The 224,098-nt window shown below is 72.3% G+C and carries 217 protein-coding genes, 3 tRNA genes, 2 pseudogenes and 1 riboswitch (2 of these 223 running past the window's edge); of the genes and pseudogenes, 138 read left to right on the top strand and 84 right to left on the bottom strand.

Going from position 1 to position 224,098, the window contains the following annotated elements:
* Nucleotides 1–1,005, bottom strand: partial view of an FAD-dependent monooxygenase gene (locus JOF41_RS24970; RefSeq protein WP_209622378.1) — the 5' portion only. It extends 510 nt beyond the left edge of the window; the window shows 1,005 of its 1,515 coding nt (coding positions 1–1,005); its start codon is at nucleotides 1,003–1,005; its stop codon lies off the left edge, out of view.
* Between the two features lie 34 nt (nucleotides 1,006–1,039).
* On the bottom strand, nucleotides 1,040–1,918 hold the full coding sequence (locus JOF41_RS24965) for an SDR family oxidoreductase (RefSeq protein WP_209622375.1): 879 nt from the start codon (nucleotides 1,916–1,918) through the stop codon (nucleotides 1,040–1,042).
* 114 nt (nucleotides 1,919–2,032) lie between these two features.
* On the opposite strand from JOF41_RS24965, the gene JOF41_RS24960 reads away from it, so the two are divergent.
* From JOF41_RS24960 to JOF41_RS24940, 5 genes are all read left to right on the top strand, one after another.
* A complete protein-coding gene (locus JOF41_RS24960) occupies nucleotides 2,033–2,605 on the top strand; it encodes a TetR/AcrR family transcriptional regulator (RefSeq protein ID WP_189227569.1) in 573 nt (190 codons plus the stop codon).
* A 92-nt stretch (nucleotides 2,606–2,697) separates the two neighbouring features.
* Nucleotides 2,698–3,120 (top strand): VOC family protein, encoded by a 423-nt coding sequence (locus JOF41_RS24955; protein WP_209622372.1) that lies wholly within the window; start codon nucleotides 2,698–2,700, stop codon nucleotides 3,118–3,120.
* 145 nt (nucleotides 3,121–3,265) lie between these two features.
* On the top strand, nucleotides 3,266–4,330 hold the full coding sequence (locus tag JOF41_RS24950) for a Kelch repeat-containing protein (RefSeq protein ID WP_209622370.1): 1,065 nt from the start codon (nucleotides 3,266–3,268) through the stop codon (nucleotides 4,328–4,330).
* A 249-nt stretch (nucleotides 4,331–4,579) separates the two neighbouring features.
* Nucleotides 4,580–5,206 carry a hypothetical protein gene (locus JOF41_RS24945; protein ID WP_189227572.1) on the top strand — a complete coding sequence of 209 codons (627 nt, stop codon included), beginning with the start codon at nucleotides 4,580–4,582 and terminating at the stop codon, nucleotides 5,204–5,206.
* A gap of 31 nt (nucleotides 5,207–5,237) precedes the next feature.
* Complete coding sequence (locus JOF41_RS24940) at nucleotides 5,238–6,641, top strand: M20/M25/M40 family metallo-hydrolase (protein WP_244989687.1); 1,404 nt, start codon at nucleotides 5,238–5,240, stop codon at nucleotides 6,639–6,641.
* Nucleotides 6,642–6,660: 19 nt separating this feature from the next.
* Here JOF41_RS24940 and JOF41_RS24935 read toward each other — a convergent pair whose 3' ends face one another.
* The 5 genes from JOF41_RS24935 to JOF41_RS24915 form a co-directional block, all read right to left on the bottom strand.
* The gene (locus JOF41_RS24935) at nucleotides 6,661–8,826 is read right to left on the bottom strand and encodes a xanthine dehydrogenase family protein molybdopterin-binding subunit (protein WP_209622367.1); all 2,166 of its coding nucleotides are present in this window, start codon (nucleotides 8,824–8,826) and stop codon (nucleotides 6,661–6,663) included.
* Nucleotides 8,823–9,818 carry an FAD binding domain-containing protein gene (locus tag JOF41_RS24930; protein WP_209622364.1) on the bottom strand — a complete coding sequence of 332 codons (996 nt, stop codon included), beginning with the start codon at nucleotides 9,816–9,818 and terminating at the stop codon, nucleotides 8,823–8,825. Before JOF41_RS24930 ends, JOF41_RS24935 begins: the two co-directional genes overlap by 4 nt.
* The gene (locus JOF41_RS24925; RefSeq protein ID WP_209622362.1) at nucleotides 9,815–10,354 is read right to left on the bottom strand and encodes a (2Fe-2S)-binding protein; all 540 of its coding nucleotides are present in this window, start codon (nucleotides 10,352–10,354) and stop codon (nucleotides 9,815–9,817) included. Before JOF41_RS24925 ends, JOF41_RS24930 begins: the two co-directional genes overlap by 4 nt.
* Before the next feature lie 161 nt (nucleotides 10,355–10,515).
* Nucleotides 10,516–11,439, bottom strand: coding sequence for an AraC family transcriptional regulator (locus tag JOF41_RS24920; protein ID WP_244989685.1), 924 nt, complete (start codon nucleotides 11,437–11,439; stop codon nucleotides 10,516–10,518).
* 72 nt (nucleotides 11,440–11,511) lie between these two features.
* Nucleotides 11,512–12,852, bottom strand: a complete 1,341-nt coding sequence (locus JOF41_RS24915; RefSeq protein ID WP_307867518.1) for a hypothetical protein — start codon at nucleotides 12,850–12,852, stop codon at nucleotides 11,512–11,514.
* Between the two features lie 235 nt (nucleotides 12,853–13,087).
* Here JOF41_RS24915 and JOF41_RS24910 point away from each other — a divergent pair, with 235 nt between their 5' ends.
* Nucleotides 13,088–13,672, top strand: coding sequence for a choice-of-anchor C family protein (locus JOF41_RS24910; RefSeq protein WP_209622359.1), 585 nt, complete (start codon nucleotides 13,088–13,090; stop codon nucleotides 13,670–13,672).
* Nucleotides 13,673–13,771: 99 nt separating this feature from the next.
* Here JOF41_RS24910 and JOF41_RS24905 read toward each other — a convergent pair whose 3' ends face one another.
* The 4 genes from JOF41_RS24905 to JOF41_RS24890 all read right to left on the bottom strand — a co-directional run bounded on the left by JOF41_RS24905 (nucleotide 13,772) and on the right by JOF41_RS24890 (nucleotide 16,783).
* On the bottom strand, nucleotides 13,772–14,359 hold the full coding sequence (locus tag JOF41_RS24905) for a TetR/AcrR family transcriptional regulator (RefSeq protein ID WP_209622357.1): 588 nt from the start codon (nucleotides 14,357–14,359) through the stop codon (nucleotides 13,772–13,774).
* 13 nt (nucleotides 14,360–14,372) lie between these two features.
* The gene (locus tag JOF41_RS24900) at nucleotides 14,373–15,314 is read right to left on the bottom strand and encodes an oxidoreductase (protein ID WP_209622355.1); all 942 of its coding nucleotides are present in this window, start codon (nucleotides 15,312–15,314) and stop codon (nucleotides 14,373–14,375) included.
* Between the two features lie 159 nt (nucleotides 15,315–15,473).
* Complete coding sequence (locus JOF41_RS24895; protein ID WP_209622353.1) at nucleotides 15,474–16,295, bottom strand: hypothetical protein; 822 nt, start codon at nucleotides 16,293–16,295, stop codon at nucleotides 15,474–15,476.
* A complete protein-coding gene (locus tag JOF41_RS24890) occupies nucleotides 16,292–16,783 on the bottom strand; it encodes a SigE family RNA polymerase sigma factor (RefSeq protein ID WP_189227581.1) in 492 nt (163 codons plus the stop codon). The genes JOF41_RS24895 and JOF41_RS24890 overlap by 4 nt, the downstream gene beginning before the upstream one ends.
* A 307-nt stretch (nucleotides 16,784–17,090) precedes the next feature.
* Between JOF41_RS24890 and JOF41_RS24885 the strand changes: the two genes are divergently transcribed.
* From JOF41_RS24885 to JOF41_RS24865, 4 genes and pseudogenes are all read left to right on the top strand, one after another.
* A complete protein-coding gene (locus tag JOF41_RS24885; protein WP_209622351.1) occupies nucleotides 17,091–17,864 on the top strand; it encodes an SDR family NAD(P)-dependent oxidoreductase in 774 nt (257 codons plus the stop codon).
* 30 nt (nucleotides 17,865–17,894) lie between these two features.
* Nucleotides 17,895–18,650 (top strand): SDR family NAD(P)-dependent oxidoreductase, encoded by a 756-nt coding sequence (locus tag JOF41_RS24880; RefSeq protein ID WP_209622349.1) that lies wholly within the window; start codon nucleotides 17,895–17,897, stop codon nucleotides 18,648–18,650.
* A 664-nt stretch (nucleotides 18,651–19,314) separates the two neighbouring features.
* Nucleotides 19,315–20,163, top strand: a pseudogene (locus tag JOF41_RS37355) (helix-turn-helix domain-containing protein).
* Nucleotides 20,164–20,183: 20 nt separating this feature from the next.
* Entirely contained in the window at nucleotides 20,184–20,387 is a 204-nt protein-coding gene (locus JOF41_RS24865; RefSeq protein ID WP_189222624.1) for a DUF397 domain-containing protein, read from the top strand.
* A 549-nt stretch (nucleotides 20,388–20,936) separates the two neighbouring features.
* Here JOF41_RS24865 and JOF41_RS24860 read toward each other — a convergent pair.
* The 4 genes from JOF41_RS24860 to JOF41_RS24850 form a co-directional block, all read right to left on the bottom strand.
* A complete protein-coding gene (locus JOF41_RS24860; RefSeq protein ID WP_209622340.1) occupies nucleotides 20,937–21,176 on the bottom strand; it encodes an immunity protein CdiI family protein in 240 nt (79 codons plus the stop codon).
* Complete coding sequence (locus tag JOF41_RS37930; RefSeq protein ID WP_276515714.1) at nucleotides 21,173–21,298, bottom strand: hypothetical protein; 126 nt, start codon at nucleotides 21,296–21,298, stop codon at nucleotides 21,173–21,175. Before JOF41_RS37930 ends, JOF41_RS24860 begins: the two co-directional genes overlap by 4 nt.
* Before the next feature lie 107 nt (nucleotides 21,299–21,405).
* Nucleotides 21,406–21,600: a DUF397 domain-containing protein gene (locus tag JOF41_RS24855; protein WP_209622337.1), complete on the bottom strand. Its 195-nt coding sequence runs from the start codon at nucleotides 21,598–21,600 to the stop codon at nucleotides 21,406–21,408.
* Nucleotides 21,597–22,472, bottom strand: coding sequence for a helix-turn-helix domain-containing protein (locus JOF41_RS24850; RefSeq protein ID WP_209622334.1), 876 nt, complete (start codon nucleotides 22,470–22,472; stop codon nucleotides 21,597–21,599). Before JOF41_RS24850 ends, JOF41_RS24855 begins: the two co-directional genes overlap by 4 nt.
* A gap of 277 nt (nucleotides 22,473–22,749) precedes the next feature.
* Here JOF41_RS24850 and JOF41_RS24845 point away from each other — a divergent pair, with 277 nt between their 5' ends.
* From JOF41_RS24845 to JOF41_RS24830, 4 genes are all read left to right on the top strand, one after another.
* Complete coding sequence (locus JOF41_RS24845) at nucleotides 22,750–23,376, top strand: hypothetical protein (protein WP_209622331.1); 627 nt, start codon at nucleotides 22,750–22,752, stop codon at nucleotides 23,374–23,376.
* The gene (locus JOF41_RS24840) at nucleotides 23,373–23,750 is read left to right on the top strand and encodes a hypothetical protein (protein WP_209622328.1); all 378 of its coding nucleotides are present in this window, start codon (nucleotides 23,373–23,375) and stop codon (nucleotides 23,748–23,750) included. The genes JOF41_RS24845 and JOF41_RS24840 overlap by 4 nt, the downstream gene beginning before the upstream one ends.
* Nucleotides 23,751–23,757: 7 nt before the next feature.
* Nucleotides 23,758–24,276 (top strand): hypothetical protein, encoded by a 519-nt coding sequence (locus tag JOF41_RS24835; RefSeq protein ID WP_209622325.1) that lies wholly within the window; start codon nucleotides 23,758–23,760, stop codon nucleotides 24,274–24,276.
* Nucleotides 24,277–24,479: 203 nt separating this feature from the next.
* Nucleotides 24,480–25,649 (top strand): hypothetical protein, encoded by a 1,170-nt coding sequence (locus JOF41_RS24830; protein ID WP_209622323.1) that lies wholly within the window; start codon nucleotides 24,480–24,482, stop codon nucleotides 25,647–25,649.
* A gap of 243 nt (nucleotides 25,650–25,892) precedes the next feature.
* On the opposite strand, the gene JOF41_RS24825 is transcribed toward JOF41_RS24830, so the two are convergent.
* A complete protein-coding gene (locus JOF41_RS24825; RefSeq protein WP_209622320.1) occupies nucleotides 25,893–27,146 on the bottom strand; it encodes a ScoMcrA-related endonuclease in 1,254 nt (417 codons plus the stop codon).
* A gap of 28 nt (nucleotides 27,147–27,174) precedes the next feature.
* On the opposite strand from JOF41_RS24825, the gene JOF41_RS24820 reads away from it, so the two are divergent.
* The 3 genes from JOF41_RS24820 (at nucleotide 27,175) to JOF41_RS24810 (ending at nucleotide 29,420) form a co-directional block, all read left to right on the top strand.
* Nucleotides 27,175–27,360, top strand: coding sequence for a hypothetical protein (locus JOF41_RS24820; RefSeq protein WP_209622317.1), 186 nt, complete (start codon nucleotides 27,175–27,177; stop codon nucleotides 27,358–27,360).
* On the top strand, nucleotides 27,360–27,842 hold the full coding sequence (locus tag JOF41_RS24815; RefSeq protein ID WP_209622314.1) for a DUF6346 domain-containing protein: 483 nt from the start codon (nucleotides 27,360–27,362) through the stop codon (nucleotides 27,840–27,842). The genes JOF41_RS24820 and JOF41_RS24815 overlap by 1 nt, the downstream gene beginning before the upstream one ends.
* Nucleotides 27,843–28,358: 516 nt before the next feature.
* Nucleotides 28,359–29,420 carry an aldo/keto reductase gene (locus JOF41_RS24810; RefSeq protein ID WP_209622311.1) on the top strand — a complete coding sequence of 354 codons (1,062 nt, stop codon included), beginning with the start codon at nucleotides 28,359–28,361 and terminating at the stop codon, nucleotides 29,418–29,420.
* A gap of 107 nt (nucleotides 29,421–29,527) precedes the next feature.
* Here the strand turns inward: JOF41_RS24810 and JOF41_RS24805 are convergent, their stop codons facing one another.
* Nucleotides 29,528–30,664, bottom strand: coding sequence for a PucR family transcriptional regulator (locus JOF41_RS24805; RefSeq protein ID WP_209622309.1), 1,137 nt, complete (start codon nucleotides 30,662–30,664; stop codon nucleotides 29,528–29,530).
* 83 nt (nucleotides 30,665–30,747) lie between these two features.
* Here JOF41_RS24805 and JOF41_RS24800 point away from each other — a divergent pair, with 83 nt between their 5' ends.
* A complete protein-coding gene (locus tag JOF41_RS24800) occupies nucleotides 30,748–31,803 on the top strand; it encodes a ferredoxin reductase (RefSeq protein WP_209622306.1) in 1,056 nt (351 codons plus the stop codon).
* An 11-nt stretch (nucleotides 31,804–31,814) separates the two neighbouring features.
* Entirely contained in the window at nucleotides 31,815–32,954 is a 1,140-nt protein-coding gene (locus JOF41_RS24795; protein ID WP_209622303.1) for a fatty acid desaturase family protein, read from the top strand.
* 583 nt (nucleotides 32,955–33,537) lie between these two features.
* Here JOF41_RS24795 and JOF41_RS24790 read toward each other — a convergent pair.
* Nucleotides 33,538–33,612 (bottom strand) — tRNA-Arg (locus JOF41_RS24790).
* A gap of 65 nt (nucleotides 33,613–33,677) precedes the next feature.
* Here JOF41_RS24790 and JOF41_RS24785 point away from each other — a divergent pair.
* Together JOF41_RS24785 and JOF41_RS24780 are read left to right on the top strand one after the other, a co-directional pair.
* A complete protein-coding gene (locus tag JOF41_RS24785; RefSeq protein WP_209622300.1) occupies nucleotides 33,678–34,466 on the top strand; it encodes an alpha/beta fold hydrolase in 789 nt (262 codons plus the stop codon).
* 16 nt (nucleotides 34,467–34,482) lie between these two features.
* Nucleotides 34,483–35,388: a cation diffusion facilitator family transporter gene (locus JOF41_RS24780; protein ID WP_209622297.1), complete on the top strand. Its 906-nt coding sequence runs from the start codon at nucleotides 34,483–34,485 to the stop codon at nucleotides 35,386–35,388.
* Nucleotides 35,389–35,395: 7 nt separating this feature from the next.
* Here the strand turns inward: JOF41_RS24780 and JOF41_RS24775 are convergent, their stop codons facing one another.
* The 3 genes from JOF41_RS24775 to JOF41_RS24765 all read right to left on the bottom strand — a co-directional run bounded on the left by JOF41_RS24775 (nucleotide 35,396) and on the right by JOF41_RS24765 (nucleotide 41,668).
* Complete coding sequence (locus tag JOF41_RS24775) at nucleotides 35,396–39,670, bottom strand: GH92 family glycosyl hydrolase (RefSeq protein ID WP_209622295.1); 4,275 nt, start codon at nucleotides 39,668–39,670, stop codon at nucleotides 35,396–35,398.
* Between the two features lie 526 nt (nucleotides 39,671–40,196).
* Nucleotides 40,197–40,859 carry a DUF305 domain-containing protein gene (locus tag JOF41_RS24770; protein WP_229795317.1) on the bottom strand — a complete coding sequence of 221 codons (663 nt, stop codon included), beginning with the start codon at nucleotides 40,857–40,859 and terminating at the stop codon, nucleotides 40,197–40,199.
* A 2-nt stretch (nucleotides 40,860–40,861) separates the two neighbouring features.
* Entirely contained in the window at nucleotides 40,862–41,668 is an 807-nt protein-coding gene (locus JOF41_RS24765) for a thioredoxin-like domain-containing protein (protein ID WP_189222642.1), read from the bottom strand.
* A 174-nt stretch (nucleotides 41,669–41,842) separates the two neighbouring features.
* Between JOF41_RS24765 and argS the strand changes: the two genes are divergently transcribed.
* The 6 genes from argS to rho all read left to right on the top strand — a co-directional run bounded on the left by argS (nucleotide 41,843) and on the right by rho (nucleotide 50,547).
* Nucleotides 41,843–43,486 (top strand): arginine--tRNA ligase, encoded by a 1,644-nt coding sequence (gene argS / locus JOF41_RS24760; RefSeq protein WP_189222643.1) that lies wholly within the window; start codon nucleotides 41,843–41,845, stop codon nucleotides 43,484–43,486.
* The gene (lysA, locus tag JOF41_RS24755) at nucleotides 43,486–44,910 is read left to right on the top strand and encodes a diaminopimelate decarboxylase (RefSeq protein ID WP_209622292.1); all 1,425 of its coding nucleotides are present in this window, start codon (nucleotides 43,486–43,488) and stop codon (nucleotides 44,908–44,910) included. The genes argS and lysA overlap by 1 nt, the downstream gene beginning before the upstream one ends.
* Before the next feature lies 1 nt (nucleotide 44,911).
* Nucleotides 44,912–46,228, top strand: coding sequence for a homoserine dehydrogenase (locus JOF41_RS24750; RefSeq protein WP_189222645.1), 1,317 nt, complete (start codon nucleotides 44,912–44,914; stop codon nucleotides 46,226–46,228).
* A complete protein-coding gene (gene thrC, locus JOF41_RS24745) occupies nucleotides 46,225–47,301 on the top strand; it encodes a threonine synthase (protein WP_189222646.1) in 1,077 nt (358 codons plus the stop codon). The genes JOF41_RS24750 and thrC overlap by 4 nt, the downstream gene beginning before the upstream one ends.
* The gene (thrB, locus tag JOF41_RS24740; RefSeq protein WP_229795319.1) at nucleotides 47,298–48,170 is read left to right on the top strand and encodes a homoserine kinase; all 873 of its coding nucleotides are present in this window, start codon (nucleotides 47,298–47,300) and stop codon (nucleotides 48,168–48,170) included. Before thrC ends, thrB begins: the two co-directional genes overlap by 4 nt.
* A 334-nt stretch (nucleotides 48,171–48,504) precedes the next feature.
* Nucleotides 48,505–50,547, top strand: coding sequence for a transcription termination factor Rho (gene rho / locus JOF41_RS24735; RefSeq protein WP_189222648.1), 2,043 nt, complete (start codon nucleotides 48,505–48,507; stop codon nucleotides 50,545–50,547).
* Nucleotides 50,548–50,612: 65 nt separating this feature from the next.
* Here rho and JOF41_RS24730 read toward each other — a convergent pair whose 3' ends face one another.
* A complete protein-coding gene (locus tag JOF41_RS24730; protein WP_209622289.1) occupies nucleotides 50,613–51,026 on the bottom strand; it encodes a hypothetical protein in 414 nt (137 codons plus the stop codon).
* A gap of 252 nt (nucleotides 51,027–51,278) precedes the next feature.
* On the opposite strand from JOF41_RS24730, the gene rpmE reads away from it, so the two are divergent.
* The 5 genes from rpmE (at nucleotide 51,279) to prmC (ending at nucleotide 56,386) form a co-directional block, all read left to right on the top strand.
* Nucleotides 51,279–51,491 (top strand): 50S ribosomal protein L31, encoded by a 213-nt coding sequence (gene rpmE / locus JOF41_RS24725; protein ID WP_189222650.1) that lies wholly within the window; start codon nucleotides 51,279–51,281, stop codon nucleotides 51,489–51,491.
* 82 nt (nucleotides 51,492–51,573) lie between these two features.
* Entirely contained in the window at nucleotides 51,574–52,635 is a 1,062-nt protein-coding gene (gene prfA / locus JOF41_RS24720; RefSeq protein WP_189222651.1) for a peptide chain release factor 1, read from the top strand.
* A 148-nt stretch (nucleotides 52,636–52,783) separates the two neighbouring features.
* Nucleotides 52,784–53,989 carry an acyl-CoA thioester hydrolase/BAAT C-terminal domain-containing protein gene (locus JOF41_RS24715; RefSeq protein ID WP_209622286.1) on the top strand — a complete coding sequence of 402 codons (1,206 nt, stop codon included), beginning with the start codon at nucleotides 52,784–52,786 and terminating at the stop codon, nucleotides 53,987–53,989.
* 10 nt (nucleotides 53,990–53,999) lie between these two features.
* Entirely contained in the window at nucleotides 54,000–55,385 is a 1,386-nt protein-coding gene (lpdA, locus tag JOF41_RS24710; RefSeq protein ID WP_189222653.1) for a dihydrolipoyl dehydrogenase, read from the top strand.
* A gap of 137 nt (nucleotides 55,386–55,522) precedes the next feature.
* The gene (gene prmC, locus JOF41_RS24705; RefSeq protein WP_209622283.1) at nucleotides 55,523–56,386 is read left to right on the top strand and encodes a peptide chain release factor N(5)-glutamine methyltransferase; all 864 of its coding nucleotides are present in this window, start codon (nucleotides 55,523–55,525) and stop codon (nucleotides 56,384–56,386) included.
* 67 nt (nucleotides 56,387–56,453) lie between these two features.
* On the opposite strand, the gene JOF41_RS24700 is transcribed toward prmC, so the two are convergent.
* Nucleotides 56,454–56,807: a hypothetical protein gene (locus JOF41_RS24700; RefSeq protein WP_189222655.1), complete on the bottom strand. Its 354-nt coding sequence runs from the start codon at nucleotides 56,805–56,807 to the stop codon at nucleotides 56,454–56,456.
* 11 nt (nucleotides 56,808–56,818) lie between these two features.
* The gene (locus JOF41_RS24695; RefSeq protein ID WP_209622280.1) at nucleotides 56,819–58,480 is read right to left on the bottom strand and encodes an AbeC-like domain-containing protein; all 1,662 of its coding nucleotides are present in this window, start codon (nucleotides 58,478–58,480) and stop codon (nucleotides 56,819–56,821) included.
* A gap of 156 nt (nucleotides 58,481–58,636) precedes the next feature.
* On the opposite strand from JOF41_RS24695, the gene JOF41_RS24690 reads away from it, so the two are divergent.
* The 11 genes from JOF41_RS24690 (at nucleotide 58,637) to atpD (ending at nucleotide 67,903) form a co-directional block, all read left to right on the top strand.
* Entirely contained in the window at nucleotides 58,637–59,287 is a 651-nt protein-coding gene (locus tag JOF41_RS24690; protein ID WP_209622278.1) for an L-threonylcarbamoyladenylate synthase, read from the top strand.
* A 73-nt stretch (nucleotides 59,288–59,360) separates the two neighbouring features.
* The gene (locus JOF41_RS24685; RefSeq protein WP_189222658.1) at nucleotides 59,361–60,509 is read left to right on the top strand and encodes a glycosyltransferase family 4 protein; all 1,149 of its coding nucleotides are present in this window, start codon (nucleotides 59,361–59,363) and stop codon (nucleotides 60,507–60,509) included.
* An 86-nt stretch (nucleotides 60,510–60,595) separates the two neighbouring features.
* Nucleotides 60,596–61,033, top strand: a complete 438-nt coding sequence (locus tag JOF41_RS24680) for a Cg1360 family ATP-synthase-associated protein (RefSeq protein ID WP_229795321.1) — start codon at nucleotides 60,596–60,598, stop codon at nucleotides 61,031–61,033.
* Between the two features lie 47 nt (nucleotides 61,034–61,080).
* On the top strand, nucleotides 61,081–61,290 hold the full coding sequence (locus JOF41_RS24675; protein ID WP_189222659.1) for a hypothetical protein: 210 nt from the start codon (nucleotides 61,081–61,083) through the stop codon (nucleotides 61,288–61,290).
* Between the two features lie 45 nt (nucleotides 61,291–61,335).
* Complete coding sequence (gene atpB, locus JOF41_RS24670) at nucleotides 61,336–62,121, top strand: F0F1 ATP synthase subunit A (RefSeq protein WP_229795479.1); 786 nt, start codon at nucleotides 61,336–61,338, stop codon at nucleotides 62,119–62,121.
* Nucleotides 62,122–62,192: 71 nt separating this feature from the next.
* Nucleotides 62,193–62,414, top strand: coding sequence for an ATP synthase F0 subunit C (locus tag JOF41_RS24665; protein WP_189222660.1), 222 nt, complete (start codon nucleotides 62,193–62,195; stop codon nucleotides 62,412–62,414).
* A gap of 34 nt (nucleotides 62,415–62,448) precedes the next feature.
* Nucleotides 62,449–62,994 carry a F0F1 ATP synthase subunit B gene (locus JOF41_RS24660; protein WP_189223297.1) on the top strand — a complete coding sequence of 182 codons (546 nt, stop codon included), beginning with the start codon at nucleotides 62,449–62,451 and terminating at the stop codon, nucleotides 62,992–62,994.
* Between the two features lie 9 nt (nucleotides 62,995–63,003).
* The gene (locus JOF41_RS24655; protein WP_189222661.1) at nucleotides 63,004–63,831 is read left to right on the top strand and encodes a F0F1 ATP synthase subunit delta; all 828 of its coding nucleotides are present in this window, start codon (nucleotides 63,004–63,006) and stop codon (nucleotides 63,829–63,831) included.
* A gap of 46 nt (nucleotides 63,832–63,877) precedes the next feature.
* Complete coding sequence (gene atpA, locus JOF41_RS24650) at nucleotides 63,878–65,524, top strand: F0F1 ATP synthase subunit alpha (RefSeq protein ID WP_189222662.1); 1,647 nt, start codon at nucleotides 63,878–63,880, stop codon at nucleotides 65,522–65,524.
* 8 nt (nucleotides 65,525–65,532) lie between these two features.
* Complete coding sequence (locus tag JOF41_RS24645; RefSeq protein WP_189222663.1) at nucleotides 65,533–66,468, top strand: F0F1 ATP synthase subunit gamma; 936 nt, start codon at nucleotides 65,533–65,535, stop codon at nucleotides 66,466–66,468.
* A gap of 1 nt (nucleotide 66,469) precedes the next feature.
* Nucleotides 66,470–67,903 carry a F0F1 ATP synthase subunit beta gene (gene atpD / locus JOF41_RS24640; protein WP_189222664.1) on the top strand — a complete coding sequence of 478 codons (1,434 nt, stop codon included), beginning with the start codon at nucleotides 66,470–66,472 and terminating at the stop codon, nucleotides 67,901–67,903.
* A gap of 88 nt (nucleotides 67,904–67,991) precedes the next feature.
* Here atpD and JOF41_RS24635 read toward each other — a convergent pair whose 3' ends face one another.
* Complete coding sequence (locus JOF41_RS24635; protein WP_189222665.1) at nucleotides 67,992–68,732, bottom strand: IclR family transcriptional regulator; 741 nt, start codon at nucleotides 68,730–68,732, stop codon at nucleotides 67,992–67,994.
* Nucleotides 68,733–68,823: 91 nt separating this feature from the next.
* On the opposite strand from JOF41_RS24635, the gene JOF41_RS24630 reads away from it, so the two are divergent.
* From JOF41_RS24630 to JOF41_RS24620, 3 genes are all read left to right on the top strand, one after another.
* Complete coding sequence (locus tag JOF41_RS24630) at nucleotides 68,824–70,026, top strand: MFS transporter (protein WP_209622275.1); 1,203 nt, start codon at nucleotides 68,824–68,826, stop codon at nucleotides 70,024–70,026.
* A gap of 76 nt (nucleotides 70,027–70,102) precedes the next feature.
* Complete coding sequence (locus JOF41_RS24625; RefSeq protein WP_189222667.1) at nucleotides 70,103–70,468, top strand: F0F1 ATP synthase subunit epsilon; 366 nt, start codon at nucleotides 70,103–70,105, stop codon at nucleotides 70,466–70,468.
* A 28-nt stretch (nucleotides 70,469–70,496) separates the two neighbouring features.
* Entirely contained in the window at nucleotides 70,497–70,928 is a 432-nt protein-coding gene (locus JOF41_RS24620; protein ID WP_189222668.1) for a DUF2550 domain-containing protein, read from the top strand.
* A 133-nt stretch (nucleotides 70,929–71,061) separates the two neighbouring features.
* On the opposite strand, the gene JOF41_RS24615 is transcribed toward JOF41_RS24620, so the two are convergent.
* Nucleotides 71,062–72,183, bottom strand: coding sequence for an erythromycin esterase family protein (locus JOF41_RS24615; RefSeq protein ID WP_209622272.1), 1,122 nt, complete (start codon nucleotides 72,181–72,183; stop codon nucleotides 71,062–71,064).
* Between the two features lie 84 nt (nucleotides 72,184–72,267).
* Nucleotides 72,268–72,840: a cob(I)yrinic acid a,c-diamide adenosyltransferase gene (locus JOF41_RS24610; protein ID WP_189222670.1), complete on the bottom strand. Its 573-nt coding sequence runs from the start codon at nucleotides 72,838–72,840 to the stop codon at nucleotides 72,268–72,270.
* 81 nt (nucleotides 72,841–72,921) lie between these two features.
* On the opposite strand from JOF41_RS24610, the gene murA reads away from it, so the two are divergent.
* On the top strand, nucleotides 72,922–74,181 hold the full coding sequence (gene murA / locus JOF41_RS24605; RefSeq protein WP_209622269.1) for a UDP-N-acetylglucosamine 1-carboxyvinyltransferase: 1,260 nt from the start codon (nucleotides 72,922–72,924) through the stop codon (nucleotides 74,179–74,181).
* On the opposite strand, the gene JOF41_RS24600 is transcribed toward murA, so the two are convergent.
* Nucleotides 74,171–74,452, bottom strand: a complete 282-nt coding sequence (locus tag JOF41_RS24600; protein ID WP_229795324.1) for an SPOR domain-containing protein — start codon at nucleotides 74,450–74,452, stop codon at nucleotides 74,171–74,173. The genes murA and JOF41_RS24600 overlap by 11 nt on opposite strands.
* A gap of 116 nt (nucleotides 74,453–74,568) precedes the next feature.
* Between JOF41_RS24600 and JOF41_RS24595 the strand changes: the two genes are divergently transcribed.
* Complete coding sequence (locus tag JOF41_RS24595; RefSeq protein ID WP_209622266.1) at nucleotides 74,569–76,560, top strand: ethylmalonyl-CoA mutase; 1,992 nt, start codon at nucleotides 74,569–74,571, stop codon at nucleotides 76,558–76,560.
* Nucleotides 76,561–76,621: 61 nt separating this feature from the next.
* Here the strand turns inward: JOF41_RS24595 and JOF41_RS24590 are convergent, their stop codons facing one another.
* Both JOF41_RS24590 and JOF41_RS24585 read right to left on the bottom strand, forming a co-directional pair.
* Nucleotides 76,622–77,149: an isochorismatase family protein gene (locus JOF41_RS24590; protein ID WP_209622263.1), complete on the bottom strand. Its 528-nt coding sequence runs from the start codon at nucleotides 77,147–77,149 to the stop codon at nucleotides 76,622–76,624.
* 73 nt (nucleotides 77,150–77,222) lie between these two features.
* A complete protein-coding gene (locus tag JOF41_RS24585; RefSeq protein WP_209622260.1) occupies nucleotides 77,223–78,443 on the bottom strand; it encodes an MFS transporter in 1,221 nt (406 codons plus the stop codon).
* 45 nt (nucleotides 78,444–78,488) lie between these two features.
* On the opposite strand from JOF41_RS24585, the gene JOF41_RS24580 reads away from it, so the two are divergent.
* Nucleotides 78,489–79,439, top strand: coding sequence for a GlxA family transcriptional regulator (locus tag JOF41_RS24580; protein ID WP_209622256.1), 951 nt, complete (start codon nucleotides 78,489–78,491; stop codon nucleotides 79,437–79,439).
* Here JOF41_RS24580 and JOF41_RS24575 read toward each other — a convergent pair.
* Nucleotides 79,426–80,166: a hypothetical protein gene (locus tag JOF41_RS24575; RefSeq protein ID WP_209622253.1), complete on the bottom strand. Its 741-nt coding sequence runs from the start codon at nucleotides 80,164–80,166 to the stop codon at nucleotides 79,426–79,428. The two genes, JOF41_RS24580 and JOF41_RS24575, sit on opposite strands and share 14 nt — an antisense overlap.
* A gap of 50 nt (nucleotides 80,167–80,216) precedes the next feature.
* Between JOF41_RS24575 and JOF41_RS24570 the strand changes: the two genes are divergently transcribed.
* The gene (locus tag JOF41_RS24570; RefSeq protein ID WP_189222677.1) at nucleotides 80,217–80,984 is read left to right on the top strand and encodes an enoyl-CoA hydratase-related protein; all 768 of its coding nucleotides are present in this window, start codon (nucleotides 80,217–80,219) and stop codon (nucleotides 80,982–80,984) included.
* 90 nt (nucleotides 80,985–81,074) lie between these two features.
* On the opposite strand, the gene JOF41_RS24565 is transcribed toward JOF41_RS24570, so the two are convergent.
* The 3 genes from JOF41_RS24565 to JOF41_RS24555 are packed head-to-tail and all read right to left on the bottom strand — an operon-like array spanning nucleotide 81,075 to nucleotide 83,520.
* A complete protein-coding gene (locus tag JOF41_RS24565) occupies nucleotides 81,075–81,617 on the bottom strand; it encodes a GNAT family N-acetyltransferase (RefSeq protein WP_209622250.1) in 543 nt (180 codons plus the stop codon).
* Entirely contained in the window at nucleotides 81,614–82,150 is a 537-nt protein-coding gene (locus JOF41_RS24560) for an NUDIX domain-containing protein (protein WP_189222679.1), read from the bottom strand. The genes JOF41_RS24565 and JOF41_RS24560 overlap by 4 nt, the downstream gene beginning before the upstream one ends.
* Nucleotides 82,151–82,152: 2 nt before the next feature.
* On the bottom strand, nucleotides 82,153–83,520 hold the full coding sequence (locus JOF41_RS24555) for an amino acid permease (protein WP_307867516.1): 1,368 nt from the start codon (nucleotides 83,518–83,520) through the stop codon (nucleotides 82,153–82,155).
* A gap of 56 nt (nucleotides 83,521–83,576) precedes the next feature.
* Between JOF41_RS24555 and nucS the strand changes: the two genes are divergently transcribed.
* Together nucS and JOF41_RS24545 are read left to right on the top strand one after the other, a co-directional pair.
* The gene (gene nucS, locus JOF41_RS24550) at nucleotides 83,577–84,236 is read left to right on the top strand and encodes an endonuclease NucS (RefSeq protein WP_189222680.1); all 660 of its coding nucleotides are present in this window, start codon (nucleotides 83,577–83,579) and stop codon (nucleotides 84,234–84,236) included.
* Between the two features lie 649 nt (nucleotides 84,237–84,885).
* On the top strand, nucleotides 84,886–86,151 hold the full coding sequence (locus tag JOF41_RS24545) for a helix-turn-helix domain-containing protein (protein ID WP_209622247.1): 1,266 nt from the start codon (nucleotides 84,886–84,888) through the stop codon (nucleotides 86,149–86,151).
* Here JOF41_RS24545 and cutA read toward each other — a convergent pair.
* Nucleotides 86,135–86,461, bottom strand: a complete 327-nt coding sequence (cutA, locus tag JOF41_RS24540) for a divalent-cation tolerance protein CutA (RefSeq protein WP_209622244.1) — start codon at nucleotides 86,459–86,461, stop codon at nucleotides 86,135–86,137. The two genes, JOF41_RS24545 and cutA, sit on opposite strands and share 17 nt — an antisense overlap.
* Nucleotides 86,462–86,656: 195 nt before the next feature.
* Between cutA and JOF41_RS24535 the strand changes: the two are divergent.
* Nucleotides 86,657–86,746, top strand: a pseudogene (locus JOF41_RS24535) (endonuclease NucS); the annotation flags it as partial.
* Nucleotides 86,747–86,771: 25 nt separating this feature from the next.
* On the opposite strand, the gene JOF41_RS24530 reads toward JOF41_RS24535, so the two are convergent.
* Nucleotides 86,772–86,978: a DUF397 domain-containing protein gene (locus tag JOF41_RS24530; RefSeq protein ID WP_209622241.1), complete on the bottom strand. Its 207-nt coding sequence runs from the start codon at nucleotides 86,976–86,978 to the stop codon at nucleotides 86,772–86,774.
* 180 nt (nucleotides 86,979–87,158) lie between these two features.
* Here JOF41_RS24530 and ribD point away from each other — a divergent pair, with 180 nt between their 5' ends.
* From ribD to dhaM, 8 genes are all read left to right on the top strand, one after another.
* Complete coding sequence (ribD, locus tag JOF41_RS24525) at nucleotides 87,159–87,899, top strand: bifunctional diaminohydroxyphosphoribosylaminopyrimidine deaminase/5-amino-6-(5-phosphoribosylamino)uracil reductase RibD (protein ID WP_307867514.1); 741 nt, start codon at nucleotides 87,159–87,161, stop codon at nucleotides 87,897–87,899.
* A 288-nt stretch (nucleotides 87,900–88,187) separates the two neighbouring features.
* Nucleotides 88,188–89,873: a sodium:solute symporter family protein gene (locus tag JOF41_RS24520; RefSeq protein WP_189222684.1), complete on the top strand. Its 1,686-nt coding sequence runs from the start codon at nucleotides 88,188–88,190 to the stop codon at nucleotides 89,871–89,873.
* Between the two features lie 11 nt (nucleotides 89,874–89,884).
* On the top strand, nucleotides 89,885–90,139 hold the full coding sequence (locus tag JOF41_RS24515) for a hypothetical protein (protein ID WP_189222685.1): 255 nt from the start codon (nucleotides 89,885–89,887) through the stop codon (nucleotides 90,137–90,139).
* A 227-nt stretch (nucleotides 90,140–90,366) separates the two neighbouring features.
* Nucleotides 90,367–91,371: a DUF3558 family protein gene (locus JOF41_RS24510; protein ID WP_189222686.1), complete on the top strand. Its 1,005-nt coding sequence runs from the start codon at nucleotides 90,367–90,369 to the stop codon at nucleotides 91,369–91,371.
* Between the two features lie 71 nt (nucleotides 91,372–91,442).
* Nucleotides 91,443–92,948, top strand: a complete 1,506-nt coding sequence (locus JOF41_RS24505) for an aldehyde dehydrogenase family protein (protein ID WP_209622236.1) — start codon at nucleotides 91,443–91,445, stop codon at nucleotides 92,946–92,948.
* A gap of 157 nt (nucleotides 92,949–93,105) precedes the next feature.
* A complete protein-coding gene (gene dhaK, locus JOF41_RS24500; protein WP_189222688.1) occupies nucleotides 93,106–94,107 on the top strand; it encodes a dihydroxyacetone kinase subunit DhaK in 1,002 nt (333 codons plus the stop codon).
* Nucleotides 94,107–94,730 carry a dihydroxyacetone kinase subunit DhaL gene (gene dhaL / locus JOF41_RS24495; RefSeq protein WP_209622234.1) on the top strand — a complete coding sequence of 208 codons (624 nt, stop codon included), beginning with the start codon at nucleotides 94,107–94,109 and terminating at the stop codon, nucleotides 94,728–94,730. Before dhaK ends, dhaL begins: the two co-directional genes overlap by 1 nt.
* Complete coding sequence (gene dhaM / locus JOF41_RS24490; protein WP_209622232.1) at nucleotides 94,727–95,407, top strand: dihydroxyacetone kinase phosphoryl donor subunit DhaM; 681 nt, start codon at nucleotides 94,727–94,729, stop codon at nucleotides 95,405–95,407. The genes dhaL and dhaM overlap by 4 nt, the downstream gene beginning before the upstream one ends.
* 12 nt (nucleotides 95,408–95,419) lie before the next feature.
* On the opposite strand, the gene JOF41_RS24485 is transcribed toward dhaM, so the two are convergent.
* Nucleotides 95,420–96,055, bottom strand: coding sequence for a TetR/AcrR family transcriptional regulator (locus JOF41_RS24485; RefSeq protein WP_189222691.1), 636 nt, complete (start codon nucleotides 96,053–96,055; stop codon nucleotides 95,420–95,422).
* Nucleotides 96,056–96,189: 134 nt separating this feature from the next.
* Between JOF41_RS24485 and JOF41_RS24480 the strand changes: the two genes are divergently transcribed.
* From JOF41_RS24480 to JOF41_RS24470, 3 genes are all read left to right on the top strand, one after another.
* On the top strand, nucleotides 96,190–97,062 hold the full coding sequence (locus JOF41_RS24480; protein WP_189222692.1) for an NmrA family NAD(P)-binding protein: 873 nt from the start codon (nucleotides 96,190–96,192) through the stop codon (nucleotides 97,060–97,062).
* 201 nt (nucleotides 97,063–97,263) lie between these two features.
* Nucleotides 97,264–99,039 carry a 3-hydroxyacyl-CoA dehydrogenase family protein gene (locus JOF41_RS24475; protein ID WP_209622230.1) on the top strand — a complete coding sequence of 592 codons (1,776 nt, stop codon included), beginning with the start codon at nucleotides 97,264–97,266 and terminating at the stop codon, nucleotides 99,037–99,039.
* A gap of 37 nt (nucleotides 99,040–99,076) precedes the next feature.
* Nucleotides 99,077–99,652, top strand: a complete 576-nt coding sequence (locus JOF41_RS24470) for a DUF3558 family protein (protein ID WP_209622228.1) — start codon at nucleotides 99,077–99,079, stop codon at nucleotides 99,650–99,652.
* Nucleotides 99,653–99,662: 10 nt separating this feature from the next.
* On the opposite strand, the gene JOF41_RS24465 is transcribed toward JOF41_RS24470, so the two are convergent.
* Entirely contained in the window at nucleotides 99,663–99,872 is a 210-nt protein-coding gene (locus JOF41_RS24465) for an FmdB family zinc ribbon protein (RefSeq protein ID WP_189222695.1), read from the bottom strand.
* 101 nt (nucleotides 99,873–99,973) lie between these two features.
* Between JOF41_RS24465 and JOF41_RS24460 the strand changes: the two genes are divergently transcribed.
* Both JOF41_RS24460 and JOF41_RS24455 read left to right on the top strand, forming a co-directional pair.
* Nucleotides 99,974–100,267: an Rv1322 family protein gene (locus JOF41_RS24460; protein WP_189222696.1), complete on the top strand. Its 294-nt coding sequence runs from the start codon at nucleotides 99,974–99,976 to the stop codon at nucleotides 100,265–100,267.
* A gap of 7 nt (nucleotides 100,268–100,274) precedes the next feature.
* On the top strand, nucleotides 100,275–101,033 hold the full coding sequence (locus tag JOF41_RS24455; RefSeq protein ID WP_189222697.1) for an alpha/beta hydrolase: 759 nt from the start codon (nucleotides 100,275–100,277) through the stop codon (nucleotides 101,031–101,033).
* Between the two features lie 112 nt (nucleotides 101,034–101,145).
* On the opposite strand, the gene JOF41_RS24450 is transcribed toward JOF41_RS24455, so the two are convergent.
* The 3 genes from JOF41_RS24450 to JOF41_RS24440 are packed head-to-tail and all read right to left on the bottom strand — an operon-like array spanning nucleotide 101,146 to nucleotide 103,543.
* Nucleotides 101,146–101,553 (bottom strand): Imm1 family immunity protein, encoded by a 408-nt coding sequence (locus JOF41_RS24450; RefSeq protein WP_209622226.1) that lies wholly within the window; start codon nucleotides 101,551–101,553, stop codon nucleotides 101,146–101,148.
* Nucleotides 101,544–102,305: a DddA-like double-stranded DNA deaminase toxin gene (locus JOF41_RS37925; RefSeq protein ID WP_209622224.1), complete on the bottom strand. Its 762-nt coding sequence runs from the start codon at nucleotides 102,303–102,305 to the stop codon at nucleotides 101,544–101,546. Before JOF41_RS37925 ends, JOF41_RS24450 begins: the two co-directional genes overlap by 10 nt.
* A 5-nt stretch (nucleotides 102,306–102,310) precedes the next feature.
* Complete coding sequence (locus JOF41_RS24440; protein ID WP_209622222.1) at nucleotides 102,311–103,543, bottom strand: helix-turn-helix domain-containing protein; 1,233 nt, start codon at nucleotides 103,541–103,543, stop codon at nucleotides 102,311–102,313.
* Between the two features lie 207 nt (nucleotides 103,544–103,750).
* On the opposite strand from JOF41_RS24440, the gene JOF41_RS24435 reads away from it, so the two are divergent.
* Nucleotides 103,751–104,407, top strand: coding sequence for a hypothetical protein (locus JOF41_RS24435; protein WP_189222701.1), 657 nt, complete (start codon nucleotides 103,751–103,753; stop codon nucleotides 104,405–104,407).
* Between the two features lie 37 nt (nucleotides 104,408–104,444).
* Here the strand turns inward: JOF41_RS24435 and JOF41_RS24430 are convergent, their stop codons facing one another.
* Nucleotides 104,445–105,221 (bottom strand): hypothetical protein, encoded by a 777-nt coding sequence (locus JOF41_RS24430; protein WP_244989671.1) that lies wholly within the window; start codon nucleotides 105,219–105,221, stop codon nucleotides 104,445–104,447.
* A 98-nt stretch (nucleotides 105,222–105,319) separates the two neighbouring features.
* Here JOF41_RS24430 and JOF41_RS24425 point away from each other — a divergent pair, with 98 nt between their 5' ends.
* Complete coding sequence (locus tag JOF41_RS24425) at nucleotides 105,320–106,021, top strand: alpha/beta fold hydrolase (protein WP_209622219.1); 702 nt, start codon at nucleotides 105,320–105,322, stop codon at nucleotides 106,019–106,021.
* Here the strand turns inward: JOF41_RS24425 and JOF41_RS24420 are convergent.
* The 3 genes from JOF41_RS24420 to mce all read right to left on the bottom strand — a co-directional run bounded on the left by JOF41_RS24420 (nucleotide 106,003) and on the right by mce (nucleotide 109,398).
* Nucleotides 106,003–107,481 (bottom strand): coiled-coil domain-containing protein, encoded by a 1,479-nt coding sequence (locus JOF41_RS24420; RefSeq protein ID WP_209622216.1) that lies wholly within the window; start codon nucleotides 107,479–107,481, stop codon nucleotides 106,003–106,005. The genes JOF41_RS24425 and JOF41_RS24420 overlap by 19 nt on opposite strands.
* 67 nt (nucleotides 107,482–107,548) lie before the next feature.
* Entirely contained in the window at nucleotides 107,549–108,862 is a 1,314-nt protein-coding gene (gene ccrA, locus JOF41_RS24415; RefSeq protein WP_209622213.1) for a crotonyl-CoA carboxylase/reductase, read from the bottom strand.
* Nucleotides 108,863–108,957: 95 nt separating this feature from the next.
* Nucleotides 108,958–109,398 (bottom strand): methylmalonyl-CoA epimerase, encoded by a 441-nt coding sequence (gene mce / locus JOF41_RS24410; RefSeq protein ID WP_209622210.1) that lies wholly within the window; start codon nucleotides 109,396–109,398, stop codon nucleotides 108,958–108,960.
* 123 nt (nucleotides 109,399–109,521) lie between these two features.
* Here mce and JOF41_RS24405 point away from each other — a divergent pair, with 123 nt between their 5' ends.
* Genes JOF41_RS24405 through JOF41_RS24395 form a run of 3 tightly spaced genes read left to right on the top strand, consistent with a single transcriptional unit; the run spans nucleotide 109,522 to nucleotide 112,310 of the window.
* Nucleotides 109,522–110,709 carry an acetyl-CoA C-acetyltransferase gene (locus tag JOF41_RS24405; protein WP_189222705.1) on the top strand — a complete coding sequence of 396 codons (1,188 nt, stop codon included), beginning with the start codon at nucleotides 109,522–109,524 and terminating at the stop codon, nucleotides 110,707–110,709.
* Between the two features lies 1 nt (nucleotide 110,710).
* The gene (gene meaB / locus JOF41_RS24400; RefSeq protein WP_209622207.1) at nucleotides 110,711–111,679 is read left to right on the top strand and encodes a methylmalonyl Co-A mutase-associated GTPase MeaB; all 969 of its coding nucleotides are present in this window, start codon (nucleotides 110,711–110,713) and stop codon (nucleotides 111,677–111,679) included.
* A gap of 49 nt (nucleotides 111,680–111,728) precedes the next feature.
* The gene (locus JOF41_RS24395) at nucleotides 111,729–112,310 is read left to right on the top strand and encodes a hypothetical protein (RefSeq protein ID WP_189222707.1); all 582 of its coding nucleotides are present in this window, start codon (nucleotides 111,729–111,731) and stop codon (nucleotides 112,308–112,310) included.
* On the opposite strand, the gene JOF41_RS24390 is transcribed toward JOF41_RS24395, so the two are convergent.
* Complete coding sequence (locus JOF41_RS24390) at nucleotides 112,277–113,086, bottom strand: arylamine N-acetyltransferase family protein (protein WP_306344666.1); 810 nt, start codon at nucleotides 113,084–113,086, stop codon at nucleotides 112,277–112,279. The two genes, JOF41_RS24395 and JOF41_RS24390, sit on opposite strands and share 34 nt — an antisense overlap.
* A 152-nt stretch (nucleotides 113,087–113,238) precedes the next feature.
* Here JOF41_RS24390 and JOF41_RS24385 point away from each other — a divergent pair, with 152 nt between their 5' ends.
* The 3 genes from JOF41_RS24385 to JOF41_RS24375 all read left to right on the top strand — a co-directional run bounded on the left by JOF41_RS24385 (nucleotide 113,239) and on the right by JOF41_RS24375 (nucleotide 115,977).
* A complete protein-coding gene (locus tag JOF41_RS24385; protein ID WP_189222709.1) occupies nucleotides 113,239–113,637 on the top strand; it encodes a pyridoxamine 5'-phosphate oxidase family protein in 399 nt (132 codons plus the stop codon).
* A gap of 116 nt (nucleotides 113,638–113,753) precedes the next feature.
* Complete coding sequence (locus JOF41_RS24380; protein WP_189222710.1) at nucleotides 113,754–115,319, top strand: sensor histidine kinase; 1,566 nt, start codon at nucleotides 113,754–113,756, stop codon at nucleotides 115,317–115,319.
* A 10-nt stretch (nucleotides 115,320–115,329) separates the two neighbouring features.
* On the top strand, nucleotides 115,330–115,977 hold the full coding sequence (locus JOF41_RS24375) for a response regulator (RefSeq protein ID WP_189222711.1): 648 nt from the start codon (nucleotides 115,330–115,332) through the stop codon (nucleotides 115,975–115,977).
* On the opposite strand, the gene JOF41_RS24370 is transcribed toward JOF41_RS24375, so the two are convergent.
* Nucleotides 115,972–117,495: an alpha/beta hydrolase gene (locus JOF41_RS24370; protein ID WP_209622205.1), complete on the bottom strand. Its 1,524-nt coding sequence runs from the start codon at nucleotides 117,493–117,495 to the stop codon at nucleotides 115,972–115,974. The two genes, JOF41_RS24375 and JOF41_RS24370, sit on opposite strands and share 6 nt — an antisense overlap.
* Before the next feature lie 108 nt (nucleotides 117,496–117,603).
* Here JOF41_RS24370 and JOF41_RS24365 point away from each other — a divergent pair, with 108 nt between their 5' ends.
* Complete coding sequence (locus tag JOF41_RS24365) at nucleotides 117,604–118,602, top strand: hypothetical protein (protein WP_229795333.1); 999 nt, start codon at nucleotides 117,604–117,606, stop codon at nucleotides 118,600–118,602.
* 65 nt (nucleotides 118,603–118,667) lie between these two features.
* Here JOF41_RS24365 and JOF41_RS24360 read toward each other — a convergent pair whose 3' ends face one another.
* The 5 genes from JOF41_RS24360 to JOF41_RS24340 are packed head-to-tail and all read right to left on the bottom strand — an operon-like array spanning nucleotide 118,668 to nucleotide 123,415.
* Nucleotides 118,668–119,648 (bottom strand): ABC transporter substrate-binding protein, encoded by a 981-nt coding sequence (locus JOF41_RS24360; protein WP_189222713.1) that lies wholly within the window; start codon nucleotides 119,646–119,648, stop codon nucleotides 118,668–118,670.
* A 14-nt stretch (nucleotides 119,649–119,662) separates the two neighbouring features.
* Entirely contained in the window at nucleotides 119,663–120,652 is a 990-nt protein-coding gene (locus JOF41_RS24355; RefSeq protein ID WP_189222714.1) for an ABC transporter permease, read from the bottom strand.
* Nucleotides 120,649–121,410: an ATP-binding cassette domain-containing protein gene (locus tag JOF41_RS24350; RefSeq protein ID WP_209622202.1), complete on the bottom strand. Its 762-nt coding sequence runs from the start codon at nucleotides 121,408–121,410 to the stop codon at nucleotides 120,649–120,651. The genes JOF41_RS24355 and JOF41_RS24350 overlap by 4 nt, the downstream gene beginning before the upstream one ends.
* Nucleotides 121,411–121,424: 14 nt before the next feature.
* Complete coding sequence (locus JOF41_RS24345; RefSeq protein ID WP_209622199.1) at nucleotides 121,425–122,435, bottom strand: class I mannose-6-phosphate isomerase; 1,011 nt, start codon at nucleotides 122,433–122,435, stop codon at nucleotides 121,425–121,427.
* Nucleotides 122,432–123,415 carry a LacI family DNA-binding transcriptional regulator gene (locus JOF41_RS24340; RefSeq protein WP_189223302.1) on the bottom strand — a complete coding sequence of 328 codons (984 nt, stop codon included), beginning with the start codon at nucleotides 123,413–123,415 and terminating at the stop codon, nucleotides 122,432–122,434. The genes JOF41_RS24345 and JOF41_RS24340 overlap by 4 nt, the downstream gene beginning before the upstream one ends.
* A 424-nt stretch (nucleotides 123,416–123,839) precedes the next feature.
* Between JOF41_RS24340 and JOF41_RS24335 the strand changes: the two genes are divergently transcribed.
* The 3 genes from JOF41_RS24335 to JOF41_RS24325 are packed head-to-tail and all read left to right on the top strand — an operon-like array spanning nucleotide 123,840 to nucleotide 126,170.
* On the top strand, nucleotides 123,840–124,754 hold the full coding sequence (locus JOF41_RS24335; RefSeq protein WP_209622197.1) for an ABC transporter ATP-binding protein: 915 nt from the start codon (nucleotides 123,840–123,842) through the stop codon (nucleotides 124,752–124,754).
* A complete protein-coding gene (locus tag JOF41_RS24330; protein ID WP_307867513.1) occupies nucleotides 124,751–125,794 on the top strand; it encodes an ABC transporter permease in 1,044 nt (347 codons plus the stop codon). Before JOF41_RS24335 ends, JOF41_RS24330 begins: the two co-directional genes overlap by 4 nt.
* A gap of 43 nt (nucleotides 125,795–125,837) precedes the next feature.
* A complete protein-coding gene (locus JOF41_RS24325) occupies nucleotides 125,838–126,170 on the top strand; it encodes a DUF3817 domain-containing protein (RefSeq protein WP_189222717.1) in 333 nt (110 codons plus the stop codon).
* On the opposite strand, the gene JOF41_RS38400 is transcribed toward JOF41_RS24325, so the two are convergent.
* The gene (locus JOF41_RS38400) at nucleotides 126,152–127,180 is read right to left on the bottom strand and encodes a phosphotransferase (protein WP_209622194.1); all 1,029 of its coding nucleotides are present in this window, start codon (nucleotides 127,178–127,180) and stop codon (nucleotides 126,152–126,154) included. The two genes, JOF41_RS24325 and JOF41_RS38400, sit on opposite strands and share 19 nt — an antisense overlap.
* Nucleotides 127,181–127,452: 272 nt before the next feature.
* Nucleotides 127,453–127,956, bottom strand: coding sequence for a MarR family winged helix-turn-helix transcriptional regulator (locus tag JOF41_RS24315; protein ID WP_189222718.1), 504 nt, complete (start codon nucleotides 127,954–127,956; stop codon nucleotides 127,453–127,455).
* A 48-nt stretch (nucleotides 127,957–128,004) separates the two neighbouring features.
* Between JOF41_RS24315 and JOF41_RS24310 the strand changes: the two genes are divergently transcribed.
* Together JOF41_RS24310 and JOF41_RS24305 are read left to right on the top strand one after the other, a co-directional pair.
* The gene (locus JOF41_RS24310) at nucleotides 128,005–128,304 is read left to right on the top strand and encodes an MTH1187 family thiamine-binding protein (protein ID WP_189222719.1); all 300 of its coding nucleotides are present in this window, start codon (nucleotides 128,005–128,007) and stop codon (nucleotides 128,302–128,304) included.
* A 67-nt stretch (nucleotides 128,305–128,371) separates the two neighbouring features.
* Nucleotides 128,372–129,328: a tetratricopeptide repeat protein gene (locus tag JOF41_RS24305; RefSeq protein ID WP_209622192.1), complete on the top strand. Its 957-nt coding sequence runs from the start codon at nucleotides 128,372–128,374 to the stop codon at nucleotides 129,326–129,328.
* Nucleotides 129,329–129,365: 37 nt separating this feature from the next.
* Here JOF41_RS24305 and JOF41_RS24300 read toward each other — a convergent pair whose 3' ends face one another.
* The 8 genes from JOF41_RS24300 to JOF41_RS24265 form a co-directional block, all read right to left on the bottom strand.
* Nucleotides 129,366–130,808: a neutral zinc metallopeptidase gene (locus JOF41_RS24300; protein ID WP_189222721.1), complete on the bottom strand. Its 1,443-nt coding sequence runs from the start codon at nucleotides 130,806–130,808 to the stop codon at nucleotides 129,366–129,368.
* Between the two features lie 317 nt (nucleotides 130,809–131,125).
* Nucleotides 131,126–132,505, bottom strand: a complete 1,380-nt coding sequence (locus tag JOF41_RS24295) for a neutral zinc metallopeptidase (protein ID WP_209622188.1) — start codon at nucleotides 132,503–132,505, stop codon at nucleotides 131,126–131,128.
* Nucleotides 132,506–132,558: 53 nt separating this feature from the next.
* Nucleotides 132,559–133,548, bottom strand: a complete 990-nt coding sequence (locus JOF41_RS24290; protein ID WP_209622185.1) for a ParA family protein — start codon at nucleotides 133,546–133,548, stop codon at nucleotides 132,559–132,561.
* A gap of 11 nt (nucleotides 133,549–133,559) precedes the next feature.
* The gene (locus JOF41_RS24285) at nucleotides 133,560–134,747 is read right to left on the bottom strand and encodes an RNA-binding domain-containing protein (protein WP_189222724.1); all 1,188 of its coding nucleotides are present in this window, start codon (nucleotides 134,745–134,747) and stop codon (nucleotides 133,560–133,562) included.
* A gap of 107 nt (nucleotides 134,748–134,854) precedes the next feature.
* The gene (glgB, locus tag JOF41_RS24280) at nucleotides 134,855–137,071 is read right to left on the bottom strand and encodes a 1,4-alpha-glucan branching protein GlgB (RefSeq protein WP_189222725.1); all 2,217 of its coding nucleotides are present in this window, start codon (nucleotides 137,069–137,071) and stop codon (nucleotides 134,855–134,857) included.
* Between the two features lie 7 nt (nucleotides 137,072–137,078).
* Complete coding sequence (locus tag JOF41_RS24275; protein WP_189222726.1) at nucleotides 137,079–138,410, bottom strand: maltokinase N-terminal cap-like domain-containing protein; 1,332 nt, start codon at nucleotides 138,408–138,410, stop codon at nucleotides 137,079–137,081.
* A 5-nt stretch (nucleotides 138,411–138,415) separates the two neighbouring features.
* Nucleotides 138,416–140,224, bottom strand: a complete 1,809-nt coding sequence (treS, locus tag JOF41_RS24270) for a maltose alpha-D-glucosyltransferase (RefSeq protein ID WP_189222727.1) — start codon at nucleotides 140,222–140,224, stop codon at nucleotides 138,416–138,418.
* A 92-nt stretch (nucleotides 140,225–140,316) separates the two neighbouring features.
* Entirely contained in the window at nucleotides 140,317–142,296 is a 1,980-nt protein-coding gene (locus tag JOF41_RS24265; RefSeq protein ID WP_209622182.1) for an alpha-1,4-glucan--maltose-1-phosphate maltosyltransferase, read from the bottom strand.
* 345 nt (nucleotides 142,297–142,641) lie between these two features.
* Here JOF41_RS24265 and glgP point away from each other — a divergent pair, with 345 nt between their 5' ends.
* Nucleotides 142,642–145,188 carry an alpha-glucan family phosphorylase gene (gene glgP / locus JOF41_RS24260; protein ID WP_189222729.1) on the top strand — a complete coding sequence of 849 codons (2,547 nt, stop codon included), beginning with the start codon at nucleotides 142,642–142,644 and terminating at the stop codon, nucleotides 145,186–145,188.
* A 168-nt stretch (nucleotides 145,189–145,356) separates the two neighbouring features.
* Here glgP and JOF41_RS24255 read toward each other — a convergent pair whose 3' ends face one another.
* The 4 genes from JOF41_RS24255 to glgX form a co-directional block, all read right to left on the bottom strand.
* Entirely contained in the window at nucleotides 145,357–146,466 is a 1,110-nt protein-coding gene (locus JOF41_RS24255) for a tetratricopeptide repeat protein (protein ID WP_209622178.1), read from the bottom strand.
* A 21-nt stretch (nucleotides 146,467–146,487) separates the two neighbouring features.
* Complete coding sequence (locus JOF41_RS24250; protein WP_209622175.1) at nucleotides 146,488–146,877, bottom strand: rhodanese-like domain-containing protein; 390 nt, start codon at nucleotides 146,875–146,877, stop codon at nucleotides 146,488–146,490.
* Complete coding sequence (locus JOF41_RS24245; RefSeq protein ID WP_189222732.1) at nucleotides 146,874–147,452, bottom strand: cysteine dioxygenase; 579 nt, start codon at nucleotides 147,450–147,452, stop codon at nucleotides 146,874–146,876. Before JOF41_RS24245 ends, JOF41_RS24250 begins: the two co-directional genes overlap by 4 nt.
* A gap of 269 nt (nucleotides 147,453–147,721) precedes the next feature.
* Nucleotides 147,722–149,830 (bottom strand): glycogen debranching protein GlgX, encoded by a 2,109-nt coding sequence (gene glgX, locus JOF41_RS24240; protein ID WP_189222733.1) that lies wholly within the window; start codon nucleotides 149,828–149,830, stop codon nucleotides 147,722–147,724.
* A gap of 182 nt (nucleotides 149,831–150,012) precedes the next feature.
* Between glgX and JOF41_RS24235 the strand changes: the two genes are divergently transcribed.
* Genes JOF41_RS24235 through JOF41_RS24220 form a run of 4 tightly spaced genes read left to right on the top strand, consistent with a single transcriptional unit; the run spans nucleotide 150,013 to nucleotide 153,719 of the window.
* Nucleotides 150,013–150,798, top strand: coding sequence for an ABC transporter ATP-binding protein (locus JOF41_RS24235; RefSeq protein WP_229795481.1), 786 nt, complete (start codon nucleotides 150,013–150,015; stop codon nucleotides 150,796–150,798).
* 41 nt (nucleotides 150,799–150,839) lie between these two features.
* Nucleotides 150,840–151,619, top strand: coding sequence for an enoyl-CoA hydratase/isomerase family protein (locus tag JOF41_RS24230; RefSeq protein WP_189222735.1), 780 nt, complete (start codon nucleotides 150,840–150,842; stop codon nucleotides 151,617–151,619).
* Entirely contained in the window at nucleotides 151,609–152,565 is a 957-nt protein-coding gene (locus tag JOF41_RS24225; RefSeq protein ID WP_209622172.1) for a class I SAM-dependent methyltransferase, read from the top strand. Before JOF41_RS24230 ends, JOF41_RS24225 begins: the two co-directional genes overlap by 11 nt.
* Nucleotides 152,565–153,719, top strand: a complete 1,155-nt coding sequence (locus tag JOF41_RS24220) for a THUMP-like domain-containing protein (protein ID WP_209622169.1) — start codon at nucleotides 152,565–152,567, stop codon at nucleotides 153,717–153,719. The genes JOF41_RS24225 and JOF41_RS24220 overlap by 1 nt, the downstream gene beginning before the upstream one ends.
* A gap of 322 nt (nucleotides 153,720–154,041) precedes the next feature.
* Here the strand turns inward: JOF41_RS24220 and JOF41_RS24215 are convergent, their stop codons facing one another.
* Complete coding sequence (locus tag JOF41_RS24215; RefSeq protein WP_209622166.1) at nucleotides 154,042–154,977, bottom strand: nucleoside hydrolase; 936 nt, start codon at nucleotides 154,975–154,977, stop codon at nucleotides 154,042–154,044.
* Between the two features lie 18 nt (nucleotides 154,978–154,995).
* Here JOF41_RS24215 and JOF41_RS24210 point away from each other — a divergent pair, with 18 nt between their 5' ends.
* From JOF41_RS24210 to JOF41_RS24200, 3 genes are read left to right on the top strand one after another with little or no spacing between them, the layout of a single operon-like run.
* Nucleotides 154,996–155,424, top strand: a complete 429-nt coding sequence (locus JOF41_RS24210) for a GNAT family N-acetyltransferase (protein WP_209622163.1) — start codon at nucleotides 154,996–154,998, stop codon at nucleotides 155,422–155,424.
* Nucleotides 155,421–156,173, top strand: a complete 753-nt coding sequence (locus JOF41_RS24205; RefSeq protein WP_189222740.1) for an acyltransferase — start codon at nucleotides 155,421–155,423, stop codon at nucleotides 156,171–156,173. Before JOF41_RS24210 ends, JOF41_RS24205 begins: the two co-directional genes overlap by 4 nt.
* Entirely contained in the window at nucleotides 156,170–156,598 is a 429-nt protein-coding gene (locus tag JOF41_RS24200; RefSeq protein WP_189222741.1) for a protein-tyrosine phosphatase family protein, read from the top strand. Before JOF41_RS24205 ends, JOF41_RS24200 begins: the two co-directional genes overlap by 4 nt.
* 76 nt (nucleotides 156,599–156,674) lie before the next feature.
* Here JOF41_RS24200 and JOF41_RS24195 read toward each other — a convergent pair whose 3' ends face one another.
* From JOF41_RS24195 to JOF41_RS24185, 3 genes are read right to left on the bottom strand one after another with little or no spacing between them, the layout of a single operon-like run.
* On the bottom strand, nucleotides 156,675–157,925 hold the full coding sequence (locus tag JOF41_RS24195) for a glycosyltransferase family 4 protein (RefSeq protein ID WP_209622160.1): 1,251 nt from the start codon (nucleotides 157,923–157,925) through the stop codon (nucleotides 156,675–156,677).
* Nucleotides 157,926–157,956: 31 nt separating this feature from the next.
* A complete protein-coding gene (locus JOF41_RS24190; protein WP_209622157.1) occupies nucleotides 157,957–159,444 on the bottom strand; it encodes a 1,4-alpha-glucan branching protein domain-containing protein in 1,488 nt (495 codons plus the stop codon).
* Nucleotides 159,441–160,190 (bottom strand): class I SAM-dependent methyltransferase, encoded by a 750-nt coding sequence (locus JOF41_RS24185; RefSeq protein ID WP_209622155.1) that lies wholly within the window; start codon nucleotides 160,188–160,190, stop codon nucleotides 159,441–159,443. The genes JOF41_RS24190 and JOF41_RS24185 overlap by 4 nt, the downstream gene beginning before the upstream one ends.
* Nucleotides 160,191–160,514: 324 nt before the next feature.
* Here JOF41_RS24185 and JOF41_RS24180 point away from each other — a divergent pair, with 324 nt between their 5' ends.
* Both JOF41_RS24180 and JOF41_RS24175 read left to right on the top strand, forming a co-directional pair.
* On the top strand, nucleotides 160,515–161,249 hold the full coding sequence (locus JOF41_RS24180; RefSeq protein ID WP_209622153.1) for a hypothetical protein: 735 nt from the start codon (nucleotides 160,515–160,517) through the stop codon (nucleotides 161,247–161,249).
* A gap of 31 nt (nucleotides 161,250–161,280) precedes the next feature.
* A complete protein-coding gene (locus JOF41_RS24175; RefSeq protein ID WP_189222746.1) occupies nucleotides 161,281–161,715 on the top strand; it encodes a hypothetical protein in 435 nt (144 codons plus the stop codon).
* A 10-nt stretch (nucleotides 161,716–161,725) separates the two neighbouring features.
* Here the strand turns inward: JOF41_RS24175 and JOF41_RS24170 are convergent, their stop codons facing one another.
* Together JOF41_RS24170 and JOF41_RS24165 are read right to left on the bottom strand one after the other, a co-directional pair.
* A complete protein-coding gene (locus JOF41_RS24170; protein WP_189222747.1) occupies nucleotides 161,726–161,869 on the bottom strand; it encodes a hypothetical protein in 144 nt (47 codons plus the stop codon).
* 49 nt (nucleotides 161,870–161,918) lie between these two features.
* Nucleotides 161,919–162,761, bottom strand: coding sequence for a DegV family protein (locus JOF41_RS24165; protein ID WP_189222748.1), 843 nt, complete (start codon nucleotides 162,759–162,761; stop codon nucleotides 161,919–161,921).
* 274 nt (nucleotides 162,762–163,035) lie between these two features.
* Between JOF41_RS24165 and JOF41_RS24160 the strand changes: the two genes are divergently transcribed.
* The 7 genes from JOF41_RS24160 to mnmA all read left to right on the top strand — a co-directional run bounded on the left by JOF41_RS24160 (nucleotide 163,036) and on the right by mnmA (nucleotide 170,288).
* Nucleotides 163,036–163,818 carry an electron transfer flavoprotein subunit beta/FixA family protein gene (locus JOF41_RS24160; protein WP_209622150.1) on the top strand — a complete coding sequence of 261 codons (783 nt, stop codon included), beginning with the start codon at nucleotides 163,036–163,038 and terminating at the stop codon, nucleotides 163,816–163,818.
* Between the two features lie 17 nt (nucleotides 163,819–163,835).
* Nucleotides 163,836–164,795, top strand: coding sequence for an electron transfer flavoprotein subunit alpha/FixB family protein (locus JOF41_RS24155; RefSeq protein ID WP_209622147.1), 960 nt, complete (start codon nucleotides 163,836–163,838; stop codon nucleotides 164,793–164,795).
* 148 nt (nucleotides 164,796–164,943) lie between these two features.
* A complete protein-coding gene (locus tag JOF41_RS24150) occupies nucleotides 164,944–165,714 on the top strand; it encodes a GNAT family N-acetyltransferase (protein ID WP_189222750.1) in 771 nt (256 codons plus the stop codon).
* Nucleotides 165,711–166,586: a lysophospholipid acyltransferase family protein gene (locus JOF41_RS24145; RefSeq protein WP_209622144.1), complete on the top strand. Its 876-nt coding sequence runs from the start codon at nucleotides 165,711–165,713 to the stop codon at nucleotides 166,584–166,586. Before JOF41_RS24150 ends, JOF41_RS24145 begins: the two co-directional genes overlap by 4 nt.
* A gap of 149 nt (nucleotides 166,587–166,735) precedes the next feature.
* Nucleotides 166,736–168,034 (top strand): MFS transporter, encoded by a 1,299-nt coding sequence (locus JOF41_RS24140; RefSeq protein WP_229795341.1) that lies wholly within the window; start codon nucleotides 166,736–166,738, stop codon nucleotides 168,032–168,034.
* Entirely contained in the window at nucleotides 168,034–169,197 is a 1,164-nt protein-coding gene (locus tag JOF41_RS24135) for a cysteine desulfurase family protein (protein WP_189222753.1), read from the top strand. The genes JOF41_RS24140 and JOF41_RS24135 overlap by 1 nt, the downstream gene beginning before the upstream one ends.
* Nucleotides 169,198–169,202: 5 nt before the next feature.
* The gene (gene mnmA, locus JOF41_RS24130) at nucleotides 169,203–170,288 is read left to right on the top strand and encodes a tRNA 2-thiouridine(34) synthase MnmA (RefSeq protein ID WP_209624409.1); all 1,086 of its coding nucleotides are present in this window, start codon (nucleotides 169,203–169,205) and stop codon (nucleotides 170,286–170,288) included.
* Nucleotides 170,289–170,586: 298 nt separating this feature from the next.
* Here mnmA and JOF41_RS24125 read toward each other — a convergent pair whose 3' ends face one another.
* Nucleotides 170,587–171,459 carry a threonine/serine dehydratase gene (locus tag JOF41_RS24125; RefSeq protein WP_189222754.1) on the bottom strand — a complete coding sequence of 291 codons (873 nt, stop codon included), beginning with the start codon at nucleotides 171,457–171,459 and terminating at the stop codon, nucleotides 170,587–170,589.
* Nucleotides 171,460–171,549: 90 nt separating this feature from the next.
* Here JOF41_RS24125 and JOF41_RS24120 point away from each other — a divergent pair, with 90 nt between their 5' ends.
* From JOF41_RS24120 to JOF41_RS24090, 7 genes are all read left to right on the top strand, one after another.
* Nucleotides 171,550–172,749: a hypothetical protein gene (locus JOF41_RS24120; protein ID WP_209622141.1), complete on the top strand. Its 1,200-nt coding sequence runs from the start codon at nucleotides 171,550–171,552 to the stop codon at nucleotides 172,747–172,749.
* 63 nt (nucleotides 172,750–172,812) lie between these two features.
* On the top strand, nucleotides 172,813–173,190 hold the full coding sequence (locus JOF41_RS24115) for a hypothetical protein (protein ID WP_189222756.1): 378 nt from the start codon (nucleotides 172,813–172,815) through the stop codon (nucleotides 173,188–173,190).
* A gap of 142 nt (nucleotides 173,191–173,332) precedes the next feature.
* Entirely contained in the window at nucleotides 173,333–173,557 is a 225-nt protein-coding gene (locus JOF41_RS24110; protein WP_189222757.1) for a hypothetical protein, read from the top strand.
* Nucleotides 173,558–173,800: 243 nt separating this feature from the next.
* Nucleotides 173,801–174,811, top strand: coding sequence for a uroporphyrinogen decarboxylase/cobalamine-independent methonine synthase family protein (locus tag JOF41_RS24105; RefSeq protein WP_209622138.1), 1,011 nt, complete (start codon nucleotides 173,801–173,803; stop codon nucleotides 174,809–174,811).
* Between the two features lie 124 nt (nucleotides 174,812–174,935).
* Nucleotides 174,936–175,613 (top strand): hypothetical protein, encoded by a 678-nt coding sequence (locus JOF41_RS24100; protein ID WP_209622136.1) that lies wholly within the window; start codon nucleotides 174,936–174,938, stop codon nucleotides 175,611–175,613.
* 31 nt (nucleotides 175,614–175,644) lie between these two features.
* Nucleotides 175,645–177,777, top strand: a complete 2,133-nt coding sequence (gene ligA, locus JOF41_RS24095; protein WP_189222759.1) for an NAD-dependent DNA ligase LigA — start codon at nucleotides 175,645–175,647, stop codon at nucleotides 177,775–177,777.
* Between the two features lie 77 nt (nucleotides 177,778–177,854).
* A complete protein-coding gene (locus JOF41_RS24090) occupies nucleotides 177,855–178,355 on the top strand; it encodes a GNAT family N-acetyltransferase (RefSeq protein WP_209622132.1) in 501 nt (166 codons plus the stop codon).
* On the opposite strand, the gene JOF41_RS24085 is transcribed toward JOF41_RS24090, so the two are convergent.
* Nucleotides 178,327–178,746 (bottom strand): SWIM zinc finger family protein, encoded by a 420-nt coding sequence (locus JOF41_RS24085; RefSeq protein WP_189222761.1) that lies wholly within the window; start codon nucleotides 178,744–178,746, stop codon nucleotides 178,327–178,329. The two genes, JOF41_RS24090 and JOF41_RS24085, sit on opposite strands and share 29 nt — an antisense overlap.
* A gap of 35 nt (nucleotides 178,747–178,781) precedes the next feature.
* Between JOF41_RS24085 and JOF41_RS24080 the strand changes: the two genes are divergently transcribed.
* Complete coding sequence (locus JOF41_RS24080) at nucleotides 178,782–179,507, top strand: 3-keto-5-aminohexanoate cleavage protein (RefSeq protein ID WP_189222762.1); 726 nt, start codon at nucleotides 178,782–178,784, stop codon at nucleotides 179,505–179,507.
* Between the two features lie 86 nt (nucleotides 179,508–179,593).
* On the opposite strand, the gene JOF41_RS24075 is transcribed toward JOF41_RS24080, so the two are convergent.
* Complete coding sequence (locus JOF41_RS24075; RefSeq protein WP_189223307.1) at nucleotides 179,594–180,247, bottom strand: ACT domain-containing protein; 654 nt, start codon at nucleotides 180,245–180,247, stop codon at nucleotides 179,594–179,596.
* Between the two features lie 207 nt (nucleotides 180,248–180,454).
* On the opposite strand from JOF41_RS24075, the gene gatC reads away from it, so the two are divergent.
* The 4 genes from gatC to gatB are packed head-to-tail and all read left to right on the top strand — an operon-like array spanning nucleotide 180,455 to nucleotide 183,958.
* On the top strand, nucleotides 180,455–180,754 hold the full coding sequence (gene gatC, locus JOF41_RS24070; protein ID WP_189222763.1) for an Asp-tRNA(Asn)/Glu-tRNA(Gln) amidotransferase subunit GatC: 300 nt from the start codon (nucleotides 180,455–180,457) through the stop codon (nucleotides 180,752–180,754).
* Nucleotides 180,751–182,271 (top strand): Asp-tRNA(Asn)/Glu-tRNA(Gln) amidotransferase subunit GatA, encoded by a 1,521-nt coding sequence (gene gatA, locus JOF41_RS24065; RefSeq protein ID WP_189222764.1) that lies wholly within the window; start codon nucleotides 180,751–180,753, stop codon nucleotides 182,269–182,271. The genes gatC and gatA overlap by 4 nt, the downstream gene beginning before the upstream one ends.
* Entirely contained in the window at nucleotides 182,268–182,459 is a 192-nt protein-coding gene (locus JOF41_RS24060; protein ID WP_189222765.1) for a hypothetical protein, read from the top strand. Before gatA ends, JOF41_RS24060 begins: the two co-directional genes overlap by 4 nt.
* A complete protein-coding gene (gene gatB, locus JOF41_RS24055; protein ID WP_209622131.1) occupies nucleotides 182,456–183,958 on the top strand; it encodes an Asp-tRNA(Asn)/Glu-tRNA(Gln) amidotransferase subunit GatB in 1,503 nt (500 codons plus the stop codon). Before JOF41_RS24060 ends, gatB begins: the two co-directional genes overlap by 4 nt.
* Before the next feature lie 64 nt (nucleotides 183,959–184,022).
* On the opposite strand, the gene JOF41_RS24050 is transcribed toward gatB, so the two are convergent.
* The gene (locus tag JOF41_RS24050) at nucleotides 184,023–184,244 is read right to left on the bottom strand and encodes a hypothetical protein (RefSeq protein ID WP_189222767.1); all 222 of its coding nucleotides are present in this window, start codon (nucleotides 184,242–184,244) and stop codon (nucleotides 184,023–184,025) included.
* Nucleotides 184,245–184,340: 96 nt separating this feature from the next.
* Here JOF41_RS24050 and JOF41_RS24045 point away from each other — a divergent pair, with 96 nt between their 5' ends.
* From JOF41_RS24045 to JOF41_RS24020, 6 genes are all read left to right on the top strand, one after another.
* Nucleotides 184,341–185,207, top strand: coding sequence for a helix-turn-helix domain-containing protein (locus tag JOF41_RS24045; protein WP_209622128.1), 867 nt, complete (start codon nucleotides 184,341–184,343; stop codon nucleotides 185,205–185,207).
* Complete coding sequence (locus JOF41_RS24040; protein ID WP_209622125.1) at nucleotides 185,204–185,398, top strand: DUF397 domain-containing protein; 195 nt, start codon at nucleotides 185,204–185,206, stop codon at nucleotides 185,396–185,398. Before JOF41_RS24045 ends, JOF41_RS24040 begins: the two co-directional genes overlap by 4 nt.
* Before the next feature lie 360 nt (nucleotides 185,399–185,758).
* Nucleotides 185,759–186,034 (top strand): hypothetical protein, encoded by a 276-nt coding sequence (locus tag JOF41_RS24035; protein WP_209622123.1) that lies wholly within the window; start codon nucleotides 185,759–185,761, stop codon nucleotides 186,032–186,034.
* Between the two features lie 62 nt (nucleotides 186,035–186,096).
* Complete coding sequence (locus JOF41_RS24030) at nucleotides 186,097–188,718, top strand: CHAT domain-containing protein (RefSeq protein WP_189222771.1); 2,622 nt, start codon at nucleotides 186,097–186,099, stop codon at nucleotides 188,716–188,718.
* A gap of 122 nt (nucleotides 188,719–188,840) precedes the next feature.
* Nucleotides 188,841–189,248: a YciI family protein gene (locus JOF41_RS24025; RefSeq protein WP_209622120.1), complete on the top strand. Its 408-nt coding sequence runs from the start codon at nucleotides 188,841–188,843 to the stop codon at nucleotides 189,246–189,248.
* Nucleotides 189,249–189,256: 8 nt separating this feature from the next.
* On the top strand, nucleotides 189,257–190,399 hold the full coding sequence (locus JOF41_RS24020; protein ID WP_189223308.1) for an RNA polymerase sigma factor: 1,143 nt from the start codon (nucleotides 189,257–189,259) through the stop codon (nucleotides 190,397–190,399).
* Nucleotides 190,400–190,914: 515 nt separating this feature from the next.
* Here JOF41_RS24020 and JOF41_RS24015 read toward each other — a convergent pair.
* From JOF41_RS24015 to JOF41_RS24005, 3 genes are read right to left on the bottom strand one after another with little or no spacing between them, the layout of a single operon-like run.
* Nucleotides 190,915–191,586, bottom strand: a complete 672-nt coding sequence (locus JOF41_RS24015) for a hypothetical protein (protein WP_209622117.1) — start codon at nucleotides 191,584–191,586, stop codon at nucleotides 190,915–190,917.
* A gap of 14 nt (nucleotides 191,587–191,600) precedes the next feature.
* Entirely contained in the window at nucleotides 191,601–192,776 is a 1,176-nt protein-coding gene (locus JOF41_RS24010) for a PQQ-dependent sugar dehydrogenase (protein WP_189222773.1), read from the bottom strand.
* 11 nt (nucleotides 192,777–192,787) lie between these two features.
* The gene (locus tag JOF41_RS24005) at nucleotides 192,788–193,636 is read right to left on the bottom strand and encodes an alpha/beta fold hydrolase (RefSeq protein ID WP_189222774.1); all 849 of its coding nucleotides are present in this window, start codon (nucleotides 193,634–193,636) and stop codon (nucleotides 192,788–192,790) included.
* A gap of 28 nt (nucleotides 193,637–193,664) precedes the next feature.
* Here JOF41_RS24005 and JOF41_RS24000 point away from each other — a divergent pair, with 28 nt between their 5' ends.
* Both JOF41_RS24000 and JOF41_RS38395 read left to right on the top strand, forming a co-directional pair.
* On the top strand, nucleotides 193,665–194,579 hold the full coding sequence (locus JOF41_RS24000) for a 2-hydroxyacid dehydrogenase (protein WP_209622114.1): 915 nt from the start codon (nucleotides 193,665–193,667) through the stop codon (nucleotides 194,577–194,579).
* Nucleotides 194,580–194,666: 87 nt separating this feature from the next.
* Nucleotides 194,667–195,374, top strand: a complete 708-nt coding sequence (locus tag JOF41_RS38395) for a DoxX family protein (protein ID WP_189222776.1) — start codon at nucleotides 194,667–194,669, stop codon at nucleotides 195,372–195,374.
* 55 nt (nucleotides 195,375–195,429) lie between these two features.
* Here JOF41_RS38395 and ilvD read toward each other — a convergent pair whose 3' ends face one another.
* From ilvD to JOF41_RS23980, 3 genes are all read right to left on the bottom strand, one after another.
* The gene (gene ilvD, locus JOF41_RS23990) at nucleotides 195,430–197,274 is read right to left on the bottom strand and encodes a dihydroxy-acid dehydratase (protein ID WP_189222777.1); all 1,845 of its coding nucleotides are present in this window, start codon (nucleotides 197,272–197,274) and stop codon (nucleotides 195,430–195,432) included.
* A 69-nt stretch (nucleotides 197,275–197,343) separates the two neighbouring features.
* Nucleotides 197,344–197,769, bottom strand: a complete 426-nt coding sequence (locus JOF41_RS23985) for a vitamin K epoxide reductase family protein (protein ID WP_209622111.1) — start codon at nucleotides 197,767–197,769, stop codon at nucleotides 197,344–197,346.
* Nucleotides 197,766–198,194: a PH domain-containing protein gene (locus JOF41_RS23980; RefSeq protein ID WP_189222779.1), complete on the bottom strand. Its 429-nt coding sequence runs from the start codon at nucleotides 198,192–198,194 to the stop codon at nucleotides 197,766–197,768. Before JOF41_RS23980 ends, JOF41_RS23985 begins: the two co-directional genes overlap by 4 nt.
* Nucleotides 198,195–198,485: 291 nt before the next feature.
* On the opposite strand from JOF41_RS23980, the gene JOF41_RS23975 reads away from it, so the two are divergent.
* From JOF41_RS23975 to JOF41_RS23910, 14 genes are all read left to right on the top strand, one after another.
* The gene (locus JOF41_RS23975; protein WP_209622108.1) at nucleotides 198,486–200,327 is read left to right on the top strand and encodes an acetolactate synthase large subunit; all 1,842 of its coding nucleotides are present in this window, start codon (nucleotides 198,486–198,488) and stop codon (nucleotides 200,325–200,327) included.
* Between the two features lie 9 nt (nucleotides 200,328–200,336).
* Entirely contained in the window at nucleotides 200,337–200,843 is a 507-nt protein-coding gene (gene ilvN, locus JOF41_RS23970; RefSeq protein ID WP_189222781.1) for an acetolactate synthase small subunit, read from the top strand.
* A gap of 31 nt (nucleotides 200,844–200,874) precedes the next feature.
* Complete coding sequence (gene ilvC, locus JOF41_RS23965; protein WP_209622105.1) at nucleotides 200,875–201,888, top strand: ketol-acid reductoisomerase; 1,014 nt, start codon at nucleotides 200,875–200,877, stop codon at nucleotides 201,886–201,888.
* Nucleotides 201,889–201,954: 66 nt separating this feature from the next.
* Nucleotides 201,955–202,224: a DUF397 domain-containing protein gene (locus tag JOF41_RS23960; RefSeq protein ID WP_189222783.1), complete on the top strand. Its 270-nt coding sequence runs from the start codon at nucleotides 201,955–201,957 to the stop codon at nucleotides 202,222–202,224.
* A 109-nt stretch (nucleotides 202,225–202,333) separates the two neighbouring features.
* The gene (locus JOF41_RS23955; protein ID WP_189223275.1) at nucleotides 202,334–202,870 is read left to right on the top strand and encodes a winged helix-turn-helix domain-containing protein; all 537 of its coding nucleotides are present in this window, start codon (nucleotides 202,334–202,336) and stop codon (nucleotides 202,868–202,870) included.
* Nucleotides 202,867–203,388: a transposase gene (locus JOF41_RS23950; RefSeq protein ID WP_209615493.1), complete on the top strand. Its 522-nt coding sequence runs from the start codon at nucleotides 202,867–202,869 to the stop codon at nucleotides 203,386–203,388. The genes JOF41_RS23955 and JOF41_RS23950 overlap by 4 nt, the downstream gene beginning before the upstream one ends.
* Before the next feature lie 349 nt (nucleotides 203,389–203,737).
* A complete protein-coding gene (gene serA, locus JOF41_RS23945; RefSeq protein ID WP_189222784.1) occupies nucleotides 203,738–205,336 on the top strand; it encodes a phosphoglycerate dehydrogenase in 1,599 nt (532 codons plus the stop codon).
* 325 nt (nucleotides 205,337–205,661) lie between these two features.
* Nucleotides 205,662–208,925, top strand: a complete 3,264-nt coding sequence (locus tag JOF41_RS23940) for a S8 family peptidase (protein ID WP_209624407.1) — start codon at nucleotides 205,662–205,664, stop codon at nucleotides 208,923–208,925.
* Between the two features lie 227 nt (nucleotides 208,926–209,152).
* On the top strand, nucleotides 209,153–210,193 hold the full coding sequence (locus JOF41_RS23935; RefSeq protein WP_189222785.1) for a 3-isopropylmalate dehydrogenase: 1,041 nt from the start codon (nucleotides 209,153–209,155) through the stop codon (nucleotides 210,191–210,193).
* Between the two features lie 315 nt (nucleotides 210,194–210,508).
* Nucleotides 210,509–210,625, top strand: a riboswitch (cobalamin riboswitch).
* 82 nt (nucleotides 210,626–210,707) lie between these two features.
* Complete coding sequence (locus JOF41_RS23930) at nucleotides 210,708–211,742, top strand: FecCD family ABC transporter permease (protein WP_209622102.1); 1,035 nt, start codon at nucleotides 210,708–210,710, stop codon at nucleotides 211,740–211,742.
* Nucleotides 211,742–212,491, top strand: coding sequence for an ABC transporter ATP-binding protein (locus JOF41_RS23925; RefSeq protein WP_189222786.1), 750 nt, complete (start codon nucleotides 211,742–211,744; stop codon nucleotides 212,489–212,491). Before JOF41_RS23930 ends, JOF41_RS23925 begins: the two co-directional genes overlap by 1 nt.
* Nucleotides 212,488–213,462 carry an ABC transporter substrate-binding protein gene (locus JOF41_RS23920; protein WP_189222787.1) on the top strand — a complete coding sequence of 325 codons (975 nt, stop codon included), beginning with the start codon at nucleotides 212,488–212,490 and terminating at the stop codon, nucleotides 213,460–213,462. Before JOF41_RS23925 ends, JOF41_RS23920 begins: the two co-directional genes overlap by 4 nt.
* A gap of 216 nt (nucleotides 213,463–213,678) precedes the next feature.
* The gene (gene cimA / locus JOF41_RS23915) at nucleotides 213,679–215,280 is read left to right on the top strand and encodes a citramalate synthase (protein ID WP_189222788.1); all 1,602 of its coding nucleotides are present in this window, start codon (nucleotides 213,679–213,681) and stop codon (nucleotides 215,278–215,280) included.
* A 30-nt stretch (nucleotides 215,281–215,310) separates the two neighbouring features.
* Nucleotides 215,311–216,081 (top strand): fumarylacetoacetate hydrolase family protein, encoded by a 771-nt coding sequence (locus JOF41_RS23910; RefSeq protein WP_189222789.1) that lies wholly within the window; start codon nucleotides 215,311–215,313, stop codon nucleotides 216,079–216,081.
* Nucleotides 216,082–216,143: 62 nt separating this feature from the next.
* On the opposite strand, the gene JOF41_RS23905 is transcribed toward JOF41_RS23910, so the two are convergent.
* Nucleotides 216,144–217,394 carry an FAD-dependent oxidoreductase gene (locus JOF41_RS23905; protein ID WP_189222790.1) on the bottom strand — a complete coding sequence of 417 codons (1,251 nt, stop codon included), beginning with the start codon at nucleotides 217,392–217,394 and terminating at the stop codon, nucleotides 216,144–216,146.
* Between the two features lie 88 nt (nucleotides 217,395–217,482).
* Between JOF41_RS23905 and gltX the strand changes: the two genes are divergently transcribed.
* From gltX to JOF41_RS23885, 4 genes are all read left to right on the top strand, one after another.
* Complete coding sequence (gene gltX, locus JOF41_RS23900) at nucleotides 217,483–218,973, top strand: glutamate--tRNA ligase (RefSeq protein WP_189222791.1); 1,491 nt, start codon at nucleotides 217,483–217,485, stop codon at nucleotides 218,971–218,973.
* Between the two features lie 105 nt (nucleotides 218,974–219,078).
* Nucleotides 219,079–219,816, top strand: a complete 738-nt coding sequence (locus JOF41_RS23895; RefSeq protein ID WP_229795347.1) for an HAD family hydrolase — start codon at nucleotides 219,079–219,081, stop codon at nucleotides 219,814–219,816.
* Between the two features lie 102 nt (nucleotides 219,817–219,918).
* Nucleotides 219,919–219,990, top strand: a tRNA-Gln gene (locus JOF41_RS23890).
* 83 nt (nucleotides 219,991–220,073) lie between these two features.
* Nucleotides 220,074–220,146, top strand: a tRNA-Glu gene (locus JOF41_RS23885).
* A 678-nt stretch (nucleotides 220,147–220,824) separates the two neighbouring features.
* On the opposite strand, the gene JOF41_RS23880 is transcribed toward JOF41_RS23885, so the two are convergent.
* Nucleotides 220,825–221,526, bottom strand: coding sequence for an IclR family transcriptional regulator (locus JOF41_RS23880; RefSeq protein WP_189222792.1), 702 nt, complete (start codon nucleotides 221,524–221,526; stop codon nucleotides 220,825–220,827).
* Between the two features lie 70 nt (nucleotides 221,527–221,596).
* Between JOF41_RS23880 and leuC the strand changes: the two genes are divergently transcribed.
* The 3 genes from leuC to JOF41_RS23865 form a co-directional block, all read left to right on the top strand.
* A complete protein-coding gene (leuC, locus tag JOF41_RS23875) occupies nucleotides 221,597–223,006 on the top strand; it encodes a 3-isopropylmalate dehydratase large subunit (RefSeq protein ID WP_189222793.1) in 1,410 nt (469 codons plus the stop codon).
* A gap of 17 nt (nucleotides 223,007–223,023) precedes the next feature.
* A complete protein-coding gene (gene leuD / locus JOF41_RS23870) occupies nucleotides 223,024–223,626 on the top strand; it encodes a 3-isopropylmalate dehydratase small subunit (protein WP_189222794.1) in 603 nt (200 codons plus the stop codon).
* A 206-nt stretch (nucleotides 223,627–223,832) separates the two neighbouring features.
* A protein-coding gene (locus tag JOF41_RS23865; protein ID WP_209622099.1) for an HU family DNA-binding protein crosses the window boundary here: on the top strand, nucleotides 223,833–224,098 show its 5' end (the start). 565 nt of this gene lie beyond the right edge of the window; only the first 266 of its 831 coding nucleotides appear in the window; the start codon lies at nucleotides 223,833–223,835; its stop codon lies beyond the right edge, outside the window.

Raw genomic sequence — 224,098 nt, 5'->3', positions numbered from 1 at the left:
GGGGGCCCACCCCCGGACCTCGGCGGCCAGCTTCCAGCCGAGGTTGGCGGCGTCCTGCAGGCCCGCGTTCAGGCCCGGCCCGCCGATCGAGGAGTGCACGTGCGCGGCGTCGCCCGCGATCAGCACCCGGCCCACCCGGTAGCGGTCGGCCAGCCGGGTGTTGAAACCGGGCAGCCGCCGCAGCACGTGCGGGCCCGCGCCGCCCGGCCGGGCCATCGGCACGTCCCGGCCCAGCACGCGGGCCACGGCCGCCCGGACCTCCTCGAAGGTCACGGGCTCGCCGTCGGCCACCTCGGGCCGGTCCCACTCCAGGGCGGTGACCCGGTGCACCCCCGGATCGATCGACACGGACGCGAACACGCCGTGCTCGGTGCGCCGGTAGGTCAGCCCTCCCGGTGACACCGGCTCGTCGGTCAGCGCCCGCCGCTCGGACTCCGGCAGCACCGCGTCCGCCGCGCGGACGACCATCCGCCGCGCGCTCACCCCCGGAAAGCCGATGCCCGCGAGCTTGCGCACCCGGCTGTGCCCGCCGTCGCAGCCCACCAGGTAGCGGGCCCGCAGCGACCCGCCGGACAGCTGCGCGGTCACCCCGTCGTCGTCCTGCTCGAACCCGAGCAGCTCCTGGCCCCGGCGCAGCTCGGCCCCCAGCCCGAGGGCCCACTCCTCCAAGCGGGCCTCCAGCTCCCACTGCTGGATCGTGAAGGCGTGCAGCGGGTTGTCCGCCCAGCCGTCCAGCAGCAGGGGGATCGCGCCGTAGGGGTAGGCGGACACCGGCCGGGGCGGCGCGGCGTCCCCGCTCAGCCCCCGGTACAGGCCGCGGTGGTCCATCAGCCGCACGACCTGGCCGACCAGCCCGCCCGCCTGCGGCACCGGCACGCGCCGGGGCGACCGCTCGACCACGACCGGCCGGACCCCGGCCAGGCACAGCTCACCGGCCAGCATCAGGCCGACCGGACCCGCGCCGACGATCACCACGTCGGCCGTCTCCACCGCCGAGGCGGTCATGCGCACCACTCCAGGTAGTCGAAGGTGTCGGGCGTCACGCGAAGTAGTGACCCGCGTCCAGGTCCTCGACCAGCCCCGGCCCCTCCGGCCGCCAGCCGAGCAGTTCGCCGGTCAGCGCGCTGGAGGCGGGCTGGTCGACCCCGAGCAGCCCGCCGAGGAAGCCGAACCCCTCGGCCGGGACGGCGGCCACGGGCACGTCCAGGTGGCGGCCGATGACCTCGGCGATCTCCCGGATCGGCACGCCCTCGTCGCCGACGGCGTGCAGCACCGACCCGGCCGGGGCCTGCTCCAGCGCCAGGCGGAACAGGCGCGCGGCGTCGCGCAGGTGCACGGCGGGCCAGCGCTGGGAGCCGTCGCCGACGTAGCCGGAGACGCCCCGGTCGCGGGCGATGCCGATCAGGGCGCTGATGAACCCCCGGTCACCCTCGCCGTGCACGGACCGGGGCAGCCGCACCACCGAGGAGCGGACACCGCGCTCGGCCAGGCCGACCGCAGCCTGGGCGTTGGCGTCGCGCAGCACCGCGAACCCCTCGCCCTGGGCGCGGTCGCGCTCGGTGGCCACCCCGCCGGGCACGACCGGCGTCCCGGACGCGACGACCAGCGGCTGGTCGGAGCCCTCCAGGGCCGCGCCGAGCGCCTCGATGACCCGCCCCTCCTCCCGCGCCGACTCCTCGAAGCGGCTGAAGTCGTGGCCGAACGCGAGGTGGACCACGCCGTCGACGCCCGCCGCCGCTTCCCGCAGCAGGTCCAGGTCGGCCAGGTCGCCGCGCAGCACCTCGACGCCCCGCTCGGCGGCGGCCGCGGCCGAGCGGTTGGACCTGATGAGCCCGACGACGTGGTGACCCGCGCCGATCAGCTCGGGCACGAGCGCCGAGCCGATCCAGCCCGCCGCGCCGGTGACGAGAACACGCATGGGAAGCCTCCTGGGAACCGCCCCCGTCCGGTCCGGTGCCGGACAAGTGATGGGACTTGGTCCCGTCACCGTAGCAGAGTGATGGGACCAAGTCCCATCGCCTATCCTGAGGGCATGGCCCGATGGGAACCCGACGCGCGGGACCGGCTGTTGCGCGCCGCGCTCGACCTGTTCGCCGAACAGGGCTACGACGACACCACCGTCATCCAGATCGCCCAGCGGGCGGGGCTGACCAAGAGCACGTTCTTCCGGCACTTCCGCGACAAGCGGGAAGTGCTCTTCGGCGGTCAGGACACCCTCAACGGACTCCTCGCCGAGGGCATCGCCAACGCCCCCGACGGCGCGACCCCGCTCGACGCCGTGGCAGCCGCCCTCGCCGCCGCCGCGGCGATCTTCATCCCGGCCCGGCGCGACTACGCGCCCGCCCTCCTCGCGGCCATCGCGGCCAACAGCGAGCTGCGCGAGCGCGAGGCGCTCAAGTACACCGGCTTCGCCGAAGCCATGACCGAGGCGCTGCGCCGCCGCGGCGTCCCCGACCGGCCCGCGAGCGTCGCCGCCTGGCTGGGCGTCCTCGCGTTCGGCGACGCCTACTCGCGCTGGGCAGACCCCGCCAACCCCCACGAGTTCGGCGAACTGGCCCGGCAGGCGCTCCAGGAGTTGCGGACGACCGTCGCCGAACTCCGCTGAACCCCGCCCGACCGGCGCGGAGAAGAGGACACACCCTGGCCGCTTCCCCTGCGACTGTTGCCCCACAACAGGCACCGAGTCGAGGAGCGACCTTGTCCGTCACCACCACCACCCACCTGAACTTCCGCGGCCAGGCCCGTGCGGCGCTGGAGTTCTACCAGTCCGTGTTCGGCGGCCACATCGCCGTCGTCACGTACAAGGACGCGGGCAACGTCCAGGAGGAGTCCGAGGCCGACCAGGTGATGTGGGGTCAGGTGCTCGCCGAGAACGGCTTCCACGTCATGGCCTACGACGTGCCCTCGCGGATGGGCTACGACCAGGGCGAGAACTCGTTCTTCGTCTCCGTGCGCGGCAAGACCGTCGAAGAGGTCACCGGGCACTGGGAGAAGCTGTCCGACGGGGCGACCGTCGTCGTCCCGATGGGCCCGGCGGGCTGGGCCCCCGCCTACGGCATGCTGCGCGACCGCTTCGGCGTCGTCTGGGTCCTCGACGTCGAGGTCGAGTACAACGGCTGACGCCCCGCCGCGGTGCCCTTCAACCAGGGGATGCCGTCCCCTGGTTGAAGGACCCCTGGTTGTCCGCTCCCGCTCCGGTCACGGTCGAAAGCGACGCGCAGTCCCGACACCTCGAACTCGGGTGCCGTGAGCGAATGGAGATCCGATGCGACGACCAACCGCGCTGGCCCTCGGACTGGCACTGCTGCTGGTCCCCGCGAGCCCGGCCCTGGCCCACCCCGGCCACGGCACGCCGACGAACCCGCCCGCCGCGCCGACCACCCCCACCTACGGCAACGGCTGGAAGCCGCTGGCCCCCATCGCGGGCGGCCCCCGCCAGGAGCACAGCGTCGCCGCCCTGAACGGCAAGGTCTACGTCCTCGGCGGCATCGAACCCGGCACCGGGGGCGGCGTCGTCACCACCCACCGGGTGGAGGTCTACGACACCCGGCGTGACCGCTGGTCGGAAGCCGCCCCCCTGCCGGTCCCCATGAACCACCCCAACGTCGCGGCCGTCGGCGGCCGGATCTACGTCCTGGGCGCGCTGTCGGGAGGGAACTCCTGGCAGGCGATGCGCGACAGCTACGTCTACGACCCCCGCACCGACCGGTGGACCCGGCTCGCCCCGATGCCCGCCGGAACCGAGCGCGGCAGCGCCGCGATGGGCGTGCGCGGGACGAAGATCTACCTCGCGGGCGGAATGCGCACGCTGACGCCCGGCCCCGGCGGCCTCCAGGACACGGTGGACACCGTGTCGTCCTACGACGTGGTGACCGGCCGGTGGGAGACGCTGCCCAACCTGCCCCAGGCCCGCGACCACGTCGGCGGGGCCGTCGTGGGCAACACCTTCTACGTGCTCGGCGGCCGGGACCGGGGCCAGGTGAACGTCCGCGACACCGTCTACGCCTTCGACTTCGGCACCGGCCGGTGGACCGAGCGCGCCCCCATGCCGACCGCCAGGGGCGGCATCGCGGCGGCGGCCGTCGGCACGAAGATCTACACCTTCGGCGGCGAGGGCAACCCCGCCGAGGGCTCGCACAGCGTCTTCGCCGAGAACGAGGTGTACGACACGGCGCGCGACAGCTGGCAGCGGCTCGCCCCCATGGCGGTGCCGCGCCACGGCACGGCGGCCGTCGCGGTGGGCGGCACCATCCACATCCCCGGTGGCGGCACGGTGGGCGGCGCGGGCCCGGTCGACGTGAACGACGCCTACCGCCCTGGGCGGCGCTGAGCCCGTTGACGCACGGACAGCCCTGCGGGGTGGGCGGCGGTCTTCCGCTCCCACCCCGCAGGGCTTTGTCGCGCTCGTCCGACCCGATCGCGCTCCGCCGTTCGAGGCTGTTTTTGTCAACCTGAACATTGGCTTCGCGGAGCCACTTGTGGTGGCGAACACTTAATGTCACCATGACAATAAATGTCGTGCCGGGGTTGACCTCGACTCCGCCAAGGCGACTCGACGCCGGAGGAGCGCGGACGGACGATGAGCGGAAACCGAGTCGGTGTCGCGTCGGACAGCGCGGCCAAGGACGTCCTGCTGGCGGAGTACGAAGCCCTCAAAGCCGAGCAGAAGTCGCGGATCGCGTCGCGGGACCGGATGGTGTACGTCGCGCTCGCCGCGCTCACGGCCACGGTGACACCGGTGGTCCAGCAGGCGGGCGGGCCGCACCTGCTCCTGCTGCTGCCGGTGGTGTGCGTCGTGCTGGGCTGGACCCACCTGGCCAACGACCAGAAGATCACCGCCATCGGCGGGTACCTGCGCCGGCACCTGGCCCCCGCGCTCACAGCCGTCGACGAAGGTGCGGCCAGGGTGCTGACCTGGGAGTCCGTCCACCGGCACGAGCCGCTGCGACGGCTGGACAAGGTCATGCAACTGGTGGTGGACCTGCTGGTCTTCGTGGTCCCGTCGCTGCTGTCGACCACCCTCTACTGGACCTCCGCCGCCGTGCGCGCCGACCTGCTCGCCGTGTCGGTCGCCGAAGTGCTGATCACCCTGGCGTTCGCGGCGCGGGTCGTGGCCGCCGCCCGGTCGGCCCTGACCGACGGGCGGCCCGGTCGGGACTCCCGCCCCCCGCCCCGGAAAGAGGTTGAGGCCGCTGTGGCGGGGTAGCCGTCGTGGACTCGGCAAACAGGGGAACGCCATGACCGCAGCACCACGGGACGAGGAGCGCGCGGTAGCGGACGTGCGCGACTACCTGACCGAACACCGCGACCGGATGATCGAGGAGCTGATCGGCTGGGTGCGCCTGCGCTCGGTCGCCGGCCTGCCCGAGCACGACCCCGACCTGATCCGGTCGGCCAACTGGCTCGCGGGCGTGCTGCGGGAAACCGGTTTTCCCACCGTGGAGGTGTGGGAGACCGAGGGCGGGCCCGCCGTCTACGCCGAGTGGTGCGCGGCGCCCGACGCGCCCACGGTCCTGGTCTACAGCCACCACGACGTGCGCGCGGCCAAGGACCAGCAGTGGGAGGAGACCCCGCCGTTCGAGCCCGCGCTGCGCGACGGCCGCCTCTACGGGCGGGGCACCTCCGACGCCAAGGGGCAGGTGCTGGCCCACGTGTGGGGCGTGCGGGCGCACCTGGCCGCCACCGGCCGCGACGCCCCCGCCGTGAACCTGAAGTTCCTGGTCGAGGGCGAGGAGGAGATCGGCTCGCTGCACCTGGCCGGGCTCGTCGACGACAACCGCGACCGGCTCGGCGCGGACCTGGTGGTCTTCTCCGACACCCTGCTGTGGCGGGCCGACCACCCGGCGATCTGCACCAGCGTGCGCGGCCTGGTCCTGGCGCACCTGGAGGTCCTGGGCCCGCTGCGCGACGTGCACAGCGGCGCGGTGTCCGGGCCCGCGCCCAACCCCGTCGAGGAGCTGAGCAGGCTGCTGGCCCGGCTGCACGACGACAAGGGCCGGGTCACCCTGCCGGGGTTCTACGACGACGTCGCCGAGGCCCCCGAGCGCCTGCGCGCGGAGCTGGCCGCGCTGCCGTTCACCGAGGACGACTGGCTGACCAGGTCGGACACCCGCACCGTCGGCGGCGAGGCCGGGTACACGGTGCTGGAGCGGCTGTGGACCCGCCCGGCGCTGGAAGTGCTCACCGTGGTCGCGGGCGACCCGGTCGGCGCGTCGCGGGCCGCCGTGCCCGCCGTGGCCAGCGCCGACCTGAGCATCCGCACCGTCCCCGACCAGAAGGTCGCCGTCGTGGCCGAGCAGGTGCGGCGCTGGGTCGCGGACAACATCAGCGACCGCGTCGACTACGAGCTGACGGTCTCCGAGGACAGCGGCCAGGAGCCCTACCGCACCCCGGAGGACCTCCCGGCGGTGGACGCGCTCGCGGCGGCCATGGCCGAGGGGTTCGGCGCGCCGCCGGGGCGGATGGGCAACGCGGGCGGGGGACCGGCCGAGTTGCTGGCCCGCACCCTGGACGCGCCGGTGGTGTTCTTCGGCACCGGCCTGCCCGAGGACCGCTGGCACGACAGCGACGAGCGGGTGTCGGTCGACGTGCTGCTGGCCGGGGCCGCCACCCTGGCCCGCTTCTGGTCGCGGCTGGCCTGACCCGATCCGATCGGGCAGGTCACGCACCCCTGGCCACGGCGTGGTCGGCCCCCTCGGTGGCTCCCTCGGTGGCTCCCTCGGTGGCTTTCCCGGCGGCGACCGGCTCCAGCACGCGGTCCAGGCGGATCGGCAGGGTCCGCTGACGGGTGCCCGTAGCGTGCCACACGGCGTTGGCGATCGCCGCCGCGGTGCCCGCCGTGCCGATCTCGCCCAGGCCGTTGAACCCCGACGGGTCCAACGGCTCGTAGTCCGGCACGAAGTCGGCCTCCACGTCGGGCACGTCGGCGTGCGCGGCGATGTGGTAGCCGGCGAAGTCGCCGTTGGCCAGCCTGCCGGTGCGGGGGTCGCGCACGCTCTCCTCGTGCAGGGCCATGGACAGCCCCATGACCATCCCGCCGACCACCTGGCCGCGCGCCAGCAGCGGGTTGATCACCCGCCCCACCGCGAACACGCCCAGCAGGCGGCGCACCCGCACCTCGCCGGTGGCCGGGTCGACGGCGACCTCCGCGAAGACCGCGCTGAAGGTCTGCCGCTCCCGGCCAGGCTGGAAGTCGATCAGCGCGCTGGTGTCCACCGTCGCGGTCACCGGCCGGGCCGGGTCGCCCAGGCGCCCGCGCAGCTCCTTGGCGGCCTCGGTGATGGCGAAGGACCAGGAGGTGGTGCCACGGGAGCCGCCCGCGCCCCACGCCATGCCCAGGTCGCTGTCGCCGATGCGCAGCCGGACCCGCCCCGCGTCGACCCCGAGCGCGTCGGCGGCGACCGCGGTCAGCGCGGTGCGGGCGCCCGTGCCGATGTCGCTCGCCCCGACCGACACCGTGAACGTCCCGTCCACCTCGGCGGTGATCGAGGCCGTCGAAGGGAACACCCCGGCGCTGAACGACGCGGTGGCCATGCCGGTGCCGATCAGCAGCGGACCCTCGCGCCGGGAGCGGGGACGCCGGTCGCGCGCCGCCCAGCCGAACCGGCGCGCGCCCTCCTGGACGCAGGAGACCAGGCGGCGGGTGCTGAACGGCAGCCCCGACACCGGCGCGACCGAGGGCTGGTTGCGCAGCCGCAGCCGCACCGGGTCCACGTCCAACCGCTCCGCCACCTCGTCGATCGCCGACTCCAGGGCGAACGAGCCGGGCGTCGCGCCCGGCCCGCGCATCGAGGCGGGCGGCAGGACGTCGAGGGGCACGGCGGTGAGCCGGGTGCGGATCGCGGGCGCGGCGTACAGGACCTTGGCCTGCTCGGTGCACGCCTCGATGTACTCGGCCAGCGGCGAGAGGGCGTAGGCGGCCCGGTGGCCGACCGCCCGCAGGCGGCCGTCGGCGTCGGCGCCGATGGTCACCAGCTGCTCCGTCCGGGGCCGCGACGAGGTCGTCTCGAACACCTGCGCCCTGGTCATGGCGATCCGCACCGGACGCCCGAACCGCTTGCTCGCCATCGACGCGAGGATCATCTGGGGACCGCAGACGCCCTTGCCGCCGAAGCCGCCGCCGACGTGCTCGGAGCGGACGTGCACCCGCTCCCGGTCGATCGACCACAGCGCGGCCAGCACCTCCGACACGCTGAACGCACCCTGGTTGGCGTCCAGGGCGTGCAGGTGGTCCCCCTCCCACCACGCGGTCGAGGCGTGCGGCTCCATGGCGCAGTGGCTCTCCTCGGGGGTGCGGTAGCGCTCCTCGACCACGACCGCGCAGGCCGCCAGCTCCGCCTCCAGGTCGCCGGTGTCGGCCTCCGGGCCGAACGCGGTCGACGCCGGACGGGCGGCCGGGTGGTCCATGCCGAAATCCAGGTCGTGCGGCTCGGCGTCGCAGGTCACCCGCAGCGCCGCCGCCGCGGCCCTGGCCTGCTCGGGCGTCTCCGCCACCACCAGCGCGACCGGCCAACCCGCGTACGGGACCACCTCGTCCTGCAACAGCAGCAGACTGCCGTCGGGGCCGAAGTAGTTGCCCGCCTTCGGGTTCAGCCGCGGCGCGTTGCGGTGGTCGAGCACGCCCAGCACCCCCGGCATGCCCAGCGCGGTCGAGGCGTCGACATCGCGAATCCGGCCGCGCGAGGTCGTGGCGGTCACCAGTTGGCCGTGGACCAGCCCCGGCATCGGCACGTCAGCGGTGTAGCGGGCGGCGCCGGTGACCTTGAGCCCGCCCTCGATCCGGGGACGTGACGCGCCGACCGCGCCGGCAGTGCGGTCCGGGCTCATCCGACCTCCTCCGCCGCGGCCAGCTCACCGAGCACGGCCGCGATCAGGTTCTTCGCCAACAGCACCTTGTAACCGTTGTCGGGCAACGGCTCCGCACCGCTGAGCGCCTCCTCGGCGCAGGCCCGCAACCGGTCGGGGGTGGGCCGCGCGCCGCGCAGCACGGCCTCGGCGGAACCGGCCCGCCACGGGCGCGACGCCACACCGCCCAGGGCGATGCGCACGTCGCGCACCACGCCGTCGCGGACGTCGAGCGCGGCGGCGACGGAGACGGTCGCGAAGGCGTACGACGCGCGCTCGCGGACCTTGCGGTAGCGCGAGCGCAGGCTCCCCGGAACGCCGGGGAGGGCGACGGCGGTGATCAGCGCGCCGGGCGGCAGCGCGGTCTCCAGGTCCGGGCGGTCGCCCACCGGGAGGTAGAACCGCGACAGCGGGATCTCGCCGCCGCCGTCGAGCGACTGGTAGCGCACGACCGCGTCGAACGCGGCGAGCGCCACCGCCATGTCCGAGGGGTGGGTGGCCACGCAGTGCGCGGAGTGGCCGAGCACGGCGTGGTTGTGGTGCACCCCCGCGATCGCGGTGCACCCGCTGCCGGGCAGCCGCTTGTTGCACGGCCGGGACAGGTCGGCGAAGTAGCCGCACCGGGCCCGCTGCAACAGGTTGCCGCCCACCGTGGCCATGTTCCGCAGCTGACCGGACGCGCCCGCCAGCACGGCCTGCGACAGCGCCGGGAACCGGCGGCGCACCTCGGGGTGCGCGGCCGCGTCGCTGTTGGTCGTGGTCGCGCCGACGACCAGGCCCCCGCCCGGCTCGACGTGGACACCGTCGAGCGGCAGCCGCCGCACGTCCACCAGCCGGGTCGGCCGCTCGACCCCGCACTTCATCAGGTCGACCAGGTTCGTGCCCCCGCCCAGGTACCGGGCGCCCCTGTCGCCCGCGACCGCGAGGAGCGCCTCGTGGACCCGCGCCGCGCGCTGGTAGGCGAACTCCCTCACGCCGCACCCCCTTGGCGGGCGGCGGCTTCGAGCACCGCGCGCACGATCGACGGGTACGCCCCGCAACGGCACAGGTTGCCGCTCATCCGCTCGCGCACCTCGGCCTCGTCCAGCTCGGGCGCCCGCTCCGGGTCGTCGTCGGCGGTGACCGCGCTGGGCCAGCCCGCCTCGTGCTCGGCGAGCGCCCCGACCGCCGAGCAGAGCTGCCCCGGAGTGCAGAAGCCGCACTGGAAACCGTCCAGGCGCACGAACGCCTCCTGCAGCGGCCGCAGCTCACCCCCGGCGGCCAGCCCCTCGACCGTCGTGACGGCGGCGCCGTCGGCGGCGACCGCGAGGGTCAGGCAGGAGACCACCCGCCTGCCGTCGCACAGCACCGTGCAGGCCCCGCACTGCCCGTGGTCGCACCCCTTCTTCGGCCCGGTGAGCCCCAGGTCCTCCCGCAGCGCGTCGAGCAGCGTCCGGCGGTTGTCCACCGACAACCGGTGGGACACGTCGTTGACTCGCAGCGATATCCCGCTGCGCGTGTGGTCGGTCATCGCAGTCCTCCGCGCGCCCGCTGCCGTGCACGGGCCGCCGGTCGAGATTGAATCCTCCAGGGCAACCAGAAGCCCTTGTCCCGCACGCTATCCAGCGGAAGGCGACGCGGGAGCGCCCGTCGCGCAAGGGGGAGGATCGAGCAAGAGAACGCGAGTTCTGGTCAATCGCCGCGACCGGCGACCGGCGTGCCGGTCCGGGCGCCGCCGCCGAGCCGCGCCGCGTCCTGGCGCGGCGGACCACCGAAGAGCCTGCGGTACTCGCGGCTGAACTGGGCGGGGCTCTCGTAGCCGACCAGGCGGCTGACCCCGGCGATGTCGCCGGGGTTCGCGGCGAGCAGCAACCTGGCCTGCTGCAGGCGGATCTGCTTCTGGAACTGGATGGGGCTCATCGAGGTGACCGCCTGGAAGTTGCGGTGGAACGCCGAGGCGCTCATGCCCGCCCGCCGCGCCACCTCCTCGACCCGGAAGGGCAGGGCGTAGTTGTCGCGAATCCACCGCACCGCCCTGGCGACGTGGCTCAGGCCGCTGTCGGGCAAGCCGAACTGGCGCAGGACGCCGCTCTGCTCGCCGGTGAGCAGCCGCCAGACGATCTCCCGCTCGACCAGGGGCGCGAGCACGGGGATGTCGTGCGGCCGGTCGAGCAGCCGCAGCAGGCGGAGCACGGCGTCGAGCAGTTCGGCGGAGGCGGTGCTGACCACCAGACCGGCCGACCCGCCGGGGCCGGGCTCCGGCAGCTGCGCGGGGTCCACCTGCAACAGCACCTCGGCGACCACGGCCGGGCGCAGCTCCAAGCCGAAGCCCAGCGCGGGCTCCTCCGGGCTGGCGCGGGCGAAGTACGCGGTCACCGGCAGGTCGACCGAGGCGACGAGGTACTCCCCGGCGCGGTACTCGTACAGCCGGTCGCCCAGCGCGAACCGCTTGACCCCCTGGGCGACGAGGGCCAGCACCTTGCCGTAGGTGGTCGGCGTCGGCGGCGTTGGCCGATCGGCGCGGAAGACGCGCAGGCCGTCGATGTCGGTGCTCAGGTCGGGCCGGGCGTGCCTGGCCAGCAGCACACGCAGTTCGTCGAGCGGCATGGCCGCCATTCAAGCACCGCGCGATCCCGATGCCCGCCGAGCCGAGCGCACCCCCCGTGACGGGAGCACCTCCTCCGCACGTCAGCCCGACACCTCGCGCGACGGCATGACGTAGCCCAGCTTCAGCAGGGCCTTGCGGAACTTCGGCTCCTGATCCGGCCGGACGGCGATGTGCCGGTCACCGATCACGCGGCACACCGCGCGATCACGGCCCAGCAGCGCGGCGGTCGCCGCGTCGGCGCACTCGATCACCCGGACCAGACCCAGATCGACCAGCTGCCCGCTGCGCCGCCGCACGTCCTCGGCCACCGTGCGCAGGGCGGCGGGCAGCTCGTGGTCGGTCCGCTCACCGAGGAACGCGACGAACTCGTCGAGGTCGCGTCCGCTGTCGAGCGCGGAGAGCAGGCTGCCCGCCGACACCGCCCACACCCGGTCGGCGGTCCGCTCCGCGTAAGCGGACAGCACCAGCCGGTCCGCCGCGCCGACCTCGCCGACGGCGACCACGTCGAGGTTGGGCAGCACCTTCAGCGGCCGGGTCCCGATGGCGGCGGGCCGGTAGGCGTCGGTCAGGCCGAGGGCATGAGCGCCCAACGCGGTGAGCCTGATCGCCACGAGTCCGTCGTAGCGGCTCAGCGCCTCAAGGTCGTCGCCGCCCCAGTTGTCGATGTAGTCGTCACGCGCGCCTGCGGCGTCGACGTAGTCCAGGTCGATCAACCCCAGCGTGCCCGCGTACTCGAACAGCACCGCCAAGGTGTAGCGGCCCTCCAGCAGCTCCCAGTCGTGGTGGCCGTCGTAGCCGAGACTGCCGTACTCCGGGTCCACCAGGTAGAGCCTCCACAACGCCCTGTCGTTACGCGCGATGGTGGGGCTCATGTTCCCGCGCCGCATGGTGGTGAACAGCGTGTCCACGTCGACCCACTTGTCCTGCGGGCAGGTGGCCAGCGCCTTGGCCACCGACTGACGACGCGGCTTGGCCGCGGTCAGGACATTGGGGACGCGCTGGCCCTTGATCTGCTCCACCCGGCTGAACTCGTCGATCACCGCGTGGGTGAGCCAGCGCTGCCACAGCCCCCGGATCACCTCCGCCGGTGGTTTCCCCAACGCCGCGCGCCCCTTCGGCGTCAACCGCAGGCGGGTGCCGTCGAGCGCCGCGAGCCCACCGGCCTGCAGCAGCAGCGGCCAGGCGAACGCGGCAATCGGCTCGTCGTCGTAGAAGTCGCCCTGCGCCAGGTGCGCGGTGATGGTCCGGATCGTCGCGGCCGACGGGCGCTTGGTCTTGTCGCTGCACCTGACCTCCCCGGCCGCGCACAGTTCGAGCACGGTGCGCAGGTTGGCCAGAGCCTCCTGCTCGGTGAACCGCACCCGCTCCTCGGGGTCCACGTCGTCCTCCTCGCCCTCGACGGCGAGATCCCGCCGCCGCACCCGCTCCGCAAGCGCGGACAGCGTATTCGGTATCGGCTCACGAGCGGCCGGCGGAGTGAATGGACCCCCGGAATATCACCCTTTTGGCCTCTCACACCGGTATCGGGAACTCCCGCGTCCAGGCAGTCACCTAATGGTGTGTCCCTCGCTTGACGGCTTACGCGCCTTATTCGGCGGAGTAACGTCACCGCCGCACTTGATCTACTGCCGCCCGACGCAAAGCAGAGGGAAGTTCATGAGCCGCAAACGCGCATTCATCGTCGCCATCACCGCCGGACTCCTCCTCGTGGGCACGACCACCGGGGCCGCCGCCTCGGCCCGAGTGGCCGCCCTTTTCGGGAACGGCGGCTTCGAAACCCCCAGGGCGCCCCAGAACAGCTTCGCCAACCTGGGAACCGGGAGCGCCATCGGCCCCTGGCGGGTGACGGGCGGGAACGTCGACCTGATCGGCGCGGGCTACTGGCAGGCCGCCGAGGGCGACCAGTCCGTCGACCTCAACGGCGTGCAACCGGGCGCGGTGTCGCAGACCTTCGACACCATTCCCGGTGTCAGGTACGACGTCGGCTACTCGATCGCGGGCAACACGGCGGCGGGCCCGGTGGTCAAGACCGGCCGGGCGCTGGTCGACGGCCAGAACTTCCAGGACTTCACCTTCGACATCACCGGCAGGACGCCTGCGGCGATGGGCTACGTCACCCGCGCCTTCAGCTTCGTGGCGACCAACCCCACGACCACGCTGACATTCGCCAGCACCACACCCAGCAGCGCCAACGGACCGGTCCTCGACAACGTGACGGTGAAACCCTGCGGGTGCTGCTGACCATTTCCGAAATAGCCCCAGTGAAACGGGCCGGGGTGTGCGCGGTGAAAACCACGCACGCCCCGGCCCGCCTACTGCCGCCGTCATCGTGAAATGCGGCTAACCCCTCAGTCGAGAGGTGATGATCCGCGTGGCGACCCGGACGCGTCGGCGGTAATCGTCCAGCGAACCGGATTCGTGCTTGGCGCCCGCAGAGGCGTCGAAGAGGTTCTGCGCGAGTTCGGCGGCGGACAGCCCCGCGCCCTCCCACGCGGCGGCGTGCCCGGTGCTGGTCAGCAGAGCGGCCATGCCCGCGACGAACTCCTCCTCCATCCGACTCATCCGGTCCAGCGCGAAGGACCGCGCCGAACTCAGCAGCTCGCTGTAGACCTCGCGGTTGACCGTGCCGACCGTGACGCCGTGAAAAGCTTCGAGGGCTCGCGCCAGGCGCTCCCCGGCCTCGACGTCCTCCCGGTCCAGCGCCTCCCACGTGGTACTGCGCAGATCCGCCAGCATCTGCTCCACGACGGCCCGGAACAGCGCCTCCTTCGTCTCGAAGTGCAGGTAGAGGCCCTGCCGGGAGATCACCGCCGCCTTGGCGACGTCCTCCATCGAGGTCTTGCGGAACCCGAAGCGCAGAAAGGCCCCGGTGGCGGCGCGGACTATGCCCTCGCGCCGCGCCGAGCCGCCCGCCGCGGTGTCGTCCACTGCTGCCGCTCCCTCAACCGGTCGACGCCGCGAGGGGATACCGCACCCCGGTCAGGCGTGTGCTCTCCGCCCACAACCGGGCCGCCGCCACGATGTCCCGCGCCCGACGCGGGATGCGGGCGGGGGCCGGATGCCCCTTCGTCCCGAACAGCCGCGCCGGCCCCCAGTAGCTGCCGCCGGGCGCGTCCGGGTCCGTCGCCGCGCGCATCGTGGTCAGCGCGCCCACCTCCGGGGGCATCCCGATGAAGGGGCTCACCCTCCGCAGGACGGCGGGCGAGTGGCGGGTGAGATCGGTGAAGGTCCAGCCGGGGTGCGACGCGGTCGACACCACGTGCGAACCCACCGCCCGCAGCTTCCGGTCCAGTTCGAGCGCGAACATCATGTTGGCCAGTTTGCTCTGCGCGTAGGCGGCGCCCGTCGAGTACCGGCGCTTGTCCCAGTGCATGTCCTCGAAATCGATGTGGCCGGTGACCTGGGCCAGGCTGGTCACCGTCGTCACCCGCGCGGCGGGGGTGCGCAGCAGCAGCGGGAGCAGGCGGCCGGTCAGCGCGAAGTGCCCGAGGTGGTTGGTGCCGAACTGCACTTCGAAGCCCTGCGCCGTGCGCGACAGCGGCGGCCACATCACGCCACCGTTGTTCACCAGGACGTCGAGGCGGTCCTGCCGGTTGGCGAAGTCGTCGGCGAAGGCGCGGACCGAGTCCAGATCGGCGAGGTCGAGCCGCGCGGCGCGGACCGAACCGACGGGCAGGCGCTCCATGATCCGCGCGACCGCCGATTCCGCCTTCGCCTCGTCCCGGCAGGCCAGCACCACGTCCGCGCCCTTGGCGGCGAACATCGCCGCGGCCTGGAACCCCAGGCCCGTGTTGGCGCCGGTGACGATCACCGACCGGCCCTGCTGGCTCGGAATGTCGTCAGCGGTCCACCGGGACGCCCGACCACCTCGTTGGCTTGACATGCTTTACAACTATAGTCCGAGTTGTAAAGCGGCGCGCAAGGTGCGTCAGGCGTCAGCACCATGCCCTCGACAACGGCCTCACCCCGCGTCCGGATCGCCCCCCTTGCCGGAAAATGACTGATGGCAGGTCACCGAGGTGGCCTGCCATCACGAACCTCGTCACCACTTGTCCGAGGTGACGATCTCCTTCACCTGGTCGAGGGTCAGCGGCGGCTGCGGTGAGTAGATCTCGCCGCCCGGCGAGCCGATCACGGCGCCCGCAGGGTCCTCCTGGTTGCTGACCTGCATGAGGAGCATCGTCCCGTCGGGCCGCTTGAGGCATGCCAGGTACGACACCGCGCCGGGAGCTCGTCGCGCGGTCCCGGTCGCCAGTCGGGAGCCGTCGGGCAGCGTGCTGACGTCGCAGTGCTCCACGCGGGAGAAGTCGCACCACTCGCGGGGCTCGGAATCGCTGGGGTGGACCATCAGGCCGAAGCCCCCGGTGAAGCCCGCGGAGGTCAGAGTCCCGCCGATGACCGCGCCGGTGGAGACCTCCGGGTCCGCCAGTTGCGGTGTCCCGACCGATCCCGCTCCTGGTCGCGGGGGATTCGTCGGGGACGGGGGTTGCGGGGTGTTCGACGTGGACGGGGGTGGCAAGCTGGCTTTCGTGGTCGCCTCGAACGTCGCGGTGTCGCCGAGCACCACCCTGAACCGGGTGATCAGGTCATCCGGCGAGGTCGGGACCGGGCCGCGCGCCGTGGTCGTGGCTGGCGCGGTCGACGACGAGGTGGTCGACGGGTCGGCGGCGTGCGTGCCGGAGCCGCCCGGCACCAGCCACACCACACCCGCGACCAGAACCGCCACCGCGACGACGGTGGCCGCGACAGGTGCCAGCCGCACGGCCCGGCGCGGCCGCGCCACCGGGGCCATACCCGTAGCGGCGGCGTCGGCGCGCCGCTCCAACTCGGCGAAGGCATCGTGGAGGGTGCGCAGGTCGCTCATGAGGTCTCCTGGAAGTCGGGGGCGGTGGCGGTGAGGTCGATGCGCAGAGCGTTGAGCGCCCGGTGGATCTGGCTGCGTACGGTCGGTTCCCGACACCCCAGCTGTGAGGCGATCTCCCTGTCGGACAAGCCCGCGTAGTAGCGCAGGACCACGGCCGCGCGCTGCTTCCTCGGCAGGCGGGCGAGGCGGCGGATCATCGCGTCCCGCTCGGCCCGCTCGTCCGCGCCGTCGGGGGTCACCGTCGGCTCGACCCCGGCGCGCGGGGACGCGCGGGTCAGCCTTCTGCGCCAGGACAGGTACTCGTTGACGACCATCCGCCGCACGTAGGCGTTCGGCTCGGCCATCGCCGAGATCCGCTCCCAGCGCTCGAACGCCCGGCCCAGCACGTCGCTCACCAGGTCCTCGGCCAGCCACGTCCGGCAGGTCAGGACCGTGGCGAACCGCATCAGCGCGGGACGCTGCCTCGCCACGTACTCAGCAAACTCCATCGGCCACTCCCGATCGTCGGCTCGACCTCGATTCCGCACCCCTAATGCGGGAGTGACCCCTTTCGTTGCATCCGATCCCCACGGCCGCTGAGAGCCTCGACCCCGCACCGGCAGGACCAACGCCCCACCCGTGCCGCCGACTCCGCGGCGAAACCCTGCGGCTGAAGCCCGCCCGCGACGTTCCCGGGTGCGCCGCACCCAGGCACAGCACGCCCTACCACGTCCGCCCGCCACCGCCCAAGCTCGGTAGCACGAGACGGGCCGAACCACGAGCGCCCGTCACGGCACCGGACCGGGAGGAGCCGCCGTGAACGCAGAACCCACCCCACCCCACGACCAGGGGGCCGAACTGGCGGGCCGGGTCGCCGTGGTCACCGGAGCCGCGCGCGGCATCGGCAAGGCCACCGTCGCCTGGCTGCACGCCCGTGGTGCGCACGTCCTCGCCTGCGACCTGCGACCCGAGGTGCGGGAGCTGGCCACCGAGTTCGACGGCGTGGCGACCCTCGTCGGCGACGTGTCGCTGGAGGAGACGGCCGTGCGGTCGGCGACCACTGCGGTGGAGCGCTTCGGCGGCCTGGACATCCTGGTCGGCAACGCCGGGCGGTCGGTCAACAAACCGATCACCGAGACCACCGCCGCCGACTGGGACGAGCTGATGTCGATCAACGCCCGCGGCGTCTTCCTGCACGCGCGCGAGGCGTTCCGGGTGATGCGGGAACGCGGCGGCGGCTCGATCGTCACCGTCGGCTCGTTCGCCTCCACCGTCGGCCTCGTCAGCGGCTCCGCCTACAGCGCGTCCAAAGGGGCGCTGGCGCAGCTGACGAAGGTCCTCGCCCTGGAGGGCGGCCCGCACGGCATCCGCGCCAACGTCGTGGCACCCGGCGTGGTCGAGACCGACATGCTCGACAACTTCCGCGACGACAGCCGCGAGTACCTGCGCTCCTTCGGCCCCGCCCACCCGCTGGGCCGGGTCGCGCACCCCGAGGAGATCGCCGAGGTCATCGGCTTCCTCGCGTCCGACAGGTCCTCGTTCATCACCGGCGCGATCGTCGCCGCCGACGGCGGCTACACCGCCGCCTGACCACCCCCGCACGAGAGAACAGGGAGAACCATGGCAGGACGACTGACGGGCAAGGTCGCGCTGATCACCGGCGCCACCGGCGGCATCGGACAGGCGACCGCCGAACTCTTCGCACGGGAAGGCGCCCGCCTCGTCGTGACCGACCTGGCCGAGGACGCGCTGCGCGCCCTGGCCGCGCGGCTGGCCGAGACCGGCGCCGAGGTGGTGCCCGCACGCCTGGACGTGTCCTCGGCGCGGGAGTGGGCGAACACCGTCGACCTGACGCGCCAGCGCTTCGGCAGGCTCGACGTCCTGGTCAACATCGCCGGAATCCTCGACTGGCCGGGCATCGAGGACACCGAGGAGGACACCTGGAACCGGGTCGTCGCGGTCAACCAGACCGGCACCTGGCTCGGCATGAAGACCGCCATGCCGCTGCTGCGCGAGAGCGGTAACGCATCGGTGATCAACACCTCGTCGGTCCTCGGCATCATCGGCAGCGGCGCGGGCGCGGCCTACCAGGCGACCAAGGGCGCCGTGCGGCTGCTGAGCAAGACCGCGGCCGTCGAGTACGCCACCAAGGGCGTGCGGGTGAACTCGGTGCACCCCGGCGTCATCGCGACCCCGATGATCGGGGACCTCCTCGACGAGATGGGCGACCAGCAGCCCGACATCGTGCGCACCCCCATGCGCCGCGCCGGACGACCCGAGGAGGTCGCCCCGGTGATGCTGTTCCTCGCCAGCGACGAGTCCTCGTTCGTCACCGGGGCGGAGTTCGTCGTCGACGGCGGCCTCACCGCCCACTGACCACAGGAGCGCTTCCCATCACCAGATGGGTGCGCGCAGGTGCTGCGGCGGCAGCCACCGCCAACCGGGACCGCGCAGCGCTGGCAGCGCGGCTGGAGAAGGTGGGGGAGAGGCCGGGACCGGCCGGGTACTGGTGCGTCACGCCGTCGTCCAGGCACGCGCGCCAGAGCCACCCCACGTGCCCGGTCATGACGCCCGGCGGTGTCGGGCGCGTGGGGTGGGGCACCGCCCCCCGTCGAGGGTGGGGGCGGTACCCCGGACCGCCGTGCCGCGGCTGTGCGAGAGCGCGGCACGGCGGTGGCTTGTGGCGGGCCTGTGGGCCGGCGGGGTGGCCCGGACCCGCGCCGGCTGCGCGCGGCGCTCGGTCAGGGCCATGAAGTAGGTGACCAGCGCGAGTGCCGCGCAGGCGGCGGTCAGGTACAGGCCGAGCAGAGCGCTGAAGGCCGTCCAGGTGTCCACGTGTGACCTCCTGCTGGGCTGGAGATGTGGCCCTACCTCGCACCTGGTGACCGTGACGTGATGCGAGGTAGGGGCTCCCCGCAGCGGTCGGTGGAGCAACACGACCGTAAATCGGACCGGTCAACTTGACCATTCCACTTTGGGGTGAGATGCGGACTCGCCCGGCTCGGGCACACTGTCCGCGATCACGTGCGAAGGGGAGACGATGAGCGGCGACCGCAGTCCCGCCGAGTACCGGGCGGCGCTGGCCGAGCAGATCCGCAAGCTGATGCGGCAGAAGGGCGTCACGCGCGTCGACATCCGACGCGCGTTGAGCTGCTCGGAGTCCAAGGCGGGCAAGCTGGTGCGCGGCGACACCTCGATTTCTCCGGTGGAGCTGACCGCGATCCTCGACCTGCTCGGTGTCAGTGGTGAGGCACGCGCCGACCTCCAGCACCTCAACGAGGAGGGCAGGCGGAAGCGACCGCCCACGGACTGGGGCAAGGCGATACCCGACCGGCTGCGGAAGTTCTTCAACACCGAGGAGACGGCGCGGCGGATCGAGTCATACCGGCCGGATCTGCTGCACGGTCTAGTCCAGACGGAGCGCTACGCGCGAGCGGTGATCCAGACCAACCGCACGCTGCTGTCCGACGATGTTGAACGCCTGGTTCGTGCTCGGCTGGTACGGTAAGAACGCCTATATGGTCCGAATCCGCCGGAGATCACGCTGGTGGTCCAGGAGTCCGTGCTGCGTGCTCCGGTGGGCAATGAGGAGATCCGCGCCGAGCAGATCCGACACCTCCGGGAGCTGTGCGACCGCCCGAACATCACCTTCCGCGTCGTTCCGGATGGGCGCGGGCTGACGGGTGCGCTGTACTTCCCGTTCACCATCCTCACGCCCTCGGGCGACCGACCGACGACGGTCTACCTGGAGACCTTGACGGACGGCCTGCTGGTCGATGAAGCCGGCCGAGTCGAGCACTACGCGCGCGTGTTCAGCGAGCTGATCGATGCCTCCGCAACCCCTGCCGACACCCTGGCCCTTCTGGATAGCCTCTTGTCGCGACCATGAATCCAGCAGAGGAGGGGCTGATGATCCCGCAGCGGAAGGAGGAGGCGTTGCGCTGGCGCAAGAGCACCCGCAGCGGAAACTCCGGCGGGGAGTGCGTCGAATTGGCGCACACGCGGGACATGCTGCGTGACTCGAAGAACCCGAGCGGGCCTGTGCTGCGGTTCGAGCGGGCTCGGCTGGCGGCGTTCCTGGACGGAGTGCGCACCGGTCGGTTCGACGGCTGATCGGCCAGGCTGACGTTCATCGGGAAACGACTCGGTATGGGGTGGCCGATCCGTGTAGGTGGCGCCGGCGAGCATCCGCCTGGCATCGCCCTGCTCACCGATCGCGAACCCGACGACCAGCGTCCGGCCATCCGGTGTGCACGCCACCGCGTGCGGGCGGAGGGACGGGGCCTCCCGGTCCCGGATCGATCGCGCACAGGCTCCGCTGGTAAGCGAGGTGGGCCGGGTCGACGTGGTGCTCGGGGTGGCGGCGCAACCGGCCCGCCTCGCTGCTGTCGTGAACCCAGCGGACCACGTCGTGCTCGTGCGCGTAGAGCGCGAACGTGTCGAAGGCGGAGTTCGTCGTCGACGGCGGCCTCACCGCCCACTGACGGGCCGGCGGGCAGTGTCGCGGGGCCCTTCGCGGCTTGACCGAGACATCGGGACGAACGGCTGGCGATCGGTCTGGGCTCAACCGCCGAAAACGCGATCCCCACGTGCCGTGTGGAATTCCGTGCGCACCCGCAGCGCGGCGGCCAGTCGTTCGGCCAGCCGCTCACCCCGCTGGTGTCACGCGGTGGTGGCGGCTTCGTCGGGGAAGCCCGACGAAGCCGGATCGTCGGGGTCGTACACGGCCTGGAACTCGTCGTCCCAGGCGTCGATGGCGGCCACGAGGTCGGTGGGCACGCCGAAGTCGCTCGCCAGCCGTTCCGCGGAGTAGTTGGCCGGGATAGGGGCATCGCCCTTGCGCACCCACAGCGGGTAGGTGCCCCACTCGGGCGCCAACCGAACCGAGATCACTGCGCTCATCGTTCCCATCCCCGGTTGAGATCGGCGTACTTGGCGACGCCGTAGGAGGCCAGCGTGCCGACCGGCTCCGCGTAGACCTTCAGCGCCTCAAGGCCCGCACCGACGACTCGCCGCCTGGCCACGGTCCCCGGCACCCCGCTGCGGACGCCACTGCGGAGTGACGGGCGCTTGGCTGTGAGGGTGTCCCGGCCACCGCCTCTGGCAGGGGCACCCTCACGTGCGAGGTGCGTCAACGTGCCGAGGTGATCTTGCCCGCCTTCACAGCGGAGATCAGGGCGAGAACCGGTGCCTGGCCCTGGAACAGCAGCGCGGGGCCTGTGGTGTTCTTGCTGTCGCGGACGCCGGAGGACGTGGCGTCGTAGCCGAGTTCGACGCACGCGCCGTTCCCCTCGCTGCGGGAGGGCTTGCGCCAGTTAGTGATCATTTCTCAGACTCCAACCTGTGGACGATGGCGCCGATGAGCCGCCGGGATTCGTCTGCATCGAGTGCCAGGTGATGCAGATGTCCCATGATGGTCCCGCATTGCTCAATGGCCGCCGGCGTGTCGTAGTAGTACGCGGAGAGCGGGGTCTCGGTGTAGCCGACCCTCCAGTCGTCCGTGAACCGCAGCATGCTGAGCGGGCGGCGACCGGTCGGGCTGAGGTCGAGCGACTGTGGGACAACTCGAATCTTGATGTTGCGTCGGCGTTCCATGCTGAGCAGGTGGCGCAGTTGCGCGGCCATGACCTCGGCACCGCCGATGCGTCGGTGAAGTACAGCTTCTTCGACGTACATCGTCAACGCCAGAGGTGTCGGCTTGCGGCTGGTCAGCAGGGACTGGCGCTCCATACGCAGGTCCAGAGTGCTGCGGGGGTCGAGACCTGGGGTCAGGGTAGCGGCATACTCGATGAGGACCTGGGCGTACTCGGGCGTCTGCAACAGCCCGTTGATCACGTTCGATTCGTAGGCGTCGAGGCTTGCGGCGTAGTGCTCCAACGCGAAGTACAGCGGCACATCGCTGATCATGGGGCCGATGACGTGCTTGCCGCCCGGCTTGCTCGACCTGGCGATCTCCAGCACCTCGGACAAGATCGGAATCCGGTCCTCCACGCCGAAGAAGCGCAGTAGCTGCTCCAGTTTGTCCTGGTCCGGGCGACGTTGGTTGCGCTGATCGCTCTCGAACTGCGCGTAGTGCGGCTGGCTCAGACCGACGGCGGCACCCGCTTCCTTCTGCGACACGTTCGCCAGTTGTCGGCAGTGGATGAGCTGGTAGCGGATCAGCTCTCGTGCCACTTCACGGCTGAGGAACGCTTCCACGTCGCTGTCCTCTCGAGCTCCAACACTGTCAGTAGCGGAAGATCATCCTCACTCTCACTCGATCTAGCCACTTGTTGCTTATGCTATAGACGCTTATGTTATGGACATCAGCGTGCTGGTGCTGTGTCCCCACCGGTGATCGGCACGCCGTAGACCAGGGCTTTGGTGCTTCGCGCTGGCGAGTGCCGTCAGCTCCGGGTCGTCCTCGCAGCGGTCCGGTCGGTGACCCCGGCTTCGGTCGAGGCCTGCTGCTCCAGTCACACCACGTGGAGACGTCATGTCCTCCAGCAGCAGGTCCGGTCGTGTGGCGACGGCCGTTGACATCGTGATCGAGCCCGTCCGGGAGTCCCGAAACTGCGGCAGGCGTGCACGGCCGCGCGACTACCTCACGGGGCCGCACCGGGTAAGCGTCTTCGGCCGGGACGTTCCGCAGTTCGATCCTGATCAGGCCGCCACGTGCCGCTCCGGGTGCGGTGTGCGGCGTAACCCGATCCCCGTCGAGCGGGCGGAACTCGCCGCCGCGAACCCGTGTTCGACCTCCGACAGGTACTGGGCGACCTACGACTTCGGTCGGCACGGCCGCTCACGGCCCGGCACCCGTTTGACCACCACAGCCGGTCCGGACTGCGGCCACGACGGCGCGACGGCCGGCACGGTCATGCCCTACGACGGTCGCTGGCACAGCACTTCGTTCCCGGTCTGCCTGCACAACAGGGTCACACTGTGCTTCACGACCCGTCCTGCCCGCGACCGCTCCGACCGTGACGTCCCAGGCGTGTACGAGCTGGTCGGTGCCGAGCTGGAGCACGGCCATGACCTCTCGGGCACCCAGGGCGACGGCAACGGCGGATCGGAGACGGTCGTGCTGCGCGCGCGGCCCCCGCGTTCGCGGGTGTCGTCGTGATCGCCGTGGCGGACGTGGAGCACGCCGGCATCCCGTGGCCCGCCGCCCAGGATGGCGACGTCCACGGCAGCGAGCCGACGCGCGCGATGCCGCCGATCCGTCAGGCGCACGGGCTGGCCTGGTACTCCGGTCAGCTCGCGGCGGGCTACTTCCGGCGGGTCGTCCACACGTTCGACGGCAGCTCGCGTGCCGTCAGCGTGCCGTGGGGCGAAGCGGAGTCGGTTCCGTCCGTGTCGCCGGTAGCGGTCGTGTTCGCGGCCTGCGGTGCCGCCGCGACCCCGCTCTCCGGCGGTGTGCCGCCGGTGAGGTGGCGGTACTGCACCAGTCCGCAGTGTCGGCAGCGAGCCAGCGTGGGCGGACATGGCGAACGATAGGCGCCGCATGCGACGGAGGAAACGGGGCAGTGGTCGGGCGGCGGCGACGCTGTGCATCAGGTGCGGCGCGCTCGGCTGGGAGGACAAGCGGCACGCGATGGGGGAAGCACACCGCATCCGGCAGCGGTCCCAACTGCTGGCGGCCGGCGGTCCGGCAGCGCGGGGACACGGTGTCCACCGCTGTGACGCGGAGCTGTGGCACTTGACCGTGCCCACGGCACGGCCGGCCGTCGAACCGGTCGAGTTGTGGTTGCCCCAGCCGCCGAGGCGACCACCGCACCTCGACGCGCCGGACCGGCAGTCCTATCTGGAGGAGGTCATGGCGGTCGTGCTGCACGCGATCCGCGAGCAGGGGGCGGGGCTGGCGATGCCCGCGCTGACGACGATCTGCGACCACTACGGGACCGGGCGGAGCTGGACGTGGCGGCTGCGTCGCGCCCTGGCCGAGCTGGGCTGGCTGCACCGGTCCGGGCACCTGTACCTCACCAGCGTCCCCGAACCACCGCGACCGCCCGCCCAGGACTGAGCGCCCAGGACGATCAGTACCGGCCGGGGGCACGGCCGAGCAGTTCGGCGTGCTCCCGACCGGTCAACCGGTCACTCGGCGATGTCATCGAAGTCCAACTCCAACAGCTTCGGCGTGTCGCCGATCGCGGCAGCCCCGGCTCGGCCTGCTTGGATCTTCGTGTGGCGGCGGGGGTTCTTGCGGTGTGCACGCAGCGGTACGGCATGCTCCAGAACATGCTTGAGGAAACCGAATCCGAGCCAGAGGTCGAGACCACCCCGGCACTCGAGGAAATGCGGCAGAACCTCGACTACGCGCGCAGCTTGGTGCGTGGAGGACGCTACCTGCAGCGGTTACAGGTGGGGGCGTTCGACGTCGAGGACCTCTACCGCGCGGCATGGGTCCAGGCCGTGTCGGCGTTGGACCACTGGGTTCACCGCGAGCTGTACGACCGGGCGACGGCGTTGGCGTTGCGACCCGCAGCGCAGCGGCCTGCCAAGTACCTGCGGATCGAAGTGCCGATGGGGCTGCTCGAATCAGTGCTGCACGGTTCGGCCTCCATGGAGGAGGTCTTCCGGTCGCACCTGCGCTCGCAGTTCGGGCACCTGTCCTTCCAGCACCCGAGCAAGATCAAGGACGCCCTGTCGTTCGTCAGCGACGTCTCCCTGTGGCCTGCGGTGGGCAAGCAGCTCGGGACGGACCACAAGGCGGTGCAGGATCGGCTGGTGTCGATCGTCAAGCGGCGCAACCGGATCGCGCACGAAACAGATCGCGATCACCGCGCCGGTGGCGTCCGGGTGCCGATCACCGATGCCGAGGTCACCGAGGTGATCGACTGGTTGGAAAGCCTGGGCGGGGCGATCCTCGCGGTCATCGGACCTCCGCCGCCCAGCGATCCCGCTATCGCGAACCCCAACGCCAGTGAGGCGAAGCCGCGGTGGACGCGGGAGGACGTGGATGCCGCCACTGCGGCGCTCGCCGACACCCCGGCCGGTACCGCGATCAAGGCACTGCTGGCGCACGCCGACAACAACCAAGCGTTGTTCAAGGGTGGGACGGGTGCCGAGCCGTCCGCGGGCTTCTACTACTGGCTGGAGGGCAAGCGCCGCTCGTTGTGGTCGTTGTACTTGACTGCTGAACGCCCGGTGATCACGGTGAACCTCAACCCCGTCTGGTCCAGGAGTTCGCAGCTCGCGCACCGCATGGTCGCCCTGCTGCGCACCCAGCCGACCCTCGATGCCGCGCTGCTGCACGCCGACGACGTCGTGGTCCAGAAGTACCCCGTCATCGAACTCGCCAGGATCGGGGAGTCCCAGGACACGCTCGACACCGTGCTCCGAACCATCGACCTCGCGATCCAGCACTCGACAGGTGCTGAGACCTCCAGCACCTGAGGACCGGTCCGACCACGACCACGACCACGATGGCGATTGCCCAAGGTGTCAGATCACCGATGACCAGGACACCGGCCAGCGGGACGCCGTAGTACGAGCAGGGTTCCTGACCACTTTCGCGCTGGTCAGGGACTCTGCTCGTGCTGATCTGGTCGGCGCTCGACCAGCGCCACCATGAGCGACTCGTCGAGGAGCCGGGGGAGCGCTTCCGTTCTGCGGTAGCGCGCACGCACAGTCACACCTCTAGGAGTGGTCGACCGGCTTCGGCTCGATCGCGCACAGGCTCCGCTGGTAAGCGAGGTGGGCCGGGTCGACGTGGTGCTCGGGGTGGCGGCGCAACCGGCCCGCCTCGCTGCCGTCGTGAACCCAGCGGACCACGTCGTGCTCGTCCACGTAGAGCGCGAACGTGTCGAACTGGACGTGGCAGTTCCGGCACAGGCACAACACGTTCTCGGGCACGTCCTCGCCGCCGTGCACGGCGGCGAGGCCCACGATGTGGGCGGCCTCGCTGTGGAAGCCGAAGCCGGTGCGCAGACGCGTGCCGCAGAACTGGCACTGGTTGTCGTGCAACGCCTTCACGTGCCTCGCCACGTCGCGCACGCGCGCCGTGGCGGTGCCGGAGCGCGGACGTTTGCCGGGTGTCGACGTGCCTACGGCGTCCACCCGTGCGTAGTCGGCGAGGCCGACGAATGCCAGCAGCGCCTCGTGATCGTCAATGCTGTGGAGGAAGCGCGCGCGGATCGCGTTGATCGCCCTGGTCCGGAAGGCGACGTCAGCCCGCAGGCGCTCGTGCGACCACGCCGTGAAGCCCGCGCGCGGCTCCGCGTCCCCGGACTGGACGACCTCCCACGCGCCTGTCCGGCTCAGCTCGTGGAACGCGCGTTCCGGGTCGGGGGCGTTGTCGCCGCCGAACTCGGCAAGCACATCGCCGACCTCGGAGCGGAAGCGCCCCAAGGTGTGCAGACGATCGCTGTTCTCGACCCGGCTGATCGCCCACAGCAGGGCGAGTGGCTCGTGGAGCGTGGCGGAGTCGAGCGCGAGCAGGCCGGACAGGAGGTCTTCCGCAGGTGGGGCGGGCTCGCCTGTCTCGCGCAGATCCCGCACGGTGAAGCCGAGGCCCTCCAGGACCCGGACCACCGAGGCGATGCCGCCGGTGAAGTCCCTGGGCCGAAGCGTTGCCCGGCCGGGGAGGAAGCCGTGGGCGACGCCGACGATCGCCTTGGACGGGTAGTGCCGCCCCTCATGGACCAGCAGGAGCGCCCGCGCCTCGCCGTAGCCGTAGCCGTAGCGCTTCAGGAACTCCTCGGCACCCAGTTCGTCGTGCTCCGCGATCGCGCGCAGCACTTCCTGTCGGCCGATCTCGGACAGGGCTGTCTTCAGCACACGTGCCTCATGCACAGTGCACGATGCACGTGTTCGACGTTCGCCGCAGTTCCTTGGCACGGGGCCGGTGTCGCGGCCGCCATCGCCGAAGGCGTACCGACCGCGATCGTGCACGCAACAAGGCTGACTTCTGCTGGGCGCGATGGCCAGAGACATCTGGGCGGACATCGGGACAGCGGTCATCGACGGCGTGGCGGACTTGCCGAAGGACACCGGCCCGGGGATGCTCGGCGGGGTTCGCGAAGAGGGCGCGAAGATCCCGGACAACCTCGGCAGGCGGAGCTGGCAGGAGTTGCGGGAAGAAGAGAGGAAGAAAGCGCAGGACTGATGAAGATCCTCCACCGCCTCGTCGCGTTCCTGCTGCTCCCGGTCCTGGGCTACCTGCTCGGGGCGACGATCTTCTTCACGTTCTGGGACCGCATCGACGTCGGCGACCCGGCCAAGGCCGGTTACGTCGCCGTCGCCGAGTCGTGCGAGCGCCGCGGGCCCGTCTCCTACAAGGGCTTCGGCCACTGGTACACGTGCACGGCGAAGGTGACCCAGCTGGCCGACGGTGTCACCCGCACGATGAAGGCGGGTTTCCTGACGCCCGAGCACATCGGCCGCGAAGTGGCCGTGGAAACCACCCGCCGGTACCGGGAAATCACCGCCAGCGAGCGTCCGTACACGTGGTTGGCCGGGGTGCTGCTGTTCCCCTACTTCATCCTGTGGCTGTTCGTCTTCGTCCACGTGGCAGGCCCGGTCCTGCCGGTGCGGCGACGCGGGAGGAAGATGCCAATTCGCTACCAGAAGCCCGGTACCGAGTCCTGAGACTCTCTCGACAGCCCGTTCGCTGCTTGAGCAGGACGGCCGCTGACCCGTCAGCGGTGTCGGACGTCGAAGCGACCTGCCCTGCTCGCGTTCAGAAGGCCGGGGAGGTCGGCGGAGAGGTACTGCCCTGGAACCTTGTCGTCCCGGACCAGGGCGCTGTTGCCGTCTTAAGCCATGTTGGGCGGGTCGCATAGCGCCCTCTGGCTTGTCGGCGACGGTAGCGGAGGCGAACAGTGCCAGATAGTCCTCGAACAGGTGTTGAGGTGGTGGTCGTCCGCATCAACGGTTCGTGTTCCCGTGGCGGTGATGCTTCAAATCATCCAAACCGTTCTTCCTGATGCCGTCGAACGTCATCTGCCGTGCTCATGCCCCTGTGGCTCACCAATCCCCTCCGGAGAACGAGATCGGCGAACGCCTTGCTCATGGTGGGTGTGACGCACCCTCCCTGCGAGGCTCGGATCGCCCTAACTTCGTTGACAGTGCCGGCCGGTAAGTCACGAAACGGGAGGCAATGGCATGAAGTACAAGAGGTTGGGGAACACCGGGCTGATAGTCTCGCAGCTCTGCATGGGCACGATGACTTTCGGCGGGGCCAGCGGTGTGTACGAGCACATCGGCAACGTCGACCAAGCGGGCGCCAACGAACTCGTCAAGGCCGCTGTGGACGGCGGGATCAACTTCTTCGACACCGCCGACGTCTACTCCGCCGGGGAAAGCGAAGAAACTCTCGGGCGGGCGTTCCGCGAGCTGGGGATTCCGAGGAACGAGTACGTCCTCGCGACGAAGGTGTACAGCCGGATGGGGCCGGGCCGCAATGACGTCGGTGCCTCGCGGGGGCACATCATGGATGCCGTCGAAGCGAGCCTGCGCCGATTGCGGACGGATCACATCGATCTCTACCAGGTCCACGCGACCGACCTGGTGACGCCGTTGGAGGAGACGCTCCGCGCTCTGGACGATCTCGTCAGGCAGGGCAAGGTCCGCTACGTGGGTGTGTCCAACTGGCAGGCTTGGCGGATCGCGAAAGCGCTGGGGATCGGCGAACGCCTCGGCCTCGCGCCGCTGAACACCGTGCAGGCTTACTACTCCGTCGCCGGGCGGGACGTTGAGCGCGAAATCGTCCCGCTGCTGGAGGAGGAGGGTTTGGGCCTGCTGGTGTGGAGTCCTCTGGCGGGCGGTCTGCTGTCGGGGAAGTTCAGCCGGGACAACCAGTCGCCGGACGGGGCCCGGCGTTCGGGGTTCGACTTCCCCGTGGTCGACAGGGACCGGGTGTGGAACGTGCTGGACGTGTTGAGGCCGATCGCCGAGGCGCACGGCTGCAGTCCGGCGCGGATCGCGCTCGCCTGGCTCCTCACTCGTCCCGCGGTGACCTCGGTGCTCGTGGGGGCCAAGCGGCTCTCCCAGCTCCAGGACAACCTCGCCGCGGTCGACGTCGTGTTGAACGAGGATGAGATCCGGCGGTTGGACGAGGTCAGTGAGCTGCCGCCCGAGTACCCCGGCTGGATGCTCGACACCCAGGGGGCGGACCGCTGGGGAGTGACGGACCTCTGGGAGAACCGGGTTTCGCCGGTGTCCTGATCGACCCGGAGGTGGACAGGCGGAGGAGGAGGCGTCCGTCAGGGATGCCTCCTCCGCTGGTGCCCAACACGATGCGAACCTGCTTCCGCCTTCGTGGGCCGGCTGCGTCAGGAGTGTCTGGCCAGTGCGAGCGTGAGTTCGAGGACCCGCTCGGGCGAGGTGAGATCTCCGAACAGGTCCCGCAACTGGCCCATCCGGTATCGCACGGTCTGCGGGTGCACGAACAGCGACGCCGCCACCTCGTCGCGCCGTCCGTGGTGCAGCAGCCACGCCCGCAGCGTCTCCTCCAGTCGCCGCGCGGTCGCCGGTCGCTGATCGCGCAGCGGTGCCAGCACTCGTGCGCGGAGGTCGGCGTAGGCCTCGGGATCGGCGCTGAGCACCAGGTCGACCAAGCACCGCTCGGTGTCGAGGGTGCCCTCGGACAGCGCACGGGCCCGCGTGGCCCGTGCGAACGACGACGCCGCCCGTGTCCACGGCCGGGCCGGGCCGACCACGGCGGAGCGGTCCGCCATGAGCCGCAGCACGTGCTCGCGGTCCGCGTCGGGCACCAGGAGCACGGCCGTGGAATCCGGCAGGTCCTCCAGCAGCAGCGTGCGGGGGTCGAGCAGCCGATGCGCCGAGCGGGCATGTGCGGACGGCAGCAACACCGCCGTCAGGGAACCCGGAGGCGTCCAGCCCGCCCGTTCGGCGCTCGCGAGCAACACGTCCTCGCTCTCGCCCGCGATCAGGTCACGGCAGAGCTGCTCCAGGTAGCGCTCCCGCACCCGGCCCCGGACGACCAGTTCGTCGGCGTGTCCGGCGGCGCTGGCGGCGGACAGCTCGTCGATGTAGACGAAGAGCAGCTCGGCGAACTTGGCGATCCGGTCGGCGGGCAGACCGGAGGACACGGCTGCGGCGGCGAGACTGCGCCACGCCACCCGCGCGCCGACCCGGTAGGCGCTGAGCAGGGCGTCCATCGAGCGGCCGTCGCGCACTTCGCCGCGGCCCAGCTCGTAGGCGGCCTCGGTGGCGACGTCCTGGGTGTCCGCGCCGTCCGCCACGTCCAGGAAGTGGCTCAGCGCGGTGCGCACGGCGCGGCGGATCGTGACACCCATCCGGCCCGACAGCGCGCCCTCGTAACTGGGCACCTCGTCGATCACCGCCTGGACCACCTCGTCGGCCGTGACCGGCAGCAACGCCCGCAGCGCCGCGATCGCGGCGTGGTCGAGGCCGAGCTCGGCAGCACCCTCGACGGCACGACTCATTTGTTCTCCCAGTACAAAACCAAGAACACAGTTCACGTCCTGCGGTCAGGACTTTACGCTCGAAGCCACATCATGCTGGATGCATGACAAGCGTCGCCCTCCGCGCCAGGGCGTTGAGGCTGCTGGAGATGGTCACGACGCCGCTGCTCCCCTCGGACTACCTGGACCTGGTCGCCCCGCTGCGCTCGGGCGCCGACCTGCGCGGTCGCATCGAGGCGGTCCACCCCGAAACCCGCGACGCGGCCACCATCGTGATCAGGCCCGGTCGCGGCTGGAAGGGCCACGTCGCCGGGCAGTACATCCGGGTCGGCGTGGACGTCGACGGCGTGCGGCTGTGGCGGGCCTACTCCGTCACCTCGCCCACGAGCCGGGCCGACGGCCGCATCACGATCACCGTGAAGGCGATGCCGGACGGCAAGGTCAGCAACCACCTGGTCCGCCGGGCCAAGCCGGGCACGGTCATCCACCTCGACCAGGCCAGCGGCGACTTCGTGCTGCCCGCCGTCAAGCCCGCGAAGGTGCTCTACCTGACAGCGGGCAGCGGCATCACGCCCGTGATGGGCATGTTGCGCGACACCGCGCTCGCCGACGTGGTCGTGCTGCACTCCGCGCCGACCGAGGCGGACGTCATCTTCCGCGACGACCTGCGCGACCTGGCCGCCGACAAGGCGCTCCGGCTGATCGAGCGGCACACCGACACCGCGGGCACCCTCGACATCACCCGCCTCGACGAGCACGTGCCTGACTGGGCCGAGCGCGAGACCTGGGCGTGCGGTCCGACGGGCCTGCTCGACGCCGCCGAGGAGCACTGGACGCGGCACGGCATCGCCGACCGCCTGCACACCGAGCGGTTCCGCCCCGCCGCGCTGGTCACCGGCGAGGGCGGCGCGGTCACGTTCACCACCACCGACAAAACCGTCGAGGCAGACGGGGCCACGCCGCTGCTCGACGTCGGGGAGCAGGCGGGCGTGCTGATGCCGTCCGGCTGCCGCATGGGCATCTGCTTCGGCTGCGTCACGCCGCTGCGCGCGGGCGCCGTCCGCGACCTGCGCACCGGCGAGGTCACCACGGCCGAGCCCGGAGTACTCATCCAGACCTGCGTGTCCGCCGCGGCGGGCGCCTGCGAGATCGAACGCTAGGAGCGACCAGCATGACCGCCATCGATCCCACCGCCCACCTGTCCGACGAGCAGATCGAGCAGCTCGGCCGCGAGCTGGACGCGCTGCGCGACGAGGTGATCGCCAGCCGGGGCGAGCGCGACGCCGCCTACATCCGCAAGGTCATCTCGGTGCAGCGCAAGCTGGAGATGGGCAGCCGGGGCGTGCTGCTGTTCTCCCTGTTCCCGCCCGCCTGGCTGATCGGCACCGCGGGTCTGTCCGTGGCCAAGATCCTGGAGAACATGGAGATCGGCCACAACATCCTGCACGGGCAGTGGGACTGGATGCGCGACCCGAAGATCCACTCCACGACCTGGGAGTGGGACCACGTCTCGCCCGCCGCGCAGTGGAAGCACTCCCACAACGAGCTGCACCACACCTACACCAACGTGATCGGCAAGGACAACGACCTCGGCTACGGCATCATGCGCGTCGACGAGGACCAGAAGTGGCACCCGTTCCACCTGGGCCAGCCGCTGTGGAACTTCATCAACGCCTGCTTCTTCGAGTACGGCATCGCCGCGTACGACCTGGAGCTCGGCAAGAACCTGCACAAGAGCCGCCGCAAGAACCCCGAGTTCCGGGCGCGGGCCCGCGAGGTCGGCAAGAAGATCCGCAAGCAGGTCCTGAAGGACTACATCATCCACCCGCTGCTGTCCGGCCCCTCGTTCCTCACCACGCTCGGCGCGACGTTCACCGCGAACCTGGTCCGCAACCTGTGGAGCCACTCGGTGATCATGTGCGGCCACTTCCCCGAGGGCGTGCAGACCTTCGAGCGCCGCTCGATCGACGGCGAGACGCGCGGCCAGTGGTACCTGCGGCAGATGCTCGGCTCGGCCAACATCAGCGGCAGCAAGGCGATGCACATCATGACCGGCAACCTGTCGCACCAGATCGAGCACCACCTGTTCCCGGACCTGCCGAGCAACCGCTACGGCGAGATCGCGCCGAAGGTGCGGGAGCTGTTCGACCGCTACGGCCTGGAGTACGTCTCGGGATCGCTGCCCAAGCAGGTCTTCTCGGCGTGGCGCAAGGTCTTCCGGCTCTCGCTGCCGAACAAGACGGTCAAGCCGAACAAGACGAACAAGCCGGTCAAGCCGTTCGGCCGCGCGAAGGAGCGCGTCGCGGCCTGACCGCATCGGGGCGGCCAGGACCGGGCGGTGGGCGCAGCGTGGCGGAACCGCCCACCGCCCGCGCGCCTGCGTAAACCTGCGTGAAGCAGCCGCGTCGGAGGAGTCCGTCGAGCCGATCAACCAGTCGTGCGCCGGGATGCCCGAGTGCGCAGCCAGGCGCCGTCCCGGCCGCGCCTGCGCGGTCGCGGACCCCGATCGGCTGTAGCCAACCCCGAGTTGACCCCGCACCCGAGGGCGGCGGCTACACGGCTCACCCAGGAGGTCATGAACCCCGCCGCGCCGAATGGGCGGGGCGCTCGCTGGAGGTGCTGTTCCGGATCTACGCCCACGTGCTCAGCGGCTCGAACGACGCCATCCGCGCGCTGGTAGAGGCGAGGCTGAGGGGGCTCAGGACAACGCGGAGTGACGTGATCGACGTCACCTGCGACAGGGGCCGATCGGGCTCTGTTGATCAAGTTCGACGGGGTCTCGTCGGTACACCATCGGTACAGACGCCCGTAGACGGCCGGTTTTGACCGGACACAGCCGGACAGGCAAAAGGCCCGCCGATCTGCGTTCATGCAGGTCAGCGGGCCTTTTGTGCTGGTGCCCCCGGCAGGATTCGAACCTGCGCTCCCGCCTCCGGAGGGCGGTGCTCTATCCCCTGAGCTACGGGGGCCGTAGCTACGGGGAGAAGCTTAGCGCACTGCGCGAAGCGCCTTTCACCCCCTACCCTCCAAAGTCATGCACACCCTCCGCGAGCGCTACGTGCAAGGCGATGACCTGCGGCTTCGTGTCGTGGAGCAGGGGCGCCCGGACGCGCCGACGGTGGTGCTGGTGCACGGCTACCCGGACACTTCGGCGCTTTGGGACGAGGTGGCGGCCCGCCTGGAGGGCAACTTCCATGTTGTGCGTTACGACACACGCGGTTCGGGCGGCTCCGAAGCGCCTGCCGCCAGGAGCGGCTACCGCCTTGACCACCTCACGAGCGACCTCAGGCGGGTGGTCGAGGCGACGGCCCAGCCGCCGGTGCACCTCGTGGGCCACGACTGGGGCTCCTGCCAGGGCTGGCACGCGGTGGAGCGCCACCCGGAGCTGTTCGCGAGCTTCACGAGCATCTCCGGCCCGTCCTTGGGGCACATCGCGGACTGGCTGCACCGCAACAGGCGTCACCCGCTCAGGGTGCTCAACGAGGTCCGCCACTCCTGGTACATCGCGGGCTTCCTGCTCCCCGTGCTCCCGGAGCTGCTGTGGCGGCTCACCCAGCGCCGGCGGACCCGCGAGCTGATCAACGGCCTGGAGTTGTACCGGGCGAACGTGGGCAGGGCTCCCGCGCCCATCAGGACCGCCACCAGGGTTCACCAGATCGAGCTAACTGGAGACCCGTTCGTGAAGATCGGGTACCTGGAAGCCGCGGAGCCGTGGGCGCCGAACCTGACGCGGAGCAGGCTGGACGCGAAGCACTGGGCGCCGGTGACCCACCCCGACGAGGTCGCGGACCGAATCTCGCGGGTTGCTCTCATGCGCATATGACTATATGTTCCCGCTCATGGGGCACGGACACGGGCACGGCGCCTCCGGCGGCGCCAAGCACGTCGGCAGGCTGTGGATCGCGTTCGCGGTCGGCGCGGCCTTCATGGTCGTGGAGTTCGCCGTCGGCATCGCGACCTCCTCGCTCGCCCTGGTCTCCGACGCCGCGCACATGCTCACCGACGTCGTCGGCGTGGGGATGGCGCTGGCGGCGATCATGGCCGCGCGCCGCGCGTCCACCGGGCGGGGGCGCACGTTCGGGCTGTACCGGGCGGAGGTGCTGGCCGCGCTGGCCAACGCCGTGCTGCTGTTCGGGGTGGCCGCTTACGTGGTCTACGAGGCCGTGGGGCGCTTCGGCGACCCGCCCGCGGTGCCGGGCCTGCCGGTGGTGCTGGCCGCCGGAGCGGGCCTGGTGGCCAACGTCGTCGCCTTCCTCGTGCTCAAGGACGGCGCGAAGGAGAGCATCAACGTCCGGGGCGCGTACCTGGAGGTGCTGGCCGACCTGGTGGGTTCGGTCGGCGTGCTGGTCAGCGGGGCAGTCACGCTGGTCTTCGACTGGCGCTACGCCGACCCGCTGATGGGTGTCGCGATCGGCCTGTGGGTGCTGCCGCGCACCTGGAAGCTCGCGGCGGGCGCGCTGCGCATCCTGTTCCAGCACGCGCCGGAGCGGCTGGACGTGGCGGAGATGCAGTCCGACCTCGCCACGCTGCCGGGCGTGGAGGAGGCGCACGACCTGCACGTGTGGACGCTCACCTCGGGCATGGAGGTCGCCTCCGCCCACTTGACGACCTGCCAGGACGCCGACCCCGCCGAGGTGCTGGAGTCGGCGCGGGAGCTGCTGGCGCGGCGCTACCACATCGAGCACGCCACGCTGCAGGTCGAACCAGGGGATTCCGCGCGCAAGTGCCGCGAAATCCCCTGGTGACCTCACCTCACAGCTTGGCGCACTGCCCCAGCTTGGGACCGCGCACCTCGTTGGCCCACCCGTTGTCCACGGGCGCGGGTTCGCCGCTCACGCAGGACAGCGGGCCCGCCACGGTGTTGGCCGCCAGCGCCGTGCCACCCCGGTTGCCGATCAGGGTGACCGGGCCGCCCACCGACGTGGCCTCCAGGGAGACCTCGCCGCGCGTGCCGGTGATGCTCACCGGGCCGCCGACCTCGGTGTCGACCAGCACGACCGCCGCCGCGCCCGCCGCGGAGACCGGGCCGCGCAGCTGCCCGCCGAACACGTAGAGCGACGCGCCCTGGGTGACGGCCACGGGGCCGGTCACCGTGCCGCCGTCCACGCAGGTCACGCCCTCGCGGACGGTCAGCGAGCCGGTGTGCTGGTCGGTGATGGTGTTCGCGCAGGTGACGAACGGCTTGGCCAGCAGCTCGACCTCGGCGAGGGTCGCCGAAGACGGGAACTCCAGGCGGTAGTGCTGGTAGTGGCCGGGCTTGGCGATCTTGAACGGCCTGGTCTGCTGCCGCCAGGTGAACGACTCGCCGGAGCGCTCGTCCACGGTGACCCAGGTCTTGCCGTCGTAGGAGCCCTTGAGCACCCACCCGGTCGGGTCGCCCGCCGCCTTGCCCGAGGTCAGCGTGTAGAACTCGGCCTTCTCCTTCTTGTCCTCCAGGTCGACCTGGAGCCAGGACAGCGAGCCCTCGGTGGTGGAGGTGTTGTCCAGCACCCGCGCCGGGTCGGCGGAGGCGGTCACCGTCGCCAGGCCGGTCACGTCGCGCAGCGGCTTGGCGGGCTCGCCCGCCGGGGTCAGCGACGGCGGGGCGGCGTCCGCCCCGGTGGCCCACTTCGACGGCCTGGGGCCCATGTCGAAGTCCAGGGTGCCGCCGTTGGCGATCTCCGAGTGCGGCAGGTACGCCTTGTCCCACTTCTTGCCGTTGACCTTCAGCGACTGGACGTAGATGTTGCGGTCGCTGTTCTTCGGCGCGTTCACCACGAGCTTGCGGCCGTTGTCCATTTTCACGGTCGCCTTGGTGAACAGCGGGGAGCCGATGGCGTAGGTGTCGTTGCCCATCTGCAGCGGGTAGAAGCCCAGCGCGCTGAACAGGTACCACGCCGACTGCTCGCCGTTGTCCTCGTCACCGGGGTAGCCCTGGCCGATGTCGCTGCCGGTGTAGAGGCGGCCCAGCATCTCCCGGACCTTCTCCTGGGTCTTCCACGGCTGGCCCGCGTAGTCGTACATGTAGGTGATGTGGTGGGACACCTGGTTGCTGTGCCCCAGCTGCCCCATGCGGACGTCGCGCGCCTCGGTCATCTCGTGGATGACGCCGTTGTAGGAGCCGGTGAACTTGCCCGTCTCGGGGGTGGCGAAGAAGTCGTCGAGCTTCTTGGCCAGCCCGTCGCGCCCGCCGTAGAGGTTGGCCAGGCCCTGGCCGTCGTGCGGCACCGAGAACGCCATGTTCCAGCCGTCGGTCTCGGTGTAGTCGTAGCCCCACACGCGCGGGTCGTACTCGTCGGCGGGCACGCGCCACGTCCCGTCGGGGTTGCGGCCCTGGAAGAACTTGGCGCCGGGGTCGAACATGTGGACGTAGTTCTGCGCCCGGTTGGTGAAGTACTCGTAGGACTCCAGGTACTTGGCCTCGCCGGTCCGCTCGTGCAGCTTCTTGGCCATGTTGGCGATGCCGTAGTCGTTGACGTAGCCCTCGATCGCCCACGACATGCCCTCGTGGGAGGCCGTCGAGGTGTAGCCGGTGAAGATCGAGGTCTCCAGGCCCTTGCGGCCCACGCCCGCGCTCGGCGGCGCCACGGTGGCGTTCTTCACCGCCGCGTCGTAGGCGGACTTGGCGTCGAAGTCCTCGACGCCCTTGACGAAGGCGTCCGCGAACGCCACGTCGGAGCTGGTGCCGGTCATCAGGTCGGCGTAGCCGGGGGAGGACCAGCGGGAGATCCAGCCGCCGTCGCGGTACTGCTGCACGAACCCGTCGGCCAGCTCACCGGCCTTGTGCGGGGTGAGCAGGCTGTAGGCGGGCCAGGCGGTCCGGTAGGTGTCCCAGAACCCGTTGTTGACGTAGATCTTGCCGTCGACGACCTTCGCGCCGGTCCGCGTCGGCGTGCTCGGGGCGGCTGGCTGCACCGGGCTGGCGTACTGGTACTTGGGGTCGGCCGCGGTGCCGGTGTTCTCGAAGCCCGAGTTCGGGTACAGGTAGAGCCGGTAGAGGTTGGAGTACAGGGTGGTGAGCTGGTCCTCGGTCGCGCCCTCGACCTCGACCATGCTCAAAACCTTGTCCCACGCCCGCTGCGCGCGGTCGCGCACCGAGTCGAAGGTGTCCGAAGTGGACACTTCCAGGTCGAGGTTCTTCTTGGCCTGCTCCACGCCCAGCAGCGAGGTGGCCAGCTTCAGCGTCACGGTCTTGTCGGCCGAGGTGTCGAACTGGAAGTAGCCCGCCACGTCGTCGCGGCCCACGCCGGTGAGCCTGCCGCTGCCCTTGACGGGCTTGTCCACCACGCCGTAGACGAACAGCCGGGTCGCGCCGACGGACAGGTCGCTCTTGACGTCGGAGTAGCCGGTCAGCACACCGGAGGCCGGGTCGAGGGTCAGCCCGCCCGCGTTGCTGATGTTGTCGAACACCAGGTTCGAGGTGTCCTCGGTGAAGGTGAAGCGGAACAGCGCGGCGTGGTCGGTCGGCGCGATCTCGGTGCGCATCCCGTTCTCGAACGTCACGCCGTAGTAGTGCGCCCGAGCGGTCTCGTTCTCGTGCTTGAACGGCAGGGCGCGCACCGCGCGGTCGGCGGTGGGGGTGCCGGTGGACGGCATCACCTGGAAGGTCTGCCGGTCGCCCATCCACGGGCTGGGCTCGTGGCTGGCGGTGAACGCCTGGATGGTCGGCAGGTTGTCGTCGTTGTTGGTCTTGGCGTACTCGTAGAGCCAGCGGGTCGAGCCCGCGTTGGTCATCGGCACCCAGAAGTTGAAGCCGTGCGGCACCGCGGTGGCGGGGATGTTGTTGCCGCGCGAGAAGGAGCCGCTGGAGTTGGTGCCGCGGGTGGTGAGCACGTAGTCGGTGGGCCGCGCGCGGTCGACGGTGGCGGGGGCGGACTTCACCGCGATGTCGTCGATCCAGCCGTTGAACGCGGCCGGGCCCTTGGGGTTGTCGTAGGCGACCAGGACGCGCTTGATCGTCTTGCCCTTGGCCACCGAGCCGATCACCGAGGCGACCCGGTTCCACTGGTTGGTGTAGAGCACCTTGGACTCGCCCTGGCCGCGCGGGGACAGCCCGAAGCCGTGCTGGTCGCGGGCGCCCAGGTCGCTGAGGTAGGTGCCGTCGGAGAACGCCAGGTCCACCGAGGCGTAGGTGGAGGGGTAGTTCAGGTCGTCGGTGATGAACGACGGGAAGATCAGGTAGGACAGCTCGGTGCGCGCGGTGACCGGGATGTCCACCTCGAACACCTTGTTGTAGGAGTAGCCGCGGCCCTCGGCGCGGTGCGTGCCCTGGTAGCGCAGCGCCTTCACGCCGGTGAAGCCCGCCCGCGCCTTGGCGTTGTAGCCGCCGGTGGCGCCCCTGCCCACGGTGGTGCGCATGTTCTGCGGGGGCGGCGCGTCCGAGCCGTCGGAGAACTGCACCTCGGCCAGCTGGGTGGCGTCCGGCGCGCCGGTGTTGGCGGTGATGTCGAGCCGGTAGTGCCGGTAGGCGGTGGTGTTGCCGGGGACCTCGTAGACGTTGGTCTGGTGCCGCTCGGCGAACGCCTCGCCCGCCCGCGTGTCGAGCGCGGTCCAGTTCTGGCCGTCGTTGGACCCGCTCAGGGTCCAGTCCTTCGGGTCACGCGGGCGCTCGTCGTTGGCCGACGACAGCGCGTAGCGCTTGACCGTGGCCGGCTCGGAGAAGGTGAACCTGACCCATCCCGTCCGGGTGAAAGCCAGCCACTTGGAGGTGATGTTGCCGTCGACGAGGTTCTCCTTGACCTCGCCCGCCTCGACGAACTCCGAGTTCGCCGCCACGTCCACGACCCCGTCGGTGATGTTGCCGGGGATGGTGGTGGAGTCGGCGCCGTCGACCCCCGAGGTCCTGGGCGCGCCGTCCGGGCCCGTCTCGACGGTGCTGCTCCACTTCGGCTGCGGCTGCCCGTCCTCGAAGGAGGTCGCGAAGATCGTCTCGCTCATGGCGGGCTCCCCCGGTGCGGCGGTCGCGGGGGTCCAGCCTGCCACCCCCGCCAGCACCACCGCAGCGGTCGTCGTCACGACCAGCGATCTCCTGCTTCGCATGTGCCCCATCGCGCACGCCTTTCGCCCCGATCCGGCCCGACTACCGGGCCGATTCGCGGGCCAGCGAAACTTTTGGCTGACATCGTTGTCAAGATCGGTCGCCCATTCTGTCCGCAGACCTGTCCGCCCGCTGCTCCAAGAGATCTACCCGCGCGGGCGGTGCAGGCTCGGGGGCGAACTTCAGCGGATCAGGTGAGAGTTATTCCGATGGGATGGTTGACCGCGAGTAGCGCTTACTCTCTGAGCGTAGTCGAGGTGGCCTCACCAGCGGATTCACTCAATCGTCGTAAATGTGAACCGGCCGGTAGTGGCATAGCGTTACGGGAACCTCCTCCTGGAGGCGGTGTCCTTCCGAAGAAGTGGAAGTAGGGGAGTCGGACGGGGAGTACGGGGGACGTGGTCCCCTTCCGACCGTGGCACGGGGCAGGTGCCGCGCCCGCATACACCTGCCCCGTGTAACTAACCAGTGCGCCTGCAAGTACCACCCAACGCCCCCGAACGGGCCGTTGTCCACTACCCGGCTCGGCGCGGGTGGTCAGGGGAGGGGTGCGGCGCCGCGCTGGCCGAGCAGCTGCTTCATGTAGTCGCCCTCGGCGGTCTGCGACTTGAGGATGTTCTCCGCCAGCGTGCGCACCACGTGCTGGCCCGCGTGCTTGGCCGCGTGCTCGGCCATCGGCGCGCCGCCTTCGTGGTGCCGCAGCATCAGCTGGAGGAAGTACACGTCGAACTCCTGGCCCGCCAGCGAGCGCAGCTTGGCCAGCTCCTCGGACGTGGCCATGCCGGGCATCAGCCCCGTGGCACCCGTCGTGCCGCCGTGGTGCGACTCACCCGAGCCCGCCATCCACGCCATGTGCGTGCCGTCGGGCGACTGCTCGGCGTAGCCCCACAGCGACAGCCAGCCCTTCATCCGCCCGACCTGCTCCTGCTGGGTGGCCTCGATGTCGAAGGCCAGCTGCCGGATCGCGTCGTCGGCGGTGCGGCCGGCGACGGCGCGGGCCATGGTCACGCCCTGCAGGTGGTGCTCGGCCATGTCCTGGGAGAACCCCACGTCGACCGAGTCGCGGGCGGGGGTGGACGAGGTCTCCGCGCCGGGCAGCTGGATCAGCAGGCCCACCGCCGCGCCCAGCAGGAGCACGGCCACCACGGCGACGCTGACGACGACCGCCCGCGTCGCCGTGGTGGTGCCACGGGATTCCACGATCAGCTGCTGGGCTGGGTGGACGGGGCCGTCCCGGTGTTGCCGGTCTCCGAGGTGTCCTCGGTGCCGCCCTCCATCGGGACCGCGCCCTCGCCCGGCGCCTCGGCCACGAACGGCGGCGGGTTGTCCACGTCGAAGGTGGACGAGTCGCAGGTCGCGCCGAGCTCGGGGTAGGTGTACTTGTTGGTCCGCAGCGACCGGATGAACTGGTCGATCCGCTCGTCGTCGGCGCTGTCCAGCTTCAGCTGGCGGCCCCACGCCTGCAGCGAGATCGGCTTGTCCAGGCCGGGGTAGGGCGAGAGCATGGTGAACGGCTGGCCGTCGGCCTTGGCCTTGAGCTTGTCCAGCGCGTCGCCGCTGACCTGGTCGGGGTTGTAGGCGATCCAGACCGCGCCGTGCTCCAGCGCGTGGACCATGTTCTCGTTGCGCACGGCCTTGTCGTAGACCACGCCGGTGCACACCGCCCAGGACTGGTCGTGCGGACCCCCGAAGGGCGGCGACTGGTCGTAGGCCACCCGCTGGTCCGGGGTGACGTGCTTGCCCGCCGGGTACTCCTTCTTCACCACGCCCGCGATCTGCTCGGACGGGTCCTTGTTCTCCTCGGAGGGCACCCACTTGGCCAGCGCGGCCTCCGCGGCGTTCTTCTCCGCGATGCGCGAGTAGGCGTAGGTGAACACGGTGCCTGCCAGCGCCAGGACGGCGATCACCGCGATGATGGTGCCCCACGGCTTCGGCTTGCTGGCCACCACCGAGGAACGCGCGGCCTGCACGCTGGAGCGCGCGGCCTTGGTCTTCTTGCCGCTGGTCATGTCCGCCTCAGGTATCGAAGTCGTACGCCGGTGCCGGAGCCAGTCTAGGGACTGGGTGTCTGGTCGCCGTCAACTGCCGTTCACCCGGTGTGCTGGTTAACAGTTGCCGTCCCAGCCTCCGGGATCGGTAAACCCGGTCGAGACCAGCGGGAACGCTTCCCTAGACTTGGGCGGGTGACTCCCGCTGCGCTCGCTGAACTGGTCCGTGCGACGGCCGTGGACGTGCTGTCCACCCGCGGCCTCGACCCCGCCGCCCTGCCCGCGGCGGTCACCATCGAGCGACCGCGCAACCCCGAGCACGGCGACTACGCGACCAACCTGGCCCTGCAGACCGCCAAGAAGCTGGGCGTGGTGCCGCGCGAGCTGGCCGGGTGGCTGGCCGAGGCGCTGACCGGCACCGGGGCCGTCGCCTCGGCCGAGGTGGCCGGGCCGGGCTTCCTCAACCTGCGGCTGGCCGCCGACGCCCAGGGCGCGATCGTGCGCGAGGTGCTGCGGCAGGGCCGGGCCTACGGCCACGGCGACCAGTTCGCCAAGATGAAGATCAACCTGGAGTTCGTCTCCGCCAACCCGACCGGCCCCATCCACCTGGGCGGCACCCGCTGGGCGGCGGTCGGCGACGCGCTGGGCCGCATCCTGGCGGCCAACGGCGGCGACGTGACCCGCGAGTACTACTTCAACGACGCGGGCGCGCAGATCGACCGGTTCGTCCGGTCGCTGATCGCCGCGGCCAAGGGCGAGCCCGCCCCCGAGGACGGCTACGCGGGCGCCTACATCGGCGAGATCGCCGCGGAGGTGCTCCGCCGCGAGCCCAGCGCGCTGAGCTCGCCGGACAGCCACGAGATCTTCCGCCGGATCGGCGTCGGGCTGATGTTCGACGAGATCAAGAAGGACCTGCACGAGTTCGGCACCGACTTCGACGTGTACTTCCACGAGAACTCGCTGCACGAGTCCGGCGCGGTCGCCGCAGCCGTGGACAAGCTCAAGGACTCCGGCGCGCTGTACTTCGACAAGGGCGCGTGGTGGCTGCGCTCCACCGAGTTCGGCGACGACAAGGACCGGGTGGTCATCAAGAGCGACGGCGACCCGGCCTACATCGCGGGCGACATCGCCTACCTGGTGGACAAGCGCTCGCGCGGCTTCGACCTGTGCATCTACATGCTGGGCGCGGACCACCACGGCTACATCGGCAGGCTCAAGGCCGCCGCCGCGGCGCTGGGCGACGACCCCGCCGCGGTCGAGGTGCTGATCGGGCAGATGGTGAACCTGGTCAGCGACGGCCAGCCGGTGCGGATGAGCAAGCGCGCGGGCAACGTCATCACCATGCAGGACCTGGTCGAGGCGGTCGGCGTGGACGCCGCCCGGTACGCCATGACCCGGTCGTCGGTGGACTCGTCCCTGGACATCGACCTGGACCTGCTGCGCAAGCGCAGCAACGACAACCCGGTGTTCTACGTGCAGTACGCGCACTCGCGGCTGGCCTCGCTGCTGCGCAACGCCGCCGACCTGGGCGTCGAGCCCGGCGACGCGCTGGAGCTGCTCGACCACGACCGCGAGGGCGACCTGATCCGCACCATCGGCGAGTTCCCCCGCGTCGTGGCCACCGCCGGTGAGCTGCGCGAACCGCACCGGGTCGCGCGCTACCTGGAGGAGCTGGCGGGCACCTACCACCGCTTCTACGAGGCGTGCCGGGTGCTGCCACGCGGCGACGAGGAGACCACCGACCTGCACCGCGCCCGGCTGCAGCTGTGCGCGGCGACCCGCCAGGTGCTGGCCAACGGCCTGGCCCTGCTGGGCGTCTCGGCCCCGGAGCGGATGTGATGCGCGCCCACCCCGCCGGCCCCCGGCACGCCGACGTCCTGATCCCCGGCAGCACCGCCGGGGTCCGCCCGCAGACCCCCGAGGAGCTCGACGAGCTGCACCCCCGCGTGTGGCCGCGCAACGCCGCGCGCGGCGACGACGGCGCGCTGCGGGTGGCGGGCGTGGACGTCCGCGCGCTGGTCGAGGAGCACGGCACGCCGCTGTTCGTGCTGGACGAGGCGGACTTCCGGTCCCGCTGCGCCGAGCACGCCCGCGCCTTCGGCGACCCGTCGCTGGTGCACTACGCGTCCAAGGCGTTCCTGTCCGTGTCGGTGGCCCGCTGGGTCGCCGAGGAGGGCCTGAGCATCGACGTGTGCAGCGGCGGCGAGCTGGCCATCGCGCTGCGCGCGGACTTCCCGCCGGAGCGGATCGCCTTCCACGGCAACAACAAGTCCCACGGCGAGCTGGTGGCCGCGGTCGAGGCGGGCATCGGCGTGGTGGTCGTCGACTCGTTCTTCGAGATCGCCAGGCTGGACCAGATCGCCCGCGAGCGCGGCCGGGTGCAGCCGGTGATGATCCGGGTCACCGTGGGCGTCGAGGCGCACACCCACGAGTTCATCGCCACCGCCCACGAGGACCAGAAGTTCGGCTTCTCGCTGACCTCGGGCGACGCCGCCGAGGCGGCCCGCCGGGCGCTCAAGGCCGAGGGCCTGCGGCTGGTCGGCCTGCACAGCCACATCGGCTCGCAGATCTTCGACGCCAGCGGCTTCGAGATCGCCGCCCGCCGGGTGGTCGGGCTGCTGGCGCAGCTGCGCGACGAGCACGGCGACGAGCTGCTGGAGCAGGTCGGCACGCTGGACCTGGGCGGCGGCCTGGGCATCGCCTACACCCGCGACGACGACCCGCCGCCACCCGCCGAGCTGGCCAGGCAGCTGCACAACATCGTGTCCAAGGAGTGCGAGCACGCCGGGCTGCCGGTGCCCAAGGTCGCGGTGGAGCCGGGGCGCGCCATCGTCGGACCGGGCATGGTGACCGTCTACACCGTGGGCACCATCAAGGACGTCCAGCTCGACGCGGGCGCCGTGCGGCGCTACGTCAGCGTCGACGGCGGCATGAGCGACAACATCCGCACCGCCCTGTACGACGCGGTCTACGACTGCAGGCTGGTCTCGCGGCCCGCCGAGCCGGACGCCGAGGCGGTGCTGTGCCGGGTGGTCGGCAAGCACTGCGAGTCCGGCGACGTGGTCGTGCGGGACTGCTGGCTGCCCGCCGACCTGGCCCCCGGCGACCTGCTGGCGGTGGCCGCGACCGGCGCGTACTGCTACTCGATGGCCAGCAACTACAACCGGCTCTCCCGGCCGGCGCTGGCCGCGGTGCTCGACGGCGAGGCCCGGTTGCTGCTGCGCCGGGAGACCGAGGAAGACCTGTTCCGCCTGGAGGTATGACGTGCCTGGCCAGAAACTGCCCGACGGCAAACCGATCCGGGTCGCCCTGCTGGGCTGCGGCACGGTCGGCGCCGAGGTGGTCCGGCTGCTCACCGACCAGGCCGCCGACCTCACCGCGCGCGTGGGCGCCCCGGTGGAGCTGGCGGGCATCGCCGTGCGCAAGCCGAACAAGCACCGCGAGGTGCCCGCCGAGCTGCTGACCACCGACGCGGCGGGCCTGGTCGCCTCGGACGTGGACGTGGTGGTGGAGGTCATCGGCGGCATCGAGCCCGCCAGGACCCTGCTGCTGGACGCGCTGCGCGCGGGCAAGTCGGTGGTGACGGCGAACAAGGCGCTGCTGGCCGAGCACTCCGGCGCGCTGTTCGAGGCCGCCGACGCCTCCGGTGCGGACCTGTACTTCGAAGCGGCCGTGGCGGGGGCGATCCCGCTGCTGCGGCCGCTGCGCGAGTCGCTGGCCGGGGACCGGATCACCCGCGTGATGGGCATCGTCAACGGCACCACCAACTACATCCTCTCCGGCATGGACGCCACCGGCGCGGGCTACGGCGAGGCGCTGGAGGAGGCCAGCAGGCTCGGCTACGCCGAGGCGGACCCGACCGCGGACGTGGACGGCTTCGACGCCGCCTCCAAGGCCGCGATCCTGGCCTCGCTGGCCTTCCACACCAGGGTCACCGCCGCCGACGTGCACCGCGAGGGCATCGCCGCGGTCACCGCCGCCGACGTGGCCGCCGCCAAGGGCCTGGGCCGCACGGTCAAGCTGCTGGCCATCTGCGAGCGGGTGACCTCGGCCAGTGGCGAGGAGTCGGTCTCGGCGCGGGTGCACCCGGCGATGATCCCGCGCTCGCACCCGCTGGCCGGGGTCGGCGGCGCGTTCAACGCGGTGTTCGTCGAGGCCGACGCGGCGGGCGAGATGATGTTCTACGGCAAGGGCGCGGGCGGCGCGCCCACCGCCAGCGCGGTGCTGGGCGACCTGGTGGCGGTGGCCCGCAACCGGGTCGTGGCCGGTCGCGGGCCGCGCGAGTCGGCCTACGCGGCGCTGCCGGTGCGGCCGATGGGGCAGACCCCGACCCGCTACCACATCAGCCTGGACGTGGCCGACAAACCGGGCGTGCTGGCGCAGGTGGCGGCGGTGTTCGCGGACCACGGCGTGAGCATCGCCGCGGTCCGGCAGGAGGTGCGCGTCGCGGACGCGAGCCTGGTGGTCGTCACGCACGCCGCGACCGACGCGGCGCTGCGCTCCACCGTGGACAAGATCGCCGGGCTGCCCGTGGTCCGGGAAGTGGTCAGCGTGATGCGCGTGGAAGGCGAGGAGTCATGACGATCCAGGCGGGCGTGCGACCGGGGTGGCCCGGCATCATCCACGCCTACGCGGACCGGATCGCGCTGCCCGAGGGCGCGCGGGTGGTCACCCTGCACGAGGGCGGCACCCCGCTGGTCCACTCGGCGCACCTGTCCGAGCTGACCGGCTGCGACGTGCACATCAAGGTCGAGGGCGCGAACCCGACCGGCTCGTTCAAGGACCGCGGCATGACCGTGGCCATGACGCACGCGCTGGCCAGCGGCATCTCGGCGGTGATCTGCGCCTCCACCGGCAACACCTCGGCCAGCGCCGCCGCCTACGCGGCCAAGGCCGGGCTGACCGCCGCGGTGCTGGTGCCGCGCGGCAAGATCGCGCTGGGCAAGCTGGCCCAGGCGGTCGCCCACGGCGCGCGCATCCTGCAGATCGACGGCAACTTCGACGACTGCCTCGAGCTGGCCAGCAAGACCGCCGCGGAGTACCCGGTGACCCTGGTCAACTCGGTCAACCCGGTGCGGCTGGTCGGCCAGAAGACCGCAGCCTGGGAGATCTGCGACGTGCTGGGCCGCGCCCCGGACGTGCACTGCCTGCCGGTGGGCAACGCGGGCAACATCACCGCCTACTGGCGCGGCTACTCCGACTACGCCGCCGACGGTGTGACCAACTCCACGCCGCGGATGTTCGGCTTCCAGGCGGCGGGCGCGGCGCCGCTGGTGCTGGGCGAGCCGGTGGCCAACCCGGAGACCATCGCCACCGCCATCCGGGTCGGCAGCCCGGCGTCGTGGGCGGGCGCGGTGGACGCCAAGGACTCCTCCGGCGGCCTGTTCGAGGCGGTCACCGACGAGCGGATCCTGGCCGCCTACCGGCTGCTGGCCAGGCACGACGGCATCTTCGTCGAGCCGGCGTCGGCCACCAGCGTGGCGGGCCTGCTGGCCACCGCCGCCGACGGCAGGCTGCCCAAGGGCTCCACGGTGGTGTGCACGGTCACCGGGCACGGCCTGAAGGACCCGGACACCGCGCTGCTGGGGATGGGCGAGGTCGAGCCGGTCCCGGTCGACCCCGGTGCCGTGGCCCACGCGCTGGAGCTGGCGTGACGGGTGTCCGCGTCACCGTCCCCGCCTCCACCGCCAACCTCGGCTCCGGCTTCGACGCGCTGGGCATGGCGCTGGGCCTGCACGACGTGGTCGAGTTCGAGGTCGTCGAGGAAGGGCTGGTCGTCGAGGTCTCCGGGGACTACACCGACGTCCCCACCGGCGAGGACCACCTGGTCGTGCGGGCCTTCCGGGCGGGCTGCGAGCTGCTCGACGTGAAGGTCCCCGGCCTGGTGCTGCGCTGCCGCAACACCATCCCGCACGCGCGCGGCCTGGGCTCGTCGTCGGCGGCCGTGGTGGCGGGCGTGGCGGCGGCGTTCGCGCTGGGCGGTCGCGAACCGGACACGAGTGCGTTGCAACTGGCCGCCGAGTTCGAGGGCCACGCCGACAACGCCGCCGCCTGCATGTTCGGCGGCGTGGCCATCGCCTGGTCGAAGGAGCGGCGGTTCCGGTCCGTCCGGGTCGACCCGCACCCCGACGTGTCGCCGGTGGTGCTGGTGCCCGAGCAGGAGTCGTCCACCAGGACCACGCGCGGGCTGCTGCCCGCGCGGGTGCCGCACGAGGACGCGGCGTTCGCCGCGGGCCGGTCCGCGCTGGCCGTGCACGCGCTGACCCGCGACCCGTCGCTGCTGCTCGACGCCCTGGACGACCGGCTGCACGAGCCGTACCGGGAACCGGCCTGGCCTGCGACGACGCGCCTGGTGGCGGCGCTGCGGGCGGCGGGGGTGCCCGCCGCGGTGTCGGGTGCGGGGCCGACCGCGCTGGCGCTGCCCCCCGGCGGGGTGCTGCCCGAAGAGGTGGACACCTCGGGGTTCGCGGTGCGACCGGTGCCGGTGGACCTCGACGGCGCGCGGGTTGCGCCACTCGGCTGAGGGCGCGACGCGCCGGGCACCGGTTGTTGCACCTGAACGGAGCGGCGTCTACCCTCGGGGCCATCAGTCACCGCGCGCACGGGCGCCGGTGTGGTGCCCGGACAGTCGCTCCGGAACGCATTCCTCCAGTGGCTCAGCCCTGTGCCGTACGGACGGGGTTGGCGCTGGAAGGCACCCGATCGCCGTGTGACCGAGAATCCGTCCTCTGTCGGTGGGCTCCGCATTCGTGCGCACGAGATCCGCCTGCACCGGATGGGACTGCCGTTCCGCGATTCGTCGGACGGCAGGTCCGCTGGACCGCGTAGGAGGCGCGGTCCGGTCAGGAAGGACATGTGTGAGCAACACTGATGTGCTGAGCAGCGAAGCTCCTGCTGCTCCCAACGCCGCTGCCAGTTCCGGAGCCGAGGAGACCGCTCTGACCACCCCTACCAACGGCAGCGCCCCCACGCGCAAGCGCGCGGGCCTCTCCGGCATGGTGCTGGCCGAACTCCGCGAACTCGCAGGTCAGCTCGGCATCACCGGTACCGCGGGGCTCCGCAAGGGTGACCTCATCGCGGCCATCAAGGAGCGGCAGGGCGGCACCTCCGGTCGGGGCAACGCCGCGACGCCGCCCAAGGCCGAGAAGGCCAAGGCGACCACCGCCGAGAAGCCCGCCGAGGCCCCCGCCGCCGAGAAGCCCGCCGACAAGCCCGTCGCGGACAAGGCCGTCGTCGAGAAGCCCGCCGCTGACAAGCCGGTCGACAAGCCGACCCAGCAGCAGCTCGACGTCACCGAGCGCCCCGCCGAGGAGGAGGGCGGCCGTCGCGGCAACCGCCGCCGCCGCTCCGCCAACCGGCCCGCGGGCAGCCCGGAGGCGCCCACGGGCGGCGAGGCCCCGCAGGCCGAGCGCCCGCAGCAGCCGGAGCGCGCCGAGCAGCGGTCCGACCAGCGCGGCGAGCGCCAGGAGCGGTCCGAGCAGCGCGGCGACCAGCGCGGTGAGCGCCAGGAGCGGTCCGAGCGCGGTGAGCGCGGCGGCCGTGCCGAGCGCGGTGACCGGCAGGACCGGGGCAACCGGGGCGACCGGCAGGACCGGGGCGACCGGGGCGACCGGGGCCAGAACCGCGACCGCGCGAACGGCCCGGACGACGGCGACGACGAGGACGGCGGCCGTCGCGGCCGCAGGTTCCGCGACCGGCGTCGCCGCGGCGGCCGGGGCGAGGGCACCGGCGGCGGGACGGACACGGAGGTCCGCGAGGACGACGTCCTGCTGCCCGTCGCGGGCATCCTCGACGTGCTGGAGAACTACGCGTTCGTCCGCACCTCGGGCTACCTGGCGGGGCCGAACGACGTCTACGTGTCGCTGTCGCTGGTGCGCAAGTACGGCCTGCGCCGCGGTGACGCCATCATCGGCGCGGTCCGCCAGCCCCGCGACGGCGAGCAGCAGCGGCAGAAGTTCAACCCGCTGGTGCGCGTGGACAAGATCAACGGCCTCGACCCGGAGGAGTCCCGCAACCGGCAGGACTTCACCAAGCTGACGCCGCTGTACCCCAACGAGCGCCTGCGGCTGGAGACCGAGCCGCACATCCTCACCACGCGCGTCATCGACCTGGTGATGCCGATCGGCAAGGGCCAGCGCGCCCTGATCGTGTCGCCGCCGAAGGCGGGCAAGACCTCGGTGCTCCAGTCGATCGCCAACGCGATCACCAAGAACAACCCCGAGTGCCACCTGATGGTCGTGCTCGTGGACGAGCGCCCCGAAGAGGTCACCGACATGCAGCGGTCGGTGAAGGGCGAGGTCATCGCCTCCACCTTCGACCGCCCGCCGTCGGACCACACCACGATCTCGGAGCTGGCCATCGAGCGGGCCAAGCGCCTGGTCGAGATGGGTCACGACGTGGTCGTGCTGCTGGACTCGATCACCCGGCTGGGCCGCGCCTACAACCTGGCCGCCCCGGCGTCCGGGCGCATCCTGTCCGGTGGTGTCGACTCGACCGCGCTCTACCCGCCGAAGCGGTTCCTCGGCGCGGCGCGCAACATCGAGAACGGCGGCTCGCTGACCGTGATCGCCACCGCGCTGGTGGAGACCGGGTCCGCGGGTGACAGCGTGATCTTCGAGGAGTTCAAGGGCACCGGCAACGCCGAGCTCAAGCTCGACCGCAAGATCGCCGACAAGCGCACCTTCCCCGCGGTGGACGTGGACTCGTCCGGCACCCGCAAGGAAGACCTGCTGCTGTCGCCGGACGAGCTGGCGGTCATGCACAAGCTGCGCCGCGTGCTGCACGCGCTGGACAGCCAGCAGGCCATCGACCTGCTGCTGGACCGGCTGCGCAAGTCCCGCACCAACATCGAGTTCCTGATGCAGGTGGCGAAGACGACGCCGGGCTCCGACAACGACTGATCGGCGCCCCGCGCACGGCCCGCCAGGCTCCCCGCCTGGCGGGCCGTCGTGCTCCCAGGGGCTCTTCAGCGACAGCCGCCGAGGGGCAGCCGCCCCGCCGCGACCAGCGCGGCGGTGCGCCTGCGCTCCACGAAGTACCGCGCGACCAGCAGGGCGACCGAGGGCAGGCCGACCGCGACGACCACCGCGACCGGCAGCCGCACGCCGTCCACCGCCACGCCCGCCACCAGCAGCGCGGCCGGGTAGGCCAGGCGCAGCCACCTGCGCTGCCAGGCCGAGGTCCAGGTCACCGCGCCGCCCGTCACACCGGTCACCGCGGTCGCGGCGCCGAACAGGGTGGTGGACAGCCCCACCCCCTCGCCGGGCAGGTCCAGCAGCAGGCAGGCCAACCCGACCAGGCCGAGCACGGCGCTGATGAACAGCACCGGCACCGCCAACCACGTGATCAGCCGCAACGGGCTCCCGGTCACGCACAGCACCGGCACAGTGTGGGGTCGAAACGCCGCCGGTGCAGCAGGCGTGCCCCCACGGGGCCGTGCCCGTGCGCCCAGTGGTCGCAGCCGATCGGCGAGTGGTAGTGAGCTCGGCCACGGAACAGGGCGGGCGCCGGGTGCGTTGCAGCAGGTGTCAGCAGATCTGGCAGACTGTCAGGTCGAGTCCGGCTCCGGTTCACCCCCGCGTTCACCTCCGCGGAGGACCCGGCGGCCACCCCAGCAGAACAGGACAAGACGTTGAAGACTGGCATTCACCCCGAGTACGTGACGACCGAGGTCACCTGCGGCTGCGGCAACACCTTCACCACCCGCAGCACCAAGTCCTCCGGCACGATCCACGTCGAGGTCTGCTCCAACTGCCACCCGTTCTACACCGGCAAGCAGAAGATCCTCGACACCGGTGGTCGGGTCGCGCGCTTCGAGGCCCGCTACGGCAAGCGCGCCAAGTAGCTGCTCCGACGGCGTCCACCCAGCGCGGCTGGGTGGGCGCCGTTTGTCGTCTCCAGACCCCTCCTAGCCCCGGAGCACCACCGTGACCGCGCCACTGGACACCCTGCTCGCCGAGCACGCCGAGCTGGAGGCCAAGCTCGCCGACCCGTCGGTCCACGCCGACCAGGCGGGGGCGCGCAAGCTGGGCAAGCGCTACGCCGAGCTGACCCCGATCGTGCGCACCGCCCGCGAGCTGGAGCAGGTGCGCGACGACCTGGAGGCGGCCCGCGAGCTGGCCGCGGAGGACCCGGCGTTCGCGGCCGAGGCCGAGGAGCTGGCCGCGCGCGTGCCCGCGCTGGAGGAGAAGCTCACCGAGCTGCTGCTGCCCCGCGACCCGCACGACTCCGCCGACGTGGTGCTGGAGATCAAGTCCGGCGAGGGCGGCGAGGAGTCCGCGCTGTTCGCGGGCGACCTGCTGCGGATGTACCTGCGCTACGCCGAGCGGCAGGGCTGGAAGGCCGAGGTGCTCGACGGCACCGACTCCGACCTGGGCGGGTTCAAGGACGTCACGGTGGCCATCAAGGGCCGCGGCGACTCACCCGACGGGGTGTGGTCGCGGCTGAAGTACGAGGGCGGCGTGCACCGCGTGCAGCGGGTGCCGGTGACCGAGTCCCAGGGCCGCATCCACACCTCGGCGGCGGGCGTGCTGGTGTTCCCGGAGACCGAGGACGTCGAGGTCGAGATCGACGAGAACGACCTGCGGGTGGACGTGTTCCGGTCCTCCGGCAAGGGCGGGCAGAGCGTGAACACCACCGACTCGGCGGTGCGGATCACCCACCTGCCGACCGGCATCGTGGTCTCCTGCCAGAACGAGCGCTCGCAGCTGCAGAACAAGGCCCGCGCGATGCAGGTGCTCCAGGCCAGGCTGACCGCGCTGGCCGAGGAGAAGGCCCAGCAGGAGGCCTCCGACGCGCGGCGCACGCAGATCCGGACGGTGGACCGGTCCGAGCGGGTGCGCACCTACAACTTCCCCGAGTCGCGCATCTCCGACCACCGGGTCGGCTACAAGGCGCACAACCTGGACCAGGTCCTCGACGGCGACCTCGACGCCGTCCTCGACGCCCTCGCCGCCGCCGACCGCGCCGCCCGCCTCTCCGCCTCCTGACCCCGCACGCCCACCCCGCGGTACCTGAGCGTTCGACTCGCGGGGTGGTGGGGTAGATCGTCCGCTTGTGGACGCAGGGTGGACCTCGCACCATGGAGGGGTAGGACTCCCGCTCGCTCGGGCGGGTGACACACGCCGAGGGGGCGCGATGGCGGACATCCTGGTCAACCCGCAGAGCGCGCCGCTGGACGCCGAGCTGTCCATCGTGGTCACCGGGCTGACCCCCGACCAGGCCGTCACGATCCGCCTGACCACCGGCGACTGGGCCGCTGAGGCGGTGTTCGCCGCCGACGAGCGCGGTGTGGTCGACGTAACCCGGCACGCGCCCCTGGAGGGCAGCTACCAGGGCGTCGACCCGATGGGCCTGTTCTGGTCGGCGGAGCGGACCGGCGACGAACCGGGACCGACCCTGCTGGAGGTCGCGGGCGTGGGCAAGGTCGAGCTGGACCGGCGAACCGTGCCCCGGGGCGTGCGGAGGACCGAAGTCCGCGACAACGGCCTGGTCGGCGTGCTGTTCGAACCCGACGACGACGACACCCACCCCGGCGTGGTGGTGCTGAGCGGCTCCGAGGGCGGGTCGCACGAGCTCGACGCCGCGCTGCTGGCCGGGCACGGGTTCGCGGCGCTGGCGCTGGCCTACTTCGGTGCTGCGGGCGTGCCCGACGACCTGGTCGACATCCCGCTGGAGTACTTCGGCGCGGGCATCGAGCACCTCAAGGGGCGCGCGGGCGAGGTCGGGGTCATCGGCAGGTCGCGCGGTGGTGAACTGGCGCTGCTGGTCGGGGCGACGTTCCCGCAGGTCCGAGCCGTGGTCAGCGTGGTCGGCAGCGGCGTGGTCACCCAGGGCATCGCGCCGGGCCGCAGGCTGCTGCAGAAGCTGGACGGCGAGGCCGCGTCGTGGACGTGGCAGGGCCGCCCGCTGCCGTACCTGCCCTACTCGCTCCCGGACGAGCTGCGGGCGCGGGTGGTCAACGGCGACCCGGTGCCGCTGGGGCTGGCGTTCGACCTCACCGACGGCATCCCGGAGGAGACCGAGATCCCGGTGGAGCGGATCAACGGGGGTGTGTTGCTGCTCTCATCCGGGCGGGACGCGAGCTGGCCCTGCGTGGAGCTGAGCGAGGTCGCCGAGCGCCGGTTGGCCGCGCACGATCACCCGTTCCGGTACGAGCACGTGGTGTACCCGGAAGCGGGACACCTGATCGCGGGTCCGCCGCACCGGCCGACCACCGACCTGGTGATCCCCGGCCCCGACGTGCCCTTCCTCGTGGGCGGTGCGCCCGCCGCGACGGCCGCGGCGCGGGCGGACGCGTGGCGACGGGCCATCGAGTTCTTCTCCGAACAGCTGGGGACCTAGTGTTGTGCGCATGAGCGCACACTTTGACGTCGTGGTCCTCGGTGCGGGGCCAGGCGGGTACGTCGCCGCGATCCGCGCGGCCCAGCTCGGGCTGAAGACGGCGGTCGTCGAGGAGCGTTACTGGGGCGGGGTCTGCCTGAACGTGGGCTGCATCCCGTCCAAGGCGCTCCTGCGCAACGCCGAGCTGGCGCACCTGTTCACCCACGAGCAGAAGACCTTCGGCATCCAGGTCGACGGCACGGTCCGGTTCGACTACAGCGCGGCCTTCCAGCGCAGCCGCAAGGTCGCCGACGGGCGCGTCAAGGGCGTGCACTTCCTGATGAAGAAGAACGGCATCACGGAGTACAACGGCTTCGGCACGTTCACCGACGCCAACACCATCCAGGTCGGCGACGAGACCATCACCTTCGACCACGCCATCATCGCCGCGGGCGCCAAGACCCGCCTGCTGCCCGGCACGAAGCTGTCCGACCGCGTGGTGACCTACGAGGAGCAGATCCTCTCGGAGGAGCTGCCGGAGAGCATCGTCATCGCGGGCGCGGGCGCGATCGGCGTCGAGTTCGGCTACGTGCTGCACAACTACGGCGTCAAGGTGACCATCGTCGAGTTCCTCGACCGGATGGTGCCGCTGGAGGACGTCGAGGTCTCCACCGAGCTGGCCAAGCGCTACAAGCGGCTGGGCATCGAGGTGCGCACCTCCACGCGCGTGGAGTCCATCGACGACAGCGGCGAGAAGGTCCGCGTCACCGTCTCCAAGGACGGCGAGCAGGAGGTCCTGGAGGCCGACAAGGTCATGCAGGCCATCGGTTTCCAGCCGCGGGTGGAGGGCTACGGCCTGGAGAACACCGGCGTGGAGCTGACCGAGCGCGGCGCCATCGCGGTGGACAACCGCGGCCGGACCACCGTGCCGCACATCTTCGCCATCGGCGACGTGACCGCGAAGCTGATGCTGGCCCACGCGGCGGAGTCGATGGGCATCGTGGCGGCGGAGACCATCGCGGGCGCGGAGACCATGGAGCTGGACTTCGCGATGATCCCGAGGGCGACCTTCTGCCAGCCGCAGATCGCCAGCTTCGGCTGGACCGAGGAGCAGGCGCGGGAGAAGGGCTACGACGTCCAGGTGGCGAAGTTCCCGTTCACCGCCAACGGCAAGGCGCACGGCCTGGCCGACCCGAGCGGTTTCGTGAAGCTGATCAGCGACGCCAAGTACGGCGAGCTGCTGGGCGCGCACATGATCGGCCCGGACGTCACCGAGCTGCTGCCGGAGCTGACCCTGGCGCAGCAGTGGGACCTCACGGTGCACGAGGTGGCGCGCAACGTGCACGCCCACCCCACGCTGAGCGAGGCGGTCAAGGAGGCCGTGCACGGCCTGGCCGGTCACATGATCAACTTCTGACGCACCGGCAAGTACTACCCGTGCGCCCCCGTCGAGCGCGTAACTACTACCCGGCCCGGTGTGCCGCGAGCCGGGTAGTAGTCAGCGGCCCGTTCCGGTGGGTCGGGTAGTACTTGCAGGCGGTTAGAGTTCGGGGCATGAGCAGACATCCGCTGCGCCCGGCCGTGCTGGAAGCCGAGCGCGTGCTGGCCGCGGCGGGTGTGGACAGCCCGAGGGTGGACGCCGAGCTGCTGGCCGCCCACGTGCTCGGCGTGCCGAGGTCGCGGCTGCCGCTGGTGGGCCAGGTCGACCCGCCGGTGGTGGAGGCGCTGCGCGAGCTGGTGCGCAGGCGGGCCGAGCGGGTCCCGCTGCAGCACCTCACCGGCTCGGTGCACCTGGGCGGGGTCGACCTGCTGGTCGGCCCCGGCGTGTTCGTGCCGCGCCCGGAGACCGAGCTGCTGCTGGAGTGGGCGCTGTCCGCCGTGGACGGCGTGCCGGAGCCGGTGGTGGTCGACCTGTGCACCGGGTCGGGGGCGCTGGCGCTGGCCCTGGCGCACCGCCGCCGCGACGCCGTGGTGCACGCGGTCGAGCGCGACCCGGTGGCGCTGGGGTGGACGCGCCGCAACGCCGAGGCCCGCGTGGCGGCGGGCGACCCCCCGATCACCCTGCACGAGGGCGACGTCACCTCATCGGGTGTGCTGTCCGACTTGGACGGGCGAGTGCACCTGGTGGTGTGCAACCCGCCGTACGTGCCGGACGACACGCCGGTGCAGCCCGAGGTGGCCGAGCACGACCCCCGCCAGGCGGTGTTCGGCGGGCCGGACGGGCTGGACGTGATCCGCCACGTGGTCGGCCTGGCGGCGCGCCTGCTGCGGCCAGGCGGCCACGTCGGGATCGAGCACGACGACACCCAGGGCGAGTCCGTCCCCGCGCTGCTGGCAGCCCACCCGGACCTGGCCGACGCCGCCGACCACCGCGACCTCGCGGGCCGCCCCCGCTTCGCCACCGCCCGCAGGCGCTAGCTCCGCCCACGGGTAGTGGTCAGCGGCCCTCGTGGGCGTGCCGGGTGGTACTTGCAGACGCTGGGGGCTAGGCGAACAGGGCCTGCACCTTCTCGGCCAGCTCGACCGCGCTGGTGGCCGTGGCGAGACCACCGGTGAGCCGCTGGGAGAGCCGGTCCAGCAGGCGCTGGGCGCGCGGCGGGCTGGGCCGCGGCTCGGCCAGTTCGGCGTCGAGGTCGTCGAGGGTGTCCAGGGCCGACTCGCGGCCGGGCGTGCCCTCCGGGTTCGCCGCCACCTCGGCGCGCAGCGCGGCCAGCAGGGCCCGCGCCTCGGCGAGGGCGTCGGCACGCGGACCGGTGACGACGTCGCCGGTGGTGTTGTGGTCGCCGATGACGAAGTTGCCGGTCGCGTCGCCGCCGACCTGGATGCCGTGGTCGTTCACCGCACCGCCCCTCACCCGTTCGGGCGGGCCGTCGCCGAGACGTTCCCGCTCCTGTTGTGGTCGCCGACGAACACGTTGCCGGTGACCGAGCCCTCGATGTGCACGTTCTTGCTGAACACCTGGTTGGCCTGGGCCATGAACTCGGTGACCGCGATGCCCCGCTCCTCCAGGAACCGGCCGATCGACCGGAGCAGGCGGGCCTCCATGAGCTTGATGTAGCGCTCCAGGTCGGTGCGCTGGAAGTAGTCCTGCACGTCGTCGGCCGCGCCCATCTCCCGCAGGCTGCGCAGCGCGCCGTACCGCTCGGCCCGGACCTGGCCGCGCTGCTCGCGGATGGGCAGGATCGGCATCGTCGCGTGCCACAGCCGCCCGAAGAACGTCACCGGCAGGCGCGCCAGCACCCCCAGCGTCCGCACCACCGGCCACCACGGCGTGCGCGACATGCGGTCGATGGCCCGGTACCCGTCCTTGACCGGCAGCAGCACGCAGGGCGTCCACTCGACGTAGAGCATCCGCTCGTCCGAGCCCAGGTGCAGGTAGGACGACACCACCAGGTCCAGGTCCCAGGTCTGGACCTGGAAGCACCGGAAGTACCGCATCCACTCCAGCGGACCCGCCAGCACCCGGTCGGCGACCTCCCTGGGCAGGGTGCGGTTCGGCCTGCCGCGCGGGTCCGGCAGCACGGCCGCGGCCTCCGGTTCGCCGACGCGCGCCACCAGGTCGTCCGCGGGCACCACCACCCGCTCCACGGCGGTCAGCCCGCTGAGCCGGTTGCTCGGCGAGAGCGCGGCGGAGCGCCCCAGCGACAGCAGGTCGTGCTGCACCGCGTCGTACAGCTCGGCCAGGGTGAACGGGGTGACGGCCCGCTCCGGGTCCTTCGGGTCCAGGGGGAAGGCCAGCGACCACGGCTGGTAGCTCAGCCCGGCGCCCACGAACGGGTCGTAGCCGCGGTAGACGGTGGTCACCGGCCCGGCGCCCGCCGAGGCGTCCCCGCCGTCCCAGGCGGCCAGCTCGGCCTCGTGGGCGCGGTGGCCCAGGCTGCGCACCCGCCGCTCGCCCAGCCACCGGTCGGTGGTGGTGGGGGCCCGGAACCGGTCGCGGCGGAAGCTCGTGGTCAGCATCGACCACACCGCCAGCCGGTCCAGCAGGACCACCAGGACGATCAGCGGCGCGATCAGGAACGGAACCACCGGGACGGGCTCGGGGTCCTCCTCGTACCGGGAGTCGTACCGGGAACCGCTGTCGAACAGCGATTCACCGGTCGTGTACATGACGATTTGGACGAGCAGGTATAACGCGGCCACCACCAAACCCACGAAGAGCGCGGGCGGAGCGCTTTTCGCCTGCGGATTTCGAGGGTCGCTCGGCTTGGCCAGCCGGGCGCCCCACCGGGGCAACGCCGCGATCACCGCGATCACCGCCCACCACAGGGTCGTCAGCGGCGCGGCGAAGGCGAACAGCAGCACCAGCGCGCACAGCACGGCGTCGCGCGTCCTGCGCCTGGTCCGGGCCGCCACCGCCTCGCGCAGCACCGCGCCGCCGTCCACCCCCGGCGACGGGGCGAACGCCCTGGTCGGCTCGGTCAGGAATTCGCGGATGGCGTCGTCGGCGAATTTGCGGTCCAGGTGCGCCGCCGCGCACAGGTACCGGGTCACCCCGTCTTTTTCGGGCATTCGGTCATCCACTCCCCGCGGCCGGGAACGCGATACCCCGCATTCTGGACGGCACGGGCGGGGAGCGGTCCCGAATGTCCTGGGCCGATCGAGTGGACTTCGGGTGAGGCGGAGGCCGTCGGAGGCCGCCGGACGGGCTGTGCCAGGATTCGCCGGGTGAGTACGGTCTACGACTGCGGGGTCCAGGAAGATCGGACGGCCGGCCTCGCCGCCGCCGCGGCTGCGGTCCGCTCCGGACGGCTCGTGGTGCTGCCCACCGACACGGTCTACGGCATCGGCTGCGACGCCTTCGACGCCGCCGCGGTGCGCTCGCTGCTGGCCGCCAAGGGGCGCGGCCCGGACATGCCGGTGCCGGTGCTGGTCGGCTCCTGGACGACCATCGACGGCCTGGTCCTCTCGGTGCCCAGGCAGGCCCGCGCGCTGATCGAGGCGTTCTGGCCGGGCGGGCTGTCCCTGGTGCTGCCGCACGCGCCGTCGCTGGCCTGGGACCTCGGGCAGACCCGCGGCACGGTGATGCTGCGGATGCCGCTGCACCCGGTGGCCCTGGAGCTGCTGCGCGACGTCGGCCCGATGGCCGTCTCCAGCGCCAACAAGTCCGGCTTCCCGCCCGCGGGCACCGCGGCCGAGGCCGTGGAGCAGCTCGGCGAGGACGTCGCGGTCTACCTCGACGGCGGTCCCGCGACGGAGAACATCGCCTCCACCATCGTCGACCTGACCGGCCCGGACGCGGTGGTGCTGCGCGAGGGCGCGGTGCCGGTCGCGGAGGTCTCCAAGGCGCTGGGCGTCGAAGTCGAGGTCGCCCGCTAGTGGATCTTCGACGACGGGGTAGCGTGGTGCTCCTCCCAGTGTTCCCACCCCCACCTCCGAGGGGCTAGCTCCAGTGGGCCAGTTGCCTGCCTCCTCCGCCGTGCTCCCCGTCCGGGAGTACCTCCTCGTCGCGCTGACCGCCGCGGTGGTGACGTTCCTGCTCGTCGGGCTCGTCCGCCTGCTGGCCTTCCGCATCGGCGCGGTCGCCTACCCCCGGCAACGCGACGTGCACGTCAAGCCCATGCCCCGGATGGGTGGTCTGGCGATGTACGGCGGCGTGCTGGGCGGGATGCTGCTGGCGCACCAGCTGCCGGTACTGCGCTCGGCCTTCGACTTCTCCAACGACCCGTACGCGGTGATGGTCGGCGGCGGGGTCATCGTGCTGGTCGGCGTCCTGGACGACCGGTTCGAGCTGGACTCGCTGACCAAGCTGGCGGGCCAGGTGACCGCCGCGGGCATCCTGGTGCTGTTCGGCCTGCAGTGGCTGTTCTTCTGGGTGCCGTGGGGCGCGGACAAGGGCGCGCTGCTGGCGCTGGACCAGAACCAGGGCGCGGTGCTGAGCGTGCTGCTCGCGGTCACCATGATCAACGCGATGAACTTCGTGGACGGCCTGGACGGCCTGGCGGCGGGCATCGGGCTCATCGCCGCGGCGGCCACCTGCGCGTTCTGCATCGGCGTGCTGGCCAAGAACCAGGGCGACGTGGGCTCGTACCCGCCCGCGCTGATCGCCGCCACGCTGGCGGGCGCGTGCCTGGGCTTCCTGCCGCATAACTTCAACCCGGCCCGGATCTTCATGGGCGACTCCGGGTCGATGCTGATCGGCCTGATGCTGGCCGCGGCCACCACCTCGGCCTCGGGCAAGCTCAACTACGACAGCCTCGGCGCCACCGACGTGCTGGGCCTGCTGTCCCCGCTGCTGGTGGTGGCGGCGGTGCTGTTCGTGCCGCTGCTGGACCTGCTGATGGCGGTGGTCCGGCGCACCAGGCGCGGGGAGAGCCCGTTCTCGGCGGACAAGATGCACCTGCACCACCGCCTGCTGGAGATCGGCCACTCGCAGCGGCGGGCCGTGCTGCTGATCTACCTGTGGGCGGGTGTGCTGGCCTTCAGCGCGGTCGCGCTGACCGTGTTCGACGTGGTCGTGGTGGTGTGGTGCCTGGGCATCGGGCTGCTGCTGGCGTTCTTCGTCTCGGCCGTGCCCCGGCTGCGCGAGGCGCGGCGGTAGCGGCGACCCCCGCCTCCGCTGCCAAGCGCTGCCACCCGCTGCCACCCGGTGGCTGGTTGGTCGGGGCGACCAGCGACAATGGACCCGTGACTCGAACCCTCGACGCCGCCGACGTGACGCGCAAGGCGTTGCGCCAGTCCCTCCTCGTGCTGGTGCCGGTGGTGGTGATCGCGGCCGTCGTCGGCTGGTTCACCTCCGGCGCGGCCGGGGTGTGGGGCGCGCTGCTCGGGGGCGCCATCGCGGGCAGCTTCCTGCTCGTCACGCTGCTGTCGGTGCTGCTCACGGTCAAGGCGACGCCGGTGGTGACGGGCGGGGCCATCATGGGCAGCTGGTTGCTCAAAGTGATCATCGTGATCGCCGCTCTAGCCCTGTTGAGGGACTTGACGTTCTACTCCAAGACCGTTTTCGGAGTCGTCGTCCTGGTCTCGATCGTGGTGGTCCTGGCCGCCGAGACGCGGGTGGTGCTCAAGGCGAGGATGCTGTACGTGGACCCCTCCGGCACTGGTCAGAGCGATGCCCGTTAACCCCCGTGTACGGACGTGGGACGACTGGTTGGTAGGGTGCGGGGTAGATGAGTGACAAGTCAGACAAAACACCCCGAAGGGGTGACGGCGCTGTCTGGTCGATCATCGGCACGCTGGTGTCCGGCCCCGCGGTCTGGGGTGGCATCGGCTTTCTCATCGACAGGGCCACCGACAGCCGGGTCTGGACACCGATCGGGCTTGCGGTGGGCTTTGTCACGGGGTTCTACATCGTCTATGTACGCCACGGCCGGGGCTGACGCAGCGCCGACCGCGACTGCAGGGAGAGCACGCTGAACACCTTGGTGCTTGCCGAGGGCGCCGAGTTCCACAAGCCCTCTATCGAAGAGTTCTTCCCTCCTGCCCTGCTGTTCGAAGGTACCCCGTTCGAGGTCGACCGGATCATGCTGATCCGCATCCTCATGACGGTGCTCCTGGCGGCGTTCTTCCTGATCGCGCTGCGCCGTCCGAAGCTGGTGCCGCGGGGTGTGCAGAACCTGGGTGAGCTGGCGCTGGACTTCGTCCGGGTCAACATCGCCGAAGACGTGCTGGGCAAGCAGAACGGCAGGCGGTTCCTGCCGCTGCTGACCACGTTCTTCTTCCTGATCTGGGCGGCCAACCTCTCGGGCGTCATCCCGCTGCTGAACATGCCCGCCACCGCCCGCATCGGCCTGCCCCTGGTCCTGGCGGTCGTCGCGTACCTGGCGTTCAACTACGCGGGCATCAAGGCCCAGGGCGCGGGCCAGTACTTCAAGTCGAACCTGTTCCCGCCCGGCGTGCCCAAGCCGCTGTACATCCTCGTGACGCCGATCGAGTTCGCCTCGACGTTCATCATCCGCCCCGGCACGCTGATGATCCGTCTGATGGCGAACATGCTGGCCGGCCACATGACCCTGGTGCTGTTCTTCAGCGCCGCGTGGTTCCTGATGTTCCAGGCCGGGAACTTCCTGCTGGCGCCCGTGGGGGCGGTGTCCCTGCTGATGGGGCTCGTCTTCACGATCTTCGAGCTGCTGGTGCAGTTCCTCCAGGCCTACATCTTCACCCTGCTCACCGCCGTCTACATCGACGGTGCGCTCCACGCGGAGCACTGAGACCCAGAGTTTTGGGACGACCCGCGCCGGGAGCACCCGGCACGGGCCAACCGGAAAGGGAACGAACAGAAATGAACCTTGCTGAGGTCGCAGGCAACGTCAACGCCATCGGCTACGGCCTTGCCGCGATTGGCCCCGGCATCGGTGTGGGCATCGTGTCCGGCAAGACCGTCGAGGCGATGGCCCGCCAGCCCGAGCTGTCCGGTCAGCTCCGCACCACCATGATCCTGGGTATCGCGTTCACCGAGGCCCTGGCCCTGATCGGTCTCGTCGCCGGCTTCCTCTTCACCTGATCGACCGAACCCATAAGAGAAGGCGGTGACCACCATGACCGGCCTGATCCTGGCGGCCGAGGGGACTCCGAGTCCCCTCGTCCCGGCCGTCTACGACATCGTTTGGTCCGCGGTCTGCCTGGCGATCATCGGCTTCGTCTTCTGGAAGAAGGTGCTGCCGCTCTTCCAGAAGGTGCTCGCCGAGCGCACCGAGAAGATCGAGGGCGGTATCGCCAGGGCCGAGGCCGCGCAGGCCGAGGCGCAACGGACGCTCGAGCAGTACCGGGAGCAGCTGGCCGAGGCGCGCGCCGAGGCCGCCCGCATCCGCGACGACGCGCGGGCCGAGGGCCAGCAGATCATCGACGAGATGCGGGAGCAGGCCCAGGCCGAGTCCGCGCGGATCGTCGCGCAGGGCCAGCACCAGCTCGACGCGCAGCGCGCCCAGATCGTCGCGGAGCTGCGCGCCGACCTGGGCCGCGTGGCGGTCGAGCTCGCGGGCAAGGTGGTGGGCGAGTCCCTGGAGGACGAGGCCCGGCGCCGCGGCACCGTGGACCGCTTCCTCGACGAGCTGGACGCCACCGCGGCGCCGGCGACCAAGTAGGGACGGTCCATGACGCTGCACGCCGCGAGTCGCGACGCTCTGGCAGCCGCCGAACTGCGGCTGCTGGAGCTGGTCGAGGCCACCGCCAGCGCCGACGCGCTCACCGCGCTCGGTGAAGAGCTGTTCTCCGTGGTCGACCTGCTGAGCGCGCAGCCGCAGCTGCGGCGCGCGTTCGGCGACTCCTCGTCCGACCCGGCCGGGCGCGAGCGGCTGGCTCGCACCCTGCTGGGCGGCAAGGTGTCCGACCCGACGCTGACCGTGCTGGTCAGCGTGGTCACCGCCAAGTGGTCCAGCCCGCGCGAGCTGGTCGACGGCCTGGAGTCGCTGGCCCGCACCGCGCTGCTGGTCCGGGCCGAGCGCGACGGCCGCCTCGACGCGGTCGAGGACGAGCTGTTCCGGCTCGGCCGCATCATCGCGGGCGACACCGACCTGGAGCGGGTGCTGACCGACCCGGCGGGTGACACCGCGGGCAAGCTGGCCCTGCTCGACAGCCTCATCTCGGGCAAGGTCGAGCAGGTCACCCGCGTGCTGGCCACCCAGCTGGTGCGCACCCCGCGCGGGCTGGGCGTGGTGCCGGGCCTGGGCAGGCTGGCCGAGCTGGCCGCCAAGCGCCGGGAACGTTCGGTGGCCCACGTGCGTTCTGCTGTTGAGCTGTCCGTCGAGCAGCAGGACCGCCTGGTCGCCACGTTGACCAGGATCTACTCACGACCGATCGCACTGCACGTCGAGGTGGACCCCTCGTTGGCAGGCGGCCTGCTGATCAAGATCGGCGACGAGGTCATCGACGGCAGCGTGGCGGGTCGGCTGGCGGCCCTCCGCCGCGACCTCGCAGGCTGACCGCAGTTAGCCCCTTTCCCATGAACGAAGTGAGAGCAGGAACGACATGGCGGAGCTGACGATCTCGTCGGACGAGATCCGCAGTGCGATCGAGAAGTACGTCTCGAGCTACTCCCCGGAGGTCAACCGGGAAGAGGTCGGTGTCGTCGCCGAGACCTACGACGGCATCGCCATCGTCGAGGGTCTGCCCGGCACGATGACCAACGAGCTGCTGGAGTTCCCCGGCGGCGTGCTCGGCGTGGCCCTGAACCTGGAGGTCCGCGAGATCGGCGCGGTCATCCTGGGCGACTTCGACCAGATCGAGGAGGGCCAGGAGGTCCGCCGGACCGGCCAGGTGCTCTCCGTGCCGGTCGGCGACGCCTTCCTGGGTCGCGTGGTCAACCCGCTCGGCCAGCCGATCGACGGCCTCGGCGAGATCGCGGCCGAGGGCCAGCGCGCCCTGGAGCTGCAGGCGGCCACCGTGCTGGAGCGCCAGCCGGTGAGCGAGCCGATGCAGACCGGCATCAAGGCCATCGACGCGATGACCCCGATCGGCCGCGGCCAGCGCCAGCTGATCATCGGCGACCGCAAGACCGGCAAGACCGCGGTCTGCGTGGACACGATCATCAACCAGAAGAAGGCCTGGGAGAGCGGCGACCCGAAGCAGCAGGTCCGCTGCGTCTACGTCGCCATCGGCCAGAAGGGCTCCACCATCGCGGGCGTCAAGGCCGCGCTGGAGGAGGCGGGCGCGATGGAGTACACCACCATCGTGGCCGCCCCGGCGTCCGACCCCGCGGGCTTCAAGTGGCTGGCGCCCTACACCGGCTCCGCCATCGGCCAGCACTGGATGTACCAGGGCAAGCACGTCCTGATCATCTTCGACGACCTGACCAAGCAGGCGGAGGCCTACCGCGCCATCTCGCTGCTGCTGCGCCGCCCGCCGGGCCGCGAGGCCTACCCCGGCGACGTCTTCTACTTGCACTCGCGCCTGCTGGAGCGCTGCGCGAAGCTGTCCGACGACATGGGCGGCGGCTCGATGACCGGTCTGCCGATCATCGAGACCAAGGCCAACGACGTGTCGGCCTACATCCCGACCAACGTCATCTCCATCACCGACGGCCAGGTCTTCCTGGAGTCCGACCTGTTCAACGCCGGTGTGCGCCCGGCCATCAACGTGGGCATCTCGGTGTCCCGCGTGGGTGGCGCCGCGCAGATCAAGGCGATGAAGACGGTCGCGGGCTCGCTGCGCCTGGACCTGTCGCAGTTCCGCGAGCTGGAGGCGTTCTCCGCGTTCGCCTCCGACCTCGACGCCGCCTCGCGCGCCCAGCTCGACCGCGGCGCCCGGCTGGTGGAGCTGCTCAAGCAGGCCCAGTACTCGCCGGTGCCGGTCGAGGAGCAGGTCGTCGAGATCTACCTGGGCACCAAGGGCCACCTGGACGACGTGCCGGTCGGCGACGTGCGCCGGTTCCTGGCCGAGTTCAAGGACAGCCTGCGCCGCAACCACGGCGACGTGCTCCAGGGCATCGTGGAGTCCAAGGTCCTGTCCGACGACGCCGAGCGGCGCATCCTGGACGCGGTCGCGGAGTTCAAGAAGCAGTTCACCGCCTCCGGCGCGGCCGCCCCCATCAGCGAGGCGCCCGCCGAGCCGATGAGCGCGGACGAGGTCGGGCAGGAGTCGGTGAAGGTCAACCGTCCCGCCCCGAACGAGAAGTGACGTAGGCGATGGCCGCACAGATTCGCGAGCTGCGCCAACGGATCAGGTCGGTCACCTCGACCGGCAAGATCACCAAGGCGTACGAGCTCATCGCCACGTCACGCCTGTCCAGGGCGCAGGGCAGGGTCGCGGCCTCGCGCCCCTACGCCGAGGAGATCACCAGCGTGCTCTCCGCGCTGGCCAGCGCCTCGGCGAACCTGGACCACCCGCTGCTGGAGGCGCGCAAGCAGCCCAAGCGCGCCGCCGTCCTGGTCGTCACCAGCGACAAGGGCATGTGCGGCGCGTACAACGCCAACGTGCTCAAGGCCGCGGAGGAGCTGATCTCGCTGCTCCGCTCCGAGGGCAAGGAGCCGGTGCTGTACGTGACCGGCCGCAAGGGCGTGGGGTACTTCCGCTTCCGCAGGCGCGAGCTGGCGGGCGAGTGGACCGGGTTCTCCCAGACGCCGAACTACCGGGACGCCGTGGCCGCGGGTGACGCCGTGGTCAAGGCGTTCCTGGCCGGTAGCGACGACGAGGGCGACGCCCCCGGCCCCGACGGGGTGCTGGGCGTCGACGAGATCCACGTCGTCTACACCGAGTTCAAGTCCATGCTGAGCCAGCAGCCGGTCGCCAAGCGCATCGCGCCGCTCGGGGTCGAGTACGGCCAGGAGCCCGACGGGGTGGTGCCCGGCTACGAGTTCGAGCCGGACCCGGAGACCCTGCTGGGCGCGCTGCTGCCCAAGTACGTCAACACGCGGCTGTTCTCCGCGCTGCTGGAGTCCGCCGCGTCGGAGTCCGCCGCCCGGCGGACCGCGATGCAGGCCGCGACGGACAACGCCAACGAGCTGGTCCGCACGCTCAGCAGGCAGATGAACGCGGCCCGCCAGGCCCAGATCACCCAGGAGATCAGCGAGATCGTCGGTGGCGCTTCCGCGCTTACCGGTGGCGCAGGAAGTGATGAATGACATGACTGCTACCGCTACTGCCACCACCACCCGCACCGGCCGTGTGGCCAGGGTGATCGGCGCCGTCGTCGACGTGGAGTTCCCGCGCGACGCCGTGCCCGAGCTGTTCAACGCCCTGCACGTCGAGATCACCTACGAAGCGGTGGCCAAGACGCTGACCCTGGAGGTCGCCCAGCACCTGGGCGACAACCTGGTCCGCTGCATCTCGATGCAGCCGACCGACGGCCTGGTCCGCGGCGCCGCCGTCACCGACACCGGCGCGGCGATCTCCGTGCCGGTCGGCGACGTGGTCAAGGGCCACGTGTTCAACGCGCTGGGCGACTGCCTGGACAAGCCGGGCCTCGGCCGCGACGGCGAGCAGTGGGAGATCCACCGCAACCCGCCCGCCTTCGACCAGCTCGAGGGCAAGACCGAGATCCTGGAGACGGGCATCAAGGTCATCGACCTGCTGACCCCGTACGTCAAGGGCGGCAAGATCGGCCTGTTCGGCGGCGCGGGCGTGGGCAAGACGGTGCTCATCCAGGAGATGATCACCCGCATCGCCCGCGAGTTCTCCGGCACCTCGGTGTTCGCCGGCGTCGGCGAGCGCACCCGTGAGGGCACCGACCTCCTGCTGGAGATGGAGGAGATGGGCGTCCTCGGCGACACCGCCCTGGTGTTCGGCCAGATGGACGAGCCGCCGGGCACCCGCATGCGCGTCGCGCTGTCCGCGCTGACGATGGCGGAGTACTTCCGCGACGTGCAGAACCAGGACGTGCTGCTGTTCATCGACAACATCTTCCGGTTCACCCAGGCGGGCTCGGAGGTGTCGACCCTGCTGGGCCGCATGCCCTCCGCCGTGGGCTACCAGCCGACGCTGGCCGACGAGATGGGCGAGCTGCAGGAGCGGATCACCTCGACCCGAGGCAAGTCGATCACCTCGCTGCAGGCGATCTACGTGCCCGCGGACGACTACACCGACCCGGCGCCCGCCACCACCTTCGCCCACCTGGACGCGACGACGGAGCTGTCCCGGCCGATCTCGCAGAAGGGCATCTACCCGGCGGTGGACCCGCTGGCGTCCTCCTCCCGCATCCTGGAGCCGTCGATCGTCGGCGAGGAGCACTACCGGGTGGCGCAGGAGGTCAAGCGGATCCTGCAGAAGTACAAGGAGCTGCAGGACATCATCGCCATCCTGGGCATGGACGAGCTGTCCGAGGAGGACAAGGTCCTCGTCGGCCGCGCCCGTCGCCTGGAGCGCTTCCTCGGCCAGAACTTCATCGTGGCCGAGAAGTTCACCGGCCAGCCCGGTTCGTTCGTGCCGATCAAGGACACGATCGAGGCGTTCGACCGCGTCTGCAAGGGCGAGTTCGACCACTACCCGGAGCAGGCGTTCTTCTCCTGCGGCGGGCTCGACGACGTCGAGGCCAACGCGAAGAAGCTCGCGGGCAAGTGAGCTGATTTCGAAGAGCCGATCCGGAGGGCCGGAAACCCGCGCGCGGGTTTCCGGCCCTCCGGCGTTCACGGGGCCGGTGTCAACGGGGTCAGGGCGCGCCCAGGGCCCGCGAGATGGCCCGGCCGCAGGTGCGCACGGCGGACACGGCGGCGTCGGTGCGCGCCCCGGTCGGCAGGACCACCGACACCGCCGCCACCACCTCGCCGCCCGCGTCGCGCACCGGGGCGGCCACCGAGTAGGTGATCATCTCGATCTGCCGGTCGCTGATGGCGTAGCCGTCCCGCCGGACCTGGGCCAGCGCCTCCCGTAATCGCGCGGGCGCGCAGATCGTGCGGGAGGTGAACCGCCGCAGCGGGCTCGCCAGCGCCAGCTCCTGGACCTGCGCGGGGGCGTGCGCCAGCAGCACCAGGCCGACGCCGGTGGCGTGCAGCGGCAGCCTGCTGCCCGCCCGGCTGACCACGCTGACCGCGTCCCTGGCCGACAGCCGCTCCACGAACACCGCGTCCAGGCCGTCGCGGATGGCCAGCTGCGCGTTGTGCCGCGTCACCTCGACCAGGTCCTCCAGGAACGGCAGGGCGCGCTCGCGCAGGTCCAGGCTGCCCGGCGAGAGCGCCCCCAGCTCCCACAGCCGCAGGCCGATCGAGTACCGGCCGCGCGCGTCGCGGTCGAGGGCGCGCCACTGGAGCAGTTCCCGGACCAGCCGGTGGGTGGTGCTCAGCGGCAGCCCGGACAGCCTGCTCAGCTCGGACAGCGTGGCCGACGGCCGCTGCTCGCTGAACACGCCCAGGAGGGTGAACGCCCGGCCCAGCAGGGACTTCGGCACCGGCATCGGCCCATCTCCCGGTCAGTGGAAACGACTCTGCCGCGCGCAGTGTGACGCACTCCACGCTGGGCGCGGTGCGCGGGCCGAGGGAGGCGCGATGTCGGCTGGTCGGTGGGTGCTGCCGCTGTGCTGGACGGCGGTGCTGCTGGACGGGTTCGACCTGGTGGTGCTGGGCACGGTGCTGCCGGTGCTGCTCCAGGACCGGGTGTGGGGGCTGACCCCGGCGAGCGCGTCGGCAGTGTCCACGGTGGGCCTGGTCGGGATGATGCTGGGCGCGCTGGCCATCGGCACCGTCACCGACGTCATCGGCAGGCGCAGGGCGCTGGTCCTGGCGGTCACCGGCTTCTCCGCGTGCACCCTGCTGTGCGCGTTCGCGCCGTCGGCGCTGGTCTTCGCGCTGCTGCGGTTCCTGGCCGGGCTGGGCCTGGGCGGCTGCCTGCCCACCGCGATCGCGCTGGTCAACGAGTTCACCGGGCCGGGGCGCGGCGGTCGCGCCACCACGTTGATCATGACCGGCTACCACGTGGGCGCGGTGCTCACCGCGCTGCTGGGCATCGTGGTCATCCCGGCGTGGGGCTGGCGGGCGCTGTTCGTCATCGGCGCGGCCCCCGCGCTGGTGCTGGTGCCGCTGATGGCGCGCCGCCTGCCCGAGTCGCGCGGGTTCTCCGGCACGTCCGCGCGGCGGGTGGTCGGCTCGCTGTTCACCCCCGGCCTGCTGCGCGCCACGCTGGCGTTCTGGGTGGCCTCGTTCATGGGCCTGCTGCTGGTCTACGGTCTGAACACGTGGCTGCCGCAGATCATGCGGCAGGCGGGCTACCCGCTGGGGGCGGCGCTGGGCCTGCTGCTGACGCTCAACGTGGGCGCGGTGGTCGGCCTGCTGGTGGCGGGCGCGGTGGCCGACCGGGTGGGCGTGCGGCCCGCGACGCTGGCCTGGTTCACCGGCTCCGCGCTGTTCCTGGCGCTGCTGAGCGTCCGGCTGCCCGGCGCGGGCGTGTACCTGGCGGTGCTGCTGGCGGGCTGCTTCGTGTTCAGCGCCCAGGTGCTGGTCTACGCCTACGTCGGCCGCACCTACGGCGACGGCAACCGCGCCACCGGGCTGGGCTGGACCGCGGGCGTCGGTCGGGTCGGCGCGATCTGCGGTCCCCTGCTGGGTGGCGCGCTGCTGACCGCCGGTCTGGCAGACCCCTGGGGCTTCTACGCCTTCGCGCTGGTAGCGGCGTTGGGCGCGCTGGCGGTCGCGGCGGTGGGCACGCGCACGGGCATCACCCGAGCGGCGCAACGCCGGGTCGAACCCGCTTGAGCCGGGCTGGGGCGGCGCGGTCGCGCGGCGACCGTTTAGACTGCAGTCGACCCCAGCCTGATCGAGGGAGATGCGCGTGGCCGAGATGACCGTCCAGCTGGTCGCCGTGGAACGCCGCCTGTGGTCCGGCACGGCCACCTCGGTGGTCGCGCAGACGACCGAGGGCGAGATCGGCATCCTGCCCGGCCACGAGCCGCTGCTCGGCGAGCTGGTCGAGGGGGGCGTGGTGCGCATCCGCACCACCGACGGCGACCTGGTGGCCGCCGCGGTGCACGGCGGCTTCCTGTCGGTCACCACCGACGGGGTGAGCATCCTCGCCGAGGACGCCGAACTGGCCCACGAGATCGACGTGGAGCAGGCGCGCTCGGCGCTCCAGGACGCCGACGAGGTGGAGCGGGCCAGGGCCAACGCGCGCCTGCGGGCCGCGGGGCAGACGGTCTGACGGCGGACGCGGACGAGCGGGCAGCGCCGTGGGGATCGCCGAAGTAGTCGGGGTGGTCCTGTTCATCGCGGTGGTGGTCCTCGCGTACTTCGCGTGGCGCCGCATCCGCCTGCTGCGCGCCGGGGGCGTGCACGTGGCGCTGCGCTCCCGGTTGGACGAGAGCGGGCGCGGCTGGCACCTGGGCGTGGGCCACTACCGGGGCGACGAGTTCGCCTGGTTCCGGGTGCTGAGCCTGAAGATCGGCCCGGACCGCATGATCCACCGCGACGGGTTCGAGATCGACACCCGCCGCGAGCCCACCGCTCCTGAGGCGTACGCGATGCCCGTGGGCGCCCAGGTGCTGCGTTGCCGCACCGTTGACGGCGAGGTGGAGCTGGCCATGGGCCCGGACGCCCTCACCGGCTTCCTGTCCTGGCTCGAATCCGCCCCACCCGGCCGCTCCATCCCCTGGGCCAGCTAAGAACCACCGCGTCGGCAAGTACTACCCGACCCGCCGCAGCGGGCCGTTGACTACTACCCGCCGTGCGTCCCGCAGAGGGCGGGTAGTAGTTACGCGCTCGACGACGGGGGACGGGTAGTACTTGCCGACGTTGTTAGGGGAGGTGGAGGACGGCGTCGGAGCCTGCGAGGACGTCCCGCTCCAGGGGGAAGTAGTGCCTCGTGGTGTTGTCGGCGCGGGGGCGGGCGTCGGGGATCGCGCTGGTCGGGGTCAGGCTCCAGGTGCCTGCGCGGTGCTGGAGGTAACCCTCGTAGGTGTCCGGCTCGGGTTCGCCCAGCTCGAACGCCTTGCCCCGGCCCAGGCTGCCGACGACGACGCGGTACCGCTCGCCCAGCAGGGACGCCATGACGGCCCCGACGCCGAACCAGGTGACGTCCACGTCCCCCACGCGCATGGTGCCGGGGGTGCGCCGCAGGTGCAGGTTGTGGGCGAAGACCAGGGTCGGGCCCCGCTCGGCCTCGGCCTCCCGGATGTCGAGCAGGTTCCTGGCCATGAGGGCGTCCCTGGTGGCGGTCAGGTCGCGCAGCCGCACCCGCCGGTCCACGCGCTGCGCGCACCGGTGGTGGTAGCGCAGCAGGTCGATCCCGGCGGCGAGGTGCGTCCTGGTCCGGGACCACTCGGCGGGTGAGGTCGCGGCGATCAGCTCCGGGGCCCGCGCGTAGAGCTCGGTGAGCATGTCGTCGGCGATGGCGCGCAGCCGCACGGCCTCGGGCGTGGCGCCGATCGACTCGGCGGGGTCCAGGACCGCCTCGGTGCGGCTCCACCGCTCGTCGTCGCCGAGCAGGCCGGTGAGGTCCAGGTCGAGCCCGAGGTAGTCGCGGGCGCGTTCCAGGTGACGCCGGGGGCTGGGGGCGCTCATGGTCTCGGTGGGGATGTCGAAGCCGTGGAAGGCCAGGCGCTCCCGCGGCGGGAGGTCCGCGTTGTGCTCGCGCATCCAGGCGACCAGCCGCCGGTTGGCCGCGATGCTCCCGAAGTCGTGGGTGAAGCCCTCGGCCATCACCTGGTCGAGGGTTCCCGCGCCCTCTCGGACGTAGTCGTCCACGACCAGCGCGGCGGCGCGGTCGGTCTCCAGGGCGATCGAGCGGAAGCCCTCGGCGGCCAGCTGGGCGAACAGCTCGTTGCGGACCTGGGCGAAGGCCGGTTCCGCGTGGGTCGGCTCGCCCAGTGCCAGCAGGGTGCACGGCGCGGTGGTGAAGTCCCGGATGTCCTGACTCATGGGATTCAACCGTATCGTTGAAACGTCGGTTGAGGCTTTTGCCGCGAAGCGGGACGACATCGCGGTAAAAGCCTCAACCGGGGGTCAGGCGTTGTCGGCGGGCTGCCAGAGCACGTCGCCCTCGGGGTTGGCGATCCGCGCCAGGATGAACAGCAGGTCCGACACGCGGTTGAGGTACTTGGCGGGCAGCGCGCTGGTCGTCTCCGGCTCGGCCTCCAGCAGCGCCCACGTGCTGCGCTCCGCCCGCCGGGCCACGGTGCGGGCCTGGTGCAGCAGCGCCGCGCCGGGGGTGCCGCCGCTGAGGATGAACGAGTCCAGCTTGCCCAGCCGGGCGTTGAACTCGTCGCACCACCGCTCCAGCCGGTCCACGTACGCCTGGGTCACCCGCAGCGGCGGGTGCTGCGGGTCCGGCACGACCGGGGTGGACAGGTCCGCGCCCACGTCGAACAGGTCGTTCTGCACCTTGCGCACCACCGCGACGACCTCGGGCTCCAGCGAGCCCAGCGCCAGCGCCACGCCGAGCACCGCCCCGGTCTCGTCCACGTCGGCGTAGGCCGCGATGCGCGGGGAGGTCTTGGGCACGCGGGAGAAGTCGCCCAACCCCGTCGTGCCGTCATCCCCCACGCGGGTGTAGATCTTCGTCAGGTGAACCGCCATGACGGCACCCTACGGGCCGCCCGGCACTGTCCCGATTCAGTCGCTCCGTAGGATGACGCCATTCCAGATTGGAGTTCCTTGGTGAGTGAGCACTTCCGGGTCCAGGGCGGTGCGCGGCTGGTCGGCGAGGTCGACGTGGTGGGCGCCAAGAACAGCGTCCTCAAGCTGATGGCCGCGGCGCTGCTGGCCGAGGGCACCACCACGATCACCAACTGCCCGGAGATCCTGGACGTCCCGCTGATGGCGGACGTGCTGCGCAGCCTCGGCTGCGAGGTGGACATCGACGGCGACGTGGCCACCATCACCACGCCCGCCGAGCTCAACCACCGCGCCGACTCCGAGGCGATGGGCAAGCTGCGCGCGTCGGTGTGCGTGCTGGGGCCGCTGGTGGGCCGCTGCAAGCGCGCGGTCGTGGCGCTGCCCGGTGGCGACGCGATCGGCTCGCGCCCGCTGGACATGCACCAGAGCGGCCTGCGCAAGCTGGGGGCGCGCAGCGAGATCGAGCACGGCTGCGTGGTCGCGGAGGCCGAGGGCCTGCACGGCGCGCAGATCTGGCTGGACTTCCCCAGCGTGGGGGCCACCGAGAACATCCTGATGGCCGCCGTGCTGGCCAACGGCACCACGGTCATCGACAACGCCGCGCGCGAGCCGGAGATCGTCGACATCTGCGTGATGCTGCAGCAGATGGGCGCCCGGATCGAGGGCGCGGGCACCTCGACGCTGACCGTGCACGGCGTGGAGTCGCTGCGGCCCACCGAGCACCGGGTGATCGGCGACCGGATCGTGGGCGCGACGTGGGCCTTCGCCGCCGCCATGACCCGCGGCGACATCACCGTGCGCGGGGTCGACCCGCACCACCTGGACCTGGTGCTGGAGAAGCTGCGGATGGCGGGCGCGGAGGTCACCACCGCCGGCCACGACACCTTCCGCGTGGTGCAGCACGACCGGCCGCAGTCGGTGGACTTCGTGACGCTGCCCTACCCCGGTTTCGCCACCGACCTGCAGCCGTTCGCCATCGCGCTGTCCAGCGTCTCCGACGGCACCTCGATGATCACCGAGAACCTGTTCGAGGCGCGGTTCCGGTTCATCGAGGAGATGGTCCGGCTGGGCGCGGACGCCCGCACCGACGGCCACCACGCGGTGGTCCGAGGCGTGGAGAAGCTGTCCAGCGCGCCGGTGTGGGCCTCCGACATCCGCGCGGGCGCGGGGCTGGTGCTGGCCGGGCTGTGCGCGGACGGCACCACCGAGGTCTACGAGATCTTCCACATCGAGCGCGGCTACCCCGGTTTCGTGGAGAACCTGCGCAAGCTGGGCGCGACGGTGGACCGGGTCACCGCCTGAGCAGCAGCCTGGCCTCGGCCAGGTCCGCCGGGAACACCATCAGCCGGTGCGCGCCGCCCCGGCTGACCACGGTGGCCCGGATGCCCGCGGCCCGCAGGCGCCCCGCCAGCGCCTGCGCGGCCTCGGCGGTCGGCTCCTCGGCGACCTCGCGGAGCAGGCCGAAGTCGTCCCCGGTGTAGTCCGGCACGGCCCGCCGGTCGTTGCCGAAGGCCCAGCGCAGCACCAGGGCGAGCAGGCCCAGCAGTACCGCGAGCAGCAGGAACGTGGTCACGCGGTAGATGGTCCTCCAGGACCGATCCAGTGAGCAACGGCACGGTGCGCGTTAGTTACCGTTCAGTACGCTCTGGGCGACGACGACGACGACGTTCCCGGCCATCGGAGGTTGCCGTGCCCTACCCGGCCGACCGCGAGCGCGACCGCCCCTGGGTGATGCGGACCTACGCGGGCCACTCCTCCGCCGCCGCGTCCAACGCCCTGTACCGGCGCAACCTGGCCAAGGGGCAGACCGGCCTGTCGGTGGCCTTCGACCTGCCCACGCAGACCGGCTACGACCCCGACGACGAGCTGGCCAGGGGCGAGGTCGGCAAGGTCGGCGTGCCGATCAGCCACCTCGGCGACATGCGGCAGCTGTTCGACGGCATCCCGCTGGCCGAGGCGAACACCTCCATGACCATCAACGCGACGGCCATGTGGCTGCTCGCGCTGTACGTCAGCGTCGCCGAGGAGCAGGGCGCGGACCGGGCCGCGCTCGCGGGCACCACGCAGAACGACATCATCAAGGAGTACCTGTCGCGGGGCACCTACGTGTTCCCGCCGGGACCGAGCCTGCGGCTGACCACCGACGTGGTGGCCTGGACGGTGGCCAACGCGCCCAGGTGGAACCCGATCAACATCTGCTCGTACCACCTGCAGGAGGCCGGGGCGACCCCGGTGCAGGAGCTGGCCTACGCGCTGTCCACCGCCATCGCGGTGCTGGACTCGGTGTTCGACTCCGGGCAGGTGCCCGCGGAGCGCCGCGGCGACGTGGTCGCCCGCATCTCCTTCTTCGTCAACGCGGGCGTGCGGTTCGTCGAGGAGATGTGCAAGATGCGGGCGTTCGTCCAGCTGTGGGACGAGATCACCCGCGACCGCTACGGCATCGCCGACCCCAAGCACCGCCGCTTCCGCTACGGCGTGCAGGTCAACTCGCTGGGGCTGACCGAGGCGCAGCCGGAGAACAACGTGCAGCGCATCGTGCTGGAGATGCTGGGCGTGGCGCTGTCCCGCGACGCCCGCGCCCGCGCGATCCAGCTGCCCGCGTGGAACGAGGCGCTGGGCCTGCCGCGCCCGTGGGACCAGCAGTGGGCGCTGCGGATGCAGCAGGTGCTGGCCTACGAGACGGACCTGCTGGAGTACGAGGACATCTTCACCGGCTCGCGGGTGGTCGAGGCCAAGGTCGCCGAGCTGGTCGCCGGGGCGCGCGAGGAGATCGACCGCGTGCAGGCGATGGGCGGCGCGGTGGCCGCGGTGGAGTCCGGCTACCTGAAGTCGCGGCTGGTGTCCTCGCTGGCCGAGCGCCGCCGCCGGGTGGAGACCGGCGAGGACGTCGTGGTGGGGGTCAACCGGTTCGACACCACCGAGCCCTCGCCACTGCAGGCCGAGGGCGCGAACGCGATCGAGACCGTCGACCCGGCCGTGGAGCACCGGGCGGTGGAGGCGATCCGCAAGTGGCGGGCCGAGCGCGATGACGCGGCCGTGCGGTCCACTCTGGACGAACTGCGCGCGGCGGCCCGCAGCGACCGCAACCTGATGGAGGCCACCATCGCGTGCGCGCGTGCCGGGGTCACCACGGGGGAGTGGGCGGGGGCGCTGCGCGAGGCGTTCGGCGAGTACCGCGCCCCCACCGGGGTGTCCGCCGCGTCGGCCTCCGGTGAGGTGGGCGCGGAGATCGCGCGGGTGCGCGAGCGGGTCCGCGAGACCGGCGAGGAGCTGGGGGAGCGGCTGCGCATGCTGGTCGGCAAGCCGGGCCTGGACGGGCACTCCAACGGCGCCGAGCAGGTCGCCGTGCGGGCCCGCGACGTCGGCTTCGAGGTGGTCTACCAGGGCATCCGGCTCACCCCGGCGCAGATCGTGGCCGCCGCGGTGCAGGAGGACGTGCACGTGGTGGGCCTGTCGATCCTGTCCGGCTCGCACCTGGAGGTCGTGCCCGCCGTGGTCGACGGGCTGCGCGAGGCAGGTGCCGGGGACATCCCGGTCATCGTCGGCGGGATCGTCCCGCCCGGCGACGCCGAGAAGCTCCGCGAGCGCGGCGTGGCCAGGGTCTTCACCCCCAAGGACTACGAGCTCACCCAGATCATGGACGAGATCGTCACCGTCATCCGCCAGGCGCACGTCCGCTGACCCCGCGAACCGAGCGTCCGGGCACCACCGACCGAGCGTCCGGACAACGCGAACCGAGCGTTCAGGCGCGGCCGAGGACCTCGGCCGTGGTGGTGATCTCGGCGAAGCCGCCGCCGCGCAGGCTCACCGCCGTGGCGTGGGCCAGCTGGTCGGCGGTCAGGTCCTCCAGGTCGAACGTGAACGTCGCGTCGAGCACCACCCGCACCCGGTAGCCGAGGTTGCCGCCCACCCGCGCGGTCGTCTCGACGCACATGTTGGTCTGGACGCCCGCCAGCACGATCCCGGTGATGCCGCGCTCGCGCAGCCACCCGTCGAGGTCGACCTCGCCGTGGAAGGCGGAGTTGACCTCCTTGCCGAACACCAGGTCCGCCGCGAGTCCGTCCACTTCGGACTTGAAGGCGTTGCCGGGCCGCCCCGGCCGCAGCGGCGAGCCGGGGGTGGTGGAGTCGTGCCGCACCAGCACCAGCGGCCCGTCCCACCCGGCCGCCAGCGCGGCGATGTTCGCCTCGGCGTCGGGGTTGTCGCGCTTGCCCCAGTAGGGGTCGTCGAAGCCGCGCTGCACGTCGATCAGGATCAGAGCGGAAGTCATGCGGTCGAGTCTGGGCCGCCGGGGGCGGCGCGGGGGAGTGGCACGACTGGCGCGCGGGGATACTTTTCCGCCACTACTCCAGCCGTGCCGCGCGCACGGGCGAGCAGGTGATCGACACGGCCTGGCCCGCCAGCCCGGCCACGGCCACCCACACCGCGACCTGGCTGCCGAAGACGTCGATCAGCACGCCGCCCAGCGGGGCCCCGAGCACGATCGCGCCCCGGTTCAGCGACCGCATCGTCGCGCTCGTCCTGCCCAGCAGCCGGTCCGGCGTGACGAACTGGCGGTAGGCCAGCTCGACCGGCCCGGACAGGCCGATCGCCAGGCCGAACAGGAACTGCGCCCCGCACAGCAGGACCAGCCCCCGCGCGTCGCCCCCGGCCCACGGCAGCGGCAGGTAGGCCAGCGGCGTCAGCCACCGCTCCACGACCACCACCCGGCCCGCGCCGAAGCGCCGCGCCGCCGGTCCGGACAGCGAGGCGCCGAGCACCGCGCCGACGCCGCTGAGCGCGTAGGCCGTGCCGAGGGCGAAGGTGTCGAAACCGAGGTCGGCCAGCACCAGGTACGGGAAGACGGTGACCGCCACGCTGTTGAACAGGAACCACACGTGCGAGTTGATCGCCAACGGGGCCAGCGTCCGGTGCCGGTACAACCACGCCAGCCCCTCCCGCAGCTCGCGGCCGAGGTGTCGGGACGGCGCGGGGGCCACCCGCTCCGTCACCCGCAGCGTGGCCAGCACGAGCCCGGACACCAGGTAGGACACCGCGTCCAGCAGGATCGCGACGGGCGCGCCGACCGCCTTGACCAGCCAGCCGCCGACCACCGGCCCGACCGCCTGGGCTACCGCGCCCGCCTGCCCCAACCGCGCGTTCGCCTCGGTCAGCAGCGACCGGGGCACCAGCCGCGGCAGGAACGACTGGTGCGCCGCGTCGTACACCAGCGACAGCGCGCCGAACACCGCCACCAGCGCGACCAGCAGCGGGACGGTCAGCAGCCCCAGCACCGCCAGCAGCGGGATCAGCCCGAGCACCGCGGCGCGGGCGAAGTCCGCGCCCACCAGCACCGGGCGGCGTCGGTAGCGGTCCACCAGCACCCCCGCGACCAGCCCGAACAGCAGGTACGGCAGCCAGCGGGCGGCACCGAGCACGCCCACCTCGGTGCCGGAGGCGCCCAAGTCCTCGATGGCCAGCGCCTGCAACGCCAGCGCGGTCACGTACGTGCCGAGCAGCGACACCGCGTCGGCCGCCCAGAAGCGGACGAACCCCCGGTGGTCGCGCAGCCGAACCTCCGCCATGTTCCCCCCGAGTCCCATCATCGCCCGAGCGGTTACCGTCCCGCCATGCGCGTCGTGGGTGTCCTCGTGCTGCCCGGCAGCCGGATGTTCGACCTGTCCGTGGTCGCCGAGGTGTGGGGCGTGGACCGGACCGACTCCGGTGTCGGCCCGTTCGAGCTGCGGGTGTGCGCGCCGGGGCGGGCGGCCACACCGGTCGCGCCGCTGGGCGTCGTCCCGGCCACGCACGGGCTGGCCGGGCTGCGGGACTGCGACCTGGTGGTGGTGCCGGGACGGGAGGACCCCTTCGCGCCGGTGCCCGCGAGCGCCGTGCGGGCGCTGCGCTCGACGACGGGCGCGGTGGCGGCGCTGTGCTCGGGGGCGTTCACCCTGGCAGCCGCCGGGCTGCTGGACGGCCGCGAGGCCACCACGCACTGGCGGCTGCTGGACGACCTGACGCGCGCCGCGCCGCGAGCGGAGGTGCTGCGCGACGTGCTCTACACCGACGGCGGCGAGGTGCTCACCTCGGCGGGGGTGGTGGGCGGGCTGGACCTGTGCCTGCACCTGGTGCGCCGGGCGCACGGCGCGGACGTGGCCGCGGCGCTGGCCCGGCGGCTGGTCATGCCGCCCGCCCGTGAAGGCGGTCAGCGGCAGTACGTCGAACCCCCGTTGCGCGGCAATGCTCCCCGCGCGGGCTTGTCGTCCACTGTGGACTGGGCGGTGGCCAGGATGGCGTCTCCGATCGGGGTGGCGGAGCTGGCCGCGCACGCCGGGATGAGCGAGCGCACGTTCCACCGCGCTTTCCTGGCCGCCACCGGCAGCACGCCGGGCCGGTGGCTGCGGGCGCAGCGCGTGCTGCTGGCGCGGCGGCTGCTGGAGACCACGGACCTGCCGGTGCACCGGGTGGCGGAGCGGTCCGGTCTTGGCACGCCCGCCAACCTGCGCAGGCGGCTGCGCGACGAGCTGGGCGTGGCCCCGGACGCCTACCGGCGGACCTTCCGGGTGCCTACCGCTTCGTGACCTCGACGACGCCGCCCTGCCCGTCCACCAGCAGCCGCGCGCCCAGCGGCGCGGACAGCGTCACCCGGTAGGGCTGCGTCCGCAGGTCCGCCGTGCGGGGGCACCCGCCGAGCTCGCCCGCCGTCCGCAGGCCGACCGCCACGCTGGTGGCGGACTCCGCCACCACCGCCTCGGCGGTCACCGGACCGTGGCCGGGACACGCCTGAGGCGCGGCGAGCATCGTCACCTCCAGCTCCAGGCCGTCCTCGGTGGCGGTGTACATCGAGGGGCGCGCGGGCCACACGGCGCTGGGCGCAAGCGCTTGCCGGGCCAGTGAGCTGCCCGATTCGGTGGTGAACCGCCACGCGGGCAGCTCCAGCGCGCCCCGGTCGGTGCGGAACCGCGCCGTGCCGAACTCGGCGCGCACCAGCTTCACCGGCGGCCGGTCCGAGGGCCTCGACATCGCGGCCACCGCTTCCGCCGCGCCGATCAGCGGCAGCGCGCCGGGCTCCGGTGTCGCGGGAGGCGGGCCGACCAGCTCGTAGCGCCCCGACAGCTTCTCCTCGTTGGATGCGAAGCCGCGTTCCACGGCCAGCGGCTCGCCCAGCAGCACGATCGGGCGAGGGTGGCGGTCGACCGGGAAATCCACCGGTCGCAGTGGCGCGGGGGTTGTCGTCCGCCCCGTCTCGGAGGCGTTCACCCCGCACCCGGCCAGCAGCAACACGGCCAGCAGCAGATGCGCTCTCACGTCCCCAGGACGGATCGCGCGCCCCGGTGGGTTGCGCCTACGGTTCGGACATGCCTGAGCACATCACCGCCGAGCGCACGGGTGACGTCGTGCGCATCACCATGAACCGCCCCGAGCGGCGCAACGCGCTGTCCACCGCGCACCTGGCGGAACTGCTGTCGGCGTTCCGCGCGGTCGCCGCGACCGACGCCAGAGGCGTCGTCCTGGCGGGCGAGGGGCCGGTGTTCTCCGCAGGCCACGACTTCGCCGACGTCGCCGCGCGCGACCTGGAGGGCGTGCGGGAGATGCTGACGCTGTGCACGGAGCTGATGCGCACCATCCAGTCCGTGCCGCAGGTGGTCGTCGCACGGGTGCACGGCCTGGCCACGGCGGCGGGCTGCCAGTTGGTGGCCTCCTGCGACCTCGCGGTGGCCGCGGAGGAGGCGGGGTTCGCCCTGCCGGGCGGCAAGGGCGGCTGGTTCTGCCACACCCCGGCGGTGCCGGTGGCGCGCAGCGTGGGGCGCAAGCGGCTGATGGAGATGGCGCTGACCGGCGACGTCGTGGATGCCCGCACGGCCGAGCGGTGGGGGCTGGTCAACCGCGTCGTGCCGCTGGCGGAGCTGGACGAGGCGGTGGACGAGCTGCTGGCGCGCGCCACGCGGGGCAGCCGGGCCAGCAAGGCGCTGGGCAAGCAGACCCTCTACGCCCAGCTCGACCGCCCGGAGGCGGACGCCTACTCGATCGCCGTGGAGGTCATGGCCGCCGCGTCCCAGACCGCGGCGGCCGAGGAAGGCATGTCCTCGTTCCTGGAGAAGCGCCCACCCACCTGGACCGACTGACCCCCAACCGCGTCGGCAAGTACCACCCGACACGCCCAGTGGGGCCGCTGACCACTACCCGGCAGCGCACGCGCCGCACGAACGTGGAACTCAGGGGTTCCGGGGGTTCGACTCGCGGGGGAGCAGCTTGTAGAACACGGTCGTCGGCTGGAGCACGCCACCGGGGTCGGTCGCGAAGTCGGGGATCACGCCGACCTCGGTCCAGCCCGACGACCGGTACAGCCGCTCGGCGGGCGAGCCGGTCTGGGTGTCCAGCACCAGCAGCGTGACCCCGCGCCCGACGGCCCCCCGCTCGGCCGCCCCCAGCAGCGCACCGGCCACCCCGCGACCGCGCGCGTCGCGCCGCACCATCAGCTTGGCGATCTCCGCGCGGTGCCTGCCGTTGGGCATGGCGGCCAGGTGCAGCTGCACGGTGCCCACCACCCGGCCGTCCACGCACGCCACCCACAGCACGGCCGCGCCGTCGGCGACCGGGGCCGCCCGGCCGCGCCAGTACGCCAGCGCGTCCTCGCGCCGCAGCGGCGACAGGAAACCCAGCGACGCGCCGCCCGCGACCACGTCGTCCAGCACGTCGGCCAGTTCCCCGGCGCGGGCGGACACCTCGGCGGGGCTCAGTTCCGCGATCTCGATCACGGCTGGGCGTGCTCGTGCAGCAGCAGCAACGTGTACGCGGCGATGGACTGCGCGTCGGTGATCTCGCCGCGCGTGATCATCGCCTCGAACTCCGCGCGGGGGAACCACGCCGAGCGCATGTCCTGCTCCTCGTGCTCCCGCTCGTGGAAGCCCTCGACCAGCTGGGTGGCCAGGAAAACCCGGCCGCGCTGGCTGGACATGCCCGGCGCCACGTCCAGCAGGCCCAGCTCCACCAGCTTCCCGGCGCGCAGCCCGGTCTCCTCCCGCAGCTCGCGCTCGGCCAGCACCAGCGGGCTCTCCTCGGCCAGCTCCGGCGCGGTGCCCTGGGGGAACTCCCACCGCCTCATGCCGAGCGGGTAGCGGTACTGCTCGACCAGCCGCAGCCGCTCCCCGTCCAGCGGGATGATCAGCGCGTAATCCGGCTTGTCCACCACGCCGTAGATCCCGGTGCTGCCGTCCGCCCGGCGGATGGGGTCCTCCCGGACCGTCATCCACGGATTGGCGTACACCTGACGCGATCCGAGCGTTTCCACGATCACTCTCCCTGTGCCAACTCCGAGCGCCGCCGCCCGTAGCCGAAGTACACCACCAAGCCCGCGACCGTCCACACGCCGAAGGCGATCCACGTCGCGGGAGCCAGACCCGCCACCAGCAGCACGCACATCCCCAGCCCCAGCAGCGGCACCAGCGGCACCAGCGGCGTGCGGAACCCGCGCGGCAGGTCCGGGCGGGTCCGCCTGAGCACCACCACGCCGATGTTGACCAGCCCGAAGGCCACCAGGGTGCCGATGCTGGTGGCCTCGGCCAGCTGCCCCAGCGGCACCAGCGCGGCCAGCACCGCGACCGCCCCGCCGACCAGCAGCGTGTTCGCCGTCGGCACCCGCCGGGAACCCAGCCGGGCGAACAGCTTGGGCACCAGGCCGTCGCGGGCCATCGCCACCAGCACCCGCGTCTGTCCATACAGGACCGTCAGCACCACGGAGGCGATGGCCACCACCGCGCCCGCCGCCAGCACCGTCGACGGCCAGCCGCGACCGGTGACCTGCGCGAGCACGGTGGCCAGCGAGGCGTCCGAGCCCTCCAGCGGCCCCACGCCCACCGCCGCGACCGCGGTCAGCGCCACCAGCACGTACACCGCGGTGACCACGGCCAGCGAGATCACGATGGCGCGCGGCAGGTCGCGCTGCGGGTTGCGGGCCTCCTCACCTGCGGTCGACGCCGCGTCGAAACCGATGAAGGAGAAGAACACCAGCGAGGCCGCGCCGGTGATCCCGGCGACCCCGGCGGGCGCGAACGGGGCCAGGTTCTCGGCGCGGAACCCGAACACCGCCACCACCACGAAGAACACCAGCACCCCGACCTTCAGCAGGGTCGCGGCGGTGGTCACCGCGGCGCTCTCGCGCACCCCGCCCAGCAGCACGGCGGTGGCCAGCAGCACCACCACCGCGGCGGGCAGGTTCACCACCTCCCCGGACAGCGCGGCGGGCAGTTGGACGCCCAGCGTGGCGTCCAGGAAGGCGTTGAGGTAGCCGCTCCACCCCACCGCCACGGCGGCCACCGACACGCCGTACTCCAGCAGCAGGCACCACCCGCACACCCACGCCACCAGCTCGCCCAGCGTGGCGTAGGTGTAGGAGTAGGCCGAACCGGAGACCGGCACCGCGCCCGCCAGCTCGGCGTAGGACAGCGCGGAGAACAGCGCCGCCAGCGCGGCCACCGCGAAGGAGACCGCCACCGCCGGACCCGCCACCGGCGCGGCCTGCCCCAGCACCACGAAGATGCCCGTGCCCAGGGTCGCGCCGATCGACAGGGAGGTCAGCGACAGCAGTCCCATGCGCCGGTCGAGCGAATCGGGTGGCTGTCCGACGGGCTTGGTGCGCAGCAGGGGTTTCAGCAGGGACACGACCCCCGACGGTACCTGTCCGCCACGGAGCGCCCGCACCCCGTAGCCTGTCCGCCGTGCGCCTCGTCATCGCTCGCTGCCAGGTCGACTACGTCGGACGCCTCACCGCTCACCTGCCCATGGCGCAGCGGCTGCTGCTGATCAAGGCGGACGGGTCGGTCTCCATCCACTCCGACGACCGCGCGTACAAGCCGTTGAACTGGATGAGCCCGCCCTGCTGGCTCATCGAGGACCCCGGCATGTGGGTGGTGCAGAACAAGGCGGGCGAGAAGCTCATCATCACGCTGGCCGAGGTGCTGCACGACTCCAAGCACGAACTCGGCCCCGAGCCCGGCCTGGTCAAGGACGGCGTCGAAGCCGACCTGCAGAAGCTGCTGGCCGAGCACGTGACCACGCTGGGCGAGGGCTGGACCCTGGTCCGCCGCGAGTTCCCCACCGCGATCGGCCCGGTGGACCTGATGTGCCGGGACGCCTCCGGCGGGGCGGTGGCCGTGGAGATCAAGCGGCGCGGGGAGATCGACGGGGTGGAGCAGCTCACCCGGTACCTGGAGCTGCTCAACCGCGACCCGCTGCTGGCCCCGGTGAAGGGCGTGTTCGCGGCCCAGCAGATCAAGCCCCAGGCGCGGACGCTGGCGGAGGACCGGGGCATCCGCTGCGTGGTGCTGGACTACGACGCGCTGCGCGGGATCGAGCCGGACGAGTTCCGCCTGTTCTGAGCCACACCAGGTGCGTCCGCGCACCCCTTGCCCCGGCGGAGATCTCGAACAGTTGGCAAGCGCGCTCCGCGCTGCGGGAGATCAGGTGGAAGCCGCCTTCCACCGAGTTGACCTCCACGCGGTCGCCGTAGGCCAAGCCGTAGCCCGCGACCCTGCCACCGGCTCGTTCACCGTGCTCCTCCACGATGGCGAACAGTCGGGGGGCCTGGTCCTCGGCCATCACGCGCATGATGTGGGCGAACTCTTCCTCGGTGCACAGCGGTTGTGCCGCTACTTCGGCAGGGTCCTCTCCCGGCTTTTTCACGTGCGGACCTCCGCACGGCGTAGGAGCGCATCCAGCCGCTCCAGGGACGACCGGCCGCTTCCGAGCGGGATTCGTGTTCGGCACCGGCTTGCCCTTCTGTTGTCGATGCGCGTTGCGCTGAATGGCGTCTACCTGCCCGCGGATGTCGGTTCGAAGCTTCGCGGTGTACCGCAACCTGATCGGTGCGCTATTCCGTGTTGATCGTCCGACACCGCTACCGGACTCAGCGTGGGCGTTAGACCGTTCGGGCGGAGTCGCCCGGAAAGGGGGCCATATGGCGAGGAGTGGCCAGAAACAGGGGCCACAATGGTGACGTCCCGCCTACTCACCCGTCAGGATGATCCTATGCGCGAGCCGACGAGCATCGGGGAGTTGCTGCGCCGGCTTCGCGCTGGCGCTGGGCGCTCGCAGAGCGAGCAAGCCGATGTGCTGTCCGAACGTGCCGGTCGTGCGGTCACTCGCAATGAAGTGTCTCGCTGGGAGACTGAAAAGCGGATGCTGACGCCGTACTGGCAGCAGCATTACGCCGACAGCTTCGGTATTCCCGTGGGCATTGTGAAGCGAGCGGTTGCGGCCGCCAAGGCCAGGCGTCGGCTTGAACAGCGAGAGCACCACGGAGGAGATGACGTGCAGCGGCGAGAATTTCTTGGAGCGATGGCAGGGTTGGCAGTGACCCTGCCAGGTGTTGCGCGGTCAGAGGTGGGCTCTCGACTGGGCGTGGGCGACGTGCGGATGATGCTCATGCGCAGTGCCAGGCTCCGCCGCCTGGACGACTACCTCGGTGGTGCCGACACCGTTCACCTCTACGCCACCGAGCTGGCGGCAACCACGAAGCTGGTGCGCGAAGCCAGTTGTACGACTGCGGTCCGCAAGGCGTGCACGGCAGTCATCGCTGAGCAAGCGCAGCTCGCTGGGTGGGCGGCCTTCGATGCCGGGATGCACGACGTAGCGAAGCAGCACTACACCACCAGTTTCGCGGCGGCCAAGGAAGCCGAGGACGCAGCTCTAGCCGGCAACGCCCTCGCGTTCCTCGCCTACCAACAGGTGACCGTGGACAAGCCGAACGTCGAGACGGCTACCGCCTCGTACGCCATCGCGGAGCGGCAGGCCACGCCGAAGGTCCGAGCCCTCCTGCTGGAGCGGATGGCGTGGACGCACGCTGTCGCCGGTCAAGCCGACGCTGCTGATCGTGCCTTGGCTGAAGCTGCCGAAGTGGTTCACCAGCGGGATGAACGCCCTGAACCTGACTGGGTCTTCTGGGTGGATGAAGACGAGATCAAGATCATGGCCGGTCGGTGTTGGACGCAGCTCCGGCGTCCGCTTCGCGCCGTGCCCGTCTTGGAGGATGTGCTCAGCCGCTACGGCGACACTCATGCTCGCGACAAGGCGATGTACCTGACGTCGCTGGCTCACGCCTACCTCGATGCGGGGGAGGTGGAGCAGGCCGCGACCATCACGGAGCGCGCCGCGCGACTGGCAAGCGGAGTGGGGTCGGTGCGGCCTGCTGAGAAGATCCAGAAGCTAGTCCGGCGGTTGAAGCCGCACCGCTCGTTGCCGATGGTGTTCAGCGCGATCGAGACCGCAGGTCTACTGGCTACTGCTCAGGTGTGACCGTTCGACGCAGCCAGGCGAGGTAGTCCTCGGAGGCCGCGACGAGCGGCAGGGCAGTCACCTCGGGGTTGTCCCAGGGATGTTCACGGCGAAGGTGCGCCTCCAGCGCTGGGTAGCGATCGGTCGTGGTCTTGAGCGTCACCTGCCACTCTTCACCTTCGCCCTGTTCGCTCAGGTGCCAGAAGAACGACATCACCGGACCGGACACCTGGGCACTTGCCGCCAGGCGGGCGGCCACGGCAGAGCGAGCCAGGTCTGCTGCGGAGTCACGGTCGGCGGTTGTCGTGGTTACCTGCAGGCCGTCAGTCATGCGAACAGTGTATGCGCGAGAATTACCGCGATGAAATATGCGGCAAACCCGATCGGGTAAATGTAGTTGGCAAAGTGCGGGTCTGAGTGGACAGTCAGGATAAAAGGGCTTTCGCTCGGGCTGTGATCCGAATTGCCTGCTCCGGTGCGGGTTCTGGTGAAGTGCCGCTTGGTCAGAATCTTGAGTGGCAGTTGGACGCTGGTGGAGGACCGGGGGATTCGCTGCGTGGTGCTGGACTACGACGCGCTGCGCGGGATCGAACCGGACGAATTCCGCCTGTTCTGAGCCGCACATGCCTCCTCCGTCGCGACTACTGCTGCTCGAACGCACCGTTGTCGAGCCCGTGGAGGAACGACACCCACCGGCGGGGCTTGAAGCGCAGCACCGGTCCCGTGGGGTTCTTCGAGTCGCGCGCGACGACCGCGCCGTGGACGGGAGCTACCTCGACACAACTCGCGCCGTTGCCGCTGTAGCTGCTCTTCCGCCACGGCGCGCCCGACAGACCTGCCTCACCCATGGTCTTCCTCCTCGCTGCTGTCGCTCTCGGCCACGAACGCTCGTTGTGGTGTCCATGGTCGGGGTAGTGGGTGGAAAATTGGCGGACGCGAAGGACCCGGCACTGCCCTTATGCTCCGGTGGCGGGCGCTCCCGAGCGTCGACGAGTTCATCCGCGCGGTTGGTGGCGAAGGGGACTTGGGTGGGGACGCTCAGCGTTGACGAGCTGGTCGGCCGGGACGAATGGGAGTCGGTCATCGAGACCCGGCGACGCCCCTTCGTGGTCTACAAGTTCGCCGCCACCCTCGACGGCCGGATCGCCGCCGAGGACGGCACCAGCCAGTGGATCACCAGCGCCGAGAGCCGCGCCGAGGTGCACCTGCTGCGCGCGGGCTGCGACGCGACGGTGGTCGGCTCCGGCACCCAGCGGGCGGACAACCCCAACCTCGCCGTGCGCGGTAGCGACGATCCGCGACTCGACCTGTCGATCGTGGACAACCCGGAGCGGCAGCCGCTGCGGGTGGTGATCGACAGCAATGCCAGGACGCCGCGTGACGCCAACGTCTGCAACGACGCCGCGCCCACGCTGATCGTGGTGGCCGAGGACGCCGACGCCTCGCACCTGGACGGGGTGGCCGAGGTGCTGCGGGTCAGGCGCGCCGACCGGGGGCTCGACCTCCACGACGTCCTGGCGAGACTGCTCGCCCGAGGGGTGCGCGGGGTCTTCCTCGAAGGCGGGCCGACGCTGGCGGGCAGCTTCATCGCGCGGGGGCTGGTGGACCGGGTGGTGAACTACGTGGCTCCCGCGCTTTTGGGCTCGGGCAAGAGCGGCCTGCAGGACGCGGGCATCCGCAGCATGTCCGACATCCTCCGGCTGGAGCTGGTCGACGTGGCCAGGTCCGGGAGCGACGTGCGGCTGGTGGCGCGGCCGGTGCGGCGCTAGGTCGCGTCGGCAAGTACCACCGGAGGTCGCGAACGCTCGGTTCGCGGTGTCGGAACGCGCGACTCGCGGTGCGTGAGCGCGCGACTCGCGGGTGGGGGAAGCGGGCGCGGTGGAGGGTCACTCGGTGGGGGGAACGTGCCGTGAGCAGGGGTTTAGGCGCGGGTAGCCATCTCCGGCGGAGATCGTCCAACTGGTCTACGGTCCGGTGCGCCGGGTCAACATCGGTGTGGCGTAATGTCCGCTGTTGGGGCTTGTTGTTCGATCCTGCGAACAGGGAGGTGGGCGAAGGTGCCCGTGCTGGCCGAGGCGGATCTCCGGTTGGACGCCGGACCGCTGGACTACGCGTTGCTCGCGGTCTACTTCGTCGTCGTGCTCGGCATCGGCTTCCTGGCCCGCCGGTCGGTGTCCACGAGCCTGGACTTCCTGCTGTCCGGGCGCTCGCTGCCCGCGTGGGTGACCGGCCTGGCGTTCATCTCCGCCAACCTGGGCGCGATCGAGCTGCTGGGCATGGCCGCCAACGGCGCGCAGTACGGCATGCCGACGGTGCACTACTACTGGATCGGCGCGATCCCGGCCATGGTGTTCCTCGGCCTGGTGATGATGCCGTTCTACTACGGCTCCAAGGTGCGCAGCGTCCCCGAGTTCCTGCGCCGCCGCTTCGGCACCGGCGCCCACCTGGTCAACGCGGTCAGCTTCGCCGCCGCCCAGGTGCTCATCGCGGGCGTCAACCTCTACGCGCTGGCCTCGCTGCTGAACCTGCTGCTGGGCTGGCCGATCCCGCTGTCGGTGGTCATCGCCGCGGCGATCGTGCTGGCCTACACCACGCTGGGCGGCCTGTCCGCCGCCATCTACAACGAGGTGCTGCAGTTCTTCGTCATCGTCGCCGCGCTGCTCCCGCTGACCCTGGCGGCCCTGCACAAGGTCGGCGGCTGGCAGGGCCTGGTGGACAAGGTCACCGCGGGCCCCGGCGGCGCCGAGCAGCTGTCGGCCTACCCGGCGACCGAGCTGACCGGCTTCCAGAACCCGGTGCTCAGCGTCATCGGCATCGTCTTCGGCCTGGGCTTCGTGCTGTCGTTCGGCTACTGGACCACGAACTTCGCCGAGGTGCAGCGGGCGCTGTCGGCCAAGAGCATGTCGGCGGCCAAGCGCACGCCGATCATCGGCGCCTACCCGAAGGCGCTGATCCCGGCGATCATCATCATCCCCGGCATCATCGCCGCGGTGGTGGTGCCGGAGGTGCAGGCGCTCAAGGCGGGCGACGCCAGTTCCGGGGTGGTCTACAACAACGCCCTGCCGCTGCTGATCCGCGACCTGCTGCCCAACGGCATGCTGGGCATCGCCATCACGGGTCTGCTGGCCTCGTTCATGGCCGGTGTCGCGGCGAACGTGTCCTCGTTCAACACGGTGTTCACCTACGACCTGTGGCAGGACTACGTCCGCAAGGACCGCCCGGACGAGTACTACCTGCGGGTCGGCCGCCTGGCCACCATCGGCGGCACCATCGTGGCCATCTTCACCGCGTTCCTCGCGGCGGGCTACGGCAACATCATGGACTACATCCAGGCGCTGTTCTCGTTCTTCAACGCGCCGCTGTTCGCCACGTTCATCCTGGGCATGTTCTGGAAGCGGATGTCCGCGGCGGCGGGCTGGGCGGGCCTGGTGGCGGGCACGCTGGGCGCGGTGCTGGTGTTCGTGCTGGCCGAGACCGGCGTGCTCGACCTGCCCGGCCAGGGCGCCAGCTTCCTGGGCGCGGGCGTGGCGTTCGTGGTGGACATCGTGGTCAGCGTGGCGGTGACCATGGTGACCAGGCCGGTGCCGCAGGAGCGGCTGGTGGGCCTGGTCTACAGCCTCACGCCCAAGGAGGACCGCAAGCACTCCACCACCGGTGAGGACGCCGGGTGGTACCGCTCGCCCGCGCTGCTCGGCGGCGGTGTGCTGGTCCTGACCGCCGTGCTCAACATCATCTTCGGCTGAGGGAGGTCATCGTGGCGCGCAAAGCCGGGCTGTTCGACCTGCGACTGGTCATCGCGATGCTGTTCGCCGTGTACGGCGTGGTCCTGGTGGTGGTCGGACTCGGCTTCACCGACGAGGCCGACCTGGCCAAGGCGGACGGGTGGAACGTCAACCTCTGGTCGGGGGTGGGGATGCTGGCGCTGGCGGCGGTGTTCGCCGCCTGGACCGCCCTGCGCCCGATCGTGGTCCCCGACGACGCGGAGGCCGAGTCCCGGCGGACGTCCTAGCGGACGCGGCGGGGGTGGTGCGGGTACACCGGGTTGAAGGCCTCGACGGTCCAGGTGTCGAGCCTGCGGATGGCGCGCCGGATTCGGGTGCGCATGGAACTCCTCTCCTCGCGGGGTCTTCACCCGGTACAGCGAAGTGACCTTCTGAATCGTTCCCGAAGGCCACCGTGAGGAGGAACACGGGGTTGTGACCACGAATGGCGCAACCGGTCGCTACCGTGCACGTCGTGCCCCGTCTCGTCGCCGCCCTGCTGGGCGCCCTGCTCGTCCTGGCCGGTTGCGCAGGCGCTGACCTGAGCAAGCAGCGGTTCCCGCGCACCACCATCCCGGCGGGCGCGGAGAACGCGGGCGACCCGTCCGGCGTTCCGGCCACCACCGCCGCCTCGGGCCAGCCCGCGGACCCCGCCTTCGCGCCGGACAGGCTGCGGCTGACCGACCCGTGCGGGCTGCTCGACCACGAGGTGCTCCAGCGCCTGGGCAAGCCGGCCCAGGAGGAGACCCCCAGCGGGTTCAGCCGCTGCTCCAACTTCATGGAGGACAAGGCGGGCAAGGACCTCGCGGTCACCGTCGAGGTCGGCCAGACCATGACCGTGGAGCTGCGCAACGCCGACAAGCAGATCGCCGGCCTGCGCGCCGCGGAGCAGGAGCTGGACGGCAGCGCCTGCTTCGTCTCGGTGATCACCCAGGACAACCCCGGCCTGGGCATCACCGTCCAGATCGGCTACAAGGACGGCGACGCCTGCGCGCCGGGCAGGCTGGTCGCCGAGTCGGTGGTGCAGCGGATCAAGGCCCGCGCGGCCACCCGGACCGCGCCCAAGGGCTCGCTGCTCACCCTGGACCCGTGCGCCCTGCCGGAGCGCGCGACGGCCGAGGCCGCGGTGGGCGCGGGCTTCCGCTACTACCCGTACGGGCTGCACAACTGCTCGTGGGTCGCCCAGGACCGCGACCGGGAGCTCGGCGTGGACTTCCGGCAGGGCTTCGTCCCCGAGGACAACAAGTTCGACGACGCGCAGACCGAGGTCGACCTCGGCGGCGGGCTCAAGGGCTACCAGGTGCAGGAGACCGGGGCGTTCCCGTCCTGCTCGGTGAAGTGGGTGCAGCGCACGTCGGGCAGGAACCAGGGCGAGCTGGTCGAGGTCAAGTCGGCGGGGCCGAAGAAGACCGAGTTCGACCGCTGCGCGACGGCGGTCGGGTTCGCCCAGGCCCTCGCGGCGAAGATCCCCAGGGCGTGATCGAGGGCTGACAGCCCGCCGAAACACCCGTTACCGTTGGGTAACACCCCTGTGCTCCCCAGGAGGGCCCCATGACGCGAACCGCTGCCGCCAGCACCGCGCGACCGGATGACGAGCAGCAGCGGTTCGCCTCGCTGGACCCGCGCACCGGCGAGGTCGTCGGCCACCACCCCGTGCGCACCGAGGCCGAGGTCGTCGAGGCGGTGCGCCGCGCCCGGTCCGCCGCCGCGTTCTGGGCGGAGCTGGGCTTCGACGGCCGCCGCGCGCGGCTGGACGCCTGGCGCAGGCTGTTGGTGCGCAGGCTGGCCGAGTTCCAGTCGCTGGTCTGCGCCGAGACCGGCAAGTCCGCCGACGACGCGCGGATCGAGCTGGGCCTGGTCGTGGACCACCTGCGCTGGGCCGCCAAGCAGGCGGCCAAGGTGCTGGGCAGGCGCAAGGTCGCCTCCGGCCTGCTGATGCACAACCACGCGGCGACGCTGGAGTACCGGCCGCTGGGCGTGGTCGGCGTGATCGGGCCGTGGAACTACCCCGCGTTCACCCCGATGGGGTCGATCGCCTACGCGCTGGCCGCGGGCAACGCGGTGGTGTTCAAGCCCAGCGAGCACACCCCCGGCGTGGGCGAGTTCCTGGCCGGGACCTTCGCCGAGGTGGTGCCGGAGTTCCCGGTGCTGCAGGTGGTCACCGGCTTCGGCGAGACCGGCGCGGCGCTGTGCCGGGCGGGCGTGGACAAGCTGGCGTTCACCGGCTCGACGCCGACCGGCAAGCGGGTCATGGCCGCCTGCGCCGAGTCGCTGACCCCGGTGCTGGTCGAGTGCGGCGGCAAGGACCCGCTGATCGTGGCCGAGGACGCCGACGTCCGGGCCGCCGCCGAGGCCGCGGTGTGGGGCGGGATGTTCAACTCCGGCCAGACCTGCGCGGGCGTGGAGCGGGTGTACGTGGCCGAGGCGGTGGCCGACGAGTTCATCGCGCTGGTCACCGAGAAGGCCCGCGCGCTGCGGCCCGGCGGGGAGCCGGACGCCGACTTCGGCCCGATCACCATGCCGCGCCAGGTCGAGGTGATCGGCGCGCACGTGGCCGACGCGCTGGAGCGCGGCGGCCGGGCCGTGGTGGGCGGGCTGGAGTCGGTCCGCCCGCCGTACGTGGAGCCGGTCGTGCTGGTGGACGTGCCCGAGGACGCCGCCGCGGTCACCGAGGAGACCTTCGGGCCGACCCTGGTGGTCAACCGGGTCGCCGACGCCGACGAGGCGGTCCGGCGGGCCAACGCGCTGCGCTACGGCCTGGGCGCGGCGGTGTTCTCCCGCCACCGCGGCGAGGAGCTGGCGGGCAGGCTGCGCTGCGGCATGGTGGCGGTGAACTCGGTGCTGGCCTTCGCCTCGGTGCCCGCGCTGCCGTTCGGCGGCGTGGGCGACTCGGGCTTCGGGCGCATCCACGGCGCGGACGGCCTGCGCGAGTTCACCTACGCGCACGCGGTGACCCGCAAGCGCTTCGGCACGCTGCTCGACCCGATGACCTACGACCGGGGGCCGCGCACCGTCCGCCACGTGCTGCGGCTGATCCGCGTCCTCTACGGCCGCTGACCCGCGCCGGGGTCGGCTTTCGCGACACTCCGGTGCCACTCCACTACTCCAGGTCACTGACCTGCTGTTTTGCCGTGCTCGTGACGGCGACTCCGGCTTTCGGGGGTGTCCGGTGTGGAGTAGGAATGGAGGTGATCAGAGTCGATCGGAGGCCGTCTTGAAGAAGATCATCAACGATCCGTCGACCGTCGTGGCGGACGCCCTGCGCGGCCTGGCCGCGGCGCACGGCGACCTGCTGGACGTGCGGCACGACCCGGCGGTGGTGCTCCGCGCGGACGCCCCGGTGCCCCGCAAGGTCGCGGTGATCTCCGGCGGCGGGTCCGGCCACGAGCCGCTGCACGGCGGGTTCGTCGGTCGCGGGATGCTCGACGCGGCGTGCCCCGGCGCGGTGTTCACCTCGCCCACCCCCGACCAGGTGCAGGACGCCGTGGCGCGCACCGACGGCGGCGCGGGCGCGCTGCTGATCGTGAAGAACTACACCGGCGACGTGCTGAACTTCGAGACCGCCGCCGAGCTGGCCGCCGCGGACGGCGTCGAGGTCAGGACCGTGGTGATCGACGACGACGTGGCGGTCCAGGACTCCACCTACACCGCGGGCAGGCGCGGCGTCGGCGGCACCGTGCTGCTGGAGAAGCTGGTCGGCGCGGCGGCCGAGCGCGGGGTCGACCTGGACGGCTGCGAGGCGCTGGCCCGCCGGGTGGTCGGGCAGGTGCGCTCCATGGGGCTGGCGCTGACCCCGTGCACCGTGCCGCACGCGGGCGAGCCGAGCTTCACCCTCGGTGAGGACGAGATGGAGCTGGGCATCGGCATCCACGGCGAGCCCGGTCGCCGCCGGGTGCCCGCGGGCACCGCCGACGAGATGGTGCGGGCGCTGCTGGAGCCGATCCTGGAGGACCTGCCGCTGGCCGAGGGCGACCGGGTGCTGCTGTTCACCAACTCCATGGGCGGCACGCCGCTGATCGAGCTGTACGTGGCGCACGGCATCGCCGAGCGGCTGCTGGCCGAGCGCGGCATCCGGGTGGAGCGGCGCCTGGTCGGCCCGTACGTCACGAGCCTGGAGATGCAGGGGATGAGCCTGACGCTGCTGAAGCTGGACGACGAGCTGGTGGAGCTGTGGGACGCGCCGGTGCACACCCCCGCGCTGCGGTGGGGTGTCTGATGGGGTGCACGGCGGCGGACGTGGCCGACGCGCTGCGCGCGGCGACGCGGGTGGTGGCCGAGCACCGCGACGAGCTGGTGCGGCTGGACCGGGAGATCGGCGACGGCGACCACGGTGAGAACCTCAACCGGGGCTTCGCCGCGCTGGTGTCCAAATTGGACGAGAGCGTGCCCGCCTCGCCCGGCGGCGTGCTGCGGTTGGCGGCCACGACGCTGATCTCGACCGTGGGCGGCGCGGCGGGACCGCTGTACGGCACGGCGTTCCTGCGCGCCGCCACGTCCGTGGGCGACGCGGCCGAACTGGACGCCGAGGCCGTCGCCGGGGCGCTGAGCGCGGCGCTGGAGGGCGTGGTGGCGCGCGGCAAGGCGGAGGTGGGCGACAAGACCATGGTGGACGCGCTCACCCCGGCCGTGGTCGCGGCGCGGGCGGCGGCGTCCGGCGGGGTGCGGGACGTGCTCACCGCGGCGGCGGAGGCCGCCGAGATGGGCGCGGAGTCGACCGTGCCCCTGGTGGCGCGCAAGGGACGCGCGTCCTACCTGGGGGAGCGCAGCGCGGGGCACCTGGACCCCGGCGCGCGCTCGACGTCACTGCTGCTGCGCACCTTCGCCGGGGGTGCCGGGTGATCGGGCTGGTGGTGGTCTCGCACAGCGCCCTGCTCGCGCGGGGCGTGGCCGAGCTGGCCGGGCAGATGGCCCCGGACGTGCGGATCGAGCCCTCCGGCGGGGACGGCTCGGGCGGGCTGGGCACGGACTTCCTCGACGTCGGCCGGGCGATCGGCGCGGCCGACTCGGGCGACGGCGTGGTGGTGCTGTTCGACCTGGGCAGCGCCCGGATGGTGGCGGAGATGGCCGCCGAGGAGCACGCGGGCGAGGTGGCCGTGGTGGACGCGCCGCTGGTCGAGGGCGCGGTGGCGGCGGCGGTCGCGGCGCAGGGCGGCGCCGCGCTGGCCGCCGTGGCCGAAGCCGCCACCACCGGTGCGGCTCCGGCTGGTGCGGCTCCCGGTGGCGACGGGCCGTCGGGGGTGCCCGCCGCGACGGCCGTGACGGCCGAGGTGCTGCTGACCAACGACGTGGGCCTGCACGCGCGGCCCGCCGCGCTGCTGGTGCGGGCGCTGACCGGGCTGGACGCCGAGGTGGTCGTGCGGTTGGGGGAGCGGTCGGCGGACGCGCGCAGCGTGATGGCGCTGATGGCGCTGGGCGCGGTGGGCGGCCAGCGGGTCGCGGTGGAGGCGACCGGCGCGGACGCGGCCGAGGCGGTGCGGCGGGTCGAGGAACTGGCCGCGCGCGGCTTCGACGACTGACCCCGCAGCGGGTCAGGGCAGTTCCAGCGCCCTGATGACCGGGTCGACGTCCAGTTCGGGATCGGCGGTGCGCGCGGCGCGCAGCGCGCCGATCAGCACCGCCACGAGCATCTCCACGACCGTGTCGGTGTCCAGCGGGTCCGCGCTGGTCAGGTGGTCCCTGGCGAGCTGGTCGGCAGCGGTGGCGTAGAGCCGGGCGGCCAGGCGGACCGCCGGGCGCTCGAAGTCCAGGCCCAGGTTCCGGCACAGCTCGCGGTGCCCCTGGTCGCGGACGTCGTCGAACTCCTCGGACTCCGGGGCGGGCGGGCGCAGCACCAGGTGCAGCGCCACGTCCCGGTGGTCGGCCAGGTAGGCCAGGTGCGCGGCGTGGGAGCGCCTGATCCGCCTGCCCAGCGGGATCTCGGGGTCGTCGCAGTGCAGCGCGAGCACCTCGCGGCCGATCTGGCACAGCACCTCCTGGTAGAGGCCCTGCTTGCTGCCGAAGTGGTGGAAGACCAGGCCGTGCGCGACGCCCGCCGCCCTGGCGATGTCGGCCGCCTTGACGTCCTCGTAGGCCGAGGCCATGAACAGCTCCCTGGCCGCCGCGAGCACCTTCTCCCTGGTCTGCGCCGCGGCTGCCTGGCGGCGGGTCGGCGTGGTGGACGGCACTGACTGCTCCTCTGCGTGCTCGGGCCGTCATCCTAACAGTCATTGACTCCCAGTCAGTGAGTACTGGTGCCGCGGTGGCCGGACTGCTACGTTGACCGCAAGTCACTGATTGGAAGTCAACAAAGGAGACGGCGATGTCCGAAGTCCTGATCACCGGCGCCACCGGCACGGTCGGCGGCCTGGTGCTGGAGGAGGCGCTGCGCAGAGGTGTCCGGGTGCGCGTGCTGGTGCGCGACAAGCAGCGGGCGAAAGGGCTGTCCGACGCCGTGGAGGTGGTCCAAGGCGACCTGAGCGACCGCGAGGCGGTGCGCGAGGCGCTGCGGGGCACGCGGGCGGCGTTCTACGTCTCCCCGCACGAGGCCGACGAGGTCGAGCTGGGGACGATCTTCAAGGAGGAGGTCGAGCGCGCGGGCGCGCGCCTGGTCTTCGCGGGCTTCCACGTCCAGGACCCCGACCAGCGCCAGGCGGCGGCGCGTGCCATGCCCGCGTACGAGCCCAAGTTGCGGATCGCCGCCGCGTTCGCCGATTCGGACACCCGGCCCGTGCTGGTGAACCTGACCAACTTCGCCCAGAACGACGAGATCTTCCGCGAGGACATCCTCAACGGCGTCTTCCCGACGCCGCTGCACCCCGGCGGCGTCAACCGGGTCGACCTGCGCGACGCGGCGGAGGTGGTCGTCACCGCGCTGGCCGACCCGGACTTCCCCGCGGGCTCCTACGACGTCGTCGGGCCGGAGTCGCTCAACGGCGAGCAGAGCGCGCGGATCTGGGCGGAGGAGCTGGGCAGGCCGGTGCGCTACACCGGTGACGACCCGAACTGGCGCGAGGCGCTCGTGGCGCGGTTGTCCGGGCGCAAGCTCACGGACTGGATCAGCAGCTTCGAAGTGCTCGGCTCGGCGCCGATCCCGACCGACCCGGCCCAGGTGCGGGCCGTCACCGAACTGCTGGGCCACCCGCCGCGCTCGTTCCGCGACTACGTCCGGGACACCGTCGCCCACTGGCGCTGACCGCGTCTGCAAGTACTACCCGACGCCTCCAGGCGGGCCGGTAACTACCACCGGCCTCCTGGACGCGCGGTTCGCGCTCCCTGCATCGTTCACTTGTTCGATACCGATGGTGAAGCTCACGGCTGCGCAACGTGACGACCGTGCGATAGTCGCCTGAAGTTACCGCCTGGTAGCCACTCCGTCCGAGTGGGAGGTATCGCCATGACACGTCAGTTCGGCACCGTCGGTGTCGTCGGCCTCGGCACCATGGGCGCGGGCATGGCCGAGGTGTTCGCCCGCACCGGGCTGGCGGTCGTCGCGGTGGACGTGGACGACGAGGGCGTGACGCGCGGCCGGTGCCACCTGGAGCAGTCCACCGGACGCGCGGTCGCCAGGGGCAAGCTGGACGAGGCGGGACGCGCCGAGCTGCTGGGGCGCATCACCTGGGGCACCTCCCTGGACGCGCTGGCGGGCTGCGACCTGGTCGTCGAGGCGGTGCCGGAGCGGATGGAGCTCAAGGCGCGCGTCTTCGCCGAGCTGGACCGGGTCTGCGGCCCGGACACCGTGCTGGCGTCCAACACCTCCTCGCTGTCGATCACCGAGCTCGGCGTCCACACCGGACGCCCCGACAAGGTCGTCGGGATGCACTTCTTCAACCCGGCCCCGGTGCTCAAGCTGGTCGAGGTGGTCAAGACCGTGGTCACCGAGCCGGACGTGGTCGCCGACGTGGTGGCGCTGGTCGAGCGGCTGGGCAAGAGCCCGGTGGTCATCGGCGACCGCGCCGGGTTCATCGCCAACGCGCTGCTGTTCGGCTACCTCAACCACGCGGTGCGCATGTACGAGGCGCGCTACGCCACGCGCGAGGACCTCGACGCGGCCATGCGGCACGGCTGCGGCTACCCCATGGGGCCGCTGGCGCTGCTGGACCTCATCGGCCTCGACACCGCCTACGAGATCCTCGACACGATGTACCACCAGTCCCGCGACCGGCTGCACGCCCCGGCGCCGCTGCTCAAGCAGATGATCACCGCGGGCCTGCTGGGCCGCAAGAGCGGGCGCGGCTTCTACACCTACGACGGCGTCGACTCGCCCACCGCCGTGCCGGACGCGCTGACCCCCGTCGCCGCCGAGGAGGACGTCCCGGCGCGCGAGGTGCGGCGGGTCGGCGTGGTCGGCACCGGCACGATGGCCACCGGCATCGCCGAGGTGTTCGCCAAGCGCGGCTACGACGTGGTGCTGCGCGCCCGCACCGAGGCCAAGGCGCAGGCCGCCGTGGCCAAGGTCGGCAAGTCCCTGCACAAGGCGGTGACCAGGGGCAAGCTGACGGCGGCCGACCGGGACGCCGCGCTGGCCAGGATCACCCCCGCCGCGGACTTCGAGCGGCTGGCCGACTGCGACCTGCTGGTCGAGGCGGTCGCCGAGGACCTGGCGGTGAAGAGGGCGGTGTTCCAGGCGCTGGACGAGGTGTGCAAGCCCGGCGCGGTGCTGGCCACCACCACGTCCTCGCTGCCGGTCATCGAGTGCGCCGCGGCCACCTCGCGCCCCGAGGACGTGGTGGGCCTGCACTTCTTCAACCCCGCCCAGGTGATGAAGCTGGTCGAGGTGGTGGAGACCATCTCCACCGCCCCCGAGGCGGTGGCCACCGCCCGGCGGGTGTGCCTCGACCTGGGCAAGCACCCGGTGCACTGCGGCGACCGCGCGGGCTTCATCGTCAACGCGCTGCTGTTCCCCTACCTCAACGACGCGGTGCGGATGCTGGAGGCCCACTACGCCGGGGCCGACGACATCGACAACGCCATGAAGGTCGGCTGCGGCCTGCCGATGGGGCCGTTCGAGCTGCTGGACGTGGTGGGCCTGGACGTCTCGCTGGCCATCCAGCGCACCCTGTACCTGGAGTTCCGCGAGCCGGGGTTCGCGCCAGCGCCGCTGCTGGAGCACCTGGTGACCGCCGGGCGGCTGGGCCGCAAGACCGGCAAGGGCTTCCGGGACCACACCTGATGCGCGGGCCCGCCGGGGCGTTTGACATCGTGGACCCATGCGGCGTGTGGTGATCTCGTTCCTGGTGGCGGCGCTCGGCGTGACGAGCGCCTGCTCCTACACCGTCAACGGCACTCCGGTCTCGGCGAAGGCGCTCGACGTGGACCCCCCGTTCTCGTCGCAGCCGTCCGCGCCCAGCACGACGAAGCGCCCGGCGGGGAACGGGTCGGTCGGCGACATCTGCTCGCTGGTCGGGTGGGGCGACCTGCCCTACGACGTGCGGGACAAGAACGCCAAGCCCACCGAGACCGACTACGACGCGACGTTCGACCAGTCGTGCAAGTGGCAGACCAGCGTGGGCGACCTGGACGTGGGCGTGACCCTGCGGTTCCGCGAGGGACGGCCGATCTCGCTGGACCAGAGCAACGGCGAGTTCCAGGTGGGCGACCGCAAGGTCACCTACTTCGACCGCACCACCGACCCCAGCGTGCAGCCCTCCTGCGTGCTGGTCATGGACTACGCGGGCGGCGGCGTCGGGATCATCGTGATCGACGGCTCGGCCCGGTTCGGCCCGATCTGCGACCAGGGCAAGAAGGTCGCCGAGGTGCTGCTGGCCAAGGAGCCCAACGGCTGACCGGGACCGGTCAGCCGCCGCAGCACCCACCGCCGCAGCAGCCCCCGCCACCCCCGCCGCTGGGCGCGGTGGCCTTGCCGCCGAGCCCGACCATGGACAGCAGCTTGACCGTGTCGTCGTGGCCGTGGGGGCAGGTGGCGGGCGCGGTGGACTCGCTCATGGGGCGCTGCACGTCGAAGGTGGACCCGCAGGCCCGGCAGCGGAACTCGTAGGTCGGCACGGCGGTATTTTCCCCGCTGACCGACCGCCGACGCCAGTGCGGGCGCTCACGCCGCGGGACGGTGGCGATCACCGCCGGTGCGCGGGCTACCGTGGTGTCCCGTGCCCCGCCGCAACCGCCCGAAGCGCACCGCCGAACCGACCCCGCCCGGCGGGCACGGCTGGGCGCGGGCCGAGTCCGCCGCCGACGGCGAGTGGTTGGTGCGGACCGTCTCCGGTGCGGCGACCACCAAGACCTACCGGTGCCCCGGCTGCGACCACGAGATCCGGCCCGGCACCCCGCACGTCGTGGCCTGGCCCGCGGCGGAGTACGGGTCGGTCGAGGACCGCAGGCACTGGCACCAGGGCTGCTGGTCCGCGCGCGGCCGTCGCGGCCCCACCAGCCGCCGCTGGTAGGCGGGCCGTGAGCGAACCGGTCCCGATCACCGCGAACACCGTCCTGCCCGCCCGGCGGGAGGCCGTCACCCTGCTCACCGAGGACGGGTTGCGGCTGGTCGGCGAGTTGTCCCTGCCGCTGGGGCGCGAGCCGCTGGCCACGCTGGTCCTGCTGCACCCGCTGCCCACGCGCGGCGGCATGATGGACTCCCACCTGCACCGCAAGATCGCCTGGCGGCTGCCCGCGCTCGCCGGGGTGGCGGTGCTGCGGTTCAACACGCGCGGCACCGCGAGCGAGGCGGGGCGCAGCGAGGGCCGCTTCGACGACGCCGTGGGCGAGCGGTGGGACGTCGCCGCGGCGCTGGCGCACGTGACGCGCCTGGGCCTGCCGGACGTGTGGCTGGTCGGCTGGTCCTTCGGCACCGACCTGGCGCTGATGCACGGGTGCGACCCGGCGGTGCGCGGCGCGGTGCTGATCTCGCCCCCGTTGCGGTGGAGCGGTCCCGAGCACCTGCGCGCGTGGGCGCGCTCGGGCAAGCCCGTGGTGTGCCTGGTGCCCGAGCACGACTCCCACCTGCCCCCGGAGCCCGCCCGCCGCCGCTTCGGCGCGGACCTCCCGACCGCGCGGGTGGTCGACTTCCCCGGCGCGAAGCACCTCATGGTGGGGCGGGCCGAGGAGGTGCTCGACGCGATCGTGTCCGCCGTCCTGCCCCAGGTGCCCACCCCGCTGCCCCGCACCTGGTCCGGCCCGTGCGAGCGGCGCCAGGTCACCATCCACACCCCCTGAACCGAGCGTCCGGACACCGCGAACCGAGCGTTCGGGATGCCGGGTAGTGGTTACCGGCCCCGGCGGAGGTGTCGGGTAGTACTTGCAGGCGCAGTTCGGGGGTGGGTGCGGTCTAATTCCAGCTGGGTTGCCACTCGACGCCGGTCGGCCGTCCACCCCCGGAATTCATGTACTCGTGCGCGGCCCGGCGTGCTTCGGCGAGCGGGATCTCCGCGTCCACCGGGAATTCGGTGTCCGAACCGGTGAAGTAGTAGAGGGGAGGGCGCTCGGCGGTGTCCGGTCCCCTGCTGACGCAGGCGTCAGGGGCGTCGGGGCCTGAGTAGTACAGGACTCCGCGACTGGTGCGGGCGTCCAGCCCCACGTCGAGGATGGCGTGGCCCGGATCGCCGTGGACGAGCAGTTGGACGGTGATGGGCGCGTTCCACCCGACGACGGTGTCCAGCACGGCATCGAGTTCGGCCGGGGTGCGGACGACCGTAGGCCCGGTGGCTTTCCGGTCGTACCAGGCGTCTAGCGCCACCACGGGCGAGCACCTCCTGCGTATCGCTTGCGGATGGGTTCCCCTTGTTCGGTCGTGCCGTGCACGGTGATCGTCGCTCCTTCCGGGAGCAGGATCGGCACGAGGGTGTCACAGCCGAAAGGACCGGCGCACGGCTCGTTGTTGATCAGGACCGTCGCGTGCCGGACTCCATCGCGGACCATGCGTGCGGCGAGTTTGATCTCCACGTCTCCGGTCCTGGCTGACTTCCGCGGCATCCCCATGTCGCGTAGCCGTCTGTCCGCCTCAGCGGCATCATCGTCACGGCCGCTGACAACCGGTTGCGCAGTGCCGTCCGCGCCCAGCAGGTAACCGCACGTCTTCTGGCCCGTTCCGGGCATGACGGGTGGCGGGAGTTCACGCCGCAGTCGCTCGACCTGTTCCACAGGAACTGCGGGTGGGTTGCCGCTATCCGGCTGTCGAACCGAGGGCGGTTGCGGTTGTCGAGGCGCGCTGTTGTCGGCAGACAAACGGTCCGCGATGTTCTCGGCGTCTTTCACAGCCGCGTTGAGCAGTGGCCACAGATGGCCCTTGCACCCGTCCACTACCCGTTGGAACGCGGCGAGGACCTGCGCCATGTCGGGTTCGAGGCAACGCGCGCCCGCCAACGCGCGGGCCACCATGTCGTGTGCTTCTCGGGTCAGGTCTTCCACCTGTTCCAACGCCACCCGCGCTTGGATGCCCTTCGAACACGCGGCCCGAATGCGTGCGGTGACCTCCTTGAGCGACGCCACTCTCGCTACACGCCCACGAAGTCCGCGAGCCTGCGCAGGTCGCCCTTCACCGAGCGTCGTTCGCGCCGGAGCATTCCGCGCAGCATGGAGTGGACCCGCCCGGTGAAGAGGAGTTGTTCGGGAGCGGACGCCCTGGCCAGGTTCAGCGCGTCCAGCGCTTCGCGGTCGCGCCGTCGCAGGTAGTGCGCCCAGGCGACGGTGATCAGGTGCGAGGTCCGCCGTTCGGACAACTCCTCGGGCAGGTCGTCGTGCGGCACGCGCTCGGCTTCCGAGACGGCCGCTTTCGGGTCGCCCAGTTCGAGGGCCAACCACACGCGGTGAATGGCGATGTTCGTGGGGCCGAAGGCGAGCCAGAAGTCATTCCGGTCCCCGGTCTTCTCCGCGGCGCGGGCCGCTTCGGCCAGGTAGTCCCGCGCCGCCCGGTGGTCGCCCAGCGTGGCCGCCCCGACGGCGCCTTTCAGCATGAGCGATCCGTACATGCTGTAGGACTGCGGGGAATCGAGGTGAGGGCGCAGGGCGTCCGCCGCCGCGACCGGGGCGTCGATCGATTCCGTCAGGCGGCCCGTGTGGCGCAGCACGACGGCCAGTCGCCACGCCCCGCCCGCGACCAAGAGGCGATCACCGGATTCCTCGGCGGCGTGCATCGAGCGCTCGGCGGCGATCCACGGCAGGTGCGGCTCGCCCAACCGGTCCAGCATTCCGGAGGTCACCCGGTACACCAGCGCTTGGAGCTTGGTGGCCGTGCGCTTCTGCTCCTCGTTCTCGGCGGAGTGCACCAAGTGCCAGGCGTCCGCGATCATGTCCGGAACGAGCGGGGCCATCTCGGACCACCGCTCGGTCTGCGAGTGCGCGAACGCTTTCTCCACGCGAATGCGGAGGTGCTCCGGCGAAACGGGTGTTCGGTCGGGTTCACCGATCAGCGTGGCTATTCCGTTGTAGCGGAGCATCGCGGCTTCGATGGCCGGAACGACGCTCGGGGCGGTGCCGAGGGAGTCCTCCCGCTTCGCCGTTGCCCGGAATGGCCCTGGCAGCAGCGTCGACGGGGGAATTCGCAGCGCATCGGCCACGGTCACGATGGTGGACAGCTTGTCCACCTCGCGCTTGCCGTTCTCGATTTGCCTGAGCCACTCGGTCGTGCGCCCCCCGACCAGGGCGCACAGCACTTCCTGGGTCATCCCCTGCCGCTTGCGGTAGTAGGCGATGCGTTCGCCCACGGTCGCCTCGGTGTCCGGCCGCATGAGTCGAGGATACCCATTCTCGACTAGCCGAAAGGAAGCCCAAAAGATATTTGGGGGCGTCGCGGAAAGCGGTCCTAGTGTCCCCGTCGAGTGGAATCGGAAACGGCCGGCGTCAATCTGAAAGAAATTCGTGGTGGCGGGTGAAGAGGAGTGCCGGAGGAGCCGCCGCGAATCGGATGGCGCTCAGCGCTCCAGTGGGAGGAAGTCATGAGGACAACCGCGTCAACACCGCCGTTGTCGATCGGCCGCGCCGACAACCGGGGGCGGTACGTCAGCCGCCTGCCCGTGCCCTACGTGACAGCGTGGTCGGCTGAGGAGGTGGACAGTTCCGCCGTGGTCCTCCTCCCCGACGGCCAGGGGATCGGTTACCGCGATGAGACGCCCTTGGACCGCGACGAGCGGGGTGTCCTGCTCAAACGCACCCCTGACGCGCCGAACCGGGGCAAACCGGAGTTCGGCGTCGTCCACGCCGCTCGTCAGCGCCACGCCATGTCGCACCTCCTCTGCCAGGTGTGCGGCAACCCGGCGGACACCGACGAAGGGGGCACGCTCTGGTTGCTCCAGGACCACCGGGCGGACTGGTCCGGCTGGCCCGTTGGCATGGCCTGCACGGAACCACCCGTGTGCGAGGAGTGCACCGCCCTGGCCGCCCGCTCGTGCCCGGCCCTGCGCAGAGGTCACGTCCTGCTTCGCGTGCGCAGCGCACCTCTCGTGGGAGTGCGCGGAACCCTGTGGGGCCGATCCCCTCTCGGCGTCCCCCGAGCGGTCGACACGATCACCACCACCTTCGAGGACCCCCTGATCCCGTGGGTCCTCGCGTTCTACCTAGTCCGCCAACTGCGGCAGGCCACCCTGATCACCTGAACCCCCCGGTCGGGCAGCCGTGCGGTGGTCACCGGCCTCACGGGGACGTCACGGTGAGCAGCAGCGGCACGCCCGCGCCTTCCCGGGCGGCCAAGTCGGCGAGGAAACCACCGAGCCAGCCGATCGCGTCCAGCGACCACTCGCTCAGCGTGCCCCGGAAGGTCACGCGGTGACGCGGAGGACCGGACCAGACCGTGTCGGGCAGGGGCGGAGGCGCCGGAACCCGTTCGGCCAGGGACTCGCACCGGAAGACGTTCTGGTCCAGTTCGGCCAGCAGGCGGTGAACGCGTCGCGCCACGGCGGGGACGACCGGGTCCTGGCCGCTGTCCAGCGTGACGTGCACCGGCGTCGCGGATCGCACGTCGTCGAACCAGGCCGCGGTGGACAGCGACGGCATCCGGGCGTGCTGGGGGCGGGCCGAGACGTCCAGGCTCTGCGCGGGCAGCAGCACCTGCGCCGACTGGAGCCTCAGCGCGCCGAGCCGCGCGGTGACGTCACCGGCGCAGCGCAGGAACGGCTGCACCGGCAACGGCCTGTCGCCGGGCACCGAGTCGACCCCCACCTGGAACCACGTGACGAGCGAGGACCCCGGCGCGGCGAGGGGGTGCTCCCGCCCGGCGTCGTTCATGCCCCACAGGCTGTCGAGCCAGCCCATCGCCAGCGCCCGGTCGTGGAACTGGCCGTAGGGGTCGCGATCGGTGTCCGGAACCCGGTCGGGACGCGGCGTCAGCTCGCCGTAGAGCGCGGCGAACAGGGTTCCCGCGACCCCGTGAGAACCCGGTGCCAGCCCTGGGCGGGCCTCGTCACTTCCCAACGGACTTCCTCCACGAGTCGAGCGTTTCAGGATGCCGGGTAGTAGTTACCAGCCCCGGCGGAGGCGTCGGGTGGTACTTGCAGGCGAGAATTCGGGGCATGGACTTGCCGCTGGTGCTGCTGCACGCGTTCCCGCTGGACTCGCGCATGTGGGACGGGGTGCGCGAGCGACTCGACCCGATCACGCCCGACCAGCGCGCGCAGGGCGAGCCGGACCTGGCCGCCGCCGCCCGGCGGGTGCTCGACCACCTGGACGAGCGCGGGATCGAGCGGGCCGTGGTGGGCGGCTGCTCGATGGGCGGCTACGTGGCGATGGCGCTGCTCAGGCAGGCACCGGAGCGGGTCGCGGGCCTGGTGCTGGCGGACACCCGCGCGGGCGCGGACACCGAGGAGGCGAGGGCGAACCGGCTCGCGGTGGCCGAGCGCGCCGAGGCGGAGGGCGTCGGCGAGTGGCTGGCCGGGACGGTGCCCGCGCTGCTCGCCCCGACTTCACCCGAAGAGGTGAGCTCACGGGTGCGGGGCTGGGTGCTCGACCAGGACCCGGCGGACGTGGCGTGGGCGCAGCGCGCGATGGCCGCGCGACCGGACTCCACCGAGCTGCTACGGGCCGCGCGGGTGCCCGCGCTGGTGGTGGTCGGCGAGCACGACGGCCTCACGCCGCCGCGGCAGGCCCGCGAGTTGGCGGACCTGCTGCGGGGTGAGCTCGTCCAGCTGCCGGGAGCCGGGCACCTGGCACCCGTCGAAGCGCCGGACGCCTTCGCGGACGCGGTGCTGGACTGGCGTCAGCGCTTGGCGCTCTGAGCCTTCGGCGGGGTCGGGCGGGGCATCTTCTGGGTCGGCCCGTCCGGTCCCGGCCTGACCTCGGTCTTGGCGTCGGCCTTGACCTCGGTCTTGGCGTCGGTCTTGGGGTCGGCCTTGGCGCGGGGGGTCTCCAGCTCCACGGTGGCCCCCACCTCCGACGGCTGCGCGGCAGGAGTCTGGGCCGCACCCTGGGTCGCACCCTGGGCCGGAGCCTGCTTGGGCTGCGGCTTGGCGGCGGGCGCGGGCCGGGCGGCCTGGGGCTGGCCAGTCGGTGCCTGGCCAGTCGGTGCCTGGCCAGTCGGTGCCTGGCCAGTCGGTGCCTGGCCAGTCGGCGACTGGGCGGCCGGGGCCTGGCTCCTGGTGGGCTGGGGGCGCTCCTCCTCCAGCGGGTCCAGCAGCGGCGTCACGTCGTGCAGCGCCGCGCGGACCGAGTGCAGCTGCTGCGACAGCCGGTTGCGCAGCTGCTTGAGCGCGTCCACCTTCTGGGTGGCCTGGGTGACCCGGCGGTTGGCCTCCTCGGTGGCCTCGCGGACCCGCCGGTTGGCCTCGTCGGTCGCCTCCTGCACGCGCGCGGTGGCCTCGCTGATGGAGTCGTGCCGCCTGCGGTTGGCCTCCTCGGTGGCCTCGCGCACCAGCCGCTGGGCCTCGGCGTTGGCGGCGGCCTGCTCCTGCGCGACCTGGGCGCGGATGCGGGCGGCCTCGTCGGTGGCTTCGCGCACCAGCCGCTGGGCTTCCGCGTTGGCGGCGGCCTGCTCCTGCGCGACCTGGGCGCGGATGCGGGCGGCCTCGTCGGTGGCCTCGCGCAGCCTGCGCTCCGCCTCGGCCTTGCTCGACGCCTCCTGCTCCGCCAGCGACTTCATCGCCTCGACGCGGCGGGCCGCCATCGCGATCTCGAAGTCCTCCTCGACGGTGGCCCGCCGCTGCTGGGACTCCTCGTCCAGCTTCGCCGCCGCGTCGCGCGCCTCGCCGACGATGCGCTCGGCCTCGGCGCGGGCCTTCTCCAGCACGCCCCGGTGCTCGGCCTCCATCTCGGTGCGGCGCTGGTCCTGCTCGGCGATGAGCTGCTCGTACCGCGCGCGCAGCGCGCTCGCGTCGGTCTCGGCCTTGGTCCTGATGTGCCCGGCCTCGGCCTCGGCGCGCGCCTTGATCTCGGTGGCCTCGTCCTGGGCCAGGCGCAGCATCCGCTGCAGCCGCTCGCTCAGGCCCTCCAGCGTGGTGGGCGGCAGGGACAGCCGCTCGACCTGGCCGCGCAGCTCCGCGACCTCCGAGCGGGCCGCTTCGAGCTGGCGCGCGAGGTCGTTGGTCTGCGAGACCGCCGCGTCGCGGTCGGCGGCCAGCAGCCGCAGGTCCGAGTCGAGGCGCTCCAGGTGGTCCTCGACCTGCCCGCGGTCGTAGCCGCGTTTGACGATGTCGAAGCCGGAGCCCAGGGGGACAAGGTCACGGTCGTCGGCGAGGCCCATGGCGCTCACGCTACCCGCTCCCGACGCGCGACCGGCACTGGCAGGTCGCGCATCGGTGCGATTTCCTTTACACGCCGCGGAAGCGGTTGATCTCCGCGAGGTGCGCGGCGCGCAGTTCCGGGTCGCGCACGCCCAGCCCCTCCTCGGGGGCGAGGCACAGCACGCCGACCTTGCCCTGGTGGGCGTTGCGGTGCACGTCGTGGGCGGCCTGCCCGGTCTGCTCCATCGAGTACACCTTGGACAGTGTGGGGTGAACGCGACCCTTGGCGATCAACCGGTTCGCCTCCCACGCCTCCCGGTAGTTGGCGAAGTGCGAGCCGATGATCCTCTTCAGGTTCATCCACAGGTAGCGGTTGTCGTACTGGTGCAGGTACCCGCTGGTCGAAGCGCACGTCACGATCGTGCCCCCCTTGCGGGCCACGTAAACACTGGCGCCGAAGGTCTCCCGGCCAGGGTGCTCGAAGACGATGTCGGGGTCCTCGCCCCCGGTCAGCTCCCGGATGCGCGCGCCGAAGCGCTTCCACTCCGCCGGGTCCTGGGTGTGCTCGTCCTTCCAGAACCGGTAGCCCTCCGCCGACCGGTCGATGACCAGCTCCGCGCCCATCCGGCGGCACAGCTCCGCCTTCTCCGGCGAGGAGACCACGCACACCGGCGTGGCGCCGCCGTTGAGCGCGAACTGCGTGGCGTAGGAGCCCAGCCCGCCCGAGGCGCCCCAGATGAGCACCGTGTCGCCCTGCTTCATGTTCGCCCCGTTGACCGAGACCAGCTGCCGGTAGGCGGTGGAGTTGACCAGGCCGGGGGAGGCGGCTTCCTCCCAGGTCAGGTGGCGCGGCATCGGCATCAGCTGGTTGGCCTTGACCAGCGCCAGCTCGGCCAGTCCGCCGAAGTTGGTCTCGAAGCCCCAGATGCGCTGCTCCGGGTCGAGCATGGTGTCGCCGTGCCCGTCCGGGTGCTCCAGCCGCACGTCCAGGCAGTGCGCCACGACCCGGTCACCGGGCTGCCACGCGCCCACCCCCGGCCCGGTGCGCAGCACCACGCCCGCCAGGTCCGAGCCGACCACGTGGTAGGGCCGGTCGTGCTTGCCGCCGTAGCGCTTGAGGAAGGCGAACGTGGGCAGCGGCTCGAAGATCGAGGTCCACACCGTGTTGTAGTTGATGGCGCTGGCCATCACCGCCACCAGCGCCTCGCCCGGCCCCACTTCCGGTGTGGGGACCTCGTCGACGTGCAGGGACTGGCGCGGGTCCTTGTCGCTGATGGCCAGGTCGCGGAACATGTCGGCTTCGTCGGCGTGCACGGTCACGCCCCGGTAGCTCTCGGGGACGGGCAGCGAGGCGAGGGCTTCGGGTTCGTCACCGAGAATCGCGTCGAGGATCTTCTGCACGGCGTTCCCTCCACTGGGGGGTGCGTTGAGTTGCCGGAGGTTACCCACGGGTAACCGATTCAGAGATCCTCGCTGTGAGCCAACGCACTGGCCGGTCAGTGCCCGGCGGCGGGCTCCACCAGCTCGACCAGCACGCCGCCCGCGTCCTTGGGGTGCACGAAGTTCACCCGGCTGCCCGCGGTGCCCCGCCGAGGGGACTGGTACAGCAGGCGCAACCCCTTGGCGCGCAACGCCTCCGCGGCAGCCTCCACATCGGACACCCGGTAGGCGAGCTGCTGCAGACCGGGACCGGACCGGCCGATGAACTTGGCGATCGTCGATTCCGGGGTCAGCGGCGCCAGCAGCTGGATCGCCGTCCCTTCGGGGTCGCCCGGCGCGCGCAGCATGGCCTCGCGCACGCCCTGCTCCTCGTTGACCTCCTCGTGCGCCACTTCGAGGCCGAAGTGCTCGACGTGGAAGGCGATGGCGGCGTCCAGGTCGGGCACGGCGATCCCGACGTGGTCGACAGCGGTGACGAACTCGTGCAGCTGCTCCATGTCCCGGCACCCTAGCCACCGAATCGGTGCAGGCCACGCTGTGCGGCGCCTCACAGGCTACCGGGCGGTAACGCTCGGTATCGTGACAGGTTAACAACCGCTCACACTCGCGTGGAGGCCGCTGTGTCCGGTTCCGTCATCGTCGCCGGGGCCCGCACCCCGATGGGTCGACTGCTCGGTTCGCTGAAGGACTTCTCCGGCGCCCAGCTCGGCGGCGTCGCGATCAAGGCGGCGCTGGAGCGGGCGGGCGTCGCCCCCGAGCAGGTCCAGTACGTGATCATGGGCCAGGTGCTCACCGCGGGCGCGGGCCAGATCCCGGCCCGCCAGGCCGCGGCGCAGGCGGGCATCCCGATGACGGTGCCCGCGCTGACCATCAACAAGGTGTGCCTGTCCGGCCTCGACGCCATCGCGCTGGCCGACCAGCTCATCCGCGCGGGCGAGTTCGACGTGGTGGTCGCGGGCGGCCAGGAGTCCATGACCCAGGCCCCGCACCTGCTGCCCAAGTCGCGCGGCGGCTTCAAGTTCGGCGACGTCACCATGCTCGACCACATGTCCCACGACGGCCTGTTCTGCGCGTTCGACCAGGTCGCCATGGGCGCGTCCACGGAGAAGCACAACGCCCGCTACGGCGTCACCCGCGAGGAGCAGGACGCCTTCGCCGCGCGCTCGCACCAGCTGGCCGCCAAGGCCGCCCGGAACGGCGTGTTCGACGAGGAGATCACCCCGGTCGCCATCCCGCAGCGCAAGGGCGAGCCGGTGCTGTTCAGCACCGACGAGGGCGTGCGCCCCGACACCACCGCGGAGACCCTGGCCAAGCTGCGCCCGGCCTTCGCCGCCGACGGCACCATCACCGCGGGCTCGGCCTCGCAGATCTCCGACGGCGCGGCGGCGGTGGTCGTGATGAGCAAGGCCAAGGCCGAGGAGCTGGGGCTGAGCTGGCTGGCCGAGATCGGCGCGCACGGCGTCGTGGCGGGCCCGGACGCCAGCCTGCACGAGCAGCCGTCCAACGCGATCAAGGCCGCCTGCGCCAAGGAGGGCATCGACCCGGCGCGGCTGGACCTGGTCGAGATCAACGAGGCGTTCGCCGCGGTCGGCGTCGTCTCCACCAAGCAGCTCGGCATCGCCGAGGACAAGGTCAACGTCAACGGCGGCGCGATCGCCCTGGGCCACCCGATCGGCATGTCCGGGGCCCGCATCGCGCTGCACCTGGCCCTGGAGCTCAAGCGCCGCGGCGGCGGCGTGGGCGCGGCGGCCCTGTGCGGCGGCGGCGGCCAGGGCGACGCGCTGATCGTGCGCGTGCCCAAGGGCTGAGGTGGCCCGCACCGCTGACGTGGCGGAACTGGTCGACCGCGCGCGTGCCGGACAACCGCGCGCGGTCGCCAGGCTGATCTCCCTGGTCGAGCAGGCGGGGCCGAGGCTGCGCGAGGTCGCGCGGGCGCTCGCGCCGTTCACCGGGCGCGCCAGGGTGGTCGGCCTGACCGGCGCCCCCGGCGTCGGCAAGTCCACCTCCACCTCCGCGCTGGTCCGGGCGCTGCGCGCGCGGGGCCAGCGGGTCGGGGTGCTGGCGGTGGACCCGTCCTCGCCGTTCTCCGGCGGCGCGCTGCTGGGCGACCGGGTGCGGATGGGCGAGCACGCGGGCGACCCCGGCGTGTTCATCCGCTCCATGGCCACCAGGGGCCACCTGGGCGGGCTGTCCTGGGCCACGCCGCAGGCGCTGCGGGTGCTCGACGCGGCGGGCTTCGACGTGGTGCTGGTGGAGACGGTCGGGGTGGGCCAGTCCGAGGTCGAGGTGGTCGCGCTGGCCGACACCGCGGTGGTGCTGCTCGCGCCGGGCATGGGCGACGGGGTGCAGGCGGCCAAGGCGGGCATCCTGGAGATCGCCGACGTGCTCGTGGTCAACAAGGCCGACCGCGACGGCGCCGACGCCACCGTCCGCGACCTCAAGCACGCGCTGTCCCTCGGTCGTCGCGAGCGCGAGGCCGGGCTGTGGCGGCCCCCGGTGGTGCGCACCGTCGCGGCCACCGGCCAGGGCGTGGCCGACGTGGTGGCGGCGATCGACGCGCACCGGGACTGGCTGGTCGGCCGGGGCGAGCTGGAGCGCCGCCGCACGCGCCGGGCGGCGGGCGAGGTGGAGGCCATCGCGGTGGCGCGGCTGCGGGCGGGTTTCGCGGGCCGGGTCGGCGGGGCCGCGCTGGAGGCGCTGGCCAGGCGGGTGGCGGCGGGCGAGCTGGACCCGTACGCGGCGGCCGACCGGCTGCTGGCGGGTCCGCCGGACCGCTGACCCCCGGAAGTGGTTGACTGCCGGGCGGACCGGCGGCGAAGGGGGAGACGTGGACCAGGTCGTGGTGGACATCGGCACCCGCGACAGCAGGCGGGTGGTGGTGGGCGGTGTGGTGGCCCTGTTCTTCGGGCTGTCCGGCCTGGCGGGCGCGGTCATCGCGTTCCGGGACGGCGAACCCGTCGGCGGGAGCGTCGCGCTGGTCATCGGGCTGGTGCTGACCGCCATCCCGGTGCTGGTGCTGGTGTCCTGGAAGAAGGTCTCCCGGCCGCGCCTGCTGGTGCTGGAGGTGCCCGGCGTGCGGTGGGACGACCCGCAGGGCACGCCGTGGGCGGTGCCGTGGCACGAGCTCTCGGCGGTGTCGGTCTCGCGCACCCGCGAGCGCGTCACCAGCCTGGCCACCCTGCTGCTGCGCAAGACCATGGTGCGGCTGGACCTGTTCCCCGCCGACCCGAACGCCTTCCGCGCCCGGCACCCCGGCATGGCGCACCTGGCCCGCCCGGACGGCCGGTACCGGGTGCCGCTGGGCGACGCGGCCCGGCTGGTGCCGGTGCTGGACCGGGCGGCCACCCGCTACGCGCCGCGCCTGTACCGAGGTGTTCAGGACGAGGGGTTCACCGTCGGGCTCACGTGAGCCTCGTGCTGGGCGACCGCCTTGGCCCACAGGATTTTCCGCTCGTGCGCGGGGAAGGTGAGGCCGAAGACGTCGGCCAGCGCGGCGGACCAGTCCGCCTCGCGCTCCAGCACCGTGCTCGTCGTCGTCCCGGAGATCCGCGACAGCGTCAGCGCGCGCAGCACGTCCCGCCCGCCGCCGTCGACCCGCAGCACGCCGAAGGTCCGCACGAAGCCGGACTCCGGTGACGTCGACAGCTCCAGGTGCTTGTCGGCGAAGTCGGCCATCCGCGCGGTCGCCGTCGAGAAGTCCATGCCGTGGAAGCCGCCGCGCGGGTCGTGGTCGAACCGCCACCCGTCGGTGACCTCCGAGCGCCGCAGCCGGAAGGTGAACGGTCCCTGCCGGTGGACGCCCTCGCGCAGCGGCAGCGGCGAGTGCGGCCCGTCGCCCATGCCCGCGTCGACCAGCCACACCTCGTCGGAGTCGGGCAAGTCCCGCACGGTCAGCGCGAGGTGGCCGTGGCCGACCCCGGCGGGCGAGTCCGGGTGGCCCTGCACGCCGCCGGGGTGCAGGGCCACCCGGTAGCCCAGGGCGCGCAGCAGTTCGGCGAGCGCGCCGTTGAGGTGGAAGCAGTAGCCGCCGCGGCGCAGCCGGACGATCCGGTCCGCGGAGACCAGCGGATCGAGCGGGGTCAACCGGCCCAGCTGGATCTCCACCGCCTCGTAGGGCACGCGCTCGACGAAGGCCCGGTGCAGCCGCCCCAGCGCCGCCACGCCGGGAGGTTCTGCCTCCGTCACGCCGAGTCTCCGCAGGAAAGCCGGCACGTCGAGGATTCGCACGGAAATTCCCCCAAGCGGGTGGTAAAAGGAAGCCGGGACTTCCGACTCTAGGCAGCGACGACCACACAGCCGACGGTATGGGTACGGCAATTGGGGGATAAGAGGCGCCAATGTACGACGCGGCTGGTCTGGAGGTGCTGTCCCGTGAGGAGTGCCTGCGGCTGCTCGCCCGCACCCCCGTGGGCAGGCTGGTCTTCACCGACCGCGCGCTGCCCGCGGCGCACCCCGTGGTGTACGCGCTGGACGGCGAGTCCGTGGTGATGCGGCTGCCCGAGGGCAGCGCCGCGCTCACCGCCCGCGACACCGTCGTGGCGTTCGAGATCGACGACCTGGCGCACGACCTGTCCAAGGGCTGGAGCGTGCTGGCGGTGGGGCACGTGTCCGAGGTGTCCGACCGCTGCGAGCTGGCCCGGCTGGACGGGCTGGGGCTGCCCTCGCGCGGCTGGGGCGGCGGCGACCACTACCTGGTGGTCGAGCTGGAGCTGCTCACCGGCCGCCGCATTCCCTAGCCGCACCGGGTGCGTTCCCCAGACGTATCCCCTGATCGTGTCCCACTCACGCCCCCTAGGGCGGTACCCCCGCCAGGCGCTAACCTCGAAGCTCGCCTGCTGGGAGGGTGGGTCGGGTGACGGGTTCGGCGGACGGCGGCGCGACGCGGCTGGACGGCCTGCTGCGCGAGCTGACCGACCGCACCGCCGAGGTCGTGCTGTCCCAGGAGCGGATGCGCAGGCTGCTGAGCGCGGTGGTGTCGCTGGCCAGCGACCTGTCCCTGCCCGACGTGCTGCGCCGCATCGTGGAGTCCTCGTGCAGCCTGGTCGGCGCCCGCTACGGCGCGCTGGCCGTGGTCGGGCCCAACCGGCAGCTGCTGGAGTTCGCCTACGGCGACGGCGAGCACCGCGCCGACTTCGACGGCACCGCCTTCGACCCGACCGGGCCCGGCTTCCTGGGCGTGCCGGTGCGCGTGCGCGGCAAGGTCTTCGGCAACCTCTACCTGACCGACAAGGACAACGGCGCCGACTTCACCAAGGCCGACCACGAGGTGGTGGTGGCGGTGGCCGCCGCGGCGGGCATCGCGATCGAGAACGCCCGCCTGTACGAGGAGTCCCGGCAGCGCGAGGTGTGGCTGCGCGCGTCCAACGAGGTCACCCGCGCGCTGCTGACCGGCACCCCGGACCCCGACGCGCTGCACCAGGTCGCGGTGCGCGCCAGGCTGGCCGCCGACGGCGTCAGCGCCGTGCTGGCGCTGCCCGACGCGCGCGGCGAGCTGGAGGTGCGGGTGATGGACGGGCCGCTGCCGGGGTTCACCGTGTCGCGGGAGGGCAGCGCCAGCCGCGAGGTGTTCTCCAGCGGCACGCCGCGGGTGCTCGACGGGCTGCCCGGCCACTTCGAGCGGATCGGCCCGGTGGTGATCGTGCCGATGGCGGCGGGGGAGCGGGTGCTGGGCGTGCTGCTGGTGGCCCGCGCGCGGAACCGGCCCCAGTTCACCCCCTCGGACGTGTCGCTGGTCGAGGCGTTCGCCCGGCAGGCGGCGCTGATCCTGGAGTTCACCAGGGTGCAGGGCGCGAGCAGGCGCATCGCGGTGCTGGAGGACCGCGACCGCATCGCCCGCGACCTGCACGACCTGGTGGTGCAGCGGCTGTTCGGCCTCGGGCTGGCGCTGCAGGGGCTCAACGGGCTGGTGGAGCAGCCGGTGGTGGCCACCCGGCTGGCCGACTTCGTCGACGAGGTCGACCAGACCATCCGGGAGATCCGGCGCACCATCTTCTCCCTGCGGGAGCCCGCGACCGGCAACCTCAGCCTGCCCGCGCAGCTGCTGCGCGTGGTGCAGGAGTCGACCCGGCTGCTGGGCTTCGAGCCGACGCTGGCGGTCGACGGGCCGCTGGACTCGGTGGTGCCCGACGAGGTGCGGCCGGACCTGCTGGCCACGCTGCGCGAGGCGCTGGCCAACGTGGGCAGGCACGCCGGGGCGAGCAAGGTGCACGTGGACGTGACCGTCGACCGGGCGGGCACGCTGCTGGAGCTGGTCGTGCGCGACGACGGCAACGGCCTGCCCGAGGGCGGGGCGCGGCACACCGGGGGCCTGGCGAACATGGCGACCCGCGCCACGCGGTGGGGCGGGTCGTGCGAGGTCTCCTCACGAGCGGGCCACGGCGTGACGGTCCGGTGGTCCGCACCGTTGGTAGCGGGGTAGGAGGAGCTGGATGGCCATCTCGGTGCTGCTCGTCGACGACCACGAGATCGTGCGGCGCGGTCTTCACCAACTGCTGGACGTGGAACCGGACATCACGGTGGTCGGCGAGGCGGGCACCGCCACCGACGCGGTGACCGCCGCCGCCGAGCACCGGCCGGACGTGGCGATCATCGACGTGCGGCTGCCCGACGGCGACGGCGTGACGGTGTGCCGGGAGATCCGCTCCACCGTCCAGCCGCCGCCCGCGTGCCTGATGCTGACCTCGTACTCCGACGACGAGGCGCTGTTCGGCGCGATCATGGCGGGGGCCGCCGGGTACATGCTCAAGCAGGTCTCGGGCAACGACCTGGTCTCGGCCATCCGCACGCTGGCCGACGGCGGGTCGCTGCTGCACTCCGGGGTCACCGCCACGGTGTTGCAGCGCCTGCGCGGCGGCCCGGTCGAGGACCCGCGCTACGCGGCGCTGAGCCCGCAGGAGCGGCGGATCCTCGACCTGATCGCGGAGGGCCTGACCAACCGGCAGATCGCCGGTCGGCTGTACCTGGCGGAGAAGACGGTCAAGAACTACGTCTCCTCGCTGCTGCACAAGCTCGGCTTCGACCGCCGCACCGAGGCGGGCGTCTACGCCGCGCGCAGGCGCCAGGCGGGCGGCCTATAGCGGCCACCCCAGCGGCAGCGGCGCGGACCGGGCCGCGGTGGGCTCGGGCAGCGGCGTGCCGGGGCAGGTGAGGTCGGCGGCGGGCACCACGCCGTCCACGAGGAACGACTCCACCAGGTCGTCGACGCACGCGTTGCCGACGGCGTAGATGCCGTGGTCGCCCTCGTCCTCGACGGTGATCAGCCGGGAGCCCGCGAACCCGCGGTGCGCCCGCCGCGCGCCTTCCAGCGACGTGGCGGGGTCGCGCACGGACTGCACCATCAGCACCGGCGGGACGCCCTCGCCGTCGGGGGTCTTCAGCCGCAGCGGCGGGCGGTCCCAGGACGCGCACGGCGCGAGGACCTGGTGGTGGCCGAAGAACGGGTACCGCTTGCCCTGCCGGTCGCCCTGCCGCGCCAGGTCGGACCGGTCGCCGCGGAACGGCGTGTCGTTGCACGTGACGGTGTAGAGCGTGGCGGACTCGGCGTCCGCGAACCGCGCCGCGGTGCCGATGTCCGCGAGGGCCGCCGCGGCGGCCGCCCCGGAAGCCAGCGCCGCCAGTGACTCCGCGATGTCCGGGAAGGTCAGCTTGCTGTAGAGGCCCCGCCGGACGACGAGGTCGAGGATGGCGCCGTTGAGCCAGGAGCCGTCCGGCAGCGCGATCGGCTCGGCCGCCAGCGCCGCCCGCGTGCGCTCGTAGGACCGCCACACCGCGTCGGCGGTGTCGCCCAGGTGGTAGACCGCGTCGTGGCGGGCCACCCAGGGCAGGAAGTCCACCCGCAGGCGGCGTTCGGTGGCCATGCCGAAGTCGTCGAAGACGTCCTGGAAGGTGCCGGTGAAGTCGGCGACGGAGTCGAGCACGAACTTGTCCACGCGCTGCGGGAAGTGGGTGGCGTAGTGCGCGCCCAGCCAGGTGCCGCCGGAGTAGCCGATCCAGCTGACCTTCTCCCGACCCAGCAGGTGCCGCAGCAGGTCCAGGTCGCGCACGGTCTGCTCGGTGTCGACCACGCGGCCCAGCTCGCCGGAGCGGACCTGGCAGGCGGTGGCCTGCAGCTCGGCGGCGTCGTAGTGCAGGTCCAGGTTGGCGCGGGAGCGGTCGCGCGGGTCGGCGAGGCCGAACCAGCTGTAGCCGCCGCAGGTGACGTTGTCGCTCGCGCCGGTGCCGCGCACGTCGACGCCGACGACCTCGAAGTTGTCGGCGACCCTCGGCCGGGTCTGGAACAGCCGGGGCAGGATCCGCCCGGCCCCGCCGGGGCCGCCGGGGTTGGTGAGCACGCTGCCCCTGGCGGCCTGGCCGCCCGCCGGGAGCGACCTGCTCACCGCGATGGTGATGGCGCGCTCGTCGCCGGGCCGCCGCCAGTCGAACGGCGTGGCGAAGGTGCCGCACTCCAGCCCTTCGAGCTCGGGCTCGGCGCACGGCGACCAGGTGATGCGCTGGTCGAGGAACTGGCCGTGGAGCCGCTGGGCGTCCTGCGCGAACGCGGGAGCGCCGGATAAGAGCAGGGCTGCGGTCACGGCCATGGCCGCGGTGGTCCTCATGGTTTCCCCCTTCGGCGTGAAGTCGTACTCCACCGCAGGTGTGCCCGGCGCCACAAGAGCAATCGGGAACCGGGCCACCGAAGCCCGGCGGTAAGTAAGGTCGGTGGGGTGGGGATATTCCGGAGGAGGCGGCCCGCCACGGTCGCCCGCGCGGTGGTGCGCGACCACACCTACGACGACGCGATCCTGGACATCGCCGCGGAGGAGATGGACGCGGGCCACCTGAGAGCGGCCACCACCGTGCTGGCCGAGTGCCGGGACGAGCCCGAGGTCCGCGCGCTGCGGGTCGAGGTGCTCGGCGAGCACGCCATCGGCCATGCCGACGAGCTGCTGGAGCTGGCCAAGTCCAACGGCGACCCGGACCTGTGGCTGCTGGCGGGCACCGCGTTCATCCGGGAGGCGTGGGCCGTTCGCGGCTCCGGCCGGGCCGACGCGGTGGGCAAGGACCGCTTCAAGGTCTTCTTCGCCACCTTGCGCAAGGCCGTCGCGCCGCTGCACGAGGCGGCCAAGCTGCTGCCGCGCGACGCGGTGCCGTGGGCGCAGCTGCAGACCGCCGGGATGGGGCTGCAGGTCAGCCGGGAGCAGAAGGACGAGGTGTGGCGCGAGATCGTGGCGCGCTGCCCGACGCTGTACCCGGCGCACTGGACCCGGTTGCAGATACTGGCCGCCAAGTGGGGCGGCTCGGCGGAGGAGATGATGGCGTTCGCGCAGGGCAGCGCGGACCACGCCCCCGAGGGTGACCCGGTGGTGGCGATGCTGCCGCTGGCCCACTTCGAGATCTTCCTGGAGGAGTTCGAGGAGGCCGTGCGGGCGCGCAGCGCGCTGAAGATCGCCACGCTCAAGCTGCGCTACTTCAGCCGGGTGCACGACGAGATCGCCGCCGCCGCGGACAAGTGGGAGGCGGTCCCGCAGCGCCCGCACCCGCGCGCGTTGCAGGCGCACAACCTGTTCGCGGCGGCGTTCGCGCTCGCCGACGACGCGCCGCGCGCCAAGCGGCACCTGATCGGGATGCGCGACCACGTGCACGACGTGCCGTGGTCCTACGTCGCCTACCTGGCCGACGACCTGGAGCGGGAGTACTCCGAACTGGCCAACAAGTACCTCTGACCGCCTGCAAGTACCACCCGAGCCGCTCGCGCGGGCCGCTGGCTACTACCCGACGTCCCTTCGGATCAGCACCGCTGCTTGTAGAAGTACTTCGAGTTGGCCTCCATGTCTGCCTTGGTCAGCGCGACCAGGTCGGTCTCCACGTCCCGGTTGACCGGCTTGCCCTCGATGGCCGCCACCGCCTGCTCCACCCCGGTCCGGCCGATGGTGGCCGGGTCCTGCGCGATCAGCGCCTGCACCACGCCCGAGCGCAGGTCCTCCACCTGCTTGGGGCTGGCGTCGAAGCCGACCAGGTTCACCGCGCCGGTGCGGCCCGCGTTGCGCAGCCCGGTCGCCGCGCCCTCGCCGGTGTTGAGGTTGGTGGCGAAGACCCCGATCAGGTCCGGGTTGGCGGCCAGCGTGGCGGTCACCTTGGACGCGGCCTGGTCGGGCTCGTTGTCGGTGTACTGCTGCCCCACGTACTTCAGGTTCGGGTACTTGCCGACCTCCTCCTCGAACCCCTTGGCGCGGGCGTCGGTGGTGGAGGTGCCCGCCTTGGTGTTGAGCACCAGCACCGACCCGGTGCCGCCGCCGACCAGCTCGGCCAGCGTCCGCGCGGCCAACCGCCCGCCCTGCTCGTTGTCCGACGACACCGACGACACCGCCACCGAGGTGTCCTGCAGCTTGGTGTCCACCTCGACGACCTTGATCCCGGCGTCCTTGAGCTGCTTCATCGGCCCGGCCATGGCCTTGTCGTCGGTGGGCGCGATGAGCACCGCGCCCGGCTTGTCGGCCAGCACGCCGGTCACGATCGGCGTCTGCAGCGTGGACTCGAACCGCGCGGGCGCCTGCACGTCGACCTCGTAGCCCGCCGCGGCGGCGGCCTCCCGGAAGCCGCACTCCATCGAGGTGTAGAAGGGCTCCGCCGCCACGCCGGGGATCAGCACCATCTTCTTGGCGTCGGCCGAGCCGCCGGAGTCGCCGATCTGCCCACCGCCGCCGCACCCGGCCAGCAGCGACGGGCTCAGCAGCAACGCCGCCAGCACCGCGGATGTCCTCGTCGACATGGTCCCTCCCGTTCTCAGCGTTGGTTGCGCGCCTTCCTGCGCGACTGGTCGAACCACACGGCGGCCACCAGGACCAGCGCCACCGCGATGGGCTGCCAGTACACGTTCACGCCCACGATCACGAACCCCTTGCGCAGCACGGCGGGGATGAACACCCCGAGCACCGTGCCGACCACCGAGCCCACCCCGCCGAACAGGCTGGTGCCGCCCAGCACCACCCCGGCGATGGCGTTGAGGTTGTCCGTGTCGTGCCCGGTGACGGACGCGACGCGGAAGTAGGCCAGCGCCATGAACCCGGCCAGCCCGGCCAGCACCCCGGCCAGCAGGTAGACCCGCACCAGGTGCCCGGTCACCCCGATGCCCGCCCGCCGCGCCGCCTCCTCGTTGGAGCCGATGGCGTAGGTGTGGCGGCCGAACCGGGTGGTGCCCAGCACCAGCGCGCCCACCGCGGTGACCGCGGCGGCCAGCAGCACCAGGTTGGGCACGCCGAACCAGGTGCCGGTGCCCAGCCCCTCGCCGAGCACGTCCGGGACGCCGCTGACGTTGGAGCCGTCGGACAGCAGCTGCCCCGCGCCCAGCGCCGCGCCGAACGAGCCGAGCGTGACGATCAGCGGCGGGATGCCCGCCCTGGCCACCAGCAGGCCGTTGAGCAGCCCCCACGCCGCGCCGCTGAGCAGCGCCACGGCCAGCCCGACCAGGACGGTGCCCCAGCCCGCGCCGGTGGCGTCGCCGCCGTTGAGCGCGTTCATGGTCATCGCCGAGGTGACGCCGGAGAACACCAGCACCGAGCCCACGGACAGGTCGATGCCGGAGGTGATGATCACGTAGGTCATGCCGACCGACAGCACCAGCAGCACCGAGGTCTCCACCAGGGTGGTCTGCAGGGTGAACACGGTCAGCACCGCGTCCGGCCGCAGCGCGCCGAACACCGCGATCAGCCCCAGCAGCACCAGGCCGATCCACAGCGTGTTGGCACTCGCGAGCCTGCGCGCCAGGGAGGTCATGCGCCCTCCTGGGACAGCGCGCCGGTCATCGCCCCGACCAGCTCCTCGACGGTGGTCCGCGCGGTGGTGAAGCGGGCCACCCGCCTGCCCAGCCGCAGCACCTCCACCCGGTCCGACACGGCCAGCACCTCGGGCATGTTGTGGCTGATCAGCACGACCGCCATGCCCTGGTCGCGGACCCGCCGGACCACGTCGAGCACCCGCTCGCGCTGCACCACGCCCAGCGCGGCGGTCGGCTCGTCCATGAACACCAGGCTGCTGGCCCACACCACCGACCGGGCCACCGCGACGCTCTGCCGCTGGCCGCCCGACAGCGCCCCGATCGGCACGTCCACGCTCTGCAGCGACACGCCCAGGTCGCGGAACGACTCGGCGGCGCGCCGCCGCATCTCCTTGTCGTCCAGCACGCCGAACCAGCCCAGCGGGCCGGGTTTGCGCAGCTCCCGGCCCAGGAACAGGTTCGCCGCCGGGTCCAGGTCCGGCGCCACCGCCAGGTCCTGGTACACCGTCTCCACGCCCAGCGCCCGCGCGGCGGTGGGCGAGTCCAGCCGCACCGGCTCGCCGTCGAGCAGGACGCTGCCCGAGTCCGGCTGCTCCACCCCGGACAGGCACTTCACCAGCGTCGACTTGCCCGCGCCGTTGTCCCCGATCAGCGCGACGACCTCGCCCGCGTAGGCGGTGAAGGACGCCCCGCGCAGCGCTTCCACGCTGCCGTAGGTCTTCACCAGGTCGCGCGCCTCCAGTAACGGCTCGCCCATGTCAGCCTCCAGTCTCAGCCCTCCACCAGCGGCGGCCTGCACCGCACCGCCACGAGGTCACCGGTGAGCACCTGCTCCCCGGCCGCGTGCGGGACCACGACGGTGCTGCCCCGGCGCAGCGGCAGCCCGCCCAGCTCGCCGGAGCCCTCCAGCACCACCAGCACCGCGAACGACGGCTCCAGCGCGGCCCGCCCGGCCACGTGCAGCCGGTCGGCCCGGAAGAACGGCGCGGCCTGGGGGCCGAGCAGGTCGACCGAGGCGTCGGCGCGGTCGCCGGTGCGCCGGATCAGCTCGTCCAGCGACCCGGCCCGGCCGTGCCGGTCCACGCAGCCCAGCGCGGTGTCGAAGCCCAGCCCGAGGTGGCCCGCGTCGGCGTCGTTGAGGAAGCCCTTCCACTCCAGCGTGATCGAGAAGTCGGTGGGCTGCTGCAGCTCGACGATGAACACCCCCTCGCCGATCGCGTGCGGCAGGCCCGCGGGCACGAACACCGCGTCGCCGGGGGAGACCCGCACCGGGTTCAGCGCGGCCAGCATCGCCTCGCTGTCCTGAGTGGACACCCAGTCGGCGACCAGCTCGGGGGAGACGTCCTCGCGGAATCCGATGTAGACGGTCGGGTCGTCCCCGGTGGTGCCCACCACGATCCACGCCTCGGTCTTGCCGTGCCTGCACCCCAGGTGCCGCGCGGCGAACTCGTTGGACGGGTGGCAGTGCACCGGCAGCCGCTGCCCGGCGTCGAGCAGCTTGACCAGCAGCGCGGTGTCCGCGCCGAACTCGGCCACGTGCCGCTCGCCCAACCAGGCCACCGGGTCGGCGCGCACCGCGTCGCGCAGCAGCCGCCCGTCGGGCAGGCGGGAAAGGCCCGCCTCGTCCCTGCCGAACAGCGTCGTGGTCGACGCGACCCAGTCCTCCGGGCCGTACTCCGCCGCGGGCTCGCCCCGCAGCGCCGCGATCGACGCGCCACCCCGGTAGAACTGCTTGGGCTGGTTTGCCGGAAGCGCGACCGGCCGGTTGTCCCCGGAACTCACGCGCGAACCTCCCCTGATCCCCTTGCCACCAACCGCACCGGCAGCACGACGCGGCGCGGCGGTGCGCCGTCCCCGTCCAGCCGGGCGAAGAGCAGATCGGCCGCCGCCTTGCCCAGCGCCCTCGCGTCGTGCGCGATCACCGTCACCGGTGGCGTGAGCAGGTCGGCCAGCTCGAAGTCGTCGAAGCCCACCAGGGCGGGCCGCCGCACCGCACCGGCCAGCGCGCGCAGCGCGTGCACGGTGATGCGGTTGTTGCCGGTGACCACCGCCGTGGCGGGCTCGGCGGCCCGCCGCAGGTGGTGCAGCGCCCGGCGCACCGAGTCCTCGTCGTGCGGGCCCATCACCACCAGCGACTCGTGCAGGCCGATGCCCGCCCGCGCGCAGCCCTCGCGGTAGCCGCGCAGCCGCTCGTTGGCGGTGAAGATGTCCGGCGAGTCGCCGAGGAAGGCGATGCGCCGGTGACCGTGCGCGGCCAGGTGCAGCACCGCCTCGGCGGTGCCGCCGATGTTGTCCACCAGCACGGTGTCGGCGACCACGTCGCCCGCGGGCCGGTCCAGGAACACCACCGGGGTGCCCGCGCGCATCTCCGGCACCAGGTAGCCGTGCTGGAGCCCGGCGGGCACGATGAGCAGCCCGTCCACCCGGCGCGAGCAGAACTCCAGCGCCAGCTCCCGCTCGCGGGAGGGGTCCTCGTCGGAGGACCCGGTGATCACCTGCCTGCCGCGCAGCCGGGCGACCTCCTCCACCGCGCGCGTCACCCCGGAGTAGAAGGGGTTGCCCACGTCCTCCAGGACCACCCCGATGGTGCCGGTGGAGGAGCCGCGCCGCAGGTTGCGGGCGCTGAGGTTGCGCCGGAAGCCGAGCTGGTCGATGGCCGCGAGCACCCGCTCCGCGGTGGCCGGGTGCACCCCCGCCTCGTCGTTCACCACGCGGGAGACGGTCTTGATGCTGACGCCCGCCAGCCGCGCCACGTCGTTCATCGTGGCGCGCCGCACTTTGCGGCCTCCTGCCGCACCGTTCGGGGACAACGTTGTCATAATGGCCGAATCACACACCGCCGGTCCGGTGATGTCAACGGTCGACCCTGTCCGGAACAGGACAAACCCCCGGTGGCGGCCTCGCGGAACCTGCGTGGCCCCGCGCGGGTGGCGGCTCCTCCGGGCGGTCCCGCCGCCCCGCGCACGACTGTCCACTCCGGACGGCTGCGGCCACCGGCGCGCATCGCGCCGGGATCGTTGGCGCCTCACCAAGTGATCGGCTCTCCGGGTGGATACTGGCGGATCGGCGACGCTGCGCGGAGGACCGACCGCGCAGCGTCGCCATCCGGTGCGCCAAGGTCTCGACTCGGTTCGCGATCTGGTGAAAACCGCTCGAATGCGGGGTCCGCCATCTACGTTCCAGCCCATGACTGGGGTGAGAATGCCTGCCGTCGTGGCCGCGGACATCCGCAAGAGCTACGGCGAGCTGAACGCGGTGGACGGGGTGTCGTTCACCGTCGCGGAGGGGGAGTTCTTCGGCATCCTGGGGCCGAACGGCGCGGGCAAGACGACCACGCTGGAGATCGTCGAGGGGTTGCGCCAGGCCGACTCCGGGCACGTGACGCTGCTGGGCGAGAACCCGTGGCCGCGCAACCCCGCGCTGCTGCCCAGGATCGGCGTCCAGCTCCAGGCGTCCAGCTTCTTCGAGAAGCTGACCGCCAAGGAGCAGCTGCTGACCTTCGGCTCCCTGTACGGCGTCGGCGACACCACCGCGATGGAGATGCTGGAACTGGTCGGCCTCGGCGACAAGGCCGACGTGCGGGAGGACAGGCTCTCCGGCGGCCAGCGGCAGCGGCTGTCCATCGCCTGCGCCCTCGTGCACGACCCGGACGTGGTCTTCCTGGACGAGCCGACCGCGGCGCTGGACCCGCAGGCGCGGCGCAACCTGTGGGACGTGCTGCGGGAGATCCAGGCCCGCGGCAAGACGATCGTCTACACCACGCACTACCTGGACGAGGCCGAGATCCTGTGCGACCGGGTCGCGATCATGGACAGGGGCCGCATCCTCGCCATGGACTCCCCGGCGACGCTGGTGCGCGGGCTGGACGCGCCGACGCAGGTCGTGCTCCAGCGCGGCGCGATCAGCACCGAGCAGGCCCGCGCCATCAACGGCGTCGAGCACGCCTACGAGGACGACGTGTCGCTGACCATCTCCACGCGCAAGCCCGCGCCCGTGCTGTCCGCGCTCGCCGAGCGGGGCACGCTCGACGGCCTCCAGGTGCGCACGGCCACCCTGGAGGACGTCTTCCTCCACCTCACCGGACGGGAGTACCGGGCGTGACCGCCTTCACCAGCCTGGCCACGGCCATGGTCAAGGGCTTCCTCCGCGACCGCATGGCGGTGTTCTTCACCTTCCTCTTCCCGCTGATGTTCCTGGTCGTCTTCGGGCTGATCTTCAACGGCGGGGGCGGCGACCGGACCGGGGTCGCGGTGGTCGGCGACGGCCCCGTGGTGACCGCCCTGGAGCAGGCCGGGGTGCTGGAGCTGCGGCGGTTCGACGACCCCGACGCGGCCGAGCGGCAGGTCCGCGACGGCGACCTGCCCGCCGCGGTCGTCGTGCGCGGGCACGACGTGGGCGTCGTCTACGCCGCCAGCGACCAGGTGGCGTCGGGCACCGTCGTGGGCATCGTGTCCGGCGTGGTGGACAAGGCCAACCTCGCCGCGACCGGCGCCCCGCCCACGTTCTCGCTGCGGGCCTGGTCGGTCGAGGACGCCTCGCTCAAGCCGATCCAGTTCCTGGCCCCCGGCATCCTGTCCTGGGCGGTGTCCATCTCCGGCGTGTCCGGGGCGGCGCTGACGCTGGCCGCGTGGCGCAAGAAGCAGGTGCTGCGGCGCATCCGGCTCGCGCCCGTGGGGCCGACCACCGTGCTCAGCTCGCGGGTGCTGGTCAGCGTCGGCACGGCGCTGGTGCAGGGCGCGCTGTTCGTGGGCGTCGCGCTGACCCCGCCGTTCGGGCTGCGGCTCAACGGCCAGTGGTGGCTCGCGGTGCCGCTGCTGGTGCTGGGCACCACCGCGTTCTTCGCCATCGGGATGCTGGTCGGGGCGTTCGCCAGGACCGAGGAGTCGGCCAACGGCGCGGCCAACCTGCTGGTGATGCCGATGGCGTTCCTGTCCGGCTCGTTCTTCCCGCTGGAGGACGCGCCCGCGTGGCTGCGGACGGTGTCCAACGCGCTGCCGCTGCGGCACATGAACGACGGGATGCTGGACGTGCTGGTGCGCGGCAAGGGCGTCGAGGCGTTGCTGCTGCCCTCGGCGGTGCTGCTCGGGTTCACCCTCGTGGTCGGGTTCGTCGCGGCGAAGGTGTTCCGCTGGGAGGACTGACCCCGACGCCCGGTGAAGCCGGTCACAACGGGACAATGGGGACATGTTCACCAGCCCCGTGGGTCGCTTCCGCCTCCTCGCCCTGGCCGAGGCGGTGTCCTGGGCCGGTCTGCTGATCGGCATGTTCTTCAAGTACGTGGTGGTCGGCAACGAGATCGGCGTGAAGGTCTTCGGGCCGATCCACGGCGCGATCTTCGTCGGCTACGTGCTCGTGACGCTGATGCTGGCGCACCGGTGGGACCGGCGCACCACCTTCCTCGCGCTGGTCGCCAGCGTCCCGCCGTTCGGGACCGTGGTCTTCGAGCGCTGGGCGCTCAAGACCGGCAGGCTCGACGAGCAGGCCCCGCAGGCCGCCCCTCAGACCACCACGGACTGAGCCCGCGCGAGCTCGGCCTCCGGGTCGCCCTCGTGGTAGACCCGCTCGCTGTCCTCGATGTTGTCCAGGAACTCCTGGTAGATCCTGGCCCCCACGAGGTGCACGGCGCGGCGGGCGTGGCGCAGCGCACCGGCCGGATCGCTGTCCGGTCGGTGCTCCAGCCACGCCTGGGTCCACACGCGCTCGATCAGGGCGTGCGCCTCGGGGGCGGTGAAGCCCAGCAGCCGGGCGGCGTCCAGCGCGGGGTGGCCCCAGTGCGCGTCGGCCCAGTCCAGGACCACGCCGCCGGAGCGCCAGTTGCCGGGGTGGAAGTCGCCGTGCAGCAGGGTGTCCGGCAGGCCGTGCGCGGGCACCTCGACGCCGTGCGCGCGCAGTCGTGGCGGCCCGGCCAGCGCGGCCTGCGCGGCCACCCAGCGGGGCACGACGCGGGTGATCTCGTCCTCGGTGGGGTGCCAGCAGTCGCGGCCGGGCGCGTCCGCCATCAGCAGCCTGCCCGGCTCGGCGGCCAGCACCTCCGGCACCAGGGTGGGGTCCACCTCCGCCACCATGCCCACGACGCGGCCCTCGTCGGCCATGAACGGCGGCGTGGCCTTGGCCCAGACCACCGCCCGGCCGACCGGCAGGCGGTAGAGGCAGGACAGGTTCCACGTCTTGACCTGCACCGCCTTGCCGGTGCGCGACACGTGCCGGTCCGCCCAGGCCACCAGTTCCGCGGGCCCGCCGGGACGGGCCCACGGCAGCCGCTTGGGGGCGTCGGGGAACTCGTGGTGCTCGCCGGTGGACAGGCCTGCCGGGACGCGGTCGGCCTCCACCTGGTAGACCACCTCGCCGTCGCGCCCGCCCTCGCCGGTGGTGGAGACCAGGCGCAGCACCGCCGTGGTCACCCCCAGGGCCCGGTCCAGGTGCTCGGTCACCGGCTCCACGTCGTTCCACCACGGGCTGTCCACGGTGAACGCGGTCGACCCCACGTACCGGCCGCCCACGGTCACCAACGCCTTCACCTCGCGCACCCCACCACCCTTCCCGCCCCACCCCCACTCGCCAACCGAATTACCCGCCCCCGCGAGAGCGCTCCCACCCGCGAGTCGCGCGTTCGCGCACCACGAACCGAGCGTCCGGACACCGCGAACCGAGCGTCCAGACCGCGCATGGCCCGCGCGTGGCCCGCTTTCGGCCGGGCGTGCGCCGTGCCGGGTAGTAGTAACCGGCCCTGATGGCCGGGTCGGGTAGTACTTGCCGACGCAGTGGGGCGGGGTGGGATGGCAGTGGTGGGTGGCCGGGGTCAGTCGGTGAAGTCGCCCACGGCGCGGCGGACCTTGGCCAGCAGGTCGGTGAGCTGCTCGGTCTGCCGCTCGGTCAGGCCGCGCAGGCCGAACTCCACGGCGGTGACCGCCTCGGTGGCCGCCTCGCGCCGCTCCCGCCCGGCCTCGGTGATCTCCACCAGGGTGGTGCGCCGGTCGGTCGGGTGCGGGGTGCGGCGGACCAGGCCGTCGCCCTCCAGCCGGTCGACGATGTTGGTCACGCTGGTCGGGTGCAGCTGCAGCCGCTCGCCCATGACCCGCATCGGCAGGCTGCCCGTGCGGGAGAAGGTGAGCAGCACCAGCGCCTCGAACCGGGCGAAGGTCAGCCCGTGCGGCTTGAGCGCGGCGTCCACGGCGGACTGGATGATTTGCTGTACCCGCATGACACTCGTGACCGCCGCCATCGCCGTTGACGATCCGATCCGCTTCTCCCACAGCTCGGCGGCGCGCGCGATCGGGTCGAACGGCAGCGGTTGGGGCGTCATGCGGCGAAGCTACCAGTGGGTACCAACCGATGTGTCCAGGAGGCGACAGTGCTCGTCGCGTTCAGCGTCAGCCCGCTCGGCGGGGAATCCGACAGCGTGGCCGCGGCCGTCGCGGAGGCCGTGCGGGTGGTCCGGGAGTCCGGGCTGCCCAACGAGACCAACGCCATGTTCACGCTGGTCGAGGGGGAGTGGGACGAGGTGATGGCGGTGGTCAGGAAGGCCACCGAGGCGGTCCAGGCCACCGCGCCGAGGGTGAGCCTGGTGCTCAAGGCCGACATCCGGCCCGGCCACACCGGGCAACTGACCGCCAAGGTCGAGCGGGTCGAGCAGCACCTGGCGCGGGGGTGATCCCGCCCCGGTGGCGATGGGGCCGGTCCGCGAGCTAGCGGGCTGGCACTCGTGCCAGGATGGGGGAGTGACAAGGCCAGACCCTCGAAAGACCGCAGCACTGTCCGCCGCGCTGTCCGGGGCGGTCGACCTCGGCGCGCTGAAGGCTCGGGCCGAAGCGTCCCGGCAACGCGCCGCCGCCCCGCCGCCGAGCTCGGCGCCGGGTGACTCCGGCGCGAGCCCCTGGGTCCTCGACGTCACCGAGGCCACCTTCCAGTCGGTCGTGGAGCGCTCGCTGGAGATCCCCGTCGTGGTCGAGCTGACCGCGTCGTGGAGCCCCGAGGCGGGCCAGCTGTCCCCGGTGCTGGAACGCGCGGCCCGCGCGGGCGGCGGCGCCTGGCTGCTGGCCAGGGTCGACCTGGACGCCAGCCCGCGCATCGGCCAGGCCTTCGGCGTGCAGTCCGTGCCGACCGTGGTGGCGGTCGCCGCGGGCCAGCCGGTGGACGCCTTCGCCGGGCCGCTGCCCGAGGCGGAGTTCACCCAGTGGATCAACCGGCTGCTGGACGCCCTGCGCGACCGCCTACCCGGCATCCGGGCCGCCGAGGCCAACCGGGGCGAGCCGCAGCCCGAGCCGGAGGACCCGCGCTTCCAGGCCGCGGAGGAGGCGTTCGAGCTGGGCGACTACGCCGCCGCCGAGGCCGCCTACGAGGCGATCCTGGCCGCCGAGCCGGGCAACGCCGAGGCCAAGGCCGCGCTGGCCCAGGTCCGGTTCACCGCCCGCGCCGAGCAGCTGGGTCAGGACGTGCTGGCCAAGGCCGACGCCAACCCCGACGACGTGGACGCCCAGCTGGCCGCGGCCGACGCGGAGGTGGCCGACCAGCGGGTCGAGCAGGCGTTCAAGCGCCTGGTGGACACCGTGCGCCGGGTCTTCGGCGAGGACCGGGACAAGGTCCGCGAGCACCTCGTCGGCCTGTTCGAGCTGTTCCCGGTCGACGACCCGAGGGTGGCCGCCGCCCGCCGCAACCTGGCCAGCGCCCTGTTCTGACCCCGGCGCGGGGGCTGCCCCAGGGGCAGCCCCCGGCTCAGCCGGAGTACTTGCGGGTGCAGAGGCCGGAACCCTCGAAGAAGCCGTCCCGGAACGCCTCGACGCGGGCGAAGCCGGAGGGCACCACGGTGCCGTTCACGTCCGCGGCGATGAGGCTCTTGTCGGCCAGCAGCTCGGCCACCGCCTCGTCCAGGTCGCCCGAGGACAGCTTCAGCCGGGCGGTCTGCTTGGTCGTGGTCCCGGCCCACGCGCCGGTCAGGCACGCGGTCCGCAGCCCGGCGGCGGGCCCCTCCAGCGGGTAGCCGGTGGCCTTCTGGATCGACAGCGCGAACCGCGAGGCGATCTCGGCGAACGCGGCGAAGTCGCCGATGCCGCCCTTCTGCCCGCGCTTGGGCGGCGTGCCGATCCGGACCAGCTCCGGCAGGTCCACCGCGATCACGTTCGTGGCCGGGCAGTAGGACACCGGCGAGGTCTCCTGCGCGTCGGCGCACTCCGCCGCGCCCTCCTTGAGCGCGGGCGGGGTGGCGCCGCTCTGCTTGTAGGCGTCGCGCAGGCTGTCCTCCAGCAGGTCCAGCGACCTGCGGTCGTCCACCGCCAGGTTGCCCTTGCCCTGCCCGGTGTCCTTGTCGTCCGCGTCGAACGCCTGCTGCGTGATCCGCGCCTTGATCTCCGCGTCGTCGATCTGCGCGCACCGCTTGGGGTCGCCCGCGAAGCCGAACTGGAAGGCCGCCACGCGGTCGAACGCGCTGCCGTGCGCGCCCTGCTTCTCCGCGCTGGTGCCCGCCGCGTCGCGGATGAAGAACATCGTCGCCAGCACCTGGTTCAGGCCCGGCCCGGTGGAGATGCGGAAGTGCCGGGACTTGCCCTCGGCCACCCAGCGGAAGAAGTTGCCCGCGTAGCAGTCGGCCTGCTGCTCCTTGATGATGCTGGGCGTGGCCTGGGTGACCCCGCCCTCGGAGCCGAGCTTGTACTGCACCGCGTGGCCCATCTCGTGCGCCAGCACGGTGACCACCGACATCGGGCCGAACGCGTCGTTGAGCATGGGCAGCAGGTCGCCGCGGTCCCAGGCGATGCTGTCGTCCAGCGAGCAGTAGAACGCGTTGGCCACGCCCGCGGTGTTGGTGCGGCAGATGTCGACGCCCCGGCCGGTGGAGTCGTAGGACACCAGCCGCTTGACCGGTTCGAACTTCTTGCCGCCGAAGTTGGCGGGCAGCTGCTCGGTCCAGTACTCCTCGACGTCGGCCAGCGCGTTGATCGCCAGCCGGTCCATCTCGCCGCCGTCGCCGTTCTCCACCGCCAGGTCGGCGTCCGGGACGCCCGGCTTGGGCCCGCTCTCCCCGGTGGTGATCTCCAGCCCCGCCACCTTGCTCACGTCGGGGCGCTCGAACCGCGCGACCCCGGGGACGCTCTGCGTGCACGCGCTGAGCAGCACCGCCACCGCCGCGACGAGCGCCGCGCCACCCCAAGCCCGTCGAGCCATCACCAAGCCCCGTCCAGATCCGTGCCGCTCCTGCGGGGTGAACACTACTGCGTTGACCTGCCGCCCCATCCCCACCTCGCGAGTCGGACCCCGGCACCCCCGAGGTCAACGCTCAGGACCGCCACGCCCGCCCCTCAGTGTCACCCACTCATGGGCGTGTCAGGCGTGTCGCCCCCGCGAGTCGCGCGTTCCGACACCTGAACCGAGCGTTCGGACACCCTGACCCGCACTTTCGCGCACTCCCACCCCGCGCTGCCGCACCTCGGGTAGTAGTTACCGGCCCTCCCGACCCCGTCGGGTAGTACTTGCCGACGGGGTCAGGTGAGGCCGCAGGGCTTGGGGCCTTCGAGGACGCCGCCGCGGAAGACCTCCACCCGCTTGAAGCCCGGCTCGATCGCCGAGCCGCCCTGCGCGTCGCGCGCCGCGTAGTCGTAGGCCAGCAGCACCTGCACGGCCTCGTCGAGGTCGCCGGGGGACAGGCCGAAGCCCTGCTGCCGGGTGAACACCTCGTTGGTGTAGGCCCCGGCCAGGCACAGCGCCGTGGCGGCGGCGTCCTCGCCGCGCAGGTCCTTGTTCAGCGCGGCCATCGCGGCCAGGCCGTACCGGCTGGCCAGCAGCACGCCCGTGGCGTAGTCGCCGATCCTGGCGTGCAATTCCGGCAGGTCCTCCTCCACCTCGATCTCCACCGCCTTGTCGGTCGGGCAGAACGCCACCGGCCCCTGGTCGCCGGAGCAGTCCGGCTCCTGCTCGGTGGTGGTCGCCCTCGGCTGGGCCCACGTCCCGCCCGAGGTGGTCACCAGCGCCTGGAAGTAGGTGTTCAGGTCGGGCGTGATCGAGGTCAGCATCTCGTCGAACGGCAGGTTGCCGCCGCGGTCGCGGTCGTCGGCGGTGGTGAACGACTGCTGGGTGAACGCCCGGTTCTGCACCGTCATGCCCGCGCAGAACTTGGCGCCCTGCTGGTAGCCGTCCTGGAACGCGGACACCCGGTCGAAGGCGTTGCCGTGCGCGGACCGGTCGTTGGGGGAGGTGCCCACCGGGTCGCGGAAGTCGACCAGCGCGCCCAGCGCCGAGTCCAGCGTGTCCGCGCCGATGTCCAGGTGCTCGGCCTTGCCGTCGTTGACCCACTTGAGGAACGAGCCCGCGAAGCAGTCCGCCATCGCCTCGGTCAGGATGGTCGGGTAGCGCTGCGGGTCGCGGCGCTCCGCCTCGGGCGTGATGCCCATGCGGCGCTGCACCGCGTGGCCCATCTCGTGGGCCAGCACGATCACCACGGCCGTGTCGCCGAACCGGTCCTGCAGCACCGGCAGCAGCGCCGCGCGGTCCCAGGCGATGGCGTCGGCGCTGGGGCAGTAGAACGCGTTGCCCTCCACGTCGCTGGCCTTCTCCGTGCACGGCGGCGGCTTCGCGGCCGGGTCGGCGGTGTCGACCGAGTAGATGCCGCCGGACACCGGGCGCCACGGCTGGTTGAACGTGGCCGGGAACGCCTGCTCCCAGAAGTCCTCCACGTCGGTGATGGCGGTCGCGGCGAGCTGGTCGATCGGGCCGCCGTCGGTGCCCTTGATGAACCCGGTGTCCACCTCGCCCCTGGTGATCACCGAACCCGCCACCGGGAAGCCCCGGACCGCCTGGGTGCACCCCGAGACCACCAGGGCGACCAGCACCACCGCGTTGACCAGCCGAGCCGAAGCGCGCCGCATCGGTCCATTGTGCCCCGCGGCACCCCCTGCGTGCGGGCTGTCGGCGGAGGTGATCACGGCGACGGGGGTTGTGCCCGCACCTCTGCGGCGATCCTCCGCGCCAGTTGTTCGAAATGGCCGTACGCGTCAAGAGCCGCTTGGAAGTGCCCGCCGAACGCGCCGTCCGCACTGGTGAGGTGGAAGATGGGTTTTCTCGCCTCCTGAGCCAGCGGCATGAGGCCGTGGTAGTGCTTCAGCTGTCCCAGGCACTGCGGGTCGACGTCGATGGCGGGCGCTTCGCCGGTGCTGCCCAGAACCGCCGAGCGGAACTCGCGCGGGATTTCGTCCATCCACCTCTGGTACGCCTTGATCGGCCGGTCGAGGCGTATGCCGTGCTGCAGCACCACGTAACCGAGTGCGTTCATCCGCCCCGCCGGTGATGCGGCGGCCGAGGAAGGGCGGGCGGTCAGTCGCTGTTGCCACCCGGACCGCCAGGAGCGCAGGGCCGGACCGAGGTTCCGCAACCCCTGCAAGCTGAACAGGTCGGGGGCCACCGGGACGACCACGTGGTCCGACGCCACCAGAGCGGCCCGGTTGATGGCTCCCAGGCTCGGCCCGACGTCCACCAGGACCAGATCCGCCCGGTGCGCGCGCGCCGCTTCCTGCACGATCGTCCAGAAAGCGGAGATGACCTGGAAGGAGCGCGCGTCCCCGTCCAGGCACTTCGGCCAAGCGCTGCTGAGGTCGTCCTCGAACGAGGAGAGGTCGAGATCACCCGGTAGGAGCTTCAGCCGTTCCTCCGCGGTGGGGGTGGGCTCGACGGGTGCGATGCCGCCCTCGCCTGCGTGGAACGGCTGGATGCTCCCCCAGACGGTCTGCCGCGGTCCCGGCCTCGTCCAGAGTTCCTCCAACTGCTCCTCGTCGAGGAAAGCCGAGGTGAGATTCGCCTGGGGATCGAGGTCCGCCGCCACGACGCGGTTGCCGAGGTCGGCCAGCATCCAGGCCAAGTGGTACACCAGTGACGTCTTCCCGACCCCGCCCTTGTTGTTGAAGAAGGCGATCACCGGAGCACTCACTACCGCCTCCTCAGCGCGACTGCCACGTAGGACTCGGTCGGTCTGAAAGTCGGTTCGGGGTTGCCGTTCCTGGCCAGGCTCGAAAAGACCGTGGGGATTCCCGCGCCGAAGCGCTGGACGTAGCCGAGTCCGCGCATCACCTCGGCCAACGTCGGGTTCCGGTAGTCGGTCATGCCGCTGCCGAAGGTGTCGACCGTGACCGCGCCGAACGGTCCCCCCGGACTCACGACCTCCACCCTGTCCTCGTACCAGGTGATGCGCACCGGGGAATTGGTGTGCTCGTAGCTGCGGTGCATGACCGCGTTCCGCGCAACCTGCTGGAGCGCCGCTATCGGGTAGTCGGGAACCCGCCGTTCAGTTGCTTCGGAGGTGAAGTCGACCACCGAGCTGATGTTGAGGCCGAGGATTTCGTCCAATTGGCGGAGGACGGTGGGCAGCGGGCCGTCGAGTCGTTTCTCGTCCTTCACCGGATCGGCCAGCGTGGTGCCCGCGATCCGCAGGAACTGGACCCAGGCGCCGGGCACCCACTGCAGGGGGTCCTTGCCGATCGTGATGATCCCCGCCGCTGTCGGGGTGCCGTCCGGTGAGGTCAACCGCAGCGCGGCGAGGCGCTGGTGGACCGTTCGACCGTTGGCGGACAGCACGTTCGGCGGCACCAACTGCGGTATGAGCACCTCCTGGAAGAGCTGGAGGTCGAGGTCGTCGAGGGTCGCGCCGTTGATCGGCCTGCTGTCGAACGGCAGGTCCAGCGACCGGCGGCGCTCGTTGAGCATCCGCTCGTCCTCGGAATTGGCGACGCCGCGCCGAGGACCGACGCGGACCCAGATCTGCCCCTTGTACCGAACCGGGGGGGAGTTGCTGGGCTGGACCTCGACGGCGGCCACCTCGCCGCCGGGCAGCTCCACCTTCCGCACCGCCATCGAAGGGGGTGGGAGGATGTTGCCCTGATCGCGGTACGAGGCCAGGTTCTGCAGCAGTTGATCGGTGATCGGTGTGCCCGCGGGCGATCCGTCGTCCTTGACGCCGACGAAGAGCACACCGGGCTCGCGGTGGCCGGGCAAGTCGTTGGCGAACGCGCAGATCGCCTGGGCGATCTTGTCGGTGTTCCCCGCGGACTCCTTGCGCTCCACCCGATCCGATTCGAGGTCGGCGAGCAGGGCGTTGAGTTCGTCGTCGGCCAGCGCCATGAGCTGATCTTACGGTGGGTGAAGCCGATCGCAGCGCTCAGCGACCTGCTCCGGCGGCTGAGGACCGCGGCGGGGCGGTGCCAGGCGGACACCGCCCCGCGACCGGCTCACAGCAGGGTCGACGGTTCTTCGGGGATCGCCGCCACCGGCTTGGCCTCGGGCACCAGCCACAGCACGCCCGCGGGCGGCAGCTGCAGCACCGCGGAGGCCGGGCGGCCGTGCCACGGCCGCTCCTCGGCCTCGACCGCGCCCATGTTGCCGACGCCGGACCCGCCGTAGTCGCCGGAGTCGGTGTTGACCACCTCGCGCCACCGCCCCGCCAGCGGCAGGCCCACCCGGTAGTCGTGGTGCGGCTGCCCGGCGAAGTTGGCCACGCACGCCAGCAGCGAGCCGTCCTGGCCCCGGCGCAGGAAGCTCAGCACGTTGCCGCCCGAGTCGTTGGCGTCGATCCACTCGAAGCCCTCGGGCCGGTCGTCGACGCTGTAGAGCGCCGGGGTGGCGCGGTAGACGGCGTTGAGGTCGGACACCAGCCTGCGCACGCCCGCGTGCAGCGGCGCGTCCAGCAGGTGCCAGTCCAGCGACCGCGACTCCGACCACTCCTGCGGCTGGCCGAACTCGCCGCCCATGAACAGCAGCTGCTTGCCGGGGTGCGCCCACATGAACGCCAGCAGCGAGCGCAGGCCCGCGGCCTTGTTCCAGTCGTCGCCGGGCATCCGCTGCCACAGCGAGCCCTTGCCGTGCACCACCTCGTCGTGCGACAGCGGCAGCACGAAGTTCTCGCTCCAGGCGTACACCAGCGAGAAGGTGATCTCGTTGTGGTGGTAGGAGCGGTGCACCGGCTCGCGCGACAGGTAGTGCAGCGTGTCGTGCATCCAGCCCATGTTCCACTTGAAGCCGAACCCGAGCCCGCCCAGGTGGGTCGGCCGCGTCACGCCCGGCCACGCGGTGGACTCCTCGGCGATCATGACCACGCCGGGGTGCCGCTTGTAGACCGTGGCGTTGAGCTCCTGCAGGAACCGCACCGCGTCCAGGTTCTCCCGGCCGCCGTACTGGTTGGGCAGCCACTGCCCTTCCTCGCGGGAGTAGTCCAGGTACAGCATGGAGGCCACCGCGTCGACCCGCAGGCCGTCGACGTGGAACTCCTCGATCCAGTACAGCGCGTTGGCCACCAGGAAGTTGCGCACCTCGTTGCGGCCGAAGTCGAACACCAGCGTGCCCCAGTCGGGGTGCTCGCCGCGCCGGGGGTCGCCGTGCTCGTACAGCGGCGTGCCGTCGAAGCGGGCCAGCGCCCAGGCGTCCTTGGGGAAGTGCGCGGGCACCCAGTCCACGATCACGCCGATGCCGCGCTGGTGCAGCACGTCCACGAAGTGCCGGAAGTCGTCCGGCGAGCCGAACCGGGAGGTCGGCGCGTAGTAGGAGGTCACCTGGTAGCCCCAGGACCCGCCGAACGGGTGCTCCGCGACGGGCAGCAGCTCGACGTGGGTGAACCCGGTCTCCTCCAGGTAGTCGGCCAGCTCGGTGGCCAGCTCCCGGTAGCCAAGGCTGCGCCCGTCTTTCTGGGGCAGCCACGACCCCAGGTGGACCTCGTAGACGCTCATCGGCGCGTTGACCCACTGGGTGGCGTCGCGCCGGGCCTGCCAGGTGTCGTCGCCCCACTGGTAGGACGACTCGGTCACCACCGACGCGGTGGCGGGCGGCGTCTCGGTGGCGAACGCCATCGGGTCGGCCTTCTCGTGCCACACCCCGTCCTGGCCCAGGATGCGGAACTTGTACCGCGACCCCACCGGCAGGTTCGGGATGAACAGCTCCCACACGCCCGAGGACCCCAGCGACCGCAGCGGGTTGGCCCGCCCGTCCCAGCCGTCGAAGTCGCCGCACACCCGCACGCCGCGCGCGGTCGGCGCCCACACCGCGAACGACACGCCGCGCACCTCCCCGTTCGGGGTGTCGTAGCTGCGCACGTGCGCGCCGAGCACGTCCCACAGCCGCTCGTGGCGGCCCTCGCCGATCAGGTGCAGGTCCAGCTCGCCCACCGTGGGCAGCCACCGGTACGGGTCGTCGACCTCGACCAGGTGGCCGTCGTAGTCGACCTCCAGCCGGTAGTCGCCGGGGTGGTCGGGCAGCTCGCCCGCGAACAGCCCGTCGGCCACCCGGTCGAGCTCGAACCGCTTGTCGCCCGCCATCACCGACACCGCGCGGGCGCCCGGCCGCAGCGCGCGCGCCACGACGCCCTCGCGCACGTGGTGCACGCCGAGCACGGAGTGCGGGTCGTGGTGCGAGCCGGCCAGCAGCCGGTCGACGTCGTGGGGCTGGATGGCACTCACTTGCCGCTCACGCTCCCTCTCCTGTGATCCGGGCGATCGACGACAGCGGGACCGTCAACCACTCCGGCCGGTTCGCGTACTCGTAGGCCACCTCGTAGACCGCCTTGTCCAGCTCGAACGCCCGCAGCAGGTAGCCGCGCTGCCGCGGGTCGCCCACCGACTCCGCCGCGGCCTCGGCGTAGCCCTCGGTGAACGCCGCGCGGTTGCGCCGCGACCACTCCAGCGCGCGCACCGCCAGCTGGTGGTCCTCCGGCTGCCCGACCAGCAGCTGGTGCGCCGCGTAGTCGAAGGATCGCAGCATCCCGGCCACGTCGCGCAGCGGCGAGCGCAGCGCGGTGCGCTCGGAGATCGGCGCTCCGGGCTCGCCCTCGAAGTCGATCAGCAGCCAGCCGTGCACGGTGCGCAGCACCTGGCCCAGGTGCAGGTCGCCGTGGATGTGCTGGATGACCACCCCACCGGGGGTGTCGCGGGCCTGCTCGAACGCCTCGCGCAGGGCGGGCACGTACGGCTCCAGCTCGGGCACCGAGGCCACCACGCGGTCCAGCCGCTCGCCCATCGCGCGCACCGAGCGCTCGATGTCGTCGGCGTCCGCGCGCTGGCTGCCCAGCGCGTCGGCCAGGTTGGCGTGCACCGTCGCCACGGCCTGCCCGAGCCGCCTGGCCTCGCCCGCGAAGTCGCCGCCCACCTCGTAGGCGTGCAGGTCGCCCTCGGCCATCAGGTCGCGCACGCTGGTGGTGGCCATGGCCCAGCCGTCGACCGCGTCGGGCACGAACTGCTGGAGCATCGCGACGGTGGTCTCCCGGCCGTCGAGCACCCCGGTGATCGACCCCAGCGGGCGGGCGATGTGCTCGCAGCCGACCTCCTGCAACGCGCGCTGCAGCACCAGGTCCGGGTTGGGGCCGGGGGTGAGCTTGCGGAACAGCTTGAGGATGTACTGGCTGCCGTAGACCAGCGAGGTGTTGCTCTGCTCGGAGGTGACCGGCCTGCCCCGCAGACCGGTGGGGATCTCCACGCCCGGCTCGCGCTCGAAGCGCAGGTCGCCGATCCGCGCGTCGCGGGCCACCAGGTCCAGCAGGCGCCCGTTGAGCTCCAGGTCCGCGGTCGCGTCGCAGTGCTCCACCTGGTCGGTGGCCAGCAGCTGGTAGGGGGCGCGGCGGTCCTGCTGCTCCACCTCCACCACCAGGTGCACCAGCACCGGGTCCTCGGCGTTGAGCACGGTGGAGGTCAGCTCCCGCACCCCCGTGACGGGACGGTCCTTGCCGCCGAACCACCGCTGGGCGGGCAGCCAGGCGGGCAGCTCCGCCAGCACCTTCTTCACCAGGTCGTGAGCGTCGGTCACGTCGTTCACCTGCCCTCGCCGTCGTCGCCGGAGTCCACGAGCTGGAACCAGTAGAAGCCGTGCCCCGGCAGGGTCAGCAGGTACGGCAGCTCGCCGATGGTGGGGAAGCGCACCCCGCCGGTCAGCTCGACCGGTCGCGCGCCGCGGTGCTCGGCCAGGTCCAGCTCCACCGGCTGGGGGAAGCGCGACAGGTTGTTGACGCACAGCACGACGTCCTCCTGCCCGTCGGGCCTGCGCCAGCGCCGCCGGTAGGCCAGCACGCTCGGGTTGGAACCGCCCAGGTCGTCGAAGTCGCCCTCGGCGAAGGCGTGGTGCTGCTTGCGCACCTCGATCATCCGGCGGGTCCAGTTCAGCAGCGAGGACTGGTTGTTCAGCTGCGCCTCGACGTTGAGCGCCTGGTAGCCGTAGACCGGGTCCATGATCACCGGCAGGTAGATGCGGCCGGGATCGCAGCCGGAGAACCCGGCGTTGCGGTCGGGGGTCCACTGCATCGGCGTGCGCACCGCGTCCCGGTCGCCCAGCCAGATGTTGTCGCCCATGCCGATCTCGTCGCCGTAGTACAGCACCGGCGAGCCGGGCAGCGACAGCAGCATCGCGGTGAACAGCTCCTGCTGGTTGCGGTCGTTCTCCAGCAGCGGGGCCAGCCGCCTGCGGATGCCGATGTTGGCCTTCATCCGCGGGTCCTTGGCGTACTCCGCGTACATGTAGTCGCGCTCCTCGTCGGTGACCATCTCCAACGTGAGCTCGTCGTGGTTGCGCAGGAAGATGCCCCACTGGCAGCCGTCGGGGATGCGCGGGGTCTGCGCCAGGATCTCCGAGATCGGGAAGCGCGACTCCCGGCGCACCGCCATGAAGATGCGCGGCATCAGCGGGAAGTGGAAGGCCATGTGGCACTCGTCGCCGCCGACCTCGGGGTTGCCGAAGTACTCCACCACGTCGGAGGGCCACTGGTTGGCCTCGGCCAGCAGCACCCGGCCGGGGTACTCGTCGTCGACGACCTTGCGGCAGCGCTTGAGGAAGTCGTGGGTGCGCGGCAGGTTCTCGCAGTTGGTGCCCTCCTGCTCGAACAGGTAGGGCACCGCGTCCAGCCGGAACCCGTCGATGCCCAGGTCCAGCCAGAACCGCAGCACGTCCAGCATGGCCTCCTGGACGTCGGGGTTCTCGTAGTTCAGGTCCGGCTGGTGGGAGAAGAAGCGGTGCCAGTAGAACTGGCCGCGCACCGGGTCGTAGGTCCAGTTGGAGGTCTCGGTGTCGACGAAGATGATCCGCGCGTCGGAGTAGCGGGAGTCGTCGTCGCTCCAGACGTAGAAGTTGCCGTACGGGCCGTCGGGCTCGGCGCGGGACTGCTGGAACCAGGGGTGGGCGTCGGAGGTGTGGTTGAGCACCAGGTCGGTGATCACCCGGATGCCCCGGCGGTGCGCCTCGTCGAGCAGGTAGACGAAGTCCTCCACGGTGCCGAACTCCGGCAGCACGGCCCGGAAGTCGGAGATGTCGTAGCCGCCGTCGCGCAGCGGCGAGGCGTAGAACGGGGGCAGCCACAGGCAGTCCACGCCCAGCCACTCCAGGTAGTCCAGCCGGGAGGCCAGGCCCCTGAGGTCGCCGGTGCCGTCGCCGTTGGAGTCGCTGAAGGCCCGCACGAGGACCTCGTAGAACACCGCCCCCTTGAACCAGGCGGGGTCGCGCGGGACGAGGCTCGCGGAGCGGAAGTCCTCCGCTTGGGGTTCGACCAGCAGGCCGTCGGCGCCGACGGCCTCACCCGTGTGCGGCACGCCGGTGAGGCCGAGCGCCGCGTCGGGTCGGGGTTCTTCCTGCATGTGCTCCACCTTCGCCCCACCTCGTCGGGGGTACGTTCGACCGGCCCCCGCGCACCTGGTGGACGCGGGGACCGGTCAGATCCGGAATGGGACTAGCTGCTGAACCTGCGCTGCAACCCCACGACGTGCGCCGCCGCGCGCCAGGGTTCCAGCCGGACGTAGTTGGCCTGGCCCCAGTCCCACGTCTCGCCGGTGACCTCGTCGTGCGCGATGAAGCGCTCGTGCCAGTCGTGGCCGAGGGAGGGCAGGTCGAGCCAGAGGGTGCCGTCCTGGGCGTTGTGCGGGTCCAGGTTCACCACCGCGACGACCGTGTCCCCGGTTTCCGGGTCCTGTTTGGAGTAGGCGATCAGCGCGGGGTTGTCGACGTGGTGGAACTTCAGGGTGCGCATCTGCTGCAGCGCGGGGTGCGCCCGGCGGATGGCGTTGAGCTTGCGCAGCCAGGGCTCCAGGGATCTGCCCTCGGCCACCGCGCGCGCGTAGTCGCGCGGGCGCAGCTGGTACTTCTCCGAGTTCAGGTACTCCTCGCTGCCCGGTTTCACGGCCTCGTGCTCGAACAGCTCGTAGCCGGAGTACACCCCCCAGGTGGGGGACATGGTCGCGGCCAGCGCGGCGCGCAGCGCGAACATGCCGGGGCCGCCGTGCTGCAGCGACTCGTGCAGGATGTCCGGGGTGTTGACGAAGAGGTTGGGCCGGGCCTCGTCCCAGTGCCGGACCAGCTCCTCGCCGAACTCGGTCAGCTCCTCCTTGGTGGTGCGCCAGGTGAAGTACGTGTAGGACTGGGTGAAGCCCAGCTTGGCCAGGCCGTACAGCCGGGCCGGGCGGGTGAACGCCTCGGACAGGAACAGCACGTCCGGGTGAGCGTCCTTCACCGTCCAGATCAGCCAGGCCCAGAAGTCCGGCGGCTTGGTGTGCGGGTTGTCGACCCGGAAGATCCGCACCCCGTGCTCGACCCAGTGCAGGACCACCCGCAGCACCTCGTTGTAGATGCCCTGGGGGTCGTTGTCGAAGTTGACCGGGTAGATGTCCTGGTACTTCTTGGGCGGGTTCTCGGCGTAGGCGATGGTGCCGTCGGGCCGGGTGGTGAACCACTCCGGGTGCTTGAGCACCCACGGGTGGTCCGGCGCGCACTGCAGGGCCAGGTCCAGCGCGATCTCCAGGTCCAGCTCGCGGGCGCGGGCCACGAAGGCGTCGAAGTCGTCGATGGTGCCCAGCTGCGGGTGGATCGCGTCGTGGCCGCCCTCGTCGGCGCCGATCGCCCACGGCGAGCCGGTGTCGTCCTCGGTGGCGGTCAGCGTGTTGTTGGGGCCCTTGCGGTTGACCCGGCCGATGGGGTGGATCGGCGGCAGGTAGGCCACGTCGAAGCCCATCGCGGCGATCCGGTCCAGCTCCTTGGTGGCGGTGGCGAAGGTGCCGTGCACCGGCACGCCCGACTCGTCCACGCCCCCGGTCGAGCGGGGGAAGAACTCGTACCAGGAGCCGAAGGCGGCGCGCTTGCGGTCCACCCAGACCCGCTGCGGCCTGCCCTTGGTGACCAGCTCGCGGACCGGGTGCTCGTGCATGACCCGGCGCACGTCGGCGGCCAGCGCGGGGGCGACCCGCTCGGCCAGCGGCCGGTCCTCGTCGCGCAGCGCGGCGGCGGCGTTGGCCAGCAGCGGCTTGTCCTTGCGCCGGTCGGGCCTGCGGGAGACGCGGTCGAGCAGCCGCGCGCCGGTCTCCAGGTCGTTGGCCAGCTCGCCGGGGCCCTGCCCGGCGGCGATCTTGACCTCGACGGCGTGCAGCCAGGTGGCCCACGGGTCGCTCCAGGCGTCCACCCGGAAGGTCCACTCGCCCTCCGCGTCGGGCACGATCAACGCGGCCCAGCGGTCCAGGCCGGCCCCGTCCGGGGTCATCCTGGTCTGCCTGGCGACGCGGTCGCCGGGACCGCGCCAGGTGACCGTGGCGGCCACGGCGTCGTGGCCCTCGCGCCACACCGTCGCGCGGACCGGGATGTGCTCGCCCACCACGGCTTTGGCCGGGTAGCGGCCGCAGCTGACCGCGGGGGAGACATCGTCGATGCCGAGTCGGCCGCTCATCGGCAGCGCCCCTTCCACCTGGTGTGACGCTTGCTGGTCAAATCTTGCCCTCTTCGATCAAGGCGTGCGCCACCGGGGACTGTTATCACTGCTCTTCCTACCCCGTCCGGATGAATCTCACACCCGCTGATCATGAAGGTTCCTCGATCGGACCGCGAACTCCCGCGCGCGGGCGACCGCGTCACGCGGGTGGAGCAGCGTCGGCGGCGGGCCCCGGCGGTGCTTCACAGTTGTCGCGCCGGTCGGGTGATCACGGTGTTTCCGCAGGTCGGACTGGATCGGTCCCTGCATCGGTTCGGGTGACTGTTGCTTCGCACCGCTGGATGGGGGATAAGGTCCGACGCCATGCGAGCACTTCGCCGGTTCACTGTCCGAGCCAGCCTGCCCGAGCCGCTGTCCGCACTGGGCGCGCTCGCCACGAACCTGCGCTGGACCTGGCACCAGCCGACGCAGGACCTGTTCGCGTCGGTGGACGCCGCGGCGTGGGCCGACAGCGGCGACCCGCTGCGGCTGCTGTCCGTGGTCGACCGGGGACGGCTGGAGGAGCTGGCCCGCGACGAGGAGTTCCTCGGGCGGGTCCGCGGGCTGGCCGAGGACCTGCACCGCTACACCACCGAGCCGCGCTGGTACCAGCAGCGCCAGGACGAGCTGCGGCAGCGCCGCGAGCACGGCGAGCCGGACGCGGCCCCGCTGCCCGGCGCGGTCGCCTACTTCTCGATGGAGTTCGGCGTCACCGAGGCGCTGCCCAACTACTCCGGCGGCCTCGGCGTGCTGGCGGGCGACCACCTCAAGGCCGCCTCCGACCTGGGCGTGCCGCTGATCGCGGTCGGCCTGCTCTACCACTCCGGCTACTTCCGCCAAGCGCTGTCGCTGGACGGCTGGCAGATCGAGCACTACCCGGTGCTGGACCCGCAGGGCCTGCCGCTGGAGCTGCTCACCGAGTCCTCCGGCGCCCCGGTGCTGGTGCACGTGGCCATGCCCGGCGACCGGGTGCTGCGGGCCAAGGTGTGGAAGGCCCAGGTGGGGCGCGTCCCGCTGCTGCTGCTCGACTCCGACGTCGAGGGCAACGACGAGGACCTGCGCGGGGTCACCGACCGGCTCTACGGCGGCGACCAGGACCACCGCATCCGCCAGGAGATCCTGGCGGGCATCGGCGGCGTGCGCGCGGTGCGCACGTTCTGCGACCTGACCGGCCACCCCTCCCCCGAGGTGTTCCACACCAACGAGGGACACGCGGGCTTCCTGGGCCTGGAGCGCATCCGCGAGCTGATCACCGGCGAGGGCCTGGACTTCGACCAGGCGCTCGCGGCGGTGCGCGCGGGCACCGTGTTCACCACCCACACCCCGGTGCCCGCGGGCATCGACCGGTTCCCGGTGGACCTGGTGCAGCACTACTTCGGCGCGGAGACCCTGGTGCCGGGGGTGAACACGCAGCGGCTGCTGGCGCTGGGCGCGGAGGAGAACCCCGGCCTGTTCAACATGGCCCACATGGGCCTGCGGCTGGCCCAGCGCGCCAACGGCGTGTCCAAGCTGCACGGCGCGGTCAGCCGGGACATGTTCCGCGGCCTGTGGCCGGGCTTCGACGCCGCCGAGGTGCCGATCCGGTCGGTCACCAACGGTGTGCACGGCCCCACCTGGGCGGCCACCGAGATGGGTGAGCTGTTCGGGGAGGGCCGCGGCGACGAGGTCAGCGACCAGCGGCTGTGGGAGCTGCGCAACGGGCTGCGCGCCAAGCTGGTGCACGAGGTCCGCAGGCGCACCCGCGCCTCGTGGCTGCAGCGCGGCGCCTCCGCCCTGGAGCTGGGCTGGACCGACTCGGTGTTCGACCCGGACGTGCTCACCGTCGGCTTCGCCCGCCGGGTGCCCACCTACAAGCGGCTCACCCTGATGCTGCGCGACCCGGAGCGGCTGCGCGCCCTGCTGCTGCACCCGGAGCGGCCGGTGCAGCTGGTGGTGGCGGGCAAGTCGCACCCGGCCGACGACGGCGGCAAGGCGCTGATCCAGCAGATCGTGCGGTTCGCCGACGACGCGGGCGTGCGGCACCGCATCGTGTTCCTGCCCGACTACGACATGTCGATGGCCCGCTACCTGTACTGGGGCTGCGACGTGTGGCTGAACAACCCGATGCGCCCGCTGGAGGCGTGCGGCACCTCGGGCATGAAGTCCGCGCTCAACGGGGGCCTCAACCTGTCCATCCGGGACGGCTGGTGGGACGAGCTGTACGACGGCGGCAACGGCTGGGCGATCCCGACCGCGGACGGCGTCGGCGACCCGAACCGGCGCGACGACCTGGAGGCCGCGGCGCTGTACGACCTGCTGGGCAGCCAGGTCGCGCCGCTGTTCTACGACCGGGGCGAGGACGGCGTGCCGACCCGCTGGCTGGCCATGGTCCGGCACACCCTGACCACCCTGGGCCCGGCCGTGCAGGCCACCCGGATGGTGCGGGAGTACGTGCAGGACCTGTACGCGCCCGCCGCCGCCTCGGCGGCCTCGGTGGTCGGCGACGGCTACCGGGGCGCCAAGGAGGTGGCCGCGTACCGGCAGCGGCTGCGCGCGTCCTGGACGCGGGTGCGGGTGCTGGACTCCGAGCTGGAGCCGGAGGGCTCGGCCACGCCGCTGCTGGGCGCGCCGGTGCGGGTGCGGGCGCGGGTCGAGCTGGCCGGGCTGGAGCCGTCCGAGGTGGACGTGCAGGCCGTGCTGGGCAGGGTCGGCGACTCCGACGAGCTGCACGACGCGGTGGCGGAGACCATGCGCTACGTCGGCAACGGCAACTACGAGGTCGAGGTGCCGCTGCCGCACGCGGGCTCGGTCGGCTACACCGTGCGCGTGCTGCCCCGGCACGACCTGCTCGCCTCCCGCGCCGAACTCGGCCGAGTGGTCCTGGCCAACTAACCCCGTCTGCAAGTACTACCCGACACCCTCCGCCGGGCCGGTAACCACTACCGGCCCGGCTGGGTGCGTCGGCAAGTACCACCCGGCACGCCGTCGCGGGCCGGTAAGTACCACCCGAAGGCCCGAACGCTCGGTTCGCGGTGCTCGAACGCTCGGTTCGGGGTGGGGTCAGTCGATGGTGAGGCGGGCGTTGGTCTCGGCCACGCGCGGCGACCACCCGGCCAGCTCCACCGCCTCGACCAGGGTCCGCCGGGCGGCGGCGTTGTCGCCCGAGGCCATCTGCGCCCGCGCGACGGTGGCCAGCGCGTCGGCCCGGCTCAGCCCGCTCTCGCTGGCCGACGCGGCCTGCCTGGCCAGCTCCTCGGCGCGGGCCGGGTCGCCGCCGAGCAGGGCCAGCTGCGCCAGCGTCCCGGCGAAGCGGTGCGTCGGGTAGCCCAGCTGCAGCGCGCCCTCGGCGGCCCGCTGGGCGGCGGGCAGGCCGACCTCGGCGGGCACCTGGCCCGCCTCCACCGCGTTGGCCGCCGAGCTGGCCATCTCCGCCATCACGAACGCCATGTCCCGCTGGTCCAGGTCGGTGCGCCCGGCCAGCGCGCTGACCGCCCGCAGCGCCTCGGCGTACCGGCCGCGCAGGGTCAGCACGCCGATCCGCGAGCCGATCGCCACCAGCAGGTCCGGGTGCTCGCGCAGCAGCTGCTCGGCGACCCGCTCGGCGGTGTCCAGCTCGCCCGCGTTCAGCGCGTCGGAGACCTCGTTGACCATTGGCGTGGCCTCCAGCTCGGCCACCGGTCGCCCGGTCAGCCGGGGCAGCGCGAACAGGAACCAGCCGGGGGAGGTGGTGCCCGCGCCCCGGCGCGGCACCAGCGCGTTGACCAGCACCGCGGTCCCGGCCACGGCGAACCCGCGCCAGAACGGGCCGCCCGGCAGCCAGCTCGCCGCCACCAGCAGCGCGGTCAGCAGCACCGACACCAGCGCGGTCAGCCACAGCCTGGGCCGCACCGGCGCGCGCACCGACGTCAGGCCCACGGTCATCAGCAGCGGCACCGACCGCAGCACCACCCGCCTGCGCGGGCCGTTCCACGTGCGCAGCTCGCCGCCGACGCCGATCACCAGCAGCGACACCCGCACGCGGAACAGCAGCGCGCCGAGCACCTGGCCCACCTGCAACGCCGTCAGCGCGGCCAGCAGGCCGCACGCGGCCCCGCCGAGCCCGACCGGGAACGAACGCGGCTCCCACACCAGCAGCGCCACCAGGACCGCCGCCGTCAGCACCTTCCACACGGAGCTGGAGACGCTACCGGCTCAGGTCACCGGCGTGGTGCCGCCCGCGCGGATCGGCAGGCCCTCGGCGGCGTACGCGCGGAACCCGCCGTCCAGGTCCGTGGCGTTGCGCAGGCCGATGCGCTGCAGGTCGCGGGCGGCCAGGCTGGAGGCGTAGCCCTCGTTGCACAGCACCACCACCGTGGTGTCGGCGGTGAAACCGGGCAGCCGGTGCTCGCCGTGCGGGTCCAGCCGCCACTCCAGCACGATCCGCTCCACCGGGATGGAGCCGGGGATCTCGCCCTCGGCCACCCGGTTGTGGTGCGGCCGGATGTCCACCAGCAGCGCGTCGCGCAGCTGGGGCACCTCGCGCGGCGCCACCCGCCGCAGTCCGGCGCGGGCCCGCGCCAGCACCTCGTCCAGAACCGTCACGGCCCCTCCTGGTCGGCCAGCTCGCGCAGCCGCTCCAGCGGGAGCCGCAGCGCGGGCAGGGGTGGGATCTCGGCCGGGATGTCGGCCAAGCTCGGGTACTCGCGGGTGGGGACCAGCGGGGGCGAGTAGGCGTGCACGCTGGCCGCGCCGACCCGGCCGGTGTTGCGCACCCGGTGGGCGTGGCCCGCGCCGAACCCGATGGCCGCGCCGGTCCGCCGCCGGGCGCTGCGGATCGGGCCGCCGGGGTAGCGGTAGTCCTCGTCGAGGGCGCCGGTGAGCACGGCGAACGAGCCGGACGAGCCGCCGTGGTCGTGCGGCTCGGTGCCCTGGTCGGGCAGCCAGGACAGCAGCCACAGCTCGACGCCCTCGGTCAGGCCGAGGCGGGCCCACCAGCGCCGGTCGGGGTCGTAGCGCAGGATCTCGTGCAGCGGGGCGGCCAGCTCGCGGGCCACGGTGGAGGTCAGCTCGCGCAGCTGGCGGGGCGTCCACAGGTCGCGCTCGGGGTGGACCAGGCCGCGCAGCGGCGCGCCGTCCAGCGCGGGGTGCAGGTCGGCGCGGATGAGGGTGGAGGTCATGGTGAGGTCGCTCCGGATGGCTACTCGGGTTCGGGGTAGCGATCAAGACGCGACACGGCACTGGGAGGGCGGTGCGCTTCGGTGCGCTTTCAACGGCCGCGTCGCGTCCGGCTACACCCGCACGACGCCACCAGCAGGAGGTCGATCGTCCGGTCGCACCAGGTCAGCAACGGGCGGTTCACCCCTCGGATCGTGGCACGGCCACCGGCCGCCCGCACTTCCTCCCACCAGCCAGGATTGCCTCCGACCCCGATCCATCCCGGACGGTCTCAGCCGGGGATGCGCAGCAGGAGCAGGCAGTGGGCGGGCAGGGTCAGGGTGGAGCCGGGCGTGAACGCCCCCGGTGTGGCGGGCGCGCCGTCGGCCGTGGTGGAGTCGATCACCGGCTCGTACCGGTGGCCGTACTCCGGCCCCGGCAGCACCACCGGCACCGGGTCCGCCCCGGCGTGCAGCAGCAGCAGCCACGAGTCGTCCGAGACCAGCTCGCCCTCGCGGGTGCGCGACAGGCTGGTCGACCCGTCGACCCACATGCCCAGGAACCGCCTGCCCTCGTCGAACCAGTCGGTCTCGGCCATCTCCTCGCCGTCGGCCCGGAACCACACCAGGTCCGGCGCGCCGTCCGGGGTGGAGCGCCCCTCGAAGAACTCCGGCTGCCGCAGCGCCGGGCTGGTCGCCCGCAGCGAGATCACCCGCCGGGCGAACGCCAGCATCGACTCGGCCTCGTCGGACAGCTTCCAGTCCACCCACGACGTCTCGTCGTCCAGGCAGTAGGCGTTGTTGTTGCCGCCCTGGGTGCGCCACATCTCGTCACCCGCGGTCAGCATCGGGGTGCCGGTGGACAGCAGCAGCGTGGCCAGCAGGTTGCGCGCCTGCCGCGCCCGCAGCGACAGCACCGCCGGGTCGTCGGTCTCGCCCTCCGCGCCGCAGTTCCACGAGCGGTTGTCGTTGGTGCCGTCGCGGTTGTCCTCGCCGTTGGCCTCGTTGTGCTTGTCGTTGTAGGACACCAGGTCCCGCAGCGTGAACCCGTCGTGCGCGGTGACGAAGTTGATCGACTGCCACGGCCTGCGCAGGTCGCCCGCGTACAGGTCGGAGGACCCGGACAGCCGGTAGGCCAGGTCGCGCACGCCGGTGAAGCCGCGCCAGAAGTCCCGCACGGTGTCGCGGTAGCGGCCGTTCCACTCCGCCCACTGCACGCCGAAGTCGCCCACCCGGTAGCCGTCGCCGGTGGCGTCCCACGGCTCGGCGATCAGCTTGCACCGGGACAGCACCGGGTCGGAGGTGATCGCGGTCAGCAGCGCCGAGGAGCGGTCGAACCAGCCGCCGCCGGGCCTGCCCATGGTGGAGGCCAGGTCGAACCGGAACCCGTCCACGCCCATCTCGGTGGTCCAGTACCGCAGCGAGTCGGTCACCAGCCGCACCACCTGCGGCGAGCCCGCCTCGGTGGTGTTGCCGCAGCCGGTGATGTCCAGCGTGCCGCCGCCCGCGATGTGCAGGTAGTAGCCCGGCGCGTCGAAGCCCCGGTAGCACAGCGTGGGGCCGTCCGGGCCGCCCTCGCAGGTGTGGTTGTAGACCACGTCCAGCACCACCTCGATGCCCGCCGCGTGCAGCGCGGCCACCATGGTGCGGAACTCCTCGACCTCCTTGCCCGGCTCGGCGGCGTAGTCCGGGTGCGGGGCGAAGTAGCTCAGCGTCGAGTAGCCCCAGTAGTTGTGCCTGCCGCCGCGGACCAGGGCGGGTTCGTCGATGAAGGCGTGCACCGGCAGCAGCTCCACCGTGGTCACGCCCAGCCGCACCAGGTGCTCCACCGCCGCCGGGTGCGCCAGCCCCAGGTAGGTGCCGCGCAGGTGCTCGGGCACGCCGGGGTGCCGCTTGGTGAACCCGCGCACGTGCAGCTCGTAGATCACCGCCTCCTCGAACGGCACCTCCGGCTTCGCGCCGGTGTCCGGCCCGCCCGGCGAGGTCACCACCGACAGCGGCACCTTGCCCAGGGTGTCCACCGGCGAGGGCGGGCCCAGCATCGGGTCGTCCAGGTAGCCCAGCGCCGCGTCCAGGTCGGTGACCTTGCCCTCCACCCGCCGCGCGTACGGGTCGACCAGCAGCTTGGCCGGGTTGCAGCGCAGGCCGCGCGAGGGGTCGTAGGGGCCGTGCACGCGGTAGCCGTAGCGCTGACCGGGGGTCACGCCGGGGACCAGGCCGTGCCACACGCCGAACGTGCGCTCGGGCAGCTCCACCCGCTCCTCGGAGCCGTCCTCGCCGATCAGGCACACCTCGACCGCCTCGGCCGGGGGCGCGGACACGGCGAAGCGCACGCCACCGGCTTCCGGGTGCGCGCCCAGCGGGAACGGTCGACCTGCCAGCACCGTGGAGTCGTGAGCCATGCCCTTGATCCTGGCAGGGGTGACCGACGCGCACAGCGCCGCGCGGCCCGCGCGGCGGACGTGTTCCCCGACACCTGCCCCGCCGTCCCCGGTCTCCGGGCGGGTCGGAAACAATGGCCCTCGTCGTGGCGTCGACGGGGCGAGGCAGGGCAGGCGTGGAAAACGAGGATCTGGTCATCCACATGCAGGGTGTGTCCGTTCGACGTGGCCGGACCACCCTGGTCGGGGACGTCGACTGGGACGTGGAGCTGGACGAGCGCTGGGTGGTGCTGGGCCCCAACGGCGCGGGCAAGACGACCCTGCTGCGCCTGGCGGGCGCCGAGCTGCACCCGACCAAGGGCAGGGTGTCGCTGCTGGGCGAGCGCATCGGCCGCACCGACGTGTTCGAGCTGCGCCCGCGCATCGGGCTGTCCTCGGCGGCGCTGGCGGGCCGCATCCCGGCCGACGAGAAGGTCGTGGACGTGGTGGTCAGCGCCGGGTACGCGGTGCTGGGCCGCTGGCGCGAGGAGTACGACAAGCTCGACACCGGCCGGGCCAGGGAGCTGCTGGGCGCGCTGGGCGTCGAGCACCTGGCCGACCGCGCCTACGGCACGCTGTCCGAGGGCGAGCGCAAGCGCACCCTGATCGCCAGGGCGCTGATGACCGACCCGGAGCTGCTGCTGCTCGACGAGCCCGCGGCCGGGCTGGACCTGGGCGGCCGGGAGGACCTGGTGGCGCGGCTGTCGCAGCTGGCGCTGGACCCGGACGCGCCCGCGATGGTGCTGGTCACCCACCACGTGGAGGAGATCCCGCCGGGCTTCACCCACGCGCTGCTGCTGCGCGAGGGCGGTGTGGTCGCGCAGGGCCTGCTCGACGACGTGCTCACCGAGGACAACCTGTCCAAGACGTTCAACCAGCCGCTGGAGCTGACCCGGTCGGGTGAGCGCTACTTCGCCCGCCGCAAGGACGGCGCCGCCCCTACCCAGTAGTAACCTGCGGGGCGCACCGCCCGAGAGGTCGAGGAGGACCCGTGGCCGAGTTCGTGGGGCTGGAAGTCGAGGACGGCATCGGCACCATCCGGCTGGACCGCCCGCCGATGAACGCGCTCAACCGGCAGGTCCAGGAGGAGATCCGGGCCGCCGCCCAGGAGGCGGCCCAGCGCGACGACGTGCGCGCCGTGATCGTCTACGGCGGGCCGAAGGTGTTCGCCGCGGGCGCGGACATCAAGGAGATGGCCGAGCTGTCCTACGCCGAGATGGCCGCCCGCGCGGGCGCGTTCAGCTCGGCGCTGCGCGCGGTCGAGGAGATCCCGAAGCCGACCGTCGCCGCGATCACCGGCTACGCCCTGGGCGGCGGGTTCGAGCTGGCGCTGTGCGCGGACCGGCGCATCGCGGGCGACAACGCCAAGGTCGGCCAGCCGGAGGTGCTGCTCGGCGTCATCCCCGGCATGGGCGGCACGCAGCGGCTGCCCCGGCTGATCGGCCCGAGCCGGGCCAAGGACCTGATCTACACCGGCCGGTTCGTCGGCGCCGAGGAGGCGCTGCGCATCGGCATGGTGGACGAGGTCGTCGCCCCCGACGACGTGTACGCGGCCGCCAAGCGCTGGGCGGGCCAGTTCGTCAACGGCCCGGCGCGCGCCTACGCCGCCGCCAAGGCCGCCATCGACGGCGGGCTGGACACCGACCTGGGCAGCGGGCTGAAGCTGGAGAGCCACCTGTTCGCGGCGATGTTCGCCACCGAGGACCAGAAGGCGGGCATGAAGTCGTTCATCGAGAACGGTCCGGGGAAGGCGCAGTTCAGTGGAAAGTGACCCCAAGCCGCATCCGCACGCCACCGCCGAGGAGGTCCAGGCGGCCTACGCCGACCCCAAGCTCGCCAACGTGCTCTACCACGACTGGGAAGCGGGCACGTACGACGAGAAGTGGTCGATCTCCTACGACGAGCGCTGCATCACCTACGCCACGGACCGCTTCCGCGCCGTCTCCGGCGGCGTCGGCCCCTACCAGCACGCCCTGGAACTCGGCTGCGGCACCGGGTTCTTCCTGCTCAACCTGATGCAGGGCGGCGTCATCGAGAAGGGCTCGGTCACCGACCTCTCGCCGGGCATGGTCGAGGTGGCCCTGCGCAACGCGGAGAACCTGGGCCTGCCGGTGGACGGCCGGGTCGCCGACGCCGAGCGCATCCCCTACGACGACGACACCTTCGACCTGGTCGTCGGGCACGCGGTGCTGCACCACATCCCGGACGTGCCCGCCGCGATGCGCGAGGTGCTGCGGGTGCTCAAGCCGGGCGGCCGGTTCGTCTTCGCGGGCGACCCGACCAACATCGGCAACTTCTACGCCCGCAAGCTCGGCCAGCTCACCTGGTGGCTGACCACCAACGTGACCAAGCAGGTGCCCGCGCTGAACTCGTGGCGGCGTCCGCAGGCCGAGCTGGACGAGTCCTCCCGCGCCGCGGCCCTGGAGGCCGTGGTGGACCTGCACACCTTCGACCCGTCGGAGCTGGAGCGCACCGCGCGCGGCGCGGGCGCGGTCGAGGTGCGCGCGGTGACCGAGGAGCTGTCGGCGGCGCTGTTCGGCTGGCCGGTGCGCACCTTCGAGGCCGCGGTGCCCAGGGAGAAGCTGGGCTTCGGCTGGGCGATGTTCGCCTACCGGACCTGGCAGCGGCTGTCCTGGCTGGACGAAAACGTGCTGGCCAAGGTGCTGCCCAGAGAGGTCTTCTACAACGTGTCGGTGACCGGCCGCAAGCCGCTGTAGTGGGCTACGGCTTCAGCCTCGACGACGTGGCGTACCTGCGTTCCGACGCCGGGTGCGCCGCGCTGTCGGCGCTGGCTGACCTGCCGCTGACGCCCGAGTCCCGGCTGGCGGACGTGGCCGCCGCCCGCCGGGTCGCCCCGGACCACTTCGCGGCGGTGCTGGAAACCCTGCTGCTGCGCCGAAAAGCCGTGTCCAAAGTGGATTTCGCGGACGGGTTGTTCACCGACGAGGCGCTCCAGCAGGCGACCGCCGCCGAGGTGGCGCGGCACCGGGCGGCCCGGTTCGCGGGCCGCGTCGTGCACGACGTGACGTGCTCGATCGGCGCGGACCTGGCCGCGCTGCCCGAGGGTTCCCTCGGCTCGGACCTCGACCCGGTGCGGCTGGCCATGGCCCGGCACAACCTCGGCCCGGACAAGGTGCTGCTGCGCGCCGACGCGCTGCGCCCCGTCTCGCGCGGCACAGCCGTGCTGGCCGACCCGGCCCGCCGCGACTCGGCGGGCCGCCGCACGTGGCGGCCGGAGGACTTCGCGCCCCCGCTGGACGAGCTGGCCGCCGCCTACCGGGGCCGCGACCTGGCGGTGAAGTGTGCGCCGGGCGTGGACTTCGCCGTCGCGCCGTGGGCGGACGAGGTGGAGCTGGTGTCGCTGGACGGGCAGGTGCGCGAGGCGTGCCTGTGGACCGGCGGCCTGGCCACGCCGGGGGTGTCCCGCCGCGCCACGGTGCTGCGCTCGGGGGCCCCGGCGTGGACCATCACCGACGCCGAGCCCGACGACTGCCCGGTGACGCCGCCGGGGGAGTGGCTGGTGGACCCGGACGGCGCGGTGGTGCGGGCCGGTCTGGTGCGCCACTACGCGGCCCGGTTCGGCCTGGCCCAGCTCGACGAGCGGATCGCCTACCTGACCGGCCCCGAGCCCCCGCCGGGCGTGCGCGCGTTCCGGGTGGTGGAGCACGGGCACTACACCGAGAAGGCGCTGCGGTCCGTGCTGCGCGCGCACGACGTGGGCAGGCTGGAGATCCTGGTGCGCGGCCTGGACGTCGACCCGAACGCGCTGCGCCGCAGGCTCAAGCCGTCCGGCTCCGCCGAGGCGACCGTGGCCCTGACCCGCGTCGGCAGGCGCCCGGTGTACCTGCTCACCCACGCCGAGCGCACCTAGGACGCGCCATGCCCGCCCTCGGTGTCATCCACCTATGGGCGTGTCGGGCGTGTCGCCCTCGCGAGTCGAACGCTCAGAACCCCCGAATTCAACATTCGCGCACCCCGACCCGCACTTTCGCGCCCTCCGACCCCGCGCTTTCCGTGCCTCGGGTAGTAGCTACCGACCTCTCCGCCCCCGTCGGGTGGTACTTGCCGACGCCTCAGGGCAGCGGGGACGGCGCGACCCGCCATCCTTGGCGACCTGCCGCGCGGCGAGCGCACCCCCACCACACCCCAACGACGAACTCGCGGTACCTGAGCGTTCGACTCGCCGGGAGGGGTTAGGAAAGGGTGGTCAGGCGGTCGAGGATGAACGCGCGGACCTCGTCCAGGTCGGCGTCCGTGGCCACGTCCACCTTCTTCGCCTGGTCGGTGGTCAGCCGCTGGTCCACGACCAGGCCGCCGCGGCTGGGGCCGAACGCGCAGTCCACCTCGACCGGGTAGCGGGTGGTCCGCAGCAGGCCGGGCCGCACCGCTTCGGCGACCGCGACGGCGTCGTGCAGCGCCATGCCGTCCCAGCCCAGGGACCGCCGGTAGGACTCCCGGTAGTCCGGGGTCAGGCCCACCAGCGCCCGGCCCGCGCCCGCGCGCCCCACCCGCTCCAGCCACGCGCCGTCCACCGCGCAGCGCCACGTCAGGTCCACGGTGACCAGGGTGGTGGGCACGTCCTCCTCGACCAGCACCCGCCGCGCCGCCTCCGGGTCGCTCCACAGGTTGAACTCCGCGCGGGCGGTGACGTTGCCGCCGCCGATCCCGCCGCCCATGATCACCAGCCTGCCGATCTTCGGCTTCAGCCGGGGGTGCGCGGCCAGCAGGGCGGCGATGTTGGTCAGCGGGCCGATGGGCACCACGGTGACCGGCCGGTCGGCGGCCTCCAGCAGCTCTCGCAGCAGCGAGACCGCGTCGCGCTCGTCGACGCCGGTGGTCGGCTCCGGCAGGGTGTGGGCGAAGCCGGACAGCCCGTCGGAGCCGTGCGCGGTGGACAGGTGCGGCTGCGGGTGCACCAGCGGCCGGTCCGCGCCCGCCGCCACCGGCACGTCCTCGCGCCCGAGCAGGGCCCGCAGCCGCAGCGCGTTCCGCGTGGTGCGTTCCAGGCCGACGTTGCCGAACACGGTGGTCACGCCGAGCAGCTCGACCTCCGGGCTGGCCACCGCCAGCGCGAGCGCGAACGCGTCGTCCACGCCGGGGTCGGTGTCGATGATGAGCGGGGTCGTCATGTGCACCATCCTGGACGGGTGATCGAGGTGCGCGCGCTGGAGGTGGCCGATTGGCGGCTGTGGCGCGATCTGCGGCTGGCGGCGCTGCGGGACGCCCCGGAGGCGTTCGGCTCGTCCCTGGCGGACTGGCAGGACGCGGGTGAACGGCGCTGGCGGGAGCGGCTGACCGGCTCGTACAACGCGGTCGCGCGGCTGGGCGGCGAGCCGGTGGGCATGGTCAGCGGGATGCCCGACGACGAGCACGTGGAGCTGATCTCCCTGTGGGTCGCGCCGTCCGCGCGCGGACGCGGCGTGGGCGACGCGCTGGTGGATTCGGTGGTGCGCTGGGCCGCGCCGAGGCGGGTCGTGCTGCGGGTGGCCGAAGGCAACCGGCACGCACTGGCGCTGTACCTGCGGCACGGGTTCGTCGAGTCCGGCGGTGGCGCGCTGGTTAGGGTGCCGGCATGACCAGCATGTGGGGTGCTCCCGTGTGGACCAGGTGGCGCGGCAGCCGCCGCGACCCGGCGCAGGCCCGCTTCCTCACCCTCGCGTCGCTGCGCTGGGTGCTGCGCCACCGTGCGTACACTCCGTGGTACCTCGTCCGCTACTGGCGGCTGTTGAAGTTCCGGTTGGCCAACCCGCACGTGGTGCTGCGCGGCATGGTGTTCCTGGGCCGCAAGGTGGAGCTGCACTGCCGCCCCGGTTACGGGCGGCTGGAGATCGGCCGGTGGGTGCACATCGGCGACGGCAACGCCATCCGCTGCCACGAGGGCTCGCTGCGCATCGGCGACAAGGCGGTGTTCGGCAAGGACAACACCGTCAACTGCTACCTCGACGTCGAGATCGGCGCGGCGACGCTGGTCGCGGACTGGGTCTACATCTGCGACTTCGACCACGTGACCGCCGACATCACCCGGCCGATCAAGGACCAGGGCATCGTGAAGTCGCCGGTGCGCATCGGCCCGGACTGCTGGCTGGGCACCAAGGTCACGGTCACCAGGGGCACCAGGATCGGCCGGGGCTGCGTGCTCGGCGCGCACGCGGTGGCGCGGGGGGACATCCCGGACTACAAGGTCGCGGTGGGGATTCCCGCGCGCGTGGTGCGCGACCGGCGCGAGGACTACGAGGCGGACGCGGTGCGCCGCGCCGCCGTCGAGGACATGGCCCGCAAGGCCCGTGAAGCCCTGGAACGAGCACGGAACGGGAGCAACCTGTGAAAACCCTGCCAGGCGCGATAGAACTGCCCGACGGCACCCGCGTGCGCGGTCGCGGGTTGAAGCGCTCGACCGCCGACGGCGTCCCCGACTACGGCCTTTACCTGGGCGGGAAGACGCTGCGCCGCAAGTTCGACGACCGGCTGACCTGGCCGCACGAGTGGGTCCACTGGCCGGACTTCCTGCTGCCCACCGACCGCGCCGCCGCCGTGGCGCTGATCAAGGACCTGCACGAGCGGGCCAAGAGCGGGCAGCGGGTCGAGGTGGCCTGCGGGGGCGGCGTGGGGCGGACCGGGACGGTGGTGGCGTGCCTGGCGATCCTGTCCGGCGTGCCCGCGGACGAGGCCGTGGCGTGGACGCGGGAGCACCTGAACCACCGCGCGGTGGAGACGCCGTGGCAGCGGGCCTGGGTCCGGAGCTTCGCCTGACGCGCGCAACCCGCGAGCGTTGAACTCGGGGGTCCTCAGCGTTGAACTCGGGGGTGCTGGGCGTTCGACTCGCGGGTCAGAGGAAGGCGTTGCCGGTGGCGATCTTGGGGCGGCCCAGCGCGCGGGGCGGGCCGGGGGTGGCGGCGCGGTAGACCTCGGCGGTGCCTGCGGCGATGCGGGACCAGTCGAAGTCGGTGGCCAGGCGGGCCTTGGCGGCGCGGGCGCGGCGCTGGGCGGCGGGGCGGTCGGCCAGCACCGAGCGCACCGCCCGCGCCAGGGCGTCCACGTCGCCGGGCGCGAAGGACAGGCCGGTCCGGCCGTCCAGCACGACCTCGCCCAACCCGCCCGCGGTGGACGCCACCAGTGGCGCGCCCGCCGCGGCGGCCTCCAGGGCCACGATGCCGAACGGCTCGTACTTGCTGGGCAGCACCACCGCGTCCGCCGCGGCCAGCACCCCGGCCAGCTCCCGGTCGGACAGGTGGCCGACGAAGTCCACCGCGCGCCGCACCTTGTGCTTGCGCGCCTGCTCCACCAGCCAGTCGCGGTGCGTGCCCTCGCCCGCCACGACCAGCCGCGCGCCCCGGTGCCACCGGCGCACGCGGGGCAGCGCGGCGATCAGGTCCTGCACGCCCTTCTCCCACTCCAGCCGCCCGAAGAACAGCAGCAGCGGGGCGCCGTCGGGGCTGTGCCGCTCGCGCGCGGCGGCCACGTCGGCGGGCCGCACCCGCCAGCGCCCTGGCTCGATCCCGTTGTGCAGCACGGTGATCGCCGCCGGGTCCACGTCGAACAGGTGCGCCACCTCGGTCCGCATCGCGGCCGAGCAGGTGATCAGGGCGTCGGCGCGGTTGGCCAGCCACCACTCCACCGAGTGAACCTGCTGGTTGAGCACGTGCGACAGCCACCCGCTGTGCCGCCCGGCCTCGGTGGCGTGCACGGTGGCCACCAGCGGCGCGCCGCTCGCCTCGGCCAGCGCCACCGCCGCGTGCGTCACCAGCCAGTCGTGGGCGTGCACCACGTCCGGCCGCCAGTCGCGCAGCAGCGCGTGGCCCGCGCGGATCATCGCGTGGCCCATGCCCAGCGTCCACGCCACCAGGTCGCGCTCGAACACCAGGTGCGCGGGGTCCTCGGCGACGCGGATCAGCCGCACGCCCCCGGACACCTCGTCGGTCGTCGGGTGGGTGATGGCGTCGGTGCCCGCGGGCTGGCGGCACAGCACCACCACCTCGTGCCCCTGCCGCGCCAGGTGCGCCGCCAGGGCGTGCACGTGCCTGCCCAGACCGCCCACGACCACCGGCGGGTACTCCCACGACAACATCAGCACGCGCATGGCGCATCCTCCCATTCCCGGTGGGCGGGCATCAGAGGGACCGCGCGTCGAGGTGGCCGAACGGGCCGTCCACCCGCCTCAGCTCGGCGGCCCGCTCGTGGCCCCGCCCGGTGCTGCCCCGTCCGGTGCGGCACAGCGCGGCCAGCTCGGCGAACCGGTCGGCGTGCACCTTGGCGCGGTAGCGGGCGTAGTCGGCGGCCGAGTCCTTGGTGACCATGAACGCCCAGTCGCTGGACAGCGACAGCAGCGCCTCGCGCACCGCCTGGTCGGCCACCGGGTCGCGGACCGGGCCGGACAGGTCCAGCTCCAGCAGCTCCCGCTGCACCTCGGCGTTGCCGTGCACGATGTCGCTGACCTGCGGGCCGTGCCAGGTGTGCCAGTCCTTGCCCGCGCCCCACGACGACGGCGGGATCTCCACCGGCCCGGCCACGTGGCCCGCCTCGACCGCGCCGCGCAGCGTGGTGACGCGCACGCCCGCCTCGGGCAGCGCGCGCAGCACGGCTTCCAGCCAGGCCGGGCCCTCGTGCCACCAGTGCCCGTACAGCTCGGTGTCGTAGGCGGCCACGACCAGCGCGCGGCCGTGCCGCTCGCGCAGCGACCTCAGCCGCTCGACCACGACGTCGACGAAGTCCTCGGCGTGCCGCCGCACCGCCGCCGCGGCCAGGTCGGGGTCGTAGGGCTTCTTGTCGCGCGGGTCCACGTGCACCCCGGTCACCCGCGACGGCTTGAGGCCGCTGGGGTGGTCGTAGGTGTGGAAGTCGCGGTAGGCCGGGTCGCCGGGGTAGCCGACCTTGGGCGACCACACCCGGTAGGACACCTCAAGGTCGCGGCCGAAGCAGACCACGTCCGAGTCGCCGACGGTGCGGCCCGCCCAGGTCTGCCCGCGCAGCGACGGACCGTCCACCACGAACCGCCGCACGCCCGCCGCCGCGTACCCGGCCTCCATGCCCGGCGCGTACGCGCACTCCGGGGCCCAGATGCCCTCGGGGCGGGTGCCGATCCGCCGCTGGGTGTCGTCCAGGCCGGTGCGCAGCGCGAACGCGCGCAGCCGCTCGTCCAGCAGCGGCTGGAACGGGTGCGCGGCGGGTCCGCCGAGCAGCTCGACCACGCGGGAGTCCACCAGGGACCGCAGCAGCGGCGAGAAGCCGTGCCGCCAGCGGGTCTCGAACTCCTCCAACGCCCACCGCGAGGCGCGGTGCTCGCGGGCGGCCAGGTCGGGCAGCCCGCGCGCCGCGCCGTGCGCCCGCAGCTGCCAGTTGCCCAGCCAGTCGTGCAGGCCGCGCAGGCAGTACGGGTCGTCCAGCTGGGCGGCCAGCACCGGTGTCACGCCGAGGGTGAGCACGTCTTCACGGCCTTCGTCGGCGAACCGCCGCAGCAGGTCCACCACCGGCAGGTAGGAGTGCGCCCACGCCTGGTAGAGCCACTCCTCGCCGACCGGCCAGGCGCCGTGGTGCGCCAGCCAGGGCAGGTGGCTGTGCAGCACCAGGCAGAACGTCCCCTCGGACCCCTGCCCGGTCACCGGCGCACCGCCACGGCCACCAGGTCGAGGCTGGTGTCGAGGCCGTCGTCGGTGATCTCGAAGTCGTCGCCGCGCACCGCGCTCACGGCGGCCAGCAGGTCGGCGGGCCACCGGCCGCCGCCGTCGACGACCACGCGGACCTGGGCGTCGATGAGCGAGCCGCCGAAGGCCGCGTCCAGCTCGCGCAGCCGGGGGCCGTGCCGCAGCCCGGCCAGCCGCTCCACCCGCAGCCCCGCGCCGACCAGCAGCCCGGCCAGCTCGTCGGGGGCCAGCTCCCTGGTGTGGAACGGGTTGAGCGGGGTGTCGCGGCCGGGGGAGAAGGTGAGCCGGTTGGGGGTGGTGACCAGCAGCCTGCCGCCGGGGCGCAGCACCCGCGCGCACTCGGCCAGGAAGCCCTCCTGGTCCCACAGGTGCTCGATGACCTGGAGGTTGGCCACCACGTCCACGGAGGCGTCGCGCAGCGGCAGCGCGGCCAGGTTGCCGCGCAGCACCGCCAGCTCGGGGTAGGCGCGGTGGGCGTGCGCGGCGGTGAGCTCGTCGTAGTCCAGCGCGACCACCCGCGCGGCCCCCCTGGCGAGCAGGGCGGCGCCGTAGCCCTCGCCGCAGCCCGCCTCCAGCACCTCGGCGCCCGCGCACAGGGGGGCCAGGTCGAGGTAGGCGGCTTCGTGGCGGCGGAACCAGTAGTTCTCCTGCGGGACGCCCGGCACGGTCCGCTCACCGGTGAGGGGCAGTGGCTCGACGGTCACCCGGCCCAGGGTAGTTGCCCGTTACTGGCGGGTAGGCACCGGCCGTCCGGTCCGCATGTCACCGGTTCGGGTGAATCCCGAATGCCGGTCAACTGATTGTTTGCTGCAACACACATTTTTTCGTACCCCACACTTTTTACCATAATTAGCCTCATCGGGTGATGAGAAGTAACGTTCTGTTGGGGTAGTTTCGGAAAGTTGTCGGAAAAAATCCACTCTAACGGGTGACTTTACCCATGAGCGGGTTCATACGGCGTTCAGGACGACTGATCAGTGCGTCGCTATCCTCGGCGAATCTTGATAACCGGAGCCGATGGGGCGGGCATGGGTGCGAAAGAGTCGGGGACCATTCCGCGTCGCGCGGATTTCGGCATCGCCTTCCGGGGTTTCCGCCGGCGACAGCTGCTCGACCGGGTCGACCGGCTGGAGGAGGAGCTGCGCCGCGCCGACCCCGACCGGGGCTCGGCGCTGGCGCGGGTGGCGGACCTGCGCGAGCTGCTGGAGGCCACCCGCCCGGACCGGGCGGATGCCGGGACGCCCGCGCCGGAGGTCGCCGCCCAAGTCGCCGCCCAGGTCGCCGAGCTGCGCCGCGAGCTGGTGCGGGAGGCCGTCGAGCTGCGCGAGGCCGCCGCCCGGCGGACCGCGGAGCTGGACCGGCGCGAGGCCGAGCTGGCGCGCAGGCAGCGGGAGCAGGAGCGGCGGCTGCGGGCGCACGCGGACCGGGTGCGCGGGCAGGTGGACCGGGTGCTGCGGGAGACCGCCGAGCGGTGCAGGCACCTGGAGGAGGAGTCCCGCTCGCGGCGCGAGCACGAGCGCGAGGCGTTCGAGCGCACCATGATCCGCAGACGCGCGGAAACCGTCCGGCGCTTGGCCGAGCAGGAGGAGCTGACCAGGGTGCGGGCCGCCTTCGTGGTCGAGGTCGCCGCGCGCCGGGCGCGGCGGCACATCGCCGAGGCGCGGCTGGCCGCCGCGCAGCTGCGACGGCTGCGCGCGGGCGGCGTCGCGCCGGAGGCGCCCGCGCCGATCACCGGGCTGGTCGACCAGCGGGTGGGTGCTTGATGCGGCGCCGGGGCAAGGTGGGCGGCGGGCGATGAGCGTGACGGCGGCCGTCGTGCTGGGGCTGTGCGCGCTGTCGTTCGCGGTCGGCTGCGTGCTCACCGCGGTGATGCTCAGGCGCACCGAGGCCGAGGAGGTCGAGCGAGCCGAGGAGGGCGAGGACGGCATGGTGACGGAGCCCGCGCCCGCGGAGCCCGCGCCGCCGCAGCCCGCGCCCGCCCCGGAACCGGACGGGGAACGGCTGGAGCTGCGCTGGCCGGAGGACGACTTCGCCACCCGGCCGATCTTCCGCAACCCGGTGGTCGGCCTGCCGGTGCGCCCGGCGGGCGAGGAGCTCGCGGAGGCGCCTTGGGAAGCGACTTCGGAGGCGACCGTGCGGAAGGCGCCGGAAGAGGCTCCGGAACCGCCGCCGGAGAGCGCGGCGGAGCCGGAGCCGGGGACCGGGGTGGCGCGGAGACCGTCGACCTAGATCGGGTCCCTCAGCGCTTCTTGAACTTGCGCAGCAGCTGCTGCGCCTTGGCCCGGTTTCGCGGGTCCTGGGCGGCGTACTTGACCTTTTCGGTAACCCGGCGTCCCTGGGGGCTGCGTGCGAACGCCGCGAGTTTGCTGAACAGCGATGCCATGACTACCTCCTTCCCCGTCCGCTCAACGCGCAAACCTGGCGAGGAGTTCCTAAACCGGCGAAACGGTCACCCCGAGCGCCCCAGGGCCGACGTGCGCGCCGATCGCGGTGCTCACCGGGGTCAGCAGCACCCGGCGCGCGCGGGGCAGCCGCTCGGTGAGCTGCTCCAGCACGGCCTGGGCCCGCTCGGCGGCGTCGAAGTGCTCCACGGCGATGTCCACCTGCTGCTCGCCCGCCCGCTTCACCGCGACGTCGACCAGCCTGCGCATCGCGCGCTCCGCGCCCACCACCCGCTCCAGCGGCGAGATCAGGCCCTTGGACACGGTCAGCAGCGGCTTCATCGACAGCGCCGAGCCCAGGAACGCCGCCGAGGCGCTGATCCGCCCGCCGCGCCGCAGGTACTCCAGGGTGTCGACGTAGATCAGCTCGGTGCTGCGGGCGGCGCTGTGCCGCGCCGCTGCCGCCACCTGCTCGGCGTCGCCGCCGATCTGCCCCACGGTCGCCGCGGCCACCACCGCGTAGCCCAGGCTCATCCCGCACGTGCCCGTGTCGACCACATGCACGGGGATGCGCACCTGCGCCGCGCCCGCGCGGGCGGCTTCCGCGGTCCGCGAGAGCCCGGAGGACACGTGCAGCGACACGATCGCCTCCGCGCCCGCCGAGGCGGCCTCCTGGTAGGCCCAGAAGAACGCGCCGGGGTCGGGCGGGGTGGTGGCCACGTCCAGGCGCTGCCGCATGGCGTCGACCAGCTCGGGCACCGGGACGCGCGCTTCGTCGTCCACCCGGTCGCCGACGCGGACCTGGATCTGCACCACGACGATGCCCAGCTTCTCGACCAGCTGGTCGGGCAGGCACGCGGTGGAGTCGGTGATGATCGCAACTCGCCGGATCATGAGATCGAACCTAGCCGGATAGGGGGTGGGGGATGTTGGCCCCTAACGGCGTTCGGTGCAGCTCGGGCAGAGTTTCCCGTGAGCATCGTCACGCGCGGGCGGTGCTTGCTGCGGCTTGCACCTGGGCTACTGGCGGGTAACATCGGGGTGGTCGACACCACCGTGCCACCGCGGCGATGACGTGGCAGGGTCACGAACGACCCCGGCGGAACCCGTCCCACTCCCGCCGCCCCGTCACGCCGCAGCCCCGTCCGCAGGAGGTCGAAGAGGACCTATGAACATTGTCGTCCTGGTCAAGCAGGTGCCTGACACCTGGTCCGAGCGCAAGCTCCGCGACACCGACCACACCCTCGACCGCGACGCCGCGGACGCCGTCCTCGACGAGATCAACGAGCGCGCGGTCGAAGAGGCGCTGCTGCTCCAGGAGGCGCACGGCGGCGAGGTCACCGTCGTCGCGATGGGCCCCGACCGCGCGACCGACGCCATCCGCAAGGCGCTGTCCATGGGCGCGGACAAGGCCGTCCACGTCTCCGACGAGTCGCTGCACGGCTCCGACGCGCTGACCACCGCCAAGGTGCTGGCCAAGGCCATCGGCACGGTGGAGGGCTACGACCTGGTCATCGCGGGCAACGAGGCCACCGACGGCCGCGCGGGCGCGGTGCCCGCCATGCTGGCCGAGCTGCTGGGCCTGCCGCAGGTCACCCAGGTCCGCAAGGTCACCGTCGAGGGCACCACGGTCAAGGCCGAGCGCGAGACCGAGGAGGGCGTGGCGCACCTGGAGGCGAGCCTGCCCGCCATCGTCAGCGTCACCGAGAAGATCAACGAGCCGCGCTACCCGTCCTTCAAGGGCATCATGGCGGCCAAGAAGAAGCCCGTGACCACGCTGACCATCTCCGACCTGGGCCTGGACGCGGCCGAGGTCGGCCTGGGCGCCGCGCGCAGCCAGGTGCTGGAGGCGGCCCCCAAGCCGCCGCGCAGCGCCGGTCAGCGCGTCGAGGACTCGGGTGACGGCGGCGTGAAGATCGCCGAGTACCTGGTCGGCCAGAAGCTCATTTGAGGGCGGGGAGGGAACACATGTCCGAGGTCCTGGTCCTCGTCGACCACGTCGACGGCGAGGTCAAGAAGGTCACCTATGAGCTGCTATCCGCCGCGCGCCGTCTCGGCGACCCGGCCGCGGTGGTGGTCGGATCGCCCGGCACCGCGGCGAAGGTGAGGGAGGCGCTGGGCCGCTACGGCGCGACCAAGGTCTACGCCGCCGAGTCCGACGACGCGGCCAACCTCCTGGTCACGCCGAAGGTGGACGCACTGGCCGCGCTCGCGGGCACCGCGTCCCCGGCGGCCGTGCTGGTCCCGGCCACCCTGGAGGGCAAGGAGGTCGCCGGTCGGCTGGCCGTGCGCCTGGGCTCCGGCCTGGTCTACGACGCCGTCGACCTCGACGGCGAGGGCGTGGCCACCCAGTCGGTCTTCGGCGGCGCCTACGTGGTCAAGTCCAAGGTCAGCGCGGGCACCCCGGTCATCGCGGTGCGCCCCGGCGGCGTCGAGGCCGAGGAAGCCCCGGCCGAGGCCGTCGAGCAGGCCGTGGAGCTGCCCGCCACCGACCCGGCCAAGGCCACCCGGATCACCGGCCGCGAGCCGGTGGCGGGCGGCGACCGCCCCGAGCTGACCGAGGCGTCGGTCGTCGTCTCCGGCGGCCGCGGCGTGGGCAGCGCGGAGAAGTTCGAGGTCGTCGAGAAGCTGGCGGACAGCCTCGGCGCGGCCGTGGGCGCGTCCCGCGCGGCGGTCGACTCCGGCTACTACCCGCACCAGTTCCAGGTCGGCCAGACCGGCAAGACCGTCTCGCCGCAGCTCTACATCGCGCTGGGCATCTCCGGCGCGATCCAGCACCGCGCCGGTATGCAGACGTCGAAGACGATCGTCGCGGTGAACAAGGACCCGGAGGCGCCGATCTTCGAGATCGCCGACTTCGGCGTGGTGGGCGACCTGTTCAACGTCGCCCCCCAGCTCACCGACGAGGTCGGCAAGCGCAAGGGCTGATCCTCGCAGCTCACCACCAGGAGGGCCGTCCCGCTCGCGGGGCGGCCCTCCTGGCGTTCGCGGGCGCACCGCCGCTTCACCGACCTGCCACTGACGTGTCACCGGAACGACCTGCTGTCGGTCGCCGACGGGTCGGTAGACCAGTGGCATGACGCAGCCGCAACTGCTTGTCAGCACCGGGGAGACCGCCGCCGGAGCGCCGCGCTACTCCCTCCTGGTGGCCCGCGACAGCCCGGAGGTCGTGGCCGCGCAGCACCTGCGGCACCGGGTGTTCGCCGAGGAGATGGGCGCGGTGCTGCACACGCCCGTGCCGGGCCACGACGTCGACCCCTTCGACGAGTTCTGCGACCACCTCGTGGTGCGCGACGACCGCACCGGCGAGATCGTCGGCACCTACCGGATGCTGCCGCCGGAGCGGGCGGCCGAGGCCGGGAAGCTCTACTCCGACACCGAGTTCGACCTGGGCGCGCTGGCGCCGCTGCGGCCGAGCGTGGTGGAGACCGGCCGCTCCTGCGTGCACCCCGACCACCGCAACGGGGCCGTGGTGTCGCTGGTGTGGGCGGGCATCGCCCGCTACATGCTGCTGTCGGGCCACTCCTGGCTGGTCGGCTGCGCCTCGGTGCCGCTGCACGACGGCGGCTCGTTCGCCGCGGGCGTGTGGGACCAGGTGCGCGCCAAGCACTACGCGCCCGAGCGGTACCGGGTGCACCCCCGCACGCCGTGGCGGGTCGACGAGGTCGCCCGGCCCGCGCGGGCGGTGCTGCCGCCGCTGCTCAAGGGCTACCTGCGGCTGGGCGCCTGGGTGTGCGGCAGGCCCGCGCTGGACGCCGACTTCGGCGTGGCGGACCTGTTCATCCTGCTCGGCATGGACCGCATCGACCGGCGCTACCTGAGGTTCTTCCTGGGGGAGACGGCATGAGCGCGCACCCGTGGATGCCGACCTCCCCGTGCGGGGACGGCTGCGTCGACCACACCTCCGCCACCGTGGGCGCGGTCCGGGCGCTGCTGCGCGCGGTGGCCGCGCTGACCGTCCTGCTGTGCGGCGGGTTCGTGGTGCTGGGCGCGCTGGCCACCCGAGGCCGGGTGCGGGAGGCGCTGCTGCGCCGGTGGTTCCGGGCGCTGGTGCGGGCGTTCGGGGCGCGGCTGCGGGTGGTCGGCCCCGACCGGTTCCAGGCCACCCCCGGCCGCGGCGTGCTGGTGGTGGCCAACCACGTGTCCTGGCTGGACGAGCTGGCCATCGACGCGGTGCAGCCGATCCGCATGGTGGCCAAGCGCGACATCAAGGACTGGCCGGTGCTGGGCAGGCTGGTCACCGCCGCGCGCACGGTGTACCTGGACCGGGAGCGGCTGTCCCTGCTGCCCGGCACGGTCGCCGAGCTGGCCCGCGCGCTGCGCGAGGGCGCCGCGGTGGGCATCCACGCCGAGGGCACCACGTGGTGCGGCCTGGCGTCGGGGCGCTACCGGCCCGCGCTGTTCCAGGCGGCGCTGGACGCGGGTGTGCCGGTCCGCCCGGTGGTGCTGCGGTACCGGGCGGGCGACGGCGCGGCGACCACGCGGACGGCGTTCGTGGGGGCGGACACGCTGGTGGACTCGCTGCGGCGGGTGCTGCGGCTGCGCGGCCTGGTGGTGGAGGTGCACGTGCTGGACGAGATCGCCCCCGGCCGCGCGGCCGACCGCCGGGAGCTGGCGGCGCTGGCCCAAGGGGCGGCGGAGCGGGCGGCGGAGCGGGCGGCGGAGCGCGCTGCCCGCGACGGGGTCCCGGCGTGGGGAACGCACGCCGCCCTCGTCTGACCGCCCCCAATCCGAGGAGTGCTCGCATACCGGTTTGACCTCGACCAGGGTGGAGGTTGGACGATGGGGGCGTGAGCGCAGCCCGAGCAGCAGCGGAAGCCAGGTCCCGACTGTGGTCGCCGGAGCACCGGGGGCCCACGGTCGGGATCGTGCTGCTGGTGACCCTGCTGGCCTTCGAGGCCATGGGCGTCAGCACGGCCATGCCCCGCATGGTCGCCGAGCTGGACGGCGCGGACCTCTACGCCTGGCCCTTCCTGGCGTTCCTGGCCGCCAGCGTGGTGGCCACCGTCCTGTCCGGACGGTTCAGCGACCGGCGCGGGCCCCGGCCGTCGCTGCTGGTCGGCCCGGCGCTGTTCGTGGCGGGCCTGCTGGTCGCGGGCGTCGCCGGGGACATGCCGGTGCTGCTGCTGGGCCGGTTCCTGCAGGGGCTGGGCGCGGGCACCCAGATCGTGGCCGTGTACGTGCTGATCGGCCTGGTCTACCCGGAACGCGACCGCCCGGCGGTGTTCGGGCTGCTCTCCGCGGCCTGGGTGGTGCCGTCCCTGGTCGGCCCGGCGCTGGCCGGGTGGCTGACCGAGCAGCTGAGCTGGCGCTGGGTGTTCCTCGGTCTGGCCCCGTTCGTGCTGGCGGGCTTCCTGCTGCTGGTGCCGGTGCTGCGCGCGTTGCCGCCGCAGCGCGGCGAGGCCCCCGCCCGACCTGGTCTGCCGCTGGCCGCGCTGGGCGCGAGCGCGGGCGTGGTGGGGTTGAGCTGGGCCGCCCAGCACCCGACCGGCGCGCTGGACCTGGCGCTGGGTCTGGCGGGCCTGGTCGTCCTGGTGCCGTCGCTGCGCGTGCTGCTGCCCAAGGGCACGCTCACCGCGCGGCGCGGCCTGCCGGTGACCATCCTCGCCCGCGGCCTGCTCGCCGGGTCGTTCTTCGCCGCCGAGGCGTTCATCCCGCTCACCCTGACCTCCGTGCACGGCTACTCGGCGCTGGCCGCGGGCATCCCGCTCACGCTCAGCGCGCTGGGCTGGTCCGGCGCGGCCATGTGGCAGTCCCGCAAGCCCGACATCCCCCGCGAGAAGCTGGTCCGCTGGGGCTTCCTGCTCAACGCGGCGGGCATCGCGGGCGTGACGCTCATCGCACCGGCCTGGGGACCGGCCTGGGCCACCCCCGCGCTGTGGGCGCTCGCGGGCGCGGGCATGGGACTGGCCATGTCCAGCCTCAGCGTGCTCACCCTGGCCGCCTCCACCGACGCCGACCGGGGCTTCAACTCCTCCGCGCTGCAGATCAGCGACATGCTCGGCTCGGCCCTGCTGGTCGGCCTGGGCGGGGTGCTCGTCTCCGCGCTGGCCTCCGCGCAGGCGCCCACCGCCGCGGTGATCCCGTTCGACCTGCTGATGGCGGCGGTCTCGGTGGTCGGTGCCGCGCTCACCGGACCGCGCTGCCGGGCTACCCTGGAGCACTGATGGCCTACTTCGACCACGCCGCCACGACGCCCATGCTCCCCGAGGCGATCGCGGCCATGACGCGGGCGCTGTCCAGCACGGGCAACGCCTCGTCGCTGCACACCTCCGGCAGGCGCGCGCGGCGGGCGGTCGAGGAGGCCAGGGAGGACATCGCCGACGCGCTGGGCGCCCGGCCGTCCGAGGTGATCTTCACCAGCGGCGGCACCGAGAGCGACAACCTGGCCGTGAAGGGCGTCTACTGGGCGCGCGGGCGCAAGCGCGTGGTCGCCTCCTCGGTCGAGCACCACGCCGTGCTCGACGCGGTGCAGTGGCTGGCCGACCACGAGGGCGCCGAGATCACCTGGCTGGAGCCCGACGGCCTGGGCCGCGTCCGCCCCGAGGCGCTGCGCGAGGCCATGGGCGAGGACGTGGCGCTGGTCACCGCCATGTGGGCGAACAACGAGGTCGGCACGCTCAACCCGGTGCCCGAGCTGGCCGCCGTCGCCGCCGAGCACGGCGTGCCGTTCCACACCGACGCGGTGCAGGCGCTGGGCGCGGTGCCGGTCGACTTCGCCGCCTCCGGCGCGAGCGCGATGACGCTGTCCGGCCACAAGATCGGCGGCCCCTACGGCGTGGGCGTGCTGCTGCTGGGCCGCGACGTGCCCACCACCCCCGTGCTGCACGGCGGCGGGCAGGAGCGCGACGTGCGCTCCGGCACCCTGGACGTGCCCGCCATCGTCGGGCTGGCCGCGGCGGTCCGGCACGCGGTCACCCACCAGGAGGCCACCGCCGCCCGGCTGTCCGCGCTGCGCGACGAGCTGGTCGCGGCCGTGCGCGCGGCCGTGCCGGACGTGGTGGTCAACGGCGACCCGGTGCACCGGCTGCCCGGCAACGCCCACCTGACCTTCCCCGGCTGCGAGGGCGACAGCCTGCTGATGCTGCTCGACGCCAAGGGCATCGAGTGCTCCACCGGCTCGGCGTGCACCGCAGGCGTGGCGCAGCCCAGCCACGTGCTGCTGGCCATGGGCGTGGACCGGGCGCTGGCGCGCGGCTCGCTGCGCTTCTCGCTGGGCCACACGTCCACCGAGGACGAGGTGCGGGAGCTGGCCGAGGCGATCGGACCGGTGGTGGAGCGCGCCCGCACGGCGGGCATCGCGGGGATGCGGCGGAAGGCGGAGGTGTGACCGGGATGCGGGTGCTGGCGGCGATGAGCGGCGGCGTGGACTCCGCGGTGGCGGCGGCGCGCGCGGTCGAGGCGGGGCACGACGTGACCGGCGTGCACCTGGCCCTGTCGGCCAAGCCGGGCACGCTGCGCACCGGCGCGCGCGGCTGCTGCACCATCGAGGACGCGCACGACGCCCGCCGCGCCGCGGACGTGCTGGGCATCCCGTTCTACGTGTGGGACTTCGCCGAGCGGTTCACCGAGGACGTGGTCGAGGACTTCGTGGCCGAGTACGCCGCGGGCCGCACGCCCAACCCGTGCCTGCGCTGCAACGAGCGGATCAAGTTCGAGGCGCTGCTGGACAAGGCGGTGGCGCTGGGCTTCGACGCGGTGTGCACCGGGCACTACGCGCGGCTGTCCACTGTGGACGGACGAGTGGAGCTGCGGCGCAGCGCCGACGACGGCAAGGACCAGTCCTACGTGCTGGCGTCGCTGACCGCCGAGCAGCTGGCGCACGCGATGTTCCCGCTGGGCGGGTCGACCAAGGCGGCGGTGCGCGAGGAGGCCGCGGCGCGCGGGCTGTCGGTGGCGGAGAAGCCGGACAGCCACGACATCTGCTTCATCCCCGACGGCGACACGCGCGGTTTCCTGACCCGGCGGCTGGGCGAGCAGCCGGGCCTGCTGGTGGACGACGAGACCGGCGCGGTGCTGGGCAGGCACGCGGGTGTGCACGAGTTCACCGTGGGTCAGCGCAAGGGCCTGGGCATCGACGCGCCCGCCCCGGACGGCAGGCCGCGCTACGTGCTGTCGCTGGAGCCGGTCAGCGGCACCGTGCGGGTGGGTTCGGCCGAGAAGCTCGCGGTGACCGAGATCGTCGCCGAGCGGCCGGTGTCCCGGATCGAGTGGGACGGCCCGGTGGAGTGCGTGGCCCAGGTGCGGGCGCACGGCGGCACCGCGCCCGCCGTGGCCGAGCTGGTGGACGGCTCGGTGGTGGTCCACCTGCGCGAGCCGCTGCGCGGCGTCGCCCCCGGTCAGGCCGTTGCCCTCTACCGCCCCGACCCCACCGCGGGCGACCTCGTCCTGGCCAGCGCCACCATCACCACCACCCGCTGACCCGCGAGTCGAACGCTCAGGACCCCTGAGTTCAACGCTCAGGTTGGGTTATCCAGCAAAGCGGCGCTCGCGGGCACCCCGCAGCGCGCGCTGCCCTGGTACGTGGGCAAGTACTACCCGGCGGGTGTGTGTGGGCCGGTAAGTACCGCCCGAGGTGCGTGAACGCTCGGTTCGTGGTGTCCAGGCGCGCGACTCGCGGGGGCGACACTCCCGACACGCCCGCGACCGGGTGGCGCCGGGGGCGGGCGTGGTTGTTCTGAGCGTTGAACTCGGGGGTTCTGGAGGTTCGACTCGCGGGTCAGGCGGGGGTCCAGTCGGTGTTGGCGCCGCAGAGGACCACGCAGGGCAGGTCGCCGGGGACGCGGCCGTGCAGCCACGCCGCGAAGGGCACCGCCGCGGCGGGTTCCACGGCCAGGCGGAACTCCTCCCACAGGCGGTCCCGCGCCGCCAGCAGCTCGGCGTCGCTGACCAGGACCGAACGCACGCCCGCCTCGGCGACCACGGCGAAGGGGAGCTCGCCGACCCTGGTCGCCCCGAGCGCCGACGCGGCCACCGAGTCGATCTCCACGTCCACCGGCTCACCGGCCTCCAGCGCCCGGTGCAGCGCCCGGCAGCGCTCCGGCTCGACGCCCACGACGGTCCTGCCGCCCGCCCCGAGCACGGTTCCGGCGATCAGCCCGCCGCCGCCGACCGCCACCGCGATGGCGTCCACGTCCGGCGCGTCGGCCACCACCTCGGCGGCCACGGTGCCCTGCCCGGCGATGACCTCGGGGGAGTTGTACGCCTCGACGTACACCCCCGGCACCTGCCGCGCCGCCGCGGCGGCTTCGGCGTAGGTGGCGCCGTGCCGGATCAGCTTCGCGCCCACCGCCTCGATCCGCCGCACCTTGCCCTCCGGCGCGCCCAGCGGGACGTAGACCGTCGCGGGCACGCCGAGCAGCTGCGCCGCCCGCGCCACGCCCAGCCCGTGGTTGCCGCCGGACGCGGTCACCACCCGGTCGGGCAGTTCCCCGGACAGCAGGGTGTTCAGCGCCCCGCGCAGCTTGAACGAGCCGGTGAGCTGGAGGTGCTCCAGCTTGAGCACCAGCGGCCGTCCGTCGACCTCGGTGCGCAGCAGCGGGGTGCGGCGGATGTGGGGGCGGATGCGGTCAGCGGCCGCGGCGACGTCCATGCCGCCAGCATCCCCTCAACCCGGCGGCCACTTGTAGGGCTGCATGACAATCCTCACCACCCCCGTTCGGGTCGACTCTAGGATCGGCGGGTGATCGGGGTATCGGTGGTGGTGTTCGGCCTGGCCTGGTGGCTGGGGTTGTACCTGCTGGCGCGCGACCCGCGAAAGCCGTTGCTGCACCGCACGGCGGCGGGACTGCTCGCCTACGCGGTGGCGCTGGCGCTACCGCACCCACCGGCGGTGCTGCTGGCCGCGCCCGCCGTGGCGTGGACGGGCGTGATCGCGTGCTGGCTGCCCGAGCGCTACGAGCGCTGGTGGCGGCTGGGCGCGGTGCCGCTGCTGGTGGTGGCGCACTTCGCGCCCGCCGTGGTGCTGGTGCCGCTGGCCGCGGCGTTCGCGCTGCTCCTGCGCGCTCGGCGGGACCGGGCGCTGGCGGGCGTGGTGACGCTGATGTTCACCTTGGGGTCGGCGGCGGTGCTGCTGCGAGTCGACTGGTTGCCGCCCTGGCTGATGGTCACCTCGATCGGGGTGGACCTGCTGCTGTTCGGCGTGCTGGTGGCCGCGGCGGACGCGTTCGACGAGGGCGAGGCGGTCCGCGCGGACATGGTGCGCTCGCTGGCCGTGTCGGCGGGCACGGCGCTGGTGTTCGGGGCGCAGGTGGCGCTGTTCCTGGACGAGCGGCTGGTGCCGCTGCTGTTCGGCACGGTCGCCGCCGCCGTCGCGGTGCAGGTGCTGGCCAACCCGCTGGCCGCGGCGGTGGACCGGGTGGCGCTGCCCGCGGTGGCCGCCGAGCGGGCCGAGTTGCGCGAGGCCGCGGAGGCGCTGCCCAAGCGCCCGCCGCTGGCCGACGTGGACGAGGTCGAGTTCGCCAAGCTGACCCGGCGGGCCCTGAGCCACTACGGCGACCTGGCCAAGCTGGTCGCCAGCCCGCTGACGCGGCTGCCGGTGATCGACGCCCGGCTGGCCGCCCGAGGCGCGGCCGACCAGCCGCTGGAACGGGCGGCGGAGTTGAAGTCGCTGCTGCTGGAGGGCATTTCCCGGCTCAAGCCCAAGGACGGCGACTTCGGCACCAGCGATGAATGGCGGCACTACAACGCGCTGTACTTCTACTACGTGGTGGGAATTCGTCCTTACAGCAGTCGGACGAAACGCGAGGACCTGGACCCGGAATCGCGCAAGGCGCTCGCCTGGTTCGTCAACCAGGTGCCCGAGCGGACCCTGCACAACTGGCAGAACGCGGGGGCCAAGTTGGTGGCAGCCGACCTGTTCTCCCAGGTCGCGGACCGCTGACTGGCAGGCGTTGGCAGCGTTCGGCGTGGCGTTGGCAGTTCCGGCGGACCTAGCTTCATGGCCATGACGACGAATCAAGTTCGCAATGACGGCCTGCTCCGCTTCGCTCTCAAGCTCGACGGTGTCGCCTCGGGCGGGTTGGGGGTCCTGGCCCTGCTGATCGACGCTCCGCTGGGTTTGCCGAGGGGGCTGGTGATCGGTCTGGGCGCATTCCTCGTGGTTTACGGGATCGGGGTTTTCCTGCTCGGGACCAAGCCGATCCGACCGCTGGTCGGGGTGGTGGTGCTGGGCAACTTCCTGTGGGTGGTGGACAGCTTCCTGACCGCGTTCGCGGGCTGGTTCGAGGTGACGCCGCTGGGGGTCGCGGTGGTCGTGGCCCAGGCGGTCGCGGTGGCCGGGTTCATCGCGCTGCAGGTGCTGGGGCTGCGCCGGTCGGCGTGAGGACGGCCCGGAGCGGGCTGAGACGGGCCCGAGATGAGCCCGGATGGCTCTGTCCCCGATGTGGTTCTTGCTGGACCGTGGAGGCAGCGCCGCCCGGCCCGCGCAGCGCCGGGCACCCACTGGAACAAGTGAGGGAATTGCGATGACGCACGCGCTCGGTGCCTCCGGCGACGTCGACGACGGCGCTGATCGTCCCGCTCCGACCCGCGCCTCGCTGATCCTGGGGCTGCGGCGCGCGGCACCGTCCGCCTTCGTGGTCGGCGTGGAACCCGCCTGCGCCCCGGAGGAGGAGGGGTCCGCCAAGCGCGGCTTGGCGGACTACCTGGCGGACCTGGGCTACTCGGGCGATCAGCCGCCGCGACCATGAGCGCTCGCCGTCCGTGGCGGACAGGGGGAGTCACGGACGGCTCGCGCGGCGCTCGGGGGAGTGGAAGTGGCGCGAGGGCATGGGGCGCGTCACACCCCCGCACCACGTTCTGGGCGGTGCGATAACCGTCCGCACCGACGAGGTAACCGTATGTGGCCCGCGCCGGACCGTCAATGGGTCTAGACCTTTCTGTCTTCGACCGGTCAACGGGGCGTGCGCGGGGGGCGGTGGGAAACTGGTGACGTGGACCCTGCCCCCTGGCCCGAAGGCACCGCGACCGGCATCGGCTCGCTGCCCGGAACCGACCCGCACGAGGCGGCCCGCCTCGTCCTCGGCGAGCTGCCCGACCTGCCCCACCTGCCCGAGCTGCCCGCGCGCGGGGTCGGCGCGGACCTGACCGGCCGCACCGCCGCCCTGCTGGTCGACCTGCCCGTGGAGGTGGTCCCCTCCGGCTACCGGGTCGCCGCGCGCCCCGGCCGGGACCACCGGCGGGCGGTGGACCTGCTGCGCTGGGACCTCGACGCGCTGGAGGAGGCCGCCGCCGCGACCAGGCCCGCGGTGGTCAAGGTGCAGGCGGCCGGGCCGTGGACGCTGGCCGCCACCGTGGAGCTGCCGCGCGGCCACCGGGTGATGACCGACCCCGGCGCGCTGCGGGAGTTCACCGAGTCGCTGTGCGAGGGCCTGCGCGGGCACGTGGCCGAGGTGGCCAAGCGGACCGGCGCCCGCGTGGTGGTGCAGCTGGACGAACCCGCGCTGCCCGCCGTGCTGCGCGGCCTGCTGCCCACGCCGTCGAAGCTGGGCACGGTGCCCGCGGTGCCCGAACCCGAGGCGCAGGCGGTGCTGCGGACCGTCGTGGAGGCGGTGGACGCGGACGTGGTCGTGCACTGCTGCGCGCCCAACCCGCCGGTGTCGCTGATCCGCAAGGCGGGCGCGCGGGCGGTGTCGCTGGACGCCACGATCATCGAGCAGCGGATGCTGGACGAGATCGGCGAGGCGTGGCAGGAGGGCCTGGTGTTCTTGCTGGGGCTGGTGCCCAGCACGGCCCCCGGTGCCCCGGTGGACCTGAAGTCGTTGGCGCGTCCGGCGTTGGAGCTGGTCGACCGGCTGGGCTTCGCCCGCTCCACGCTGGCCGCCCAGGCGGTGCCGACGCCGACCTGCGGGCTGGCGGGCGCGAGCGCGGGGTGGGTCCGCCGGGCGCTGTCGCTGACCCGCGACCTGGGCAAGGCGTTCGTGGAGCCGCCCGAGGGCTGGTGACCGGGCTGTCCCCTGTGGACGGATCTGTCCACAGGGGACGCCCAGGTGCTCGAACGCTCGGTTCGGGGTGCCGGAACGCTCGGTTCTCGGTGTCCGAACGCGCGATTCGCGAGAGGATGGGGGCATGAGCTGGTTCCGCCGCAACCGACCCGAGCCGCCGCGACCCGCCGCGCACCCCAGCGGGCACCTGCCCAACCCGGAGGAGGCCGCGCAGCGGTTCTGGGAGCGCTGGTTCGAGCTGTTGCCGCAGGTCAGCGCCGCGCTGGGGGACCGCGAGCCGCACCGGGTGGAGAACGAGCTGTGCGAGCTGGTCGCGGGCATCCACCCGGACCTGCACTTCACCGTCGACCGCGGGCACCGGGCCATCTACGCGCTGGTGATCAGCGGCCAGGAGGACCCGAGGCTGCGCCCCTACACCGACGCCTGGAAGGCCGCCGCGCCGCCGGAGGACATGATCTGGGAGTACCACGACTCGGTGCCCCCGGTGCCCGACCCGACCGAGGTCACCGTCAACCTCGGCGCGCGCAGGCTCCCGCTGGCCGACGTGCGGGTGGTCGCCCAGGTCAACGACGGCCTGGTGGACGTGGCGGTGTACCACCCCGAGTTCGCGGCACTGGACGAGGAGCAGCGGCGGACCATGACGTTCCTCCCGCTGGACGTCACCCTCGGTGAGCGGTTGGCGGGTGAGCGCCTCGGTCGGGTGGAAACCGCCACGACCGAGCCAGCGGCCACCATCGGCCTGCTGGAGTTCCGCGAACTGGTGCGCGGACTCGACCAGTCCCAAGCCGAGCCGTCCTCCTGAAACTGTCGGACCCGCCGGCTAGGCTCACCCCGTGACCAGCAGCGATGAACCCACCCCGGTCGAAGGTGTCGAAGACGTCCCCGCCGACGTGCGGGAGCGGCACCAGGCGCTCGCGGAGGAGGTGCGCGGGCACCAGTTCCGCTACTACGTGCTGGACTCGCCCACCATCAGCGACGGGGAGTTCGACGCGCTGCTGCGCTCGCTGCAGGAGCTGGAGGACGCCCACCCCGGCCTGGCCACGCCCGACTCGCCGACCCAGCGGGTCGGCGGCACGTTCTCGACCGAGTTCACCGCGGTCGACCACCTGGAGCGGATGCTCAGCCTGGACAACGTCTTCGACCTCGACGAGCTCCAGGAGTGGTTCAAGCGGGTGGAGAAGGAGGTCGGCGCGGGCACGCACTACCTGTGCGAGCTGAAGATCGACGGCCTCGCCATCAACCTGCTCTACCGCGACGGCCGCCTGGTCCGCGCCCTGACCAGGGGCGACGGTCGCACCGGCGAGGACGTGACGCTCAACGTCCGGACCATCGACGACATCCCCGAGGTGCTCACCGGCACCGACGAGCACCCGGTGCCCGAGCTGGTCGAGGTGCGCGGCGAGGTGTTCTTCGCGGTCGAGGACTTCCTGGAGCTCAACGCGAAGCTGGTCGAGGCGGGCAAGCCGCCGTTCGCCAACCCGCGCAACACCGCGGCCGGGTCGCTGCGGCAGAAGGACCCCAAGGTCACCGCCTCTCGCAGGCTGCGGATGATCTGCCACGGCCTGGGCAAGCGGGAGGGCTTCGAGCTGACCCGCCAGTCCGAGGCGTACGAGGCGCTGCGCGCGTGGGGGCTACCGGTGTCGCCGCACACCAAGGTGGTCGGCTCGTTCGAGGAGGCCCGCGAGCACGTCGAGCACTGGGGCGCGCACCGGCACGACGCGCTGCACGAGATCGACGGCGTGGTGGTGAAGGTCGACGAGGTGCCGCTGCAGCGCCGCCTCGGCACGACCTCGCGCGCGCCCCGGTGGGCCATCGCGTTCAAGTACCCGCCGGAGGAGGCGACCACCACGCTGCTGGACATCAAGGTCCAGGTGGGTCGCACCGGTCGGGTGACGCCGTTCGCGGTGATGGAGCCGGTGAAGGTGGCCGGGTCCACGGTGGCGCGGGCGACGCTGCACAACGCCTCGGAGGTCAAGCGCAAGGGCGTGCTGATCGGCGACCGCATCGTCATCCGCAAGGCGGGCGACGTGATCCCGGAGGTCCTCGGCCCGGTGATCGACGCCCGCCCGGACGACGCGCGCGAATTCGTCATGCCGCTGACCTGCCCCGAGTGCGGGCACGCGCTGCGGCCGATGAAGGAGGGCGACGTCGACATCCGCTGCCCCAACGCGGCGCGCTGCCCCGGCCAGCTGCGGGAGCGGCTGGCGTACCTGGCCTCCCGGTCGGCGCTGGACATCGAGGTGCTCGGCTACGAGGCCGCCGCCGCCCTGGTCGACTCGCCGGTCTACGACGACGAGGGCGACCTGTTCTCCCTCGACGCGGACAAGCTGGGGCAGGTCGAGCTGTTCCGCACCATCCACGGCGAGCTGACCGCCAACGCGGTGAAGCTGCTGGACAACCTGGAGACCGCGAAGCAGCGTCCGCTGTGGAGGGTGCTGGTCGCGCTGTCGATCCGGCACGTGGGGCCGACCGCGGCCCGCGCGCTGGCGCGGGAGTTCGGCTCGCTGGAGGCGATCACCTCGGCGTCGGAGGAGGCGCTGGCCGCCGCCGAGGGGGTGGGGCCGACGATCGCGCTGGCGGTGCGGGAGTGGGCCGGGACCGCGTGGCGGCAGGAGGTCGTGCGCAAGTGGCGGGCGGCCGGGGTGCGTATGGTCGACGAGCGCGACACCTCGGTCCCGCGCAACCTGGAGGGCCTGTCGATCGTGGTGACCGGCTCGCTGGAGGGCTTCTCCCGCGACGAGGCCAAGGAGGCGATCCTGGCCCGCGGCGGCAAGGCGGTCGGCTCGGTGTCGAAGAAGACCGCCTTCGTGGTGGTGGGCGACAACCCCGGCTCCAAGGCGGACAAGGCGCTGCAGCTGAAGGTGCCGGTGCTGGACGAGGCGGGTTTCCGAACCCTCCTCGCCGACGGCCCGGAGGCCGCCACCCCGCTGGCCACCGTCGGCGAGCCGAACGCTGAGGACGCCTGAGCCGGTCACCCGGAACGCATGATCGCGGCCCCCTTCCTGGTCGATAATCGGGCAACCGCGACCAGGAAGGGGAAGCGATGCCCGACGTCGTCGTCAGGCCCGCGCACGAGCACGAGTGGGACGAGGTCGGGGCGCTGACCGTCGCCGCCTACCGGGCGGAGGGCTACCTCACCGGTCCCGTCAACGACTACGCCGCCGAGCTCGCCGACGCCCGCGACCGGGCCCGGCACGCCGACCTGCTGGTCGCGGTGGACGATCGGGACGCGGTGCTGGGCACCATCTCGGTGGTCCACCCCGGCTCGCCCTACGCCGAGACCTGCCGCGAGGGCGAGCTGGAGTTCCGGATGCTCGCCGTGCGCCCCGACGCGCGCGGCCGCGGCATCGGGGAGGCGCTGGTCCGAGCCGCGATCGGGCGCGCCCGCGAGGTGGGCGCCGCGCGGCTGGTCATGAGCACCTCCGAGCGGATGCCCAGCGCGCTGCGCCTGTACCGGCGGCTGGGCTTCGCGCGCAGCCCGGAGCGGGACTGGCGGCCCAAGCCGGGCGTGGACCTCATCGCCTTCCGACTGGAGCTCTCATGACCCTGGCCCGCAGCGCGGGGTCGCGCGCGGCCTGCTCGTAGAGGAAGTCCGCCAGCACCTCCGGCGGCAGCTCGGCCAGCCGGGCGCGCAGCGCCGAGTCCTCCGCGTCCGGCGGCGGCACGGTCAGCCCGCGCGCCAGCAGCACCAGGCCGACCGCCACGCAGTGCTTGCAGAAGAACCCCTCCGCGCCGTACGGGCACGAGCACGAGCCCACCAGCACCTCGGCGTCCCACGCCAACGACACCTCGTACTCCGCTGTGCCCACCACGACCCCCGTCACGTGGCGTGGATGCACTTCCAGGGACACCACGGCATCGCGGTACGCCAGACCGCGCCAGTACGACTTGTGGCCCGCGCGGTGCCGCAACAGGGCAGAGGTGAGCGTCGACATGGCGGTATCCAACACCGTGTGGTTCGGTGGGTCGCGTGCTCCAGGTCTGTTCCAACGGCGCGCGCCCGGCGGGCAGCCACCCGGCCCTGCCGATCACCCCCCAGCAGCTGGCCGCCGACGCGGTCGCCGTGGCCCGGCTCGGGGTCACCTCGTTCCACCTGCACCCGCGCGACATCACCGGCGCGGAGGTGCTCGCGGGCCCGGAGGTGGCCACCGCGGTTTCGGTGGTGCGCGCCGCCGTGCCGCGCGCCGCGATCGGCGTCACCACCGGGGCGTGGATCGAGCCGGACCCGCGCAGGCGGGCCGAGCTGGTGCGCGGCTGGGCGGGCCTGGCGGCGGGCAAGCCGGACTTCGCCTCGGTCAACGCCCACGAGGAGGGCTGGCTGGAGGTGTGCCGGGCGCTGCGCGAGGCCGGGATCGGCGTCGAGGTGGGCGTGTTCCACGAGGAGGCGGCCCGGCGGCTGCTCGCCGCCGGGGTGCCGGAGGGGACCGTGCGGCTGCTGGCCGAGGTCCAGCCCGGCGAGGGCGTCGCCGAGGCCGAGCGGCTGCTCGCGCTGCTGGAGCCGCTGGGCGTGCCGGTCCTGCTGCACGGCGAGGACGACAGCGCCTGGCCGGTGCTGGGCCACGCCGCCCGCCTGGAGCTGGACACCCGCGTCGGCCTGGAGGACGTGCTCACCCTCCCGGACGGCCGCCCGGCCGCGAACAACGCCCAGCTCGTCGAGCAGGCCCGCCGGATCGTGCGCGGCCGGTCGGTCCGCTAGCGGCAGGCCGGTCCGCTAACAGCCGGTCGGTCCGGCAGCGGTCGGTCCGGCAGCGGTCGGTCCGGCAGCGGTCGGTCCGGCGGCGGTCAGTCCGGCAGCACCACGGACACGATCCCGGCCAGGTGGGCCAGCCGCGCCACCTCGGCCGCGCGGAACATCGGCCCGCCGGGACGACCCACCAGCAGCACCCGGTCGGGCCTGCCCAGCGGGGTCGCGGCCAGCTCGGTGCCCAGCTCGCGCCACGTCTCGGGCACCCAGCCGTCCTCGCCGTCGAGCACGGTGGCCCGCGCCAGCGGGAACCACGGCGGGTCCACCAGGCGGGTCTCCGGGGCGGCCGTGGACGCGGTCACCCGGTGCACCCCGGCCTTGCCCCGCTCCACGACCACGGCCCAGCCCGCGCGGATGATCTTGGGCACGCCCTCGGTGAACACCGCCAGGCCCTTGGCGGGCTCCTCGGCGACCTCCTCCACCAGCTCCAGCTCGCGGTGGGTGTCCAGCACGCCCGCGTACGGCCGCACCGCGTCGACCTCCACGCCGTCGATGGACTCCGCGGCGGTGATCAGCACGTCCGGCAGCCGCCCGGAGGGCAGCTCCACCACCAGGTCGTCGATGGCCAGGCCCGAGCCGCGCTCCACCACGTCCACGCTGAGGATGTCGGCTCCGATCGCGCCGAGCGCGGAGGCGACCGCACCCAGGGTGCCGGGACGGTCCGGGAGCTGGACCCGGATCAGGAAGGACACGTGCACGCCTCCATGCTGAGGTACTGCCGAACGGTCGACTCGCCGGCCGATGATTGTCGCAGACGCGGCTTCGCTTTCCGACCGACGCGCGCGGTTGCGCGCCGGTAAAATCCCGCACTCCCGGTCGGCCCGCTCGGGCCCCACCCTGACCAGCCAATAGACTCGTCGGGTCCCGATCCGAAAAACCGACCCACGGGGGTTGACGAGGTGCCCAGCATCTCCCGCGACGAGGTCGCGCACCTGGCTCGCCTGGCCAGGCTCGCCGTCACCGACGACGAGCTGGACCTTTTCGCAGGCCAGTTGGACGTGATCCTGCAGTCGGTGGCCACGGTGGGCGACATCGCCACCGCGGACATCCCGCCCACTTCGCACGCCGTTCCGCTGACCAACGTGTTCCGCGAGGACGCGGTGCGTCCCAGCCTCGGTCAGCAGCAGGCGCTCGCGGGCGCCCCCGCCGCCGAGGACGGTCGCTTCCGCGTCCCCCGCATCCTGGGGGAGGAAGCATGAGCGACCTGATCCGCAGCACCGCCGCCGAGCTGGCGGCCAAGATCGCCAGTCGCGAGGTCTCCGCGGTCGAGGTCGCGCAGGCGCACCTGGACCGCATCGCCGAGGTCGACGGCTCGGTGAAGGCGTTCCTGCACGTCGACGCCGAGGGCGCGCTGGCCGCGGCCCGCAGGGTCGACGAGGACGTCGCCGCGGGCAACGCGCCCGCGAGCCCGCTGGCGGGCGTCCCGCTGGCCCTCAAGGACGTCTTCACCACCGAGGGCGTGCCGACCACGTGCGGCTCGAAGATGCTGGAGGGCTGGCGCCCGCCCTACGACGCCACGGTAACCCGCAGGCTCAAGGAAGCGGGCGTGGTCATCCTGGGCAAGACGAACATGGACGAGTTCGCGATGGGCTCCTCCACCGAGAACTCCGCCTACGGCCCGACCCGCAACCCGTGGGACCTGGACCGGATTCCGGGCGGTTCCGGCGGCGGTTCCAGCGCCAGCCTGGCCGCGTTCGAGGCGCCGCTGGCGATCGGCACCGACACCGGCGGCTCGATCCGCCAGCCCGGCTCGGTCACCGGCACCGTCGGCGTGAAGCCGACCTACGGCGGCGTGTCCCGCTACGGCCTGGTGGCGTTCTCGTCCTCGCTGGACCAGGCGGGCCCGTGCGCGCGCACGGTGCTGGACGCCGCGCTGCTGCACGAGATCATCGCGGGCCACGACCCGCTGGACTCCACCTCCGTCGACGCGCCCGTGCCGCCCGTGGTCGCCGCGGCCCGCGAGGGCGCCAACGGCGACCTGACCGGCGTGCGCGTCGGCGTGGTGACGCAGTTCAGCGGCGAGGGCTACCAGCCGGGCGTGCTGCGCTCGTTCGAGGCGGCCGTGGCGCAGCTCAAGCAGCTGGGCGCGGAGATCGTCGAGGTGTCCTGCCCCAGCTTCGACTACGCGCTGCCCGCGTACTACCTGATCGCGCCGAGCGAGGCGTCGTCGAACCTGGCCCGCTTCGACGCGATGCGCTACGGCCTGCGCGTCGGCGACGACGGCACCCGCAGCGCCGAGGAGGTCATGTCGCTGACCCGCGAGGCGGGCTTCGGCGCGGAGGTCAAGCGCCGCATCATGATCGGCACGTACGCGCTGTCCTCGGGCTACTACGACGCCTACTACGGCTCGGCGCAGAAGGTGCGCACGCTCATCTCGCGCGACTTCGAGTCCGCGTTCGCCACGGTGGACGTGCTGGTCTCGCCGACCACGCCGACCACCGCGTTCCGCATCGGCGAGCGCACCGGCGACCCGATGGCCATGTACAAGGCCGACCTGTGCACCATCCCGGCCAACCTGGCGGGCAACGCCGCGATGAGCGTGCCCAGCGGGCTGTCCGACGAGGACGGTCTGCCGGTGGGCCTGCAGATCATGGCCCCGGCCCTGCAGGACCACCGCATGTACCGGGTGGCCGCGGCCTACGAGGCGGCCCGCGACGCCGCCCTCGGCCACACCGTCATCAGCCAGGTCCCGCAGCTGGAAGGAGCCGCGCGATGAAGAAGACCCGTGGTGTGTTCGGCCTGCTCAGCGCGGGCGCGTCGGCGGCGAGCGCGTTCTCCTCGCTCAAGGCCGCCCGCGGCGACAAGGACAAGCTGGCCCTGGCCAACGCGCTGGGCAGTGCCATCGTCGCGATCACCGGCCTGGCGCTGGCGATCCGGGCGATGCGGAAGGACGGGAAGGCATGACCTCGGTCGACGAGCTGATGGACTACGCCGAGGTCGTCGAGCGCTACGACCCGGTGCTGGGCCTGGAGGTCCACGTCGAGCTGCACACGAACACGAAGATGTTCTGCGGCTGCGCCAACCTGTTCGGCGGCGAGCCCAACACCCACGTGTGCCCCACCTGCCTCGGCCTGCCCGGCGCGCTGCCGGTGGTCAACGGCAAGGCGGTGGAGTCGGCGATCCGCATCGGCCTGGCGCTGAACTGCGAGATCGCCGAGTGGTGCCGGTTCGCCCGGAAGAACTACTTCTACCCGGACATGCCGAAGAACTTCCAGACCTCGCAGTACGACGAGCCGATCGCGTTCAACGGCTGGCTCGACGTCGCGCTGGACGACGGCACGGTGGTGCGGGTGGAGATCGAGCGCGCCCACATGGAGGAGGACACCGGCAAGTCGCTGCACGTCGGCGGCGCGACCGGGCGCATCCACGGCGCGGAGCACTCGCTGCTGGACTACAACCGCGCGGGCGTGCCGCTGATCGAGATCGTCACCAAGCCGATCACCGGCACCGGCGAGCGGGCCCCCGAGGTGGCCCGCGCGTACGTGACGGCGCTGCGGGACCTGCTCAAGGCGCTGGACGTCTCCGACGTCCGGATGGACCAGGGCTCGCTGCGCTGCGACGCCAACGTGTCGCTGATGCCCAAGGGCACCACCGAGTTCGGCACCCGCACCGAGACCAAGAACGTCAACTCGCTGCGCAGCGTCGAGCGGGCGGTGCGGTTCGAGATGACCCGCCAGGCCGCGGTGCTCGCGGGCGGCGGCAAGATCACCCAGGAGACCCGCCACTTCGACGAGTCCACCGGCAGCACCTCCTCCGGGCGCACCAAGGAGACCGCGGAGGACTACCGGTACTTCCCCGAGCCGGACCTGGTGCCCGTCGCGCCGTCGCGCGAGTGGGTGGAGGAGCTGCGCGGCACGCTGCCGGAGCTGCCCTGGGAGCGCCGCAAGCGCATCCAGCAGGAGTGGAACCTCACCGACGCCGAGCTGCGCGACCTGGTCAACGCGGGCGCGGTGGACCTGGTGGCGGCCACGGTCGAGGCGGGCGCGACGCCAGCCGAGGCGCGCTCGTGGTGGGTGGCCTACCTGACCAAGGAGGCCAACAACCGGGGCGTCGAGCTGGCCGAGCTGGCGATCACGCCCGCGCAGATCGCGCGGGTCGTGGCGCTGGTGAACTCCGGCGAGCTGACCAACAAGCTCGCCCGCGAGGTCGTCGCGGGCGTGCTGGCGGGCGAGGGCGAGCCGGAGGCCGTCATCGAGGCCAGGGGCCTGAAGGTCGTCTCGGACGACTCGGCCCTGGAGGCGGCGGTGGACGAGGCGCTGGCGGCGCAGCCGGACGTGGCGGCGAAGATCCGCGACGGCAAGGTGGCGGCGGCGGGCGCGATCGTCGGAGCGGTCATGAAGGCGACCAAGGGGCAGGCGGACGCCAAGCGCGTGCGCGAGCTGGTGATCGCCCGCTGCTCCTGAGCGGGGACCTGCTGAGCGGGGACCTGCGGGGCGGGGACCGGTGGACCGGGGAGTGGGTTCGGGCTCACTCCCCGGTGTGCACCGCGAGTTCCCCGAGGGCCTGCCCGGAAACCTCGGCGACCTTGGTGAGGGTCCGGTGGTCCATGACCATCACGTACTCGCGGTTGTGGCCGAAGGTCAGCGTGACGCGGTCGTCGTCGGCGTTGACGTCGGCGGTGACGGACACGTCCCCGGACATCTCGATCCAGGCTTCGACCGACACGTCGGAGTACTGGTGCAGCGGCATGACATCTCCTTCTTAAGGGCAACCTGTCTCGCTTAGGCTAGCGAGACAGGTGTGGCTTGACCCAGAACCTGATCGGGTGAGAAACGGGGAGCGCCTGTGGCTAGGGCTCGGCAGACCTTCGAGCGGCGGCAACTGGGCCTGGCGCTGCGGCGGCTCCGGCTCGACAAGGGCGTGCCCCAGAAGGCGGCGGCCGAGGCCATCGGCCGGTCGCGGACCAAGGTCGTCGAACTGGAGGAGGGCAACGGCACCCTCAGCGGTGACGACCTGGCGCGGCTGCTGGACTACTACGCGGTGTCCGGTGCGGAGCGGGAGGCGATGCTCGCCCTCGGCGCGCAGGCCCGCCGTCGCAAGCGCGGGCGGACCTACGTGGACCTGCTGCCCAACTCCTACCAGCGGTTCGCCGACCTGGAGGCCAACGCCGCGCGGATCAGCACCTACGAGCCGGGCATCGTGCCGGGGTTGCTCCAGTCATCGGACTACATCCGCGCGGTCATCGAAGAGGGCGACGGCATCTGGTGGGACGGCGCGGACCCCGGTCGCGAGGACCGGATCTCCTTCCGGCTCGACCGCCAGGCGGTCGTCTTCGGCGCGGGAGAGCCGAAAGACCTCCGGTTCGTCCTGACCGAGGACAGCTTGCGCGCCGACTTCGGCGCGCCCGAAGTGATGCGGGGGCAGTTGCGGCACCTGCTGTCCCTGTGCGACGGGCGGCCGGGGCCGGCGATTCGCTTGCTGCGCAACGACACCCACCCCAACCCGCTGCGCGGTCGAGCCCTGATCCTGTTCGACTTCAAGGGAAAGGCCCCTGCGGTCGGCTATTCGGAGGCCATCGCGGGGCACTCCGCCTACTACGATGACCCGGCCGACACCGCAGCCCTGGCGCTGGCGTTCGAGCGCGTCTGGGAACTCGCCGCGACCGAGCCGGGAACCGAGCGGTTCATCCGCGAGCTGTTGGAGGAACTGTGAGCCCTCGCGACACCGGCTGGTTCAAGAGCGTTCGCAGCAGTGCCAACGGTCCCGCTTGCGTCGAGGTGCGGATCACCGGGGTGGTCGCCGTCCGCGATTCCAAGAACGCGACCGGTTCGATCTCCGAGTACGCCCCTGCCGTCTGGCGTGCTTTTCTGGAAGCTGTCAAATCAGGCCGGTTTGACAATTGATCATGGAATGCTCGCGCGTGGTGAAGTGAGCGCTACTCCTTGTTCACTCTTCTCGGTGAGAGCGCCACTGCCAGGGCGAACGTCCGCAGAAAACGGGTATTCACAGTGACGGAATACTGTTAATGCGTTAGCCCATTCGTGTGGTATCCACTGTCGGGTGGCATTGTTGCCCCTGGTCAGAGCCCGTTTGCCGTAGTCGATCGTTGCGCACAGTAAAAAACCCCCTCAATCTTGCCGCCATCTGTGTCAGGCTTGAGCCGTTCGGAGGGCCGGGGGGCCTACCGGATTGACTCCAACAGAGGCACCACGCACCCCGCGCGGGTGCCGTTGCAGGGGAGGGCAACAACGATGTCTGCTGGCATGAACCCTTCGAAGACCAGGACCGACCCCGAGCTGGTCGAGGAGATCGAAGAGATCGCCGCCAAGGTCGAGGAGAGCCCGCTGGCGCTGTTCGCCGGGGACGGCGGCGTGGAGACCAACGGCGGTCCTTACCAGACGCACGGCGAGCCCACGGACCCGACCGGTGGCCCTTACCAGCCGCATGAGCCGGACCCGAAGGCGCCCGCCACGCCGATGCAGCCCATGGGTGGTCCGTACCAGACCCATTCGGACGACCCCGCGGTGGCGAGGAACTGAGCGTGACGACCGCACTGCCAGCCGGACGGCTGGCAGTGCGGTCACTTCGTTTGTGCTCTGATATGCCTGTGCCCCCGCAGAACGCCGATCCTGTCCGGGACGCCCGCGAACTGCACCGGAAGGGCAAGCTCGCCGCGTCGGCGAACCACTACCCGGCCGCGTCGCGACTGCTGCGCAAGGGGATCGCCCGCCTCGACGCGTCGGGTGTGAACTCGGTGGAGAGCCTGGAAGTCCGCGTCCGGCTGCTGATCACCCTCTCGTTCTGCGTCGCCGAGACGCGCGGTCTGGAGGAGGGGCTCAACCAGATCGCCGTGACCCGCGAGAGCCTGTCGGCCATGCCGCCGGGCGCGTTGCGCGACGAACTGGAGAGCCTGGCCAACGGCGTCCACGGGGTGCTGCTGTTCCGGGTGGGCCGCATCTGGGAGGGCATCCGCTACGTCGATCTCGACGTGGCCTACCACGAGGCGAAGCTCGCCCAGACCACCGACGACCCCACACCCGTGGTCAACTCGCTGGTCACCACGCTGTCCAACCGGGGCAACGCCTTCGGCGAGATCTACCAGTTCGACAAGGCCGTGCGCGATCTCAACCGCGCGGCGGAGCTGGCCGTCCAGTACGACATGCCCATGCGGGCGGCGATCGCCACGCACGCCCTGGGCAACGTGCTGCTGCGCGCGGGGGACGTCACCGCGGCGCTGCGCCGCTACGGTGAAGCGGCCAAGACCTTCCAGGAGGTCGAACCGGGCCTGCTGCTGCGGCTGCGCATCGACCAGGCCGAGGCGATGATCGCCGTCGGGCTGGCCGACGAGGCGGGCCGACAACTGGACGCGGTGCTGCCCGACCTGCGCGCCCAGCGGGTCGGCCAGGACATCGCCGAGGCGGAGATGTTCCGCGCCATCGCCGCGCTGCACGAAGGTGACCTGATCACCGCCCAGCGGATGGCCAAGGCGGCGCAGCGCAAGCTCGCCCAGCGCGGCAGCCCCGCGTGGGCGGCCATCGCCAGCCTGATCATCCTGCGCGCCAGGGCGCTGTGCGCCATCGGCACCCACCGCCCGACCCACCGCCCGCCCGCGCGCCTGGTCGAGCGGGCGCTGTCGCTGGCGGCCGAGCTGGCCGCGTTGAAGCTGCACGAGCACGCCGCGCTGGCGCACGTGCTGGCCGCCCGGCTGGAGGTCCGGCGCGGCAACACCGACCGCGCCGCCGAGCTGCTGCGCAGCGTGCCCAAGTCGCGCCGGTTCAGCCCCATCGACCACCGGATGCTGCTGCGGCTGTGCCGGGCGGAACTCGCCCTGGCCCAGGGCAACCAGCGCGCGGCGCTGGCCCAGGCGCAGGCGGGCCTGGCCGAGCTGGGCCGGATGCGCGACCAGCTCGGCGGGCTGGAACTGCTGTCCGGCACCTCGCTGCACGGCCGCGAGCTGGGCGAGCTGGCAGTCCGGCTGGTGCTGGCGGCGGGCGACTCCCCGGCGAACGCCAAGCGGCTGTTCACCTGGCTGGAGCGCACCAGGGCGCAGATGTACCGCTACGACCCGGTCGAGTCCACCGTGGACGCGGCGCTGGGCGAGCGCATCGCCGAGGTCCGGCAGCTGAGCAGGCTGCTGCTGCGCGCCCGGCTGGACGGGGCGCCCACCGCCGAGCTGGAGCAGCGCTACGCCGCGGGCCAGCGCGCCGCGATGCAGCTGGGCTGGAGCGCGAGCCCGTGGGGCAAGCCCCGGCCCGTGGCCACCGCCGACGAGGTGGCGGCCCGGCTGGGCGACCGCGCGCTGATCAGCTTCGCCTCGTGCGACGAGGAGCTGGTGGCGGTCGTGGTGGTGGACGGCCGGGTGCGCATGGTGCGCCTGGGGGCGGTGGAGGTGGCCACCGAGGCCGCGCGCAAGTTGCACGCCGACCTGAACGCGCTGGCCCCCGACCACCTGCCGCCCCCGCTGGTCGAGGTCATCTCCGCGTCCGCCTGCCGCGAGGCGCGGAAGCTGGACGCCGCCCTGCTGCGCCCGCTGGCCGACATGATCGGCGACCGGGAGCTGGTGGTCGTGCCGACCGGCGCGCTGTACGTGGTGCCCTGGGGCGTGCTGCCCACCTGCGCCTCCCGCCCGACGACCGTGGTGCCCTCCGCCACCGCCTGGCTGTCGAGCAGCCGCGTCGACCGCGATCACGGCAGCGGCGTGGTGCTGGTCCGAGGCCCGGGGCTGGCCGCCGCGCAGGGGGAGATCGAGCGGCTGGCCGTGCTGCACCGGGACGCCAAGCTGCTGGGCGTGGAGGAGGCCAGGGTGGTGTCGGTGCTGGAGGCGCTGGACGGCGTCGAGCTGGCGCACATCGCCGCGCACGGCGAGCACGAGCCGGAGAACGCCCTGTTCTCCCGGCTGGAGCTGGTCGACGGGGCGCTGTTCGCGCACGAGGTCGGCCGGGTGCGGCGGCCCCCGGAGCGGGTCGTGCTGGCCGCCTGCGAGCTGGCGCTCAACCGCGTGCGGCCCGGCGACGAGCCGCTGGGGTTCGCGGGCGCGCTGCTGGCCGGTGGGGCGCGCACGGTGATCGCCGCGTCGAGCAAGGTGGGCGACCAGCCGTCGGCCGCGGCGATGGCCGACTTCCACCGCGCCCTGGCGACGGGCGCGCCACCCGCCGTGGCGCTGGCCGAGGCGGTGGCGGTGGACCCGTTGCGTCGCCCGTTCGTGTGCCTCGGCTCGGGCTGACGGGAGGTCGGGAAAAGTTCCGGGAAAAAGTTCGGCGGGCGATGTCGAGAACCCGTGTCCGGCTCCGTCCCCGTGGTGAACGCGACGACAATGGGGTCGCGTCGGTACCGAGGAGGACCACGATGGCCAAGTACCTGCTGCTCAAGCACTACCGGGGCGCTCCGGCGGCGGTCAACGACGTGCCCATGGACCAGTGGACGCCCGAGGAGATCTCGGCCCACATGCAGTACATGCGCGACTTCGCGGCCCGCCTGGAGGCGACCGGCGAGTTCGTCGACGGCCAGGCGCTGGCCCCCGAGGGCACGTTCGTCCGGTACGACGGCGAGGGCCGCCCGCCGGTCACCGACGGCCCGTTCGCCGAGACCAAGGACCTCATCGCGGGCTGGATGGTGATCGACGTCGACAGCTACGAGCGCGCCGTCGAACTGGCCGGGGAGCTGTCGGCCGCCCCCGGCGCGGGTGGCAAGCCGATCCACGAGTGGCTGGAGCTGCGGCCGTTCCTGAGCGGTCCGCCCACCATCACGGAGTGACGTCCCAGTTGGACGAGAACCTGCTCCGGAGCACCACGCCGGGCGTGCTCGCCGTCCTCGTCCGCCGCGGAGCCGACTTCGCGGCGGCCGAGGACGCCGTGCAGGACGCGCTGGTCGAGGCGGTCCGCGTGTGGCCGACCGACCCGCCGCGCGACCCGAAGGGCTGGCTGGTCACCGTGGCCTGGCGGCGGTTCCTCGACGCGACCCGCGCCGACGCCGCCCGCCGCAGGCGCGAGGACGTCGTGGACGAGGAACCCGCGCCGGAGCCCGCGCCCGCCGTGGACGACACGCTCCAGCTCTACTTCCTGTGCGCCCACCCGTCGCTGACGCCATCGTCGGCGGTCGCGCTCACGCTGCGCGCCGTCGGCGGGCTCACCACGCGCCAGATCGCCGCGGCCTACCTGGTGCCCGAGGCGACCATGGCGCAGCGCATCAGCCGCGCCAAGCGCACCGTGTCCGGGGTGCGGTTCGACCAGGCCGGGGATGTCTCGACCGTGCTGCGGGTGCTGTACCTGGTGTTCAACGAGGGGTACACCGGGGACGTCGACCTCGCGGTGGAGGCCATCCGGCTCACCCGGCAGCTCGCCGCCGCCACCGACCACCCGGAGGTGGCGGGGCTGCTCGCGCTCATGCTGCTGCACCACGCCCGGCGCGCGGCCCGGACCGCGCCCGACGGGAGCCTGGTGCCGCTGGCCGAGCAGGATCGCGGCCGGTGGGACACCCGGATGATCGCCGAGGGCGTGGAGATCCTGCAGGCGGCGCTGGCCCGTGATCGGTTGGGGGAGTTCCAGGCGCAGGCCGCCATCGCGGCGTTGCACGCCGACGCGCTCACGGCAGAGGAGACCGACTGGGTGCAGATCGTCGAGTGGTACGACGAGCTCGTGCGGCTGACCGGGAGTCCGGTCGTGCGGCTCAACCGCGCGGTGGCCGTCGGCGAGGCCGACGGCCCCCGCGCGGGACTGGCGGCGCTCGCGGAGCTGGACGACTCGCTGCCCCGCTACGCGGCGGTGGCGGCGTACCTGCACGAGCGCGACGGGGACCTGGCGGTGGCGGCGCGGCTGTACGCCGAAGCGGCCCGCAAGGCGTCCAACCTGGCCGAGCGCGACCACCTGACGCGCCAAGCCGCCCGGCTCAACGCGCATCGGCAGTAGCCGCCCCCGCGAGTCGAACGCTCAGGTACCGCGAGTCGAACGCTCAGGACCCCTGAGTTCTACGTTCGGGTTGGGTTATCCAGCAAAGAGAGCGCTCGCCGCGCGGCAGGTCGCCAAGGACGGCGGGTCGCGCCGTCCCCGTATGACCTGCCGGAGGCGAACCACACGCGTCAAGGGGGCCGTTGTCGGGTCTGGGGTTGGTGGTGCGTTCAGGCCCCCTTGACACGTGCGGTCGGGACGAGCCCAGGTCATACGGGGACGGCGCTCGCGGGCACCCCGCTGCGCGCGCTCCGCGCGCCCCCCTGGTGCGTGGGCAAGTACTACCCGACGGGGTTGGGAGGGCCGGTAGCTACTACCCGAGGCGGAAGCGCGGGGCGGGGGCGCGAAAGTGCGGGTCGGGGTGCGCGAATGTTGAATTCGGGGTGTCTGAGCGTTCGACTCGCGGGGGAGACACGCCCAACACGCCCATAGGTGGGTGACGCTGAGGGTGGGCGTGGCCGTTCTGAAGGTTGAACTCAGGGGGTCGACTTGCGGGAGGCGGTGGGAAGGCGGGAGGCGGTGGCGGTGGCTGAGACGGTTCGGGTGGTGCGGCTGCTGGAGCCGGGCTGTGCGGGCGGGAGGTCGGGCCAGATCTCCTGGGCCTGGGCGGCGGCGGCGCGGATGGCGGTCGCGTCCAGTTCCACGGCGGTCTCGGGGATGTCCTGGTCCGGCCACGCCACGAACAGGGTCACCGCCCCTTCAGGGGGCAACGGCGTCAGGTACACCTCGTGCCGGAAGTGGAACTGCCCGCCGTGGCCCCCGCGCGACACCAGCGCGGGCTGCCCGTCGGACCGAGCGCTGTCGAGGTTGGTCACCCGGCGTCCGTCGGCGTAGAGGACCCCGAAGCGCAGTCCGCCCGCTGGGGGACGCCTGTCCGGGTGGTGGTGGAAGATCGAGGCGTGGCCGCGCCGGTCGCGCGGGGACCTCCGCAGGAACACCAGCAGGTCCAGGCCCACCCCGTCCGGCCAGCACTGGAGCCGTTCCAGCACGACGCGGGCGTGCGGTCCCTCGCCGAGCACCCGCTGCCATGGCAGCGTCACCGGCAGCACCCACTCGGTGGGCGGTGCCGCCAGGTCCGCCGGACGGGCGCGCAGCTCCTCGAACTCCGGTTCGTCCGCTTCGTGCGACTCCTCGGTGAAGAAGGTCATCACGCCCCCTCGCGCTAGTCCTTGCTGCCCGCCGACTCGGGCCGGATGAGGATCGCCACCCGGTCGTCGCTGGACACCGGCGCCCCGCCGGGGGCCTTGTTCACGGTGCCGATCAGCGCCGTCCGGTCGTCCAGCGCGACCAGCGCGCCGATCCGGCCGAAGCCGTCCTCGCCCTGGTGGGAGGGCTCGGGCTTGCCGGTGAAGCTGCCGTCCTGGTTCATCGGCAGGAACTGGGTGCCCGGCGCGTTCGCCGTCGCCACCCACATCACGTCCGACAGCGACGCGCAGCCGGTGATGCCGGGCTTGTCCGGCCACGACCACGCCGCGCTGGTCAGCGCCTTGCCCGCCTCGACCCGGTAGAGCAGGTCGGCGGTCTCGCCCGCGTCGGTCACCCAGGTCTTGGAGCCGTCGCCGGACACGCACAGGCCCGCTGGCGAGCGCAGGCCGCTGGCGTAGACCCGCGAGCCGGGAGTGGGGTTGCCGGGCGCGGGCTGGCCCGCGCCGTCGATGCGCAGCACCTTGCCCGCCAGCGACTCGGGGTTGGCGGCCAGCGCCGGGTTGCCCGCGTCGCCGGTGGCCACCAGCAGGGCGCCGGTGCGGTCGTAGGCCAGCACGCCGCGGTTGCCCGACGGCCCCTTGGGGATGCCGGTCAGGATCGGCTTGGGCGCGTCGCCGGGGGCGATGCGCAGCACGCGGTTGTCCGTGGCCGTGGTCGCGTACACGTAGACCAGCTGGTCCTCGGGGTAGGTCGGCGACAGGGTCAGGCCCGTCAGGCCGCCGTCGGAGGCGGCGTCGACCGCGATGGTGTGCAGGACGACCGGGTCCACGTCCTTGGTCACCCGCAGCAGCCTGCCGGTGGTGCGCTCGGTGGCCAGCGCGGTCACCACGCCCGCCTGCGTGACGTCGGTCATCGCCACCCCGGAGACCGGGTTCAGGCACGTCGCGATCACCAGGGGGTTGAAGTCCTTGCACCCCTGCGGGGGCGGCACCGAGGGCGGCGACTGGCCCTGCTGGGCCTGGCCGGGGGACTGGGGCAGCTCGCCGGGCAGTTCGGGTCGCGGGCCCGCCTGCGGCGTGAGCTGCACCTGCTCGCTCCACCCCGCCGGGGGTGGCTGCTCGGGGAAGCTGGCGCAGCCGACGGCCAGCAGGCCGACGACCGAGCCGATCAGCGCCGCACGGAGTCGTGACACGAGGACCAAGGTTAGGCGCGCGGCCGTGAACGCGCGGTGAGCGCCAGGTCCTCGACCGCGCTGTCCACGCCCTTGACCCGCTCCAGCAGCAGGACCAGCTCCTCCACCAGCACCGAGGGCGACTCCAGCGGCAGGAAGTGGGTGTTGGGCAGCATCCGCACGCGGGCCTGCGGCAGCCCGGACACCGGGCCGACCATGCTGGACGGCGCGGTCAGCGGGTCGTACCGGCCCGCCAGCACGGTCGTGGGGCAGGTCACCCCGGTCAGGTCCAGGCGCGGGCTGCGGCCGAAGGCCAGCGCCAGGGTGAAGTACCAGCGCCAGTCGTGCCGCAGGAACGGGCGCAGCGTCTCCAGGAAGGCGATGTTCGTCGCGGGCAGCGGCACCCGGTGCAGCACCGCGTCCAGCAGCGGCCCCGCCGCGCGCAGCGCCGCCGCGCCGGAGCGGCCCAGCAGCCTGCCCAGCTCGGCGGGCACGCCGGGCAGCGCCGCGAACGAGTCGCCCGCCGGGCCCGCGACCAGCATCAACCCGCTGACCCGCTCGGGGTGGCGCAGCGCCAGCTCGGCGGCCAGGGTGACGCCGGTGGACCAGCCCGCGACCACGCACCGCCGCACGCCCGCCGCGTCGAGCACCGCGATGGCGTCGGCCACGTGGTCGGCGACCTCCACGCGCGACTCGTCGGCGGGCCGCGCCGAGCCGAGGGTGCCGCGGTGGTGCCAGCTGTGCACCCGCGCCGGGAACGCGGGCCACGCCCGCGCGGCGAACCCCAGGCCGGGGCACAGCAGCACGTCCGGGCCGTCCGCGTCCACCCGCCAAGCCCTGATGCGCGTCCCGTCCGGGGAGAGGACGTCGTGTTCCCGCATGGTCGCAAGTGTGCCGTAACGTGCAGGCGTGACGCTCACCGTGCTGGTCCCCGACGATCTCGGCCTCCGCGTCCTGTCCGAGGTGGACGGTCTGCTCCCCGTGCGCTACGAGCCCGGCGAGCCGATCCCGCCCGAGGGGCGCGACGCCGAGGTGCTGGTGCCCAAGTTCCTCCAGGGCGCCGATCCCGCCGAGGTGTTCGCCCAGCTGCCGAAGCTGCGGCTGGTGCAGCTGCTCAGCGCGGGCGCGGAGCGGTTCGTCGGCCGGGTGCCCGAGGGCGTGCTGCTGTCGACCTGCCGGGGCGCGCACGGCGGCAGCACCGCGGAGTGGGCGGTGGGAGCGCTGCTGTCGGTCTACCGGGACTTCCCCGCCTTCGAGCGGGCCCGGCAGGAGCGGCGCTGGGACTTCCACCCCACGGAGACGTTGCAGGACAAGGAGATCCTCGTGGTGGGGGCGGGCGACCTCGGCGAGCAGTTCCGCCGCCGGGTGGAGCCGTTCGGGGCCTCGGTGACCATGGTGGGGCGCAGCGCGCGGGACGGCGTGCACGCGGTGTCCGAGCTGCCCGAGCTGCTGGGCGGTTTCGACGCGGTGCTGATGGTGGTGCCGCTGACCACCGAGACCACCCGGATGGTGGACGCGGAGTTCCTGTCCCGCATGAAGGACGGCGCGGTGCTGGTCAACGCCGCGCGCGGCGCGGTGGTGGACACCCCGGCGTTGCTGGCCGAGCTGGAATCCGGGCGGCTGCGCGCGGCGCTGGACGTGACCGACCCGGAGCCGCTGCCGTCGGACCATCCACTGTGGACCGTCCCGGGGCTGTTCATCACCCCGCACGTGGCGGGCAGCTGCACGGGCAGCGGCGGGCGCGCCTACCGCGTGGTGGCCGAGGAACTGGCCCGGTTCGCGCGCGGCGAGCAGCCGCGCAACCTGGTGCGCGGCGAGTACTGACCCGATGCCGGCTACTCCGTTCGGGTGAAGCCACGCGGCGGAACGGACGCTCGCGGTGGTCGACCGAACCTCCTAGCGTGCGGGTTCGTGGCAACTCACGACGATCGCTCGAAGGCTGCGGGCGACTTCCCCGACGACGGTCCCTACTCCCCGAGTGGCACCGCCGTGGGGGCGCACCACTTCGACGACGCCATCCCGGCGTTCGACAAGGGGACCAGCAGCTTCGACACCTCGGGCTACACCCCGATCGCCTCGCTCGACCAGTCCTCGTCGCCCCTGGACGAGGTGGACGAGCGCAAGCCGTTCGGCTGGACCGGCAGCGCCGACCTCGGCCTGCTGGCGCTGCGGCTGGCCCTGGGCGGGGTGTTCGTCCTGCACGGGGCGCAGAAGGTGTTCGGCCTGTTCGGCGGGCCGGGCATCGACGGGTTCGCGAACTACCTGCAAGGCCTGGGGTTCCGCGAGGCGCGCGTGCTGGCCTGGGTCACCGGCGTCACCGAGCTGGGCGGCGGCGCGCTGCTGGTGCTCGGCCTGCTCACGCCGCTGGCCGCCGCGGGCATCCTCGGCGTGATGGCCAACGTGCTGGTGCTCAACCACCGCAACGGGTTCTTCCTGCCCGACGGGGTGGAGTTCGAGGCGGTGCTCGCGGCGATGGCGTTCGCGGTGCTGTTCGCCGGTCCCGGCCGGGCCGCGCTGGACTACAACCGGGCCTGGTTCCGGCACCCGCTGCTGTCCGGTTTCCTCTGCCTGCTCGTCGCGGCGGGCGCGAGCGCCGCGACGCTGTACGTCTTCCGCTGAAAAAATCACCCGGCCGGTCGACGGAAGCCGACCGGCCGGGTGAGAGCGTCGCCTCTTACTTGTTCACGTCGCGCACCGCGCCGGTCGAGGCGTCGGTGGCCATCCGCGCGTAGGCGCGCAGCGCCGCGGTCACCGGGCGGACCCGGTCCACCGGCTGCCACGGCCGCTCCGAGGCCTCCATCTTGGCCCGCCGCTCGGCCAGCACCGCCTCGTCCACCAGCAGCTCCAGCCGCCGCTCGTGCACGTCGATGACGATCCGGTCGCCGTCCTGGACCAGGCCGATGACGCCGCCGCCCGCCGCCTCCGGCGAGACGTGGCCGATGGACAGGCCCGACGTGCCGCCGGAGAACCGGCCGTCGGTGATCAGCGCGCACTTCTTGCCAAGGCCCGCGCCCTTGAGGAACGCCGTCGGGTGCAGCATCTCCTGCATCCCCGGCCCGCCCGAGGGGCCCTCGTAGCGGACCACCAGCACGTCGCCCGGCTGGATCTCCTTGTTCAGGATCACCGACACGGCCTGCTCCTGGGACTCCACCACGCGCGCGGGCCCCTCGAAGTGCCACAGGTCCTCGTCGACGCCGGCGGCCTTGATGATCGCGCCGCGCTCGGCCAGGTTGCCGCGCAGCACGGCCAGGCCGCCGTCCTTGGTGTAGGCGTGCTCGACGTCGCGGATGCAGCCGCCTGCGGCGTCGGTGTCCAGCTTCGACCAGCGGTTGGTGGTGGAGAACGCCTGCGTGGTGCGCACCCCGCCGGGGGCGGCGTGGAACAGCTCGACGGCCTTCTCCGACGGGGAGGCGGCGCGGATGTCCCAGGCGTCCAGCCACTCGGCCATGGTCTCGGAGTGCACGGTGCGCACGTCCTCGTTGAGCAGCCCGGCCCGGCGCAGCTCGCCCAGCAGCGCGGGGATGCCGCCCGCCCGGTGCACGTCCTCCATGTGGTAGTCGGAGTTCGGCGAGACCTTGGCCAGGCACGGCACCCGGCGGCTGAGGGCGTCGATGTCGGCCAGCGTGAAGTCGACCTCGCCCTCCTGCGCGGCGGCCAGGATGTGCAGCACCGTGTTGGTGGAGCCGCCCATGGCCATGTCCAGCGCCATGGCGTTCTCGAACGCCTTGCGGTTGGCGATCGAGCGCGGCAGCACCGACTCGTCGTCCTCGCCGTAGTAGCGGCGGCACAGCTCGACCACCACCCGGCCCGCCTCGGCGAACAGCTCGCGCCGCGCGGCGTGCGTGGCCAGCGTGGAGCCGTTGCCCGGCAGCGCCAGGCCCAGCGCCTCGGTCAGGCAGTTCATCGAGTTCGCGGTGAACATGCCCGAGCACGACCCGCAGGTGGGGCACGCGGAGCGCTCGACCTCGGTCAGCCCGGCCTCGTCCACCTCCGGCGACGCGGACGCGGAGATGGCGGTGATCAGGTCGGTCGGCGCGACGGCCACGCCGTCCACCACGACCGCCTTGCCCGCCTCCATCGGCCCGCCGGAGACGAACACCACCGGGATGTTGAGCCGCATGGCCGCGTTGAGCATCCCCGGCGTGATCTTGTCGCAGTTGGAGATGCACACGATGGCGTCGGCCTGGTGCGCGTTGACCATGTACTCGACCGAGTCGGCGATGATCTCGCGCGAGGGCAGCGAGTACAGCATGCCGCTGTGGCCCATGGCGATGCCGTCGTCCACGGCGATGGTGTGGAACTCGCGGGGCACGCCGCCCGCCTCGCGCACCGCCTCGGCGACGATGTCGCCGAGGTCACGCAGGTGCACGTGACCCGGCACGAACTGCGTGTAGGAGTTGGCGATGGCCACGATCGGCTTGCCGAAGTCCGAGTCGGTCATGCCGGTCGCGCGCCAGAGGGCGCGGGCGCCCGCGGCGTTGCGGCCATGCGTGGTGGTGCGGGAACGGAGCGGTGGCACGGCTCCTCCAGGATCTTTACGTGGTGTCGCGGCGGGCGCGTCGTGGGCGCCGAGGTCCGGGAGCGGTGCCTAGAGGCTACCCCGCCGCAACGCCCCGGTGACCAGAACGCCCGCGAGCGCGAGGGTGACCACGTGCACGACCGTGCACCACAGGCAGATCTTGCCGATCAGCACGAACTCGGCGGCCACCAGGTAGACCACGAACAGCACGCCCACCCCGACCGCGCCCAGCCGCACCCAGTCCAGCTCGCGCCGCCGCCACGCCCACGGCAGGCACAGCGCGGTCAGGAACAGGAAGAACAGCGCGCCCAGCAGCGCCACCGGGACGCCCAGCAGCTCCGACTGCTCGCTGGAGGTGACCGTGGCGCAGTCCACGACGCTGCTCTCGGCGCACACCAGCAGGCCGGTCGAGTAGTGCGAGATGGTGAGGTAGACCGAGACCGCGAGGCCGATCAGGGACAGGACGAGGCTGCTGACCCGCGTGTTCGACGTCACCCGTCGGACTCTACGGGCGGGTCCGTTGGCTCCCCGTCAACCGACCCGGCCGTGGGCGTCGCGCTCGGGTCGGCGACCCGCCCGCCGCTGGCTGCGGCCAGCGCGGGCAGGTGGCCCGCGCGCACCGCGGGCAGCCGGACCAGCGTGCCGTCCGAGCGCAGCGCGCTCAGCCAGCCCCGGCTCTCGACCTTGATGGCCTTGACCTCCGACCACGGCACCTCGCGCGTGCCGAACGTGCCGCGCGCCACGATGCGCTCCTCGTCCACGGTCGTGCGGTTGCGCCACACCCACCACGCGAAGCCCAGCGGCAGCAGGTACACCACCTGCAGGCCGGGGGCGGAGAACGCGAACGGGGTGGCCGCGATGACGGTCAGACCGGCCGCGAGCAGGGCCGTGGCGGGGATGCGGAACACCAGCTTGGACACGTCGCAGATGCTCCCAGGCATCCGCCGGACGGGCTCGCCCAGGTGCCGTTCGGCGGCACCGGGAGTCCACCATCCGGGAGAGCCGTCCCGCAGAGTTGACGCTGCCCTCGTTGGAGGGCTACCTTCAGCCCATGCGGCGCAACCTCGTTCTCGTACTTCCCAGGCGCGTCGACGCCTAGGGCCAAGAACAAGCTTGCGTCGACGCGCGACCCTCGTACGACCCGTTCCCTGGGCCGACGAGGGTTTTTTCGTGCCCGGACCGTGCGTTCCCACACACCACGAGGCAGACAGATGACCAGCGCAACCTCGCGACCGGCGGCGGGCGAGACGCCGTCGCCCCGCCCAGGACCCCGGCCCAAACCGGCCCCGCCGACCGGCGCCCCGGTCCGCGTGACCGGCGCCCAGTCCCTCGTCCGCTCCCTCGAGGCCGTGGGCTGCGAAGTGGTGTTCGGCATCCCCGGCGGCACGATCCTGCCCGCCTACGACCCCCTGCTGGACTCCACCAAGGTCCGCCACGTGCTGGTCCGCCACGAGCAGGGCGCGGGCCACGCGGCCACCGGCTACGCCCAGGCCACCGGTCGGGTCGGGGTGTGCATGGCCACCTCCGGCCCCGGCGCGACGAACCTGGTGACCCCGCTGGCCGACGCCAACATGGACTCGGTGCCGGTGGTCGCCATCACCGGCCAGCAGACCCGCCCGCTGATCGGCACGGACGCCTTCCAGGAGGCGGACATCTGCGGCATCACCATGCCGATCACCAAGCACAACTTCCTGGTCACCGACCCGGCGGACATCCCGAGGGCGATCGCCGAGGCGTTCCACCTGGCGGCCACCGGCCGCCCCGGCCCCGTCCTGGTGGACATCCCCAAGGACGTGCTGCAGGAGATGACCTCGTTCTCCTGGCCGCCGGAGCTGCGCCTGCCCGGCTACCGGCCGACCACCCGGCCGCACGGCAAGCAGGTGCGCGAGGCCGCGAAGCTGATCGCCACCGCCCGCAGGCCCGTGCTCTACGTCGGCGGCGGCGTGATCAAGGCCGACGCCTCGGCGCAGCTGCTGGAGCTGGCCGAGTCCACCGGCATCCCGGTGGTCACCACGCTGATGGCGCGCGGCGCGTTCCCCGACTCGCACCCCCAGCACCTGGGGATGCCGGGCATGCACGGCACGGTCGCCGCGGTCGCCGCGATGCAGAAGGCCGACCTGCTGGTCGCCCTGGGCGCGCGGTTCGACGACCGGGTCACCGGCCAGCTTTCCACCTTCGCGCCGGACGCCCAGGTCGTGCACGCCGACATCGACCCGGCGGAGATCTCCAAGAACCGCCGCGCGGACGTGCCGATCGTGGGCGACTGCAAGGAGATCATCACCGAGCTGGTGGACGCGGTGAAGGCGGAGAGGGACAACGCCACCCGCGAGGTCGACCTGGCGCCGTGGTGGGCGCAGATCGACTCGTGGCGGGAGACCTTCCCGCTGGGCTACGACTGGCCCGACGACGGCACCCTGTCCCCGCAGTACGTCATCGAGCGCATCGGCGCGCTGACCCCGCCGGACGCCGTGTTCACCGCGGGCGTCGGGCAGCACCAGATGTGGGCGGCGCAGTTCGTCAAGTACGAGCGCCCGCGCAGCTGGATCAACTCCGGCGGCCTGGGCACGATGGGCTACGCGGTGCCCGCGGCGATGGGCGCCAAGGCGGGCGTGCCGCAGTCGCAGGTGTGGGCCATCGACGGCGACGGCTGCTTCCAGATGACCAACCAGGAGCTGGCCACCTGCGCCATCGAGGGCCTGCCGATCAAGGTCGCGGTCATCAACAACGGCAACCTGGGCATGGTCCGGCAGTGGCAGACCCTGTTCTACGGGGAGCGCTACTCCAACACCGACCTGGGCACCCACAAGCACCGCATCCCCGACTTCAAGCTGCTGGCCGAGGCGCTGGGCTGCGCGGGCCTGCGCGCGGAGTCGCGCGAGGAGGTCGACGCGGTGATCCAGCAGGCCATGGAGATCAACGACCGCCCGGTGGTCATCGACTTCGTGGTCGGCAAGGACGCCCAGGTGTGGCCGATGGTGGCGGCGGGCACCGGCAACAGCGAGATCATGGCCGCCCGAGGCATCCGCCCGCTGTTCGACGAAGACGACGTCTAGGACCTGATGATGACCAAGCACACCCTGAGCGTTCTGGTCGAGGACAAACCCGGTGTCCTCGCACGGGTCGCGGGCCTGTTCTCCCGGCGCGGCTTCAACATCGAGTCGCTGGCCGTCGGCCGCACCGAGCACCCGGACATCTCCCGGATGACCATCGTGGTCTCGGTCGACGAGCTGCCGCTGGAGCAGGTGACCAAGCAGCTGAACAAGCTCGTCAACGTCATCAAGATCGTCGAGCTGGAGCCGTCGGCCGCGGTGCAGCGGCAGCTGCTGCTGGTCAAGGTCCGCGCGGACGCCACCGTGCGCAGCCAGGTGCTCGAAACGGTGCAGCTGTTCCGCGCGAAGGTCGTCGACGTCTCCCCGGAGGCGGTCACCGTCGAGGCCACCGGCACGTCTGAGAAGCTCGACGCGCTGCTGCGGATGCTGGAGCCCTACGGGCTCCGCGAGATCGTCCAGTCGGGCATGGTCGCCATCGGCCGCGGCGCCCGCTCCATCACCGCGACCGCGGTGCGCTGATTTTCCGGAACCAGGAAGGAAGTACCCACCAGTGAGCGTCGAGATCTTCTACGACGACGATGCCGACCTGAGCATCATCCAGGGGCGCAAGGTCGCGGTCATCGGCTACGGCAGCCAGGGCCACGCCCACGCGCTGAGCCTGCGCGACTCCGGCGTCGACGTCCGCATCGGCCTCCCCCAGGGCTCGAAGTCCCGCGCCAAGGCGGAGGAGGAGGGCCTGCCGGTGGGCACGCCCGCCGAGGTCGCCGCCGAGGCCGACCTGATCATGATCCTGGCGCCGGACACCGCGCAGCGGCACATCTACGCCCAGGACATCGCGCCCAACCTCAAGGACGGCGACGCGCTGTTCTTCGGCCACGGGTTCAACATCCGCTACGGCCTGATCGAGGCTCCGTCCAACGTGGACGTCGCCATGGTCGCCCCCAAGGGCCCCGGCCACCTGGTGCGCCGCCAGTTCGTCGACGGCAAGGGCGTGCCCGCGCTGATCGCGGTGGAGCAGGACGCCTCGGGTTCGGCGCAGGCGCTGGCCCTGTCCTACGCCAAGGCCATCGGCGGCACCCGCGCGGGCGTCATCAAGACCACGTTCAAGGAGGAGACCGAGACCGACCTGTTCGGCGAGCAGGCGGTGCTCTGCGGCGGCGCCTCCGCGCTGGTGCAGGCGGGCTTCGAGGTGCTGACCGAGGCGGGTTACGCCCCCGAGGTGGCCTACTTCGAGTGCCTGCACGAGCTGAAGCTGATCGTGGACCTGATGTACGAGGGCGGCATCGCCCGGATGCGGTACTCGATTTCCGACACCGCCGAGTACGGCGACCTCACCCGCGGTCCGCGCGTGATCACGCCCGCGGTCAAGGAGGAGATGCGCAAGATCCTCGGCGAGATCCAGGACGGCACCTTCGCCACCGAATGGGTGAAGGAGGACGACGCGGGGCGCGGCAACTACAAGAAGTTGCAGCAGGAGGGCGAGCAGCACCCGATCGAGGAAGTCGGCAAGAAGCTGCGCGGACTCATGTCGTGGGTGGACCGGCCGATCACCGAAACGGCCTGATCGAGCTTTTCCCGCAACGGAGCCCGCGGCTGTCGCAGACGCCGCGGGCTCCGGTATACCTGGCACATGACCGACAGCGCGCCGATCTACGACGACAAGGCCCACGTGCGGGGCAACCTCGACCTCTCGGGGGCGAAGTGGATTCGCAGCGACGAGGGCGCGGAGGAGGAAGAGGAGCACGTCGAGATCGCGTTCGTCGAGCACACCGACGGCGTGACCTACACGGCGATGCGGAACTCGGCGCAGCCGGACGGCACGGTGCTGGTGTTCACCCCGGCCGAGTGGGAGGCGTTCATCCTGGGCGTCAAGGACGGCGAGTTCGACGAGCCCTGGTAGCCCCGCCCCCCTGTCCCACCGCGCGTGCAAGTACTACTGAGGTTTGTTTTTGGGGTTGATGTGGCTGGTTGCGGTCGCGGAATGGCCGTCGGTGTGTTAAGCCGGGACGATGAGGCTGGGTGGTGGTCTGACCGGCCCGGAGCGTCAGGAGCGTGAACAGGTCCGGCTCAGGGCGGCGGACCTGTTCGACCAGGGGATGTCCCAGGCCGATATCGCCCGCCTGCTGGGCGTGAGCCCGCAGGCGGTGTCGCAGTGGCGCAAACACTTCACCGAACACGGTGTCGACGGGCTGCTCTCGGCAGGCCCGTCGGGTGCGCGGTGCTACCTCGACGACGAGCAGATCCGCACGGTGCTGCGGGAACTGGACAAGGGCCCGGCCGCGCACGGCTGGGCCGACCAGCGCTGGACCCTGGCCCGCATCGGCCGGGTGATCACCGAGACCACCGGCGTGGTCTATGCCGCCCCCGACGGCATCTGGCGCCTGCTGCGCCGCATCGGCTGGTCCTGGCAGATGCCCCGCACCCGCGCCCTGGAACGCAACGAGGAGGTGATCACCGCCTGGCGCACCGAGGTGTGGCCGCGGGTAAAACATCCGCGGGCCAGACAGCGTGGATCTGCTTCCAGGACGAAGCGGGCGCCTCGATGACCCCACCCACCCGACGCACCTGGTCCCCGGTGGGCCGCACCCCCGAACTGCGCATCGCCGGACGACATCGCAACGGCATCAGCCTGGCCGGCATCTGCTGCTACCACCCCGACCGGGCACCGGTACTGCTCTACGCCACCCGCGAGCACAGCTTCACCAACACCACCTTCCCCGCCCTGCTCACCCGACTGCACCGCCGCCTCAACGCCCCCATCGTGCTGATCTGGGACAACCTCTCGGCACACCTGTCGGGCAAGACCCTGCAATACACCAAGGACAACACCGCCTGGCTGACCGTGGTCCAACTGCCCGCCTACGCCCCCGACCTCAACCCCACCGAAGGCGTCTGGGCACACCTGAAAAACACCAGCCTGGCCAACCTGGCCGCCCGCAGTCTCCCCGAACTCACCCACGCCGCCCGCCGCGGACTACGCCACATCCAACGCCACCCCGCCCTGCTCGCCGGCTTCCTCACCCACACCGGCCTCACCCTCGACCCCACCCCATCAACCCCATAATCAAACCCCGGTACCCGACCCGTCGTAATGGGCCGCTGACTACTACCCGGCTCACGTTCCACCGGCACGGGTAGTAGTTATGCGCTCGACCGGACCCCACGGGTAGTACTTGCGGACGCGGGGATTGGGCGGTGGGGAAATCTGAATTTCGTTCGGTGACGAACCGGACAGCGGGGCCAATATAGCCGCGATGTGGAAATGCGCAGGTGAACTGCCCCACCCGGCCACGGACGCCGACCCCGGCCAGCTATCCTGTTAACAACCCGGACACATTGCCGTGGCCGGCTGGCGCGGGTGTCCCCGCTGGCCCGCGCTCCCACCCACCAGCACACCACCGGGAGCCACGTCCGTGACCAACACGAGCCGACCCGTCGTCCTGATCGCCGAGAAGCTGGCGCCCTCCGTCCTCGACGTCTTCGGCGACGACATCGAGGTGCGCCACGTCGACGGCACCGACCGCCCCGCGCTGCTGGCCGCCGTCGCCGACGCCGACGCGCTGCTCGTCCGGTCCGCCACCAAGGTCGACGCCGAGGTCTTCGCGGCCACCACCAAGCTGAAGGTGGTCGCCCGCGCGGGCGTCGGCCTGGACAACGTCGAGGTCCCGGCGGCCACCGCGCGCGGCGTCATGGTGGTCAACGCGCCGACCAGCAACATCGTCTCCGCCGCCGAGCACGCCGTGGCGCTGCTGCTGTCGGTGGCCAGGCAGATCCCGGCCGCGCACGCCAGCCTGGTCGGCGGCGCGTGGAAGCGCAGCTCCTTCAACGGCGTCGAGCTCAACGGCAAGACCGTGGGCGTGGTGGGCCTGGGCAAGATCGGCCAGCTGTTCGCGGCCCGGCTCGCCGCGTTCGGCACCCAGCTGATCGCCTACGACCCGTACGTGGCCCCGGCCCGCGCCGCCCAGCTGGGCATCGAGCTGGTCAGCCTGGAGGAGCTGCTGGAGCGCGCCGACGCGATCTCCATCCACCTGCCCAAGACCCCCGAGACCAAGGGCCTGATCGGCGCCGAGCAGCTGGCCAAGACCAAGCGCGGGGTCATCATCGTCAACGCCGCCCGCGGCGGCCTGGTGGACGAGGACGCGCTGGCCCAGGCCATCAAGGACGGCCAGGTCGGCGGCGCGGGCATCGACGTGTTCGCCACCGAGCCGACCACGGCCAGCCCGCTGTTCGGCCTGCCCAACGTGGTGGTCACCCCGCACCTGGGCGCGTCCACCAGCGAGGCGCAGGACCGCGCGGGCACCGACGTGGCCAAGTCGGTGCTGCTGGCGCTGGCGGGCGACTTCGTGCCGGACGCGGTGAACGTGCAGGGCGGCGGCGTGGTCGGCGAGGAGGTCCGGCCCTACCTGCCGCTGGTGCAGAAGCTGGGCACGGTGGTGGCGGCGCTCAGCGCCAAGGCCCCGACCTCGGTCACCGTCGAGGTGCGCGGCGAGCTGTCCAACGAGGACGTCGAGGTGCTGCCGCTGGCCGCGCTGCGCGGGGTGTTCTCCAGCGTGGTGGAGGAGCAGGTCACCTTCGTCAACGCGCCGAGCCTGGCCGCCTCGCTGGGCGTGACCGTCGAGCTGGTCAAGGAGCCGGAGAGCGCCAACCACCGCAGCCTGGTGACGGTGCGCGCGGTGCAGGCCGACGGCGCGGTGCTGTCGGTGTCGGGCACGCTGACCGGCCTGGACCAGGTGCAGAAGCTGGTGGGCGTCAACGGCCGCAGCTTCGACCTGCGCGCCGAGGGCAACGTGCTGCTGCTGGAGTACCCGGACCGCCCCGGCGTGATGGGCACCGTCGGCACCCTGCTCGGCGAGGCGGGCGTCAACGTCGAGGCCGCGCAGATCAGCCAGACCAAGGACGGCGCGGACGCCTTCATGCTGCTGCGCGTGGACCGCCCGGTGGACACCGCGGTGCTCAACCCGATCGGTGCGGCGGTGGGCGCGCGCACCGTCCGCTCGGTCAACTTCGACTGAGCCGGATTCCCCGAACGGGTTAACGCCGTCGGGACCGTTGCGGTGAATATCGCCGCAGGTCCCGACGGCGTTCCAGTTCACGGTCAGGTGTTAAATCTGTGGGCGTCATCACCCTGTCGGACTAATCGCTCGAAACGGTGAACGGATTAGGTTGCCTCCCACGAGGTCGACCCGGCGCCGTAGAGGGCACGGCGCCACGCGGGCAGCTCCCCACTCGGTTCCCACTCCCGGTCCGCCGCCGCAGGGTCGTACCCGACCTCGGTTGGGGCATGTTGTGAGCAGATCCCGTGTGGTCGCCAGATCAGCCGCACCGGTGTTGGCCGCGATGCTCGTCGTGAGCGCGGTTCCCGGCACGGCGCTGGCGGACGAGGACCCACTGGCGCAGTCCGTGGCCGCCGCGCGCGGCATGGACGCCGCCGCGCTGCGGACCAAGATCGCGCCGCGGCTGTCCACCGCCCAGGGCAGGGTGACCGCGTTCGTCGAGCTGGCGGCCAAGCCCGCCGTCGACGCCTACGCGGAGAAGACCGGCCAGGGCGCGAGCAGGCAGCAGGCGAAGGACGCGGCCAAGGCCACCAAGAACGAGACCGCGAAGGTCGTCGACCGGGTGGTCGGCGAGCTGCGCGGCAAGGACGCGAGCACCAAGGAGGTCTACCGGACCGCCAACGGCGTGCCCGGCGTGGTGGTCACCGCCGACGCGGCACGGGTCCGCGAGCTGGCCGCCCGCCCGGACGTGAAGTCCGTGCGCACCGTGGTGCCCAAGAAGAGCACCAACTCCAGCGCCGTGCAGCTGACCAACACCCTCAAGGCGTGGCAGCAGTACGGCAGGCTCGGCGAGGACGTCCGGGTCGGCGTCATCGACACCGGCATCGACTACACCCACGCCGACTTCGGCGGCCCCGGCACCCCCGAGGCGTTCAAGGCCATCGACGAGACCAAGGTCGACCCGTCGTACTTCCCGACCGCCAAGGTCGTCGGCGGCTACGACTTCGTCGGCAACGCCTACGACGCCGACAGCGAAGACCCGGCCGTCAACACCCCCAAGCCCGACCCGAACCCGTTGGACTGCAACAGCCACGGCTCGCACGTCGCGGGCACCGCGGCCGGTTTCGGCGTCAACGCCGACGGGTCCACCTTCACCGGTGACTACACCCGACTCACCCCCGAAGCGCTCAACGCCATGCGCATCGGCCCCGGCACCGCGCCCAAGGCCCTGCTGTACGCGCTGAAGGTGTTCGGCTGCGAGGGCTCCACCAGCGTCACCTCGCAGGCGCTGGACTGGTCGCTGGACCCCGACGGCGACGGCGACTTCTCCGACCACCTCGACGTGGTGAACCTGTCGCTGGGCTCGGACTACGGCGCCCCGGACGACCCGGACAGCCTGTTCGTCCGCAAGCTCAACGCCTCCGGCGTGCTGACCGTGTTCGCCGCGGGCAACGGCGGCGACCTCTACGACATCGGCGGCTCGCCGGGCAGCACCCCCGAGGCGCTGACCGTGGCCAGCACCCGCGACGCCTACGTGCTGCGCGACGCGGTCGAGGTGACCGCGCCCCCCGGCGCGGCGGGCGGGAAACCCGGCCAGTACAGCCAGAACTTCGACTACCAGGGCTTCAGCGCGACCGCGCCGGTGGTGGCGCTGACCGATCCGTCCAACGCGGACGGCTGCCAGCCGTTCTCGGCCGCCGACCAGGCCGCGGTGGCGGGCAAGTTCGTGTGGCTGGAGTGGGACGACAACGACGCCAGCCGCCGCTGCGGCTCCGGCGCCCGCGCCAACAACGCCACCGCCGCGGGCGCGTCGGGCGCGCTGTTCACCTCGTCGCTGGAGCACTTCAACGCGGGCATCGCGGGCAACGCCGCCATCCCGGTGTTCCAGCTCACCAGCTCGGCCACCGCGGCGCTGCGCCCGGCGCTGACCGCGGGCACCCTGGTGGTGCGCCAGGCGGGCGAGCTGCGCACCTCGCTGCCGACCTACGACCAGTCCATCACCGACACCCCCAGCACGTTCACCTCGCGCGGGGTGCGCGGCCCGGCCGTGAAGCCGGACGTGGCCGCCCCCGGCGACAGCATCGCCTCGGCGCTGGTGGGCTCCGGCAACGGCGTGATGGCCGCCAGCGGCACCTCGATGGCCGCGCCGCACACCACCGGCATCGCCGCGCTGGTGCGCCAGGCCCACCCGGACTGGACGCCGGAAGAGGTCAAGGCGGCCGTGATGAACTCGGCGAACGCCGACGTCAAGGAGGACGGCAGGACCTACGCGCCCAACCGCGTCGGCTCCGGCCGCGTCGACGGCAAGGCCGCCCTGGACAACCAGGTCCTGGCCTACGTGCAGGACGACCCCGGCGCGGTCAGCGCGTCCTTCGGCGTGGTCGAGGTCTCCGGCAAGGTCGCGCTGTCCAAGACGATCAAGGTGGTCAACAAGAGCACCAAGTGGGTCGACTACGCCGTCGGCTACGAGGCGCTGACCACCATCCCCGGCGTGCGCTACGAGCTGTCGGCCAACACCGTGCGGCTCAGCCCGCGCGGCGTGGCCAAGGTCAAGGTGACGCTGAAGATCGACAACCCGAGCGAGCTGCGCAAGACCGTCGACCCGACCGTGCAGCCGCTGCACCTGGACACGCCGCGCCAGTTCCTGGCCGACGCCTCCGGTCGCGTGGTGCTCACGCCCAAGAGCGGCTCCTCGGTCCCGCTGCGGGTGCCGGTGCACTCCGCGCCCAAGCCGGTGTCGGACATCAACGTGCCCGCCGACGTCAAGTTCACCCGCGGCGCCGACCAGGCCGTGCTGAACCTGACCGGCCGCGGCGTCGACCAGGGCGCGTACCGCTCGCTGGTGAGCGTGCTGGAGCTGCAGGCCACCTCGCCGAAGCTGCCCGAGTGCCGCCGCCAGGTGACCTCGGGCTGCACGCTCAACGACACCGCCAAGGGCGGCGACCTGCGCTACGTCGGCGCCGCGTCGACCGCGCCGCTGGCCAGGGCGCAGGGCAAGCCGCACGAGTCGCTGCTCGCGTTCGGCCTGGCGACCTGGGGCAACTGGTACAACCTCGGCAACAACACCATCCCGTTCGTCGACATCGACACCACCGGTGACGGGGTGCCGGACTTCGAGACCTACGCGACCAAGCTGGCCGACACCGACCTGCTGGTCGCCGTCACGCAGAACCTGGCCACCGAGCAGACCGTCGACATCCAGCCGGTCAACGGCCAGTTCGGCGACGTGGACACCAACGTCTTCGACACCAACGTGGTGGTGCTGCCGGTGCTGCTGACCGCGCTGGGCCTGGACCCGGAGGCCGACACCGCCAAGCTGTCCTACCAGGTCGGCACGACGGGCTTCTACATCGCGCCGGGCAACAGCGCCGCCGTGGTCGACAACACCGGCACGCTGTCCTACGACCCGCTCAAGCCGGGCCTGTGGGCGCAGGGCGGCGGCGACGCCGCGCTGTCCTACCTGGCGCGGCCGGGCACGGCCCTGGTGGTCAACCGGACGCCGGGCACGAGCGCGGACAGCCTGCTCGTGCTCAACCACCACAACGCCACCGGCGACAAGGCCGACGTGGTCAAGGTGAGGGGCGCGGGCGGCCGTTCGGCGGGCTGATCCGATGCGCCGCTCTGGCCGGCCGGGGTTGCTCCCGGCCGGCCAGAGCTGTTTAGTCGCTTCGGGTGACGGCCGAACGGGGGTTCTGGACCGTTCGGGTGTCCCGCAGTCCGGGAGATATCCCCACTCGGGCGTGTTCCGGGTGCGGCGGAGCACCACCGGGCCGGTAGCCTTTCGCAATGGAAACTAGTCCCGAGAAATGGGACTGATACCTGGGAGGTGTGTTAATGCGGCTCGCAGTGATCCCAGGAGACGGGATCGGGCCCGAGGTCGTCGCCGAGGCGCTGAAGGTGCTGGGGGAGGTCGTCCCGGCGGCCGAGATCACCCGCTACGACCTCGGTGCGGCGCGCTGGCACGCCACAGGTGAGCTGTTGCCGGAGTCCGTGCTGGGCGAACTGCGCCAGCACGACGCGATCCTGCTCGGTGCCGTGGGCGACCCGTCGGTGCCCAGCGGCATCCTGGAGCGGGGTCTGCTGCTCCGGCTCCGGTTCGAGCTCGACCACCACGTGAACCTGCGGCCCGCGCGGCTGTACCCCGGCGTCCGCAGCCCCATCGCGGACCCGCCGGAGATCGACATGGTGGTGGTGCGCGAGGGCACCGAGGGGCTGTACGCGGGCAACGGCGGCCTGCTGCGCAAGGACACCCCGCACGAGATCGCCACCGAGGTGTCCATCAACACCTCGTTCGGCGTGGAGCGGGTCGTCCGGGACGCGTTCGCGCGGGCGGCCAACCGGCCGCGCAAGCACCTGACGCTGGTGCACAAGACCAACGTGCTCACCCACGCGGGCTCGCTGTGGTCGCGCGTGGTCGAGGAGGTCTCGCTCCAGCACCCGGACGTGACCGTGGCCTACCAGCACGTCGACGCGGCCACCATCCACCTGGTGACCGACCCCGGCCGGTACGACGTGATCGTCACCGACAACCTGTTCGGCGACATCCTGACCGACCTGGCGGCGGCGGTGACCGGCGGCATCGGCCTGGCGGCCAGCGGCAACCTCGACGTGACCCGGCGCAACCCGAGCATGTTCGAGCCCGTGCACGGCAGCGCGCCGGACATCGCGGGCCAGGGCGTGGCCGACCCGACCGCGGCGGTGCTGTCGGTGGCGCTGATGCTGGACCACCTCGGCGAGAGCGAGGCGGCCCGGCGGATCGAGGCGTCGGTGGCGTTCGACCTGGCCACCCGCGACCACAACTCGCCCGGCGCGACCTACGCGGTGGGCGACCGCCTGGCGGCCCTGGTGTCGTCCAACGCCCGCGCGGGCGCCTGACCCCGACGGAGCCGAGCGCCCTCCGGGGCGCTCGGCTCCCCCTTTTTCCGCGAGTCGAACGCTCAGGACCCCTGAGTTCGTCGTTCGTGCTGGGTTGTCCAGCAAAGCGCGCTCGCCGCGCGGCAGGCCGCCAAGGACGGCGGGTCGCGCCGTCCCGCTGCACGCGCTCCGCGCGCGCCCCTGGTGCGTGGGCAAGTACTACCCGAGGGGCGCGCGGGGGCCGGTAACTACTACCTGACGTGCGCAAAGTGCGGCTTGGGATGCGCGAACGTTGAGTTCGGGGTGCCTGAGCGTTCGACTCGCGGCGTGGGGACGTAGGGTCTGGGTGCCGCCCCGTGGGGGAAGTCCGGTCGAAGTCCGGCGCTGACCCGCAACGGTAGGCCCAGCGACGGCTGGGCGAGCCCGATCACCCGCGGGCGGTGCACGAGACTCCACTCCCGCCGTGGTCTGCGGGACGGAACGGCGCCGCTCCCGCGCGTCCACCGGCCGTGGCCACCCGCCCGAAAGGCGACCGGTGACCCGCGCCGCACCCGGCACCGCCCGGACCTGCCTGATCCTCACCGCCCTGCTGGCGCTCTCCCTGGTCTGCGGGGTCGCCCTGGGCCCGGTGCGGATTCCCCTGCCCGACGTGCTGGCCCTGCTGCGGGCCGCCGTCGTCGGCGACACCATCGACGTCTCCCAGGCGGGCGCCTACCGGATCGTCTGGGACATCCGCCTGCCCAGGGTGCTGCTGGCCGCGGTGGTCGGCGCCGGGCTGTCCACGGTGGGCGTGGCGGTGCAGGCGCTGGTGCGCAACCCCCTGGCGGACCCGTACGTCCTGGGCATCTCCTCGGGGGCGAGCGTGGGCGCGACGGCCGTGGCCGCGTTCGGCCTGTTCGCCTCACTGGGGATCTACGCCCTGTCCACCGCGGCGTTCCTGTCCGCCCTGGCCGCCATGGCGCTGGTGTACCTGGTGGCCAGGAGCCTCACGCCGCTGCGCCTGGTCCTGACCGGGACGGCGATGGCGTACGGGTTCTCCGCCATCGCCATGCTGCTGGTGTTCCAGGCGCCCAGGGGCGAGGCGGCCCGCTCCGCGATGTTCTGGCTGCTGGGCAGCCTCGGCGGGGTCACCTGGGCGGCGCTTCCGGTGGCCGCGGTCACCACGGCGGCCGGGATCGCGTTCCTGCTGGGCAAGGCCAGGGTGCTCAACGCGCTGGCGATGGGGGACGAGGCGGCGACCACGCTCGGGGTGGACGTGACCCGGCTGCGCCGCGGCCTGTTCGTGGTCACCGCGGCGATGACCGGTGTGCTGGTGGCGGTCAGCGGCGCGGTCGGCTTCGTGGGGCTGGTGCTGCCGCACGTGGTGCGGCTGCTGGTGGGCGCGGACCACCGCCGGGTGCTGGTGGTGGCTCCGCTGGCGGGGGCCTGCTTCCTGGTGTGGGTGGACGTCGCCGCGCGCCTGCTGGCGGCGCCGGAGGAGTTGCCGCTGGGGGTCATCACCGCCGCGCTGGGCGTGCCGTGCTTCGTGCTGCTGATGCGCCGTCGCGGCTACGTCTTCGGGGGACGCTGATGGACGTCGAGATCCAGGACCTGGACTACGCGCCGATCCTGCACGGCGTCACGCTGGCCGCGCGCAGCGGCGAGGTGCACGGCATCGTCGGGCCCAACGGCAGCGGCAAGTCCACCGCGCTGCGCTGCGTCTACCGGGCGCTCAAGCCCAGCGCCGGCCGGGTGCTGCTGGACGGCGAGGAGCGCGGGGACATCGCGCGGCACCTGGCCGCGCTGATCCAGGACAGCAGCCTGGAGTTCGACTTCACGGCGGCCGAGGTGGTCGCCACCGGCAGGTTGCCGCACCAGCGCGGCTTCGCCAGGGAGTCGGCGCACGACCGGCGGGTCGTCGAGACGGCGCTGTCCGATGTGGACGCCGCGCATCTGGCGGACCGGGGGTTCCTGACGCTGTCCGGCGGTGAGCGGCAGCGGGTGCTGATCGCGCGGGCGCTGGCGCAGCAGCCGCGGGTGCTGGTGCTCGACGAGCCGACCAACCACCTCGACATCCACCACCAGCTCGCCGTGCTGCGCCTGGTGCGCGGGCTGGGCGTGACCGTGCTGGCCGTGCTGCACGACCTCAACCTCGCCGCCGCGCACTGCGACCGGGTGCACGTGCTGGCGCGGGGGCGGGTGGTGGCCAGCGGGACGCCCGCCGACGTGCTCACCCCCGATCTCGTCGCCGACGTCTTCGGGGTGCGCGCCCACGTCGTGCGGCACCCGGTCAGCGGTGCGCCGCAACTGCTGTTCGACCTCCAGGAGGAAACCCCGTGAGAAGGTTCGCCGCGCTCGGCCTCGTCCTGCTCACCACGGCTTGCGGCGCGACCGTCGCGCAGGAGCAGGGTGGCGTCACCACCACGGTCACCAACTGCGGCCAGGAGGTGTCCTACCGCACGCCGACGAGGGTGGTCACCAACGACACCGGCATCACCGAGCTGATGTTCGCGCTGGGGCTGGCCGACCGCGTGGTGGGGTACGTGGTCGGTCCCGGCCAGCACCGCGACGTGGAGACCTCGCCGTGGAAGGCGGACTTCGACCGGGTGCCCAAGCTGGCCGAGCGGATCAGCAAGGAGGTCGTCCAGGGGGCGGGCGCGGACCTGGTGTTCGCCGGGTGGAACTACGGCTTCTCGGAGAGCACCGGCCTGACCCCGGACTCGTTGCGGGACTTGGGCGTGGCCACCTACCAGCTCACCGAGGCGTGCCGCAACGGCGTGGGCAAGCAGCGCGGCATCATGCCGCCGCTGGAGGCCCTCTACACCGACTTGCGCAACCTCGGCCGGATCTTCGGCGTGAGCGACCGGGCCGAGCGGCTGGTGGCCGAGTACCAGGCGCAGGTCGCCCGCGCCGCCGAGCTGATGGCGGGCAGGCCGCGCCCCAGGGTGTTCCTCTACGACAGCGGGCTGGACCAGCCGTTCACCTCGGGCCGCAACGCCGCGCCGCAGGACATCATCGGCCACGCGGGCGGGGACAACATCTTCGGCGACCTCGACGACAGCTGGACCACCGTCGGGTGGGAGGCCGTGGTGGCCCGCGACCCCGAGGTCGTCCTGATCAACGACTACGCCGACGGCGACGCCGACACGCCGCAGCAGAAGGAGGCGTTCCTGCGCTCCTACCCGCCGCTGGCCGGGGTCACCGCGGTGCGCGAGGGCCGGTTCTTCGCCCTGCCCTACGCGGCGCTGGTGGAGGGGCCGCGCAACCCCGCCGCGATCGAGGCGCTGGCCCGCTACCTCGCGGGCGCGTAACCAGAATGTGGGACAGCCCGCCCGTGGACTGGTACGGGCGGGCGGGGTGTGGCACTATCCCTGGCGTGGCCCACCACACCGCGATCATTATCGACGAGCGCGCCGGCTGAAGCTCCCCGAGCACCCGGCGCGCCGACCTCTCGCATCCCTGCGGGGGGTCTTTTTGTTTTTCCGCCACCCCCACCACCCCGCGACCCGAAAGCCCCAGGAGCCCCCGTGACCACCCTCGGCGATTCTTTCCACGTCTACGACACGACCTTGCGGGACGGCGCGCAGCGCGAGGGCATCTCCTACTCGGTCAACGACAAGCTGGTGGTGGCCCGCCTGCTGGACTCGCTGGGGGTGGGCTTCATCGAGGGCGGCTGGCCGGGCGCGCTGCCCAAGGACACCGAGTTCTTCGCCCGCGCCGCGGCGGGCGACCTGGAGCTCAAGCACGCGCAGCTGGTGGCGTTCGGCGCCACCCGCAAGGCGGGCGCGAAGGTCCATGAGGACCAGCAGGTGCGCGCGCTGCTGGACTCCCGCGCCCCAGTGGTCACGCTGGTGGCCAAGTCCGACCGCAGGCACATCGAGCGCGCCTTGCGCACCGACGTGGCCGAGAACTGCGCGATGGTCAAGGACACCGTGCGGTTCCTGGTGGGCGAGGGCAGGCGGGTCTTCCTCGACGCCGAGCACTTCTTCGACGGCTACGCCTTCGACCCGGACACCGCGCTGCGCGTGCTGGAGTCCGCTGTGGAAGGTGGCGCGGACGTGGTGGTGCTGTGCGACACCAACGGCGGCCAGCTCCCGCTGGGGCTGTCGCGGACGGTCGCCGACGTGGTGGCCCGCACCGGCTTCCGGGTCGGCATCCACTGCCAGGACGACACCTCCTGCGCGGTGGCCAACACCATCGCGGCGGTGCAAGCGGGTGCGACCCACGTCCAGTGCACCGCCAACGGGTACGGCGAGCGGGCGGGCAACGCGGACCTGTTCGCCGTCGTGGGGAATCTGGTGACCAAGCTCGGGATGCCGGTGCTGCCCGCCGAGTCGCTGCCCGAGCTGACCAGGGTGTCCCACGCCCTGGCCGAGATCGCGAACATCGCGCCCGACACCCACCAGGCCTACGTCGGGTCGTCGGCCTTCGCCCACAAGGCGGGGCTGCACGCGAGCGCGATCAAGGTCGACCCGGAGCTGTACAACCACATCGACCCGGAGGCCGTCGGCAACGGGATGCGGGTGCTGGTCACCGAGATGGCCGGGCGGGCCAGCCTGGAGCTCAAGGGCCGCGAGTTCGGCATCGACCTGGCCCGCAAGCCGGAGGCGCTGAGCAGCGCGGTGCGCAAGGTCAAGGAGCTGGAGGCGGGCGGTTGGTCGTTCGAGGCCGCCGACGCCTCGCTGGAGCTGCTGCTGCGCGGGGAGCTGTCCGAACTGGACTCGCCGCCGTTCGCCCTGGAGTCCTACCGGGTGGTGCTGGACCACCGCTCGGACGGCCTGATCGTGTCCGAGGCCACGGTCAAGGTGCACGTGGCGGGGGAGCGGGTCATCGCCACCGCCGAGGGCAACGGCCCGGTGCACGCGCTGGACGCGGCGCTGCGCAAGGCGCTGCTGCCGCACCTGTCCTGGCTGGACCGGGTGGAGCTGAACGACTACAAGGTGCGCATCCTCACCGATCAGCACGGCACCGACGCGGTCACCCGCGTGCTGGTGGAGTCCACCGACGGCGAGCGGGAGTGGACCACGGTGGGGGTGCACGGCAACATCGTCGAGGCGAGCTGGCTGGCGCTGTGCGACGCGCTGGCGCACAAGGCGATGCGGGCCGCCGCCGACCTGGTGGGCTCGTGAGCGCGCGGGCCTGCGGTTAGGGTGAAGTCCGTGCGCATTGCCCGAATCGCCCAACCAGATGGCCTGGCCTTCGCCGCGATCGAAGGCGAGGGCGACGACCTGGTCGCCGCCGAGATCGCCGACGAGCCCTTCGGCAAGCCGACGTTCACCGGCCGCCGCTGGCCGCTGGCCGACGTGCGGCTGCTGGCCCCGTTCCTGCCGCCGAAGATCGTCTGCGTCGGCCGCAACTACGCCGAGCACGCGGCGGAGCTCGGCAACGAGGTGCCCGAGAGCCCGCTGATCTTCCTCAAGCCCAACACCGCGGTGATCGGGCCGAACGCGGAGATCAAGCTGCCCGCGGTGTCCGAGCGGGTGGACTTCGAGGGCGAGCTGGCCGTGGTGGTCGGCGTGGGAGGGCGGGACATCCCCGCCTCGCGCGCCGCGCAGTCCGTGCTGGGCTACACCATCGCCAACGACGTGACCGCTCGCGACCTGCAGAAGTCCGACGGCCAGTGGACCCGCGCCAAGGGCTTCGACACCTTCTGCCCGCTGGGGCCGTGGGTGGAGACCGAGTTCGACCCGTCCGACGCGCGCATCCGCACCGAGCTGGACGGCGAGGTCAAGCAGGACGCGCGGACCTCCATGCTGGTGCACGACATCCCCGCGCTGATCGAGTACATCTCCTCGGTGATGACGCTGCGCCCGCTGGACGTGATCCTCACCGGCACCCCGGCGGGCGTGGGCCCGATGAAGGCGGGCCAGACGGTGTCGGTCACCGTCGAGGGCCTGGGCACCCTCACCAACCAGGTCGCCAACCGCTGAAACCGCGTCCGCGAGCACCACCCGGCCCCCCGTCGGGTGGTGCTCGCGGACGGCGTGCGGGCTCAGGTGCGCGGCACCCTGGCGGGCTCGCGCCGGGCGAACGCCGGGGCGTGCTCGGGCCGCAGGCCGATCGCCACCAGGTAGGCGGGCACCACCTGCAGCGGCGGGAACCGCCGCATCAACCGCACCGGCCGGGGCGTGCGCCCTTGCGCGACGGTCGAACCGCCGTCCAGCGTGCGGCGCAGGAACGCGTTCTGCACCAACCGCTGGATGTTCTGCGTCACCACGGTGGCGAACCACCGCCGCCGCCGGACCTTGGCCAGCACCGCGGGCGTGATCCGGCCCAGCTTGGCGGGACCGGCGACGACCCGCGCCGCGGCCACCGCGTCCTGCACCGCCAGGTTGATGCCCACGCCGCCGATCGGCGACATGGCGTGCGCGGCGTCGCCGACGCACAGCAGGCCGTCGGCGTGCCAGCGACGCAGCCGGTCCAGCTTCACGTCCAGCAGCTTCACGTCGTCCAGCGACTCGATCACGCCGAGCCGGTCCGCCACCCACGGCACCAGCTTCGCGACCCGCTCGCGGAACGCCTCGACCCCCTCGGCGCGCAGCCGCCGGTCGGTGCCCTTGCGGATCAGGTAGGCGCACTGGAAGTAGTCGCCGCGCGGGATCATCGCCAGCCCGGACCCGCTGGAGAACCGGCCGAGGCCGCCCGTCGGGTCGTCGGGCCTGCGCGGCACGCGGAACCACCACACGTCCATCGGCGCGCCGAACGAGTGGACCGCCAGCCCGGCGGCCTCGCGCACCGCGGAGCGCCTGCCGTCCGCGGCGACCACGAGGTCGGCGGCCAGCTCGCGGACCTCGCCGTCGGACGTGCGGTAGCGCAGCCCGGTCACCCTGCCGCCGCCGGTGCGCACCAGCCCGGTGAACTCGGCGTTCATCCGGAGCGTGAAGGTCGGCTCCTGCTTGGCCGCGTCGGCGAGCAGGTCCAGGAAGTCCCACTGCGGGACGATCGCGATGTGCTTGTGCGGTCCGGGCAGCCGCGACAGGTCGGCCATCGTGGTGACCCCGCTGTCCAGCATCACCTGGACCCGGTCGATCAGCTGGTGCGGCACGTCGGCGAACGACGGCCCGAGCCCCAGCTCGTCCAGCAGCGTCAGGGTCGACGCGTGCACCGTGTCGCCGCGGAAGTCCCGCAGGAAGTCCGCGTGCTTCTCCAGAACGGTGACCTCGACGCCTGCGCGGGCCAGCAACAGGCCCAGCACCATCCCGGCGGGACCGCCGCCGACGACGGCCACCGTGGTCCTCTCCATCGTCCTCACCCCGTTTTCAACACTAGTTGAATAAGCCTAGGATGCTCCTGCGGTGGCCTGGGGTCAAGGCGGATACGCTGACCGGGCCATGAGCACCGAATCCGCATCCCCAGAGGTCCGCGTCCGCTTCTGCCCGTCGCCGACCGGCACGCCCCACGTGGGGCTGATCCGCACCGCGCTGTTCAACTGGGCCTACGCCCGGCACACCGGCGGCAAGGTGGTCTTCCGCATCGAGGACACCGACGCCGCGCGGGACTCCGAGGAGTCCTACCTCGCGCTGCTGGAAGCCATGCGGTGGCTGGGCCTGGACTGGGACGAGGGCCCCGAGGTCGGCGGCCCGCACGCGCCGTACCGGCAGAGCCAGCGCCGCGACGTCTACGCCGACATCGCCAAGCGGCTGTTCGAGGCGGGCGAGCTGTACGAGTCGTTCTCCACGCCCGAGGAGGTCGAGGCGCGGCGCAAGGCCGCGGGCCAGGACCCGAAGCTGGGCTACGACGGCTACGACCGCGACCTGACCGAGGAGCAGAAGGCGGAGTTCCGCGCGCAGGGCCGCGAGCCCGTCCTGCGGCTGCGGATGCCCGACGAGGACCTGTCGTGGCACGACCTGGTCCGCGGCGAGATCACGTTCAAGGCGGGCAGCACGCCGGACCCGGTGCTGGTGCGCGCCAACGGCGACCCGCTCTACCCGTTCGTGAACCCGGTCGACGACGCGCTCATGGGAATCACGCACGTGCTGCGCGGAGAGGACTTGCTGCCGTCCACGCCGCGGCAGCTCGCGCTGTACTCGGCATTGCGGCGAATTGGCGTGACCGATTTCACGCCGCAGTTCGGGCACCTGCCCTACGTGATGGGCGAGGGGAACAAGAAGCTTTCCAAGCGCGACCCGCAGTCGAACCTGTTCCTCTACCGCGACCGCGGATTCGTGCCCGAGGGATTGCTGAACTACCTGGCGCTGCTCGGCTGGTCCATCGCCGACGACCGGGACATCTTCTCGGTCGAGGAACTGGTCGCCGCCTTCGAGCTGTCCAAGGTGAGCGTGAACCCGGCCCGCTTCGACCTGAAGAAGGCCGAGGCGATCAACGCCACGCACCTGCGCGCGCTGCCGGTGGAGACCTTCGTCGAGCGCGTGCTGCCGTACCTGGCCGCCGACGGCGTGCTGCCGCACGAGCCGAGCGAGGAGCAGCTGGCCGTGCTGCGCGGTGTCGCGCCGCTGGTGCAGGAGCGGCTGGTGGTGCTCTCGGAGGCCGCCGGGATGGTCCGCTTCCTGTTCACCGCGGAGGAGGACTTCGCGCCGGAGGAGGACGCGGCGGCCAAGGCGCTGGGCGCGGACGCGGCCCCCGTGCTGGACGCGGCGATCGAGGCGCTGGAGGGCCTCGGCGAGTGGACCGCGGCAGGCATCGAGGAGGCGCTGAAGGTGTCCCTTGTGGACGGCCTGGGCCTCAAACCGCGCAAGGCGTACGCCCCCGTGCGGGTTGCCGTGACGGGCCGTACCGTCTCGCCTCCGCTGTACGAGTCGATGGAGTTGCTGGGTCGGGATCGCTCGATCGGGCGATTGCGACGGGCGCTCGGGGCAATCTGACTGCCCCGTTCGGGGTGTTCCGGCGGTGCTTGACCGTGCAAGAACCGCGAGGAATCACCTCCTTGGTCGAGTCGCCCGAGGGGGGCTCGCACCTAGCCTCACGGGGTGACAACCGCAGCCCCGACTTTCACCCCTCGGAGAACCGGCGAGATCCGCGCGGTGTGCCTGGACGTGGACGACACGCTCGTCGACTACAGCACATCGTCGCGGGCCGCGCTGGCCGCGATGGTCGGCAACGCCGACGCGTGGCCGCTGTGGCAGCGCATCACCGATGAGCACTGCGCGCGCCTGCTCGCGGGCGAACTCGAGTACGAGACCATGCGCAACATCAGGACACGCGCCTTCTTCGCCGCGCTCGGGGAGGAGTTGGACCAGGCCGAGGCGACCCGCCGCGAGCTGCGGCGGCAGGAGGTGCTGGCGTCGGGCTGGCGCCTGTTCCCCGACGTCGTCCCGTGCCTGGAGTGGCTGCGCGCCACCGGCCTGCCGATGGCGGCTGTGAGCAACGCCTCGGGCAGGCACCAGCGTGTGAAGATCGCCACGCTCGGCCTGTCCCAGTACTTCGACACCGTCCTGATCGCGGGCGAAGTCGGCGCGGCCAAGCCCGACCGAGTGATCTTCGACACCGCGTGCGCCCACCTCGGCGTCCCCCTGAGCGAGACCGTCCACGTGGGAGACCGCCTCCACGCCGACGCGATCGGGGCCAGGGACGCGGGGATGCGGGGCGTCTGGCTCAACCGGCAGGGGCCGCGCGAAGGGGCGCTGCCCGCGGGCATCTCAGCCATCAGCAGCCTCTCTGAGCTGCCCGAACTCCTCGTCTGCGAGCTGTCGGCGGCCTCCGCCTGACCCCCGATTTCCGTTCCGCCGGGGGTGTGGTCTAGTATTTCTCTCGGCGGAACGGACAGCCCCTCTCCAGCCCGGCTGGAGGGGAGATGATCGGAAAGCCAATGGGGTATGGTGTAATTGGCAGCACGACTGATTCTGGTTCAGTTAGTCTAGGTTCGAGTCCTGGTACCCCAGCTGCAGCGGTAGAAAACAGAGTGTGGTAAGCTACCGCCGCAAGAGAAAATCGAATAGCTCAGCAAGACCGAGCGAAACCCTAGGGCCCCGTCGTCTAGCGGCCTAGGACGCCGCCCTCTCAAGGCGGTAGCGTGGGTTCGAATCCCATCGGGGCTACAGATCCGGGAGATCCCTGTGCGGTGTGACCGCACAGGGATCTTTCGCATTTTGCATTGGGGGTACGGCCCCCAAACCCCGTGCAGGCGGGCTCCGCCCCCTGCACCCCCTGGCGGGGCTCCGCCCCGTCTCCCGCCTCTCGCGAGTCGAACGCTCAGGACCCCTGAGTTCAACGCTCAGGACGGCCACGCCCGCCCCCGGCGTCACCCACCTATGGGCGTGTCGGGCGTGTCGCCCCCGCGAGTCGAACGCTCAGACACCCTGAACTCAACATTCGCGCACCCCAACCCGCACTGTCGCGCCCCTCGGGTAGTAGTTACCCGCCCTTGCGGCGGCCTCGGGTAGTACTTGCCGACGCAGCAGGGGGCGCGCGCGGAGCGCGCGCAGCGGGGCCCCGCGAGCGCCGTCCCCGTATGACCTGGGCTCGTCCCGACCGCACGTGTCAAGGGGCCCTGAACGCAGAAACCAACCCTGGACACGAACCGGGGCCCCTTGACGCGTGTGGTTCGCCTCCGGCAGGTCATACGGGGACGGCGCGACCCGCCGTCCTTGGCGACCTGCCGCGCGGCGAGCGCGCTTTTACAACCCCAACGGCGAACTCACCCAACCCGAACGTAGAACTCAGGGGTCCTGAGCGTTCGACTCGCGGTACCTGAGCGTTCGACTCGCGGGGGAGGGTCAGAGGCGGGACTGGAGGGCTTCGGCGGCGGCCAGGAGGTCGGCGGCCCAGCGGGCGCCGGGGCGGCGGCCCATGCGGTCGATGGGGCCGGAGACGGAGATGGCGGCCACCACCGCCCCCGTGCTGTCGCGCACCGGCGCCGAGACGCTGGCCACACCGGGCTCGCGCTCGGCGACGCTCTGGGCCCAGCCGCGGCGGCGCACCTCCAGCAGGGTGCGCTCGCCGTAGACGGCGTCGGCCAGCACCGAGCGCTGGGTGCCGGGGTCGGCCCACGCGGCCAGGACCTTGGCGCCGGAGCCCGCCGTCATGGGCAGTCGCGCGCCGACCGGGACGGTGTCCCTCAAGCCGCTCGGCGGTTCCGCCGACGAGACGCAGACGCGCTGCATCCCGTCCCGGCGGTAGAGCTGGACGCTCTCGCCGGTGATGTCCCGCAGCCGGGGCAGCACCGAGCCCGCGGCGTCGAGCAGGGGGTCGGTCGCGCCGCCCGCCAGCTCGGCCAGCGCCGCGCCGGGCCGCCAGCGGCCGTCGGAGCCCCGGCGCAGGAGGCGGTGGACTTCCAGTCCCACGGCCAACCTGTGCGCTGTCGCCCTCGGCAGACCGGTGCGGTTGCACAACTCCGCCAGCCCACACGGATCTTTCGCCACGGCGTTGAGGACGGCCACTGCCTTGTCCAGCACGCCGATCCCGCTATGCTGTCCCACAAGCCGATACTAACTTCCCACTGTCTGGGAAGTCCAGATCTATCGGCAGTCCAGATCCTGGGAGTTAGCGATGAGCCGCAGCCGTACGCTCGCGGAGAAGGTGTGGGAAGCACACGTGGTGCGCCACGGGAGTGGCGCTGAACCCGACCTGCTCTACATCGACCTCCACCTGCTGCACGAAGTGACCAGCCCGCAGGCGTTCGACGGCCTGCGCCTCGCCGGGCGGCCCATCCGCCGTCCCGACCTCACCATCGCCACCGAGGACCACAACGTCCCGACGGTCGACATCGAGCTGCCGATCGCGGACCCGGTGTCGCGCACCCAGGTCGAGACGTTGCGCAAGAACTGCGCCGAGTTCGGCGTGCGGCTGCACCCGATGGGCGACGCCGAGCAGGGCATCGTGCACGTGGTGGGGCCGCAGCTTGGGCTGACCCAGCCCGGCATGACGGTGGTGTGCGGCGACAGCCACACCTCCACGCACGGGGCGTTCGGCGCGCTCGCCTTCGGCATCGGCACCTCCGAGGTCGAGCACGTGATGGCCACGCAGACGCTGCCGCTGAAGCCGTTCAAGACCATGGCCATCAACGTCGACGGCGCGCTGCGGCCCGGTGTCACCGCCAAGGACGTCATCCTGGCCGTCATCGCCAAGATCGGCACCGGCGGCGGGCAGGGCTACGTGCTGGAGTACCGGGGCAGCGCGATCGAGGCGCTGTCCATGGAAGCCCGCATGACCATCTGCAACATGTCGATCGAGGCGGGCGCCCGCGCCGGGATGATCGCGCCGGACCAGACGACGTTCGACTACATCAAGGGCCGCCCGCACGCGCCGTCCGGCGCCGACTGGGACGCCGCGGTCGAGTACTGGCGGACCCTGCGCACCGACGACGACGCGGAGTTCGACGCCGAGGTGCACCTGAACGCGGACGAGCTGACGCCGTTCGTCACCTGGGGCACCAACCCCGGACAGGGCCTGCCGCTGGGCGAGCGGGTGCCCGACCCCGAGGCGATCGTCGACGAGAACGAGCGCGTGGCGGCCGAGAAGGCGCTGGCGTACATGGGGCTGGAGCCGGGCACCCCGCTGCGCGACATCCACGTCGACACGGTCTTCCTCGGCTCCTGCACCAACGGCCGCATCGAGGACCTGCGCGCCGCCGCGGAGGTGCTGCGCGGCAAGAAGGTGGCCGACGGCGTGCGGATGCTGGTCGTGCCCGGCTCGATGCGCGTGCGCGCCCAGGCCGAGGCCGAGGGGCTGCACGAGGTGTTCCTGGCGGCAGGCGCGGAATGGCGTCAGGCGGGCTGCTCCATGTGCCTCGGCATGAACCCCGATCAGCTCAAGCCGGGGGAGCGCAGCGCCTCCACCTCCAACCGCAACTTCGAGGGCAGGCAGGGCAAGGGGGGCCGCACCCACCTGGTGTCCCCGCTCGTGGCCGCCGCGACCGCCGTGCGCGGCACGCTGTCCTCGCCCGCCGACCTGGTCTGAGAAGAGGAACAGGGAACATGGAAGCGTTCACCACGCACACCGGGGTCGGTGTCCCGCTGCGCAGGTCCAACGTGGACACCGACCAGATCATCCCGGCCGTCTACCTCAAGCGGGTCACCCGCTCCGGCTTCGAGGACGGCCTGTTCGCCGCTTGGCGCGGCGACGAGCACTTCGTGCTCAACCAGGAGCCGTTCCGGGCGGGCAGCGTGCTGGTCGCGGGCCCGGACTTCGGCACCGGCTCCTCCCGCGAGCACGCCGTTTGGGCGCTGATGGACTACGGCTTCCGGGTGGTCATCTCCTCGCGGTTCGCCGACATCTTCCGGGGCAACGCGGGCAAGCAGGGACTCGTCGCGGCCCAGTGCGAGCAGTCCGATGTCGAATTGCTCTGGAAGCTGTTGGAGAACGAGCCGGGCACCGAGGTCACCGTCGACCTGACCAACAACACGGTTGCGGCCAAGGACTTCACCGCCCCCTTCACCATCGACGAGTACACCCGCTGGCGACTGCTGGAGGGTTTGGACGACATCGCGCTGACCCTGCGCCACGCCGAAGACATCACCGAGTTCGAGCGGCGCAGGCCCGGCTGGCTGCCGACCACCGAACCGGTTCCGGCGCGCTGATCCGAAGGGCCGGATTCCCCCTCGAACAGCGGGAATCCGGCCCCCTCCCGGCTCCTCCGGCCCGCGCACCCGTCCCTCGACAGGGCGCAATTGCCCACGCCACAACAAAAAATCTGGCGTGGCGATTGGTAATTCCTTCCACATGGGCTTACCGTGGCCATCAGTCGGCCCGACTAGGGCCGTGAGCGTCCTGGGAGGGACTGAAGGTGAACAAGGCCCAGCTCATCGAGGCGCTCGCCGAGCGCCTTGGCGACAAGAAGAACGCCGCTGCCGCTGTCGACGGCATCGTGGACGTCATCGTCCGCAGCGTCCACAAGGGCGAGAAGGTCAACATCACCGGCTTCGGTGTCTTCGAGAAGCGCGCCCGCGCGGCCCGCACCGCTCGCAACCCGCGCACCGGTGAGACCGTGAAGGTCAAGAAGACCAACGTTCCCGCGTTCCGCGCGGGTTCGACGTTCAAGGACGTCATCAG

The sequence above is a fragment of the Saccharothrix coeruleofusca genome (assembly GCF_017876325.1).
Classification (GTDB): Bacteria; Actinomycetota; Actinomycetes; order Mycobacteriales; family Pseudonocardiaceae; genus Actinosynnema; species Actinosynnema coeruleofuscum.
Note: the sequence above shows the minus strand (reverse complement) of the source record. Positions and strands in the feature narration are given on the sequence as shown.

Excerpts from the sequence above, each read along its gene's own strand:
- JOF41_RS24965 (WP_209622375.1), bottom strand. The coding sequence starts at position 1,918 with ATGCGTGTTCTCGTCACCGGCGCGGCGGGCTGGATCGGCTCGGCGCTC.
- JOF41_RS24960 (WP_189227569.1), top strand. The coding sequence starts at position 2,033 with ATGGCCCGATGGGAACCCGACGCGCGGGACCGGCTGTTGCGCGCCGCG.
- JOF41_RS24950 (WP_209622370.1), top strand. The coding sequence starts at position 3,266 with ATGCGACGACCAACCGCGCTGGCCCTCGGACTGGCACTGCTGCTGGTC.
- JOF41_RS24945 (WP_189227572.1), top strand. The coding sequence starts at position 4,580 with ATGAGCGGAAACCGAGTCGGTGTCGCGTCGGACAGCGCGGCCAAGGAC.
- JOF41_RS24940 (WP_244989687.1), top strand. The coding sequence starts at position 5,238 with ATGACCGCAGCACCACGGGACGAGGAGCGCGCGGTAGCGGACGTGCGC.
- JOF41_RS24935 (WP_209622367.1), bottom strand. The coding sequence starts at position 8,826 with ATGAGCCCGGACCGCACTGCCGGCGCGGTCGGCGCGTCACGTCCCCGG.
- JOF41_RS24925 (WP_209622362.1), bottom strand. The coding sequence starts at position 10,354 with ATGACCGACCACACGCGCAGCGGGATATCGCTGCGAGTCAACGACGTG.
- JOF41_RS24920 (WP_244989685.1), bottom strand. The coding sequence starts at position 11,439 with ATGGCGGCCATGCCGCTCGACGAACTGCGTGTGCTGCTGGCCAGGCAC.
- JOF41_RS24910 (WP_209622359.1), top strand. The coding sequence starts at position 13,088 with ATGAGCCGCAAACGCGCATTCATCGTCGCCATCACCGCCGGACTCCTC.
- JOF41_RS24900 (WP_209622355.1), bottom strand. The coding sequence starts at position 15,314 with ATGTCAAGCCAACGAGGTGGTCGGGCGTCCCGGTGGACCGCTGACGAC.
- JOF41_RS24895 (WP_209622353.1), bottom strand. The coding sequence starts at position 16,295 with ATGAGCGACCTGCGCACCCTCCACGATGCCTTCGCCGAGTTGGAGCGG.
- JOF41_RS24890 (WP_189227581.1), bottom strand. The coding sequence starts at position 16,783 with ATGGAGTTTGCTGAGTACGTGGCGAGGCAGCGTCCCGCGCTGATGCGG.
- JOF41_RS24880 (WP_209622349.1), top strand. The coding sequence starts at position 17,895 with ATGGCAGGACGACTGACGGGCAAGGTCGCGCTGATCACCGGCGCCACC.
- JOF41_RS24865 (WP_189222624.1), top strand. The coding sequence starts at position 20,184 with ATGATCCCGCAGCGGAAGGAGGAGGCGTTGCGCTGGCGCAAGAGCACC.
- JOF41_RS24860 (WP_209622340.1), bottom strand. The coding sequence starts at position 21,176 with ATGAGCGCAGTGATCTCGGTTCGGTTGGCGCCCGAGTGGGGCACCTAC.
- JOF41_RS24855 (WP_209622337.1), bottom strand. The coding sequence starts at position 21,600 with ATGATCACTAACTGGCGCAAGCCCTCCCGCAGCGAGGGGAACGGCGCG.
- JOF41_RS24845 (WP_209622331.1), top strand. The coding sequence starts at position 22,750 with ATGTCCTCCAGCAGCAGGTCCGGTCGTGTGGCGACGGCCGTTGACATC.
- JOF41_RS24835 (WP_209622325.1), top strand. The coding sequence starts at position 23,758 with ATGCGACGGAGGAAACGGGGCAGTGGTCGGGCGGCGGCGACGCTGTGC.
- JOF41_RS24830 (WP_209622323.1), top strand. The coding sequence starts at position 24,480 with ATGCTCCAGAACATGCTTGAGGAAACCGAATCCGAGCCAGAGGTCGAG.
- JOF41_RS24820 (WP_209622317.1), top strand. The coding sequence starts at position 27,175 with ATGGCCAGAGACATCTGGGCGGACATCGGGACAGCGGTCATCGACGGC.
- JOF41_RS24815 (WP_209622314.1), top strand. The coding sequence starts at position 27,360 with ATGAAGATCCTCCACCGCCTCGTCGCGTTCCTGCTGCTCCCGGTCCTG.
- JOF41_RS24810 (WP_209622311.1), top strand. The coding sequence starts at position 28,359 with ATGAAGTACAAGAGGTTGGGGAACACCGGGCTGATAGTCTCGCAGCTC.
- JOF41_RS24805 (WP_209622309.1), bottom strand. The coding sequence starts at position 30,664 with ATGAGTCGTGCCGTCGAGGGTGCTGCCGAGCTCGGCCTCGACCACGCC.
- JOF41_RS24800 (WP_209622306.1), top strand. The coding sequence starts at position 30,748 with ATGACAAGCGTCGCCCTCCGCGCCAGGGCGTTGAGGCTGCTGGAGATG.
- JOF41_RS24795 (WP_209622303.1), top strand. The coding sequence starts at position 31,815 with ATGACCGCCATCGATCCCACCGCCCACCTGTCCGACGAGCAGATCGAG.
- JOF41_RS24785 (WP_209622300.1), top strand. The coding sequence starts at position 33,678 with ATGCACACCCTCCGCGAGCGCTACGTGCAAGGCGATGACCTGCGGCTT.
- JOF41_RS24780 (WP_209622297.1), top strand. The coding sequence starts at position 34,483 with ATGGGGCACGGACACGGGCACGGCGCCTCCGGCGGCGCCAAGCACGTC.
- JOF41_RS24775 (WP_209622295.1), bottom strand. The coding sequence starts at position 39,670 with ATGGGGCACATGCGAAGCAGGAGATCGCTGGTCGTGACGACGACCGCT.
- JOF41_RS24765 (WP_189222642.1), bottom strand. The coding sequence starts at position 41,668 with ATGACCAGCGGCAAGAAGACCAAGGCCGCGCGCTCCAGCGTGCAGGCC.
- lysA (WP_209622292.1), top strand. The coding sequence starts at position 43,486 with ATGCGCGCCCACCCCGCCGGCCCCCGGCACGCCGACGTCCTGATCCCC.
- thrC (WP_189222646.1), top strand. The coding sequence starts at position 46,225 with ATGACGATCCAGGCGGGCGTGCGACCGGGGTGGCCCGGCATCATCCAC.
- JOF41_RS24715 (WP_209622286.1), top strand. The coding sequence starts at position 52,784 with ATGGCGGACATCCTGGTCAACCCGCAGAGCGCGCCGCTGGACGCCGAG.
- lpdA (WP_189222653.1), top strand. The coding sequence starts at position 54,000 with ATGAGCGCACACTTTGACGTCGTGGTCCTCGGTGCGGGGCCAGGCGGG.
- prmC (WP_209622283.1), top strand. The coding sequence starts at position 55,523 with ATGAGCAGACATCCGCTGCGCCCGGCCGTGCTGGAAGCCGAGCGCGTG.
- JOF41_RS24695 (WP_209622280.1), bottom strand. The coding sequence starts at position 58,480 with ATGCCCGAAAAAGACGGGGTGACCCGGTACCTGTGCGCGGCGGCGCAC.
- JOF41_RS24675 (WP_189222659.1), top strand. The coding sequence starts at position 61,081 with ATGAGTGACAAGTCAGACAAAACACCCCGAAGGGGTGACGGCGCTGTC.
- JOF41_RS24665 (WP_189222660.1), top strand. The coding sequence starts at position 62,193 with ATGAACCTTGCTGAGGTCGCAGGCAACGTCAACGCCATCGGCTACGGC.
- JOF41_RS24660 (WP_189223297.1), top strand. The coding sequence starts at position 62,449 with ATGACCGGCCTGATCCTGGCGGCCGAGGGGACTCCGAGTCCCCTCGTC.
- JOF41_RS24655 (WP_189222661.1), top strand. The coding sequence starts at position 63,004 with ATGACGCTGCACGCCGCGAGTCGCGACGCTCTGGCAGCCGCCGAACTG.
- atpA (WP_189222662.1), top strand. The coding sequence starts at position 63,878 with ATGGCGGAGCTGACGATCTCGTCGGACGAGATCCGCAGTGCGATCGAG.
- JOF41_RS24645 (WP_189222663.1), top strand. The coding sequence starts at position 65,533 with ATGGCCGCACAGATTCGCGAGCTGCGCCAACGGATCAGGTCGGTCACC.
- atpD (WP_189222664.1), top strand. The coding sequence starts at position 66,470 with ATGACTGCTACCGCTACTGCCACCACCACCCGCACCGGCCGTGTGGCC.
- JOF41_RS24635 (WP_189222665.1), bottom strand. The coding sequence starts at position 68,732 with ATGCCGGTGCCGAAGTCCCTGCTGGGCCGGGCGTTCACCCTCCTGGGC.
- JOF41_RS24630 (WP_209622275.1), top strand. The coding sequence starts at position 68,824 with ATGTCGGCTGGTCGGTGGGTGCTGCCGCTGTGCTGGACGGCGGTGCTG.
- JOF41_RS24615 (WP_209622272.1), bottom strand. The coding sequence starts at position 72,183 with ATGAGTCAGGACATCCGGGACTTCACCACCGCGCCGTGCACCCTGCTG.
- JOF41_RS24610 (WP_189222670.1), bottom strand. The coding sequence starts at position 72,840 with ATGGCGGTTCACCTGACGAAGATCTACACCCGCGTGGGGGATGACGGC.
- JOF41_RS24590 (WP_209622263.1), bottom strand. The coding sequence starts at position 77,149 with ATGACTTCCGCTCTGATCCTGATCGACGTGCAGCGCGGCTTCGACGAC.
- JOF41_RS24585 (WP_209622260.1), bottom strand. The coding sequence starts at position 78,443 with ATGGCGGAGGTTCGGCTGCGCGACCACCGGGGGTTCGTCCGCTTCTGG.
- JOF41_RS24580 (WP_209622256.1), top strand. The coding sequence starts at position 78,489 with ATGCGCGTCGTGGGTGTCCTCGTGCTGCCCGGCAGCCGGATGTTCGAC.
- JOF41_RS24570 (WP_189222677.1), top strand. The coding sequence starts at position 80,217 with ATGCCTGAGCACATCACCGCCGAGCGCACGGGTGACGTCGTGCGCATC.
- JOF41_RS24545 (WP_209622247.1), top strand. The coding sequence starts at position 84,886 with ATGCGCGAGCCGACGAGCATCGGGGAGTTGCTGCGCCGGCTTCGCGCT.
- cutA (WP_209622244.1), bottom strand. The coding sequence starts at position 86,461 with ATGACTGACGGCCTGCAGGTAACCACGACAACCGCCGACCGTGACTCC.
- JOF41_RS24530 (WP_209622241.1), bottom strand. The coding sequence starts at position 86,978 with ATGGGTGAGGCAGGTCTGTCGGGCGCGCCGTGGCGGAAGAGCAGCTAC.
- JOF41_RS24505 (WP_209622236.1), top strand. The coding sequence starts at position 91,443 with ATGACGCGAACCGCTGCCGCCAGCACCGCGCGACCGGATGACGAGCAG.
- dhaL (WP_209622234.1), top strand. The coding sequence starts at position 94,107 with ATGGGGTGCACGGCGGCGGACGTGGCCGACGCGCTGCGCGCGGCGACG.
- JOF41_RS24480 (WP_189222692.1), top strand. The coding sequence starts at position 96,190 with ATGTCCGAAGTCCTGATCACCGGCGCCACCGGCACGGTCGGCGGCCTG.
- JOF41_RS24475 (WP_209622230.1), top strand. The coding sequence starts at position 97,264 with ATGACACGTCAGTTCGGCACCGTCGGTGTCGTCGGCCTCGGCACCATG.
- JOF41_RS24470 (WP_209622228.1), top strand. The coding sequence starts at position 99,077 with ATGCGGCGTGTGGTGATCTCGTTCCTGGTGGCGGCGCTCGGCGTGACG.
- JOF41_RS24440 (WP_209622222.1), bottom strand. The coding sequence starts at position 103,543 with ATGCGGCCGGACACCGAGGCGACCGTGGGCGAACGCATCGCCTACTAC.
- JOF41_RS24435 (WP_189222701.1), top strand. The coding sequence starts at position 103,751 with ATGAGGACAACCGCGTCAACACCGCCGTTGTCGATCGGCCGCGCCGAC.
- JOF41_RS24425 (WP_209622219.1), top strand. The coding sequence starts at position 105,320 with ATGGACTTGCCGCTGGTGCTGCTGCACGCGTTCCCGCTGGACTCGCGC.
- JOF41_RS24420 (WP_209622216.1), bottom strand. The coding sequence starts at position 107,481 with ATGGGCCTCGCCGACGACCGTGACCTTGTCCCCCTGGGCTCCGGCTTC.
- mce (WP_209622210.1), bottom strand. The coding sequence starts at position 109,398 with ATGGAGCAGCTGCACGAGTTCGTCACCGCTGTCGACCACGTCGGGATC.
- JOF41_RS24385 (WP_189222709.1), top strand. The coding sequence starts at position 113,239 with ATGTACGACGCGGCTGGTCTGGAGGTGCTGTCCCGTGAGGAGTGCCTG.
- JOF41_RS24375 (WP_189222711.1), top strand. The coding sequence starts at position 115,330 with ATGGCCATCTCGGTGCTGCTCGTCGACGACCACGAGATCGTGCGGCGC.
- JOF41_RS24370 (WP_209622205.1), bottom strand. The coding sequence starts at position 117,495 with ATGAGGACCACCGCGGCCATGGCCGTGACCGCAGCCCTGCTCTTATCC.
- JOF41_RS24360 (WP_189222713.1), bottom strand. The coding sequence starts at position 119,648 with ATGTCGACGAGGACATCCGCGGTGCTGGCGGCGTTGCTGCTGAGCCCG.
- JOF41_RS24355 (WP_189222714.1), bottom strand. The coding sequence starts at position 120,652 with ATGACCTCCCTGGCGCGCAGGCTCGCGAGTGCCAACACGCTGTGGATC.
- JOF41_RS24350 (WP_209622202.1), bottom strand. The coding sequence starts at position 121,410 with ATGGGCGAGCCGTTACTGGAGGCGCGCGACCTGGTGAAGACCTACGGC.
- JOF41_RS24340 (WP_189223302.1), bottom strand. The coding sequence starts at position 123,415 with ATGAACGACGTGGCGCGGCTGGCGGGCGTCAGCATCAAGACCGTCTCC.
- JOF41_RS24335 (WP_209622197.1), top strand. The coding sequence starts at position 123,840 with ATGACTGGGGTGAGAATGCCTGCCGTCGTGGCCGCGGACATCCGCAAG.
- JOF41_RS24325 (WP_189222717.1), top strand. The coding sequence starts at position 125,838 with ATGTTCACCAGCCCCGTGGGTCGCTTCCGCCTCCTCGCCCTGGCCGAG.
- JOF41_RS24315 (WP_189222718.1), bottom strand. The coding sequence starts at position 127,956 with ATGACGCCCCAACCGCTGCCGTTCGACCCGATCGCGCGCGCCGCCGAG.
- JOF41_RS24300 (WP_189222721.1), bottom strand. The coding sequence starts at position 130,808 with ATGGCTCGACGGGCTTGGGGTGGCGCGGCGCTCGTCGCGGCGGTGGCG.
- JOF41_RS24295 (WP_209622188.1), bottom strand. The coding sequence starts at position 132,505 with ATGCGGCGCGCTTCGGCTCGGCTGGTCAACGCGGTGGTGCTGGTCGCC.
- JOF41_RS24285 (WP_189222724.1), bottom strand. The coding sequence starts at position 134,747 with ATGGCGCTGGCCGACGACGAACTCAACGCCCTGCTCGCCGACCTCGAA.
- treS (WP_189222727.1), bottom strand. The coding sequence starts at position 140,224 with ATGCAGGAAGAACCCCGACCCGACGCGGCGCTCGGCCTCACCGGCGTG.
- JOF41_RS24265 (WP_209622182.1), bottom strand. The coding sequence starts at position 142,296 with ATGAGCGGCCGACTCGGCATCGACGATGTCTCCCCCGCGGTCAGCTGC.
- glgP (WP_189222729.1), top strand. The coding sequence starts at position 142,642 with ATGCGAGCACTTCGCCGGTTCACTGTCCGAGCCAGCCTGCCCGAGCCG.
- JOF41_RS24245 (WP_189222732.1), bottom strand. The coding sequence starts at position 147,452 with ATGACCTCCACCCTCATCCGCGCCGACCTGCACCCCGCGCTGGACGGC.
- glgX (WP_189222733.1), bottom strand. The coding sequence starts at position 149,830 with ATGGCTCACGACTCCACGGTGCTGGCAGGTCGACCGTTCCCGCTGGGC.
- JOF41_RS24235 (WP_229795481.1), top strand. The coding sequence starts at position 150,013 with ATGCAGGGTGTGTCCGTTCGACGTGGCCGGACCACCCTGGTCGGGGAC.
- JOF41_RS24215 (WP_209622166.1), bottom strand. The coding sequence starts at position 154,977 with ATGACGACCCCGCTCATCATCGACACCGACCCCGGCGTGGACGACGCG.
- JOF41_RS24205 (WP_189222740.1), top strand. The coding sequence starts at position 155,421 with ATGACCAGCATGTGGGGTGCTCCCGTGTGGACCAGGTGGCGCGGCAGC.
- JOF41_RS24195 (WP_209622160.1), bottom strand. The coding sequence starts at position 157,925 with ATGCGCGTGCTGATGTTGTCGTGGGAGTACCCGCCGGTGGTCGTGGGC.
- JOF41_RS24180 (WP_209622153.1), top strand. The coding sequence starts at position 160,515 with ATGGGTGCGAAAGAGTCGGGGACCATTCCGCGTCGCGCGGATTTCGGC.
- JOF41_RS24175 (WP_189222746.1), top strand. The coding sequence starts at position 161,281 with ATGAGCGTGACGGCGGCCGTCGTGCTGGGGCTGTGCGCGCTGTCGTTC.
- JOF41_RS24170 (WP_189222747.1), bottom strand. The coding sequence starts at position 161,869 with ATGGCATCGCTGTTCAGCAAACTCGCGGCGTTCGCACGCAGCCCCCAG.
- JOF41_RS24165 (WP_189222748.1), bottom strand. The coding sequence starts at position 162,761 with ATGATCCGGCGAGTTGCGATCATCACCGACTCCACCGCGTGCCTGCCC.
- JOF41_RS24160 (WP_209622150.1), top strand. The coding sequence starts at position 163,036 with ATGAACATTGTCGTCCTGGTCAAGCAGGTGCCTGACACCTGGTCCGAG.
- JOF41_RS24155 (WP_209622147.1), top strand. The coding sequence starts at position 163,836 with ATGTCCGAGGTCCTGGTCCTCGTCGACCACGTCGACGGCGAGGTCAAG.
- JOF41_RS24150 (WP_189222750.1), top strand. The coding sequence starts at position 164,944 with ATGACGCAGCCGCAACTGCTTGTCAGCACCGGGGAGACCGCCGCCGGA.
- JOF41_RS24145 (WP_209622144.1), top strand. The coding sequence starts at position 165,711 with ATGAGCGCGCACCCGTGGATGCCGACCTCCCCGTGCGGGGACGGCTGC.
- JOF41_RS24135 (WP_189222753.1), top strand. The coding sequence starts at position 168,034 with ATGGCCTACTTCGACCACGCCGCCACGACGCCCATGCTCCCCGAGGCG.
- mnmA (WP_209624409.1), top strand. The coding sequence starts at position 169,203 with ATGCGGGTGCTGGCGGCGATGAGCGGCGGCGTGGACTCCGCGGTGGCG.
- JOF41_RS24125 (WP_189222754.1), bottom strand. The coding sequence starts at position 171,459 with ATGGACGTCGCCGCGGCCGCTGACCGCATCCGCCCCCACATCCGCCGC.
- JOF41_RS24115 (WP_189222756.1), top strand. The coding sequence starts at position 172,813 with ATGACGACGAATCAAGTTCGCAATGACGGCCTGCTCCGCTTCGCTCTC.
- JOF41_RS24110 (WP_189222757.1), top strand. The coding sequence starts at position 173,333 with ATGACGCACGCGCTCGGTGCCTCCGGCGACGTCGACGACGGCGCTGAT.
- JOF41_RS24100 (WP_209622136.1), top strand. The coding sequence starts at position 174,936 with ATGAGCTGGTTCCGCCGCAACCGACCCGAGCCGCCGCGACCCGCCGCG.
- JOF41_RS24090 (WP_209622132.1), top strand. The coding sequence starts at position 177,855 with ATGCCCGACGTCGTCGTCAGGCCCGCGCACGAGCACGAGTGGGACGAG.
- JOF41_RS24085 (WP_189222761.1), bottom strand. The coding sequence starts at position 178,746 with ATGTCGACGCTCACCTCTGCCCTGTTGCGGCACCGCGCGGGCCACAAG.
- gatA (WP_189222764.1), top strand. The coding sequence starts at position 180,751 with ATGAGCGACCTGATCCGCAGCACCGCCGCCGAGCTGGCGGCCAAGATC.
- JOF41_RS24060 (WP_189222765.1), top strand. The coding sequence starts at position 182,268 with ATGAAGAAGACCCGTGGTGTGTTCGGCCTGCTCAGCGCGGGCGCGTCG.
- gatB (WP_209622131.1), top strand. The coding sequence starts at position 182,456 with ATGACCTCGGTCGACGAGCTGATGGACTACGCCGAGGTCGTCGAGCGC.
- JOF41_RS24050 (WP_189222767.1), bottom strand. The coding sequence starts at position 184,244 with ATGCCGCTGCACCAGTACTCCGACGTGTCGGTCGAAGCCTGGATCGAG.
- JOF41_RS24035 (WP_209622123.1), top strand. The coding sequence starts at position 185,759 with ATGAACCCTTCGAAGACCAGGACCGACCCCGAGCTGGTCGAGGAGATC.
- JOF41_RS24030 (WP_189222771.1), top strand. The coding sequence starts at position 186,097 with ATGCCTGTGCCCCCGCAGAACGCCGATCCTGTCCGGGACGCCCGCGAA.
- JOF41_RS24025 (WP_209622120.1), top strand. The coding sequence starts at position 188,841 with ATGGCCAAGTACCTGCTGCTCAAGCACTACCGGGGCGCTCCGGCGGCG.
- JOF41_RS24015 (WP_209622117.1), bottom strand. The coding sequence starts at position 191,586 with ATGACCTTCTTCACCGAGGAGTCGCACGAAGCGGACGAACCGGAGTTC.
- JOF41_RS24005 (WP_189222774.1), bottom strand. The coding sequence starts at position 193,636 with ATGCGGGAACACGACGTCCTCTCCCCGGACGGGACGCGCATCAGGGCT.
- JOF41_RS23975 (WP_209622108.1), top strand. The coding sequence starts at position 198,486 with ATGACCAGCGCAACCTCGCGACCGGCGGCGGGCGAGACGCCGTCGCCC.
- ilvN (WP_189222781.1), top strand. The coding sequence starts at position 200,337 with ATGACCAAGCACACCCTGAGCGTTCTGGTCGAGGACAAACCCGGTGTC.
- JOF41_RS23960 (WP_189222783.1), top strand. The coding sequence starts at position 201,955 with ATGACCGACAGCGCGCCGATCTACGACGACAAGGCCCACGTGCGGGGC.
- JOF41_RS23955 (WP_189223275.1), top strand. The coding sequence starts at position 202,334 with ATGAGGCTGGGTGGTGGTCTGACCGGCCCGGAGCGTCAGGAGCGTGAA.
- JOF41_RS23950 (WP_209615493.1), top strand. The coding sequence starts at position 202,867 with ATGACCCCACCCACCCGACGCACCTGGTCCCCGGTGGGCCGCACCCCC.
- JOF41_RS23940 (WP_209624407.1), top strand. The coding sequence starts at position 205,662 with ATGCTCGTCGTGAGCGCGGTTCCCGGCACGGCGCTGGCGGACGAGGAC.
- JOF41_RS23935 (WP_189222785.1), top strand. The coding sequence starts at position 209,153 with ATGCGGCTCGCAGTGATCCCAGGAGACGGGATCGGGCCCGAGGTCGTC.
- JOF41_RS23925 (WP_189222786.1), top strand. The coding sequence starts at position 211,742 with ATGGACGTCGAGATCCAGGACCTGGACTACGCGCCGATCCTGCACGGC.
- JOF41_RS23905 (WP_189222790.1), bottom strand. The coding sequence starts at position 217,394 with ATGGAGAGGACCACGGTGGCCGTCGTCGGCGGCGGTCCCGCCGGGATG.
- gltX (WP_189222791.1), top strand. The coding sequence starts at position 217,483 with ATGAGCACCGAATCCGCATCCCCAGAGGTCCGCGTCCGCTTCTGCCCG.
- leuC (WP_189222793.1), top strand. The coding sequence starts at position 221,597 with ATGAGCCGCAGCCGTACGCTCGCGGAGAAGGTGTGGGAAGCACACGTG.
- leuD (WP_189222794.1), top strand. The coding sequence starts at position 223,024 with ATGGAAGCGTTCACCACGCACACCGGGGTCGGTGTCCCGCTGCGCAGG.